The following is a 230686-nucleotide window of genomic DNA, read 5'->3' as shown; positions in this document are numbered from 1 at the left end:
TTCTGACTGAGAAAGCACATGCCTTAAAGGGCGAGTACGATTCTGTATCTGATGAGATGGGCAGTATTTACTATAAAGGTTTTTCAGAGGAAGAAATTACCCGGTTTGAGGAATGCCTCGATCGCATCAGAAAGAATCTTGAGGAGTGGCAGAAGTCATGAGTATTTGTATCAAAGATCAGATTCAGAACATGAATATCGTCATTGGCTGCACAGTGGGGTGTGCATATTGCTATGCCCGCAACAACGTGAAACGCTGGCATATGATTGATGACTTCGCTGCCCCTGAATTCTTTCCGGGTAAGCTCAAGATGATGGAAAAGAAACGTCCGCAGAACTTTCTTCTTACCGGCATGAGCGATCTCTCCGGATGGAAGCCGGAATGGAGAAATGTGGTATTTGCAAAGATCCGTGAAAATCCACAGCATCAGTTCCTGTTCCTTACCAAGCGACCTGATTTGCTGGATTTTGATACCGATCTGGAAAACGCATGGTTTGGCGTTACGGTGACGAGGAAAGCAGAACTGTGGCGTATCGACGCCCTTCGGAAAAACGTCAGAGCAAAACATTACCATGTTACCTTTGAGCCGTTATTCGACGATCCCGGCACAGTTGACCTTTCCGGAATCAATTGGATCGTTGTCGGCACCATGACCGGAGCTCAGAGCAGGAAGATTCATACGGAGCCGGAATGGGCATGGTCTCTGGCGGACCAGGCACATAAGCTCGGCATTCCGGTGTTTATGAAGGAAGACATTGTCCCTATCATAGGGGATGAAAATATGATTCAGGAAATGCCGGAAGAATTTAATAAAGTGTTAGAGGTACAGAAATCATGGAAGAAGTAATAAATGGAATCCTCATTCGTGAGGTGGAAACAAAGAACATCATGACTAAGTCTAGTCTGCCGGTAGGCGGTTACTCGGTCAATCCCTATGTGGGCTGTACACATGCCTGCAAGTATTGCTATGCTTCTTTTATGAAGCGCTTTACCGGGCACAAGGAGGAATGGGGCACTTTCCTTGATGTGAAGCATTGGCCGGAAATTAAAAATCCGAAGAAATATGCCGGACAGCGGGTGGTCATCGGTTCTGTGACAGATGGCTACAATCCACAGGAGGAGCAGTTCGGGAATACCAGAAAACTTCTGGAGCAGCTGATCGGCAGTGACGCAGATATTCTGATCTGCACAAAGTCGGATCTTGTGGTACGGGATATTGATCTGTTGAAGAAGCTTGGACGTGTAACCGTTTCATGGTCGATCAACACACTAGATGAAAATTTCAAGAACGATATGGACTCTGCTTCGAGCATTGAGCGCCGTATCTCTGCTATGAAGCAGGTATATGAATCAGGTATCCGTACAGTCTGTTTCGTATCCCCGGTATTCCCCGGTATCACGGATTTTGAAGCAATCTTTGAGCGGGTAAAGGATCAGTGCGATCTGTTCTGGCTCGAAAATCTCAATCTTCGAGGCGGTTTCAAAAAGACAATTATGGATTATATCACCGGACAATATCCTGATCTTGTACCACTTTACGACGAGATCTATAACAAGCATAACCGCAGCTACTTTGAAGCACTTGAAGTAAAAGCTGAGAAAATGGCTAAGAAGTATGATTGTGCCTTTGTGGATAATGAAATGCCTTATGGCAGAGTCCCGCAGGGGCATCCGGTGATCGTAGATTATTTTTATCATGAGGAAATCCGTGGGACAGAGAATACCGGAAAAAGAAATCGCTAACTTCAAGTTTGCAGAACTAATAGAGAAGTAACATATAAAACAATAAATATGGTCAAAAAATCATCGACATCCACCCAAAATTAAAAATTTCCACCCAAATGAGAGGTAATGATTTCCACCTGGTATTTTCAAGTATTATGTAATATAGGAAAAGGGTTGTCAAAATCTGTAAAATTGGTTTTCTTGTCTGAGAAATCAGAACTGAGAGATATAAATCGCTCAGATTAGATTTACAAAAAATCTAGTCTGGGCGTTTTTTAGTTCAGGGAAAAGGAGGTCAAAATGAATATAGGTAACAGTTTGTTGTACAAAGAAGATTTTGCATGGATGAAAAAACAAACCTTGTTGAGGTTAAATTGAGTTTTCCATTGTATTGTATTGCTAATGAATAAGAATAAGAACAGACAATGCTGAATGCTCTGGAAACAAGAATATCTGAGTATAGTATGTAAGTTCGTAACAGAATGAAAGGAGCGATTCAAATGAGCAATTTGGAAAATTATATGAAACGGCAAGCAATTTTTTGTGAACAAAATGATAGCATTAGTAAGAATCTGTATTCAGAGTATGGTGTAAAAAGAGGCTTACGAGATGAAAAAGGCCAAGGTGTGTTGACGGGGCTTACAAATATTTCTGATATAAAAGCTTTTGAATATCATGATGGAGTAAAGAGTCCATGTGATGGCGAGTTATCTTATCGTGGTTATAATATAAAAGATTTAGTAACAGGAAGTAAAGGAAAAAGGTTTGTCTTTGAAGAAGGAGCATATCTTCTTTTATTCGGAGAATTGCCAACTGATACACAGTTAATGGAATTTCAGGGAAGACTATCTGATTGTATGGAACTACCGACTAACTTTACCAGAGATGTCATTATGAAAGCACCTACATCAGATATTATGGGTTCTATGACTCGAAGTATTCTTACATTGGGCTCTTACGATAAGGAGAAAGAAAGTCTTGGAATTCCGAATGTGCTAAGGCAGAGTATGCAGTTGATCGCAGTATTTCCTATGTTAGCAGTATATGCATACCATGCTTATTGTCATTATGAAAAAAACGAAAGTATGTATATTCATAGACCTGAAAAAGATTTATCTATTGCTGAAAATTTCCTGCGCCTATTAAGACCAGATACAAAATTCACAGAACTGGAAGCAAGAGTACTGGATATAGCATTATTGTTACATATGGAACATGGTGGTGGTAACAATTCTACATTCACTACACGAGTAGTAACATCTTCAGGTTCAGATACTTATTCTGTTATTTCAGCAGCAATGTCATCCTTAAAAGGAAAAAAACATGGCGGTGCAAATCTGATGGTAATGAATATGATGGATGATATTAAAAGTCATGTGAAGGATTATGAAGACGAAGAGGAAATTGCATCATATCTGAGTAAGATTTTGAAGAAAGAGGCGTTTGATCAGAAAGGACTTATTTATGGAATGGGACATGCTGTATATTCTATTTCAGATCCGAGAGAAAGAGTGTTCAAAGGCTTTGTAGAACAACTCGCAAGGGATAAAGGACGTGAGAAAGATATGACCCTTTATAACAATATTGAGAAGATTGCACCTAAGTTGATTGCAAAGCAGCGTCAGATATTCAAAGGAGTAAGTCCTAATATAGATTTCTATAGTGGTTTTGTGTATGACATGTTGAATATTCCAAGAGAATTGTACACGCCATTATTTGCGATAGCAAGAATTGCTGGTTGGAGTGCACATCGCCTGGAAGAATTGATAACTACAGATAAGATCATTCGCCCGGCATATAAGAGTCTAGTCAGCAAAAAAGAATATATAGAAAGAGAGGAACGATAATATGAGAGCAGGAACCAGTGCAGAGGAGTTTTTTTTAAAGAGCATCAATGTTGAAAGCATATTTGAATTTGTTGAAAGAACAGATTATTTGTTCCTTTATAGTATAAAGGAATGTGTTGAAAAATCAGACTGTCATGAAGGAGTATATCTTTCAGAAGTGGCAGAATACATGAAATTATCTATTCCAGAAACATCTAAGATGGTAAAAAGTCTTGAAAATAAAGGATATATTATCTGGAAATTAGATGAAAAAAAAGAAAGAACGTACCTTGTTTTGACGAACAAGGCAATTGAATTAAGCAATTGTCAGAAAGAAAAAATGATAGAAGCTTATGAAAAAATCATATCGAATATACAAGAAGATGACCTGGCAGTTACACGGTGTACATTGAGAAAAATCCGACAGCTTATGGAAGAAATAAAATAGTGATTAATACAACGGAGTAAGAAAAGCTCCTTCATATATTAGAATAAAAATATGACTGTTTCTTTAAAAAGAAGCCTGTCATATTTTTTTTATGAAAAATAAATTTTGTTGAGGTTAAATTGAGATTGACTTTGTATTGTATAAGTATGAAATGAAAAGGAATCAGGTGATATACAATGAAAAAGCATGATCTGTCTGTAATCGGTTCCTTTAATATGGACATGAGAAGTGCATATCTGGATACGGAACTGATGCTTGTAATTCGCAGTAAAGATATTAATAAACAGTTGGAAGAGAGCATGGTGGAATATGAAAGAGTGTCCCGACAGGTATTGGAAGATGGAACCTATCGTGATCCGTATCATGTAGAGCCAATTGAATTGACAAAGAAGCGTCAGAGAAAAATATTTTTGGTACAGCATCTGCTTGGATGGGCAAGGTATCTGTTTTAATAAGGAGGAAGGAAAACGTGTTCCAAATATTGATTGTAGAAGATGATAAAGAATTAAGCCAGCTATTCCAAAAAGTGCTTGAGAAGAATGGATATCAAGTCAAAAGTGCATCGGATGGAGCACAGGCATTAGAAGTATTGGATAAGGAATATATTGATCTGATCATTTCTGATATTATGATGCCGGTTATGGATGGCTATGAACTGGTGTCAGAACTTCGTTCAGCAGGATATCAGATACCAGTGCTTATGATCACTGCGAAAGGTTCCTTTGATGATATGCGCCAGGGATTTCTTTCGGGAAGTGACGATTATATGGTAAAACCGGTAAATGTGAATGAAATGGTTTTAAGAGTCGGAGCACTGCTTCGCCGTGCACAGATACTGAATGAACACAAAATTGTGATCGGTTCAACAGAGTTTGATTATGATGCAATGACGGTTACAACTGATAAGGAGAGTCTTGTTTTGCCTAAAAAAGAATTCCTGCTTTTATATAAACTTGCAGCTTCGCCAGGCAGAACATTTACAAAACAACAGTTGATGGATGAAGTATGGGGATACGAGACGGAGGCAGACCCACATACGATAGAGGTACATATAGGAAGAATCAGAGAGCGTTTTAAAGATAACCCTGATTTTGAAATCGTAACAATGCGTGGAATTGGATACAAGGTGGTGAAAAAATAATGGAACAAAAGAAAGAAAAAGGATTACGAATCCGATCCTGTCTGACTGGTGCAATCTGGCTGGCACTTGTATTTTCAACAGTTATATCTGCTTTATTATTTGCTATTTTGAATCATTTTTTTAATCTGCCGGGCAGTATACCTGTGCTTGGCTGGCTTTTGATTTTCAATACATTGATTGCAGGGCTGATCACTTCCTTTATTAATGCAAAGTTACTGGAACCAATTACCAGACTCAGTAAAGCAATGAAGGAAGTTTCTCGGGGAGATTTTGAACAGCATTTGGAAACGAACAGCCGTATAGCAGAAGTTGGAGAATCTTATCAAAGTTTTAACGTTATGACAAAAGAACTTCGTGCAACAGAGGTGCTGCAGATGGATTTTGTATCTAATGTTTCTCATGAGTTTAAGACCCCGATTAATGCCATTGAAGGATATACAATGCTGCTTCAGGGAGAAGAACTGTCTCCGGATCAAGAGGAATATGTAGAAAAAATCTTATTTAACACCCAAAGACTTTCCGGATTGGTTGGTAATATTTTGCTGTTATCCAAGTTAGAGAATCAGAATATACCAATGAAAAAAACAGAATATCGTCTGGATGAACAGATCCGTCAGGCATTTCTTTCCCTGGAAACAAAATGGACAGAAAAAGAAATTGGTTTTCAGGTAGAATTGGAGGAAGTTAAATATACTGGGAATGAAGGACTTTTTATGCATATCTGGATAAATCTTTTGGATAATGCGATTAAGTTCAGCCCTTCAAAGGGGACAATTACGATGTTTCTGAAACAAGAACAGGATTCTGTTAAGTTCATTCTGGAAGATGAAGGACCAGGAATAGAGGATGATGTAAAATCCAGAATATTTGACAAGTTCTATCAGGTAGATGGATCTCATAAAGCAGAAGGAAATGGCCTAGGTCTTGCACTTGTAAAACGGATTGTAGATAGTGCCGGAGGAACAATCAAAGCAGAAAACCGTGAATATGGTGGATGCAGATTTGTTGTAGAGCTTCCAATACAGAAAGATGAGGCCATATAAGTTTAAGAAAAACAGATAGAGGAGGAATTACATGACATTTTATCAGGAATTGCAGTTAAATCAGGCAGGTTCTAAAAATCTGTTGAAAAAGAGTGAAACAGTGAAAGAAAAATCATATCATATACTGGTATATTTGGTAAAGATAGCTGTTACAATGGCATTTTGTTTTTTATTTGTTACTATTTTCAGTATCTTATTTGGAAATGAGAACAGCATTGTGGGTGTAGTAGTTTTATTATGCCTTATGGTATTTCGGAATGCGGATCTGGGGATCCACACCGGACAATCTACGATGCTTTTGGCTTTGTTCTTTGTAATTATGACTGTATGTCCGCATTTAGCAAATCAGTTTTCACCGGTATTGGGAATGCTGTTAAATATTGCGGCACTGGCTGTGTTGATTCTGTTCGGATGCCATAATCCATTCATGTTTAATCAATCTACATTGGTTCTTGGGTATCTGCTGCTATATGGTTATGATGTTACGGGAAAAAGCTATCAGATGCGATTAGTCGGAATGGCTTTAGGTGCAGCACTTACCTGCTTCGTATTTTATCGAAATCATAAAAACAGAACTTATAAAAGAAATCTGAAAGATCTGATACAAGAATTTGATATCACTTCTTCCAGAACAAAATGGCAGATATGTCAGATTTTATGCGTACCGATTGTCCTTTGCATTGCAGAACTTTGTAATATGCCACGTGCAATGTGGGCTGGTATTGCGGCCATGTCCGCGATTTTGCCATTTATGGAAGATATGCACTACAGAGTCCGTAAAAGGATTGTCGGAAATATTGCAGGTGTTATATGTTTTACAGTATTATATTTTCTGCTTCCTTCGTCAATCTATGCATATATAGGAATTATTGGTGGAATCGGTGTAGGATTTTCAGCACAATATGGCTGGCAGGCAGTATTTAACACATTTGGTGCTTTAGCCATTGCTACAGAGAGTTATGGACTAAAAGGAGCAGTTAGTCTTAGAGTGATTCAAAATGTTTTTGGTGTTGTGTTTGCTTTAGCATTTTGTGTTATATTTTATTGGTTTATGTCTAAAAAAAAGGAAAGTGATGTGACCGTACATGCAGAGTGAAGTGAATCAGGAAGAAAATTTGAATAGAATTATTACGGTTCCTAATCTTCTTTCTTTTTTTCGGCTTTGTCTGATTCCGGTAATTATATGGAGTTATTGTGTAAAGAAAAATCCTCTGTTAGCTGGTGAAATCTTATTGCTGTCTGGTCTTACGGATCTTGCTGATGGATATATCGCAAGAAGATTCCATAGGATTAGTAATTTAGGAAAAATACTTGATCCGGTGGCTGATAAGCTGACACAGGCAGCGATGTTAATCTGTCTGTTTACTCGTTTTCCGCATGTGCTTCTTTTAATCGTAATAATGGCAGGTAAGGAGCTGTATATGGTAGTCAGTGGATGTCTTGTGATACGAAAGACAGGAAAAGTACATGGTGCAGACTGGCATGGAAAGATAGTAACCTTTTTATTATATGGAACTGCAGCGGTGCATATTATATGGTTCCACATTACACCGATGGTATCAGATCTGTTGATTGGTTTGTGCGCTATAATGATGGTCATATCGGTCGCTCTGTATATTATCCAGAATACCAGGACTCTTAAGGGAGAGACTGTATAAGCAATTTTATATTGCAATGACTAGAAAAATATTTAGGAGAAGATAGATATAAACAGTAAGTCAAACACACAAACTATGGAGTCTTTAGTCGGTTTAATAAAATTTTAGATAGAAAATAAATCATTCAATGTCATTTAGATAAGGTTTTTTATGACAAAAAGACAGATTGCTTATCTGCCTTATAATGCAGTATAATGGTAGTCAGACAGTTTTGGATATAAGAGATGATCTTGGAGCAACAATGAATGAATGCAGGGAAGTGACCGAAAAGTACCGCACAGGACGGAGTGCATATTTACGGATCGGACAGTTGTTTATGAGATTGTTTGCAGGACTATTATAGCAGAAAGAAGAGGTGTTCGATATGTGTACAGCAGCAACTTACAAAACAAAAGATTTTTATATGGGCAGAACGCTTGATTATGAATTTTCCTATGGGGAACAGATCACGATAACACCAAGAAATTACGAATTTGATTTCCGGTTTGCCGGGAAGATAAAAAGCCATTATGCTTTGATCGGAATGGCATTTGTTGCAGGAGGTTATCCGCTTCTGTCCAAGGGCGAAGTCAGATGGCAGAATAAATAATACGAAAATGCACGGAGAAAGCATAACGCAGAACAACAGGAGGAAAGAACATGAAAGAAGTTAAAACACCGAAAAAACCACTGGCATATTATTATGGGATTGTGTTAATAGTGCTGATAGTATTTAATCTGGTTGTCACACCAATCCTTATGAAGCATCAGGTAAAGGAAACGGATTATGGAACTTTTATGAGCATGATCGAGAAGAAGAATATCGGTGAAGTAGAAGTTAAGGACAATCAGATCATCTTTACAGATAAAGATCAAAAAAATATTTATAAAACAGGTCTGATGAACGATCCGAACCTGACGGACAGGCTATATGAATGTGGAGCAGTATTCGCAAAAGATATCGATAAGCAGATGTCACCGATCATCAGCTTCCTGCTGACCGGGATTTTGCCATTGATCCTTTTTATCGCACTGGGAAATTATATGGCGAAGAAACTGATGGAGCATGCCGGAGGAAAAAATTCGATGGCTTTTGGAATGGGAAAAAGCAATGCGAAGATTTATGTGCAATCCAGTGAGGGAATCCGTTTTTCAGACGTTGCAGGAGAAGATGAGGCGAAAGAAAACCTTTCAGAGATCGTTGATTATCTTCACAATCCGAAGAAGTATACCGATGTAGGTGCGTCTATGCCAAAAGGTGTCCTTCTTGTAGGACCTCCGGGAACCGGCAAAACAATGCTTGCAAAAGCAGTGGCGGGTGAATCAAATGTACCATTTTTCTCAATGTCCGGTTCAGAATTCGTTGAGATGTTTGTCGGTATGGGAGCTTCCAAGGTTCGAGATCTTTTCAGACAGGCAAAGGAAAAGGCACCATGTATCGTGTTTATTGATGAAATTGATGCCATTGGTAAAAAGCGTGACGGACAAATGGGCGGAAATGATGAGAGGGAGCAGACCTTAAACCAGCTTCTTACAGAGATGGATGGATTTGAAGGAAATAATGGTGTCATCATTCTTGCTGCAACGAACCGTCCGGAGTCGTTAGATCCGGCACTTACACGTCCGGGACGTTTTGACAGGCGTGTGCCGGTTGAACTGCCGGATCTTGCAGGCCGTGAAGCAATTTTAAAGGTTCATGCAAAGAAGATAAAAGCATCTGATGATGTTGACCTGCATACGATTGCACGTATGGCATCCGGTGCATCCGGTGCGGAGCTTGCCAATATTATAAATGAAGCAGCATTACGTGCTGTCCGTAGTGGAAGGGCCGTTGTAAATGAATCTGATCTCGAAGAAAGTATAGAAGTGGTTATTGCAGGATATCAGAAGAAGAATGCGGTTCTTTCAGATCAGGAGAAGAAGGTTGTTGCATATCATGAGATAGGACACGCTCTGGTAGCTGCATTGCAGAGTCATTCAGCACCGGTCCAGAAGATTACGATCATCCCGCGTACCTCAGGTGCACTCGGCTACACTATGCAGGTTGAGCAGGGTGATAAATATCTGATGACGAAAAAAGAACTTGAGAATAAGATTGCTACATTTACAGGCGGACGTGCGGCAGAGGAGATCGTATTTGGTGAGATCACGACCGGAGCCTCCAATGATATCGAACAGGCAACAAAAATTGCAAGAGCGATGATCACCCGCTACGGCATGACAGATGAATTCGACATGGTGGCAATGGAAAACGTGACCAACCAGTATCTTGGCGGCGATACGTCCCTTTCCTGTTCCGCAGATACCCAGAAGGAAATTGATGAAAAAGTCGTGCAGCTCGTAAAAGCAGAGCATGAAAAAGCAAGAAAAATCCTTGCTGAAAACAGGGAAAAACTGGACGAACTGGCTATGTACCTGTATGAGAAGGAAACAATTACAGGTGACGAATTTATGGATATTTTAGACAGAAAATAATGTAGTTAATTAGATAATCAATGTCATTTAGATAAGAAAAATAGTTAGTAGTTCTGAAAAATGGAATTATTTTATATAAAGGAGCGGACAAATTCAAGTTTGCAAAACTCACAACAATTTAATATCAAAAAAATTATATTTCGATAGATGATGATTTCAGAAGACTCTTTGCAGATGTCAGAAAGCATAGAGCAGAAATTGATATTAAAATAACCCCAACCGCAAGGGATAATTCACCCAAAGACAAGCCAAGATTATTGCGTTAAGATAAAGAAAATGGATAGTTTACTTGACTTTGCAAGCTATCCATTTTATTACATCATATAAAAGTACTTCCACAGGGGACGACAACACAGCATGGTCATTTGTAGTGGTTATGTTTGCAGGAGTTATACTTACAGTATTTGGCAAAAAGAAAAAGAGAATGACGGAGATATTTCGCCCTGCTTATTCTTGTAGTAACCAATCGGCTATATCGTGAATTTCAATTCCTTCATAGCTATATTGTGGATGTTTGGTTCTGGCAATAATCATTTTCGGATAAGCATCTCGAATCTGAAGGAGAGGAGAGCATTCTCTCTCAAATGTTTCCTGACCGGAAATGTTGTCGCTGACTTGAATATAAAACTTCTCGCTGCCTCGCTGAGCAACAAAGTCGATTTCCTTTTGATAGAGCTTGCCGACATAGACATCGTATCCACGGCGAAGAAGCTCGATGCAAACGATGTTTTCATATACTCTGCCATAATCCATATTTCTGCTTCCAAGTATTGCATATCGAATACCGCTGTCACATAAATAGAACTTTTCAGAGCTTTCAAGGTATTTCTTACCTCGGATGTCGTATCTCTTAATATCATAAAATACAAAAGCATTGCACAAATACTTAATGTACTTGCCAACGGTTACATGATTGGTTGGAGTCTCATTTGCTGTCAGTAGCTGACTGACCTTATTCGGAGAAGTCAGGTTGCTGATATTATCCATAAGGAATTCGCTCAGACGTTGTAAAACCAAAGTGTCCGGGAGAGCATATTTCTGCACCAAATCCCTTGTAACAATAGTTTCGTAGACCTCTTTGATATAGTTTGTTCTGTCTTTTTCAGTTCTGTAAGCGTAAGAACCTGCTAAACCGCCTTTGATTGTGTAATCATCAAAGAGTTTATCTTTATCACTAACATCATCATAATATTGGCAATATTCCTGGAAACTGAAAGGAAACACATGAATTTCAATATAGCGTCCGGTAAACAGGGTTGCCAGATCTGCACTCAACAGGAAAGCATTGGAGCCTGTTACATAGATGTCGTAAATTCCCTTAGAGTACAGGCTATTAATTGCCAGCTCAAAATTAGGACACATTTGAACCTCATCTACAAACAGGTAGTTCGTTTTACCTTCCTGATAATGTTCTTCCACATATGCGTGTAAGGCATGGTATTCCATGATTTCTTCATATGCTAAATCCATGAAGTCAATGAAGATAATATTGATGTTTTCAAAGTTGCTTTTCAGATACTCAATATACGCTTGCATCAGCTTGGACTTACCAGAACGACGAATACCCGTGATGATCTTGATGTCAGGAGTGCCATTCAGTTCAATGATTCTATCGAGATATTTAGTTCTCGTGATTGTTTTCATATAGTCACCCACTTTCAAAAATTGGATTTTTTTCATTTCTCGAAACTGCTTCGTTGTACTTAGTATACTGTTTGCTAATAGTATATGCAAGATGTCACTTTCAAAAACACAAATTTTTTTATTTTTTGAAAGTGGAAACTATGTAAAGGAGTGTCTTTGTCTGATTGACACACACCTCGTAGATGAGCTTTTTTTCCGTTTTCATAATATGATATTATCTTCGGCTCAAATGAAAAAATATGGTGGAAGGTATTCATTCCGGATAGCAAAAACGGAAGCCTTTTAGCTTGAAAATGGAATAAGTCATTCACTAAGCCTTTATTTCTGATGAAAGCGCCTTTAGCAGGTCACGGAAAAAGGAAATATAAATTCAAAATAACTCAAAAACTTAACTTATAACATTGACTAAGTTAAAATAAAACAAATTGAGTTAAAAGGAGAATGAGAAATATGCTTACAAGCGTATTCGGGATTTCTATAAAATATGAAGCATGGAATCATCAGGATTCTTTGCCTGTTTATATTGCAGGGAGTTATGATTTTCATACAGCATATATTGGAAACAGACGCTGTATAATGCTTGCTCCAACAGAAGAACTTGCCACACTTCCGGCATTGAAAAAACAAATTGTAAAAATACAGCAGATTGATAATGTGCCAGTCGTATTTGAACTTACAACGGTATCAAATTATCGAAGAAAAAGTCTTATAGAAAATAATATACCGTTTATTACTGATAAGCAGGTCTTTCTTCCTTTCATTGGGACAATGCTTTCTGATGAAAAAGAACCCCAAAAGCTGACTGGTAAGTTTGTTTACTCCACGCAGCAGTTGTTTTTATTTTATCTGTACAGTAAGAAAAAACGATTGTATACTTCAGAAGCCGGAAAAGTGCTTCCGTTTACAGCAATGACCTTGACCAGAGCAGTGAAGCAGTTGGAAACGACAGATTTGTTTCTTGTAGCAAAAGACGGTGTTAATAAGTTTATTGAGTCAAAATATAAGCGAGATGAATTATTTGAAAAAGCAAAAGTATATTTGACGACTCCTGTTCGAAAAACAGGATATATAGATAAGACGCAAGTTACAGAAAATATGGTCTTTGCAGGGGAAACGGCACTTTCTGAAAAAACAATGCTAAATCCAAGCCGAGTTGTTACCTATGCAATTAGTGAGAAAGATTATGATAAAGCCTTGCTGACTGATGAATTGATAGACCCGGATAAACAGGTCAGACTTGAATTATGGGCATACAACCCAAAACAATTTTCAGAGGATAACAGTGCTGATGATATTTCACTTGTTTTATCTTTTACAGATACAAATGATGAAAGAATTGAAGAAGCAGTAGATGAATTGCAGGAAAGAAGGTTGCATGAGTAATGGTCAGTGGATTTAAAGTCCTTGGGTATAAGGGGAACAGATAAGAATAAAATGACAGAAATGCTATACCAGTGTTATGGGTTGAAGGATAATACATAGTAAAAATGTTCTTAAAGACAAGGACAGGAGGTTTGGACAGAGAAACATAGCTTATCAAAAGAACAGCCAGTGTTTCTTAAATAGAGAAACACTGGCTGTTTTTGGGCGATTTTTCGCTGTGTCCGTATTCCCTTAAGATTATTAATTATTTTCATTTAATCACTTCTTTCATTATAATTCATTAAAACCGGTAATCTGGTACATCATTAGAATTAATTTTGCCAACCACTTTTCCGAATACATCCAGACGGTCAGACTCTTTTATCTTAATAGGAGAGGGATTGCTCATTGCACAGGAAATCAGCAGGAGAATGAAGTCAAGGCAGGAGCTTTTTATATTGTAGATCAAAGTCGGGAACAAATGGTAATTCTGACCTATTGCGCCATTTACTAAACCTGAATTATTCATATGTCAAAGAGAAACGTTCGACAAATTTTTTGCGAAATCAGTAGATTGTCTCTTTAAAAAAGAACTCCCGAGTGCTAAGATAGACAAGGCATAAATTGTAACTGTGAAGGTACTGAACAGTTACAATAAATTACCTATGGAGGAAATATAAAGTGACAGAAGAAATTGAGACACAAGAGAACAATAAATTACCGGTTCTGCGGGGCGAGCTGGCGTTGCTGGTGGTGGTATTGATCAACAGCCTGGGAGTTGTGTTGATGCTGTATTCCGGTTCCGGGATCTCGGCGATTTCCAGTGTACCATATGCATTTTCGGAAGTATTCAATAAGATCTCCCTTGGAACCTGGACCTACATTTTCCAGGGACTTCTGGTGTTATCACTGATGATCATGCGTAAGAAATTCGTTGCACCTTATCTTTTCAGTTTTGTCGTTGGATTTGCATTCAGCGAGATGCTCGATGTGCATGAAATGTGGATAGGTGTCCTGCCGACAGCCATTGGCTACAGGGTACTTTATTTTATCATCAGCTACCTGCTCCTGTGCATCGGGATCGCACTTTCCAACCGCTGCGGTCTTCCGATCATCCCGACAGACCTGTTTCCGAGAGAACTGGCAGATATCACAAAGGTAAAATATTCCAGGATCAAAATCGGCTATGACGTTACCTGCCTTACCATAACAGCTCTGATGACTTGCATCATCCTCGGACATCTGGACGGACTTGGAATCGGTACGATCCTTGCCGCATTTACCATGGGAAAAGTGATCGGCATGATCGGTGACAAGATGGATCTGCATGTGAGATTTGAGTCGTTTATGACAAAAAGAGTCTGATGGATTTCGAGACAGACAACGCAATAAAAACCACAAAATAAGGATATAAAAACCGACAGGTATTCGCTACAATAGAAGTAGAAAATGCAGGTCGGTTTTTTTATATAAGAAAGGAACATAAGCAGCAGTTGTATAGATTGTTGTTATGATCATGGTTGGAGCGAATTCTGTTTTGACTACAAAAGTGATTCGCGAAAACACAAGAAAGAGATTTACAGAAGTGGCAGTCGCTGTGGAAGAAATCGGAAACAGCATGACGCTTACTCTGAAAGTGTTAGCGGAAGGCAAACACAAAAAATCTAGTCTGGGCGTTTTTTAGTCCAGTGAAAAGGAGGTCAAACATGAATATAGGTAGTGAGAAACATAGAGACCATGATGAAAAAGTTGTGGAGATAGAATTGGATAGCTACTTCAAAGTATAATATTGGACTTCACATACAGAAAGAGAACATACAGAGTGTTGTGTGTTCTTTTTTTCGTTGGATAAAAAGAGAAATGCTTGAATGGGATATCTTTATGTATCTTTAAACGCCCAAATTAGAAATATTACTCTTCTTCAACTTCGAATAATAACTATCCGCAGTATAAAGCGCCGCCACCGGATTATGCCCCAATACACGGTCTTTCGTCACTGCTGTCGTAGTCAGTGCCTCGGAATATTTGTAAAACAGACTGTCATGCCCCACACAAAGTCCGACCACAACATTCAGGTCCGTTTTCGCCTTGTTCAGAAGCTTTGCCTGCAGGATCGGATTACACATATTCACACCGACACCTTCGCAGCATTCCGGGATGCCGACCGATGTCTTCTTCTGTGTTCCGGCTTTACAGCTGACACCATACACCTCAAAGCCATGTCTGCGCAGTCGATACAGGACATGGCTTCTTTTTTCATTTTTTCATTCTCCTTTTGTATACATTGGTATCTACAGAGGCCTGCCACTGGCAGATTCTCTAGATTAAGCTTTATTTTGTAAAATATCCTCTATTTACTTCATAATAACAAATACTTATACTACAGACAATGGTTTTCCGTTTTAATTTTCTTATTTTTTGTAGTTCTTTTCTATGAGAAACGTTCCCCGATTCAGGGTTGATTTGTCATGAATTGTCGATTCTGATTTTTGAAAAATTATTGAAAATTATCTTTTTAAACTTGAAGATATATAACAGTCTCTCTGATAGACCATCATCTTTGGATTTGTGGAACTGCCTTATTTATTTTTGTAGGAGATATGACGATATAATATATATAATAATGATTTGGTTTTAAACGGAGTTTTAGTTTATTTACAAGGAAGGTTTTTGTATGTCGATGAATATTAGTGGATTAGGTAATGCCTATAGTGGTGTCAATACTAATAGCAAACAATATAAAGCTTTGAAAGAAAAAGGCTGGTTAGAAGGAGTAATTCAGAACGAAGCTATGATGTCTCCAGAAGGAAAAATGATATATGAAATATTTGGCGGAAGGGATACTATTGTTAATAATTTGATGAAACAATTTGATTCCGATGGGGATTTACTGAATGCAAATGGAGTGGCAGGAATGGATGTTACTGGCAAAGGTACATCGTGGCAGAAACTCACGAATGTATCTGAGGAATATCGTCAAAAAATGTTTGATAATGTAAAGAAAGAATTTATTCAAGAAAATGGTGTTTCAAATGGTGATACAACTAAGCGTTCAGATATTTTCAAAGATTATCAATTAAGTGTGAATAAAGATAAACGTTTAAGTGGTACATGGACTTTAGAACAATATGAAGGACAGTATAGATCCGCTATGTATGCAGCAGTGAAAGCAGCTAATCCAAATTGGAAACCGGGACAAAAATTTGATACAAGTATTCTTGATAATGTCACAAGAGAATCAGCGGAAGCAACACTTGTAAAAAATGGTAATAGACTAGTTCGTAATTCTATTGATGTATCAGTATAGAATACAACAACTTTTAGTTTTTGAAACTGAGAAATCGGAAGTTGGAGGGATGATAATCAATCCTATTCTACTGAAAATATTATTCTTTCTCATAAAAGAGGTGTATATAAATATGGAATTAAGACTATTGCGCTATTTTCTGACGGTGGCAAAAGAACAGAGCTTTACAAAAGCAGCAGAACAATTGCATATTACCCAGCCAACGCTATCCAGACAAATGGCGGCATTTGAAGAGGAGCTTGGAGTAACATTATTTATTCGAAGCGGGAAGAAAATTTCGCTTACTGAAGAGGGAATTTTATTAAAAAGGCGTGCCCTGGAGATCCTTAATCTTGAGGAAAAAACACTTGAGGAACTGAAAGGAAAAGAAGATGTTGTAGAGGGAAATATAACCATTGGATGCGGTGAATTTGCAGCGGTGGAGACATTGGCGAAGATATGTAAAACATATAAAGAAAAATACCCGCTGGTTCAGATTGTATTGCATACTGCAACAGCAGATGCAGTGTATGAGATGATGAACAAAGGACTTGTAGATATTGCATTATTCATGGAGCCGGTGGATACCGAAGGGCTGGATTATATCAGAATCACAGATTGCGATCACTGGTGTGTTGGAATGCGGCCGGATGATCCACTGGCAGAAAAAGAGTTTATAAGAAAAGAAGATCTTATTGGAAAACCATTGATCCTGCCGGAAAGAGTAAATGTTCAAAGTGAACTTGCCAATTGGTTTGGAAAAGACTTTTCGAAACTGCAGATTGCTTTTACAAGTAATCTCGGAACAAATGCAGGAGTCATGGCGGCAAATGGACTGGGCTATCCAATATCAATCGAAGGTGCTGCAAAGTATTGGCGAGAGGATATTCTTGTACAGCGAAGAATTTCTCCTGAAATCACGACCAGTACGGTGATTGCCTGGCGACGAAACATTCCATATTCTCTGGCGGTCAGTAAAATGATAGAAGAAATAAATGCTTTTCAGGCATAGAATGGAATTCAATATAAGCATTAGACATAATAAAAATATCAGGTATAAAATAGATGTATAAGAGAAATTCAAATCTTATACATCTATTTTTATACAAAAAATTCGCAAAGAAAGGGGATTTTTATTATGAGTAAAAAATTAGTGGCATTTTTCAGTGCAAGCGGAACAACAAAAAAAGTAGCAGAGATGATCGCAGAGGAAGTAAAAGCGGATTTGTTTGAGATTGAGCCGAAAGTTCCATATACAAAGCCTGATCTTGACTGGATGAATAAAAAATCCAGAAGCAGTGTGGAAATGAGTGATAAGAAATATAGACCGGAGATTATGAAAAAAGAGATGGATATGAGTTCTTATGACGAGATCCTTCTGGGATTCCCAATCTGGTGGTATGTTGCGCCGACAATCATCAATACATTTTTAGAAGCTTACGATTTCAGTGGTAAAAAGATTGTGCTTTTTGCAACATCCGGAGGAAGTGGATTTGGAAACACTGTGAAAGAATTGCAGTCATCTGCACCGGATGCGGTTATTACAGAAGGCAGACTGCTAAATTGTGGAACGAAACAGGAAATCAGTGAATGGGTAAACTCTTTATAAATAACAGCGTTATGGAGGTATACAGAATATGGAAAAAATAGTACAGACAGCAGGAAGAAATGCACTTGGTGAATTCGCACCGGAATTTGCACATTTTAACGATGATGTACTTTTCGGCGAAAACTGGAATAACCAGGATATCGATGTAAAAACAAGGAGTATTATCACAGTGGTTGCTCTGATGGCTTCCGGAATTACGGATTCTTCTTTAATATATCATTTACAGAATGCAAAAGAACATGGTGTGACACAAAAAGAGATTGCTGCTGTGATCACACATGTTGCATTCTATGCAGGATGGCCAAAAGCATGGGCTGTTTTCAATCTTGCAAAGGAAGTGTGGGAAGCAGGTGAAGGAGATTTGCCATACGAAGAGGAAGCGATGCGTGCGCATGCTAAAGAGATGGCATTTCCAATCGGTGCACCAAACGATGGCTTTGCACAGTATTTTTCCGGCAGAAGTTTTCTTGCACCGATCTCTACTTCTCAGATTGGAATTTTCAATGTGACATTTGAACCTGGATGCAGAAATAACTGGCACATCCATCATGCAAAAAGTGGAGGCGGGCAGATCCTGGTATGTGTTGCCGGAAGAGGATATTATCAGGAAGAAGGTAAAGAAGCTGTAGAAATGAAGCCAGGTGACTGCATCAATATTCCTACAGGTGTTAAACACTGGCATGGAGCCGCACCGGATGAATGGTTTTCACATCTGGCAATAGAAGTGCCGGGAGTGGATTGTTCCAATGAGTGGTGTGAGGCGGTATCGGAGAAAGAGTACGCTGGATTAAGATAAGGAGAGCACCATGGAATACGGTAAACTCGGAAATACAGATATAGAAGAGCTATATGTTCCACATGAGATAGTTGGTGCAATTGATAAAAATCCGGCGCAAGGTGTTATTTTGCTTGATGAAAATAAATAATAAAGAACGAGGTGTAGCCATATGAGGAAAAGGATGTACCGGATTATGCAGTAGCAGTTGGAAATCCGGCAAAAGTAATAAAAATGCTTGATAAAGAAAAATTTCAGGAGGACTAAAAAGATGGAAAATATGAAGTTGAATAACAATTTGGAATGTCCAATGCTTGGACTAGGCACTTTTATGTTATCACCAGAGGATGCCTACACAAGTACATTAGAGGCATTAAAAATGGGATATTCCCTAATTGATACAGCAAATGCTTATGTAAATGAGCGTGCAGTTGGAAGAGCAATCAAGGATAGTGGAATTGACAGAAAAAATATATTTCTATCAACAAAAATATGGGCTAGTGAATATGAAAATGAGAATGCTGTAGAAGAAACTCTAGAAAGACTTGGTGTTGATTATGTGGATTTACTTTATATACACCAGCCTGCAGGCAACTGGCTTGCCGGATACAGAATGCTTGAAAAAGCGTATAGAGAGGGCAAAGCAAAATCCATTGGTATCTCGAATTTTGAAGGAAAATATATGGAAGAGTTGGAAACAAAGTGGGAAATTGTACCTCAGTTTATTCAGGTGGAAGCACATCCATATTTCACACAGAAAGAACTTCGTGTAACTTTAGACAAATATGGAATTAAGCTTATGAGCTGGTATCCGTTGGGACATGGAGATACAGCATTAATGAATGAGTTGGTATTTGCAGGACTTGGCAAAAAATATGGAAAAACACCTGCACAGGTTATTCTCCGTTGGCATACTCAGATGGGATTTGTTGTAATTCCTGGAAGTAAAAATGCAGAACACATTAAGGACAATATGAATATCTTTGATTTTACATTAACAGATGAAGAAATGGAACAGATTGCAAAGCTGGACAAGAATGAAAGATATTATCACCGCATGGATGAACAGCTTGTACAGTTTGCAAACTGGAAACCAGAGTTTGAAAAATAATACGGAGCAACTGCTTCCATCTTTTTATCTAGAAGTAGCAGTAAGTAAATCCGAGTAAAATATGGTCAAAAAATCATCGATATCCGACCTACAGCACGTTATAATATAGTTAATCTAATAAGAAAACCAAGGATTTCCTTGACTTAGGTTGACTAACCATTGTATGTATTTACAGTGGTATCTCGAGCGCCTAAGCGCTAATTGGGGGTTCGATTCCCCCTGAGAACAGTTGTTTTAAGCAGTAAGAAAATTCATTACTGCTTTTTTCCTTTTTTATAATAGTATCATTATGGTATAATAGAGACATACAAATCGGAAGATGGAGGATACACGCATGAAAATTGTAATCATTAATGGAAGTGCCAGAAAAGGAAACACGCTGACAGCAATCAATGCATTTATAAAAGGAGCATCAGAAAAGAATGAAATTGAAATCATTGAACCTGACAAACTCAATATTGCACCATGCAAGGGATGTGGTGTCTGTCAATGCTCTAAGGGATGCGTCGATAAGGATGATACAAATCCTACAATTGATAAAATTGCTGCCGCAGATATGATTCTTTTTGCTACACCAGTTTATTGGTGGGGAATGTCAGCACAATTGAAACTTATCATTGATAAGTGCTACTGCCGTGGATTGCAGTTAAAAAATAAAAAAGTTGGCACGATTGTTGTAGGCGGTTCTCCCGTAGACAGTATCCAGTATGAGCTGATTGATAAGCAGTTTGACTGTATGGCAAAATATCTTTCATGGGATATGCTTTTCAAAAAATCATATTACGCAACAGCCAGAGATGAACTTGAAAAAAACAAGGATTCCGTGAACGAACTTGAGGGGATCGGAAAAGATTTATAAAGCACGTTCCAAATTCCAGCTCTACAAGCAGTCTTTACATTGACATCAGCAACATATGCATGGTATGGTACAAATAATAAGCTAGAGAGGCAACTATCACGAAGAGCAGTCCTTCATCTCTATTGATTCAAAGAACACAGGAAAGGGAAGAGTAATTTTAACTATGAAAAAGAGTCTGAGAATGACAGAGGGAAGTATCTCCCAAAAGATCATTTTTTTTGCAATTCCATTGTTTCTGGGAAATCTGTTCCAGCAATTGTATAATACTGCTGATTCCCTGATCGTAGGAAATTTTCTAGGAAGTAATGCACTGGCGGCAGTCAGTTCATCTGGAAATCTGATTTTTCTGATGGTAGGTTTTATTAACGGCATTGCCATGGGTGCAGGTGTTGTTATTGCACGATATTACGGAGCCAAAAAAAGAGACTGTCTGCAAAAGGCAATCCATACAACGGTTGCATTTGGACTTGTGGCCGGGGCTGCGCTGACAATTTTGGGAATGTTTCTGGCACCAAAGATCCTGGTATTGATGGGAACTCCTGCGGACGTGCTCCCGGAATCTATTGTGTATTTCCGTACATATTTTGCAGGGTCTATGGGTGTTGTCATGTACAATATCTTTGTTGGAGTTCTGCAGTCGGTCGGTGATGGACGCCATCCACTGATATATCTGATTATTTCTTCCGGTGTCAATGTCGTTCTGGATATTTTCTTTATCGCAGGTCTTGGCATGGGAGTCGGATCAGCAGCACTTGCAACCGCAATTTCACAGTTTGTCAGTGCACTGCTCTGTATGGTTCATCTGCTGCGTGTGGAAGAAGAATACCGTTTGGAATTGCGAGAGATTCGTTTTGACAGTTCTATGCTGAGGCAGATCGTCCAGAATGGTGTACCATCCGGTTTTCAGAATTCAGTGATCGCGATCGCGAACGTCTTTGTACAGTCAAATATAAATGCATTTGGAAAAATGGCGATGGCAGGATGTGGTTCCTACTCCAAGATAGAGGGATTCGCCTTTTTGCCGGTGACCTGTTTTACAATGGCTCTGACAACCTTTGTCAGTCAGAATCTGGGTGCAAAACAGTATGACCGGGCGAAAAAGGGAGCAAGATTTGGAGTTTTCTGCTCGATTACTATTGCAGAGTTTATCGGTATTATCATATATGTGGCAGCACCGGTACTGATCACAGCGTTTAACAGAGATCCTGATGTTGTACATTATGGAGTCATGCAGTCCAGAACAATTGCGTTATTTTATTGTCTGCTGGCGTTTTCTCATTGCATCGCAGCAATACTTCGTGGATCAGGTAACGCATCCGTTCCGATGATCGTTATGCTCTGTGACTGGTGCCTGTTTCGCGTAAGCTACATTACTGTGGCAGTTCGTATTCTCCCGGATATACGAGTGATTTTCTGGGCATACCCATTGACTTGGGGTATCAGCTCCGTGATTTTTCTGTATCTGTTCTTACGTGGAAAATGGGTTTACGGATTCGAGAAATCCTAATCGCTATACCGAATAATCGCACAAAATTTTCTTTACATTTTCGATTTTTACAGGCTTTGCAAGGTGAGCATTCATTCCCGCTGCCAGATATGATATTAAAGGTAGAAAATATGTGGGACTTAGAAATGCAAGATTGAATTTTAGACAGCAGGAACCTACTCATATCATGGAAAATATTGTTTACAATGAGCTGCTTATAAGAGGTTATAATGTGGATGTTGGTATTGTAGAGGTGTATGCGAAAAATGATGAAGGAAAAACAACTCGAAAGCAGTTTGAAGTTGATTTTGTGGTCAATCAGGGGAGTCAGAGATATTATATTCAGGTGGCTTATGATATGACCTCTGAGGAAAAGCAGAAGCAGGAATTTAATTTATTTAGAAATATCCCTGATTCATTTAAAAAGATCGTGGTAGTAAACGGAACAAAAAAGCCTTGGAGAAATGAGGAAGGCTTTGTAATCATGGGAATGAAGTATTTTCTGCTTAATGCGGATAGTTTGGAGTTTTAGAAATATTGCTAGGATATTGCCAACGAAAAGTAATTATAGATAGTTTACTTGACTTTGCAAGCTATGCATTTTATTCTATCAATATAGAAGTAACTTATGAGTTATTAACTTTAGAGTAGATAAATTAAAATCGGAAGTTACAGATTGGAGCATTATGAGAGCAGAAGAATTATGGAAAGCATATTGCGAGAAAGAGAATATAGATATTGATACTCCTTATAAGGCGTGGGGATTTGGAGATGCACCTGATCAGCTGGCAGACCTTGTATTAACGGGAATTAAGACTGCAACTGCATCTGCATATGATCTATATTTTATGGAAGGAGAAGAAGATCCATTACCACAGTCGGGTGATTATAGTATTATTTTAAACTCAAAGGATGAGGCAGTTTGTGTTATTCAAACCACTAAGACTACAGTGGTTCCATTTGATGAAGTATCAAAGGAACACGCTTACAAGGAAGGGGAAGGAGACCGAAGTCTTGCATACTGGAGAGATGTTCATGAAGATTTCTTTGCAGAAGAATTTGCAGAAACAGAGCTTGAATTCAATGGACAAACAAGTATTCTTTGTGAGGAATTTAAAGTAGTTTACAGGGCAATAGACGTAAATTAAATTCTTAATATGTGAATTTATGAAATTCAAGTTTGCCAACTTTCCCTTTGAGAGAGGAGAAATCCTTTTCTCAAAGGGCTTTTTTGATTTTCGGATATTCGTAAACTACAAGACAAAAGCTAAAACTTCATATACTCTAAGCACAAGTAGGCCTCGGTTTGACTATGAATAACAGTTTGGCAGAAGTACACCCGGAGCTTGTTTCGGAGTGGTCGGAGGAGAATTTACCGCTTACACCTTATGATATTACCTTCGGCTCAAATGAAAAAGTATGGTAGAATAAGTCATTCACTAAGCCTTTATTTCTGATGAAAGCGCCTTTAGCAGGTCACGGAAAAAGGAAATATAAATTCAAAATAACTCAAAAACTTGACTTATAACATTGACTAAGTTAAAATAAAACAAATTGAGTTAAAAGGAGAATGAGAAATATGCTTACAAGCGTATTCGGGATTTCTATAAAATATGAAGCATGGAATCATCAGGATTCTTTGCCTGTTTATATTGCAGGGAGTTATGATTTTCATACAGCATATATTGGAAACAGACGCTGTATAATGCTTGCTCCAACAGAAGAACTTGCCACACTTCCGGCATTGAAAAAACAAATTGTAAAAATACAGCAGATTGATAATGTGCCAGTCGTATTTGAACTTACAACGGTATCAAATTATCGAAGAAAAAGCCTTATAGAAAATAATATACCGTTTATTACTGATAAGCAGGTCTTTCTTCCTTTCATTGGGACAATGCTTTCTGATGAAAAAGAACCCCAAAAGCTGACTGGTAAGTTTGTTTACTCCACGCAGCAGTTGTTTTTATTTTATCTGTACAGTAAGAAAAAACGATTGTATACTTCAGAAGCCGGAAAAGTGCTTCCGTTTACAGCAATGACCTTGACCAGAGCAGTGAAGCAGTTGGAAACGACAGATTTGTTTCTTGTAGCAAAAGACGGTGTTAATAAGTTTATTGAGTCAAAATATAAGCGAGATGAATTATTTGAAAAAGCAAAAGTATATTTGACGACTCCTGTTCGAAAAACAGGATATATAGATAAGACGCAAGTTACAGAAAATATGGTCTTTGCAGGGGAAACGGCACTTTCTGAAAAAACAATGCTAAATCCAAGCCGAGTTGTTACCTATGCAATTAGTGAGAAAGATTATGATAAATCCTTGCTGACTGATGAATTGATAGACCCGGATAAACAGGTCAGACTTGAATTATGGGCATACAACCCAAAACAATTTTCAGAGGATAACAGTGCTGATGATATTTCACTTGTTTTATCTTTTAAAGATACAAATGATGAAAGAATTGAAGAAGCAGTAGATGAATTGCAGGAAAGAAGGTTGCATGAGTAATGGTCAGTGGATTTACAAAATTTAAGGAAAGATTTCAAGGTTTTGAAAATCAATATGTCATCATCGGTGGGACAGCGTGTGATTTGATTATGGAAAACGAAGAACTACCATTTCGTGCTACAAAAGACGGATATCAGAGATTCGGATGAAAAAGTAGTTGAAATTGAAATGGAGCGGTTAAGAACTTTTACGAATCATCCATTCAAGGTGATCGGTGACAGTCAGATGATTGAACTACAGGACAGTATTAAGAAATATGGAGTTCTTAATCCATTGATCGACAGGCCGAGGAAAGAAGGTTATTATGAAATCATTTCAGGTCACTTTTTATGGTCTCTTTTTGCAGTCGCAATGAATGAAATGTAGGCAAATGTAAAATAAGTGAAAAATACAGCACAATTTTTGCCTGTATTTTATGAGGTTGGTAGTTATTATCGAGGCATCACTTCGAACACAAATCAGATCATCAGCGCAGGGAATCAGATATCAGGTCTTATGAAAATTTAAGAGCTGTTGGCTTTGGGAGAAATCCTAAGGGTGACAGTTCTTTTTTATATTTTATTCTGCTTTGGATATACTAACCATAGCAATCAAAATAACATTGACAGATTTTAAAAACAGGAATAGAATGTTATTAACAAAAGTAACCATTATAGTTACAAAAATTTAGGGAAAGGAATGAGGTTTATGTTATATGAATTCTTGAAAAATAATTATAAGGAAGCAGAGCCTATATTCTTTTCTGATATAGTGATTGAGGGAATTACAAAATCTGCAGTAAACCAGCAGCTAAAAAAGCTGTGCGATGAGGGAAAACTACAAAAATATGAGAACGGCATTTATTATTTGCCTAAGAAATCACGATTAAAAACAAATGTAGGCGTAAATGCAGATATGGTTGCCAGGTACAAGTATGTTTCCAGAGGTGGAAAAGTAGATGGTTTCTATTCTGGTAATACATTTGCCAATCAGCTGGGAATTTCAACACAGGTTCCAAATAAAGTTGAGATTGTTAGCAATAACATGGCAGCAAAAATACGAGAAATTCCAATTGGAAAGAGAACATTCATTGTAAGAAGACCAGTGGTTCCGGTAAATGAAGAAAATGTTTATGTGCTGCAGCTACTTGACTTATTAAAAAATCTGGATATGTATCTGGATGAAAGCTATGATGTGGCTCATGACAAAGTATCTCAATTTGTGCAGATACATGGCATCACAAAAAATGATGTGGATAGTTATATAAGAGAGTTTCCGATTGCAATATTTAGATATTATTACGAATTGAGGCTGGACGATGTATTTGCATAAAGATGATAAAGAATTGTTGAGAGATATTATTGTAACGGTATCAGAAAGAACGGGCATAGATGAAAGTATCGTTGAAAAAGATTACTATGTGACAATGATATTAAAAGAACTGGTACAGAGAAATCCCAATGTGGTGTTTAAGGGTGGAACATCCCTTTCCAAGGCTTATCATGTAATAGACCGTTTTTCAGAGGACATTGATATCACATTTGAAGAGCATTTGGGAGAAGCCAGAAGGAAGAAAATAAAATATCAGTTACTACAACCAATCAGCGAAGACTTAGACTTAGAAATTGATAATTGGAAGTCTATCGAAAGCGATAAGGATTATAATCACTATGATTTCGTATATGACTCGGTTTGCTCAGAAGATAAAAAGGGTCTGCGGCCATATGTGAAGCTGGAGACCGCGTTAATGTCATATTCTTATCCAACAGAAGAAAAGGAAATTACGAGTATAATATTTGATTGTCTTGCAACAGAAGAATCTGAGATTTTGAGAGATTATGGATTAGAACCATTTAAAATGAAGACACAGACACTATCCAGAACAATTATAGATAAAATTTTTGCTGTATGTGATTATTATATGGTAGGAAGGGCAACGAGAAATTCCAGACACTTATATGATATCTTTAAACTGAAAAATTATATTACAATAGATGATGATTTCAAGAGGCTCTTTACAGATGTTAGAAAGCATAGAGCAGAAATGGATATTAAAATAACTCCATCCGCAAGGGAGGATGTTGATCTGCTGGCTGTAGCAGAAGAACTCGTACAAGAAGATTTTTATGCTGACGATTATGTTGATTCAACTATGAAACTGATTTCTGACAATATTTTTTATGAAACTGTAAAATTGAACTATATTGAACTGGTCAGAAGTATATTACGATAAGAGATAATTTACCCACAGACAAGCCAGGATTATCGCGTTAAGATAAAGAAAAACGAAAATCATTAAAAAAATGATTATTTCATCCACTAAAAATTAAAAATTTCCACCCAAATGAGAGGTAATGATTTCCACCCGGTATTTTCAAATATTGTGTAATATAGGAAAAGGGGTGTCAAAATCTGTAAAATTGGTTTTCTTGTCTGAGAAATCAGACCTGAGAGATATAAAACGCTCAGATTAGATTTACGAAAAATCTAGTCTGGGCGTTTTTTTAGTCCAGGGAAAAGGAGGTCAAAAATGAATACATGTACTGTAGTCTGGGAAATATCTTAAGTCTGAGAAAATCTATGGTATTGTATTTGTTGAATAGGGGTAAATGGTGGTATAATCCTATTATTGATAGATAGTAATAATAGGTGATTTTTATGGAACGAGTGGTGAAGTTTTAATGACTAAGGATGAATGGTACAGGCAGTTATTTGAGCGGCTGGATAATTCCAGGTTCCGAAGCAGTTTCCATCTGAAGCAGAAAGATATTGATTACATAAATGAAAAAGGGTTGGACACAATCAGACAACATGCAAAGGATTTTATTGCAAAGAGAGAAGCTCCGGCATATATAGCAAATGATGGCAAGCAGACACCAATGAAAGGTCATCCGGTATTTATCGCTCAGCATGCAACAGCTACATGCTGCAGGGAGTGCATCCGAAAGTGGCATAAAATGCAGCCGGGCAAGGAATTGAGTCAGGTGCAGCAGGATTATCTTGTAGATGTAATTATGACATGGATTCAAAAGGAAATCGAGGGGCAGGAACATAAAATATGAGTTTTGTCAATACATGCTGGATAATGACATTAATAATTGGATACATCATTATGCTTATAATCTTGCTGTTGGGAGTAGTATTACTGTAATAGTGTTCATATAGAGGTGTATTATGGGAAACGAATCAGGTGAATGGATTATGCATGGCATGAAGTGGGACAACCCGGATTGCATCCATTCTGTAGATGAAGCAATCAAGTATATAAATGAATTTGGCTTTTTGCCATTATTTAAGAATGAAATAGATGGGTTTTCACTTGAAGAAAGAACTGTTCCAGAGTACTGGTGGAGTGATAATCCGGAGATTGATCCGTGGATGTGGCGGGCTATTATAGCAAGGCGGCATGATATCGTCTATGGAAAGTTCTTTGATAAGAAGGCAGGATTTATATCAAAAAAGTGGCTTCCTGTATTTGCTAATTATCGCCGGGATGGATATGATTTTGATGCATTATATGATGATGGAAAAGCGCCTAATAAGCATAAAAAGATAATGGTCAATTTTATGGAAGATAATGCTGATTCAGAGATTTATTCAAATGAATTGAAAAAACAAGCTGGATTTGGTAAGGATGGAGAAAAGGGATTTGATGGTGCAATAACGAATCTTATGATGCAGACATATCTGTGCAACTGCGATTTTAAGAAGAGAGTGAATAAGAGAGGTATTGAATACGGATGGGATGTTGCAGTATATTCATCCATTGAGCATATCTATGGATACGATTATGTGACTTCCTGCTACAAGGATAATCCACAGGACTCATGGAAGCAGATTGTAGATTATATGCATGAGATGTATCCCGAGGCAACGGATAAGCAGATAAGGAAGCTGTTAAAGTAATACAGGCATGGATAAGGAGGTGCCGCAATGCCATTTAAGATTGTCCGCAACGATATTACACGAGTAAAGGCAGATGTGATTGTAAATACTGCTAATCCAAATCCGATATGTGTAAGTGGCACGGATTTAGCAATATATGAGGCAGCAGGAAAAGAAAAGCTTCTCGCAGAAAGAGCGAATATCGGCAAAATTGCAAGAGGTGATATTGCTGTCACTGGTGCATATAACCTAAAGGCAAAATATATTATTCATACAGTAGGTCCGGTATGGACGGATGGATTGCACCATGAATTTGAAATTCTGAAGCATTTTATGGAATCCCTGCTGTGTTGATTGCAGAGTGTAAAAGTCGGATTGATAAGGGACTGATGACGGATGTTCTTGATGAATTTGACCATGTACTTGGCAGCAGGAGCGTTTTTTGAAACAACAGAGGCGATTAAGATGAAGTTTGGAATGAGAACACCGAGTATAAAGAAATCAATAAAGGCAAGGACGACAGAAAAAGGCCAAGCGAGCTGTTAAGAAAGCTTTAATTTCAGGGTACGGAAAGAAAGGTGCAGGCAATCGTGAAAGCAGCAGTATATATTGTATATGTACGGTAATTGTTGGATGAAGTGTCTACATGAAACGGATGTGTTTTACAAAATTGGGAGTTGAAGGAGAGATTTATGCAATGAAAGAGAAAATATCTACCAACAAAATATTGGCTTCGACATCACTTGTGTTTGGTATACTCTCGTTATTTTCATTTGTGCTTTACTTTTACAGCGCAAATCATGCGCCGTATACCTATATTGATGTTATATTTTTGGGACCTTTATTCTCGTTTATTGGAATCGTGATTTCTATTATCACACGAAAGAGTCGAAAAATATATCCTGCGCTATGGATATCAGGGATTATTAGTTGCATGCTTGGTTTTATAGTATGTATGCTTGTTTTTAGTATGTTGATAGGAGGTTTGATTTGTGGACTATATATGGATTGGAATTAGAACATTCACATATGTAATAATTTTTACTCTTATAAAAATTATCGTTCCTAAATTGTTAGGAAATGTAAAATATAAAAAGGATGAGATGGGAAGAACCTATTTCTCTAAGAAAAAGATTTCTTATTTTCTTTTCGTGATTGCAGTGTTTTTTACAGTGTTATTATCTTTTTTGAGTACTATTCCATCAAATGTTAGTGGGGATGCAAAGATTTACTTAAATGTTGGTATAGTTATTTTTTGTTTATTATGGTATATTTTAAGCATAATGTTTGACGTCTGGTATATTCATTTGGAGCCAACTCAAATAATATATAGAAATTACTTGGGTGCAAAAAAAGTAATAAAAGCAAGTGATATTTATTATTTTGAAAGAAACTCAAATGGCTCGTTAATTATAGTATGTTCTGATAGGAAAGGAAGGGAATGGATATGAACGAAGAATATGGGCTAACTCCTTATGAAACAAGGGAAATCCTGTTTTATAAAACCGATAATGGTGAAGTTCGGGTTGAAATCCTTTTATATCAGGAAAACTTGTGGCTGACGCAGGCAAAGATGGCAGAATTATTTGAAGTGCAAAAGGCGGCTATTTCAAAACATTTGAAAAATATTTTTACATCCGGCGAATTGCAGGAAGAAGCAGTTGTTTCCAAAATGGAAACAACTGCGGCAGACGGCAAGCGGTACAATACAAGCTATTACAATCTGGATGCCATTATTGCTGTCGGATACCGTGTTAATTCTAAAAAGGCTACGATGTTCCGCATTTGGGCAAATCGAGTATTAAAAGAATTTATTATTAAAGGCTATGTGATGGACGATGCACGACTGCGAGAACCAGAAAACCTTTTTGGTAAGGACTATTTTGAGGAACAGTTGGAGCGTATTCGTGATATTCGCTCCAGCGAGCGCCGTTTTTATCAAAAAATCACGGACATTTACTCCCAGTGCAGTGCTGACTATGATGTGAACAGTCCTGTTACAAAAGAGTTTTTTGCCACAGTACAGAATAAGCTTCATTACGCTGTCACTCATCATACGGCGGCTGAGATTGTTTATGGACGAGCCGATAGCACAAAACCAAACATGGGCTTGACAACTTGGAAAAATGCTCCGCAAGGGCGTATTCGCAAGTCGGATGTTTCAATCGCCAAAAACTACTTGAACGAAGAAGAAATGATAAATCTGAATGAGATCGTGACAATGTATCTGGACTATGCCGAAAGACAGGCACGGCGGGGAAATATCATGTATATGCAGGATTGGGTTAATCGTTTGGATGCGTTCCTCCAGTTCAACGAAGAAGATATTTTACATGACAAAGGCAAAGTGACCGCTGCCATCGCAAAGGCGTTTGCAGAAAGTGAATTTGAAAAATTCCGTGTTTTGCAGGACAGAACATATCAGAGTGATTTCGACCGTCTTGTGGCAAATATCGAAGAAAACAGCAAACAAACAAAATAAATCAGGAAACGATGTTTTCATAAAATTCAGCTCCTTTTGTATTGATTTCCAGCGGTTATAAGGCTTTTTGAGTCCTTTCTTACAACTGCTTTTCAATTCACCACAAATGAGCCGCAGTCATATGTATTAGGTGGCAGAAACTACCCTTTGGATTTATCATCGGTGTTTGGAAAAAGTCCAGCATCCGGAAACGCGGAAACTGCTATCCGGCAAAAATTTACGGCTATGTACAAAATACTTCCTATTTAATAAATGGCCGCTACCCACTCAATACCGTTGTCCATTATTTTGATAACTATCATATAGAAAGAGAAGCGATTCTTCCAACCAGTTTCTGTCATGGGTCTTCGCAATATCCTTTGGGCATGACCATAGATATTTTTGAATATCAGGGAAAATATGAATATGATCCAAGCTCGGTACGTTATGAAATTCTTCCGGGCGAACAGGAATTGATGGATAATAAGCCAGTAGAACCTTCAAAGCTGCACATGATCTCAGTTGTCTGCCAGAATTGTGATGCAAGCTACAAAAAGGCGGACGGTTATGCAGAGAAATGTCCTTATTGTAGAAGTTATCAGAATACATAAAAGAGATGTGGCATAAATAGCAAGAACAACAAAAAGAGGACTATAGTTGATATGCTATAGTCCTTGATTTAACTTATTTGTTTAATTTCCCATCTGTCATGTATGGAACCGTGACATCGGCAAACTGCATCTGATTGTAAAAAGCTATAGAATACACTTCATAATGAAGATGTGATTTGTATATACAGGAGTATTGTTATAGTAATACATATGTATATCAAAATGTTAAAAGAATGAATATGGGTATTGAAATAATGGTAAATAATCTGCTAATTTTGATGTGACTATCGTGTATGAGGGAAACAGCGAAGGTAAGAGAAGATAAAGCCAGATAGTTTTGAGGACGTGGGAGAGATTCCGCGTCCTTTTTTGTAGTTGTGCGCCTAGCGGCGCACGTTTCTAACGGGTTAAAGTCCCGAATCCGCCAGGTAGTGGGAAGGATATAGCCGAAGGCAAGGGTGTCCATCGTGAGATGGAATCTGAAGGAAGCTGGATGTGAGGAATATACCAACTCACGGGCAAATCTCTGGTCTGACGAACAGAAATCTCATATGAGGTCATGCATGTGGGTAAGACAGCAACCCATGTTAAAGCCCAATAACTACACGGAATCATGCATGATAAATGAGGCAGATGGATGGAGAGGAAGAAACGTGTGGTACCTAGGGAGGTCTGTGCGGTATGCCTTGAAAGAGGTAACCATTGCATAAAGCAATGCTGAACGCATAGAAGTCAGCAGAGGTCATAGTAGCCGAGAGGTGAAGGACCGAATCAGTAGGAGTCTTGAGTATGACCGAGAAAGGAGGAATGACCGTCTATGGCAGAAAACATTGAAAACAATGGCTGTTCGCAAAGAGATAATGCGGAACATGAAGGGTATGTGAAAGCGTCTAGGTCATTCAATCGGATATGGAAAGAAAGAGACAGTGCACAGCCGAGACTTTTGGAAACGATACTGTATAAAGACAACTTTAACAGAGCGTATAAGAGAGTTAAGGCAAACAAGGGAGCGCCGGGAATTGATGGCATGACCATTGAAGAGGCTCTTCCATATCTAAAGGAACATCAACAAGAGATAACTGACCGCATTTATCGTGGAAAGTATACTCCGTCTCCAGTAAGACGAGTTGAAATTCCCAAACCAGATGGTGGTGTGCGAAAGCTTGGCATACCAACAGTGATAGACCGTACACTTCAACAGGCAATAACCCAACAGTTAGTGCCAATCTATGAACCGCTGTTTGCAGATGGTAGCTATGGCTATCGTCCGAACAGAAGTGCAAAAGATGCAATACTTAAGGTTAAGGAGTATGCAGAACAAGGCTATACATTCGCTGTAGTCCTTGACTTGTCAAAGTACTTCGATACTCTTAATCACGAAATTCTCATCAATCTTCTACGAAAGAATGTAAAAGATGAACGTGTAGTACAGTTGATAAAGCGCTATCTGAAAAGCGGTGTAATGGAAAACGGAGTGGTCATTGACACAGAGGAAGGCTCACCACAAGGTGGAAATCTATCACCATTGCTGGCAAACATCTACCTCAATGAGTTCGACCAGGAATACCTGAAAAGAGGTGTTCCATGCATAAGATATGCAGATGACATCGTGCTTCTTGCAAAGAGCAAGCGAGCATCAGAGAGACTCTTGGAAAGCAGTACAAAATATCTTGAGGAGAGGCTGAAACTTACAGTCAACCGAGAAAAGAGCCGTACAGTCAGCGTGTTTGCAATCCGAAATTTTAAATTCCTTGGCTTTGCATTGGGAAGGAACGGAAAAGGCATATATGTCCGAGTTCATCCGAAGTCATGGAAGAAGTTTAAGTCCAGACTGAAGGAGTTATCTTCCCGTAAGCGATGTCAGTCAATCAAGCCAAGCCTTGAGAAAATCAAAGTATATGCAAGAGGATGGCTTAACTACTACGGAATTGCAAGCATGAAGAACAACATAGATGATATCAACGGATGGCTCTATCACAGAATACGCATGTGCATATGGAAACAGTGGAAGAAACCTAGAACGAAATATAAAAATCTAGTCAAGCTGGGAATCCCAGAACACTATGCGGCAACAATAGCAAACAGTCGCAGAAAGTATTGGTATATCAGCAATAACAAAGCTGTGATTTGGGCGCTGAATAAAGAAAGACTGATAAACAGTGGCTTTTACGATTTAGCCACAGCCTATCAGTCTGTGCACGTCAACTATTGAAAGCGCCGTATACCGAACGGTACGTACGGTGCTGTGAGAGGACGGCGGTTAGTCACCGCCTCCTACTCGATTTATTGCAATAAAGAACAAAGATTCGATGCGCGAGGGCAGACTTTGGGACTCGTAAAATGCTAAGCTATAGCCATCATAAGAAACAAGCATTTAATTTACGAAAACAGGAGGACAGGACAAAATGGAAAAATTTATTTATTGGATAAAAAGGACACTGCATCATTCAAAACAATGCAACAGCTTATGTATGCTGTGCAAATATTATGATGAATGTAAAATCGACGGACCGGTATAATATCAGGAGGTAATACCTATGGCAATGTACGACTGGAATCACAACGGAAAAAATGACATGCAGGACGATTATTTAGAGTATATGATTTACAAGGACTGCACTAATGATAATAATTCAAATACTAATCACAGTTCATATAGCAGCGGCTCATCTTTTGGCATGAATGTGTTCGTAGTAATTGCTGTAATAGCCATATTTGCATTTATTGGTAATGCTATGGAAGAGAGTACACCAAAATGCATAAAGCCGGGATGTAATAATGAACAGACACAAAACAGCAGTTATTGCTACTTGCATAAGCCATATTCAGGCGGATATACATCATCAGGAAGCAGCTCATCAGGAAACAGTTCATCAAGCAGTAGCTCATCTTATTCGGATAAATCATATAATAGCAGCTCAGGCTCTGCAGGTTCATCATCAAATGCATATGACGATGACAATAGCGGAAGCTATTCAGGCGGATCAACAGGTAGTTCATCATATCACAGCAGCTCGAGTTCTTATGATTCATATGATGAAGGATATGATGATATCTATATGAATGGTGACTATGATTATGACAGGTACGACAGTGATGATGACTATGCGGCCGGTGTAGATGATGCAATGGATGAGGATTATGAAGAGTGGTAAAAAAGACAGGAGGACACGACAATGAAAGAAATGTATTTTACAATAGCAGGATGCAACCATTATTACGGAAGCGACTTCATGGAAAAAGGCATGAAGGTCAAGCTTGTCAAGGAGCCGGACAATGAGTATGACAACGAAGCAATACAGGTAAAGATTAAAGGACTTGGCAAGGTAGGCTACGTAGCCAACAGTCCATACACCGTGAAGGGTGAGTCAATGAGTGCAGGCAGACTGTATGACAAAATCGGTGGTAAGGCAAAAGGAAAGATTGTGTTTGTGACAGACGGCGGAGTCATTTGCAAAGTAATCAGAGATGGTAAGGATAAGACGGTGATGATAGAGGAAGACAAAGTAAATGATGAAGATCAGTTAGGTTTTAAAATATAGTTTTTTTCAATGCTTAATGGTATAATAAACTCATGATGAACAAAAACAAAACCTTGGAATATTACAACAAAAATGCAGATAATTTTGCAAAAACAACAATAAATGTGGATTTTTATGAGACACAAAATCGCTTTAGCACGCTGTTGCCGGAGCACGGATATATATTGGATTTTGGCTGTGGTTCAGGAAGAGATACAAAATATTTTTTGGACCAGGGCTTTTATGTAGATGCTACAGATGGTTCAGAGGAAATGTGTCATATCGCAAGCAATTACACAGGAATACAAGTCAGAAGGCTGCTATTTGAAGAACTTGACGAGAACAAAAAATATGATGGCATATGGGCCTGCTCGTCAATACTTCATCTTCCTAAGAATGAACTTAAAGCCGTGTTTATGAAAATGCTTAAAGCATTAAAGGAAGACGGCATAATCTACACATCCTTTAAGTATGGTGACTTTGAAGGAGAAAGAAATGGCCGCTATTTCACAGATTTCACGGAAAAGACATTTGAAGAGTTTGTTGGTGAAATAGATAATCTGCAACTAAAGGAAGAGTGGATTACAGGCGATGTAAGACCGGGGCGGGGAGAAGAAAAATGGCTGAACGTAATACTGCAGAAGAATTAGATGATGTATATGAAATAAAATATTCGACAGATGCAATGACCGGAGGCGCGGATAAGAGAATGTATCTGTACTTTCAGCTAGCAGACAGTATAAAAAAGGCTGACAGTGTGGATATTATTGTTTCGTTCCTGATGGAATCAGGCGTGAAAATGCTGCTCGGTGAGCTTGATAATGCACTAAAACGTGGTGCAAAAATCAGGATTCTGACAGGAAACTATCTTGGCATTACGCAGCCATCAGCACTGTATCTCATAAAGCATAAGCTTGGTGACCAGATCGATTTGCGCTTTTATAATGAGAAAAACCGTTCATTTCATCCAAAATCATATATGTTTCATTACAAGGATTACAGTGAGCTATACATTGGTTCCTCTAATATTTCAAGAAGTGCACTGACATCCGGTATCGAGTGGAATTACAGATTCAGCAATAAAACAGATCCGATTAATTATGAGAAGTTTTACAATACTTTTGTAGACTTATTCGAAAATCATTCCATAGTAATAGACGATGAAGAACTGAAAAAATATTCAAAGAACTGGCACCGTCCGGCAGTATCAAAGGACTTGGACAGATACGATTTGAAGGACGATAAAGAGACATCAAATCAGATACCACTATTTGAGCCGAGAGGCGCGCAGATAGAGGCTTTGTGTGCGCTTGAAAATACGAGAGCGGAGGGCGCAAGGAGAGCATTGGTTCAGGCTGCAACCGGTGTCGGAAAAACATATCTTGCGGCGTTTGATTCAAAAAATTATGAGAGAGTTTTGTTTGTTGCACACCGCGAGGAAATATTAAAGCAGGCTGCAGAATCATTTAAAAATGTACGTGATTCAGATGATTACGGATTCTTTAACGGAGATAGTAAATGCACTGAAAAGTCGGTGATTTTTGCGTCAGTAGCGACTCTTGGCAGAGTGGAATATCTGAATGAAAATTACTTTGCACCGGATTATTTTACATATGTTGTGATTGATGAATTCCACCATGCTGTTAATGAACAGTATCAGAGAATTGTTGATTATTTTAAGCCAAAATTTCTACTGGGACTCACCGCGACTCCGGAGAGAATGGACGGAAAAAATATCTATGAAATCTGCGATTACAATGTGCCATATGAGATTTCGCTAAAGGAAGCAATCAACAAAGGAATGCTTGTGCCGTTTCATTATTATGGAATCTTTGATGAAACAGATTATTCAAAGCTGCATATAGTAAGAGGCAGATATGATGAAAAGGAATTAAATGAAACCTATATAGGCAACGTTCGCAGATATGAGCTGATTTACAAATATTATTGTAAATACGGCTCAAGGCAGGCGCTTGGTTTCTGCTGTTCAAGGGAGCATGCAAGGGAGATGGCAAAAGAATTTTCAAAAAGGGGAATACCATCTGTAGCAGTGTTCAGCGATGCAAGCGGCGAATACACAGAGGATAGAAATGTAGCTATTAGGCAGCTTAAGCAGGGCAAAATCAGAGTGATTTTTTCAGTGGATATGTTTAATGAAGGTGTGGATATCACATCAGTTGATATGGTAATGTTCCTCAGGCCTACGGAATCTCCGATAGTTTTTCTCCAGCAGCTTGGAAGAGGACTCCGTAAATGCAGAGGAAAAGAGTTTCTGACTGTGCTTGATTTTATCGGCAATTATGAGAAGGCGGGCAGAGTGCGTTTTCTTCTGTCAGACAGGAGTAATCAGCATGCAGGTGTGTATAATCCGTCAGATACATCAGCTTTTCCGGATGATTGTCTGGTAGATTTTGATATGAAGCTGATTGATCTTTTTGCGGAAATGGACAGAAAACATTTAAAGCTTAAAGACCAGATAATTAATGAATATTTCAGGGTTAAGGAGCTTCTCGGAAGGCGCCCGGACAGAATGGATTTGTTCACATATATGGATGATGGAATTTATGAAATAGCCATTGCTCATTCAAAGGATAATCCATTTAAGAAATATCTCGAATTTCTTAAAGAACTGGATGAGCTTAATCAGGATGAAGAGTTTTTTTACAAAGGAATAGGAAGAGAATTTATCAGTCTGCTTGAAAATACAAGCATGTCAAAGGTGTATAAAATGCCGGTGCTTATGGCTTTTTATAATCATGGAAATATCCTGATGGAGGTGTCGGAAGAGCAGCTGCTTTCAAGCTGGAAGGAGTTCTTTTCAACCGGAACCAACTGGAAAGATCTCGATAAAAATATGACTATTCAAAAATACAATTCCATATCGGATAAGGAACATTTAAAGAAGATTCTATCTATGCCGGTGCATTTCCTTTTGGAGTCGGGAAAGGGATTTTTTGTGAAAAAAGATGGTGTGGCAATCGGGCTTAGAGAAGAGCTGAGACCGCTAATTGATAATCCGGTAATGGTTTGTCAGATGAAGGATGTGATTGATTATAGGGCTATGGACTATTATCAGAGGAGATATAGGCAGTCACAGGAAGATGGAGAAGTATAATGTAAACTTATGAAGCAGTTAGGGGGATGAAATCATATGGCTCAAAGAACAGTGGCATTATGTGATGGAAAATTTATAGGAATTGAATCAATTTATACCGTCATAGATGGTAAACAAATTAATATTCCGGACAAACTTGAACAGCTTCGAGCAAAAAGCCGTAATAATGAGTTGTTCTGTCCTTGTGGCTGTGGAGCAAATCTTGTACTGGTGGCAGGTGAACGAAATTTAAGAGAACAGCATTTTAGAATAAAAGAGGGTTTTGATGGTATATGTCAGATGCCCGTTGAAGGAATTAATTCAATTGATTCAAAGATTGCTCTAAAATGTTGGCTGGAGGATAAACTGCATACAGATGATATTGAAAGCAGGGTTCCTATAAGAACTGTATCTGAGTCTGAAAGAAAATATGAATTTACATTTATGTCAGCGAAAAAGAAGGTAGCTTTATCTTTTTGCAATGAATACCGTAATTTATCTGATGATAAATTTACTATTCTTGAACAGCATAGCAATGGTAATTCAATTATTTATGTTGCGTCAGGGGATAAATCCGAAACAAATGGACAGTACCCGGAAGGGTTAATGAAAATTCAGAAGAGACAGGGCTATTGCCTGCTTTTAAATGTAGATGGAGCTGATTATTCAAAGGCTGAGTTGACAGTTGTATATTATGAAAAAAATGCTGATGGAGTATGGGAAAAAGTCAATATAGCAAGAGATAAATTAAGTAAATTTGACATATCAGATTCATCACAGATAATGTATCATAATCATTCGCTGTCTGATATGTTAAAGGAAAAACAACTGGAGTTTAATAAGCATAAGCAGGCAATTATTTATCAGCGTGAGTTGGATAAGATACATGCTGAAGAAGCCTGGAGAGCTGACGAGGAACGAAGAAAACAGGCTAGAATAAAAGCTGAAAAAGATAGAAAGGCAGAACTTGAGCGTAGAGAAAAAGAAAGAATAGAGCAGGAAAAAATTGCTGCTGAGAAAAAAGAACAAGCCCGAATGGAACAAGAAAGAGTTGAGGTTGAAAAAAGACAGAAGAGACAGGAATTCCTAAAAGTCATAAATAGTGGTGATTGTCCGGAAGATAGGGTTTTAACTGATGAAGGAGGACGCAGATGGGTACTGTGCGAGTTCTGTGGAAAATTTGCTCCGGCAAGTGCATTTGCTTCATATGGTGGTTTCGGAAAATTAAATAAAGGGAAGTGCTATGAATGCTCAAGAAATCCGAATATAAATACAGAAGTAAATGTCTCAGAGGAAAAAGCAAGACAAAAGCAAAGATATGATCCTAATATATGTCCTGAATGTGGTGGACGTTTGCGATTAATACAAGGTCCTTTTGGTAAATTTATGGGATGCGAGAATTATCCTACGTGTAAATTTAATAGAAGAGTAAGAAAAAAATAGGAACGTTAGAGTTCGAACTGTGCTTATTGTTTTGTATAGAGGGAAAATTAAATGGCTGATTCGAATGTACAAATTGAAGAAGTATATAAAAGAGTACCATTTTTCCCAACTAATTGGAACACTCTATAACAGAGAGATAACTTTAAATTTGTGATATAATAATTGACATTACAGAGAGAAAAAGAGGAAATAATGAAATTAATTACTTTGACATGTCCAAAATGTGGAGCTCAAATGGAAGTTAATCCTGAGCTCGAAGCAATAATATGTAATTACTGTGGAAATAAAATGTTGATAGATAGAGAAGTTGTTGAACAAAAAATTACTGGTGGCTTTGAATTTGGATATCAACAGGAACAAGGAAGATTAAAAGCTCAGCAGGAGGAACAACAAAAAAGAATCCGTGAAGAAGAAAAAGAAGCAAGAAAGAATGAAATTCTATATCAGAGGAAAAAAAGAGAGGAGATTATTCTCTCATATGGTAAAGATATTCGCAATATAAGTATTGGTCTAATGATTATTGCTATATTAATATCTGTTATTTTATTTGGGAAACTTGATGGCACGATAGATAAAGCAATGGGAGTAGTTTCAGGACTTGTTCATGTAGTAATTTCATTGGCAGTTATTGTTCTTATAAACAAAATAAGTCTGGAACGGTTGCTGTTTATAACTGTATTTGGAATTGTTGATCTGATATTTAGTATATTTGCAGTAATGAGTTTTGGATGGTGTTTTGTATATACTGTTGTAGATATTGTAATTATATTTCACGCAATCAAAGCATATAGAGTTTTAAGACGCAGAATGGATATGGAGTAGATAAATATTTTATTGTTTACATTATTCATGAAAAAATGACCATATAAATAATAAGGCATAGAATATAGTTGATGAGACAGCTGCTAAGTATATTGAGTTTGAGCGGTGTAATGAAGATAATGATATCGAAGGTGTAGTTAAAAAGCTGGAGTTAGAGAAGTATGAGGTCAGATATGCTACAGCACTGACAGAACTTGACGGAGGACAGAAGCTTGTAAGATTTTATGATCCGTCCGGCAATCTAATAGAGATTCGTACACCATGGGATAAATTGGGAATAGAGAGTGATTAGGATATGATAAGGACAGTAAAAGGCGATATTACAAAAATTAGAGATGTGCAGGCAATTGTAAATGCAGCAAACAACTCGCTTCTTGGTGGAGGCGGTGTAGATGGTGCTATTCACAGAGCCGCAGGACCGGAACTTCTGGCAGAGTGCAGGACACTTCACGGATGTGAAACAGGAGAAGCAAAGATAACAAAAGCCTATAATTTACCATGTGATTATGTTATTCATACTGTAGGACCGATATGGAATGGAGGAAGGAATAGAGAAGAGGAGCTTCTTGCTAACTGCTATTTTAATTCCATGAAGCTGGCAATGGATAATGGAATAAGGTCTATTGCATTTCCTTCCATATCAACGGGAGCTTATGGTTTTCCGGTTGAGTTGGCAGCAAATATTGCAGTACATACAGTAAACAGGTTCTTGCAGGATAATCTGAACAGCTTCGATTTGGTGGAATGGGTGCTGTTTGATACTCATACTGAATCGGTGTACGAAGCTGCGGAAAAATCATACATGGAAGATGAAAGTGATGATTTTGATTTTTGATTAAAGTTTTGATTGAGTATTTTGGAACAAAGATTCGAATTGCGAGGGCAGACTTTGGGACTCGTAAAGTCATATACTAAAGACAATCAAAGAGCTGATATCATTTGCAACTAATAAGGGAGTGTGTGATTATGAGAAATAACAGAAATTCTATCGTAGAAAACGTAATTTTGTTTCTGGTAGCTATTGGAGTATTTGCTATAATAGGTGGATTAGCAGGATGGATACGGTGGAGATGAAAGCTTTCCACATGATGGAAAACAGGGAAGATGTGGCTGTGGCGAGGGCTACAGTTGGGATGATAATGATGGCAAATTCAAAAGAAGGTGGTCAGAGTGGGACTATTTAAGAAAAAGACAGTTACAAAGGCATATGATAAAGAAAATAAGAAACCGGTAATCAAAGCGAGCATATGTAATGGTGAGCAGGTTGCCGGCTTTAAGAACATTCATACAGGTAAGATAGAAGAAGTTATGCTGATTAAGAACCAGGCAGACCTTGATGCATTCAAGAAAATGTATGGAATAGATGGAGAGATAGAGAAGGAATATTAAACGAGGTATTTGAAGTTATGTTATCTTTTACTTCTGCAAGCATATAAGGATTATATTTACCTTTACACTTAAATATGATAAAATTTAAGCATAAAAGTAAATAACTATGATAAGGAGGCCAACTATGTCAACATCAGATATTTTGGAATCGCTAATTGAAAAAGACAATGGATATTTGATTACATCGAAGGCCGTTGAATCAGGTGTATCTAAGCCATCTGTCTCAAAATACGTCAGAGAGCATGACATGGAAAAAGTAGCACATGGCATTTATATTTTAGATGATGTGTGGCCAGATGAGTTGTTTGTACTCCAGCAACGAAATAAGAATATTATTTATTCGGGCGAGACCGCCCTTTATTTGCATGGTCTTATCGACAGAGAATACAGTCATATTTGTTTCACTGTTCCTACTGGGTATAATGCTACACATATCAAAAAGAAAAACAAAGAAGTTCGTTATGCAAACCCAGAGATTCTTGATATGGGGACCTGTGAAATCCCGTCAAGCAGCGGTAATTTGGTTAAAGTATATGACAAGGAAAGATGTATTTGCGATTTGATTAAAGATCGAAAGAAATATGAAATTCAGTTATATCAGACAGCAATCAAGGAATATATGTCCTCGAAGGAAAAGAATCTATCAAGATTGATTGAGTATGCGGTTAAACTTGGAGTAAGGGATGAAGTGATGATGTATGTGGAGATAATGGTATGATTCATACAGCGAAACAACTTAAAGACAAAGTAAAAAACATGTCTGGCGGGAATAGTGAAGTTTTGTCGTATAATCTTGAAACTCTTCTTGCGGAAAAGATGCAGACGATTTTGGCAAGAGGACTTGCGAATACCAGAATGAAGAATTTTAATATTTAAGAGTTTGTTTTATAGGCAATGTTAGCAGATATGAGCTGATTTACAAATATTACTGCAAATATTGCTCAAGGCAGCATGCAAGGGAGATGGAAAAATCAGAGTGATTTTTTTCGTAGGAAGATTAATATCGCTTATTTTTATATTTTATTTGCAAAGTCATATTCTCTCAGCAAAGTTTATGGATTTGAGAGAGATAAAACGTATAAAAGGTGGATCGCTATTGACGAAAATATAGTAAAAGTGTATACTGATTTTATAACATGCTTTGTATTTTTGGGTAAAATATACAAAAGTGATCAGTTCCAAGGAAGGGAGAATAAAAATATGAAGAATATGAAGGTAAGAACCAAGCTAAATCTGATACTGGTTCTGGTTATTTTACTTGTGGCTCTTGGGAGTGTTGTTTCCTTCAAGGATTTGGAAGATGTGAAAGATAAAGCATTGGAGACAATGGATGCATCATCCCGTCAGAGTTATGATGATTCAATTAAAGAGCAGGTGGGCGTGGTTATTTCCCTGTTGTCGGAGATTAATGACGCATATAAAGCGGGAACTTATACGCTGGATGAAGCCAAGAAAATTGCAGCGGATGAGGTTCGGCAGATGCGTTACGGAGAGACAGGTTACTTTTGGATTGATCAGTCAGATGGAACAAATGTAGTTCTGCTTGGCAGCGATACCGAGGGAACGAACCGTATGGAGACAGAGGATGCAAACGGATACAAGATGGTGAAAGAAATCATACGTGTAGCAGTGGAAGATGGTGGAGGATACACAGATTATGTATTTCCTAAAGAAGGAGAGACTAAACCTTCACCGAAGCGTTCCTACAGTGAGTATTTTGAACCATTTGACTGGGTGGTCGGTACAGGAAATTATACCGATTATATTGATACTGCCATTGAAAAGCAGGACAAGGTATTTTCCAGCTATGCAATGAAAAAGGCAATCACACTGATTGGGGCATGTGTTGCAATGCTTGTGGTTGTTGCAGTGCTTGTTTTCATGATCGCACAGGATATTACAAAGTCACTAAAGAAAGTTGTAGCAGAGATTGAAGTGATTGCAGGTGGTAATTTTGCGCATAGAATGCAGGACAATATGATGAAACGGAAAGATGATTTCGGACAGCTGGCAGGAACACTTGAGACAATGAGGGAATCAATATGCGGATTGCTTTCCCAGGTAAAGATAGAGGCAGCAAATATTGATACAGTTGTGGAAGCGATGGATAGCAGTATATCAAATCTGAATGGGGAAATTGAGGATGTGTCTGCGACAACCGAGCAGCTTGCTGCAAGTACTGAAGAAACTGCCGCATCGACAGAACAGATCAACAGTATGACTCAGCAGATTGATGGTGCAGCGAAAGAGATTGCGATACGTGCACAGGATGGGGCTACGGAAGCAGAAGAAATTCATAAGAGGGCAGCACAGACGAAGGAAGCAACGGTGGAGAATCGACAGAAAGTTCAGACGATGCTCGGAGAAATCAGGGGAAGGCTGGAGCAGGCACTTGAAGAGGCAAAGGTTGTGGAACAGATCGGCGTGCTTGCTGATTCTATCCTTGCGATTACCGGACAGACTAATCTGCTTGCACTGAATGCATCCATTGAGGCAGCACGTGCTGGCGAGGCCGGAAAGGGATTTGCAGTTGTTGCAGAGGAAATCCGGGTATTGGCAGAGCAGTCTAAAGATGCCGTGGCAAATATTCAGGCCGTGACGGAAAATGTGGATAATGCAGTAGCAAATCTTGCAAATGACTCTAATCATCTGTTGGATTTTGTAGATACAGATATTGTGAAGAGTTTTGGCGATTTTGAGAAAATGGCAGATGATTATAATATGGATGCATCTAAAATTAATGATCTGGTATCGGATTTTAGTGCAACCTCAGAAGAATTGGTAGCATCAATTTCCAATATTACAGAGGCGATTGAAGGAATTACCTCCGCATCAAATGACAGTGCTGCAGGTACAACAAATATTGCGCAAAAAACCGTTTCTATTGCAGGCGAATCGGCAGAAGTCATGAAAGGTGTTAAGACAGCAGAGGCTTCGGCAGGAGAACTCCGCAAGAATGTAAGCAACTTTGTAATTGAAGAATAAGAAATATATTTACAAGAGGAATTCGTATCAGGTTCACTTGCCTGCAAGCATGCATCGATGATACCTTTTGCCCCTTTAATCATATTATTACACGAAAAAGATATAGGTTCGCCTGTATCTTTTTTTGTGTAATGTATATTAAGATGCTATTAAACAGTATTAGGATAGTAAAAATTTCCTATTTTAGGAAAGCTTATTGGAAAGAAAAGCAGGTTTGTCATTTTCAAATTTTTCATGGCAATCTAAAAAAATATCTGCCAAAGAAAGCTGTTTATATGGTATCATAAGTATCAGGATACAGATAGATGAAAGGCTAAATATGAAAAATGAAATTTTATTAATTAATGTACTTATTGAGACATATATGGTGGAAATATACCTGGACAGAAGGGAGTAAATAATGGTAAAGAAGATAATGCGTGATCCACTGTTTCTTGCACAGAAATCAGAGGATGCTACAGAAGATGATAAACAGGTGGTTACGGATTTACTTGACACATTGAAAGCAAATCTTGACCATTGTGTTGGAATGGCAGCTAACATGATTGGTGTGAAAAAGAATATCATAGTGGTTGCGGCCGGACCATTCCAGTTTGCCATGATTAATCCGGTGATTACCGGAAAATCAGGAGCTTTTCAGACGGAGGAAGGCTGTCTTTCGCTGGAGGGTGTGAGACCATGCACAAGATATAAAGAGATTGAAGTGGATTATCTAGACCAGAATTTCAAAAAGAAACATGGCAAATACACAGGCTGGACAGCACAGATAATTCAGCATGATGAATGCGATATAATAGGGACAAGTTAGAAGAAAACCTTGAAAACAAGGGGTTCACGCTGATTTAGTCCCTATTTTTTATACCATTTAATCGGTAGATAAGGCAGCGCTGTTATTTAAAATCCGAAATTTATGAGAATACATAGTTGCTTCAGAATATAAATTCTGAATGTAATTTGTGTACCCAAGAGAGGTGAAAATTGAATAGTAATAATTTTAGGTAGGACTAAATTAGCTTTGCACTGAAAAGTGTATCCGGCTGTTTGTCCTGCCTTTTTTATTGGAAAGGAGCAGGAAATGGCAGAAAGGAAGCTGATTTGGTCCGAATGTAAGTCATCTCACAAAAAGAGAGGTGGCTGGATATGAAAGTATTTATAGTAGTAGCAGTAATTATTGTAACAATCTGTTTGGCATGCCTTATGAAAGCTAAAGCAGAGGGTGATCGCATATATGATGAACTTGCTTATAAACATTTCAGCAGCAAAGAAGAGAGAAAAGGCGAACAGACCGAAAGGTATGGGTAGATGTATGAAAAGAATATGCAGATTATGGAGGAAGAAGAAAATGAATAACAAGTTAGAAGTAATCGGTATTGATCATGGCTGGTCAATGATGAAAACAATCTCTCAGGTATTTGTCACAGGTGTTAAGAGCATAGTCGATAAGGCAAAAGAAAAGGGAAGATCTGCATTATACAGGTTGTCTGAGTTCTTAGGAATTAAGAAAAGACTTCTTGATATCAGAGAGAATGTAAGAGGTGCAATCAAGACAACGGATAAGGATATAGCAAAGACAGAACTTCTTGCAAAAGGATTTCGTGAAGCCGGTCAGACAGTAACCAATGCATTTCGTACTTTTGCTGACAAGCCAGAGGTGGATTATTCACAGAAAGAGCAGAAACATCCCATTACAAAGGCGGTGCTTGCCCCTATGAAAGCAGTGAAAAAGATGCTTGTATTAATGGAGATTCATTTGGACGCATCCATAGATAAGCTGGATAATCTGGCGATGGATGTGCAGCTTGATAAGGAAAAGCATATGGAGAATGCGAAAGCGCAGAAACAGACAGAGCCGGAGAGGGCAGAAGCTGAGCGAGTAGAAGCAGAGGTTGTATATGCACCAATGGTCGCTGAGCCACAGGAGTATCAGTATAATGCAGATGCATTTGAGGCTAGAGGTGTGGATGAGGTGAAGCAGGAAGCGGCACATAAGGAAGCACCGAAGGTAAGAGACGATAAAGCCAGATAAATGCGAGGACATGGGAGAGATCCTGCGTCCTTTTTTAATGCGGATATGTTGCAATACTAAACATTAATTCGATATACAAGGGATGATTATTGGACAGTATAAAGTACTATAAGGATCATAAATGATCATAAATGATAGAATCTGCTCTGGCATTTTCAATGAGATCAAGGTTTGGATACTCTTTGACAATGGATACAAGATTCTGCTTTGTATATCAGCTGTCACAAAGTATGATAACATTTTTTTGTGATGAAAATTCAGGCATGACATGACGTACCATGGATGCAGCAAGCTCAAGCTTTGATTCTTTTTTCTGCCACATGCGGTATCCTAACGGCACCGCAAGATATGATATTTTATCACGATTCCACACGGGCACACATAACATCAGACTTACAAAACAGTGTCCATTAAGATAATTACAGCCATTATGCGTTGCATGATCAAACAGCTTTGATACATTTTCAAATTTTGTACCAAATTTGGAGATTATTGTATCATCAATGCAAAGAAACACCGGCTGTGATTTAAGCTGTTCCGGAATAAGGTGCAGTGCCATTTTGGCAGTTACATTCATAAATCTTGAATAATCAGCTTTGGCATAAGAGCAGGCATGATAAAAAGTATTCAGGGATTTTTCTGTTATCACGGCAAGAAAATGCTGGTACAGGAATCTGATTGAATGAGCTGACTCCAATGCGAGTATTTAAAGTACTAGTAAAAATAATGTTTCTGCCGTAGGAACAGAAAAAGTTGTAAGTGGTGTATATAAAGTGAGTTAATTATTATTAAAAGTATATTTGACAGTTGAAATATATATAAAAACTTTATACTAAACTTAATTTGTGTTTGTAAATCATTAAATATACTGTATTATTATAAGTATAATAAGAAAAATTTGAAATAGAAAGATAATAACCACTTTAAACTAATTTGTTGGATTGACTATATTCTATGAATAAACATTAAAAAAACGCAAGGAAATAAGGAAATGAGGTGTTTCCGATGGTTTATGACAAAGATAATATAATTATCTTATTGTAAGTGTGCTACATCAGAAAAAATTGACTTTTGTGGTGAAGGAGGAATCATTATGTTTAAAAAGCATAAATTTATAAGTTTCTTAATAATATTTGCAAGAATGGGAACAAGTACTAATTACATTGAGTTAAAAAGAGGATTATCGTTGTATATTAAGCAATACTATAAACCAACTACAGTAACTGCAAATACATATAGTTGGGGAGATAGAATTAGAACAATTATTGGTAAAAATTATCCATGCATATTAGGATTGACATCTCATCCACGATATGGAGAACATTGGGTTGTTGTAACGGGTTATAATTTTACATCTCATAATTCTGGAACCTATACAGTAAATGATGGATGGGGAAATGTTGGAATAAATATTAATTCGAGTTGTACAGATGGGGGTGTTGATATTGGGTAATAAATCTGTTGTAAAACGCAAGTCGTATATTACAATGTTAGTGTTTATATCCACGATAATTATACTTTTTTTAATAGTGAATATGAATGAAAATAGTAGCAAAATAAAGGTAAAAGGTGGAGAAGGATATGGTATGTTTGATAAAGCAACAAGAATAGAGATTATATTTAATGATAATGAATATATTGTATCCAATCCAGATGAAATTGAACAAATAATTCGTTTGTGCCGTCAAAACTGGGAGCCATCAAATACTCATATTACAAAGGAAGATTGTGATATGTGTGTTAAGTTTATTGGTACAGATACAGAGGTTTGGGTTGATACTGAAACATTATCATCATATATAGGGGAAAGTTTTGTACAAATGCCAGAAGATTTATTTAAAAAAATTAAAGAAGTAGTCTCGTTAAGTAATACATCTCGGCCTGGAAAATTTGTGTATAAATTAATGTTTCTCAAATTTTCCAGGCTGATATTTTAGATGAGGTATGTGTATGAAAAAAAAATTTTTTACAATTTGTGCAATAGTGTTTCTAGGATTTACTGGATGTACGCATAGAGAGAGTGCGAATATAGATCTAACAACTTCATCTGTTGGAGTTATTGAAACAAGTGGTAATAGTAAAAAAAGTAGAATTTACTTTTATAATCAAAATTTAGAAAAAACAGCTACGCTTCCATTGGAATACGCTTCATTAGGAAGTATTTTTTATAATCCAGTAATTTATGAAGATGAACTATATTTGATTCCTCAAGGAAAAACTAATGTTAAGGATGAAAAAAAGGTTCTGAAAATTGAGTTGAAAAGTGGGAATCAAAAAATCTATGAAATCAATCAGTTGGCAATGAATAGTATTTGTGTTAATGATAAAAATATTTATACTTGCAATACGTTAAACGGTGATTCGTACATTAATAAATGTAGTAAAGAAAATAATCAAGTCGTAAGTGAGAAAATTGAAGGTGTTTATGTAAGCAAGCTATTGTGTAGTAAAGATATGTTATTTGCATTTGCTACTACAAAATACGGAAAAGAGATGAATTCTTACATTTACATTTATGATGCTGAAGAACTGAGTTTTGATGAGAAAATTGATATTACAAATTATGGAGGTACTCATTATAAAGCAATTCTTTTCGACAACAACATATTGTTTTCAAACTCAGTAGATTCTGGTGATCATCCATGTAATACCGTTTGCATATATTCGATAAATGACAAGACGATAGAAACAATTTCATTTGATCAATATTATCCACTAGATTTGGCCGTATGGGATAACATACTTATCGTTTCTCACTTTGACTTGGTAAAAAGAGAAGGTGGAAGTATATCTATATATAACTTAGAAACCAAAGAGTTAAATAATATAGAACTTGGACATGATGTAGAGCAAATGACGATTAATGAGAATGTTATCTATATTTTATCAGATAAAATAATTTATCAATATGAATTAAAAGATATGAATTTGTATCTAAAATGTAAGACTCAAATAAAAAAATCAAATGAAGAAAATTATCTTTCGGGGATTTTTTATATTAAACCTGAATCCATGAAGTTCACTCTTTAATAAGTCAAACCTGCCAAAGGTAAGTTGGTTTCATGATTGGAGTATACTTATATGACATTTTCGGTGCTAGTGCTGGGAACAAAAGCAGTCACCCAAGTAAAAAAGGTGCACGAAATAAGCCTGTTATAAAATCGCTTTGTTACCGAATTGCTCCCTCCGACTCAATCTTCTACATGGAAGACATCTTCCACCAGCATATTAAAGTACATTGATATTCGCAGCATAAATTCGGCAGATGGAGTACTGTCCCCACGTTCTATCCTGCCGACAGTTTTGGTGCTGTATCCGATAGCAGCGGCAAGGTCATCCTGGTAAATGCCACGCTGCTCTCGGATTTCTCTGATATTATTGGTAACCGCCATAAAAATCCCTTCTTTCAGTTCTATAGATATTTTCTTATTGTCATTATGCAAAATAATGTGTCCGATAAAAAGGACTTGCAATTTTATCGGCAATGTCCTGTAATAGCAGAAGCATCAGATTTTCCAAGAACTTTTCCAAATATGTCTAAGCGGTCATTTTCTCCAACCTTGATAGGTGTATACTTTTCATTGAGTGAGATAAGGAAAATTCCGTCTTTATCGTTTTGTAATTTCTTAATATAGGCTTCTCCGTTAAGAGCGAATATGCCGATTTCTCCATTAGCAACAGATTCCTGTTGTAATACCCATGCAATCTGACCATCATGGAATTCAGGTTCCATACTGTCACCACTAATGCGGACACCGAAAGTAGTGTCTTCCGGCAGGATAGATTCATCTATGTGTACAGTCTCTTTCGGTCCGTCTACAAGGAAGTTACCAGTTCCGGCTGATACAGCATTTTCAAAAATATCAATGCTTCGGAATGGAATTATCTTAGCAGTCTGTTTTTCATACATTCCGGATGCGTGAAGCAGATTGATATAATCCATAGCTTTTTCCCTGCCTTCATCAGTAAGTGATGAAAAAGGATCGGCAGGATTTACTCCAAAATATGCTTCATACATGTTAGTAATACCAAGGATTCTACATACTTTGTAAAATATGGTAACGCTTGGTTCAGCAAGATTTCTCTCCCAGTTGGATATGGCTTTATAGGAAATAGTGATGCCTTCCTTTGCCAGTTCATCAGCGAGATCCTGCTGGAGCAAGCCTTTCTTTTTTCTATACGTTGAAATGATTTCTCCGATTGAGTACATACATACGCCTCTTTTCTTTCATTTTGTTGATTTCAAATGTCTCTTTTCACTCCATAGTATATAGCAATAGTGCCAATTATTCAAGTTAAAAATCCAATATAATGAGAAAAAAGACACATGTGTCCGTTGACAGTCGATTATTCTTGGGGTTATACTATGCCCTGTAAGAAACATTACTCATATACTTGTACTAAAGGTTATGGTAATGACAGATTAAATGCAGGAGGTGATGAAGATGGGAGACAGGGTAATACTTCATTCAGATATCAACTGTTGTTATGCCTCGATTGAGCATCTGCATCATCCGGAGCTTGCAGGAAAGCCACTGGCGGTAGGCGGTGACCCGGAGGCAAGACATGGGATTGTCTTAACAGCTGACTATATTGCCAAGAAGTACGGTGTGAAAACAGGAATGGCACTCTGGCAGGCAAAGGAGGTCTGTCCGGACATAACATTTGTATCACCAAGAATGGACTTATATCTTCGATTTTCAAGGATGGCTCATGAGATATATGCAGAATATACGGATAGACAGGAGCCATATGGGATTGATGAGTGCTGGCTTGATGTGACAGGGAGCAGTTCCCTTAAAGGAGATGGATTGCTCATTGCACAGGAAATCAGCAGGAGAATGAAGTCAGAGCTTGGAATTACAGTCAGTGTTGGTGTTTCTTTCAATAAGATATTTGCAAAGCTTGGTTCAGACTATAAGAATGGATGCTATTTGATTCTCATACAGAATCGGTGTATGAAGCAGAAGTTTCTTGATTTGCCAGAACCATATAAAGAATATGACTTAAAGAAAGCAATTTTGAAAAATATGAAAAAATTTCTTCTTGAATTTGGAAGAGATTTTATTTTCATTGATGAAGAATATCATGTCCAAGTGGGAAATAATGATTACTATGTAGATCTTCTTTTTTATCACAGAGAGTTACAGTGTTTAGTTGCTATCGATCTAAAAATTGATGATTTCAAACCTGAATATATGGGAAAAATGGACTTTTATTTAGAGGCATTGGATAGAGATATTAAGAAGCCTCATGAAAATCCGAGTGTAGGAATGATTCTTTGTAAAAATGCTGATACGGATGTCGTTGAATATTCTTTGAGTAGAAGTTTATCGCAGACAATGATTGCTGAATATAAAACTAAGTTGATTGATAAGAGTATTCTGCAGAGAAAACTAGCTGAGTTATATGATATTGCAGAGGAAGAGGTGAAAAACTCTCAACAGGATTGAGAGTTTTGAAAATGTGAGAAATAGGGGTGTGATGTGATTGGAGAGATTGTTCAATCTTCAGACAATAGATGAATTTTTATTAGATATTACAGAAACTGCTGAATATAAAAGAATTGAATATCTTATTTTTTCAATACGGATGAATTATTTACATTATATGGCAATTTCTCGCATTGTAAAATTTGAGATTCCTAAGTATTTAGAAAATTTAATAGGTATAGTTATTGATAAATTTAATGAATCAGGGATTAGCACAGTCGATATAGGTACAGTATTTATGTAAATAATTTAAGGAGGAAGCAATTATGTTAGGTAAGGATGGTTATGATGATGTCTATATGGATGGAGACTATGATGATGACAGATACGACAGCGATGATGATTATGCTGCCGGTGTAGATGATGCTATTGATGACGATGATGAGGACTGGTAAAATAGTTGGAGGTGTACTGATATGCCATAGGATGGATACGGTGGAGATGAAAGCTTTCTACATGATGGAAAACAGAGAAGATGCGGCTGTGGCGAGGGCTACAGTTGGGATGATAATGATGGCAAAGTCAAAAGAAGGTGGTCAGAGTGGGACTATTTAAGAAAAAGACAGTTACAAAGGCATATGATAAAGAAAATAAGAAACCGGTAATCAAAGCGAGCATATGTAATGGTGAGCAGGTTGCAGGCTTTAAGAACATTCATACAGGTAAGATAGAAGAAGTTATGCTGATTAAGAACCAGGCAGACCTTAATGCATTCAAGAAAATGTATGGAATAGATGGAGAGATAGAGAAGGAATATTAAACGGAGGTATATTTATATGCCATACGATGGATACGGTGGAGATGAAGGATTTCCACATGATGGAAAACAGGGAAGATGCAGTTATTATTTGGACAAAAAATTAAGAAGAAAGGTATAACAGGAAGTAAATAATGGTAAAGAAGATAATGCGTGATCCACTGTTTCTTGCACAGAAATCAGAGGATGCTACAGAAGATGATAAACAGGTGGTTACGGATTTACTTGACACATTGAAAGCAAATCTTGACCATTGTGTTGGAATGGCAGCCAACATGATTGGTGTGAAAAAGAATATCATAGTGGTTGCGGCCGGACCATTCCAGTTTGCCATGATTAATCCGGTGATTACCGGAAAATCAGGAGCTTTTCAGACGGAGGAAGGCTGTCTTTCACTGGATGGTGTGAGACCATGCACAAGATATAAAGAGATCGAAGTGGATTATCTCGACCAGAATTTCAAAAAGAAACATGGTAAATACACAGGCTGGACAGCACAGATAATTCAGCATGAGGTGGACCATTGTAATGGGGTGGTCATATGAAGCTAAAGAACATATTAATAGTAGTGGACAATATCGAAGAGTCAATCCACTTCTATAACGAACTGTTTGGCCTTAATGTGATTTCGAGACAGGAAGGTAATGTAATAATGTCGGAGGGCCTGGTATTGCAGGATGCCGGAATATGGAAGGAAAGCATGCAGATACAGACTATTCCATATAACAATATGACGGAACTGTATTTTGAAGATAATGATATCGAAGGTGTAGTTAAAAAGCTGGAGTCAGGGAGGTATGAGGTCAGATATGCTACAGCACTGACAGAACTCGACGGAGGACAGAAGCTTGTAAGATTTTATGATCAGTCCGGAAACCTTATTGAGGTGCGCACACCATGGGATAAATTTGTGAATAGAGAGTGATTAGGTGTTCAGGTATCTGGATAAATAATCTCGTTTATTTGAAGAGGCTGGAAAAAATGCAAATATTAGTAGACGAAGCTCACATAAGAATCATATCAAAGGACCGAAAAAGCGCACAGAGGAAGATGATGAGAGGTTTGCACAGTCGTTTGAGAAAATGATACTGATGGCAAAATCAAAGGAAGAACTAAGGAACACAGAACGGTAATAATAATTGTATTTTGCCCCTCAATCCGCTATACTATAACTAAGTATAGCGGATTGATACGTTTTGTGGAGGTTCATATGGTGAGTACTTTAAAACTGCCGGTAGGAATTGATAGTTTTGAAAAAATCAGAAGGAACAACTTTTATTATATTGACAAGACAAAGCTCATAGAGCAATTGGTTGAAACCGGTGGAGAGGTCACCCTTTTTACACGCCCGAGGCGTTTTGGAAAGACTCTCAATATGAGCATGCTAAAAAGTTTTTTTGAGGTTGGCACGGATGAGTCATTGTTTGATGGCTTATATATTTCAGGCAACAAAGAGCTTTGTGACAAATATATGGGAAAGTACCCGGTTATTTTTCTGTCACTCAAGAGTGCTGAAGGACGTTCATTTGATGATGCAAGATATATGATTACTGAGCTCATTGGGAGGGAAGCAGAAAAATTTAAGTTTCTGGAGCATAGTGAGGCTCTTTCAGAAAACGATAAGGACAGGTATAGGGCTATCATTTCGCTGTGTGATGGTAAATATACGATGGATGAGCAGCTTCTTGTATCAAGTCTGCAGAGTCTGTCGCAGTTATTGTTTATACACTATGGTCAGAAGGCTGTTATCCTCATAGACGAGTACGACGTCCCTCTGGATAAGGCATTCCAGAATGGTTACTATAAAGAGATGGTTTCACTTATCAGAGGACTCTTTGGAAAGGCACTCAAGACTAATGAGTTTCTGCAGTTTGCCGTACTCACAGGCTGTCTTCGTGTATCCAAGGAGAGTATTTTTACAGGTCTCAACAATTTTGAAATCAATTCCATTGTAGATATCGCCCATGATGAACAGTTTGGTTTTACTGATGATGAGGTCAGGAAGCTGCTTACGGATTATGATAGGGCTGAGCGTTACCCTGATGTAAAGGAGTGGTACGATGGCTATCATTTCGGTAATACCGACATTTATTGTCCGTGGGATGTAATCAATTTTGCCAAGAAGCTGGTTTTTGACACATCAGCCAGGCCGAGTGCATTCTGGATTAACAGCAGTGGCAATGACATGGTGAAGCGCTTTGTAGACAAGGCAGACCAGACCACGAGAGATGAGATAGAAAAGCTCGTGGCAGGTGGATTTGTGGAGAAACAGCTTCGACTGGATCTGACTTATGATGAGATTGACAATACTATAGACAATCTGTGGAGCGTACTTTTTACAACAGGATACCTGACTACAGCTGGTGAGGTCAGGCTGCCTGACAGTGAGAGCTATGCCTACAAGCTGGTGATTCCAAATAAAGAGGTGCGTGAAGTGTTTGTTCTCCAGATTCAGGAGTGGTTCAAGGCTGTTGTTGCAAAAGATGATGATACCATGAAGCTTTTATCCAGAGCTATCCTCGATAAAGATGAGAAGCAGATTGCAAGACAGCTTAACATCGTGATGAGCCGCATGATAAGTATACTTGATACCAAGGCTTCTGATGATATGAAAGAGAACTTCTATCATGGTCTGCTCCTCGGCCTGCTTCGCGGAAGCAATCCGGGCTGGCTTATTAAGTCAAATCGTGAGTCGGGAGACGGTTTCAGTGATATTTTAATCAAGCCGGAGGATCCGGATGCAGGCATCGTTATTGAAGTGAAATATGCAAAAGAGATGAAAAACCTTGATGCAGCGTGTGAGGCGGCTATGACGCAGATTAGGGAGAAGAGATATGATGAGGCTCTGCGCGATGAGGGCAGGTGCGATATTTTAGCATATGGCATTGCTTTTTGCAGGAAGAGATGCAGGGTTGTAGGAGAAAAAATAAATGATTAAAAACATAGTATTTGACATAGGAAACGTGCTTGTCAGGTTTCAGCCGGACGAGGCAATGCGTGAGATTGGCATTGAAGAAAATAAAATAGCAGCTTTAGCCCATGCAACATATGAAAACCCTGTCTGGGTTGAGCTGGACCGTGGTGTAATTCCTGAGAACGAGATAATTGATGAGATGGTTAAGGTGGCCCCACAGTATGAGGCGGATATCAGGAGATTTTTCAAAGAGGGAAAGGCTTTTGTCGTAAAGGCATTCGACTATGCAGCAGACTGGATTAAGGAGTTAAAGAGCAGAGGCTATAAAGTGTATTTGTTATCGAATTATCCAAAGGACTACTTCGAGCTTCATACGCACAGTGAACTTAGTTTTGTGTCACTTGTTGACGGCAAAGTCATTTCAGCTATGGTTGGGATGATAAAGCCTGATGCCGGTATTTATCAGTGCCTGTTTGATAAATACAATCTGAATCCGAAAGAATGTGTGTTCATAGATGACAGACCGGAGAATATCGAAGGTGGCAGAAAGCTTGGTATGGAGGGAATTGTGTTTACAGACTATGAGACCGGAAAGAAAAAGCTGGAGCAGATGCTGATGGCAAAATCAAAGGAAGACTAATAAAGGATTGGAGCATTAAAGATGAAGACAGCAATAGTATATGCATCAGTGCATCATGGAAACACAAAAAAGATAATTGACGAGATAGCAAAGACAAAAGATGTCGAGCTGATAGATGCGACACAGACGGTAGAGAAAGACCTGTCGGAATATGATTTAATCGGTTTTGCATCAGGAGTATATGGTGGAAAGTTTCATCAGTCGGTGCTTAAGTTTGCATCAGTCAATCTCACAGACAATAAAAATGTATTTCTTATCTGCACATATGGCGGCAGACCTGTCTTTAAGTCAATTGAGCAGGTGATAGCATACAAACATGACAACATTGTTGGAAGGTTTTCATGCAAGGGATTTGATACGTTTGGTCCGTTCAAGCTGATTGGAGGGGTATCAAAGGGGCATCCGGATGAGAAAGACCTTGCTGCGGCAGTGGAGTTTTACAACGGACTAACAGAACAGCCAGTGTTTCTGAAATAGGAAAACTTTGAAATAGGAGGATTGAATGTGTGAAGAATGAAATCAATGAATCTGTATATGATATCAATATGGATAAGTTATGTCAGAATTCAATTGAATTAATTAAATATGCACGAAACATTACTGCAAAGCAGGTAAATAATGTCCAGATAATGACCTATTATTCTCTTGGCAGGTGGATTGTAGAAGTACAGCAGCAGGGAAAACACAGGGCTGAATACGGTAAAAAAATCATAATAAATCTTTCTAAAAAATTAACAGAAGAATTTGGAAAAGGCTTTTCAGAATCTACGCTGGAAAAGGCAAGAAAGTTTTATTTAACATATAAGGATCGAATTTCGGAAACACTGTTTACGGAATTTGCAATCAAGAAATCGGAAACGGTGTTTACGATTTTTGAAGAGGAGCATCCGTTTGTGGTAACATGGTCTCATTATCTACAATTGATGAGAATAGAAAATGAGGATGAACGCTCATTTTATGAGATAGAAGCTGCCAGAGAGAAGTGGGGAGTCAGAGATTTGTCACGTCAGTATAATTCTTCTCTTTATGAGAGACTTGCGTTAAGCATGGATAAGGACAAAGTGCAACGCTTATCACAGGAAGGAAATGTGATTACAACCTCAAAGGATGTGCTGAAGGATCCATATGTTTTGGAATTTGTAGGTCTTGAAGATAAATATAATTATTCAGAAACTGATTTAGAAAACAGGCTGTTAGATAATTTGCAGCAGTTTCTTTTGGAATTGGGAAAAGGATTTACTTTTGTGGCAAGACAGAAAAGATTTTCATTCGAAGAAGATCATTTCAGAGTGGATCTTGTTTTTTATAACAGACTGTTGAAATGCTTTGTATTATTTGATTTAAAAATTGGCAAATTAAAGCACCAGGATCTGGGGCAAATGCAGATGTATGTCAATTACTATGATAGATACGAAAAAACAGAGGAAGAAAATCCTACCATTGGTGTATTGTTGTGCAATGAAAAAAATGATGCGATGGTTGAACTGACATTGCCGGAGGATTCTAATATTTATGCATCACAGTATAAACTGTATCTGCCGGATAAGAAACTATTACAGGATAAATTGAAAGAATGGTTACAGGAAGAAGGTGGTGCTGAAGATGAAATTTAATTTTAAAATACAACAGTACCAGGCAGATGAAAGATATGTCACAGATTGAGTTGAAATTCGATTCAGAACAGAATGCATTTGGTTTAACAGAGGATTTCGATGATTTGTATATCCCCAAAAAAGCCAGCCGGTTGCAAACGGCTGGCTTTTAGCTATATTAGATTTCAATACGCATAAAACTATAGCTCAAGATTCATATAAATCTCATCACGTTCATCCTGCTCAATACCCAGATAATGCTGTGTGACTTTATAGGACGAGTGATTGTAGACGTCCATCAGCAGAGCAGGTGGTGTGCCATTCTTCCAGGCGTGATATCCAAATGTCTTTCTCAGAGAGTGACAGCTGATATGTTCATCCTGAACTGTCTCCTCGGCAGCAGTCCTTACAATTCGGTATGCCTGAACTCTGTTTATTGGCTGCCTCCTGCAGGTGGCTTTTGTAAAAATAAACTCATGTTCAGTCGGATGCCGTTCATTGAAATATGCCCGGAGAGCATCGGTGGCATTGTAGTTTAGAGTGATATAGTTATTCTTGCCGGTCTTTTGCTCGTTGATAAGAAAATGAGTGCGAAATTCATGATGTTTGAAATTGTAAACGTTGTCCCACTTTAATCTAAGCAGGTCACTAATTCTTAGTGCTGTGTTTAATCCCATCACAATTAAACAGTAATTGCGGCTGTTTGGAAGGAGGTCCTTATAGTACATCCTGAAAGCCGTGAGTTCGTCCTTGTTTCGGATTGGCTGTGTAGTTCCCATTGAATACTCCTTTATAGTAGAAAATGTTATCCGGCACGTACAATATGACAGACTTTCACCCTCAGAATATCCAAAATCCACAACACAATAATGGTAAGTTCAAAATAGAAAAAATGCAACATTTTGTAGTAAAATGTTGCATTTTTTGCTTGTGCGCCTAGCGGCGCACGTTTCTAACGGGTTAAAGTCCCGAATCCGCCCGGTAGTGGGAAGGATATAGCCGAAAGCAAGGGTGTCCATCGTGAGATGGAATCTGAAGGAAGCTGGATGTGAGGAATATACTAACTCACGGGCAAATCTCTGGTCTGACGAACAGAAATCTCATATGAGGTCATGCATGTGGGTAAGGCAGCAAGCCATGTTGAAGCCCGATAACTACACGGAATCATGCATGATAAATGAGGCAGATGGATGGAGAGGAAGAAACGTGTGGTACCTAGGGAGGTCTGTGCGGTATGCCTTGAAAGAGGTAACCATTGCATAAAGCAATGCTGAACGCACAGAAGTCAGCAGAGGTCATAGTAGCCGAGAGGTGAAGGACCGAATCAGTAGGAGTCTTGAGTATGACCGAGAAAGGAGGAATGACCATCTATGGCAGAAAACATTGAAAACAATGGCTGTTCGCAAAGAGATAATGCGGAACATGAAGGGTATGTGAAAGCGTCTAGGTCATTCAATCGGATATGGAAAGAAAGAGACAGTGCACAGCCGAGACTTTTGGAAACGATACTGTATAAAGACAACTTTAACAGAGCGTATAAGAGAGTTAAGGCAAACAAGGGAGCGCCGGGAATTGATGGCATGACCATTGAAGAGGCTCTTCCATATCTAAAGGAACATCAACAAGAGATAACTGACCGCATTTATCGTGGAAAGTATACTCCGTCTCCAGTAAGACGAGTTGAAATTCCCAAACCAGATGGTGGTGTGCGAAAGCTTGGCATACCAACAGTGATAGACCGTACACTTCAACAGGCAATAACCCAACAGTTAGTGCCGATCTATGAACCGCTGTTTGCAGATGGTAGCTATGGCTATCGTCCGAACAGAAGTGCAAAAGATGCAATACTTAAGGTTAAGGAGTATGCAGAACAAGGCTATACATTCGCTGTAGTCCTTGACTTGTCAAAGTACTTCGATACTCTTAATCACGAAATTCTCATCAATCTTCTCCGGAAGAATGTAAAAGATGAACGTGTAGTACAGTTGATAAAGCGCTATCTGAAAAGCGGTGTAATGGAAAACGGAGTGGTCATTGACACAGAGGAAGGCTCACCACAAGGTGGAAATCTATCACCATTGCTGGCAAACATCTACCTCAATGAGTTCGACCAGGAATACCTGAAAAGAGGTGTTCCATGCATAAGATATGCAGATGACATCGTGCTTCTTGCAAAGAGCAAGCGGGCATCAGAGAGACTCTTGGAAAGCAGTACAAAATATCTTGAGGAGAGGCTGAAACTTACAGTCAACCGGGAAAAGAGCCGTACTGTCAGCGTGTTTGCAATCCGAAATTTTAAATTCCTTGGCTTTGCATTGGGAAGGAACGGAGAGGGCATTTATGTCCGAGTTCATCCGAAGTCATGGAAGAAGTTCAAGTCCAGACTGAAGGAGTTATCTTCCCGTAAGCGATGTCAGTCAATCAAGCCAAACCTTGAGAAAATCAAGGTGTATGCGAGGGGATGGCTTAACTACTACGGAATTGCAAGCATGAAGAACAACATAGATGAAATCAACGGATGGCTCTATCACAGAATACGTATGTGTATATGGAAACAGTGGAAGAAACCAAGGACGAAGGTACGTAACCTTATCAAGATGGGAGTACCCAAAGACTTGGCAATGCAAGCGGGTAATACCCGACGGGGACATTGGTTCGCAACGCATACAGTTGCAGTAAACATGGCAATGACAAAAGAAAGACTGATAAACAGTGGCTTTTATGATTTAGCCACAGCCTATCAGTCTGTGCACGTCAACTATTGAAACCGCCGTGTACCGAACGGTACGCACGGTGGTGTGAGAGGACGGCGGTTAGTCACCGCCTCCTACTCGATTACACCTACTATATCGGACGCCATTTTCAGAACTTAACCCCTAAAAAATAATTTTTTCAATAATTTTCTTTTCATTTTTCTATGTTTTTTTTGTTAGTCTTACCGGATTTAATCATATCTGTGCCAAAGATAAAGTAATTCTTGATGAAATATGACTAAATTGGCGTAAACATTTGATGTTTTTTAATCCACTTCCTTTTTGACCCATTATCAATCCACGAAAAATGCAACATTTTACTACAAAATGTTACATTTTTCGGAAAAGCATGGACAAAGCTATTCCCTAGTGCATGGAGGTAGAAAATGCTCAAATTATCATTAAAGGAAGGGCAATATGTAAACATCGGAGACGATATCCGAATCGTGTTCGCAGGGGGAACCGGAAAGCACTGTCGATTACTGATAGATGCCCCAAAAGAACTGAATATCGCAAGATCCAACAACGAACCGGACCCGGCGAAGCGAAAAGATACATATTATCCCGAACCTGAATTTTCCAGTGAAGCAAAGAAACAAATCAAGCAAATCATCTGGAATGAGAAAGAACGTCAGAAAAAGACGCAAAGCAACTAATCATGTTAATAGGCGGCCGTGGCATCTGCCACACCCGGGAAGCCGCTTGTTATAGAAAACCGCAACTGCTTAAATAAAAATAAACACAAAGCAGCTGCAAAATCCTCGGGAAAAGGATTTCCAGAGGTCAAACATAATAACCCATGAATATGGGACAAGGAGGATTATATTATGGTAGTACAACACAATATGCAGGCAGCAAATGCCAACAGAATGCTCAACGTAACAACAGGTCAGCAGGCTAAATCTACAGAGAAGCTCTCTTCTGGCTACAGAATCAACCGTGCAGCAGATGATGCAGCAGGACTTACAATTTCTGAGAAGATGAGAAAGCAGATCAAGGGACTTGACAGAGCTTCAACAAATGCTCAGGATGGTGTTTCAGCAGTACAGACAGCCGAGGGTGCTCTCACAGAGGTTCACTCAATGCTTCAGCGTATGAACGAGCTTGCTGTTCAGTCAGCAAATGGTACAAACTCTGCAACAGACAGAAAGGCAATTCAGGATGAGGTTAATCAGCTCTCAACAGAGATTGACCGTGTATCAGAGACAACAAAGTTCAACGAGACATACCTTCTTAAAGGAGACAGTAAGACTGCAGCCAAAGCTAACTTTATGAAATCTGGTTATACCTTACCCGCTAATCTAGCAAGCGAAGGTTCAAATACCAAAGATATTGATTCAGTAGATAAGCTTAAGGCCGCATTAGCTGCTGGTACCAAAATATATACGGAAGCATCTGCAAATGCTGGTGATAAACAGGACGCATCTAAAATAGCTGTTAATGGAAAAGATTATGCTTATGTAACTAAATTATATGATGCAAATGGTAAGCAGGTTTCAGCAGACAATATAATGAACAGCAAAAATGCAGATGGTACTACAGCAACCAATTATTATACAACTGATGGTGGTGCAGCTGCAGCTGCAGCTAAAAATAATATAACTATAACTGCTGCAAATGCGAAAGATGCCACTAAGGGATTTATTCAGCAGTTTGACGTTAATGGAAACTTATCTTTCAATCTTCATGTTGGTGCAGATTCATCATCTGATAACAAAATTAAGGTGGAAATTGCATCAATGGATTCAAAGGGTATAGGTATTAAAAATATCAAAGTGGATACAGAGGATGATGCAACAGCTGCAATTGATCGTATTTCAGAAGCAATCTCAAAAGTATCTTCACAGCGTTCATCACTCGGTGCAGTTCAGAACAGACTTGAGCATACTATCAACAACCTTGATAATGTAAGCGAGAACACCACATCAGCTGAGTCTCGTATCCGTGATACAGACATGGCTAAAGAGATGGTTAACTACAGCAAGAATAACATTCTTGCACAGGCTGGACAGTCTATGCTTGCACAGGCTAATCAGTCTAACCAGGGTGTACTTTCACTCTTACAGTAATCATCTACAATTTAATGTTGTACAAAGCAAAAAGAGCTCGAAAGAGCAATGTCATTAAGTTAAGAATTTTGACATAATTATAAAACACATCATATTTGCAATTGTTTGATAAATATGATGTGTTTTTTCTTTTGTCTATTTTGCAGCACAACAAAAAGACAGATTGTTTATCTGTCAAAAAAAACTTATAATTATCTATGATTAAGCCACTCTATATAGAAAGCTTACAGATGCCTGGGGTTTGACTTTGCGAGGGTCTTTTCGACCAGGTCTTACTGGTAATACATGCTTTTCTAAGATTATTAATTATTTTCATTTAATCACTATCCAAATAAATTCAAAATCCGTTTAGAATCAGTACTATATAATCGTCGCAAATTCCAGAAAATTAATAACACAGTATATAATATAAAATGCTTTTCAAATAATAGCAGATTAAAATATAAGATGTTTCCGATTGAAGTAAAGTCTGGAAAGCAATAAAAGCTAAGAATGATGGTAAGACAGAAGCAAGGACAAAATGATTTTTGAAAGCCAGGAGATGTTAAAATGGTAAATAATAATTCCGGTGTGCCAAAAGTAAATTATAAACAATTTATAAATTATTAGCACTCTCTATTGACGAGTGCTAATTTTAGGTATATAACATAGTCAAGAACAAAGGAAAGGAACAAAAAGCAAAGGCTTTGAGTTCTTGAAACATCCCGGTTCCAAAGAAACAGGTTGACACAGATTTTATAGATTAAGAAGGAGAGATGACTTATGTTGATGCCTAGTATTTTTGGAGAAAACTTATTTAACGATGATTGGATGGATTTTTCATTTCCTGATGTTGACAAGGTGCTTTATGGTAAACATGCAAAGAACGTTATGAAGACTGATGTCAAGGAAACTGACAATAGTTACGAAGTAGATATAGATCTTCCGGGATTCAAGAAAGACGAAATAGAAGCTAAGCTGGAGAATGGTTACTTAACTATCAGCGCAGCCAAAGGACTTGACAAGGAAGAGAAGGATGAAAAGGATGGCAAGTACATCCGCAAGGAGCGCTATTCCGGTGCTATGAGCAGGTCTTTCTATGTAGGTGATGAGCTGAAACAGGAAGATATAAAGGCAAAGTATGAGGATGGTATTCTTAAACTTTCAGTTCCGAAGAAGGAGCAAAAGAAAGTTGAGACCACAAAGCATATTGCTATTGAAGGATAAACTTAATTTAAATCATCTTATGAGAAGCCGCACAGGCCTATGGCCTGGGCGGCTCTTTTTCTTGTTGTAAACAAAATACATATTTATTACAGAAATTATCTGATTAATGGTAATTTTGACCTATTGCGCCATTTACTAAAGTAATCTAAAATTATATAAAATAATTGCTTTTATTTAACGATTAAGCTAAGCCCCGGACTGTTTGATACAGTTTGCGATAAGGCTTCGTCAGCGTGGAATGATATTGAAAAATAATGGAGATTATTATGTTATGAAGGACAAAAGTGAATGAAGAGGGAGGCTTATACAATATGGCAGAACCTATGGAACAGCCGAATTACGTGTTGCAGTTTAAAGAAGGCACTTATGTGTCAAAGCATGAATCAATATTAAAAAATATAGTAACAATTTTACTTATCGCTTATGCTTTGATTTATATATTTTTATATTTTGTTTTTGGCAAAAGTGTAACGAAAGAAATACCATTTTCAGTCTGGATCTGTGTTGTGGCTGGAGTTATTTACCGGATTTCAGTTGGAGGTGTTGTGATGAAACCATATCCAAGTGAATTATGGTTTTATGATGATTATATGGTGCATTGCAGGGTAATTACTTATTACAGCAAAAATAATGTTAGAAAAGAGTATTATAAATTTTATTATAAGGATGTAAGACAGTTACTTTTTAGAACACCATTATACAAGGTTGAGATACATGGAGTGACGGAGGCTACATTTTATAAATATAATAAGGATGGTACATTAAATTCTGTACCGCAGCAGAATATTACATGTGATGCACATTCTTCATTTTATACAATGTTTAATCCGGAAATTGATTTTGCAAAGGTATTTGAGACACATACACCATTAAAGATAGAATATCAGGATGCGTAAGAAATAATATAAGGATAAGTAGGAAAACTTTTCTAGAGGAGGTATTATGATGGTGGAAACAAAAGAAATTTCGGAATTGACGCGGTCGAATCGCATTGCGATGCTGTCACATATCAGTACGGTAACGGTTATGGTATTTTTTATGATATGGGAAAGCGTAAGAGGACAACTGTCTCCGGTATATATGACAATCGCTACGGTCGTTGGTGTTATACCTTTGATTGGCGAGGTGATTTGTTGGAAATCTAATACGGAACATGCGATGATCAAACATCTGGTTTCCTATGGATTTGCATTGTTTTACACAATATGTCTTTTTACCTCACCGACAAATCTGATTTATGTATTTGTAATTCCGATGATTTTTGTTGTCACCATTTACAGTGACACACGTTATCTTCTTCTGATTAATACAGGTACCATATTAGAGAGTATCATTGTTGTTGTGATCGGTGCGACAAAAGGCGGTTTTGGGTATCATGGAATCGAAGCAGCAGTTGTACAGATTGTTGTTATGATTATGGTTGGAGCGAATTCTGTTTTGACTACAAAAGTGATTCGCGAAAACACAAGAAAGAGATTTACAGAAGTGGCGCAGGCAAAAGCAGAGGCTGAAAATCTTCTGGAAAGAAATGAGGAACTTGATCAGCAGATTTCCGGCAATATTGCAGATATCAATGTACGTTTCGAAAAGCTGACAGCGGCATCTAAGACAACGACTGAGGCAATGCAGGAAGTATCTGCAGGTGCTACTGATACCGCAGAACATGTGCAGAATCAGTTGGAACAGACACATGCAATTCAGGACAAGGTGGATGAAGTTGCAACCGCTGTGGAAGAAATCGGAAACAGCATGACGCTTACTCTGAAAGCGTTAGCGGAAGGCAAACAGGATATCGAGCACCTGGCATCGGAAGTTGAAGCTTCTGTTGATAATGGAACCGAGGTTACAGAAAAACTGGAAAATCTGAACCAGTATATGGATGAAATGAATTCCATTGTAGAACTGATTGGAGGAATTACGAACCAAACAAGTCTTCTTGCATTAAATGCGAGCATTGAAGCAGCCCGTGCCGGAGAGGCAGGAAGAGGATTTTCTGTCGTTGCAACAGAAATTTCCGGTATGGCAACGAGAACCAAAGAAGCAACCGTACATATTACAGAGTTGATCAGCAACGTGTCCAATGCAATCATGGAGGTGGTCGGTGTTGTCTCCAATATGATAGATGGAATTAACGAAGAGAAGACTGGTGCATCGAATGCAGAAGAAAGCTTTGAAAGTATCGAGGACAATACGCGGGCAATTCAGAAAAATGCAGATACTCTTTCAAGAAGCATTTCCGAGTTGCAGAATGCAAATAAGGAAATTATAGATTCCATTCAGACAATCTCAGCAATTTCCCAGCAGGTATCGGCGCACGCAGGCGAGACGATGCAGGCAGAGGAAGAAAATTTGAATGTAATGCAGGATGTAAGTGCAATTATGCAGAAGCTGGCAACACTGGCTACCCATTAATAAGGGAAAATAAACAATAAAAGAAAGCTCTAATACTGTGACGAACTGCATAAATGAACTGAAAAATGTCATTTCATCACATAAAAGTGGTGAAATGGCATTTTTTTTAGAAAAACAAAAACAAATAATCACACAAAATCTTGTAAAAGGTGAAGATGCTGTAACGGTCATGATAAGACGGTCTGGGTTATGATTCAGGGAATTGTGCTTAATGTGATTTTCTATTTGTGGATGAATCGAAAAAATGTAAGTGTAGACGAAGAATAATATTTTCTGGCTAAATACATTGATAAAATCGTACAAAATAAGTATAATAATAGTACGAAGAAAGGAAGTGGTGATATGTCAATTACAGCAACTGAATTGAAAAATAATCTTGGAAAATATTTATTATTATCTGCAAAAGAAGATATTTTTATCACAAAGAATGGGAAAATAGTGGCAAAACTGACAAATCCACATCAGGACAGAGTAGAAGTAGCAAAATCCCTGTTTGGAATCTTACCAAAGGATGCAGACCTGAATGAAGCAAAAGAAGAAAGGCTTGGTGCAAAATAGATGAGGATTCTTGCAGATACAAATGTGATAATAGATGCCCTGACTTCAAGAGAGCCATGGAATAAAAGTGCAGAAGAAATATTTCTTATGGCAGCAAATCATACAATCGAAATGTACATTACTGCAAGTTCAGCAACAGACATCTATTATCTTATAAGGAAACATTTGCATAACACAGAAACAGCAAAGATGATAATGGGAAAGCTTTATTCATTGACTGGAATATTAGAGGTTACTGCGGATGACTGCATGGATGCACTTGCATCTGCAATCAGTGACTATGAGGATGCAGTTGTTGAAAAGGTGGCATCCAGAAAAGATATGGATTATATTGTCACAAGAAATATAAAAGATTATCAGGCAGGTGGAACAAAGATAATTCTGCCAGATGATTTTGTGAAACTTGTTGAAGAGGAATAATTTTTACCACTTTTTGGAAAAAACTGCAAAAAAATATAGTATCTATTGGCTTATCAGTATATTTTAAAAAGTGAGCAACACTTGTTCAGTAAGCATGAATAGTAGAATCTTTTAGTGTCTATTGAAAAATACCACGAATAATATACAATATTTGGGACAAAAAGAGGCGGTCAAAGTAGCAAATGGATATAAGTAATGTTGTTGTAATGTCTGAGTAATGTCATATAATGTTTCGAATCCTCATTTTACTTTAATTAGATGGAAATGCCTGTGTATTTCCGTATATAATGTGTTAGTAATGTTATTGTAATGTTTAGTAATGTTTGATATAGTTATGTTAAGAACATTGTTAATGGAGGAGATTCATGAAAATCAGAGAGCTATATCCAGATGTTATTACAGAAGATACAAGTTATGAATATAAAGCGGTGTTAAATCCGGATAGTCCGATTAAATGGGCAAAAACTCTTATTGGATATGCAAATGATAAGGGCGGAACCGTATTTGTAGGGGTATCAAACGACGGTGAAGCCTTTGGAATTGACCTTGAAGAAGTTGATAAAACAAAACTGCTAATTTCAAGGATTAATGACAGACATATTTTCCCACATATTAAGATTTCATATATGATGCGGAGCGTGGATTCTAATGCAGAACATTTTGTACTAGCCGTTAAAGTTGCTCCAGCAGACTCTGTAATAAGATATAGAGAGGGAGATTACAATGAAACAGTTTTTATAAAGGGAGATGGAAATGCGACTCCTGCAACACCGGAAGAAATTATCTCACTTTCAAAGAGAAAATATGGTGTAGATAATGAGACAAGCGAAGTGGCATATACTGATAATCAGTGGTCAGAATACCTTAATCTTTGTAAGGAATACAGACAAGATAAATCCGCTCCAACAATAAAAGAATTGCAGAACGAAGAAATAGTTTCAAAAGATGGGTATGCAAAATCAGGATTTATAATGTTTTCAGACAACTATAGTGAAGATGATACAATGATATGCTGCCGTTTGTGGAAAGGTAAAAACAAGACAGGTATCGTTTTAGATAGCAACAGATTCAGGGGGTCTATTGCAAATGTTTTTACAAATGCATTAAACTTTATTGAACGAAATACAAAAACAGGCTGGGTAAAAACAGAAAATGGCGGACGGAATGAAATCAGATCATATCCTAAGGAAGCTGTAAGAGAGGCGTTGGTAAATGCTATTGCCCATAGGGATTATTCTATTTCGGGAACACAGATTGATGTTGACATATACTCAGACAGAATAGAAATAGTTTCACCGGGGTCATGGTTACTGCCTAAAGATTACAATGCATATCCAGCTGGTTCAATACCCTCTATCAGAAGAAATGCTATCATAGCAGCTTGCCTGGATGTGGCAAATCTGATGGAGAGAGGTGGAACCGGTTTTCAAACCATGATTGAATCCTACAAAGCCTGTCCTGATGAAATTCAACCGGTAGTATCTATATATCCGGGATTCTTGAATTTGAAATTATTCGACAGATTATATAGGGATGAAGTTATAGAACTTGATTTGGAAGGACTTACTGATGGAGAAAAAGTTCTGGCTATTCTTAAGATGGAAGGACCAAAGCCAATTAAGGAACTGCAGATGTCTCTTAACTACCGAAGCAGAAGCCAATTCCTAAATGAGGTTATAAATCCTCTTATGAAATCAGGGGAGATATATAGGGATGGTAAGCCAAAATCACCAACAGCACTTATTAAAATCAAAAGATAAAATATCATTTACAGTGCGTGATTACAAAGCTGATATAAGAAAAGATGCGGCAGAGAAACTGAAAGAGCTTGAGAAAGCTATGACAAAAGGGAGGGCATAAAATGTCTGTTATATATAATGAAACAAGAAGAATCTTTAAGCTGGATACAGAAAATACATCATACTTGATCGGTATTTCACCGGAAGGATATGTTGGGCATGTATATTATGGAGAATATTTAGAGGATGCAGATGCGTACTATTTGTTAAGAACAGAAGAACCTCCGTTTACACCATCTGTAAATGAACGTGAAAAATCTTCATTTTTAGATTTCTTTCCGACAGAATATCCGTCCGGAGGAGTGGGAGATTATAGAGAAAGCTGCATTAATGTCAGAAATGAAGCAGGATGTATGGGAAGTGAGTTCTTCTACGATTCTTATGAAATTAAGACGGGGAAACCATCATTGGATGGGCTTCCGGCATCTTTTGGAGGAGCAGAGGACGTCACTACACTTGAGATTACCTGTGTTGATCCGGTCTTAAATCTGAAATTAATACTTTCCTATTCAGCATTTGAAAAGGAAGATGTAATAACAAGAAGCGTGAAAATAGTAAATACAGGAAAACAGCAGGTAAGACTTGAGAAAGTTTACAGTGCATGTCTGGATATGGATAATGAGAATTTTGAACTGCTCACACTTCATGGCTCCTGGGGCAGAGAGCGTCATATCCAGCGTCGGGTAATTTGTTATGGAAAGCAGCTTGTATCATCTGCAAAAGGAAAACCCGGACATCAGGAACATCCATTTATAGCACTTGTGACGCCGGGAACAAACCAGCAGCAGGGAAGAGTGTATGGAATGCATTTCGTATACTCTGGTAACTTCATCGGACAGGCAGAACTGACACAGTTTGATACTGTCCGTATGGTAATGGGAATCCATCAGGAAGAATTCTGCTGGAATTTACGAGGTGGTGAATCATTTCAGGCTCCGGAGGTTGTGCTGACATTTTCGGAAGAAGGACTTGGGAAGATGACAAGATCTCTTCATGATTTCTATCGTCAGCATATGATCAGAAGTAAATACAAAGATCAGAAGCGTCCGATTTTGATCAATAACTGGGAAGCAACGTACTTTGATTTTAATACAGAGAAACTTCTGGATATTGCAAGAGAAGCGAAAAAAGACGGCATTGAGATGCTTGTTATGGATGATGGCTGGTTTGGTAAGAGAAATTCGGATAACTGTTCACTTGGAGACTGGTTTGTAAATGAAGATAAGATTAATGGCGGACTTAAGCATCTTGTAGAAGAAGTGAAGAAAATAGGACTGAAATTTGGCATCTGGTTTGAGCCGGAGATGATTTCACCGGATTCTGAACTTTATAAAGTACATCCGGAGTGGGCAATTCATATTGAGGGACGTAAAGCAACACAGATCCGTCAGCAATATGTACTTGATCTTTCTAATCCGGAGGTTATAGATTATGCATATGAATCTGTGGCAAAGATTTTAAGAAGTGTGTCGATTGACTATGTGAAATGGGATATGAACCGGGAGTTAAGTGATCTTGGCAGCAGTTATCTTGACAAAGATTCGCAGCAGGAATTATTCCATCGTTATGTGCTTGGTCTATATAAAATGCAGGAACGTTTGATTACGGAATTCCCTGATTTGTTACTGGAAAACTGCTCCGGAGGCGGTGCAAGATTTGACCCGGGAATGTTATATTATAGTCCACAGATCTGGTGCTCAGATGATACGGATGCAGTAGAGCGTCTGGAGATTCAAGAGGGAACTGCACTTATCTATCCGCTGTCTACAATGGGAGCGCATGTTAGTGTGTGTCCGAATCATTCCGTAGGACGAATAACACCATTCGAAACAAGAGGACATGTTGCACTTGCAGGAACATTCGGTTATGAACTGGATATTACAAAGCTTCCGGAAGAGGAGCGTAAAATGATCAAAGAACAGACAGAAATGTATCATAAGTACAATGACCTTGTAAGAGAGGGGGATTATTACAGAATCGCTTCCTTCTCTGAAAATGGTCATTATGATTGCTACATGGAAGTCGCGAAGGATAAATCTGAAGCACTTGTAACTTATGTCCAGGTACGCGGTATGACGAATAATAAGAGTAGAAAGTTAAAGCTGCAGGGATTAGATCCAAAAGCAATCTATCAATTAGAAGGAACAGAAGAGAGCTATTCAGGAGAAATTCTGATGAAAGGCGGATATCTGTTTAAAGACTTCTGGGGAGATGCGGTCAGCAGACTGTACCATTTTATGAAAAAATAATAAGTAGTAAAAGAAAGCTGTGAGATAGTAAGAAGTTTTTATTTTTTCACAGCTTTTTTGTAGAAAGGAGACTATGAAGAAAAGTCTGTAAATTAGATTCTTCTATGATAAAGATGGGCGAAAGGCTTGAAAAATCAGCTTTTCGCCCTTTGTTTATATATAACAGTTACTAAAACGCATATCAAGAGCAGGCGGTTCTGCAGCCTGTTTTGCGATGGAATATTGCCTATTCTGGAAGTCCACTTTTTGTCTTCGTCATTTTCTATCTTACCTCCTGAACTTTTTTGCCTTTCAGCATATATATTCTAGATTCAAAATCGGTACAAGGAGTCACATTCCCTGGCACTTCACCAGCTGTCGCATCGGATGTGATCAATCCATAATTCATTAATTCATCTCCGTAATTTTCTGTATGGTTCCATACATTTTCATAAATCATATCAGGGTTCAATCCCTGTAATCTGACACGGCTATACGGCTGATTTACTCCATTTAAAACACGATAGTAGCCTACGATTGCAAGCGTGCGGTCTTCATTTGTCACCATCCATACCGTCTCATTTCCTTCGAATGGACTTTTCAGACGATAAAATGTTCCAAACTGTAACACTTCCCGGTATTCTTTCATAAATGTGATCTGTTCTTTTACTTCTTTGATCTCTTCTTCTGTCAATTTGTTGAGATCCAGTTCGTATCCAAAAGTTCCAAAGTATGCTACATTCGCTCTTGTATGTAATGGGGTATTGCGAAATACCTGGTGATTAGGGACAACAGACACATGGCTTCCCATACTGCTGAGCGGATAACACATAGAAGTTCCATACTGAATCTTCAGACGCTCAATTGCATCCGAATCATCACTTGTCCATCCCTGTGGTGCATAATACAGCATTCCCGGGTCAAATCTTCCGCCACCGCTGGCGCAGGATTCAAATAATACTTCTGGAAACTCATTTGTCAAACGTTCATACAGAGCATATACACCTAAAATATATGGAAAGTTTTTGTTTCCTTGTGAAAAATAATCTGTCTCATATACTACCTCTTTTACAATTGAATCTGTGCACTTGTTCCTTATGTTTGTTGATACAAGTATAGCGCACAAAAAAAGCATCTGTTATACCTTTTTGTTAGGATTTATATCTCAAATGTTAGGCATCAGATGCTTTTTTAACATTTTATCTATTCTTTTATCTAAGAAAAAAATACAATATTAACATGAATATCATGAATATAATATTGGAGGCTGTGAATATACCCAAATACTTCCCTCTCAGATTCCTGTTTTCTTTTGCAATATATTTGAAACTTATAAGGCTTGCCATGGATGCAATCAGAGTGCCGAGACCTCCAATATTGGTTCCGACAATTAAAGCCCGGTAATTATCTGTAAAGCCGGATAAAAGAAGCGCAGCGGGAACATTGCTCATAATCTGACTGGCAAGAACAGCAGTAAGTGTTTCCCTTCCTGCCATGATTGTTTCAAGAAAACTGCTGAATTGCGGAATCCTTCCAAGGTTGCCGATAAAAATAAATAATGCGATAAAGGTGGCAAGCAGGGAGTAATCCACCCTGCTTATATTTTCCCTGTTTCTTAGCAGCATATATATAAGAACCAATACAAGAGGAATCTGGTATGGAATGATACGTGCAACAGTGAGCAGGCAGATTGTAAATAAGATCAGGTAAGCGGCCAGGTATTCCATGTTAAGTTCTTTTCTGTCAGAGAATCCCAAAAGAGTTTTATCTTTTTCGGAACCGCATACGTGAGGTGCTTTGGCAGCGGCTACCTGTATCCATATCAGAAGAAGGATAAGTGCTGTGGCGGAATAGGGAAGCATCAGGGTTATTAATTCTGCCGCGGACATCCCTGCTCTGGCATATAGATAAAGGTTCTGCGGATTTCCGATTGGTGTGAGCATGCTTCCGAGATTAGCAGCGATTGTCTGCATGGCTACTATTTTAAGAAGCCAGTAATTACCCAGTTCCTTTGGCAGTTTATGCACAATGATCAGTGCAAAAGGAACAAAAGTAATCAATGCCACATCATTGGTGATCACCATTGACAGGAAGAAACATAAGAGTACCAACAGCCTGATCACACCCACAGTTCCTGATGTTCCCATCAGCAATTTTTGGGCAAGTATATCAAAAACACCAACAGCCTTCAAACCAGCTACAATTGCCATCAAACAGAAGAGGAGCCCGAGAGTCCTGAAATCGATATAAGTAAAATAAGCCTTATCCGGTCTGACCCAGAACATAGAAAGAAGCGCCAGGATCACTGCAATTGACAAAACAGTTTCTTTCCTGAAAAAAACATATAATTTTTGTAACATAATATTTCCTTTCCGGTCTGATACGACCCCATATAAGTATATCACAGAAACATCCAGAATAAGAAGAGTCAATATTTTGGTCGTCTCGTTTTTCTTTTATGCAGCTGGAAGGAATTTCGATTCCTTCATAGCTATATTGGGGATGTTTGGTTCTGTCAATAATCATTTTCGGATAAGAATCTCGAATCTGAAGCAGAGCATGGGAGTACTTGTTGCTCTTTTATCAAATTTTGTGTATATTATAGTACTGGTAGTGGGATACGTAGCGTGCAGGTGTTTGAGGCACTTTAGCGATCTGCGATGATGAACCCAGGGCTGTACTCTGTACGGTGCAGGAAACTGCGGTTGTAAGACAGTGTAGATTATAGATAGCAGAATAAATTATAGATAGAAAGGAGTTTCAGGATTAAATATGGCAGAAATAAAGAACTCGGAATCAGATATGAGCACTCAGCAGAAAGCTGAGCTGGACAAAGAGAAAAGAAAAGAAGAGAAGAAAGAGGCAAAAAGAGCAAAAAGGCAGCACTACAGGGAACTGAATGAGCCACCAAAACTCACCGTGCTTGAGGAAGTGGGAAATGCAGTCACCCATGGAATAGGAGCAGGACTTGCCATAGCCGGCTTTGTCCTTCTTCTCCTGAAGTCAGACACAGGGCTCAAAGTGATGGCATCGTGTTTTTATGGAATATCACTGATATTGATGTTTCTTATGAGCTGCCTGTATCACTCATACAAATCCGGGCTAGCAGTCAAGCGTATCTGGAGAAGATTTGACTATTCCTCGATATATCTGCTGATAGGCGGAACATTTGCTCCGATGTACCTTGTGTACTGGGAAAATGTGCTTGGAATAGTGTTGTTCTGTGTGCAGTGGGCGCTCATCATAGCGGGGATCACCATCATATGTGTGTTCGGACCAGGCAGGTTCCGACCGATACACTATACGCTGTACTTCGTCATCGGATGGAGCGCCATCATGTTCATTCCAGACTGGTTCAGAAATGACAAGCCGCTTTTGGGGTGGATCGTGGGCGGTGGTATTGTCTATACGCTCGGCATGATTCCATTTGTGAAGGACACCAAGGGGATGCACTTTATCTGGCATATCTTTGTGATGCTGGGGGCTGCGCTGCATTGGTTTGGAATGTACCTTTATGTGTATTAATAAAAGATAGATAAAAATGGGCCTATTTTCACAGTCCATTTTTCTGTTGCTAGTAGTTGATTACAGACATAAACAATGGTATCCTTTAGTCAGTTATAAACATGATGAGTAAATATTATAAATGCGAGGAGAAAATGTTATGGATAGAGTAGAGAAAATGCTTGGAAGAATGAAAGCAAGTAAATTATACAGATGTGTGGATTGGGATCCGGAGGGTAAGGCGAAGGATCTGGTAGATAAGTTCAACAGTGCTTCGAGGTCTGAGACTATGACAAGAACCGGAGAATATCTTGGAAAATTATTTGCACACATGGGAAAGGAGTGTTATATAGAGCCACCTTTTTATTGTGACTATGGAACCAATATACACGTGGGAGATTATTTCTATGCAAATACAGGGCTGATAGTTCTGGATCAGTGTGATGTCATCATTGGAGATCATGCATTTCTGGGACCAAGGGTCAATATATACTGTGCATGTCATCCGATAGATGCGATGATCAGAAATACCGGTGTGGAGCTTGGCAAGCCGGTTACAATAGGCGATAATGTATGGATCGGTGGCAATACGGTCATCAATCCGGGGGTGACCATAGGTTCAAATGTTGTCATAGGCTCAGGGTCGGTTGTCACAAAGGATATTCCGGATAGTGTGATAGCGGCAGGAAATCCATGTAAAGTCATAAGAATGATAACAAATAAAGATAAGGAATATTGGCTTAAGCAGCTAGAGGAATTTGAGGCAGACACAGGTGAGCAGGTAAAGCTGGAGCAGGACTGATTCAACATTGCTGCTGTGAGTTGAGATTCCAAAGCGTTTTTCTATACCACACATCCTAATGAAGATCCAATAAAAGTTATAAAAAGGATGAAACAGACTGATAACTTTAAGTTCGACGAGGCAAATGTTATGAATGAATTAGTATATAGAAATCTATCCGAAGATGAAAAACGACAAATATGTGCATGGAAATATGGCGGAGAATACGATTTGTATAATCTTCCTTCTTATGAAGAAATGCAAGTTCGACAGATAGGATTCATGAATCCCCAAAGGGAAAAAAATTATTATGGTTTTTGGGATGAAAGCATATTGGTAGGATTTGTCAATATATTGGAGGAAAAAGAAGAGATATTTATCGGAATAGGCGTAAATCCTGATTTGTGTAATAAACATTATGGTCAACGAATGCTCTCGATTACTTATGAGATTTCAAAAAAGTTATATCCTAACAAGCCGTTGTATCTGGAAGTTCGTACATGGAATATCAGAGCGATAAAATGCTATCAAAAAGCAGGATTTAGGATCGATGGACAAGCTTATGAGTTGACAACAGGAATTGGTACTGGAACATTCTATCGAATGATAAGAGAATAGGAAACAGCACATGAAATATGATAAGGTAGTGGAAGCAATTTTCATAGAACGTCCAAATCGTTTTATTGCGCGGGTAAAGATTGACGGAGCGGAAGAGGTAGAATTGGTTCATGTAAAGAATACGGGCCGTTGTCGTGAATTACTGCTGCCAGGGGCGGAAGTGATTTTGGAAGATTGCATAGAAAAGAATCCAAATCGAAAGACACGTTATGATATGATTGTATTAAACCAGAGTATGCCTTTGGAAACAGCCGGATGGATTTCTATATGGAAAAAGGAAAGCAAAAATATCTAATGGAAGTCAAAGGCTGCACCCTTGAGATAGACGGAGTTGGATATTTTCCGGATGCCCCGACGGAAAGAGGAGTTAAGCATTTACGGGAACTTGCAGCTGCGTGCGGACAAGGATATAAATGCTTGATTGCATTTGTGATTCAAATGGAGGAAATCAGTGAAGTCAGGCCGAATACGGCAATGCATCCCGAATTTGGCATTGCACTGGAAGAGGCAAAGGACGCAGGTGTTGAGGTGCTTTCCCTGAAATGTCATGTTGGGATGGATAGGTTGGAAATCATAGGATAAAATGAGCCTTGAGGGCAAGGCTCTAAGGGAGAGAGAAATCTATGATACGAGAAATTGAGAATAGAAGAAGTATAAGAAAATATAAGCCAGATGAGAGCGAAAGAAAAAGATAAACTGGTTGACAGGAATTGTTGCGGTTGGCTTTGCCGACGAAGCTCCGGACAAAAGACCGAGGAAACCATTCGAAGAAATCGTTGAGTACAGATAGGTAAATCGTTAAGGAAAGAATCGAAGGTGGTGCAAACGAAAAAGCAGTATTGAGACTTTTCATTAACTGCCCTTTCGTTTGCATCAATTTCGATTTTTTCTGGTTGAACAAAGCGCGTCAACTTTATATGGACTTTTAATTCTGACACTCTATTTATAATAGCATAGCGTGTACACATAGAAACACATAGAATTTATAATTCAGTCCTGTATTATGACACCAGAAATAAGCCTCCCTAAGGAAGCTAAAAAAATATACAGTTATGATACGTTAACAGAGCATATGTGGTTTTGGTTTTATAAAATGTTGTTCTGTAGGCAGAGGAATAATCTTACCACCACAGGAAGAGCACTTGCATATATCTTTATTATAAAGAAGACGGATAATGGCAGGTGCATCCATATCTTTCAGCTTGGAAATATATTTTTTGCAGCCAAGGATGTTTCTGCATAGGGTAATCTTTTTCTTCTTATTTCTGGATGAAAGAAGACCATAGTGCCTGATACGTACAAAACGTTTTGGAGGAACATGCATTAAAAATCGACGGATAAATTCCTCGCCGGATATGGTAATCTCTTTCCAAAGCCCTTGGTTTTTGTAATCTTTAGCAGAAAATGTAACTGTAGATTCTGTCATGTCTTTGATACGGTAGTTGCTGATAGCAATCCGGTGGGTGTATTTTCCAAGGTATCTGATGACAGATTCGGCACCGTCAAATGGTTTCTTGCAATAAGGAATCCATTCCTTTGCATAGCAGGTATTTAACAATTCCTTAAAAGTATAGTAGTTTTTGTAAGGTGCAGCCGATCCATGAAATTCAAGCCTGTCATTTTCCCAGAGCTGCTTAAGTTCAGCCATGTATTTTCCACGAAACGTTTTTGAGATTACCTTAATCGGAAGGAAAAAATCTTTCCCATTGTCTTTCCAATGATTTTTCACATCCAGCCCTCCACCAAGAACAATCGCATGGATATGAGGATGAAAATTCATGGTACTTCCCCATGTATGGAGGATACAGATATAGCCGATATCAGTCCCAAGATATTTATTATCAGCAGCAAGTTCACTGAGAGTATCTGAAGCCGCATGATAAAGAGCAGTATATAAGAATTTCTGGTTGCTGTAGATAATGGGATTGAGTTCTTCCGGAACTGTAAAAACCACATGGAAATAAGGAGCATCTAAGATATCCTCACGCCGTGCATCTACCCACTTTTCCTTTGGAAACTCCTGACACATAGGACAGCATCTGTCACGGCAGGAGTTATAGTGGACTGACATGCAGCCGCAGTCCTCGCATACGCTTACATTCACACCAAAGGCACCGGTTTTGCAATTCATGATGTGATAAGCGGCCTTTCGCTGAGCGGGAGAAATACTATGTGTGGATTCAAAAGATGGATAAAAACGATGAAAAACATCCTGAATCGTACAATCCTTACTCATGATTCACCACCTTCCGGGTTGTCGAACGGGCTGCGGATCCCAAGAAGTGTCTTGTTGCTCACATGAAGGTAAACATCTGTAGAGCGAGGATCAACATGTCCCAGAAGTGACTGGATATATTTTATATCTGTGCCACTTTCGAATAAGTGGCTGGCAAAACTATGACGGCACGCATGAGAGGAAACATGACGGGTAATGCCGGCGAGTTTAGCACTTTTCTTAAAGAACTGGTTAACACCGGTTATATCAAGATATCCACCGGTCCAGGAACTTGGAAAAAGGATATCTTTAGGGCGACCACATTTGTACCAATACTCAGTGAGAAGGTCTAAATTTTTTTGAGACAGAATCGTATACCTGTCAATTCTGCCTTTGGTTTCACGAACATGAATTGTCATGTTGGTACGGGAAATGTCATCATAATGGAGATGAACGACCTCCGATACACGTAATCCAGAAGAATACATAGTTGCAATAATCGCTTTATGTTTCAGATTCGGAGTGGCATCAATGATTGCATTTATTTCATCGCGGGACAGAACAGCAGGAAGATTGCGCTCTCTTTTCATAGCTGGAACAGTGTCATCATCCCAGACAGTCTTCAGCACCTTTTTATATAAGAACTTTATTGCAGACCGATAGTGATTGTGAGTTTCAGGAGACCTTCCTTCCAGACGTTTGGCTGTAAGAAAACTTTCCGCATCTTCAAGCGTAAGATCAGAAACGTTTTTTCCAATCCAACGAAGGAAGTAACTGACATCAGAGCAATACAGTTGAATAGTTCTTTCACGCAGGTTACGTTTTTCCGCTTCATTGCGGATAGATTCAAAAATATCTTTATACATAATAAAACCTCCAGAATAAGTAGTGTTAATAATTACATCTACCTATTCGGAGGTGCATTAGCGTCATAATTCCGATTGCGGAAGAGACTGGAAAATGTTATTCTTATCATAGGCAGTGGAGCTTTCTTAGTTCAGTTGTTTCGTGTGGTAACTTAACAATAACGGATTATGAAAAGTAATTCCACTGCTTTTTAATAAAAATAAAACTGCGCCACAGCCTTGGCAGGCCATCGCGCAGCGATTTTGTTCAATCGAGATTTAAGCAAGAGATGATTTGCAATAATGGAGGTTACTTATGAGTCTATTTGATGTATTGAGTAAGGGTTTCTGTTCAAAAAAAAGGGAATCAAATGAAATATTATCACAAGAAGAGTATAAAGATAAGTTTTTACATGGTGATGAATATATTAAAAGAGAACTTTATGACGAATACATATCTCGAAGGTTGTCAGAAGAATTCGGGTTGAAATATAATGAAAAGATAAAAAAATGGCACTCTGAATGGAGTGCTAATCGGCGTTTTGTGGTCGAATTATGTTATCCAAGAGGAAATCACATATACTTGCGCTGGGGATATAATTATGATTTTATCCCTGATATCAATAGTAAAAATAAGTTGACATGGCATCGGACAGAAAGTTCTGTAAAAATACACATTGCTGATGCTTGGTATAATCACATAGAGGATGAAAGAGAACAAGACTGTGGATATACAAAGGAAGAATTTTATAATCCAAGGAAATGTACAAGTTTTCAATATCAAATACCTACCTACACGTCCGATATAGAATTTGCATTGGAATATATAAAAAATGTGATAGATAAAAATATTCCACTGATAAGAGAGTGGATAAATAATGTACAAACAGTTGATGATGCCATTACTGTTCTTAATCAGAGGATAGTAACTTTACCACATATATATGTTCCGTATATGTGTCATATCAGAGCGTTTTTATATGCAAAGAATAACGATATAGATAATGCAATCGAATCTATTAAACAAGGTTATGAAAATAGCGAGATACCACAAGTTATAATTGATAAATTGGTTCAGATTGCTAATGGGTAAGAAAGAGACAAATTCCAGTTTTGATTTGACTTAATTCATAACATTTATTAACTGTTATATCTTATCCTCGTGAAGTCCGCAACCCCTTGAAAATGCTAAATTTGTAGCGAGTGAGTTTGCCCTTACGCTTTCCCTTGTGTTATATCCTTTTCCCTCATGTTACGAATGCTCACAAGGGCAAAATTAAGGGAAAGAAAATCCAGTAACAAATTATAACATGAAATGAAAATGGCAGGAAGAACGGATTGAAATGCTTTCAAAACTTTTAGAAAATTAAGGAAAGGACAGATAAGATATGAGATTGATTTATGCAAGATATAATCCGCAATGTAATAGCATAGATGTAACCACGTTTGAAAATGTAGTGCTTAGAATTGATTGCAATAAGGCAGAGGAAGGATTGAGAACTACTCCCGGCTCCCAGTGTTCGTTGAATGCTTTGGCTATTGATAATCCATTAGAATATGCAAGATTATACTTGGATGGAGAAATGCAAGTATGGGTTGATGCAGAGGATCGTTTAGATACGTGGTGATTTTGCTAATATAATATCATGATAGAGGTCTAGTACTAAAAATTCCAGAAAAATATATAGAACGTACGGTTATTCCATAATAAGAGGCAGGAATCTTAAGTTTCTAGATGTTTGAATTTTGCCTTAAGGTAAATAGAGAGGACACATTGATTTTTCAGTGTATCCCCTCTATTTAAAATTATTTTTAAATAGTTCTTGCACAAAAACAAATAGCATGCTAAAATCTATTTAAAGAAAGTTTTAAATAGGTAAAAGATATGGGAGAAACTAACATTTTTAAAGTATTGGCAGATAGCCAGCGAAGAGACATTCTTATTATGTTGAGAAATGAACGATTAAATGCCGGAGAGATTGCTGAAAAATTACAGATTACACCGGCTGCTCTTTCTTATCATTTAAAATTACTTAAAAACGCAGACTTGATATCTGAATATAAAGAGAAAAACTTTGTTTATTATGAAATCAACACTACGGTTTTCGATGAATTAATTATATGGGTTAACCAGTTTGGAGGAAAAAAAGTATGAAAAAAATAATGTGGATAGTAGCAATGATACCAGTTGTAGTTACAAGTGTTGTACTACAGTTTATGCCTGATATTATACCTATGCATCATGACTTGGAGGGAAACACTGACAGATGGGGAAGTAAAACAGAAAGCTTTATTTTTCCGGTAATTATTTTGTTTATTACACTGTTTTGGCACTTGCTAATCTATGTGTTTGAGAAAAAATCAAAAAATGCAAATACAGAAAAGGAACAGATGGAAGCAAAATCTTCTGCAAAGGTATTATGTGTTGTAGGAATTTCGCAAGCAATCATGTTCGGGATTATGCATTATTTTATTCTTTATTCTTCTTGGATACAGGCAAATGCAGGTGGTGAACATGCGGTTATTGACATTGCAAAAGTTTCATGTATTTTGTGTGGTATTATATTTATTGTATTAGGAAATTTTATGACAAAGGCAAAACGAAATGCAGTAGTGGGAGTTCGAACCGTTTGGAGTATGCACAATGATAATACATGGAGAAAGAGTAACCGCTTTGGTGCAATATGTATTATTATTACGGGGTTATTGACTATCATTACAACCGTATTTACAAGTGGGATGACTGGCACAATCTTTATGTTGATTTATTTATTATTAGCAACAATTGTAACTGTGGTATACTCAAAAAAGATATATGATAAGGAAATAAAAAAATAATTTGTATCTTTATGCGAGAGGGTGAAATTCCAGTCTTTTACGGAGAGATAACAAACGAAGGGAGGCAATTGCCTCCCTTCGTTTGTTATCTACTCCTTCCATGGTTTGGTGGAGAATATGGTCTTGTTAACTCTCGCTCCTTTATGTCCTGTTTCTTAGATATAAGCCTATCGTGTAGAGACTGTGGCTTTTCTCCATACCGTTGTTTCCAATTCTTAAGGCTGTCCTGATAATCCCCATAAGCTGTCTCTGACTTATGAAATGCTTTGTAGAAGGCTTCCGCATTCTGATACCCGTATTCCTTTACGATATGGGATAATCGGGCTTTCATTCGGGAAATACGTTCCTCCAATCCGGCTATCTCTGTTGAAAGTTCGGAACGCCTTTTTGCTTTGAAGATACCTTTGCTGTCGGACAGTTCAATTTCAAGGTCACTTCGCTGTTTCTCGAGTGCAAAAATTGCTTTATTCTGTTCTTGCAGCTTTTGATAAATTTCGCATAAGTGCTTGTAAGAAACTGCTTCCGGTGATGGCTGTGGTCTTGGCGGTATGGCAGGCTTTGGTGTATCTGTCTGCTTTCTGCTTTCTTCTGGTACAGCTTTCTGCTCTTTGAAATCTGTGTTCTCCGGTCTTGCTTCAAGCTCTTTGGAAATTACTTTATCTGCAAGCTCCAGAGTTTTGAGAAATACTTTGGAGATTAACAGTTCTAATACTGCAATGGCAGTACCGATAATGGAAGATAACAGATTCGGTCTGTTTCCGTAAAGCCATACGGATTCCACAATCTTGTCCGTTATCCGTTCCTTTTTTATCTGCATGATTTCTGACTTGGAAACACCCGTTACAATCGCTCTGTCAACAGTCTGATTCCACAAGGTGCGTTTACTGTTGTCTGCCTCAATCTCGGTGGCTTTCGGATTGTTCTTACCAATCTTTTTGGTGGCAAGATACATACCGCCACGCTCAAAAACTTCTAACCGCTGGCTTTTATCCCACACATACTGATTGATAAGATTGGTATAATCCTGCTTGACGGTATCAAGGAAATTTTCAGCCTTGAAGTGTTTATCCTTAATGGAGAAAATCTGTCTTTCGTATACCTCACCTTTGTGAATCACCTTACACCTTTTACGGATATTTCCTTCTTCATCAAGTATCTCTTTCTTGGTGCGTACATGATTTCCCTTTTCGTCATAGAACATATTGCGGGTGGCAACCTTTTCTATGGGCTGTTCCAAGAGTGTACGCTCCGAAAAAATGAGATGGATGTGATAGTTGGTTTTCCGCTTATTGTGATGCAGGGCTGCGATACAGTCCGTTCCGTAAGTCTGTCTGAAATGGTCTGTAAATATCTGCAACAGTCTGTCTGGAGGATACTCCGTAAAAGATTCCGGCAGGGCTATGATCAATTCCCTTGCCTCAATACATTTCCCCTCCGTACCGTTTTTTTAAAATTCTGCCTGATTATATTTTGCAAGGTCAGTCCAAAAATTACGGTCTGTGGTTTCATATACCGCATACAGATTTTCCTGCTTCTTTGGGCTTGAAATATAATAAATTCTTCCCCGGACATTGTGGAGCTTCGTCATCTGAATAAATGAATTTCTTGGCATGTGCTTCCTCCTTTCCGTATCTGCCAAGTACAAAGCTGCAAGAAATGAGGATGGGAAACTTTCTAATGTGAAAGTGAGTAGGCTACATAGGTAGCCTGTCTACGAACATATCCGCCTGTCGGCGAAAAGCTCCCAGCAGGGCGAAATACACAGAGTACAAATCGTAAGATTTGTGCGAGGGGTGTATTTCGCTCTCAAACGCCGAGGGCTTGTATAAAAAAGTTTCTTCCCCACTTCTTAAATTTCCGGTTGTATCTTAGAGGAAGCACATGGTATAATCTATTTGCGTGTAGGTATATCATGGCTTCGGTCAGATACATACCTTAGGGATGGTCTTAGGACTGTCCCTATTTAATTTGTCACATTTCTTGTGACAGCTCTGACATTTCCTTTGTCCCTTAAGTCCCTGCCTTCATTGGCGGTCATGAACTTTTCAAGCATATCCGTTTTGATAAGGACTTTCCGTCCTACCTTCAATACCGGAAGCTTTTTCCATTCTACCAGTTTCCGCAGGGTATTTCTGCCGATACCCGTATAGTCGGCAGCTTCCTCAATGGACAGTGCAATCTTCACTTCTGTCATTAAAACACCTCCTCTTGAATTGCATAATGCAATTTTGTAACTATGCCTACTATATAACTTTTATATCTTCTTGTCAAGCGTTACGAAATTTTAAAAGTAATTATTAACTTGCATATTGCAATGCTACTTTTACTGTGTTATACTTTAGCCATACCGAAAAAGGAGGCGTATCAGAATGAAAGATAAAGAATTACGCAAGTTAATCGGTAGCAGGGCAAAACAACGCAGACTGGAATTAGGTGTCAACCAGCCTTATATAGCAGAAAAGATGGGAGTTACCGCTTCCACCATACAGCGGTATGAGGCAGGAACGATTGACAACACCAAGAAGCTTGTTCTGGATGGTCTGTCGGAAGCACTTCATGTATCAGTGGAGTGGCTGAAGGGCGAGACGGAAGAAATGACAAGTGATGTTACGGATAAAAGGGAATTACAGATTCGTGATACCATGACTTCCATTCTCTCCAAACTGCCTTATGATATGAAGGCAGACGAAGCGGATTTTTCCAAAGATTTACTGCTGCTGATGTTGAAGGAATACGAATTATTCGTTGATTCCTTTCAATATGCCTGTAAGAATTTTAAAGGGAATACGGAAGATGCCACAATTGCAAAAGTAATGGGGTTTGAATCCAATCAGGAATATAATGAGATTATGTTCCTTAGGGAAATCACCCATACGGTAAACGCACTGAACGACATGGGCGACATTGTAAGGCTCTATTCCAAGAATCCCGAAACGGCAGCCGTAAGGCTTGCAAATCTTCTTTCAGAGAAAGACTCCGAACCGGTATAGATTAGACAACCGGAGTTATGATATACTTACACGCAGAAAGCATTTCATCAGTTCCGATTGTCGATATCGAAAGGAGTAACGATTATGGCAAAAGGTTCTGTAAGAAAGAAAGGCAAGAAATGGTACTACCGCTTCTATGTGGAAGATGCAAGCGGTAATCTGGTGCAGAAGGAATTTGCAGGTACGGAAAACAAAAGCGAGACGGAAAAGCTGTTGAGGCAGGCAATGGAGGATTATGAAGCCAAGCGGTTTGTTGCAAAGGCTGAAAACATCACACTCGGAGAGTTGCTTGACCTGTGGGCTGAGGAAGAATTAAAGACAGGCACATTGAGTAATGGAACGGTTGGCAATTATCTTCAGACAATTGGGAGAATCAAACAACACCCTATCAGCAAAAGGAAACTGAAAACGGTGACTTCGGTACACCTGCAGGAGTTTATGGATTTGCTCTCATTTGGAGGCACTGTGGGAGATTTTATATCAAAAGGATATTCCATTGATTATGTAAGGTCATTTTCAGCAGTATTGCAACAGTCATTCCGGTTTGCGGTATTTCCGAAACAGTTTATTACCTTCAATCCAATGCAGTATGTGGTGATGAGGCATAAAAAGGAAGAAACAGATTTGTTTGCGGATGAAACAGCCACAGACAGAGACAAGGTTAAACCGCTTTCCTTTGAAATGTACCGGAAACTGATTGAACAGCTTGGAAAACGAAGTGGGGATGCGATTCTTCCGGTTCAGATAGCATACTTTACAGGTCTCAGACTTGGAGAGGTAGCAGGTCTGACATGGCAGGATATCAACCTTGAAGAACAGTATCTCACTGTACGCAGGAGCATCCGCTACAATGGTGCTACCCATAAGCACGAAATCGGTCCGACAAAGTGGAAAAAGATCAGGGTTGTTGACTTTGGCGATACCCTCGCAGATATTTTGAGGAATGCAAAAAAGGAACAGCACAAAAACCGTTTTCAGTATGGGGAACTCTACCAGCGGAATTTTTACAGAGAAGTAATGGAAAAGAATCGGGTGCATTACGAGTATTATCATTTGGGAATGACAGAGAATGTGCCGGAAGATTACACCGAAATCTTCTTTGTATGCTTAAGGGAGGATGGTTGTCTGGAACTTCCGGCAACCATAGAAACAGCCTGCCGGACAGCAGGAAGAAAAGTACCGGAGCTTGAAGGTTTCCATTTCCACACACTGAGGCATACCTACACGACAAACCTCTTATCCAACGGGGCTCAGCCTAAGGATGTGCAGGAACTGTTAGGACACTCAGACGTGAGTACCACCATGAATGTCTATGCCCATGCTACAAGGGAAGCAAAGCGGACTTCCGCAAGACTTCTTGATAAAGTGGCAGGCAACGATTAAACAACTGAATAATGAATTTTCCCTTGTAATTATCCCATAAGGGCAAAAACAAGGGAAAAGGATACATATATAGAATTTTCAATGGCGGGAAGCCTTGAAAATAGGGGAAAGTTAAGAGAGTTAATAGATAAATTCTTTAGGTTACAATCGATGATGGGGTAAACGAAAAAGCAGTTTTGACATTGCAGAGAACTGCCCCTTCGTTTACACCATTTTCGATTTGACCTAATTGAACAAAGTGAGCGTCCGGGTAGCCGCAACCTATGGACTTTCAATTCTTTGTTCCTGTCCATGATTATATATGATTCTCGGTATGAAAGCTACAACATTTTATAAAAAACAGGCAAATGGGCATGACGATAAAACCTCAGAAACTGAGGCTTTTGAAAGTATTAGATGTTGCTCTTTAGCAGCGCAGTGGCATTCTCATCTGTGGCTTTCCGAGATGCCCACCACATGCCTTACACACACAAACTTTGATGCCATAAAGATGTTCCAATATTTCAGGCATTTCCATGTCACGAAGCTTTGAAAGATACTTCTTACATCCAAGTAAATTTCTGCAAAGGGTGAGCTTCTGGCTTTTAGTACGGGAACATAGCAGTCCGTAGTGCCTGATGCGGACAAAATGCCGTGGTGGTACATGCATGAGAAACCGCCGGACAAACTCTACACCCGAAATAGTCAGTTCCTTCCACTGTCCCTCATTACGGTAATCCTTTACCAAGAATGTAACGGTATCATCATCCATACGGACGATGCGGTGATTGCTGACGGCAATGCGATGAGTATACTTACCAAGGTATTTAATTACTGTTTGAGCACCATTGAATGTCTTTTTACAATGAGGAATCCAGTCCATACCATAACAGGAATCTAAAAGCTCCTTGAACGTATAATGGTTGCGGAATTTTTCTGCAGTACCCTGAAATACCAGCTTATCCTCTTCCCACAGCCTCTTTAGTTCCTCCAGATATTTTCCGCGGAACATTTTGGAGATGACCCGGATGGGAAGAAAGAAATTTTCACCATTGTCCTTCCACTGGTTGTTGGAAGCCAGTCCTCCCCCCAGCAGGATGGTATGAATGTGGGGATGAAAGTTCATTTCAGAACCCCATGTATGTAAAATGCAGATGTATCCCACCTTTGCGCCGAGATGTTTTGGGTCGGCAGTCAGTTCGCTGATTGTGGAAGAAGCTGCATGGTATAAGGCATCATAAAGAAGTCTCTGGTTGCTGTAAATGACAGGGTTTAAAATATCAGGAACCGTAAAAACCAGATGGAAATAAGGAGCATCAAGGACATCCTCTCTGCGTGCATCCATCCACATTTCTTTCGGAACAGCCTGACACATTGGGCAGCAACGGTTACGGCAGGAATTGTAATGAATCTGTACGAAGCCACAATCCTCACATACACATACATTTGCACCATAGGCACCGGTCTTGCAGTTCATGATGTTATGTGCAACCTTTGCCTGTACAGGGGAAGGTGAATATTGATCAAGGTATGCCGGATAAAAACGATGAAAAATATCCTGTACTGTGGGCTTATCCATTGGCTGTACCATCCTTTCTGTCAAAAGGACTGCGGATGCCCATAATGGATTTGTTGCTGACATGAAGATAAACTTCTGTGGATTTCGGATCGCGGTGTCCAAGCAATGCCTGAATATTCCGCTGTTCCACTCCCTGCTCCATAAGGTGGGTGGCAAAACTGTGACGGAGGCAGTGAGGAGTAACACCGGATAACCCGGCAGCCGATGCAGAACGTCGGATAACCTGTTCCAGTGTACTTACGGTAAGATACTGCCCTGTAAACTGATTCGGAAACAGAATGCCCTTTGGTCTGCCTTTCCGGAACCAGTATTCCGTAAGAAGTGCAAGGTTTCTTTCAGACAGAATGGTATAACGGTCCATCCGGTTCTTGGTATCCCGGACATGAATCTGCATGTTTGTGCGGGAAATATCATCATAATGAAGATGAATCACTTCCGAGACACGCATTCCGGAAGAATACATTGTGGCGAACATGGCTTTATATTTCAGGTCATCCGTAGCATCAAGAAGCCGGTCAATTTCATCAGTAGAAAGTACGGTTGGGAGTTTGTGCTCTATTATCATGCGTGGAACAGTGATATCATCCCACAGAACGTGAAGTACATTCCGATAGAAAAAACGGATGGCTGAATTATAAAGGTTGAGGGTGGTCGCTTTCAGACCATTGTCCTTCTTGGCAAGAAGAAAGTCCCTGACATCCTGACAGGTAAGCTCTTCCGGGTGCTTTTCCATGTAATTAAGGAAATAAGAAACATAGTTTTTGTAGCAGTTAATGGAACGCTCTTTAAGGTTACGGATTTTTCCAGCTTCCTCAAGCTGTAGTAAATATTTTTCGTACATAATAATTCCTCCATGTAAAGTCAGTAATTTCGGGTATCACTGCTTACATGGAGGTGCATTGGAATAATAAAACCGCTTGCTAAAAGAACGGTTAGGTGTTAATCTTTTCATAGGCAGTGGTAATGTCGATCCTGTTTGATTGTTGGTTGTGGTGACTTAACAATACTACTATTAGGACTTGGTTTCCACTGCTTTTTATTTAGGAAAAGAAAAACTGCGTCACAGCCTTGGCAGGCCATCGCGCAGCGATTTTGTTCAATTCCAGTTTGCAGAACTGACTCAAAAGAGCTCGAATGAACTCTTTTTCCTTTTTTATAATAGTATCATTATGGTATAATAGAGACATTAGAATCGGAATTTGTCTAACTGACACATTAGAAAGGATTGTATATGAGCGAATTGATTAAGGCTGATAATGAATATAAAGAGTGGATTGCCGGAATATCCACTGATTTTAGAAAAAGCCAAATCAGGGCTTCTATGAAGATAAATGATGAGATGCTGAGATTTTATTGGAAACTTGGTAAGGGCATTTCATCTATGAGCGAACAGTTCGGGTATGGAACGGGATTCTATAAAACGGTGAGTGACGATTTGAAATCCATTTTGCCAGATGTGAAATCATTTTCTCCAACTAATTTGAAATATATGAGATATTTTTATGAGATGTATCCTGACGCAGTGATTTGTCCTCAGGTTGAGGACGAATTGATTACAGATGCAAATCGTCCCCAAGTTGGGGATAATTTACAAATCATTTTTAGAATTCCATGGGGACATAACAAAATAATACTTGATAAATGCAAAGGGAATTCTGCAAAGGCATTGTTTTATATCAGAAAGACTATTGAAAACAATTGGTCAAGAGATGTTTTACTAAACTTCTTAGGAACGGATTTATATGAACGTCAAGGCAAAGCAATAACTAACTTTACTAACACACTTCCGATAGAACAGAGCGATTTAGCACAAGCAATTACGAAGGATCCATATAATTTTGATTTTTTGACTTTGCGTGAAAGGTATGATGAAAAGGAACTAAAGGATGCACTTATAGAGAAAGTTAATAATTTTCTTATGGAGTTAGGTACTGGCTTTGCTTATATGGGCAGGGAAGTGAGAATTGAGGTAGGAGATACTGAAAAATTTATAGACATGTTATTTTACAATACTCAAAGGCATTGTTATGTTGTTGTAGAAATAAAGACAGGAAAATTTGATTCTTCTTATGCAGGTCAATTGGGAACTTATGTTGTGGCTGTTAATCATCAGATGAAAACAGAAGCTGATAATCCTACTTTGGGACTTCTGATTTGTAAAGATATGGATAAAGTAGAAGCCCAATATGCATTAGAATCTACTAGCCAGCCACTTGGTATTTCTAGTTATGAGTTATCAAAACTTATACCAGAAGAGTTCAGAGGTAGTATGCCTACTATTGAAGAAATTGAGGCCGAATTAAATGAATAATCAATTCATACAAAGAGTAATATTCGATTGGAATAGAATTGATAACGATAGTTATTTAAAGGGAATCGAGGCTTTTAAGGGAATTGAAAAACTTGATTTCAATAAACCAATCACATTTTTTGTTGGAGAAAATGGCAGTGGTAAATCAACTTTGTTGGAAGCACTTGCCGTAGCACATGGTTTTAATCCTGAGGGAGGAACAAAGAATTATGTTTTTTCTACGCATGATACACATTCAGAGTTGTGTGATGCGATAAGAATTGCCAAAGGCTATCGGAAGGAAAAGTGGGGATATTTTCTTAGGGCAGAAAGCTTTTATAATGTTGCAACACAGGAAGAAGAATATGCAGATATTACACATCCTTCCGCTAAATATCATGAAAAATCACATGGAGAGAGTTTTCTCGCATTAGCGCAGAATAATATGAATCCAAATGGCTTGTATCTTTTTGACGAGCCGGAAGCTGCATTATCACCACAGAGACAGCTTACATTGTTAATGCAAATATACAGATGTGCAAAAGAGGGAGCACAGTTTATTATAGTTACGCATTCGCCGATTTTGTTAGGAATACCAGATGCAGATATCTATTGTTTTGATAATGGATGCATACATCTGTGCGAATATGAGGATACAGAGAGTTACCAGGTAACAGAAATGTTTATAAATAATAGGCAGATGCTGTTGGATAGATTACTAACAGATTAGATAATAAAGAAATCAACAACTTCAAGTTTAACGAGGAGGTGCTTTACATGAAAAAAAGTTTATCAAGGAATTCGAATGTGGAGCCGGATTGTTAAAATGTCCCCGGTCGTATTTGATTCGATCACAAATTATATTAGAAAGCAGTTGGTAAAGGAGTAGGTTATGACATTAGAAACTGAGAGATTAATACTTCGTCCCTGGAAAGAGGATGATGCAGAGAGTTTATATAAATATGCAAAAAATCCAGAGGTTGGGCCTATAGCAGGATGGCCAGTACATACAAGTGTAGAGAATAGCAGAGAAATCATCAAAAGTGTTTTGGCAGCAGATGAAACATATGCAGTGTGTTTAAGAGAAGATAATGTTGCAATTGGAAGTATCGGATTGACTCCGCCAGCTCAGTCGCACACAAAAGCAGCTGATGATGAAATAGAAATTGGATATTGGATAGGTGTTCCATACTGGGGGCAGGGCTTGATTCCCGAAGCGGTTCGAGCTTTACAGAAGCATGCTTTTTTAGATTTGGGTTGTAGTGCTATATGGTGTGGATATTATGACGGAAATGAAAAATCAAAACGCTGTCAGGAAAAATGTGGATTCAAATATCATCATACGGAAGAAAATAAACCCTGTGCACTTATGGGAGATGTTAGAACGGAGCATTTTACTTATCTTACAAAAGAACAGTGGTCTGATAGTCAGGATAAAGTAAATTTTATGGAGGTATAGAACTGTGAAAAAACACCATATTGAATATGTTGAAGTTGTGGGTGTAGATGGTGGATCTTGCTCTTATTTGTATCCCTCTGTATAACGAAATGTTCAGAGGCTGCTTTACAGTGGTGGAAAGAAAAATATCAAAAAATTGATGATTAATGGTGAGATTGTGATAGAATGGAAAAAAGAGAAAAGCACACCTATTGTTTTGACCGTGGGTGAGCATGGATGCGGAAGCCATAGCTGTCATTAAGAAAAATATATAAATACGCCAGTGAAATAATACAGATTGGCGCAGTTCTCTTAGATGAAGGATTCAACAGAAAACGAGGTATTAAAGATGATAAAAATTATATCAGACAGTACATGTGATCTGTCACAGGAAGTTTTAGAAAGATACGATATAGATATTATTCCGCTTCATATTGTAAAATGAGATGAAGAACTGGAGGATGGACCGCAGATAGACATTCATGCATTGTATGAGTGGGCTGATAAAAATAAGACTACACCAAAGACTTCAGCTCCATCTATAGAAACAGCAATGAATGTAATGCGACCATATATTGATGAAGGCAGGGAGATCATATGCTTTTCCATATCAAGTGAGATGTCGACATCAATCAATGTGATCAGAATGGCGGCAGAAGAACTTGATGCGGAAGATAAAGTTACGGTGATAGATTCAAGAAATCTGTCCACAGGAATAGGCCTGCTTGTTGTTGAGGCGGCAGTTATGGCAGCAGATGGGAAATCCCGTGAGGAGATAAAAGCCGGAATTGATGAACTGATCCCGAAGGTAAGAGCAAGCTTTGTTGTAGATACACTTGTGTACCTTTACAGAGGTGGCAGATGCAATGCGGTTTCTGCGCTTATCGGAGGAGCATTGGCGCTTCATCCCATGATCGTTGTAAAGGATGGTAAAATGGATGCAAGCAGGAAATATAGAGGTAAGAGATTACATAGCCTCTCTTGGCATTTTTAAGGAAATTATAGAGACAAGAGCAGGTGGTGTGATTTCATCACATTGTGGGCCTGGCACACTCGGAGTGTTATTTATTGCAAAATAATGGAGTTTCATATGGTAAGTACTTTGAAGCTGCTCGGAAAATATAAACATTTTATAAATTATTAGCACTCGCTATTGACGAGTGCTAATAATAGGTGTATAACATAGTCAAGAACAAAGGAAAGGAACAAAAAGCAAAGGCTTTGAGTTCTTGAAACATCCCGGTTCCAAAGAAACAGGTTGACACAGATTTTATAGATTAAGAAGGAGAGATGACTTATGTTGATGCCTAGTATTTTTGGAGAAAACTTATTTAACGATGATTGGATGGATTTTTCATTTCCTGATGTTGACAAGGTGCTTTATGGTAAACACGCAAAGAACGTTATGAAGACTGATGTCAAGGAAACAGACAATAGCTACGAAGTAGATATAGATCTTCCGGGATTCAAGAAGGATGAGATTGAGGCTAAGCTGGAGAATGGTTACTTAACTATCAGCGCAGCCAAAGGACTTGACAAGGAAGAGAAGGATGAAAAGGATGGCAAGTACATCCGCAAGGAGCGCTATTCCGGTGCTATGAGCAGGTCTTTCTATGTAGGCGATGAGCTGAAACAGGAAGATATCAAGGCAAAGTATCAGGACGGTATTCTTAAACTTTCAGTTCCGAAGAAGGAGCAAAAGAAAGTTGAGACCACAAAGCATATTGCTATTGAAGGATAAACTTAATTTAAATCATGTTATGAGAAGTCGCACAGGCCTATGGCCTGGGCGGCTTTTTAAATTAAAATTATTACAATACGGTCACAGGAATGATTTGAATATATGGAAGCTTTGGGATGCAGCATCTATGCAAGTCGCAAGAACAACGGTTCAACGGATTTACGAGATTGCCAGGAAGAAAATAGCAGATAGCTGTCATTAAGAAGAATAGAAAAAATAAAATGGTTATTCAGATAAAAGATGATCGGTTCCTTCTACAGCTTTTATTAATTTCTTTAAGACTACCTTTTCCTTGAGAGAAAGCGGAAGTTCATCAATCGGTTTTTTATCAACTGATTTTTCTAATAATAATTCCTTAAACGCAAATTCAAATCATTGTCTTCATTAGGGCATGCGGAATTTAGAAATTCATTTTACAATGAAAATCGAAAAGCGCTCGAAAGAGCTCTTCTTGTGTATAGAAAAATGGGAATAATAGAACGGTAATAATATTTGTATTTTGCCCCTCAATCCGCTATACTATAACTAAGTATAGCGGATTGATACGTTTTGTGGAGGTTCATATGGTGAGTACTTTAAAACTGCCGGTAGGAATTGATAGTTTTGAAAAAATCAGAAGGAACAACTTTTATTATATTGACAAGACAAAACTCATAGAGCAATTGGTTGAAACCGGTGGAGAGGTCACTCTTTTTACGAGGCCGCGCCGTTTCGGAAAAACTCTTAACATGAGTATGCTTAAAGCTTTTTTTGAAACCGGTGCGGATGAGTCATTGTTTGATGGCTTATATATTGCGCAAAATAAGGCACTTTGCGAAGAACATATGGGTAAATATCCGGTTATATTCCTGTCATTAAAGAGTGTGGAGGGATTGAAATACGAGGATGCCATATATCGTATTACTGAGCTTATAGGAATGGAGGCAGAAAGATTCGGCTTTTTGGAAGATAGTGAATATCTGTCAGAAAATGAAAAAAAGCGTTACAAGGCGATTATTGCATTGAAGGATGGAACGAATGCAATGGATGAAAAAGTGCTTGTATCGAGTCTGCAGATTTTATCTCAATTATTATATAAGCATTTCGGACAAAAGACTGTAATATTAATTGATGAATATGATGTTCCTCTGGATAAGGCATTCCAGAATGGTTACTATAAAGAGATGGTTTCACTCATCAGAGGGCTTTTTGGAATGGCACTAAAGACAAACGAGAGCCTGCAGTTTGCAGTTTTGACAGGATGTTTACGGATCACGAAGGAAAGCATCTTTACAGGGCTCAATAACTTTAAAGTGATGTCTATTCTGGATGCAAGATTTGATGAACAGTTTGGATTTACAGATAATGAGGTGAAGAAAATACTGGATGATTACGATTTGGCATCACATTTCGAAGAGACAAAGGAATGGTATGATGGGTATCATTTTGGTAAGGCTGATATTTATTGTCCATGGGATGTCATAAACTATGTTGATCAGTTAAAATATGACAAGACTGCAGAACCGCAGGATTTCTGGTCAAATTCAAGCGGAAATGCGATTGTCCGCAGATTTATCGACATGGCTGATGTTTCTACAAAAACGGAAATAGAGAGGCTGATAGCAGGGGAGAGTATTGAAAAGGATGTAGCTCCTGAGCTGACCTACGATGAGATATATAAGAGCATAGAAAATCTGTGGAGCGTGCTTTTTACGACAGGTTATCTGACGCACAACGGCCGCACTGAAAGCGGAAAATATTGTCTTGTAATTCCTAACAGAGAGATTAGAAATCTTTTTGTCAAAAAAATAAAAGAATGGTTTTCGGATGTTTCTAAAAGTGATGGAAAAACACTCGAAGAGCTTTGCAGTGCGTTTGTGAATGAAGATGCACAAAAGATTGAACAGATATATGGTGAGTATCTGTGGAACACAATAAGCATACGTGATACAGCAGTTGCAAAAGAGAAGAAAGAAAATTTCTACCATGGAATTTTGCTGGGACTCCTGGGTTACAAGTCAAACTGGCTTATCAAATCGAATGCTGAGTCGGGAATCGGCTATAGTGACATACTTGTGGAAGTACCGACAAACAGAACAGGAATTGTAATAGAACTCAAGTACGCTGAAGACGGTGATTTGGATGCTGCCTGTGATAAGGCATTAAAGCAGATTGAGGAAAAAGATTATGTGGCAAAGCTAAAGCAGGATGGTATGGATAACTTTATCAAGTATGGGATTGCATGCTTTAAGAAAGTGTGCAAGGTTGTGTGTTAAATAACAACTGTTGTTCCATCACGATGACTTAATTCTTATTTTGCAATGCCCTTTCATAAACATGCTCGCATTACTATTGAGAATCAGCATAAAAATCCAATACCGGCTTTTTTATCAGATTGATTACTGCCTGTATGATTCGCTTCCAGAAGACACTTCTTATTTTCATGCTCAGTTGAGAAGGCAGGCAATAACTGAAATTGGAAAAGATTATGTTATTCTTGATAATGTAAAAGGAAGTGGCCGTTATGTAGGTACTTATCTGGGACTTTTGCTTCGATGTACCTTTATGTGTATTAATAAGCATGTAGAGAGATATAGTTTCTCTCTTCTGCATAGTTCCGTAATGATTGCTGCTTGACAGTCTCCTTCAAGTTCGTTATAATGATAAACGCAAAATTTTAGTGGACTTTTCCGGATTCGGTCATCTTTTTGCCACACAGCTATCTTGTGATAGTTGTGTGGCTTTTTTGTTGCTTGTAACTCGGAAGTATTAGCAGAATGGAGGACTATAATGTTCGGACAATTTGTGGAGAAGAGGGAAAGCATGCAGACAAATAACAAAATGGCGGTTGCGCCGCGCTGGCAACCGGCATCGGGCAGACCTTGACGCTTGCGATTTATCTGGTCGTTTATTTTGTGCGGCCAATTCGCGTGCATATCCGCAGGCAGTACATTTTGCTCAGCAAAAAGATGGTAATAAAGCTGTACTCCATCGGCATTCCCGCAACCTTGAATATTGCGCTCCCATCTCTTTTGATTTCGGCGCTCAATGCAATTTTGGCGGCATATTCCGAAGTGTATATTCTGGTTTTGGGAATATATTACAAATTGCAGACATTCATCTATCTTCCGGCTAATGGCATTGTTCAGGGGATGCGCCCCTTGATCGGCTATAACTACGGTGCGGGGGAGAATAAAAGAGTCAGCCAGATTTATAAAATCGTCTTGTGCATGAGCGGTATCATTATGGTGCTTGGAACAGTGATATGTCTGCTAATCCCCGGCCAGCTTATGGGGCTGTTTACCCACACAGAAGCGACAATCCAGACCGGGAAAACAGCCCTGCGTATCATCGGCGCCGGTTTTATTGTCTCGGCGGTTTCCGTTACATCTTCCGGCGCACTGGAGGGACTTGGAAAAGGCATTCCTTCGTTACTGATTTCACTTTGCCGGTATGTTGTGGTTATCATCCCAACTGCGTTTTTACTCAGCAGCATTTTCGGAGCGGTTGGCGTCTGGAATGCGTTTTGGATCACGGAAGCGATTACAGCAATCATTTCTATTTGTGTTTACTACAAGGCAATATCACAAAGCCAGCGGAGCCAGTCAACAGTAAAATGAACGTTGCTTTCTCCCTTGGTGAAAATATCTTTTTTTGATACTGTAATAAAAAGAATATGTAACTATTGAATATGGGCATGAAAATAATATATTTATTCCGCAATTGAAATAATAAAATAAGATAGTATAATGGAACAGAAAGGAAGGACAAAATGATTTTGAAAGCCTGGAGGTGTTAAAATGGTAAAAATTATATCTGACAGTACATGTGATCTGTCACAGGAAGTTTTAGAAAGATACGATATAGATATTATTCCGCTTCATATTGTAAAAGGAGATGAAGAACTGGAGGACGGACCGCAGATAGACATTCACGCATTGTATGAGTGGGCTGATAAAAATAAGACTACACCAAAGACTTCAGCTCCATCTATAGAAACAGCAATGAATGTAATGCGACCATATATTGATGAAGGCAGGGAGATCATATGCTTTTCCATATCAAGTGAGATGTCGACATCAATCAACGTGATCAGAATGGCGGCAGAAGAACTTGATGCAGAGGATAAGGTTACGATAATAGATTCAAGAAATCTGTCCACAGGAATAGGCCTGCTTGTTGTTGAGGCGGCAGTTATGGCAGCAGAGGGGAAATCCCGTGAGGAGATAAAAACCGGAATTGATGAATTGATCCCGAAGGTAAGAGCGAGCTTTGTTGTAGATACACTTGTGTACCTTTACAGAGGTGGTAGATGCAATGCGGTTTCTGCGCTTATCGGAGGAGCATTGGCGCTTCATCCCATGATCGTTGTAAAGGATGGTAAAATGGATGCAAGCAGGAAATATAGAGGTAAGATCGGTAAAGTCATAAAGAATTATGCAAAAGATCTGGAAGAGGACCTGAAAAACGCAATACCGGATCGGGTATTTATTACACATTCGGAATGTGATGCTAAGACAGTTGAAGAGGTAAGGGATTACATAGCCTCTCTTGGCATTTTTAAGGAAATAATAGAGACAAGAGCAGGTGGTGTGATTTCATCACATTGTGGACCTGGCACACTCGGAGTGTTATTTATTGCAAAATAATGGAGTTCCATATGGTAAGTGCGTTGAAGCTGCTCGGAAAATATAAACATTTTATAAATTATTAGCACTCGCTATTGACGAGTGCTAATAATAGGCGTATAACATAGTCAAGAACAAAGGAAAGGAACAAAAAGCAAAGGCTTTGAGTTCTTGAAACATCCCGGTTCCAAAGAAACAGGTTGACACAGATTTTATAGATTAAGAAGGAGAGATGACTTATGTTGATGCCTAGTATTTTGGAGAAAACTTATTTAACGATGATTGGATGGATTTTTCATTTCCTGATGTTGACAAGGTGCTTTATGGTAAACACGCAAAGAACGTTATGAAGACTGATGTCAAGGAAACAGACAATAGCTACGAAGTAGATATAGATCTTCCGGGATTCAAGAAGGATGAGATTGAGGCTAAGCTGGAGAATGGTTACTTAACTATCAGCGCAGCCAAAGGACTTGACAAGGAAGAGAAGGATGAAAAGGATGGCAAGTACATCCGCAAGGAGCGCTATTCCGGTGCTATGAGCAGGTCTTTCTATGTAGGCAATGAGCTGAAACAGGAAGATATCAAGGCAAAGTATCAGGACGGTATTCTTAAACTTTCAGTTCCGAAGAAGGAGCAAAAGAAAGTTGAGACCACAAAGCATATTGCTATTGAAGGATAAAATTAATTTAAATCATCTTATGAGAAGTCGCACAGGCCTATGGCCTGGGCGGCTTTTTAAATTAAAATACAAAGGAGCAGTATGATGTTTGCATTAGAGGGAAAGCATAAGAAATGGAAAAATGTCGATAAAGAATGCTATATTGTAATTTGTCTTTCAATCGGATATACTATAGCTTAATTATAGCGGAATGAGGGAAAAATAATGTCAAAAGATGAATACTTAATTACAGATGCCCCCTTAAAGGCATTGACAGTTTTTGCAATGCCTATGATTTTGGGCAGCTTTTTTCAACAAGTATATAATATGGCTGATTCAATCATTGTTGGTCAGTTTGTAGGCTCCTCTGCACTTGCGGCAGTTGGAGCCTGTGCTGCGCTTACGAATGTGTTCATTTGTATAGCACTGGGAGCCGGTGTAGGAGCGGGTGTACTTGTGAGCCGCTATTTCGGCGCCAGGGATTACGGCAAAATGAAAACAATAGTATCAACATCACTGATTAGTTTTCTGGTTTTAAGCGTACTTCTGGGTGTTTTTGGCTTTTTCTTTTCACATTCAATGATGAGCTTGCTACAGACACCTGCAGATATACTGGATGAGGCAGTGCTGTATCTTAGGGTTTATTTTGTGGGATTTCCCTTTTTGTTTATGTACAACATACTTTCAACGATGTTTACATCGATTGGCGAGTCAAGGATTCCGTTGGGGCTTTTGATATTTTCCTCTGTGTTAAATATATTTATGGACCTTTGGATGGTGGCAGGCCTTGACCTGGGTGTGTTCGGTGCTGCCCTTGCAACTCTAATTGCTCAGGGAATCTCTGCAGTGTTTTCACTTTTGATTTTCTTTAGCAGGATGCGCCGGTATAAAAGTCGCTTTGAATGGTTTGACAGGCATGAGCTTCATTCAATGCTTCGGATTGCTGTGCCTTCGGTTCTCCAGCAGTCTACGGTGTCAATTGGCATGATGATAGTACAGGCAGTTGTGAATCCGTTCGGTACACAGGCGCTTGCAGGATATTCGGCAACGATGAGGGTAGAGAATGTATTTTCACTGATATTTGTATCCATTGGAAATGCAGTTTCTCCGTTTGTTTCCCAAAATCTCGGAGCAAAGAAGACAGAACGTATCAAAAAAGGCTATCACGCTGCGCTGGTGTTAGACCTGTGCTTTGCAGTGCTTGCCTTTATAGTCATTGAAACACTGCATACTCAGATTTCCTCATTATTCCTGGGCAAAGACGGAACGGCCCTGGCATATCAGGTATCCGGAGATTATATGAGATGGCTTGGCTTCTTTTTCATTTTTATGGGTATCAAGATGGCCACCGATGGTGTGCTTCGTGGACTTGGCATCATGCGTCCGTTTCTCGCTGCCAATATGGTAAACCTGGCAATCCGCCTGTCGGTTGCCTTAATCTGTGCGCCGCGTTTCGGTATTGCATTTGTCTGGCTTGCTGTACCGGCCGGCTGGCTTGCCAATTTCCTGATTTCCTATGTGGCTCTCAGAAAATCCTGGCCGGCGGAATAGAAGTTACTATAATTCAAGCTTCAGATAAATCTCATCCCTCTCATCCTGCACTGTTTTGCCGGCAGCAGTCTTTACAATACGATATGCCTGCGTCCTGCTTATAGGCTGGTATCTGCAGGTGTTCTTGGTAAAAATAAAAAAATGCAATATTTTGTTTATAAAAGGGTAAGAAAGTAAACACAGCATTTTCACAATTGTCCTGTATACTGACATCATAAACAAAAGAAATACTCATATTAATCTTTTTCATATTTTTAGCCGGTACACTCCACATGTACCGGCTTCCTCTTTATAGTTGGAAGGTTAAAAGTGTTTATATAAGAGATCAAAAATCAGTTGTAGAAAATTAAAATAATAGATATAATATAGAAAAGAAGACGAACATGGATTGCTAATAGAAAGGACGTGATATTATGGTAACAACAGAATCTGTAACCATTAAAGTGCCGGTAGGAATGTCAAAATATTTGGTAACGATTAATCCGGAAGCAGAGCTTACGCGAAATGCACTGTTGCTGTATCCATATATATTGGATCAGACAATATCTCATGGTCGTGCGGCTGAAATTTTGGGAATCCGAAAATCAGAGTTGATTGATTTGTATGATAAGTTGGGATATTCATATTTTGATATGATAATGGATGATCTGGATAATGAAATGAATACTTTCAGAGAACTCAAGAAGAAGGGGGAGGCAGTATGATTGTTGTATCCGATACAACACCACTGATATCACTTCTTAAAATTAATCGTATAGATTTAATGGAAAAGCTGTTTGGAGCGGTTATGATTCCAACGGCGGTATTTGATGAGCTGACAGCCGATAAACGTTTTCAGCTTGAAGCGAATCAGATTACACAGACGAAATTTATTGTAGTTAAGCCTGTAACAAATCCGGAATCAGCCAGTGTATTAAAACGAGCAACCGGTCTTGATCAGGGGGAGAGTGAGGCAATAGTTTTAACAGATGAATTGAAAGCAGATTTGTTATTAATGGATGAGGCAAAAGGCAGAAATGTATCAACTCAGATGGGACTTAAAATTATGGGGACGATAGGTATTCTCATGGCGGCATATGAGGAACACGAACTGACATCGGATGAGGTCAGAGAATGCGTTGATGGTTTGCAACGTGCAGGACGGCATATTGGACAACGGCACTATCAGATGCTGCTAAGTAGACTGAAAGACTAAAAAGTGTTCATATAAAAATAAAACGTAATTTCTTGCATAACTCCATAGTATATGTTACGATTTTACTGTTGTTAAGACGAATCTAAAGGATGATGCTTGCACGCATCATCCTTTTTAAATACAGGAGAAGTAAATGGATATCAAAAGACAGGAAAGAGCGCCGATTTATGAGGCTCTTGAGGAGTTTAAGAAGAAGAGAGTGGTGCCGTTTGATGTGCCGGGACACAAGAGAGGCAGGGGAAATCCTGAGCTGGTGCATCTGCTCGGAGAAAAGTGTGTAGGGCTTGATGTCAATTCAATGAAGCCGCTTGACAATTTGTGCCATCCGGTTTCGGTAATCAGAGAGGCGGAGGAGCTTGCGGCGGATGCATTTGGAGCGGCAAATGCTTTTCTTATGGTAGGAGGCACCACCTCTGCGGTGCAGGCCATGATTTTGTCCACCTGCAAGGCAGGAGACAAGATTATACTTCCGAGAAATGTTCATAAAAGTGCTCTTAATGCACTCGTGCTCTGCGGAGCGATACCTGTTTATGTCAATCCGCAGACGAATGCGAAGCTTGGTATTTCGCTTGGAATGGAGATTGACCAGGTGGCGAGGGCTATCGAGGAGAATCCGGATGCAAAGGCTGTGCTTGTAAACAATCCGACATATTATGGAATCTGTTCTGACCTTAAGTCGATAGTTGCGCTGGCTCATTCGAAGGGAATCAAGGTGCTCACGGATGAGGCACATGGTACACATCTTTATTTTGGAAAGGGGCTTCCGATATCAGGAATGGCAGCCGGGGCAGACATGTCTGCGGTATCGATGCACAAATCGGGAGGAAGCCTGACACAGAGCTCGATTCTGCTCACCGGAAGGGATGTGAATGCTGATTATGTGAGGCAGATTATCAACCTCACACAGACCACGAGCGCATCGTATCTGCTATTGTCAAGCCTTGATATATCAAGAAGAAATCTGGCACTCAGAGGCGAGGAATCCTTTGCCAAGGTGGCACAGATGTCGGAGTATGCAAGGCAGGAGATTAATTCCATAGGCGGCTATTATGCGTATGGGCGTGACCTTGTAAATGGCACGAGCATATATGATTATGATGTGACAAAGCTGTCCATCTATACGCTCGATATAGGGCTTGCCGGAATAGAGGTATATGATCTGCTGCGTGATGAGTATGATATCCAGATAGAGTTTGGAGATATCTGTAATATACTTGCGTATATATCAATTGGCGACAGAATACAGGATATAGAGAGGCTTGTAGGTGCGCTGGAGGATATCAAGCGCCTTTACAGCAAGGACAAGACCGGACTTTTGTCGGGAGAGTACATAAATCCAAAGGTGGCGGTATCGCCGCAGGAGGCGTTTTATTCGCAGAAGAAATCAGTGCGCATTATGGACGCGGTAGGTGCTGTAAGTGGTGAGTTTGTCATGTGTTATCCACCGGGAATCCCGATTCTTGCACCGGGAGAGCTTATCACAAAAGAGATTGCGCAATACATTGTCTACGCAAAGGAAAAGGGCTGTTCAATGCAGGGAACAGAGGATCCTGCGGTAGAATATCTTAAGGTATTGGAGCAGTAAACAGGAGGAAAAGCTATGCAAATGTGGTTTTCACAATATCATACTGTCAATGTCAAGCTGGATGTAAGGATACAGGAGCAGCTTTTTTCAGGGCAGAGTGATTATCAGAAAATAGATGTGTTTAAATCATATGAGTTTGGCAAAATGGTCGCGCTGGATGGCGAGATTGTTTTTTCGGACACAGATGAGTTTATATATGATGAGATGGTCACACATGTGCCGATGGCGGTCCACCCGAACGCAAAAAGGATACTTATAATAGGTGGCGGCGACGGCGGCGTGGCAAAGGAGCTCATCAAATATCCGTCTGTCGAGCATATTGATGTGGTTGAGACAGACAAGATGTTTGTCGATGTATGCAGGCGGTTTTTCCCCGAGGTAGCATGTGGACTTGAGGATGAAAGAATTTCCATGTTTTATGATGATGGTCTGCGATTCTTACGCAGAAAGCATGATGAATATGATCTGATAATCAACGATTCCACAGACCCGCTCGGACATACGGAGGGACTTTTCACAAAAGAGTTTTATGGAAGCTGTTATAAGGCACTAAAGGATGATGGAATCATGGTTTACCAGCACGGCAGTCCTTTTTATGATGAGGATGAGCTTGAGTGCCGGAAAATGCACAGAAAGGTGTATAAATCATTTCCTATAAGCAGGGTATATCAGGCACATATTCCAACCTGTCCGTCAGGCTACTGGCTGTTTGGGTTTGCATCGAAGAAATATCATCCGCTTTATGATCTGGATGCAAAAAGATGGGATGAACTGGGGCTTAAAACCTGGTATTATACAACACATTTACACAGGGGAGCCTTCATGCTTCCGAAATATGTGGAGGATTTACTCGAGGAAGAGGAAACAAAGTAAAACAAATTAGAAAAACTATATCATAACCAAAGCGAATCAGGAGGGACAAAAATGAGCAGATTACTTATTATCGGATGTGGTGGAGTTGCGCAGGTGGCAATCAGAAAATGCTGCCAGAACAGCGAGGTATTTACCGAGATTATGATTGCAAGCAGAACCAAGTCAAAATGTGATGACTTAAAGGCAAAGCTTGAGGGAAAGACAAGCACAAAAATTGAGACTGCAAAGGTTGATGCCGACAATGTGGAGGAATTAAAAGAGCTGATTAATGCATACAAGCCGGATGCGGTTTTAAATGTTGCGCTTCCGTATCAGGATCTTACAATCATGGATGCATGTCTTGTGTGTGGTGTTGACTACATCGATACTGCCAACTATGAGTGTGAGGATACTGAGGATCCAAAGTGGAGAGCAATCTACGAAAAGCGCTGCAAGGAGCTTGGATTTACGGCATATTTTGATTATTCATGGCAGTGGGCATATCAGGAGAAATTTAAGGAGGCAGGGCTTACAGCTATTCTTGGAAGCGGATTTGACCCGGGTGTGACCTCTGTTTATTCTGCATATGCGCTGAAGCATTATTTTGATGAAATACATACTATAGACATTCTCGACTGCAATGGCGGGGACCATGGATATCCGTTTGCGACAAACTTTAATCCGGAGATAAATCTGCGTGAGGTTTCTGCGAACGGCTCATACTGGACAGACGGCCACTGGGTAGAGACAAAGCCTATGGAGTGGAGGGCGCAGTACAATTTTGACCAGGTCGGAGAAAAGGATATGTATCTGCTTCACCACGAGGAGATTGAGTCGCTCGCCAAAAATATTCCGGGAATAAAGAGAATCAGATTCTTCATGACCTTTGGACAGAGCTATCTCACACATATGAAGTGTCTTGAGGATGTAGGCATGCTAAGGACAGACCCGATTATGGTGGACGGAAAGGAAATAGTGCCAATACAGGTGCTTAAGGAGCTGCTTCCTGACCCTGCATCCCTGGGACCTCGTACAGTCGGAAAGACAAATATCGGATGTATTTTTACAGGTGTCAAGGATGGCAAAGAAAAATCAATCTACATCTATAATGTATGTGACCATCAGGAGTGCTACAAGGAGGTTGAGTCGCAGGCGATTTCTTATACCACAGGTGTGCCGGCAATGATTGGTGCCATGATGGTGGTAAAGGGACTCTGGAAGAAGCCGGGAGTGTTCAATCTCGAGGAGATGGATCCGGATCCATACATGGAGGCTCTTAATAAGTTCGGACTGCCTTGGCAGGTAGTGGAGAATCCGGTTCCTGTGGATTGCTACAAGACTGAGGATGAGTCAGTACATATGGATTAGTCCGGAGGCCGGTATGAAGATAAATGAATTAAGAACTCCCTGTTATGTGATAGACGAGGGAAAATTAACTGAAAATCTTTTGATATTAAACGGTGTCATGCAAAGGACAGGTGCAAGGATTCTTCTGGCACAGAAGGCATTCAGCGCATTTTATGAATATCCTCTTATCGGCAGATATCTAAGCGGGACAACTGCAAGCGGGCTTTTTGAGGCCCGCCTTGCACATGAAGAAATGGGAAAGGAAAACCATGTATTCTGTCCCGCTTTTTTGCCGCAGGAGATGGATGAGCTGGTAGAAATATGTGACCATATTGTATTTAATTCCGTATCGCAGTATCTGCTTCACAGGGATAAAATAGAAAAGGCTGATAAAAAAATAAGTGTCGGGCTCAGAATAAACCCTGAGTGCTCCACACAGGAGGGGCATGAGATATATGACCCATGTGCGCCGGGCTCAAGGCTTGGGATAACGAGAGAGGCACTCGATAAGGCTATTAAAAACGGGCTTGATTTATCACGTATAGAGGGCTTTCATTTTCACACGCTCTGTGAACAGGATTCGGATGCGCTTGAAACGACTCTTGCAGCGGTAGAGGAGAAATTCGGAGATTTACTGTATGGACTTAAGTGGCTCAATATGGGAGGCGGACACCACATCACAAGGGCAGATTATGACATTGAGAGGCTTGAAAAATGCATTATGCATATGCGTGACAAATACGACCTGGAAATCTATCTGGAGCCGGGAGAGGCGGTTGCGCTTGATGCAGGATATCTGGAGACAACGGTGCTTGATATAGTTGAAAACAATGGCATAAAGATACTCATTCTGGATACCTCCGCAGCCTGCCATATGCCGGATGTGCTTGAGATGCCGTACCGTCCGCCGCTTATGGACAGTGGCGAGCCGGGTGAGAAGAAGTATACCTACAGATTGTCCTCATGTACCTGTCTGGCAGGTGATGTGATAGGGGATTATTCATTTGACAGAGAGATAAAAACCGGCGACAGGCTGTGCTTTTGCGATATGGCAATCTACTCGATGGTCAAAAATAATACCTTTAACGGCATGCCGCTTCCGGACATTGCAGTAATGGATGAAAATAACGATTGTAAGGTTATCAGGAGATTCGAATATGAAGATTTTAAATGCAGGCTGTCCTAGAGCAGACGGCTTTTATATGCCGGCAGAGTATGCTCCCCACAAGGGTACCATCATTATCTGGCCAAAGCGCCCGGGCTCATGGATTTACGGTGCCAGGCGGGCAAGAGAGGCTTTTGCGGAGGTGATATGTGCAATAGCAGAGTCTGAGCAGGCATATGTGCTCGCTGAGGCAGATGTGATAGACAATGCAAGGTCTGTTGTGGAAGCTGTAAGAAAGCAGAAAAATTATCAGGAAAATTTCCCGGTGAAATATATACAAATGGAGTCAGATGATGCCTGGGCCAGAGATGTGGGGCCGACCTTCGTGAAAAATGAGGATGGCGCTGTCAGGGGAATCGACTGGTGCTTTAATGCCTGGGGCGGCAAGGTGGACGGACTGTATGCAGACTGGACAAAGGATGACAGAGTAGCGGCTTTATTTTGCAACAAAGCCGGATACGACATGTATGATGCGCATCCGTTTGTCTTAGAGGGTGGAGCCATCCACACAGACGGAGAGAAAACTGTGATAGTGACGGAAAGCTGTCTGCTAAGCAAGGGCAGAAATCCGGAATTATCGAAGTCTGAAATAGAACAGAAATTAAAGGATTATCTCGGTGCCGAAAAAATTATCTGGATTCCTTATGGAATATACAATGATGAAACCAACGAGCATGTCGACAACGTATGTGCATTTACAAGCCCGGGGCATGTGGTGCTTGCGTGGACTGATGACATGGATGACCCACAGTATCAGATGTCCTCAGCGGACCTTGAAATATTGGAAAATGAAACTGATGCAAGGGGTAGAAAAATTGAGGTTCACAAGGTTTACATTCCAAAGAATCCGGTGTGTATCACAGAATATGAGCTTTCGGGCTTCACCTTTGAGGAGGGTGAGGATGAGCGCGAGGCAGGAGAACGCTTAGCGGCAAGCTATGTGAATTTTTACATCACAAACGGCGGTGTGCTCATTCCACAGTTTGGTGATGTGATGGATGAGCCTGCGCTTAAGGCAATCGGAAGCCTTTTTGAGGGAAGAAAAGTGTATCCGATATATGCGCGCGACATAATTGTCGGCGGGGGAAATATACACTGTATCACACAGCAGATACCGCAGTAATTTAATTCAGGATGAGAAAGGTGAATAGTATGAGAGAGGTTACAATTGCTGCAATCCAGATGAGCTGCAGCCGTGACGTAAAAGAAAATATTGAAAAAGCAGCAAAGCTTATAAGGGCTGCGGCAGAGGCAGGAGCACAGATAATACTTCCTTCGGAGCTATTTGAGAGACAGTATTTCTGTCAGGAGAGGCGCTACGATTATTATGACTATGCAAAGCCGCTTTCTGAAAATGATGCGGTGCAGAGCATGAAGGCACTTGCAAAGGAGCTTGGCGTAGTGATTCCTGTGAGCTTTTATGAGGCGGGAGAGGGCAGACAGCTTTTCAACTCAGTGGCGGTGATAGATGCCGATGGAGAGGTGCTTGGAATATACCGAAAGACACATATCCCGGACGATCATTATTATCAGGAGAAGTTTTACTTCACACCGGGAAATACAGGCTTTAAAGCTTTTAAGACAAGATATGCAACAATTGGAGTCGGCATATGCTGGGATCAGTGGTTCCCGGAAACGGCAAGAGGCATGGCTTTAAAGGGCGCGGAGATACTTTTTTACCCTACAGCCATAGGCAGCGAGCCGATACTGGAATGTGACAGCATGCCACACTGGAGAAGGTGTATGACCGGACATGCAGCCTGCAATCTGATGCCGGTAGTGGCGGCAAACAGGATAGGCACAGAGGAGGTTGTACCGTGTGCAGAAAACGGAAACCAGAGCTCTGCACTGACATTTTATGGTTCTTCGTTTATCACAGACGCAACCGGAGAGGTTGTTGAGCAGATGGACAGAGTATCGGAGGGCTTCATACTCCACAGTTTTGATTTGGATGAGCTGGAGAGTGAGAGAAAGAGCTGGGGGCTGTTCAGGGACAGGCGTCCGGAGATGTATGGGGAGAATTAGCTTAGATTACCCTAATGATTGCAAATTAATTTAAAGTTAATTTAAAACACAGGATACAGCAAAGGCGCTATATCCTGTGTTTTTTATAGTTCCATATTAGTGTATTAGAACATCGGAAAAAATACATATTATTGTTTCAACAGCACTTTGATGTCTTCCTCCGGTGTGGTAATAGGTGCAATCCCATAGTTTTCTACCAGAAAGTTCAGAATGTTAGGAGAAAGGAACGCCGGTAGAGAAGGACCGAGACGGATATTTTTTATACCAAGATGTAACAGTGTTAAGAGGATGCAGACTGCTTTCTGTTCATACCAGGAGAGTACAAAGGAAAGCGGAAGCTCGTTTACTGAACATCCAAATGCATCCGCAAGTGCTATTGCAACCTGTATCGCGCCATAAGCGTCATTACACTGTCCCATATCCATCAGTCGCGGAAGACCACCAATTTCTCCGAGATTTAGATCGTTGAAACGAAATTTTCCACATGCCAGAGTCAGGACGATACTGTCAGAAGGCGTCTGTTTTACAAATTCTGTATAGTAATTTCTGCCCGGTTTGGCACCATCACAGCCGGCAACCAGGAAGAAATGACGGATAGCTCCTGATTTTACGGCCTCTATTACCGTATCCGCATGGGACAGGATTGCTGAATGACCAAAACCGGTTGTTACCTGTGTGCCGCCATTTATGCCTGTGAAGGTCTGATCCTCCTTGTAACCACCGAGCTCAAGTGCTTTTTCAATAACAGGAGTGAAATCCTTCTGTTCATCGATATGAACAGTACCCGGGAAGGCAACCACTTCTGTTGTGAACACTCTGTCGATGTAGCTGCTTTTTGGAGGCATCAGACAATTTGTGGTGTAGAGAATAGGAGCAGGAATATGATCAAATTCTTTTTGCTGATTCTGCCATGCTGTTCCGAAATTTCCTTTCAAGTGAGGGAATTTCTTTAAGAGTGGATATGCATGGGCAGGGAGCATTTCACCATGAGTGTAGATATTGATTCCCTTTCCATTTGTCTGTTCAAGCAAAAGCTGCAGGTCCTTTAAATCGTGTCCGGTTACTACGATAAAAGGTCCCTTTTCCACCGTAAGCGTAACATCTGTTGGCTCCGGTGTTCCATAGGTTTGTGTATTTGCCTTGTCTAGAAGTGCCATGCACTTTAGATTGATTTCACCTACCTTGAGAACTGTTTGAAGCAGCTCATCCATACTTTCTGCGTAACCAATCCTGAACAAGGCTTCACAGAAAAACTGATTTACCTCGGGATCTTCAAAATTCAGGACATATGCATGATAGGCATATGCAGCCATTCCGCGAATACCAAAGAGAATAAGTGACTTCAGGGAACGGATATCTTCATCAGCATTCCATAGCTGTTGCATATCATATTCGTCAGTTCGTCCACAAGGAGACTGACATTTATTACAGTCGCCAACCAGAGAGTCTTTTTCTGCTCTGACCTTTTGTATCATATCTTCAATTGCTGCATTATCAAAGCTTACATTTGTAATTGTGGTAAATAAGCCCTCGATAATGGTCTGCCAGGTCTTTTTTGAAACAGCTGATGTGTCATCGACAGCTCTCGCCAGACCAATCAGTGCGCCTGTCAATTCATCCTGTAGCTGTGCAGTATCTGCCTTTTTTCCGCAGACACCTGTATTTCCGGTACAGCCGGTGCATCCGGCCGTTTGTTCACATTGAAAACAAAACATATTTTTTTCCTCCATCAGTAGTTTTTTATGTTTCTGATAGAATAATAGCGTTATAAAAACAACTTGTATGTTTGATTTCCAACATAACGAATGCTTTTGAAAAAAATTTATCTATTATAATTAGAATAGTTTTTTCTTAATCCCTTAACAATAATAAACATAGTCACAAATTCAGCTGCCGGAAAAGCAAGCCACACACCTGTCATGCCGAAAGCGGCTGAAAGTGCGAATGCGAAAATGCTTATAGCGATAAAACCACGCATGATAGATGCCGCGAACGCATATTTTACGGACTCAACGGCACTTAGGATAGCAGAACCTACTATATTGATTCCGGCAAAAATAAAGCCTGTAAAGTAAAGGCGCAGTCCGCTCTCGGCATACGAAGCAAGCCTGGCATCGTGCTCGCTGTTGAAAACAGATGTCACAAAAGGTGCAAAGGTGCATATGAACAAAATGAGCAGTGCAGCAATTAAGAGAGATGAAACGACAGCCATCCTGAGTATCGAACCTACATTTTTTCTAAGTCCTTTGCCGTAATAGTCGCTGATAAGAGGCTGTGAACCCTGTGCTATTCCGTTGAACAAAGCTACAGCGACCAGTGACGTATTGGCAACCACACCGTATGCTGCCACGCCGATATTTCCTGCAAGCCTCAGGATAATCATATTGAAGACAATAGTTATGACACCTGATGATATTTCAGCAACAAAGGAAGAAACACCAACCTGGCAGGAGTAAAAGAGTCTCTTGACAGATGGAACCGTCGGCTTAAGCTTTACGGAGCATTTGTCTGAGCAGAAATGAATACAGCATATCATGATGCCTATAATCGGTGAAATAGCGGTAGCTAAAGCGGCTCCCTCCATACCAAGTCCAAGCGGGAACATGAGTATGTAATCAAAAACAATATTAAAAAGGCTGCTGAAAAGTGTGGCACACATGGCAATGGATGGTGCGCCATCATTTCTTACGAAAGCGTTGCACACATAGTTGCACATGAAAAACGGTGTAAAAAGCATGAAAATACGTGTATAGTTTTTACCGGTATTTATAATTGCCGAATCTCCGCCGAGCAGCCCTACGAGCCTGTCCGGGATGAAAATACCAATCAATATGAATATAACGCTTATTATAATACACCACAGCAGGGCATGAAAAAAGTAGCTCTCGCTGGATGTGTCGCCCTTATTTTTCTCTACGACATATCTGATAGCGGAGCCGACTCCGATCATTGCGCCTATGGCAAAAATCAAATTGTATACAGGCAGCACCAGATTGAGCGCGGTGATACCGTTTGAGCCGACCGCCTTTGATATAAAGAAGGTGTCGGCAAGTATATATAATGACATACCCACCATGCCGAGTATGTTTTGTGAGACATATTTTACAAATAATTTTTTCATAATAGCTATATTGTAAATGCATCTGTCATTTAAATCAATGATATTTTTGATTAGCCCGGATGTAAAAAGTTTCAAAATGAGACCTTTTGACTATTGAAATATTTTTCAAGTACATTATAATGAACATGTTGAAATAAAATTGGGATTACTAAAGGAGGATAATTATGGAAAACAATAAGCTTTCAACAGGTTTAACCGTATGGTTATGGATTATTTTCGTGGTGAATGTTCTTGCAGCAATTGGCGGTATTGTCGTTGCACTGGGTGCTTCAGTCGTAGGAGCTGCTTTAGGATTAGGTTCGATATATGTCGTACTGAGTTTCATTGGCGTTATACTACAGATTGTCATAACTGTTTCTATCGGTATTTTGCTTTTCGCACACAAAAAGATTGGTTTGGTGCTTATTTTTGCATTTGCAGCCCTGGGATTCATTGTAAGTATGGTTACATATGCCGTTACAGCACAGCTTGGTGTTGGTAATATTGTCAAAGCAATTATTTCAGCCATTCTTATGCCGGTTATTACATATTTATTTGCAAAGAACGACATTGCAAATGGCACAATAGCTTAGAGCAATAAAAAATAAGATGAAAATTGAATAATGTTTTATTAATCCGCTATACGATAGGTGAGTATAGCGGATTTTTAAGTTTGCGCGCCATGGGCGCGCTCTAACGGGTGCAAATCCCGAACACTCCTAGATAGTGGGAAGTGTATAGCCGAACAGCAAGGGTGTCTACCGTGAGGTAGAATCTGAAGGAAGCTGTAAGCAAATCTCTGGTACGACGAACAGAAATCACATATAAGGCTAGGCTACGAGAGATAAGTTGGCTTAAAGCAAGAAGAACAAAAAAGCAAGTAAATGTAGAAAATCAGGCAATAAAGCTTCTGTCAAAAGAAGAATTGATCAGGAAAATAGAGGTGATTAAAAAAGAACTGAGATCCTATACCTGGCGAGACTTGGAAACAAATGGTAAGTTTGCTAAGAATGATAAACTCTCCTTCATTACGGATGACATGCTTATAGCAGGATGCGATATAGGCAGTGAAACTCATTATATTAGGGCAATCGATGTCAGATGAAGAGAATTAAGTAATGGGGCATTCGAGTTTAGCAATACTTCAGAAGGCTTTGCGAATGCCAAGGCATGGATGCTGGCACTTGCGGCAAAAATGGTGCTGCAGTTGACAATTTAACATTTTATCCAGAAAAATATATTGACAAAAATGTGCAAATTCAATAAAATTATTAACCATAAAGGCACACTTATGGAAACATAGGGTCGCAAAGCCAGAGTCTAAAACAGTTACATGTAGTAATGACAGTTCGGCTGCAACAACCGGTGAATACCGGTTGCTGCAGCCTTTTTGTATGTATGAAAAGTTTATTGAAGTATGAGGTGAAAAGATATGAATGAAAAATTTGATTTTCTGCCACTTGGGAGCATTGTAGTAGTAAGCGGTGGCATAAAAAAATTTGTGATTGTTGCAAGAGCACTGCAGGTAAATATAAATGGCTGTAAACAGTTCTTTGATTATGCTGCCTGCCCATATCCTGAGGGAATGAATGGTGACAGGCTTATGTATTTTCAGCATACAGATATCAGCAGGGTTGTGTTTGAAGGGTATGTAGATGATGATGAGATAATGATGTGTGACAACATCTTTAATGCCATGGAGAAAACAGAAATAGAGCGCGCAGATGTAAGAAAACTCAAAAGAAGCATGGTGAACTGATATGGCAAAAAAGAATGACAGAAAAGAATACAATAAACTGAAGAAAAAGAAAGCTGACAATAAAAAACAGCAGGAACAGTGCCAGTCAGAGATAGATGTGCTTGATGAGAAAATAGAGAGGCTGAAGGCGGCATACAGGAAGCTGGATGATGCCAAGGAGGCTATTGATGATATCAAGCATAACCAGAGGAATATGATAAATTCAGACCTTTATCAGTGCATGTGGACAGGCAGCAATGCACAGGAATGTTATGATTCATGTGAGAGCGGAAATTTATATACAGCTTATGACGGATATGTGTCAAATATAGATGCAGCGGAGGATGCCATCAACTGGGAAATAAATACACTAAAAGAAAAAGTGAATGAAAAATATGGTGTGCTTTCAGGACTTGTTAACGCATGGGATGATCTGTGCACGAAAATACAGAATTTTTTCAATTAATAAAAGTGAGAGGAGAAATACAAAGATGGAAATCAGCCTTGATAATATGCAGGTATCTTTTATGACTGCCGGTATAAAAACAGCTTCTGATTCCGTAAGTCTCACAGCGGCAGAGACAGAAATCAAAAGCAGATCTGAAGCAATGGACAAATTTCAGGAAGAATACAGGCAGCTGAAAGCCTTTGTGAAAGATTACAGAGATACTTTAAATAATGATCTGGCAAAAATAGACCTGATAATAAATGCAATAAATGAAAATGACAGAAAACAGGGAGATTATATTAAAAATGGTATTGGACTATCAGATACAGCTGTGATACCATAAAACTAGGAGATGAAAATGGAAGGGTTTCAGATAAATTATACGGATCTCAGCGATCTGTTCTGGGAATATAAGCGAAAAATTGAAAATCTAATTGAAAATATTGATAACTGCATAGAAAGAATCAGTATGTTTACGGAAAATGCAGTATTTACAGGAAAAACCGGAGACGCAGTAAAGAGTTATCTTGGTGAAGCACATATAACAATCCTGTCAGGCATTAAAGTAACTGCACAGACACTGCTTGACAATATGGCAGCATACAAGGATGGATACCGTGCCATTGATAGCTCGACGAACTTCAAACTGGATGAAGAAGCAATACAGGAATTCAGGAAAAAACTGGCATCAAACTATGAGGATACTGATGAGTATACGGGCAAAATAAGAAGTGCACTTTCAGAAGTATCGGACATATCTGATGTGGGCATGCCGGACAGTAACGGAGTATTTGATATCCATGAGCAGATGGACAGCGACCTTATAAAGCTTGTCTCAAATGTAAACAGCTACGAGAGAGAAAATGTGGTACGGCTTGAAAATTCAGTAGAGCTGCTTCTGGAAAATCTGCAGTCATGTCTTTCAAAAATAGGCCTTAGCCAGGGTGCGATTGAGAGCTATGAAACAGGCAGTTTTATCACAGGTAAAGATGCAGGTACCCTGAACACGGGCATTAAAATATTTGGAGACCTGCATGAGAAGAATAAAGAAGCATACGATGAAATCTATGAGACAGAACAGAAGATAAAGGATGAAGCCGAAAAGAGAAAGACACAGGGAATCTGGAGGACGGTTGGAGGAGCAGTACTAATTGCGACGGGTGTAGCATGCATAGTGCTGACAGGAGGTGCTGCAATACCAATAGTAGCTGACGTTGCAGTAGCAGTAGGAAGCGGAACAGCAGTATTCGGAGCTGCAGATGCCATAGAGGGCACTCAGGATATTTATTATGGAAGCACAGGTGACATTGACAGCACGGCAGTAAACGGCATAAAGGATGACCTGTTTCAGGGAAACGAGGACGCATATTATCTGACAGAAAATGCCTTTGCATTTGCGGCATCCGCAATGATTCCAATCGGACAGGCATCCACAGCGGGAAATCTGACATTCAAAAGCACAGCAACAATAGTCGCCAAAGAAGGCATCTCAATGGGAGCCGGAGCCGGTGCGCAGAAGATAACCACAGATGTGACAGGAAATGATACAGCAGGAATGGTTGCCGGTATGGTTGCGAGTGGAGTGACAGCAAAGGGGCTGAATGGAATTGAAGCAGAGGCGAACAAGCTGGCGAAAGCCCCAAAAGGGATTGATGGAGTAACCGAGGAAGCTGGAAAAGGGCTCGAGGGAGCAGCCAAGGGAGCCGAGAGTGCAGCGGAAGATGTTGGGAAGGTTGTTGAGAGTGGTAGTTCATCAGGTAAAGTATGGGATTATTCTAAACAATTTGATGGTGAATTAGCTAACTTTAATGCTGGATATGAGATAAAAAACGTTATTAAAGAAGATTTGTATTTAGTTCAATTTCATTCTAATGCTGAAGTTGGTAGTGGAAGAAGTTTGAAATACTGGACTACTTTTGATGCAGCAAATAGAATTAGTACAGTAGATGACTACATGAATCAAATGGCGTTATTGAGTAACTGGGGAGCAAGAGATAATGTGTCTATTGCTAAAATACCAGCAGGAACAAAAATTAAATATGCAATTGGAACTGCAAAGGAACAAGTTGGAGCAATAGAATCAAGACCTGGTGGGGGACTACAGATATTATTTGAGAAATTTGATGATGGCTGGGTTTTAGATACAAGACCGTTACCATAGAAAGAAGGAAATATGAATAAATATGATATATTAGAAGGAAAGTTGACTGCTATAAATGCATATATTGATACTATGTGCTTAGAAAGTAATGCTACAATGGAATATTTGAAACAGTATAAGGAATATGTAAATGAATTAATTATTGCTATTCAAAATAGAACAATAAGAAATTCAAATGGTGCTGTGATGGGACTTATTAGGGGTGTTTCAGATTATGATGAGCTTTGTGCCGATGATACTTTTTGGCAGTTAGTAACAGATGCAGACAATTATTATTGTAATGAGTGTCAATCATTTTAATTATGTCTGCACATAAGGACAACCACCACAAAAATTTTGGGCCTTTAAATTTATCGGAATGGCTCTTACCGAAGCTGATAAAATCCATGGAGATTAGTTTAAAGAACTTAGGGCGAAATTTGCATCTGGGTGCACTTAAGGACATCCGAAATAAAAACGGAATATTACTTCTTCAAAGACTTAGAACATATTGTTTTCATAGCATTTAGTGTTGTGAAGACAATGTGTTTTCTTGTGACAATTTCAAATTCTTATTCAGAATGCGGATAATTCTTTACGAGCATATTAATCCATGGGAAGAATATCAGATGATTTATTGCTAAATCCGAAAACAAATACAAATGGTGCAAATAATCTGACTGAATGGAGAAATTTCGATGGAACAAGACATTCAGAGAAATTGAATCAGATTACTTTGGCAGATATGGAATTGATTCCCAATACAGCCTATGTTTATTTTGAATTTTCGGGGACGTCAAATGTAGGGGGAAATGAACTCAAGGTTATTAGAAATGTTCATGTTCCATTAAAATAGTAGAATGGCAGGTTAGTGCAGTTCCTCTATAATGAAAACAGGGAAGTCGTAGCAGAGAAGGACTACAGCGGCAACATCATCCGCTATATCCGTGGACTGGGACTGATCAGCTCCGACAGCGAGAATGCCAAGACGTATTACCATTATGTATGCGATGAGCAGGGCAGCGTGAGCCGTATCATCAGAGGCGAGGATAAGGAGAACGGAGCAGCCGCACAGGACAAAGTCTCGGACAGAGTACTCAATCATTATGAGTATGATGCGTTTGGTAATACCATAAGCTGTGAGGAAAGAGTAGCGAACCGTTTCCGATACCAGAGTGGTAGTAAGGCTGATACAAAACCATATACTAACAGTAGACCTTCATTTAGAAAAGGTGTTGTTGAAGAAGTATGGGAGAATGCTAAAGGTCCTGATGGATTGGTTAGAGATCCAAATACAGGTGAGGTTATTAATTGGACACCAGGAGAATCTAGAAAAGGGGTATGGGGTATGGGATATGGGACACATTCCAGAAGCAAAATATTCAGAAATGCATGAAGCATATATGAATGGTGAATTGACAACAAAAGAATTTGTGGATTGGTATAATGACCCTGCCAACTATAGACTAGAATTGCCAAGTAATAATCGTAGTCATAAGTATGAATAAAGGAGAAAGCAATGGATATAAGTTTAGTAGCAAAAATGAAAAAGTATGATGAGTTTATTTCCTGCTATAATGAAGGTGACGAGAAAAAAGTATATAAAGGTAAATCATTATTATTTTATTCATTATCCAATAATGATACAGAAAGTCGTTATTTAATAACAGATTTTTTACTCAATAAAGGTGCTGAAGTTAATGTGATAAATGAGTGTGGCGAAAATCTGTTGCATATTCTACTGTCAAGAACAAAGCACAATATAAAACAGACAGCAGAGTTGTGCAAAAAATTAATTGATAAGGGAGTAAACATTAATCAATTAGATGAGAAGGAAAGAGTACCCTTACAGTATTTGATTAACTTAAAATATACAGATGAGGAACTTGAACCATTATATCAAATTTGGTTTGCACAGAACAGTATTTTGGTTAATCACAAGAATGCATGGGGAAAAACACCATTGGAAATTGCGGAGCAAATGCCGTATAGAGCAAGTTTGTTGGAGAGGATGAAAAAGTATGAGTGAAGTAGTAACTTTTATACCCGATGCTGGTGGAAGTATTGTTATAAACGGTAAGTGCTTTTTTATCAAAATCAGTCTTATAAGCGGTATTTCAGATACAAAAATTGGTCTAAAAAGCGGAAATCTATTTACAGATTTTCTTCAGTATACTGGTAATTTTAAGAGATGCATTTCAGTATAATGAAATCGTTGTACTCAGACAAAAGTGTCGGACAAAGTTTTCAGATTATGGTGGAGAGCCATACAGTATCGGCATTTCTGCTAATGGAGAATTATAGCTGCTCCACAGAACTGATGTTTTTATAGGTGATAGAAAACCTTATAGTATCTGATTTTATGTAAGAAGCATCCGACCTTGCATTTATTATTTCAGTACGAGGTTTTATATTAAATTTCTTCATATTGTGGTGGTATGAGAAGGATATCGTTTTACTCATTTTTATAGCACAGAACTACCAGAATGTATCTTGAAAACATAGGAAGACAAGTGTTTTTCAAGATTTGTTTGCAATTAAGTTTCACTTCAAGATGAATTATGACGTTCACAGACAGGCTACTAACAATTTTATTGCTATATTACATCTGTATGAATAAAGAAAATATATTGACAAAAATGTGCAAATTCAATAAAATTATTAACCATAAGGGCACACTTATGGAAACGTAAGGTCGCAAAGCCAGAGTCTAAAACAGTTACATGTAGTAATGACAGTTCGGCTGCAACAACTGGTTAATACCAGTTGCTGCAGCCTTTTTGTATGTATGAAAAGTTTATTGAAGTATGAGGTGACAAACTATAAACAGTCAAGAGAATTTTGAAATTTTTTTGAATTGTAAAAAGGGGTAACTTTAATAAGCCATCTGAATACATCGTATTTCAGATGGGAGAAATTAGTATTAATCCACTAGAGATTAACGAAGTTCCTGAGCATTAAAGTCGATATCTTGGCTCTCCAATGCGTAGATGACTCTAATAAGCTTTTTAGCTACATGAGTAATGGCTACTCGATGCGGTTTGCCTTCTCCGCGTTTCTTGGCATAGTAAGTTGCAAATGTCATGTCAAAGCGGATTAATGGTAGACAACAATTGATAAGTGTGTAGCGGAGCTGGGATGATCCACGTTTAACCATCTTGCCTCCGTGAGATTCAGTACCAGATTCGTTGATTCCCGGTTCTATTCCAGCAAATGCAAGCATTTGTCCTGGATTAGTGAAGTTAGATATATCGCCGTATTCAGAATAGATTACAGCTGCTGATAATGGTCCGATCCCAGGAACTGACATATAGTGAGGATGTACTTCTTCAATTAGTTGGTTGATTTCTTTTTTAATGGTATCAATCTCTTTTACAAGGGATTTGTATAAAGATAAAAGACTGTTCAGCTCTACATCAAAAATAGAGTTATTTACACCAACAGTATTGACAGCAAGTTCTTTTAGTCGTAGGAATTGCTGTGGTGAAAACTTCCCTCGGGATACGGAACGTAGCTTTTCATAAGAGGCTGAGTTCATACGAGCCATCTTTTCAGCAGAACCATAGTTCTCAAGCAGATAGAGAGCGGTTTTGGATAAGCGTTCATTAAAGAATGGTTTAAACTCAGGGAATGTATGATCTAACACATTTGTTATTTTAACAAGATAGAAAGAACGCTGTCGGATAAGTTTATCGCGTAAACGAGTTAATGACTTTAAAGAGTAAGCATGGTAAAATCCTTTTGAATGGGGTTTGTATTCAACAGTCATTAACCAACGAGCTATTGATTCACAGTCAACAGAGTCGGTTTTTGTACGCCTAAGTGTTTTGGATTTCTTGTATTCACTGATGAGAACAGGATTTACTTCCATGAAGGTTAGGAGAGAATTTTCAAGGAAGAGTTCAAGATTGAGAGCATAATGGGCAGTTGATTCAAACCCTATTCTTATGTCCGCAGGATTTGCAAGAGAATGAATGATTGTAAGCAGTTCATTAAAGCCGGCTTTATTGTTTTTGATTATGACTTTAGAAACTACTTTTTGATTAGCTGCAGAAATGATGCAGCAATCATGTTTGTACTTGGAAATATCAATTCCAATAAAGTACATTGACATAGGTTTATACCTCCTGATAAATATTTTGAGCACTGCTGTCTTCCACAGAGAATTCGGCTGTGTAATCACGTAAATAAAAACGTCGATGCGTTAACAAACTGATTAACAGTAATAGACGAAAAGCTGTGGTCTGAGTCACCTCATACCAGTCAAAGCTGTAAAAGTTATAGATACAGATCCACAGTGCCTTTTCAAAATATATCAGAGATGGAAATAAATACCCAGTGTTAACTGGGAGAAAGGAAAAATCCAATTACCATCTAAGATAATTGGATTATACGTGAAAAGATATGAATGGTGACAGGCTTATGTATTTTCAGCATACAGATATCAGCAGGGTTGTGTTTGAAGGGTATGTAGATGATGATGAGATAATGATGTGTGACAACATCTTTAATGCCATGGAGAAAACAGAAATAGAGCGCGCAGATGTAAGAAAACTCAAAAGAAGCATGGTGAACTAATCTGGCAAAAATAGACTTGATAATAAATGCAATAAATGAAAATGACAGAAAACAGGAAGATTATATTAAAAATGGTATTGGACTATCAGATACAGCTGTGATACCCTAAAACTAGGAGATGAAGATGGAAGGGTTTCAGATAAATTATACGGTTGTTCTGGGAATATAAGCGAAAAATTGAAAATCTAATTGAAAATATTGATAACTGCATAGAAAGAATCAATATGTTTACGGAAAATGCAGTATTTACAGGAAAAACCGGAGACGCAGTAAAGAGTTATCTTGGTGAAGCACATATAACAATCCTGTCAGGCATTAAAGTAACTGCACAGACACTGCTTGACAATATGGCAGCATACAAGGATGGATACCGTGCCATTGATAGCTCGACGAACTTCAAACTGGATGAAGAAGCAATACAGGAATTCAGGAAAAAACTGGCATCAAACTATGAGGATACTGATGAGTATACGGGCGAAATAAGAAGTGCACTTTCAGAAGTATCGGACATATCTGATGTGGGCATGCCGGACAGTAACGGAGTATTTGATATCCATGAGCAGATGGACAGCGACCTTATAAAGCTTGTCTCAAATGTAAACAGCTACGAGAGGGAAAATGTGGTACGGCTTGAAAATTCAGTAGAGCTGCTTCTGGAAAATCTGCAGTCATGTCTTTCAAAAATAGGCCTTAGCCAGTGTGCGATTGAGAGCTATGAAACAGGCAGTTTTATCACAGGTAAAGATGCAGGTACCTTGAACATGGGCATTAAAATATTTGGAGACCTGCATGAGAAGAATAAAGAAGCATACGATGAAATCTATGAGACAGAACAGAAGATAAAGGATGAAGCCGAAAAGAGAAAGACACAGGGAATCTGGAGGATGGTTGGAGGAGCAGTACTAATTGCGACGGGTGTAGCATGCATAGTGCTGACAGGAGGTGCTGCAATACCAATAGTAGCTGACGTTGCAGTAGCAGTAGGAAGCGGAACAGCAGTATTCGGAGCTGCAGATGCCATAGAGGGCACTCAGGATATTTATTATGGAAGCACAGGTGACATTGACAGCACGGCAGTAAACGGCATAAAGGATGACCTGTTTCAGGGAAACGAGGATGCATATTATCTGACAGAAAATGCCTTTGCATTTGCGGCATCCGCAATGATTCCAATCGGACAGGCATCCACAGCGGGAAATCTGACATTCAAAAGCACAGCAACAATAGTCGCCAAAGAAGGCATCTCAATGGGAGCCGGAGCCGGTGCGCAGAAGATAACCACAGATGTGACAGGAAATGATACAGCAGGAATGGTTGCCGGTATGGTTGCGAGTGGAGTGACAGCAAAGGGGCTGAATGGAATTGATACTAAGTTTAATGTTTCGGGTAATAAATGGTATGCAGAGTCCGCGTATAATGAATATAAAAAATTAAGCGATGATAGTAAAGTATTGACTTTCAATAGTTTAAATAGTGAAGAAATATATAATATTGTAAAAAATAGTCCAGAATCATGGGCAGTTGAAGGATATGATTTAATTACATCACATAATGCGAAGTATTTCATTAAGTTAACAACTAATTCCATTGGAGAAAAAACGTTTAATCTTGATTGGCCATATTATGGAGGGTATGAACCAGATACAATTGCAAGTATTGGTGAATTGAGCGGTAAAATACCTGTAAGCCGTGATGGCGGTGATGGAGGTTTTACTATGGGATATGGAAAAAATGCAGATGGGACATATGCTAATAATTCTGAAAGATCAATTCCAAAAAGTTCTGCCAAGGTTAATACAGGAACATTTGATGTTGATTTATATAAGGATACTGTAGATATAGTTACTGTAGAGGATAGCATGACCTGCAAGATACAAAAGTTAATAGAGTTAGGAATTGACGAAGATGTTGCAGAAGACTTGCTCAAGGATTATTTGAATTGGAAAGAAAGACCGGAAATTATAGGAGAAAACAATATTTCAGATGGTGTTGAAATTGCGGGAAATAATGTAATATCTAAATATGGATATTATGGAAAGGCTGCCGCATGGGATGTTGGAGATGTTCATATGAAAGGTGGAGCAGGGCAGATGAATACAATTTATAGTTGGGGAACTTTAAAAGAAGCTGGAATAATTTTTGATATGGATACTGTTGTGATTAAGTAAGTGTAGAAATAAGAAAGTGGTGAATAATATGTTAAATGAAAAAGCAGAAAAAATAAAAAATGTGTTATTTGAAAAAACAGAGCAGAATCTGGAAAAGTATAGAGATTTTCATTTTGGTGAGTTTATCGAAAAGCCAAATCAGTGTGGATATTTTGAAAGAAATGGAAATTGGTATACATACGTAATAGATGAAAGAAATTTTTGTACATTTACAGGACCATTTAATGGGAGCGCAATAATATATGCGTGTTCCAAGGTATTACATATTTCAAAACTGTTCAAAGAATATAAATTTACAGAACAGGAACTAGAAATTTATATAAATAACAGTTTTCATTCTTTTGGTGAAATAGATAAAAAGTCAGAGAGACATTTCGATTGTAAGTAAAGACACAGGGAATCTGGAGGACAGTTGGAGGAGCAGTACTAATTGCGACGGGGCAGCATGCATAGTGCTGACAGGAGGTGCCGCAACACCAGTAGTAGCTGACGTTGCAGTAGCAGTAGGGAGCGGAACAGCAGTATTCGGAGCTGCAGATGCCATAGAGGGCACTCAGGATATTTATTATGGAAGCACAGGTGACATTGACAGCACGGCAGTAAACGGCATAAAGGATGACCTGTTTCAGGGAAACGAGGACGCATATTATCTGACAGAAAATACCTTTGCATTTGCGGTATCCGCAATGATTCCAATCGGGCAGGCATCTACAGCGGGAAATCTGACATTCAAAAGCACAGCAACAATAGTCGCCAAAGAAGGCATCTCAATGGGAGCCGGAGCCGGTGCGCAGAAGATAACCACAGATGTGACAGGAAATGATACAGCAGGAATGGTTGCCGGTATGGTTGCGAGTGGAATGACAGCAAAAGGGCTGAATGGAATTGAAGCAGAGGCGAACAAGCTGGCGAAAGCCCCAAAAGGGATTGATGGAGTAACCGAGGGAGCTGGAAATTTAGCGGAAGATGTGGGGAAAGCCGGAAAAGGGCTCGAGGGAGCAGCCAAGGGAGCCGAGAGTGCAGCGGAAGATGCTGGGAAGGTTGTTGAGACCAGCTATGGGAAGTCAAGCGAAAAATTAAACTGGGACGCAATTGTTAGTAAGAAAGGTGAAACCAGGGTTGAGCATATTAAGCGACATACGGTTCAAAATAATAGTCGAGAAACACATAGTGTATTTAACGGGAATCCGATAGATATGGTAAATGATGCATGGGAACAACGTCATTTGGTTGAACCGATATCGGATGGAATGGGAGGAACAATTTATAACATTCCGTACAAAAATGCAGGCTATGAAAGTGGATATATTAATACTGGTGCTCAAATGGATTATATAACAATAGTAACGCTGGATGAAAGTACTGATTTAATAACCGCATTTCCGTCTTTTGGAGATTATCATAAGTGATAGGAGGAACCTAAAATGTATAATATTGGTTACTGTAAGATATGCAAGCAAGGCTTACTTGAAATTGTAAAAGATAAATTAACTAAAAAAATATTTATATGTTGTGATGAATGCGAAGCAGAGTGGAATAATCCAGAGGATGCATTAAAAGGTATCAATGGAACAAGAAATAAACATGGAGAAATAGAATATCCAAATATAGAAGATATACTAAGAGAAAAATGGAGTGTTTCAATAAATGAGCATCACAACTAAGCCTCCCCACAGGCAGGCATAAATCCTAGTCTTACTACCAGACATTAACAAAAACTTTTAGGCTCATAAGGCTTACCATCCCGTAATACGGCATAGATTACGGTGGTAAGCTTTCTTGCCACTGCACCGGTGGCAGTTAAGTGGTGCTTTCCCTGCTCCCGTTTCTTTTTATAATAGGCATTTAAAGGACTGTTGTGAAAAGAACAGGTGGTTGCAGCAAGGAAGATTGCATGTCTCAGGTAAGGTGAACCCCGTTTGGACATGTGATTATGAGTGTTGCTAAATTCACCGGATTGTCGTACAGTTGGATCAATACCTGCAAAGGCAACTAAGGCAGATGAACTCTTAAATCTGTTTATATCACCGATTTCAGCAAGAATGGTTGCAGCAGCAATCATGCCTATCCCGGGAATGGTATGAAGATAACAATCAAACTTCTCATAGTACTCAAGAATCTGGCAGTCAAGAGCTTCAATCTGCTTATCAAGAAAATTCATCCGATCAATGAGCTGTTTTAACTGGAAAGAGAAAGCATCCTGTGCTATCTTAATACCAAAGGTATCAGCTGCAGCTTCACGGATAGAAATCGCTTTTTTCATGGTAAGCTTATTGTGGCTCTTATCTTTTATAATTTCAAAGAGCTCATCTATTGGTGCATTCTCAATGTTCTCAGGGGTGAGGTATTTTTCAAGAATGCCCATGGATGTGCTCAGCCAAAGAGAAGAAAACTGTTTTTCATACTCTGGGAAGATCTGCTCCATAATCGTGCTGATGCGGAGTTTTATTTCGGTTCTGGAAGAAATCACAGAATCACGGTAACGGCATAACTGCCGCATAGCAAGAATGTTTTCGTCTGCCATAGAAGTGGTGGTAAACTGACCGAATCGTATCACTTCTGCAATCAGAAAAGAATCGATGGAATCGTTTTTTGTCTGCCGGATATACATCTTTCTGAGGGAATCAGACTGGATGGGATTGATTACATAAATGGTATATCCTCTGGCTTTGAGGAATGAATAAATCGGATACCAGTAATGCCCAGTGGCTTCCATGCCGAAGATACAAGAGGAATTGCCGATATTATTGAAGATAAAACTCATAAGGGAATCAGCACCTTTGTGTGTAGTTGCAAAACGAAGCGAATGTCCGATTTGTTTCCCTTCAGGTGAAACAATGGATGCTTCATGATGATTTTTGCCAATATCAATGCCTACGATGTACATAATTGAAATCCTTTCTAATGTGAATTGTAAGTAGATAGAATCCTCACTTCAATGCGGGTTACAATCTGGTTAGATATACGAAGTACAGCACAAATGCTGTCAACATCCAGCTAATACGCAAAATCCTGCAAAGCAGAGGGAGCAGTCTCAATGAACGAAGTCACAAGTGCTTCAAGAGTGGTGACGCACACCTCTATCTATTACAGGATAATTGTGGTATAGGAATGAAATAAAAGCAATAGATAGAAAAAGACTGCTTTGATTCCTATGTGTTTAGCATACCAGAGTGGTAGTAAGACAATTGATGATATAATTGACGGCTTGCCAGAAACTACTAACGGAAAAGGCGTTGCTAGGAACTTTGAATCAACAGGTGATTTTGAACAGACAATTAGGGATTTTGATGCCCTCAATCCTATCGACGTTAAAGAAATTCAAACAAAATATGGATCAGGAAAAGTCGGTAAGTTGAGTGATGGAACAACAGTTGTTGCTCGTCCAGGTAGTACAACAGGAGGAGCGACTCTTGAAATAAGGGTGTCCAATAGGAAAGTGTACAAAATTCGATATTAGGAGAGATAAAAGATATGGAAAAATGGAAAGAAGTATTTGGTGGTATAATTCCAAAAGCAGTTTACCAAGTGCAACTAATAAATGGTGAGAAACAAGGGCTAACTATAAAACTGTCAAGTAGTCAAACATGCGTAATGATTAATTTCGGTATGGTTCAAGCAGTACGTATGCTAGATGAAGGAATTGTGCAAAGTAACCTTTATTCTGAAAATGAAATACGGAAATATAAGGATAATGATTTTCGGAATATAATTTATGAAGTACAAGATGGTGAATTTTCAGAACAAATAAATCAAATTTCTGATGGTTATGGAGAGGCTTTAAATTTAAAACATTATGTAGTGATTACTCAGAATTACAATATTGATATTGTAACCGAATGGGAACCAACAATAGAAATTTCAAAGATGTAATAATTCTGGACATTTCTCTTAAATGTTAGATATGGGAGAATTGAATGACCACGCCACTGGGAGATATAGAAATATGCATAGATGGAAAAACAATTAAATATACAGCACAGAACATGGGCGTGATGGATAGGCTTTGTCTCGATGTAGATGGAAGATTTTGTATAAAAGTCGAATTTGTACCGGATGGCGAAAGACATACGATATCATGCATAATAAAAAGTCATATTCCATCTGACAAGGATGGAGTAGAATCTGGAGAACAGCTTGCGTTGAAGTCTTTTTATAAAGGGCACAGCAAGCTGTTCGATTCAGTCTTTATGAGTGGCTGATCGGAAGGAATAAAAGCACAGCGGTCAATATAGGATCCAATTACATATTTTTTAGTTTTTCCTGCAATTCTTCTATTTGTGATTCTATAGTTGCCAAAGAAGGCATCTCAATGGGAGCCGGAGCCGGTGCGCAGAAGATAACCACAGATGTGACAGGAAATGATACAGCAGGAATGGTTGCCGGTATGGTTGCGAGTGGAATGACAGCAAAAGGGCTGAATGGAATTGAAGCAGAGGCGAACAAGCTGGCGAAAGCCCCAAAAGGGATTGATGGAGTAACCGAGGGAGCTGGAAATTTAGCGGAAGATGTGATATCAGAAAGTGGGGTGAACATAAGAGGAGCTGGGGATGAGACCAGAGTGGTAGTAAAACTATTAATGGTTTAAATATAATAGATGGGAAAGTTGATGGGAAAATACCACTAGCAGAGTATAAAAAATATCGAGTTGATAGTGTGCATAATATAGATTCGGATACGATGACCTTAGGAAAGTATGAACCAACTATAAGGGCAGATGGTACTAAAGATTTTTCAATTCCAGGTCCAGGTGCATATACTGTTAAGGCAGGAGATACAACATATTTTAGTCTGGGAACGGAGTGGGATAAAATTACGGATACATATGGTTTAGACGTAGCAGGTCAAAATATGTTTGACTATTTTAACAAACCTGCATTAGATGATGCCATAAACGCAGGTAAAGAGATACGATTTTCACATAATCCAGAGGCATATGGTGAATGCGCATTGAAATGGGAATGGGATTATTTGCAAGAAAAACATGGGTATTTTGCATTAGAAAAAAAAGGAGATTTTTGGTATGCAACAAAATAATTTTAATGATATTAGAATCGATACGGGTAAAAAAATAAAAAAAATATTTGGTAATAAAATTAGAGGTATAGAATATTATGATGTGGTGGAAGAAGCAGGGCATTGGTCGTTTAAAATAGGTTTTTTTGCTTATGATTATTTTTACGTTGTTTTCACTTATGAACTTGATATTATAGGGTTTTCTATAGAAGTTGGAAATGGAAGATTAATAAGCGTAATGAATACACACAATTGCTATTCAAATACAGATATGGAAGCTTATATACGACGAATTGTTGAGGAACTTGAATTAAGAATTCCAGATAAATATCTGCAAACACGCGGTTGGTTATAATTTTAAATTCTTATTCAGAATGCGGATAATTCTTCACGAGCATATTAATCCATGGGAAGAATGTCAGATGATTTATTGCTAAATTCGAAAACAAATACAAATTGTGCAAATAATCTGACTGAATGGAGAAGCTTCGATGGAACAAGACAGTTCAGAGAGGTTGAATCAGATTACTTTGGCAGATATGGAATTTATTCCCAATACAGCCTATGTTTATTTTGAATTTTTTGGGACGTCAAATGTAGGGGAAAATGAACTCAAGGTTATTAGAAATGTTCATGTCCCATTAAAATAGTAAAATGGCAGGTTAGCAGTTCCTCTATAATGAAAACAGGGAAGTCGTAGCAGAGAAGGACTACAGTGGCAACGTCATTCGCTACATTCATGGACTGTGACTGATCAGCTCCGACAGTGAGAATGCCAGGACTTATTACCATTATAAATATAATGTGTTTGGTAATACCATAAGCTGTGAGGAAAGAGTAGAGAACCGTTTCCGATACCAGAGTGGTAAAACAAGTAAAAACGGATATGAATATTTAGATGACCAATTAGGTAGTTTAAAAGATAAAGTTAAGATAAATCAATATCAATCGGCAGAAAGTGTCAATGATTTGTGGGAAGCAAGAGGTTATAAATCACCTTATAAAGAAAAAACGGTTGTACAAAATATAACACTGACGGAAGATACAAAATTTGTTCGAGTGTACGATGGTGTAAATTCTAATTTAGAGGGTGGATGGGTTATGAGAGCTGAGGATATCAAAGGACTTACACCCAAAGAAATTCAAGCTGAATTTGCATTAGAGTATGAACCTATATTTATTGGTGAAGTAGAATTAAAGGCAGGAGATACAATACGTTTAGGTGAAGTTGGACCTAATTTTGGATATGATGGTGGCGGAATACAAATAGATTTGCAACAGCAATGGATTGGTGATTTTACTGAACTTGGAAAAATTGAAGACTGGAGGTAAAAGAATGAATGGAATAATTGTGGAAGGTAATACTTTAACTATTGGTCATACAAAAATTATTGTTAAATATCCAATTAAGAAAATTGAAAAAATAAATGGAAAATATATTGTTTTACTAAAGATTCCACGTGTGGAATTAGGAGTTGACGAATTAAATAATATTTTGTGTTATGATGAACAAGGTATAATGTGTTGGCAAATAAGTAATAAATTACCATCTAATATTGTTAGTAAAGAGCAAATTCCATATATTGCAATTCAAGTTATAGATGGGAAATTATATGCAACTGATTTTTGGGGAAGAAAGTTTAATGTTGATACAGAAAATGGGGAATTAATTGATGTTAAAATCGTACATTAGAAATATCTTCTATAATACTTGAGAAAAAGCGTAGAGGCAGATATGATACATAGGCATGCGGCCATATAGGATGAGTTATAGGATTTATTAGGGTTATACTTTCGGACTCCCAACAACCTATAGCCTCTGCATGTCTATTAATTATCCATCATAGCTGTTGCGAAGCAATTAAGAATCCATGATGTTAATTAATAGACACTAGCGAAATTTTGCCGAGCTGGGTATACGAACAAATATTGCAAAATGAATATGCTGATGTAACGCACTCCTAGCAACAGAATATTGCGAAAGCTTTGAAGCAAAAGCAAAAACCAATCCTCAGGGCACAAACAGCTCTGAGGGATTTTTTTCGCAAAAAATGAAAAAAGTAGAGAAATTTTTCCGGTGTGACTGCTGTGTGACCACCATAGTGTATAATGTAATGTAGAAAGAAATAACAAAGAAAACGATATTAAATCGGGAATAAAATGTGAGGTGAAGAGTGATTAATGAGAAAACTGAATTTTTACCACTGGGAAGTATCGTGGTTGTAAAGGGATATTAATTCCTGTTGACAATATTAAATTAAATAAATAGGAAAATTAATGTGTATGAATAATATTACAAAAAATAGATTGATTCAGGTTGGAAAGAACAACGAAAAATTAATACTGATTTGATCCGAAAGAAATATGATGAAATTGGATTAGAATATCCAGAAGTTGTAGATAAATTCTTAAAAGAATATGGCATGTTAAATATAAATCCTAGAGATAAGTGCTATTTTGATGTTTCGTTTAATGCAATCAAAGCAATTGGATGTAATCTTGATGGTTCATATTTTAAAGAGTGTTTAGCTGAATATGATATAAATGAAACAGTATATCCAATTGGAGAAGCTTGTAGAAAGAATTTATTAGTACTAATGACATTAACAGAATCGTTTTATTGTTTTACAGATGGGCTATTATTATTTTTGGGTGGTTCAGTTGATGAAATGCTTGATTGTATAGTAGGAGAATGTAGAAAGCCAATAGAAATTGAATAGGTGATAATTGATGAAGACAAGATTCAAAAAGATATGTCAAAGCGGATGTGTATGCAGTTTGAAGTATCTAGAATTGATATTTGGTAATATCAAATGCAATTTGATAATGAAATTATTGAGGCTGCAGAACATGAAGGAAAAGTATAGAGATTTCCATTTTGGAGAATTTATCGAAAAGCCAAATCAGTGTGGATATTTTGAACAAAATGGAAATTGGTATACATACGTAATAGATGAAAGAAATTTTTGTATATTTACAGGACCATTTAATGGGAGCGCAATAATATATGCGTTTTCTATAGAAGCTGGAAATGGAAGATTATGGGAAAGCGAAAAATATAAGTTTTGATAAAAATACAGGAGAAATACAAGGGATGATGATTACAAAATAAAATTGATGAATAAGTAATGCCTGCTGATTAAGAAGATATCTGTAATTTCTAAATTTTATGTTTGCATCGCTTATACCATAATCAGAACAAATGCACAGTGGTATATTATTTTTTTAATATTTAGAGTGACAAAACAATATATTTATAATAAAATGATATTGTTAAATTATTAATAAAAAGCATACTAAAGAGAGGAGAAAGTTATGCAGGACATTAGTATCATTGGAATTATTGTTACAGTTGTTGTTCTTGTTATCCTGTTGTTTATGGCAATCGGATACGTGAAGGCACCGCCTGATATGGCGTATATCATTTCAGGTGTGAAGAAAAAGTCAAAGGTAGTTATCGGAAAGGCGAGCATACGTATTCCGTTTTTTGAGCGTCTTGATAAGCTGAATCTCAGACTGATACCTATCGATGTAAAGACGAGCAATGCAGTACCGACAGCAGATTATATCAATATCAACGTCGATGCTACGGTAAACGTAAAGATCAGTAATAATCCTGAAAAGCTACGCCTTGCGGCTGAGAATTTCCTTAACAAAAACACAGAGTATATTGCTGGTGTTGCCAGAGAGGTTCTCGAGGGTAATGTACGTGAGATTGTTGGAAAAATGAAGCTTGAAGAGATGGTCTCAGACCGTCAGAAGTTTGCCAATCTGGTAAAAGAGAATGCAGAGCCTGATCTTGCGGCAATGGGACTTGATATCATCAGCTTTAATGTGCAGAATTTTGTGGATGGCAACGAGGTAATAGAGAATCTTGGTATCGACAATATCGTAAAGATTAAAAAGGCCGCCGCCATCGCAAGGGCAGAGAGTGAGAGAGACATCAAGGTAGCTCAGGCTTCGGCTGACAAAGAGTCAAATGATGCAGCGGTTGCAGCACAGACAGAGATTGCCAAGAAACAGAATGAGCTCGCTATCAAGAAATCAGAACTTCAGATGGAGGCTGATACAAAGAAGGCTATGGCGGATGCGGCTTACGATATTCAGAAGGAGGAGCAGCGTAAGACCATTGAGGTTGCCACAGCAAACGCTGATATTGCAAAGCAGGAGCGAGAGATTGAGTTAAAGCAGAAAGAGGTTGCAGTAACAGAGCAGTCTCTTGAGGCAGAGGTCAAGAAAAAGGCTGAAGCCAATAAATACGCGGCACAGCAGCAAGCAGAGGCACAGCTCTACCAGCGTCAGAAGGAAGCTGAGGCAAGACAGTTCGAGGCACAGCGTCAGGCGGAGGCACAGAAAGCAGAGGCAGAAGCCATGAGATATGCCAAGGAGCAGGAAGCTGCCGGTATCCGTGCAGTCGGAGAGGCAGAAGCATCAGCTATCCAGGCAAAGGGTATTGCAGAGGCTGAGGCTATGGAGAAAAAGGCAGAGGCATATGCCAAGTACAATAAGGCAGCCGTTGCAGAGATGATGATTAAGGTGCTGCCTGATATCGCAGCCAAGGTTGCAGAGCCACTTGGACAAATCGACAAGATTACTATTATCGGTGGCGGTGATGGCGAAAATGGTGTAGGCAAGGTTGCCGGAAATGTACCGGTTGTAATGGCAAAGGTATTTGAGAGTATGAAAGAGGCAACAGGTATTGATTTATCTGAGATTATCAACGCTGATTCATATGACGCAAAGGTAAATCGCAACGTAAATGTAACCGGACTTGATGGAGTAAATCTCGTTGTAAATGCGGATACGGACAAAAACGGTGAAAAGACTGAAAATTAAATAGTGTTATATTAATCCGCTATACGATAGGTGAGTATAGCGGATTTTTAATATTTTCTGAAAAAAGACAAATATTTGAAAATTACAGGATTATATGATATATTTTGTTGCATAAAAGCAGATTGCCTGTACATGGTGACATATATAAATAATGAAGAGGAAAAGCTATGAACGATAAAAGAAAGATAATAGAAATATTTATAATTGTTGCGATAGTAGCTGCACTGGCTGCAGTTGCCACATTTTTTGTGATTAAGTCAGCAAAAAACGAGGCTAAGGGCTCGTCACAGATGACGGAAACAGCCACAGAGGATAGTTCAGACAAGGAAGACCCGCAGCATACGGGAGACAATGCCGGCTCAATGAGTGTGACATCTGATGATGGGGCTTCTGCGGATGAGACACAGATACTGTCTGCAAGCTCTGTTGCGGAAAACAGTAACCTGACCTTCGGAATTGATGTATCTAAATATCAGGGCACTATAAAGTGGGACAAGGTTGCCGCAGGCGGAATTGATTTTGCAATGATACGTGTGGGCTACAGAACCCAGAAAACAGGCGAGATGTGTGTTGATACAAATGCAAGATACAACATGCAGGAGGCGCAGAAAAATGGCATAAAGGTCGGGGTATATTTCTTTTCATCAGCAGTAAATGAAACAGAAGCCATTGAGGAGGCAGACTGGGTAGCAGACTACATCTCAAAATATCAGATTACATATCCGGTGGCATTTGACTGCGAGGGCTTCACAGACTCAGCCAGCAGACAGTATGGCATGTCATCAGAGGCACGCACCAAAGTAGCTGAGGCATTTTTGCAGGAAATATATAATAAAGGATATACACCTATGTTTTACGCTGCAATGAATGAGTTGTCGGCAAACAGCCAGTGGGATACTAAAACACTTGAGAGCAGGTACAAAATCTGGGTGTCACAATATCCGGACACAGCTTACCCGGAAACACCACAGTCATCTTATGAGGGCACACATGCCATGTGGCAGTATACCAATAAGGGAAAGGTGTCAGGGATTGATAAGCCGGTAGATTTGAATGTGGCATACTTTGGTTTTGATGAAACAGAGTCTGCAAAAAATGGGGATGCGGCTGACGATGCAACAGCTGATCCGGAAGCAAATATGAAGTTTTCGGATGTAAATGAGACCGTAACTGCCAAGGAGAGCGTCAATCTGAGGGATATTCCAAGTCAGGGCAATGACAGCACAATTAAGGTAACGCTGAATAACGGTGATACAGCAACAAGAACAGGCGTCAGTGACAGTGGATGGTCACGTGTCGAATATAATGGACAGACATATTATGCCATTTCAAACTACCTCACAACAGATATGAACTATGTAGTTCCCGGGCAGGACGGAAGTGGCAGCGGAGACGGACTGAAGACAAAGTTCAAGGAGTGTAATGATACTGTCACTGCAAAAATAGAGGTTAATCTGCGTGCACTTCCAAGTGTCACAAATCCGGATGCTACAGTTGTTGCAACGATAAAAAATGGGGAAACCGTCACCAGAACCGGAATCAATGAGGAGTTTGGCTGGTCACGCGTGGAATATAATGGACAGACACTTTATTGTGTGACAAGCTATCTGAGTGTGCAGTAATATAAGTAAATAAAAGCGATAGAACCACTTGCAACGCAGGTCATATTTGCAGCAGATGTGGCTTATGAGTCTGTTGACAGCGGCAGTGCATTATTGACAGATGAGTCACAGAAGGTGACAGTACAGCTTCAGAATGGAACAGCAGTTATTCCGCAGGGTGCAGATATTGAGACTGCTAAAGCGGCAATAGCAAAAGCGCTTGTTGTAAACGCAGACGAAGTTGATGTAAAAAACCTTGATTGGGAGTACGAGTGCGAGGGCAAGGATAAGACTAAATTACAGAAAAATACAGCATTCGGAAGCTTAGAGGGCTTTACGAGCACAACAACGAAAAAAATACTTTGGAATACTGTAACAACAGAATATAATCATCCAGCATTTTTAGAAAACGGTGAAGGAGATTTCAAATTCAGACTTAAGGGAAGCGATGAGGTTGTTACACTCCACAGAGCTTACAAGTATGAATCATCATTTGTTTTAAAGGATGCTCCGTATGAAGTGAGCATGGCTTTTAACGCGGATCAGTCATATGATTTTGATGCTACAGCAAGAGCAATTTATGATGCTGTGATAGCAAAGACAAATCCGGCAGGGCTTACATATGATGATGTGGCAATGGAGTACAATGCCGGAACAGATATAATACCAAACTGGCAGCCACTTAATTCTACAAACTGGACTGCAGCATTTAAAAAATTTGGTCCGGGAGAGTGGACTATCCGCATAAAGTGGGATGGAAATAAGAACTATAAAGGTACACAGACACAGGTAAATGTGACTACAGCCGATAACCGTATAGCAGCGGCCGTTGTATGCAGGGAGGGAGTATCTTTTTCATACAATATGGACACTGCCGTTATGAAACAGTCAATATTTGATCAGGTAATTGATTGGGACAACAGTACATTGCCTGCAAAGGATACGTTAAGTGTTGATGATTTTACAATGGAATACTATGGTGTTGATGATGTAGCCGGAGTTGAGGGAGTCACCAGGCAGTGGGCTCCGATAGAAGGCGGAAAGGTTAATTTACTTACTTATCTGCAGATGGGTGCAGGAGAGCAGCAAATCCGTATAACATATAAAGGCAATGCCGAGTATCGTCCATCAGCATCAGCAGAGACTAGTGTGACCGTTAATAAGGCAAAGGTAAATGTTAAAGTAAAGTCAACAAACATTTATGCCGGAGATGCACTACCACAGGATTTTGTTACAACAAATCCTTCAGACAGGTTTGATGTATATACAATCTATGCCGGTCTTACAAGCAATGTAAATGCAGGCATTTATCTTCAGATGCCTGAGAAGTATACAAACAGCACAGTACTTAAGCTTATAGATCCGGTTGTTTCAAAGCTATATGGAAAGTCCTTTACACAGATGATGCAGGACGGTATGACAGTCGGAGAGCTTAGAAAACTTTTCAGCACACAGGAGCTGCTTGACACGTTGAAGAAGCTTCATATAGATATGGGTACAGTTGGACAGATTCTTGAGATAATAAATAAGCTTCCTTCTGTTGCAGACACAGTGAGAGTGTCATTTGGTACTCCAAACCGTGCCGGTCTTTATACGGTGACAGCGGTTACCGATAACAAGAATTATGAGACAGGTGTTGGAGTTGGTGCTTTACTTGTCAAGATGCATTCAAAAGGAACTAAGCTTAGTTGGAATCAGAGCTTTACAAATGGGAAGCTTAAAGCCTCAGATGTAGCATCCTTTGATTTTGGAGCAACGCTATCATATGATGGTGATGTCTCAATCAGCCAGAGCAATGTGCATTATCTATACAGTGGCTTTACAAGCAAGTGGAAGCCATATTCAAGCACAAAGGCTCCTACAGAGCCGGGCAGATATGTAGTCACAGTAGTTACAATTGGTGGCAATTATCAGGCAGCTCCTATTACTAGAAGCTTTCAGATCGTAAAATAACTAAAATCCGCTATACTTTAAAACAAAGTATAGCGGATTTTTTTGATAAATTTATGGAATCTATTTTTCAAGAATACCTGGAAAGGAGCATTAAAACTTATCTTCGTGGCGACAGCGGATTCTCTTCCCAAAACTTTATGAAACCTGTGAGAGTAATGGCTGTTTCCTATTGACATTTCAGTTTATCGGGAGTAAACTATAATTAGTTTATTAGCGATAAACTGAAAGGAGAAATCTTTATGGCTGAGATGAAGATGGGCGTAGTGGAATCCCACTTTGCCGATATTATTTGGGCGAATGAGCCTTTGCACTCCAGAGAATTGGTAAAGCTCTGTGAAAAAGAACTGAACTGGAATCGCTCCACCACCTATACGATATTACGCAAGCTTTGTGAGCGTGGTATCTTCCAGAATAATGGTGGCATCGTTTCCTCTGTTCTGTCTAAAAATGATTTCTATGCCGTTCAGAGCGAGCAGTTCGTTGACGAAACCTTTGAAGGTTCCCTTCCTGCTTTCATTGCGGCTTTTACACAAAGGAAGGGTATTTCTCAACAGGAAGCTGCGGAGATTCGACGCATGATTGATGCAGCCGCCGGAAAGGAGTAATCTATGAGTTCATTCTTTTTGAAAATTGTAAATATGAGTATCGCCGCATCTTGGCTGATCCTTGCGGTCGTACTTTTGCGTGTGGTTTTGAAAAAGGCACCTAAGTGGATCAATGTCCTACTGTGGGGTATCGTAGCTTTTCGATTGATTTGCCCATTCAGTTTTGAAAGCGCATTGAGCTTGATTCCAAGTGCCGAGACCATCAGTCCTGAAATCATGATGGACTGGACACCAGAAATCTCCACAGGCGTAAGCTCTATCGACAAGGTAGTGAATCCAATTATTACGGACACCTTTGCTCCAGAGCCAATTGCAAGCGCAAATCCACTTCAGCTTTTGATTCCTGTGCTGGCAATCGGATGGGCAATAGGCATCATAGCCATGCTCGTTTATGCTGCCGTCAGCTATTTCCGCTTGCAAAAGAAAGTCGGTGCATCCCTTTCTGTGCGGGACAACATTTGGATTTGTGACGATATACAAACACCTTTTATTCTTGGTTTCTTCAAACCGAGCATCTACATTCCCTCCGGGACAGATGAAGCACAGTTGCCCTATATTATTGCCCATGAGAATGCTCATCTGAAACGCTGTGACCATTGGTGGAAACCGTTGGGGTATTTAGTGTTGGCAATCCATTGGTTCAATCCTCTTGTATGGATTGCGTATATTTTACTTTGCCGAGATATTGAACTTGCCTGCGATGAAAAAGTTATTCGTGGACTGAATCAAAACGAGTCTATTTCTTATTCAGAAGCTCTGCTTTCTTGTAGCGTGAATAGAAGAACAGTTATGGTTTGTCCACTTGCCTTTGGAGAGGTTGGCGTCAAAGAAAGGGTGAAAAATGTGCTGAATTACAAGAAACCTGCATTTTGGATTGTTGCTATTGCTGTGGTTTCAAGTATTGTTCTTGGGGTATGTTTCCTGACAAATCCGAGTTCATTCCCAGTGAAACTTGATTCTGTTCAAATTTCCAAAGCAAGCACCATGGACTTTAGAACAAATATCGGACCGACCACATTCCAATTATCCGCAGCGGAAATTGACGAGTTGAGCAGTCGTATTAAAAACTTAAAGATTGGTCACAAAGACCAATCTTTGCAAGGTCATACACCTTTCTATTCCCTTCATGTGGATACCAAGGAAAACGACAGAATCACATTCAGCGGTTTTGATTCCAACGGAAATCAAGCAGCAATTCTGTATGAGAATGTGTATTACCGAATAACTGACTCTGACTTTATCAGCTATTTACAACGCATCTGTGCCGGGGAAACCAGAACAGAATCGATTAACGAAACCAATGTTGATACAGCAATCCATAATGCAATCATGGAACATAACAGCGATAGATACTACAAAGGTGTTTTTGCCTGCGAAAGCCATACTGTATTGGCTACAGAAGCCGGTGGGGCTGCAAACTCTGAGGAGAATGAGACATTGACCGTATATGTTCTCACTCTTTATGAGGAATATAATTTGTCCGAAGAAGGGATTGAAAGTGTCGGTGGAGGTTGTGGTCCTGTTGCCCTAACTTTCAATGTGACAGAGAATGGATATGAACTATCTGAATATTGGGAGCCGGGAGATGGCAGCCAATACTCTGATGATATTCGTAAAAAGTTCCCGGAGGATATATTAGATGAAGTCTGGAATCCTCAGGATTATGTGGATGCAATGACAGCAGAAAATGAACAAAAGGCACTCGAATTTTCGGCACAAAAGTGAGATTTCAAAGATTGATAATGAACGCAGTGTTTTAGGGAATAAAGTCAAAAAAATAAAATGTTATTAATCTAAAATCATGCATAAAGTAGAAATAGTGTAAAAATGTCATGGATATAATGATAGAATTGTTTGAAAAAGTGCGTTAAAATACAAAATAACGAAATACGTAAGTAAAGGGGCATTTTATGGAATATTCAGCAATTTTTCATGACATGGATAAAAGATTCTGCTATGCGATAGATAAGGATTTGTTTGTGATACGCGTGCAGGTAAAAAAGGATGATATGAAGGAGGTAATCCTTCACTATGAGGACAAGTATATACCTATGGAGCGCAAGGATACGCGAATGACACTTCCTATGAAGAAGGTAGCCACCTCGCAGTTTCACGATTATTATGAAGCACAGCTTCAGATGCATCTGATATGTCTGAGATACTTTTTTGAATTTACAGACATGCAGGGTGAAAAGGTATATTACGGCAATTATGAGTTCGACAAGGAGTGCATCACAAACAGGGACAGAATGTTTGACTGCCCGCAGAACCTCAGGGAGGAAGAGATGTTTGAGGTGCCACAGTGGGCAGCAAACAAGGTAGTGTATCAGATTTTCCCGTCGCGCTTTGCCGCAACACAGCCGGTAGACAAAAAGCTGTGGTATAAGGCTCCGATTACGCCTATGGATGATCTGCATGGCAATCTCAGAGGAATCATAGAGCATCTGGATTATATTAAAGATTTGGGAATCGATGTGGTGTATCTGACACCAATCTTTAAATCAAATTCGTGCCATAAGTATGATACCATTGATTATTATCAGGTTGATCCATCATTTGGAACAACAGAGGATTTAAAGGAGCTCGTACAAAAATCTCACGAGCGTGGCATGAAGGTAGTGCTGGATGCGGTATACAATCACACAGGAAGAGAATTTTTTGCATTTCAGGATATACTTGAAAAGGGCGAAAAGTCAAAATATCTTGACTGGTATTTTATCGACGAGCTGCCGCCTAGGGGTGAATGGGGAGAAATTCCGAACTTCAAATGCTTCGGCTATTACGGTGGAATGCCAAAGCTTAATCTGAAAAATCCTGAGGTTGAAAAATACATCACGGATGTTGCCTGCTACTGGATTAAGGAATGTGATATTGACGGATGGAGACTGGATGTAGGAGACGAAATCAGTCATTTCTTCTGGAAGAATTTCAGAAAGGCAATCAAGGCAGTAAAGAAGGATATGCTGATAATTGGTGAGATATGGCACTACGCAGGAGACTTCCTCGAGGGAGATGAGTGGGATACTGTCATGAATTATCCATTCTACCTGAATCTGATAGACCTGCTTGCAGACGAAAAGATTAATGTCAGCCAGTTTGTACAAAATCTTGGATATCTGAAGGGACGCTTAAACAAAAAGTGCTATCCGCTGATGTGGAACCTGATTGACAGCCACGATACAGCAAGATTTTTACATCTGTGCCATGATAATAAGAAAAAGCAGCATCTCGCAGCAGCCTTTCAGCTGCTACTGCCGGGAATGCCTATGGTTTACTATGGCGATGAGTATGCCATGCCGGGAGCAAACGATCCGGACTGCAGACGAGGCATGTACTGGGATGAAGAATATCAGGACAAGGAGATGTATAATTGGTATAAGAAGCTCATGCAGGTTAGAAAAACACATGCATGCATTGTAGAGGGCGAAATGATTGAGACAATCACAAATGACGATGATGATACGATTGTTATGATCAGAAAAAACGGCGAAGAGACAATCGCAATGCTTTTCAATTGCGGCAGCAGTGTAAAGGAATTTAATGAGTATGCCGAGAAATATAATCTGCTGACAGATAGCGCATTTGACGGAAAAGTAGAGGGGCTTGACGCTGCCGTAATTGTGCTTTAAAAATTATATGGACAGGAAATTGCAGGCAGCTGCTTTTTCCTGTTTTTTTGCATAAAATCAATTCTGTTGAGGTAAAATTGAGATTGACATTGTATTGTATGAGTATAAAATACAAGGAATCAGGTGATGTACAATGAAAAGGCATAAAATATGTAAAATTATTTTTGCTATACTGGCAGTTTTTTTATGTGTGGCTTTTTATGAGTTAATCGGAATCTGCATCACATATAAAAAACAGCCGGCGGTGTCTGATGCTACTATAAAGGAAACACAAAATATTATGAGTGTGGCGGGGAGAGAGAATACGGAAAGAGCAGTAATCATTGAAAAAAATTCGCAGGCTCTTTTAGAAAGAGTTAGATTAATCCAAAATGCAAAGGATGAAATAATCCTTTCTACATTTGCATTTAAATCAGACGAAAGCGGAAAATTGATTTTAGGAGCACTGCATGATGCGGCAGACAGAGGCGTACATGTCCGCATATTGGTAGATGGAATGGAGAGCTGGATTGATATGGAGGGTAATCCATATTTTTATGGATTATCTTCGCATGAGAATGTTGAGATTAAGCTGTACAATAAAGCAAATCCGCTTAAGCCATGGAAGACAATGGGAAGAATGCATGATAAATATCTGATTGCAGATGGTAAAATATATATTCTTGGCGGAAGAAACACATATAATTATTTTTTGGGTGATTTTCCGGGGCATAAAAATTTTGACCGGGATGTGTTAGTTGTCTGCGATGAGCCACAGAAAGATAATTCGGTCAATCAGCTTTGGAATTATTTTGAAACAATATGGGAACAGGAGGACTGTCGGTATTTTCATAACAGTAAAAAATTAGCTGACAGACAATCTGTAAAGAAAGCAGTTTTAGAGCTGCAGGAAGGGTATCAGCAATATTTTGAAGTTAATAAGGAAAAAATTTGTGATACAGATTATGCGGATGAAACCTTTGAAACAGAAAAGATTACATTGTTATCAAACCCAATCCACACCCAAGCTAAGGAACCGGTGGTATGGTATCAGCTGGGAGAATTAATGAAAAATGCAAAGGAACGCGTAAAAATTCATACACCATATATTATTTGCAATGATATGATGTATAATACATGGGAGGAAATTGCACAGAAGGTTCCGGACTTTTCTATTATGACAAATTCTGTTGCAAATAACGGAAATCCATTTGGAGCTGCTGATTATGCCAAAAACAGAAACAGAATTTTAGAAACAGGAATTGATATCTGGGAATATGAAGGCGGTTATTCGTATCATGGAAAAAGTATTCTGATTGACGATGATCTGTCAGTAATAGGTTCATTCAATATGGACATGAGAAGTACTTATCTGGATACAGAGCTGATGCTTGTAATACGCAGTAAAGAGATTAATAAACAGCTGGAGGATGGCATGATGGAGTATGAGAGCGTGTCCAGACAGGTATTAGACGACGGAACATATTATGATCCGTATCATGTAAAGCCGATTGAATTAACAGAAAAACGTAAAAGAAAGGTGTTTCTGGTACAGCATCTGCTTGGATGGGCAAGGGATTTGTTTTGATTAAAGGAGAACATAAAGCGTGTTTAAGATATTAATTGTAGAAGATGATAAGGAATTAAGTCTGTTATTCCAAAAGGTGCTTGAAAAGAGCGGATATCAGGTCAAAAGTGCGTCGGATGGAGCACAGGCACTGGAGGTATTGGACAGAGAATATATTGATTTAATCATTTCCGATATAATGATGCCGGTTATGGATGGATATGAACTTGTGTCGGAGCTTCGTTCGGCGGGATATCAGATACCGGTGCTTATGATTACTGCAAAAAGCAGCTTCGATGATATGCGTCAGGGCTTTCTTTCGGGAAGTGACGACTATATGGTAAAACCTGTAAATGTCAATGAAATGGTTTTAAGGGTAGGGGCACTGCTTCGTCGTGCACAGATACTGAACGAACACAAAATTGTGATTGGCTCAACCGAGCTTGATTATGATGCAATGACAGTTGTGACCGGTGATGAAGCGCTTGTCCTGCCAAAAAAAGAATTTCTGCTTTTATACAAGCTGGCAGCTTCACCGGGCAGGACATTTACGAAGCAGCAGCTAATGGATGAGGTATGGGGATATGAGACGGAGGCAGACCCACATACGATAGAGGTACATATAGGAAGAATCAGGGAGCGTTTTAAGGAAAATCCGGATTTCGAAATTGTAACAATGCGTGGTCTGGGATACAAGGTGGTGAAAAAATAATGGAGTATAAAAAGAAAAAAGAATTGCGTATCCGCTCATGTCTGACCGGTGCAATCTGGCTGGCACTTGCATTTTCTATGCTGATATCAGCCTTATTGTTTGCATTTTTGAATCATTTTTTGGATTTACCCGGGAAAATACCGGGCCTTGGCTGGCTTTTGATTTTTAATACATTGATAGCAGGACTTATTACATCATTTATCAATGCAAGGCTGCTGGAGCCGATTACCAGGCTCGGTAAAGCAATGAAAGCAGTTTCCCAGGGAGATTTTGAACAGCATTTGGAAACAAACAGCCGCATAGCCGAGATTGGAGAATCCTATCAGAGCTTTAATGTCATGACAAAAGAGCTTCGTGCAACAGAGATGCTGCAAATGGATTTTGTATCCAATGTTTCCCATGAGTTCAAGACTCCAATCAATGCAATTGAAGGCTATACGATGCTGCTCCAGGGAGATGAGCTGTCACAGGAGCAGGAGGGGTATGTAGAAAAAATCCTGTTTAATACTCAAAGGCTTTCCGGTCTTGTTGGAAATATTTTATTGTTATCAAGGCTGGAAAATCAGAATATTCCAATGAAAAAAACCAAATATCGTCTGGATGAACAAATCCGTCAGGCATTTCTTTCATTGGAAGACAAATGGACTGAAAAAGGAATTGGCTTTCAGGTGGAGATGGAGGAGGTCAGATATGTTGGAAATGAAGGGCTTTTTATGCATATCTGGATGAATCTTTTGGATAATGCAATCAAGTTTAGTCCTGAAAATGGGACAATCACCATGTTTCTGAGGCGTGAAAATGATTCTGTGCAGTTTATTCTGGAAGACGAGGGACCGGGAATAGCGGATGATGCAAAAGCCAGAATATTTGATAAGTTTTATCAGGTGGATGGTTCCCATAAAGCCGAGGGAAACGGCCTTGGCCTGGCACTTGTGAAAAGAATTGTAGACATCGCCGGTGGAACAATCAAAGCTGAAAACCGGGAATACGGTGGATGCAGATTTGTAGTACAACTGCCAATAAAGAATTATAATGAGTAGCTATTTAGAACATGATAGTTACAATAATAAAATAATAAGATAAAAGATAGGAGAATTTATATGACATTTTATCAGGAACTGCAGTTAAATCAGGCCGGCTCCAAAAGCCTGCTGAAAAACAGTAAAACAATGAAAGAAAAACTATACCATGCGTTTGTATATATGGTGAAGATAGCTGTCACAATGGTTTTTTGCTTTGCCTTTGTCACTGCCTCAAGCATCATATTGGGAAAGGATAACAGTATTGTAGGAGTAGTGGTTTTATTATGCGTTATGGTATTTCGCAACGCTGATCTGGGAATCCATACCCGACATTCTACATGGCTTTTGGCATTGTTCTTTGTAATTATGACAGTATGTCCGCATCTGGCAAATCAGCTTTCACCGCTTCCTGCACTGCTTATAAACATTGCAGCTCTTGCAGTGATGATTTTGTTCGGATGCCATAATCCATTTATGTTTAATCAATCCACACTGGTTCTTGGCTATTTATTGTTATATGGATATGATGTGTCAGGAAAAAGCTATATGCTTCGAATAGCAGGGATGGCCGCAGGGGCTGTCCTTACATGCCTGGTATTTTACAGAAATCATAAAAACAGAGACTATAAAAGAAATATGAAAGCTGTAATTGAGGAGTTTGACCTTTCTTCATCACGTACAAAATGGCAGCTGTGCCAGATACTATGCGTACCGTTAGTTCTATGTATTGCACAGCTTTGCAATATGCCGCGTGCAATGTGGGCAGGTATTGCAGCCATGTCTGCCATCCTGCCGTTTATGGAGGATATGCAGTACAGGGTCAAAAAAAGGATTGTCGGTAATATTGCCGGGGTTATATGCTTTACGGTATTATACTTCCTGCTTCCGCCATCAATCTATGCGTACATAGGAATCATAGGTGGAATCGGCGTGGGATTATCGGCACAATATGGCTGGCAGGCTGTTTTTAATACATTTGGTGCTCTGGCTATAGCTGCAGAGAGCTATGGGTTAAAGGGAGCAGTCAGCCTCAGGGTGATTCAGAATGTGTTTGGAGTCGTTTTTGCGTTGGTATTTTGTGCTGTATTTTATAGAATTATGTCAGTGAAAGTATCGGTGAAAGAGGAAACTGTATAATATAAGTGGAAACGTGTAATCAGTCATGAGGAATTGTATTCTTCAGATGAAACAGCCACAAAATCCAAAGTGAAGGAAAAGGTAAAACAAATATGAGTCAGATAATATTGGCGTCGGCATCACCGCGCCGAAAGGAATTATTAGAGCAGATTGGGGCAGAGTTTGTTGTCTGTCCTGCAAAGGGAGAAGAGATAATCACAGAGGAGGAGCCATCTGCGGTTGTCATGGAGTTATCCCGTCAAAAGGCAGAGGAGGTAGCGTCAGGTGTGCTTACCTACAATGAACAGCATGCAGAGCTTGTGACACCGCAGGATATTCTTGTAATCGGAGCGGATACGGTAGTGGCTTATGAGAATCAGATTCTTGGAAAGCCGAAGGACGAAGAAGATGCCAGGCGTATGCTTTCGATGCTTTCGGGAAAAACGCACAGTGTCTATACAGGGGTAACGTTTGTTTTTATTGACAAAGCCGGAAGAACCGGAGAACACTGCTTTTATGAGAAGACGGATGTCAGTATGTATAAATTGACAGAAGAGGAAATTGACCGCTATATTTCAAGCGGGGATCCGATGGATAAAGCAGGAAGCTACGGGATACAGGGACGCTTTGCCATCCACATTAAGGGAATACATGGTGATTACAATAATGTGGTAGGGCTTCCGGTAGCGCGCCTGTATCAGGAGCTTAGAAAGCTTGGAGTTGATGTTTAGCGAAGTCTTTTTTTAATAGCCGGTCCGATAAGCATGGCAATTATCATTTTTATCAGGTCGCCCGGGATAAATGGGAACACACATATTGAGAGCGCACCGCTGACTGTGCTTTTTGCCTCAAAGCAGAACCATGCTGTACCGAGCACATAGCATATGATAGTTCCGACAATCATACCAATGAGCTGGAGCCAAGGCTGGTGGAAATGATCGATTACAAGTCCTGCAATAATTGCCATGGCAATAAAACCGATGATGTATCCGCCTGTAGGGCCGGCAAGCTTAGCTGGGCCACCGGTGAAGCCTGAAAATACAGGGATTCCGACAAGTCCGATAAGCAGGTAAATGAGGTAGCTTATAGTTCCACGTTTCCATCCGAGCAGATATAATGAAATATATATGGCCAGGTTTGTCAGTGAAATCGGTACCGGCCCAATCGGGATAGATAATGGTGCAAGAATACATGTGACAGCTGTCATGAGCGCTGTTACCGTTATGGCATAGGTCGTTCCATGCTTGTAGTCTATAGTTTCTGTCTGGTTCATGATAAAATCTCCTTTTTGTAAATTTCATAGTAATTTTTGTACGGTTAACACATTAACATGAAAAGATGTCGATTGTCAACCATAACTGCAATAAAGGTTTACAATTATCGGGGAGTAATGAAAAAATATACTAACATCGGTATATACGTACGCTATTCGGAAAACATGGATACTTGGAAAATGTCTGAAAATGTCTGAAAATCATTAAAAACAATCGACATTACAGCCAATAAACGCTATAATAGATACATTAAGATAAATGTACTGGGACTTGTATTATCCACAGCCGTCACGCGGTACGGCTGTCGCGGATAGCGTCAGGCCCCGGGAAGGGGAATTATATGCAGGATAAAAAGCAAAAAAAGGCAAAAATACAGGTTATATTTCTAATTCTTATTTCCACGCTTGTTATTTTAGCGGATTTTTATGCGATAATTAATTATCCAAAGGAATACATGCTCATTGCAGCAATCACAGTTATCTTTATGATTTGTCTGTGGGGAGTGATAAGCGGATTTTTCTCACTGAGTGCTCTAAAGGAGGACAGGAGGGAGGAACAGTATGACAGTATTTTTAAGTCGGAAAAGGCATCTTACCTCATGCTTAGAAAGTATTTTGATGAGATAGAGGGAAAGATTGAGATACTGCAGAAGGAGTCAAAGATTCCGACTGAGGATATAATCAATGCACAGAAGGGAATCGCAAAGGTTGTTATCAACAGGAATAAGGAAAATGCTGATGCGATTATGAACTCTAATGAACAGCTTATGGAGACTTTTGAACATCTTGAGAATAAGCTCAAGGAGAGCAATGATTTCATTATTGAGAGCCAGAAAAATGTGATTTATGATAACCTCAAGGACATTATGGAAAAGCAGCAGGTTCTGTCTGACAGCATAAAGGATATGGAAATCCGTCTGAGTCAGGCAATCACAGCAAATCCTATTCAGTTTACAGCAAATGTTGAGATGCCTAAGCAAACGACCGACGCACCACAATCAGCACCGGCCATGGAGGCGATACCTGAACCGGAATCTGTACAAGCGAATGAGTCAGAACAGATACCTGAGCCTATTCAGATAAATGAGCCGGAGCCTGTAGTTGAGGCACCACATGTACCTGAACCTGAATCGGTAGTAGAGCCAAGTCCTGTTGCAGAAGAAGCTGTTGCAGATACGACAAACAGCGATCCGAACCGCCAGCTGAGTGCAGATGAAATAGCAGCACTTTTTGCAAGTGCAAACGCAGGTGCGACAGAACCTGAATCAGATCCGGCAGAGGAAGTGATTACGGAACCGGTCACAGAGGCACCACATGTACCTGAGCCGGAGCCAGTAGTAGAGCCAAGCCCTGCGGCAGAAGCTGTTACAGAGCCAAGCCCTGCGGCAGAAGCTGTTGCAGATACGACAAACAGTGACCCGAACCGCCAGCTGAGTGCAGATGAAATAGCAGCACTTTTTGCAAGTGCAAACGCAGGTGCGACAGAACCTGAATCAGAGCCGGCAGAGAAAGTGATTACGGAACCGGTCACAGAGGCACCTCAGGCACCTGAGCCGGAGCCTGTAAGTGAACCGGAACCTGCAAAGTCTCCGGTTGTAGATTTGAATAACACAAATCGTAATCTGACACCGGATGAGATAGCAGCTTTATTTAGCAGTATGTAGTATTTTGGTAACTATTCAGTAAAGAAATATGCGGTATTGCATATTTCGTAAAAAATGAAGAAATAATATTTTGTAATTATCTCACAAATATGTTAAAGTGTGCATGTTATAAAAATATGCACACTTTATTTTTTTGAAAGGAAATATAAAAAATATATGGAAACAATCAGATTTGACGAATTAGAACTAAACCCTAAGATTTTGCGAGGCATCAAGGATATGGGCTTTGAGGAGGCAACTCCAATACAGGCTCAGGGAATCCCGGCAGTGCTTTCGGGCAGGGATGTAATCGGACAGGCGCAGACCGGAACAGGAAAGACAGCAGCCTTTGGTATTCCGGTGCTTGAGAGCGTTGATGCATCAAGTCACAAGACACAGGTTATCATCCTCTCTCCTACAAGGGAGCTTGCCATCCAGGTGGCAGATGAAATCAGGAAGCTTGCAAAATATATGCATGGTGTGAAGGTACTTCCGGTATACGGAGGACAGGATATCAGCCGCCAGATTAAGGCACTTAAGGGCGGTGTGCAGATTATTATCGGAACCCCGGGGCGTCTTATGGATCATCTCAGGAGAAAGACAATCAGGCCTGACCATGTAAAGACAATAGTGCTCGACGAGGCAGACGAGATGCTCAACATGGGCTTTAGGGAGGACATCGAGACAGTGCTCGAATACCTGCCACAGGAGCATCAGACAGTACTCTTCTCGGCAACAATGCCAAAGCCTATTTTGGAAATTACAAGAAAATATCAGCATGATGCCATCAACATCAAGATTGTGAAAAAAGAGCTGACAGTCGCAAATATCGACCAGTATTACTATGATGTGAAGCGCAAGGACAAGATAGATGTACTCACAAGACTGTTGGATTACTATAATCCAAAGCTCTCACTTGTATTCTGCAACACCAAGAAGATGGTCGATGAGCTGGCATATGAGCTTTGCGGGCGCGGCTACAGTGCAGAGGGACTTCATGGCGATATGAAGCAGGTGCAGAGAGATCGTGTCATGAAGAACTTCAGAAACGGAAAGACAGATATTCTTATTGCCACTGATGTCGCAGCGCGCGGAATTGATGTGGATGATGTGGAGGCTGTTTTTAATTATGATCTGCCTCAGGATGACGAGTATTATGTACATAGAATCGGCCGTACAGGAAGAGCAGGCCGCTGTGGAAAGGCATTCTCCTTTGTAAAGGGCAAGGAGGTATATAAGCTCAAGGACATACAGCGCTACTGCAAGACAAAAATCTATGCACAGCCAATTCCATCATCTGATGATGTTGCCAAAATCAGGGCAGAAAAGATTATGGACCAGATTTCCACCATTATAGATGAGGAAAATCTCACAAGTGTCATTGATATTATAGAGAATCAGATAAATGAGTCAGATTACACAGCAATGGATATAGCGGCGGCATTTTTATACCAGGCTATGGGTGCTTCAGAGATATCCACAGCTGAATCAAAGGACGACTATGATTTCCACAATACAGGAGCAGAGGATGGCATGGTACGTCTGTTTATCAACGTAGGAAAGAAGGACAAGATAAAGCCGGGTGACATTTTAGGTGCCATTGCAGGCGAGTCAGGCATGCCTGGCAGGCTTGTCGGTGCAATCGACATGTACGATAAGTATACATTTGTTGAGGTACCGGCTGAGTATGGCAAGGAAGTGCTTAATGCCATGAAGAATGCGAAGATAAAGGGCCGCTCTGTGAACATGGAGCCTGCAAATTCACGATAGCAAAGTCAGGCTTTTCTGATAACGCATCAGCTTTTCTTGTTCTCAGTGGTTCTGAATAGTTACGATGGTTGTATAAAAAATACCGGGACACAAAAAGTGTTGCCCGGTATTTTTGATTACTTGTCGTCATCGATTCCCCAATGCTCTTTCATGTAATCCTTTCCCATTCCTCCGCCGATATCATTTTGATTTCTGCGAAGATAATTTACAAATATTCCACCAACAACTGCAAAAATGATAAGTGCTGCAAGTACTACCATATGGTCTCCCTTCTGAAACATCTGTCAGTTTCAAAAAAAGCTGTAATTATTTGTTCGAAAATAAACGAAAAACAATTGGTTGCCATCATTATAGCAGAATTGTCAGATAAGTCAATACACAAATCAGCTATTGTTTACACTAAAGCGTAACTAACCTGCGTTGCTGATTATACTGTTAGTTGTGAACAGTAACGTGGCCGTGGCTAGTCACACTGTTAGTTGTGAACAGTAACCGACCGGCAGCGAAATTACGCGTCAGCCAGCATCAGCACATGCTTCACAATTGATTTGATTATATTAACCGCAGTCTCCATACCCTCCACTGATATGTGCTCAAATGGGCCGTGGAAGCCGTAGCCGCCGGTACCGAGGTTTGGACAAGGAAGTCCCATGAAGGATAAACGTGCGCCGTCTGTACCGCCGCGAACCGGGCGTGATAGCGGCTCTAGACCGTTTTCCTCTATAGCAGCCTTAGCCAGGTCGATAATGTACATGTTGTCCATTATGATTGAAAGCATATTCTCGTAGGAGTGGGTGATAGTCAAAGAAACAGTGCCCTCACCATATTTTTTGTTCATCTCTATCTCAAGAGAGCGGAGAGTATCAAGTCTTTTAGCAAAAAGAGCCTTGTCGTGGTCGCGCACAATATATGACAGATGGGCTGATGCTACATCACCGCTCATATCACACAGATGGTAAAAGCCCTCTCTGCCCTCAGTTGTGGCAGGAGTCTCGTTTGCAGGCAGCGCTGCGGCAATCTCGCAGCCAACCAAAGCAGCATTGACCATAATGTCCTTTGCTTCGCCCGGATGCACGTTGACGCCCTTTATGGTAAATTCAGCGCTTGCGGCATTAAAGTTTTCATAGGCCACCTCGCCCTCGTAATCACCGTCCACGGTGTAGGCAAAATCTGCCTCGAAATAGTCCAGATCAAACAAATCCGCACCCTTTCCGACCTCTTCATCAGGGGTAAATCCAACCCAGATATCGCCGTGAGGAGTGCCCTCTGCGATAATCTGCTCTAAGGCGGTCATAATCTCAGCCACACCGGCCTTGTCATCGGCACCAAGCAGGGTAGTGCCATCTGTGGTAATGAGAGTGCGTCCGGTGAGGGCTTTAAGCTCAGGAAAATCGCTTACTCTCAGGTATTCGCCACTGCCTCTAAGCAACACATCGCTTCCGTCATAGTGACGCAGCAGCTGTGGCTTGACATTTTCCCCGGAAAAATCAGGAGCAGTATCCATATGTGCAATAAATCCGACCGCTTTTTTGTGTTCCATGCCGGCAGTGGCAGGCAGTAGACCATACACGTAACAATGGTCAGTGAGCACAACCTTGGATAAGCCAAGCTCCTTAAGCTCTGACTCAAGCTCTCTTGCGAGTGCAAATTCCCTGTCACTGCTTGGTATTTTATCACTTGCTTCATCAGATGTGGTGTGATAGCCCACATATTTTAATAATCTTTCTTCTACTTTCATTATCAGTAAATCCTTTCTGAGAGACTTTGGATTGGAAATCTGGAATAAAAAGTCTCTGTATATAGAAAATAATATAGCTTAAAACGGTGTAAAATCAACTGTTTTACAAAAAATCTAAAAAAAAATTTAAAAAAATTAAAAAAAGTGTTGCATTTCTATAAACTATACTATATAATAAATTTCGCGTTAAGGAAAACGCAAACAAATTAATAAACGCGCTTCTAGCTCATTTGGTAGAGCACCTGACTCTTAATCAGGGTGTGCAGGGTTCGAGCCCCTGGAGGCGCACTCAAAGGTACCGGTTTTATGGACGTATGAGCCATAGGGTTGGTGCTTTTTTATTATATCATGAAGCCTTGCTTCATGATCAACATTCGTCGTTCGCCGAATGCATAAATGCATTCTTCTCACTTGCACTCATTATATCATATGCTTACGCATATGATAGGCCTGCGGCTGATACTTATGCGCATTCGCGCGTGATATAATTCGCTACGCTCATTATATCATGATTAAAGAATTAAAAGGTATCATGTCATTATTTAGATAGGCTGGCAGCTCAGGCACACAAAAAGTGAAATTAATATTGAAATTTTGAAATAATGAGTTTATACTGTTGAATAGGAAAAAAGTAACATTTGGAAAGATGCTTTGGTCGGAGTAAAATATGATGAATGGGGTAGACAAATATTCAACAGACAATATAGCGGATAACGAAATGATAATTGCAGTAGATGACGTGGTAAAGAAGGACTATGACAGTGCGGTTGTACGTATAAAGAAAGCGCTTGCGCGCTTGAAGAGCACCGGTCACGTGGAAAAATATGCAGAGTATCTCAATATCCTGGGATTGGTATATGAGCTTGAGAACGATGAGTCAAAAGCCTTTGAATGTTATCTGGAGAGCCTTGCCACGGCAGAAATTATCCGCTCGAGAGATCTTAAGGCTATGGTTTACAGTAATATCAGTTCAAGCTATAGCAAGATGGGAAGAGATAAGGAAGCGCAGAGATATTTCAACGATGCCAGAGACGAATATGACAGTTCCTCAGAAAAATCTGAAGAATGTCATAAAAGCTGGGTCATGTTTGACTATATAAATCATGCGATTAACGACAGATATGTTGCATTATCTTGAAGCAATCAGCTTGCAGATAGGGTTTCCGACAGCAGAGAATTTCTCCTCGTACTCGGTCATGATGTTGCCCTCATTCATTGCAGCATCATGATGCAGGTCGCGTGTACTGGCGTCGAGGTGCCATTTATCAGAGCTTTCAATCTCTTCCAGAGAGAAGGTGAAGAGGTCCTGGTTGTCAGTCTTGAACTCTATGCGTCCGTCAGGTGCGAGAAACAAATCATATCTGGCAAGAAATTCGCTTGAGGTGAGGCGTCTTCTTGCGTGCCTGTCCTTCGGCCATGGATCGGAAAAGTTCAGGTAAATGCGGTCAACCTCATTACGGTCAAAAATATCCGGAAGAGTTGCGGCATCAATGCACAAAAAGTGCACATTTGGCAGCTCGTCCTCCTGCATTTTTTGTACAGCACGAAGAAGCACACTGGTATATCGTTCGATACCTATATAGTTAATCTCGGGATGAAGCCGTGCCAGATCCATCAGAAATCTGCCCTTTCCCATACCAACCTCTATATGAATCGGATTATTGTTTCCTAAAAAATCATGCCATTTTCCTTTTAATTCAACAGGCTCCTTTATGCAATAAGGGCTGTTGTCGATGACTTCACCGGCGCCAGGGATATTTCTAAGTCTCATGTAAATCTCCTTATAAAAACGTAAAATTTCATATAGATAATACCCTACAATTGTGTGGGTGTCAAAATAAAATGGAAAAATACGATGCACATGCCCTTGATAACATGTTTTTCATACATTATAATTAGAAATAGTACATTTTTGGTTATAGTACTGAACAGCTACCCAATTTTAGAATTAATAGGAACAGATATGAAGCATAAAATTATAAATTTAAAAAAATCAGGAATACTAATAATGGCAGTGTTTGCTATGGTCACTACGCTTTGTGCGAGACCGCTTATGGCATTTGCGGATGGTGATGACACGTACTGGCCGGAGGGACCGCAGATAAATTCACCGTGCGCCGTGGTGATGGAGGTCAATACAGGTACGGTGCTATATGAGAAAAATTCACACGAAAAGCATTATCCTGCAAGTATCACAAAGATCCTCACCACATATCTGACTATACTCAACTGCAAGATGGATGAGAAGGTTACATTCTCAAAAGAGGCGGTGAAGGAGAGCAGTGATGGTTCGTCGAGCATCAAGAGGGATGTGGGCGAGGAGATGACCATGGAGCAGACACTATATGGAGTTATGCTTGAGTCGGCAAACGAGTGCGCATATGCTGCAGCAGAGCATACAGGCAAAAAGCTTGGGGGAGATTACAGCACATTTATTGATCTGATGAACAAGGAAGCCAAAGAATTAGGCTGTACAGATACACATTTCAACAATGCAAATGGTCTGCCCGATGAAAATCACTGGACAAGCGCATACGATATGGGGCTTATCTCGTGTGCAGCATACAGAAATGACGAGTTTCGAAAGATTACAGGCACAAAGACCTATATCATACCACCTACAAACAAGCATACTGAGGATACCCCGCTGTACAATCATCATGCGATGCTGCATCCATTTAAGTCGTATTCACAGTTTGTAAATCATGATTGTACCGGCGGCAAGACCGGCTACACTTCAGTGGCTAACAGCACGCTTGTCACTTATGCGGAGAAGGATGGCCTGACGCTGTGCGTGGTTATTATGAATGCACAGTCGCCTGACCAGTATGCAGACACAAACACGCTGCTCAATTACTATTTCAGTAACTTCAAGGCACTAAGCATAGCTGAAAATGAAAACAGCGCAGCTGCTGACAATACGCCGGATCTGGGCGTGATGAATGAGCACGGCATGTATGCAAAGGTATCGGAAAACTATGTTGTTTTGCCAAACAATGCGGATTTTTCTAGCATTAAAAGGGAAGCTGCTGACATGAAGTCCGACAACAAGGATGCTCTTGCTACGGTCAGATACAAGTATGGTGATCATGTGGTAGGCTGTGTGGATCTGCTGAAATCAGGAGCAAAGGTCGATCTGTCGTACTTTGATGAGAACAGCAGACAGAACGTGGAAAGTGATATAATAAGGATAAAGCCGGTATATTTTCTCTGGGTGCTCGTACTTATCGCAGTGATTATTCTGAGCATTTTCATGATTAGAAGAATATCAGACAATATATATGTGTTGAAACACAAATGGAGCATTAAGAAGGAGCAGCGCGAGCGCTTCAGGGAGCACAAGCTTGAGAGAAAACAGCGCAGAAGGAGAGACAATCTGAAGTTCAGCGGTCGACATAAATATTAATACATTTTTTATTATGACATTATAAATGGAGGCAGAAATGAGTGATGAAAGATGCGCCCTCGTGCTTGAGGGTGGAGCCATGAGAGGTATGTATACAGCCGGAGTACTCGACTGTTTTATGGACCATGATATTAGCTTTGATGCTGTTATCGGTGTTTCGGCGGGAGCACTTTTTGGAGTGAATCTGCTGTCAAAGCAGCGCGGCAGGGTTATACGATACAATAAGAGGTTTAACAGTGACAAAAATTATATGGGTATCAGACCGCTTCTTCGGGAGAAAAACATAGTGAGCACGAAATATGCCTATGATACAGTACCAAGAGAGCTTGACCCGTTTGATGATGAGGAATATAAGAAGTCGGATATCCCATTTTATGCGGTTGTGACGAATATCAGGACAGGTAAGCCTGAATATGTGCAGATAAAGAGTGTCTTTGACCAGATGGATGTGCTCAGGGCATCGGGCTCCATGCCTGTAGTGTCGAAGCCTGTGAAGCTGGGGAATGAGTGGTATCTGGATGGCGCGGTGACGGACAGTATTCCATATGAGCATATGCTTGATATGGGATATGACAGAGTGGTTGTCGTGCTGACAAAGCCGGCAGACTATATAAAAAAACCTATGCCAAGGTTATTTACATCGGTATACAAAAAGCGTTTTCCGAGGTTTTATGAGGCATTTTCAAACAGGCATATCATGTACAATTATCAGCTTGAGCATCTTAAGGAGCTTGAAAAGCAGGGCATTGCCGAGGTGTTAAGGCCGTCGGAGCACATTAAAATAAGCAAGGTAGAAAAGGATCCTAATAAGCTTGAGAGCCTGTATCAGCTTGGATTACGTGATGCCAAGAGGCTTTTAGCCGATAAGCAAGGGATGGAGAAGCAGTAATGAATATACAACAGGTACAGACTATCATAGCTGATGCCATGGAAAAGTACAACGGAATAGTGAAAAAAGAAGAGCTTACAAGGCTTGGTATAGACTACAGGCGAATCGATACGCTTGTCAGGGAGGGGAAGCTTGTCCGCATCAGAAACGGCTATTACACCGACCGCGTGGATGATTTTTCTGAGGATGCACTTGTCGCGGCACTCTTTCCGGATGCAATGCTTTGCATGGAAAGTGCACTTTACGCCTATGGCTATATAAAGGAGAAGCCATACGGATGGACGCTTGCCGTGGACAAAAACACATCAAAATCGCGTTTTAAGATGGACTATCCCAGAATCATTCCGTTTTATACGGAGCCCACAGCACTTATGCTTGGAGCCACAACCATTGAGCTTGGAGGCAATACCTTTGGAATCTATGATAAAGAACGTGTGATATGCGACTGCCTGAAGTATGAGTCGAGACTGGACCGCAATGATTTCAAGGCAGCTGTACAGTCATACATAGCGGATACGGACAAGGATATTTCCGTGCTCATGGATTACGCAAGGGCGAGGCGCGTGGTAAAGAAGGTGCAAAGCTTCATAGGAGTATGGTTGTAGTGAGGGTAGATTTAAGACATATAAGCGATGAGAAAAAATTATCGTACAGCGATGTGTTATGGCAGTACGTGAAGCAGGATTTTCTCTGGCGCATAAATAATGCCGGTCTGGGAAATGTGCTGTGGCTTCAAAAGCCGTATTTTGCAACAGGAGAAAAGCTGGCGTTTTATTATGTATATGGCAGCCCCGGTGGCAGGGCAGAGGATAATGGTACACCGTTTGATGTACTGCGCAATATCATTATAGGCAATGCAGGGCTTAACAGTCACAGTGATGTGGTATGGACTAATGCAGAATTATCTAAGCAGGCGGCAAAGGTATCAGCTAATGAACCGGACGCCAGTGATATGCAGCCGCTGATACACACGTGGAATCTAAGCGCTATGTGTGATGGCGGGGAAGTACCGTTTGCAGTGAGGCTTGAGCGCCTTAATGAAGCGGATGCGGGAGTTCCCATGACTAAAAATATTGTTTTTATGAACAGCTTTTATGGAGACGCAGATGTTTGTATTTTTTCGCCTGAATCCAGGCTCGGAGAACAGCTGTTTGAGATAATGGATAAGCTTGAGCTGGTTAGCGATATGAAACCATATGGTGATGCATATGAGATACTTAAGAGATATTCGGTCAGCGGAAGGCAGATAATTGATATTTTTAAGGTTAGAGCGAAAAATAAGCCGAAGACAGTGAGCATGCACCGGCTTGAGCAGGTGTATGGCTATCGCAGCTATGCTTATATGAGAAGGCGCTGGGAGCGGTATTGTAAGAGGCTGACACGACAGCAGATGGCATATGCGAATGCAGGCTGGGAGGAGACACTTGATTTGATACTTGATTTCCTCACACCGGTCTGGAGCGCGTTCTGCAACGATGAAATATTTTATGATGACTGGATGCCGGAGCTTGGAAGATTTCTGGGCTAAAAAGGATATATAGGTACTTAAATGGAAAAAGAACTGATAAATAATTCACAATCAAATATTTATCCGTTTCACATGCCGGGGCATAAGCGCCGTGGCAGTGATATAGGTGCAGGGCTGGACCCGTATGCTATTGATATCACAGAGATAGACAATTTTGACAATCTGCACCACGCTGAGGGCATTATAAAGGAGGCGCAGGCTGAGGCAGCGGCGCTTTACGGTGCAAAGCATGCATATTTTCTCATAAACGGAAGCACCTGCGGTATATTGGCGGCAATATCTGCGGCCACAAAAAGGGGAGACAAGGTGCTTGTAGCAAGGAACTGTCACAAGGCGGTGTATCATGCGCTTTACTTAAGGCAGCTTCACCCGGTGTTTACATACCCTGAAATTACACGGACAGGGCTGCAGGGGCAGATAACCGAGGCACAGATAAGGGCGGCATTTGATGAAAATCCCGACATAAAAGCGGTTGTGATAACCTCGCCTACATACGATGGTGTGGTTTCCGATGTGGCGGCAATCGCATCTGTGGCACATGAATATGGAGCTTTACTCATAGTCGACGAGGCACATGGCGCGCATTTTGGCTTTGGAGGCGGCTTCCCTCAGAATGCCATAGCGCTCGGGGCCGATGCGGTCATAGTGAGCCTGCACAAGACGCTTCCGGCATTTACACAGACGGCGCTTTTACTGCTTGGTGGGATGCGTGAAGCTGCAGTGGAGAAGTTTCTCGGCATTTATGAGACAAGCTCACCGTCATATGTGCTTATGACAGGCATAGAGCGCTGCATACACTATGTGCGCGATAATAAAGAGACAGCATTTGCACAGCTTAGGAGCAGGCTTGACAGATTTTATCAGAAGGTCAGCGGACTTTCGCATCTGAGTGTGGTCAGAAAAAGTGATTTTTCTGCTGACGAGGCATATGATTTTGACGAGTCAAAGATTATTATATTTACGAAAGAGGCTATGAATGGACATACGCTGCTTGAGCTTCTGCTCAAAAAATATGAGCTGCAGCTTGAGATGGCAGCGGGCAATTATGTACTGGCGCTGGCATCTGTCATGGATACGGATGAGGGCTTTGACAGGCTTGCGGATGCTTTGATTGAAATAGACAGCCGGCTCGAAAAATATAAGTCTGATTTTGAAGAGTTTTATGATATATTAAAACAGGAGGGTGTGGTACATCAATTTTACTTTCCTGTCAAAATGGATACAACCATATACCAAAAGCTGCCTGCCGTAATGGAAATGTATGATGCATATGATGCAGACCATCAGGAGGTCTATGCCTTTAAGGCAAGCGGGAAGGTGAGCGGTGCCTTTATAAATATATATCCGCCGGGGATACCGCTTGTGGTGCCGGGAGAGATAATGAACGACAAGCTCATAGATGATGTAATAAAGGCTGTAAATTCAGGTCTTGAAGTGGATGGCCTGTACTTTGATCCGGATGCCGATATGTGGAAGTTTGTTGCGGTGCTGTAAGCAACAGTTTGACATAGCAAACAATCATATTTATACTAATTACAATATTAAGAGGTTTACAGATGGGTAAGATTTTCTGCGTGATGGGAAAAAGCGCATCAGGCAAGGACACTATATACAACAAAATACTGCAGGATGATTCCCTCATGCTTAGCAGGATTATCCCGTATACCACTCGCCCGATAAGGGACGGAGAGACACAGGATAAGGATTATCATTTCTGCAATGAAGAGGATGTAAAAAGGCTCAGTGCACAGGGGCGCATCATAGAGCTTCGAGAGTACAATACAGTGTACGGCGTGTGGAAATATTTCACGGTAAATGATGATGATATAGACCTTCGCTGCAAAAGCTATCTGACAGTCGGAACACTGGAGTCTTACACAAAGATACGCGATTATTTTGGCAGTGACAAGGTACTGCCAATCTATGTGGAGGTGGAGGATGGCGACCGTCTGATACGCGCCATTCACCGGGAAAAGGGGCAGCAGGTGCCTAAATATGAGGAGATGTGCCGCCGTTTTCTGGCAGACGCATCAGATTTCTCTGAGGAGAAGCTGCATGAGGCGGGGATTACACGTCGCTTCATAAATGATGATATGGACACTGTGCTTGCCGAGATTTCAGCATACATACGACAGAGTTCCTAATTGCAGAGCAAGATGATGGTTGCGGCTTGCACATAAGTGTAACCGGAAACGAATAAGGAGGCAGCCTCATGGCAGTCAGAGTAAATGAAGTAAATCAGGTGACACAGGTTCCTGATGCACAAAAAACACAGGCCGGTGACGGCTCGTTCAAATTCACACTGGCCAGCGCCATAACAGACGCTGATCTCCAGGCAAAGGTAGATGCGCTGATGCAGGATATCACAGCACAGGGCAACAGAATAGCCGAGCATATGGACATTAGGGACATGAAGAGATATCGCGGCCTCATAAAGGATTTTTTAAATGAGGTGGTCTACAGATCCCATAAATTTTCCAGAGAAAATTTCCTCGACAGGAGAGGAAGGCACAGAGTTTATGGTATAATAAGACTGATAGACAGCAATCTGGATGAGCTGGCATCAGAGCTGGTGGAGGATGAGAAGGATCATCTGTCCATACTGGCAAGAATCGGAGAGATACGTGGACTGTTGCTTGATATATTCACGTAGGATATAAAAGCTATAACAGACACAGGCAGACTAAAACGGAGGCAGCAGCTATGGCAGGATTTAAGGATATAGTAGGAAATGAGCAGATAATAGAGCATCTGCAAAATGCCATATCAATGGGAAAGGTCTCACATGCATATATAATAAACGGACCACAGCTGTCCGGCAAAATGATGATAGCCGAGGCATTTGCCAGGGCACTGCAGTGTGAGAAGGAGGGCACAGACGGTTGTGGAGAGTGCAAATCGTGCCATCAGGCAGATGACCACAATCATCCTGATATCATATATGTCAGTCATGAAAAGCCCAACAACATATCGGTTGACGACATCAGGACACAGCTCAACAACGATATAGTGATAAAGCCGTACAGCAGTAAATATAAGATTTACATAGTGGATGAGGCTGAAAAAATGAATCAGCAGGCGCAGAACGCGCTTTTAAAGACCATTGAGGAGCCACCGGCATATGCGGTCATCATGCTTCTCACCACCAATGCAGACAGCTTTCTGCAGACCATCAGGTCGCGCTGCATCACACTCAATATGAAGTCGGTAAAGGACGAGGTGATAAAGGCATACCTGATGAACGAAAAGCATATTCCGGATTATCAGGCAGATATCAGTGCCGCATTTGCACAGGGCATCGTCGGAAAGGCTGTTAAGCTCGCCTCATCAGACGAGTTCAACGAGCTAAAGGAGTCAGCACTGTCGCTTATAAAGCGCCTCGATGACATAGATCTCTACGAGCTGGGTGCAGCGGTAAAGCAGATAGCTGAGTATAAGCTTAAGGTGCAGGATTATTTTGACCTGATTATGGTGTGGTACAGAGATGTGCTGTATATGAAGGCGACAAACGATGTTAACGGACTCATATTCAAGGATGAGGTCTATGATATAAAGAAACAGGCAGCAAAGCATTCCTATCATGGAATCGAGGCAATACTTGAGGCACTTGAGAAGGCGAAGATAAGAATTAACGCAAACGTCAATTTTGACCTGGTAATTGAGCTGCTGCTTATGACCATAAAGGAGAACTAATCACATGACAAAAATAGTTGGTATCAGATTCAGGACAGCAGGCAAAATATATTACTTTGACCCGGCTGATTTCGACCTCGACATGGCAATGCATGTTATCGTGGAGACAGCAAGAGGCATAGAGATGGGAACTGTCCTCATTCCGCCGAAGGAGGTGGATGATGATAAGGTGGTTTCACCGCTTAAGCCTGTCATCAGAGTGGCAACCGACGAGGATGAGAAAACGGTTGAGAGAAATAAGGAAAAGGAAAAAGAGGCATTTGCCATCTGCAAGGAGAAAATCATCAAGCACGGACTTGAGATGAAGCTGGTGGATGCAGAGTATACCTTTGACGGAAACAAGCTGCTGTTTTACTTTACAGCGGACGGCAGAATTGACTTCAGGGAGCTCGTAAAGGATCTGGCAGCGGTATTCCGCACGAGAATCGAGCTTCGCCAGATCGGTGTCAGGGATGAGACCAAGATGATGGGCGGCATCGGAATCTGCGGCAGACCGCTCTGCTGTCATTCTTATATGGCAGATTTTGTGCCTGTTTCCATAAAGATGGCAAAGGAGCAGAATCTCTCGCTCAATCCGACCAAGATATCAGGTGTGTGCGGAAGGCTTATGTGCTGTCTCAAGTATGAGCAGGATACATATGAGTATCTGAACAGCAGAATGCCGTCGGTAGGAGAAAAGGTAAAGACACCTGAGGGAATCATCGGAGAGGTCAAGTCAGTCAGCGTGCTCAGGCAGCTCGTGCGTGTTGTCATTGACAACGGCGAGGAGAAGGAGCTTCGTGAGTACACTGTAGATGATCTGCGCTTAAAGCCGCGCCAGAAAAAGGATGTAAAGCTCACCGAGGAGGAGCTTCGCGAGCTCAAGGATCTCGAGGATAGCGGCGACGAGACGATGGAGGACAAGTCACAGGAGAAACCGCAGAGAAACCGTGGACACCGTGACAACAAAAATGAATATCGCGAGCGCCGTGATAAGCGTGACAACAGAGAAAGACGTCCGTACAGGGCGGACATAGAGGCAGCGGAAGCTTCTGCAAATGAGACAAATGAAGTAAATGCTGCAAATGCCGGCAGAGAAAATAAGGACGGTTACAAAAAGCCGTACAAGGGCGGCAAAAACAGACCAAACAAGCAGAAATACAACCGCAACAAGGATTACAAGAACAAAAACTATAATAAAGAGTATAATAAAGATTACAACAGGGACAAAGACAATGGAAGCACTGATACACAGTAATGAGCGACTGGACGATTTGTGCCGCAAGGGCTATAGGCTCATACAGGATCCAAAGCTGTTCTGCTTCGGCATAGACGCCGTGCTTTTATCTGACTATGCAAAGGTAAAGCGCGGCGAGAAAGCTGTGGATTTGTGCACCGGAAACGGTGTGATTCCGATACTTCTTGAGGCAAAGAATAACGGAGAGCATTACAGCGGACTCGAGCTTCAGCCTCAGTGCGCAGACCTGGCGAGAAGAAGTGTGAAATATAACCATCTTGAGGACAAAGTGACCATAGAAGAGGGCGATGTGTGCAAGGCATCGGAGATTTTCGGTCGAGAGTCCGTGGAGGTGGTGACGGTAAATCCGCCGTATATGATAGGTCAGCACGGTATCAAAAATGCAGACGATGCCATGACGATAGCACGCCACGAGGTCAGGTGTACACTTGACGATATAGTCAGGGAGAGCGCAAAAATGCTCAAATTCAATGGGCGTTTTTACATGGTTCACAGACCATTCAGGCTGGCAGAGATCTTTAGCACGATGATGAAATATCATATCGAGCCAAAGCGCATGCGCCTTGTGCATCCCTACGCGGACAGGGAGCCAAACATGGTGCTTATAGAGGGGTTAAAGGGCGGCAAAAGCCGTATAACCATCGAAAAACCTTTAGTTGTATACAAGGAGCCTAATGTATACACGGATGAGATATATGAGATATACGGCGATAAGCCCCGGAATAACGGAAAATAACAGGAGAATCATATGACAGGAACACTGTATTTGTGCGCAACTCCGATAGGAAATCTGGAGGACATCACATTCCGTGTGCTGCGCACACTTAAGGAGGTAGACCTCATCGCAGCAGAGGATACGAGAAACTCCATAAAGCTGCTCAATCATTTTGAGATAAAGACACCCATGACGAGCTATCATGAGTTTAACAAGATAGATAAAGCTTACCAGCTTGTGGCAAAGCTTAAGGAGGGCAAAAATATAGCCCTCATCACTGATGCCGGAACACCCGGCATTTCTGACCCGGGTGAGGATATTGTGCGCATCTGCTACGAGGAGGGCGTGCCTGTTACCTCGCTTCCCGGGGCGGCAGCGTGTATTACAGCGCTCACCATGTCGGGCAGGCCGACAAGGAGGTTTGCGTTTGAGGCATTTTTGCCGAGGGATAAAAAGGAACGCGCGCGCGTCATTGAGGAGCTTAAAAAAGAGACCCGGACAATCATAATCTACGAGGCGCCTCATCATCTTATAAAGACGGTCACGGAGCTTTACAATGCGCTCGGAGACAGAGAACTCACCGTGTGCAGGGAGCTTACGAAAAAGCACGAGGAAAAGGTGCAGACTACATTTTCGGAGCTTTTGGAGCGTTCAAGGACACAGGAGCCAAGAGGCGAATATGTGCTTGTAATTTGTGGCAGAAACGTGGCTGAAATTGCAAAGGAGCAGCAGGAAAGCTGGGAAGCCATGCCTCTTGAAGAGCATATGGCACACTATGAGTCACAGGGCATCGACAGGAAGGAAGCCATGAAGCTCGTGGCAAAGGACAGAGGTGTCAGCAAGAGGGACATATACAGACAGCTTCTGTGAGCTGACAATAATACATTCTGCAGCAAATAGTTAGGATTGGATATGAACGATATAAAACATGACATAAAAAAACGACATAAGAACCTGACAGAGTTCAGATACATCGCAGTTGGCTTTTTTCTGACAATATTATCAGGGGCAATAATGCTGAGCCTTCCGTTTTCTTCAAGAGACGGACAATGGACTAATTTCCTGGACTCACTTTTTACGGCAACAAGCGCAACCTGTGTGACAGGTCTTGTTGTGTTTGATACTTTCAGACACTGGAGTATTATAGGGCAGCTCGTGATTCTGGTGCTGATTCAGATAGGAGGCATGGGCTTCATCTCAATCGGTGTGGCATTTTCCATGCTTCTGCACAAAAAAATCGGACTCAGACAGAGGGATCTGATGCAGGAGAGCGTCAATGCACTCGAGATTGGTGGAATAGTAAGGCTTTTCAGCGTGATAATAAGGGGAACCTTCCTTATCGAAGGTATAGGAGCGGTGCTTTTAGCAATCCGCTTCATACCGGATTTTGGCATATTAAGAGGCATATATTTCTCGGTGTTCCACTCGATATCTGCATTTTGCAATGCAGGCTTTGATTTGATGGGCATAAACGAGGAGTACTCATCGTTTACAAAATATGTCGCAGATCCGTTAGTCAATATCACAATTATGCTGCTTATCATCATAGGTGGTATCGGTTTTACCATATGGAATGAGGTCAGAACCAAAAAGCTTAAGTTTAGCAGATACTCGCTCCACGCCAAGATAGTAATATCAACCACACTGATACTTGTCTTCGGTGGCGGACTGTTTATGTATATTTTTGAAAAAAGTAATACCATAGCAGGCATGGATACACCGGGTGCCATATTTGCATCGTTATTCGGCTCAGTTACGGCGAGAACGGCAGGCTTCAATACAGTAGATACAGCAGCACTGACACAGGAGAGCAAGCTTTTGACTATAGTGCTCATGTTCATAGGAGGAAGCCCGGGCTCGACAGCCGGCGGAATCAAAACCACAACCATGGCGGTCATGATAATCTATATTGTTTCTTATATGAGAGGAAGCAACGGCTGCAATGTGTTTGGCAGGAAAATAAGCAGTGAGGTAATCAAAAAGGCCGGAATGGTGCTTATCATCAATCTGGTGCTTGGACTTACCGCGGTGATAGCTATACTTGCCACATCCAATATGAAGATGGACGATGTACTGTTTGAGGTATACTCTGCAATCAGTACGGTCGGCATGACAACAGGCATCACAAGAGATTTAAATACAGTAGGACGCATAATTATCATAATTATGATGTATTGTGGAAGAATCGGAAGCATGACCTTTGTGCTTTCGTTTGTGCATAGACCGGATAAAGCCAATATAGAGCTTCCGGAGGAAAAAGTTATCATTGGATAAGGATAAGGAGAAACGCAATGAAATCAATTTTAATTATTGGAATGGGTAAATTCGGACACCATCTGTGTGCGGATTTGATTAAAAACGGAAACGACATTATGGTGATGGACAAGGACGAGGCCAAGGTCAGGGATTTAATCTATGACGTGACCAAGGTGCAGATAGGTGACTGTACCGACCCACAGGTAGTAAAAGCACTCGGAATCAACAATTTCGATTTGATTTTTGTATGCATCGGCACCAATTTCCAGAGCTCGCTTGAGATAACAAGTCTCGTGAAGGAGATGGGCGGAAAATACGTCATCAGCAAGGCAAACAGGGATGTGCATGCCAAGTTCCTGCTTCGAAACGGTGCGGATGAGGTTATCTACCCTGACCGCGACATGGCAGAGAGAGTGGCAAAGAAATACAGCGCTAACCATGTGCTTGATTATGTGGCGTTAAACGATGATTACTCAATCTACGAGATAAATCCACCTGAAAGCTGGGTAGGAAAGAGCATCAAGGAAAATAATGTGCGCCAGAAATACAATGTAAATATCGTTACAGTAAAGGAAGCCGGAAAGAATCGCGTGCTTCCGCTGCCGGACTACGTGTTCAAGGCAGACGATGCAGTGATGGTGCTTGGACTGAATGCAGATGTGGACAAGCTGGTGCGCAAGCTATAAAAGTGTGGCTCAAAAAATAATAGGCAGCAATTTAAAGAAGAAAGGATGGACACATATGGGTAACAATGACAGCAGTGTAGAAACATTTTTGCAGTGGATAAAGGCTTCGGACAATATTGTATTTTTCGGCGGAGCAGGTGTATCAACCGAGAGTGGCATACCTGATTTCAGAAGCGTGGACGGACTTTACAATCAGAAGTATGACTACCCGCCAGAGACCATCCTGAGCCATACATTTTACAGGAAGCATCCGCAGGAGTTTTACCGATTCTACCGTGACAAGATGCTCTGCCTTGATGCAGAGCCGAACATCACGCATTACAAGCTGGCAGAGCTTGAAAAAGCAGGAAAGCTTAAGGGCGTTGTGACGCAGAACATAGATGGACTGCACCAGAAGGCAGGCAGCAAAAATGTGATGGAACTGCACGGCAGTGTGCTGAGAAACTACTGTGAGAGGTGCTTGCAGTTTGTAAGCGCAGAGGAAATCCTCAACTCGACAGACGTGCCAAAATGCCCAAAGTGCGGCGGTCCGGTAAAGCCGGATGTCGTATTGTACGAGGAGGGCTTAAATCAGAAAACGCTTGAGGATGCAATCTACTACATCAGTCACGCCGATGTGCTCATAGTAGGCGGTACATCACTTGCGGTATATCCGGCGGCAGGCCTCATAGACTATTACAATGGAAATAAGCTCGTGCTTATCAACAAGTCCACCACACCGATGGACGCAAGAGCAGACCTTCTGATACAGCAGGGACTGGGCTCTGTATTTGAGCAGATAGAGGTGTAAACAGAGGATAATACACAGCATATTAAATGGCAGGCATAGGTAGAAGAGGAATATAGAATGGATAAATACGCAGTAGGAGATATCGTAAAACTGAAAAAACCGCATCCGTGCGGCTGTAGCGAGTGGGAAATCATGCGTGTCGGAGCAGACTTCCGTCTGAAATGCATGGGCTGCGGACACCAGGTTATGGTGCCAAGGAAGCTTGTCGAGAAAAATGACCGCGGCTTAACCAAGAAGCAGGCTTGAGTAATAGAAACAAAGCAGAACAACAAAGCAAAGAAGAATAACAAAACAACAAAACAGAGGAATAAAAACAGAGGTGCAGTTTACTGCACCTCGTCTTTTTATTTATATTCAGCCACAGAGTAAGGGACGTGCGCCGCGGACAGGGGGAGGGCACAGGCGTACTTTCGCAAGAGCGCATAGCGAAGCTGCTTAGAGGCTGTAGAATTGTGCTACGAAGTACAGAAATGCCCCGGCATGGAAGCCGGGGCAAGGAGCTATCGAGCCATGGATGGCGAGTAGCGACGGTTTCGTCAGGCATAGAAAACCAAAATCACAATTCGTACAGCCACTTAGCAGCGAAGCGTAGCTCACGCGGAAGTATGCCTGTGCCCTCCCCCTGCCCGCGGCGCACGTCCCGACCTGATAAAAATTAAAGAAAAATTGCAAAAACCCCTTGAAAAGTACCACGATTCATGTTATTATCTAAACTCGTGATATAAAATTCCTTGCTCATAATCAGATTTATGAGCCAGAGACCAAAAGGAGGTAACATTCGCATGAACAAATATGAATTAGCACTCGTCGTTAGTGCAAAGATCGAGGATGATGCGAGAACAGCAGTAGTCGAGAAGGCAAAAGAGTACATCACACGTGCCGGCGGTACTGTTACAGAAGTTGAGGAGGCTGGTAAGAAGAGATTAGCTTACGAGATTCAGCACATGACTGAGGCCTTTTATTACTTCATCCAGTTCGATGCTGAGGGAACAGTCCCAGCAGAAATCGAGCAGGACGTTCGTATCATGGACAATGTTCTTCGTTTCTTATGCGTTAGAAAAGACGAGGCATAGTATAAGAAAATAGGAGATTGTATTATGAACAAAGTAATACTTATGGGTAGATTAACCAGAGACGCAGAAATCCGCTATGCCCAGGGGGACAACTCACTTGCAATAGCAAGATTTTCACTTGCGGTAGACAGACGATACAGCAAGAATGCAGAGGAGCAGTCAACGGATTTCATCAACTGCGTAGCTTTTGGAAAGATAGCAGAATTTTTTGAGAGATTTGGCCGTAAAGGAACAAAATTTGTTGTTGAGGGCCGAATCCAGACCGGCAGCTATACAAACAAGGACGGACAGAAGGTATACACCACTGACGTCGTGGTTGAAAATGCAGAGTTTGCAGAGTCTAAATCAGCCGCATCAGGAAATGCAGGCGGATTTGCACCGGCAGACAGACCTGCACCTAGCCAGGCTGCTGGGGATGGCTTCATGAACATTCCGGACGGAATCGACGAGGAGCTTCCATTCAATTAGTAGTGTCCACGAGGACAAATATTCAAGGAGGTAACAAAAATGGCTTACAATAAATCAGCTGATGGTTCATCAATGAAGAGAAGACCAATGCGTAGAAGAAAAAAAGTCTGCGTATTCTGTGGAAAAGACAATGTCATTGATTACAAAGATACAAACAAATTAAAGAGATACATTTCTGAGAGAGGAAAAATCCTTCCACGCCGTATCACAGGAAACTGTGCAAAGCACCAGAGAGCTCTTACAGTAGCAATCAAGAGAGCACGTCATCTTGCTCTTATGCCATACGTTTGCGAATAAGATAAATGTATGATAAATCCCGACTACCGGATGGTGGTCGGGATTTTTTAGGTTAAAAATGTTTTATGTTTAAAAAATTAATATTTGTTGCATAATCAAATTACATAGTATAAAATGAATATAAAACAAATACTAATAAAAAGGGAGGGTTCAAATGGATACATACATTGTTTTCTGGTTGGCAGCCACCGTAGTTTTTGTTTTAGTTGAGCTTATGACAGTCGGGCTCACATCCATATGGTTTGCGGCAGGCTCATTTGTAGCGTTTATAATCGCACTGCTTGGCGGCAATGTCGTGGTTCAGGGAATTGCATTTATACTCGTTTCAGTCGTGCTTTTAGCTCTCACAAAGCCATGGGCCGGGAAGTACATCAATTCCAGGACAGTGAAGACAAACGTGGACAGTCTGGTCGGAGAAAGAGCTGTGCTCACCGAGGATGCTGACAGCATGAAGCAGACGGGAAAAGCCGTTGTAAACGGTCAGGAGTGGACAGTCAGACCGCAGGACGAGACCCAGGTCATAAGAAAAGGCGAGCTTATCGAGGTAGTAAAGATAAGCGGAGTAAAACTAATTGTAAAAAGGGTAAAGGAGGCTTAATCGGATATGGAAGGATTAATAGCACTTGCAGTGTTACTCGTAATCGTACTTATAGTACTGGTAAACTGCATCAAAATCGTGCCACAGGCACATGCAATGGTAATTGAGCGTTTGGGAGGATATCTCACCACATGGAGCGTAGGACTTCACCTCAAGGTGCCATTTATCGACAGAATAGCAAAGAAAGTCATCTTAAAGGAGCAGGTGGTAGATTTCCCGCCACAGCCTGTAATCACAAAGGATAATGTAACAATGCAGATAGACACTGTAGTATATTTCCAGATTACAGATCCAAAGCTTTACGCATACGGAGTAGAGAATCCAATCATGGCAATTGAGAACCTCACAGCCACAACACTTCGTAACATCATCGGAGACTTAGAGCTTGATGAGACACTTACCAGCCGTGAGACAATCAACACCAAGATGCGCGCAACACTCGATGTGGCAACAGATCCATGGGGCATCAAGGTAAACCGTGTCGAGCTCAAGAACATCATACCTCCAAAGGCCATCCAGGATGCCATGGAGAAGCAGATGAAGGCAGAGCGTGAGAGAAGAGAGGCCATTCTTCGTGCAGAGGGTGAGAAAAAATCAACAATCCTTGTTGCAGAGGGAAATAAAGAGTCAGTCATCCTCGATGCCGAGGCTGAAAAGCAGGCAGCCATCCTTCGCGCAGAGGCAAAGAAGGAGGCAACAATCCAGGAGGCAGCAGGTCAGGCAGAGGCTATCCTCAAGATACAGCAGGCCAATGCAGACGGACTTCGCATGTTAAAGGAGGCAAATCCGGATAACGCAGTGCTCCAGATAAAGAGCTTAGAGGCATTTGCCAAGGCAGCAGACGGCAAGGCTACAAAGATTATCATCCCATCAGAGATTCAGGGGATTGCAGGTCTTACAAAGTCAATTGCAGAAATAGCTGCGGATAAGACTGAGAAGTAATTATAGTTAATTAAAATGAATACCGGAAGATGAGAGCACACAAAAAGCATCGCATGTATCATATTAATATCAGATATATGCGGTGCTTTTTAGATTGCATAGAATTGTGCTTAGATTACACAGGATTGTCCTGAACTCCTGTAATTCCAAACTGATAAATATAGTACTAGGAATAATCCCCACAAAGTGGTATACTCTCTAGTAGGTATATCAATCGATACGGGTTGCACAAAGGTGTGATCGGTAACTTATAAATTTGTAGTACATTCTCGAAACCGCAACCGTTGCACTGGCAGCATCAGCGCAACGCACCGGGGATAAGGAGAGTAAAATGAAGAAAAAAATAAAATTCAAGGGCAGGCTGAAAAGCTACATGTGCTGGCCGCTATATCTGACGTTTGTGTGGATATGTGCTGACGGAATAGCACTGCGCTATGACAGAAGGCTTGGCTATGGCATGGTAGGCTTTACAGTGTTTTACTTTGCGCTCGTGCTGTTTTTGTATGTCAGAAGCAAGTCGGTCGTTGCAAATGAGCTGATAAGCTTTGCAACACAGTATTCATCGGTGCAGAAGAGGCTGCTTAATGAGTTTGAGGTGCCGTATGCCCTGCTTGAATACTCCGGCAAGATACTATGGGTAAATGACAAATTCGCAGAGCTAATGGGTGTGGATAAAAAATATCACAAATCCATCACGACACTTTTTCCGACAGTGACCAGAGAGCTTCTCACCAAGAGTGATGCGCCGACAGACTTCAAGATAGTAAATGAGGAGGAGGACAGCATAGTCCGTCTGTCCGTCAAGCGAATATATTTCAACTCTATCGCAGAGGAAAATGAGATAATCGACACAAATGAAGCAGACCAGTTTTTGACGGCGCTGTACGTATTTGATGAGTCGGAGCTTTATCACTGCAAGAAGGAAATCACAGAGCAGAAGCAGGTCTCAGCGCTTGTATATATTGACAACTATGATGAGGCGCTCGACAGCATAGAGGACGTAAAGAGGTCGCTGCTCGTTGCACTTATCGACAGGCGTGTAAACCAGTATTTTGCCAAGTATGACGGACTTGTCAGAAAGATAGAAAACGACAAATACTTCGTGGTGTTCAAGTACAAGTACCTTGACAGCATGAAGGAGGACAAGTTCAAGGTGCTCGACGAGGTCAAGGCTATAAAGGTCGGCAACGAGATGGCGGTCACACTCAGTATCGGAATCGGTATAAAGAGCGATAAGTATAATGAAAACTACGTATATGCGCGAAATGCCATAGACTTAGCCCTCGGACGAGGCGGTGATCAGGTAGTTATAAAGGATCACGACGATATCCTGTATTTTGGCGGCAAGTCAAAGCAGGTGGAGAGCAAGACAAGGGTAAAGGCGAGAGTCAAGGCACAGGCGCTTCAGGAAATCATTGAGACCTGTGAGAACGTGCTTATCATGGGCCACAGCATCACAGATGTAGACTCGCTTGGAGCAGGCATAGGTATATACTGTGCAGCCAAGAATCTCGACAAAAAGGCACAGATAGTCATAAATGATCCGACAAGCTCAGTAAGACCTCTTATGGAGACATTTTCAGAGGCAAAGGGCTACCCGGCGGATATGTTTATAAACAGCGAAGAAGCTCTTGAGATGGTGAGCAAGGATACGCTTGTCATGGTGGTGGACACCAACAGGCCAAGCTACACAGAGTGTCCTGAGCTCCTCAGAAAGACAGGAAAGATAGTCGTATTTGACCACCACAGACAAAGCAGCGAGATAATAGAGAATCCTATACTCTCATATATCGAGCCGTATGCATCAAGTGCGTGTGAGATGGTTGCAGAGGTATTGCAGTACTTCAACGACGGAGTCAAGATCAATGCGACAGAGGCCGACTGCATCTACGCAGGCATCCTCATCGATACCAACAACTTTATGACAAAGACAGGCGTGCGTACATTTGAGGCGGCAGCCTTTTTGAAGCGCTCAGGCGCAGAGGTAACACGCGTCAGAAAGATGCTTAGAAATGACATGGCATGCTACAAGGCAAGAGCCGAGGCAGTACGCCATGCAGAGGTATACAGGGGCTCGTTTGCCATATCGGTATGCCCTAGCGAGAATGTGGAGAGCCCGACAATCGTTGGTGCACAGGCAGCAAATGAGCTGCTCAATATCATAGGAATCAAGGCATCATTTGTGCTCACGGAGTACAATGACAAGATTTATATCAGCTCTCGTTCAATCGACGAGATAAATGTCCAGATAATCATGGAGAAGCTGGGCGGTGGCGGACACTTAAATGTGGCAGGCGCGCAGCTGACAGGCGTCACTATCGTGCAGGCGAAGCGCATGATACAGGATACACTGGACGAAATGCTAAAAGAAGGAGACATAGAAGAATGAAAGTAATCTTATTACAGGACGTAAAACCATTAGGCAAAAAAGGCGAGATAGTAAACGTAAGTGACGGCTACGCCAGAAACAATATCATACCTAAAAAGCTCGGAGTAGAGGCTACTCCAAAGAACCTAAATGACTTAAAGCTTCAGAATCAGCACGCTGACAAGGTGGCACAGGAAAACTACGAGAGTGCACTTGCACTCGCAAAGGTAGTAGAGAACACAAAGGTAGTAGTAAAGCTGCGCTCAGGAGAGGGCGGCAGGACCTTCGGCTCCATATCCACCAAGGAGATCTCGGCTGCAGCAAAGGAGCAGCATGGCTTAGAGCTCGATAAGAAAAAGATGCAGCTTAACGAGTCAATCAAGGCACTCGGAAACTATGAGGTGCCTGTCAAGCTTCATCCAAAGGTAACAGCAAACCTCACAGTATCAGTAGTTGAAGGATAGGAGGAATCCCCTTGGAAGAAGCATTAATCAAACGAATAATGCCAAACAGCCTTGAGGCAGAGCAGTCCGTGGTCGGCTCCATGATTATGAGCAAGGATGCCATAGTGACCGCCAGCGAGATGCTCCTTAAGGAGGATTTTTATCATCAGCAGTACGGCATCATATTTGAGACCATGGTTGAGCTCTTTACAGAGGGTCAGCCTGTAGATCTCGTCACACTCCAGAACCGTTTAAAGGAAAAGGATGTGCCGCAGGAAATACAAAGCCTTGACTTTGTGAGAACTCTCGTCACCAGTGTGCCGACCTCTGCCAACATCAAGTATTATGCCAATATCGTAAAGGAAAATGCCATAAAGCGAAAGCTCATCCATGTGACTGAGGACATAGAGAACGAGTGCTACGCCGGCAAAGAATCTCTCGAGAGCGTGCTCGACAAGACAGAGCACGATGTATTTGAACTGCTTTCCACAAGGCAGACAGGTGACTACGTGCCAATCCGTACTGTAGTCATGAATGCCCTCGAGAAAATCGAAAAAGCAGCACAGCAGGAGGGCACAGTAACAGGAATCCCGACAGGCTTCATAGACCTTGACTACAGGACAGCGGGACTTCAGCCGTCAGATCTCGTGCTTGTGGCAGCCCGTCCGTCAATGGGAAAGACAGCCTTCGTGCTCAACATAGCACAGCATGTGGCATTTCATGCACATCTGTGTACAGCCATATTCTCACTCGAGATGTCGAAGGAGCAGCTCGTAAACCGTCTGTTCTCACTCGAATCAAAGGTAGATGCGCAGGCACTGCGTACAGGAAATCTGTCTGATGCCGACTGGGAAAAGCTGGTCGAGGGAGCCGGAATCATCGGAGACTCCGAGCTCATCATAGACGACACTCCGGGTATCAGCATATCAGAGCTTCGAAGCAAGTGCCGTAAATACAAGCTCGAACACGACTTAAAGCTCATCATCATCGATTACCTGCAGCTCATGACAGGCTCAGGACGAGGCTCAGAATCGCGTCAGCAGGAAATCTCAGACATATCACGTTCGCTTAAGGCACTTGCCAGAGAGCTTTCAGTTCCTGTAGTGGCACTCTCCCAGCTATCACGAGCTGTAGAGCAGCGTCCGGACCACAGGCCTATGCTTTCTGATCTTCGAGAGTCAGGAGCTATCGAGCAGGATGCCGATGTCGTCATGTTCATCTATCGTGACGATTACTACAACAAGGACACCGAGCTCAAGGGTATCTCAGAGATCATCATCGCTAAACAGCGTAACGGTCCAATCGGCACCGTAAACCTTGCATGGCTGCCTGAGTACACGAAGTTTGCAAATCTGGAGCATTAAGACTAAAACACAAAAAGAATAAAGAGACAAGCCATCCCGGCTCACGTCATAGGATAAAGTTAAGTATCCCGATGTGGGCCGGGATTTTTCAAAATCTCTTTATACTTAAAAAGAGAAGAAAGCTATAAACTTTCCCGCAATTCATCCGATATATTCCTTAGAATAGGGTAAGAACAACAGTCAATTGCAACATATTTTCACACGGAGGTGTTATAGATGGCAATAGAGGCAATCAAGGGTGCAGGAATGGTCTATCAGGGAAGTACATCAACTGCACAGATAAAGGAACAGGCACAGGGAAGGACAGAGGTGTCCAGTGCGGACAATCAGGTCGTGTCTGACAGCATCGCAAGGAATATTCAGGCGATGAATACGAAGGAAGCAAGCGGTGATTCAGCCGGTGATGCCGGAGCGCAGGGACAGGCACAGGCTGCTGCACAAAAGCAGAATGAGAAGAATATGCAGCTTAAAAAGGCTGTGGATGATATCAACAAGAGCGCGTTGGCTGACCAGTCGGAGGCAGTGTTCGGCATCCATGAGAAGACTAACCGCGTGACAATAAAGATAATAGACAAAAAGACAAAAGAAGTCATCAAAGAGTTCCCGCCGGAGAAGACACTTGATATGATAGCGAAGGTCTGGGAGATGGCAGGACTCATGGTAGATGAGAAGAGATAGGAGGACATCATGGCAATCAGATTATCGGGAATGAATTCGGGCCTCGATACGGATTCAATTGTCAAAGCACTTGTATCAGGCTATACAACCAAGAAAGAAAAATATGAAAAAGCACAGACAAAGCTTGGCTGGAAGCAGGAATCCTGGAAGTCACTGAATACCAAGGTGTACAGTATGTACAGTAATATATCAAACCTGCGATTTTCAAGTGCCTACAACCTTAAAAAGACATCGGTTTCAGACATGACAAAGGCCACAGTTACAGCATCATCAACAGCTCCAAATGGCACGCAGTCGCTTAAAATAAAGGAGACCGCAAAGGCAGGCTCGCTCACAGGAGCACAGATAAATGCCTCAAGCTCAACGACCACACTGGCTCAGCTTGGCTATACAGGTGGAGATGCGCAGATAAATGTAAATACAGGCGGCACCACAAAGACTATCACGCTGAGCGCGACATCCACAATGTCAGACGTGGAGAAGCAGCTCAAGGAGACAGGACTTAATGCCAGCTATGACAGCAACTACAAGCGTTTTTACATAAGCTCAAAGGACACAGGTGTAGAGAATGACTTCACACTCACAGGAGCAAATGCCGCAGGAGCGAGCGCACTCTATAAGCTCGGAATCGCAGTGGGAGCATCGGCAGACGGAACCAGACCAAACCCATATGGAGAGTACGCAGGCCTGTCCGGTAAAAACAACGGAAACACACAGCAGAATATAGAAGACGCCAGAAACGCATATGTCACAGCAGCAGACAATGTTGCAAAGTACAATGCACAGAGCAGCAACCTACTCAATGCCATAACATATGGCAATGCTTATGCGGATGTTCAGGACTTTTATGCAGCACACAGCAGTGCAGACAAGACAAAGCTTGAAACACTTGCAAAGCTTGGCTCAGGAAGAGACTCAGCCGTCATAATGAAAAACAGTGATGACAGCTACACCACATACAGTCTGACAACTGCAAAAGACGCAAAGGGCAATGCGGTATACAAATCAGCAGACGGCAAGTACATCTCAGCAGAAGAGACATATACTGCCGACGGCAAAACATACAAGAAGGATTCCGATGGCAATTATATCAACGTAGCTGATGAAACAGATAAATACAGCGGAGATACAGCAAAGCTGACCAAAAACGTGGCATATCATGAGGTTACAGAAAAAATATCATACACATCCACAACCGGCGAGGGCGATGACGCCAAGGAAGTGTCATACACAAAGGTCGGAGACACTGATGAAAAGCTTCAGGATGCAGACGGAAAAGTATATACCAAGCGTGCAGACGGCAAATATTATGCAGACGGTGAACCGGATGATTCAAAAAACGGCATAACAATCAAATCAAAGGCAGATTACACATCCAAGAGAGAGCCGCTTATAAATGCGGAGGCTGCAAACACAGCCTATACAGCTCTCACAAATGGTATATCAGAGGCTGATCTGAACACATACACAGCAAACCTGTCAACAGTCACAGCCTTTGAATCATCAGAGGATACAGTGCTGAAAAAGGATGATGATTACACCATAAGCAAGCTCACAGAGGCTGTCCATAGTGCGTATGCGGACAACGGCGGAAAAGCCGGAGTGCAGGCACTTATATCAGGAACCGGCGCATATGCATCAGGCAGTGATGCAGTAGATAACAGCTACGCGGGCAGAGTGTCAGCGCTCACAACAGCAGCACAGACAGCACAGGAGACCGTAGACAAAAACAGCATCGTAAAGGATCTTGCAGCAATAAAGGACACAAATTCAGAGGAGTACAAAGCAGCCCTTTCAAAGCTGGTAGATGAAGTGGATGCAGCGTATGACCTGTCATCAAGCGCACAGTACAATACCGATGCCAGCAAGATAGACGGAAAAGACGCCGAAATTGAGTTAAATGGCGTGAAATACACCGGAGCCAGCAACAGCTTCAACATCAATGGACTGAACATTACAGCACTCTCAAAGACATCCGGCAATGATGAAATCAGCATCACCACAGCCACGGATACACAGGGCATTTATGACAAGATAAAGGACTTCCTGACAGAGTACAATAACGTCATAAACGAGATGACCAAGCTCTACAACGCAGCATCAGCAGGCAGCTATGAGCCGCTGACAGATGATGAAAAGGAAAACATGTCCGACAAAGAGATTGAGAAGTGGGAGCAGAAAATCAAGGATTCCCTGCTCAAAAACGATACAACTCTCAGCGGCGTAATGACAGCCATGCAGTCAGCCATGTCATCAGCAGTGGAGATAAACGGCAAGAAATACTCATTCTCAAGCTTCGGAATCCATACGCTTGGCTACCTCAATGCTGCAGACAATGAGCAGAACGCATACCATATCGACGGAGATGAGGATGACACCAACACCTCAGGCAACACAGATAAGCTCATGGCGGCAATCAATAATGACCTTGACAATGTCATGACATTTATGCAGCAAATCTCCAACAACCTCTACAAGGCAATTGGAGATAAGATGTCATCAACATCACTGAGCTCAGCGTTTACCATATACAACGACAAGCAGATGAGCACAGAGTACAGTAATTACACAAAGCTTATCAAGGAGTGGGAGACAAAGATATCAGACAAGGAAGACTATTACTATAAAAAGTTCTCCGCAATGGAGAGCTCGCTCGCCAAGCTCAACAGTACACAGAGCTCACTAAGCAGCTATTTCTCATAAAGAATAACCATACATGAGTCAGAATGTGTGAAATATATTGAAAATGTACATTTCAACAAGCAGTAAATGTACGAAATCAGGGAGGTAACAAATGTTACAAAGCAAAGGATACGCAGTATATGCAAACAGCAAGGTTCAGACAGCATCGCCAGCGGAGCTGACACTCATGCTCTACGAGGCAGCCATCAAGTTCTGCAACATAGCAGAGATGGCTATAGAGAAAAATGACATACAGAAAGCACACGATAATATCAAAAAGGTAGAGGCAATCATCGAAGAATTTCAGGCCACCCTGAATCACAAATATCCGGTAGCAAAGGATTTCGACAAGGTATATACATACCTCATGCAGAGACTGGTTGAGGCAAATATCAAGAAAGATACAAAGATACTCGATGAAGTGCTTGAGCACCTGCGTACCATGAGAGATGCATGGAAAGAGGTCATGCGTGTCACTTGCAACGGAAGCAAGGTAGGCGTGTCGTAAAACAAAAAATAATAACGATAAAAGACAAAAAGGCTATTGCAAAGTTATGGAGCTTGGCAATAGCCTTTTTGAAAGGAGAACACCATGGAACAGACATACATCGCAATAATGATACAAAGCCTGGAGAAAAAAGAGCAGGTACTTGACAAAATAATAGAGCTTGACACGGTACAGAAAAACCAGCTTGAAGACCCAAACCTCACACCGGACGATTTTGATGATGTTGTAGAGCAGAAATCAAAGCTAATAGAGCAGTTAGACAACCTGGACAGTGGCTTTGAAAAGCTCTTTGAGCGCGTAAAAGAAGAGCTTGAAGGCAACAAAGAGACATACAAAGAAGAAATCCGCATCATGCAGGATCATATCCGTAAAATCACAGACAAGAGCGTGAAAATCCAAAGCCAGGAAGCCAGAAACAAAGCCCTTATGACAAACAAATTCAACGGAATAAAAAAACAGGCCAGACAAGTGCGAAAGGGCGCAAATGTGGCCAGCAAATATTATCAGTCAATGACAAAGACAGGATATGTAGATCCACAGTTCATGGATAATAAAAAGTGAAAATGGGTGGATGGAATTGACAAATGCTGTAAAATCAATGCGTCAAAAGAAAATTTAAAAAAATTTAAAAGAGGTATAAAGTATCGAAAGACTCGTCCGATATATATAACAAGTAAGCAAAGTATTACTTGGTAGCAAGCCAAACGAAGCGTACGGTCGGGCGGCAAACTACAATGATAAAACAGATTGAAGCATGGACGCTTCACTTAATTCAAGGAGGAAACAAATATGGTAGTACAGCACAATATGGCTGCGTCAAACGCAAACAGACAGTTAGGAATCAGCACAAACACACTTAGCAAATCAACAGAGAAGTTATCTTCTGGTTATAGAATCAACCGTGCAGCAGATGATGCAGCAGGTCTCTCAATTTCAGAGAAGATGAGAAGCCAGATCAGAGGTCTTAACAAAGCTTCTTCAAATGCTCAGGATGGTATTTCAGCTATCCAGACAGCTGAGGGTGCTTTAAATGAAGCTCACTCAATTCTTCAGAGAATGAACGAGCTTGCAACACAGTCTGCAAATGATACAAATACAACAGCTGATAGAACTGCAGTCCAGAGTGAAGTTAATGCATTAACAAATGAACTTTCACGTATTGCTTCTACATCACAGTTCAATACTCAGAATCTTCTTGATGGAACATTTACTGGCAAGAACCTTCAGGTTGGGGCATTAGAGAATCAGAAGATTACAATCAGTATCGGAACTATGAATGCAAAAGCACTTGGTGTTGGTTCGTTAGATGTTAAATCATTTACTAAAGCTGGATCTGCTATGACATTAATCCAGAAAGCAATCTCAAAAGTTTCTGGACAGAGATCAGATCTCGGAGCACTGCAGAATCGTCTTGAGCATACAGTAAATAATCTTGATAACATTTCTGAGAATACTCAGACTGCTGAGTCTCGTATCCGTGATACAGATATGGCTTCAGAGATGGTACAGTACTCTGCTACTTCTATCATCCAGCAGGCTGGTCAGTCAATGCTTGCTCAGGCTAATAGCCAGACACAGGGTGTACTTTCACTCATCCAGTAATTGATGGAATAATGTATACCAATATTTATAAAGCCACTCACTTTGAGTGGCTTTATTATTTATACGAGGATACTAATATGTTGAATAGAATACAGAAAACTATAAATATAATTGATGATTATATAGATACGATGTATAAAGACTATGGTGATGGGATAAAAAAGCTTCCTGAAATAGTTAAAGAAATACAGGAAATGATGGTAGAGTTCCTGAATAAAATTGGATATTACAATCAACATGGAGAAAATATACAGACAGATGTAATTTTGTTACAGTTAGAAAATCTATTAGATGCAATTGATTTGAAAGATCCAATACAAATTGTTGATACGCTTGAATATGAAATAAAAGAAAGCTTTGTGGTATATAAAGAACTGGTGTATAAATATGGAGAATAATCTAGAATTAAAATATAATAAATTGATATACAACTATCCATACTTAAAAGAAATAGTTTCAGATTGTGATGAAAGCGATGTCTGTACAGCAAAATCGCTGGATGAAAAAATAATATATGGGATAGTGAAAAATGGTCATACATACTATCTTGATAGCAAGTATAGCGTGGATAATGAGTGTGAGCATATACTTAGGTCAAGTAAGGCAGAAAAAAATCCATTTGCAGTTTTTATAATTTTTGGGTTGGGAAATGGAATGTTGGTTCGCAAGATTAGAGAAAGATTTCCTGATAATTACATTTATGTTCATGAACCATCTGAAAAAATTTTCCATAAATTCATGGAAACCGTAGAAGACATAGATTTTATTATAGATGAGCATGTGGTTATAACTGTAGGTGAAAAAACAAGAGGAGCCAGAATAGAAGTATTGCATGAGATGGTAGATATTAATAATTTTTACATTACAGATGTAATTTGTATGCCACAATATAGAAATCTTATGATTGACGATTATCTTCTTTTCTTGAATGATTTTTACGCAAGAATTGAACAGATTATCATGCAGAAAAATACGGATATTGCATTTAATGGAGAGCATATCGAGAATTTCTGGCACAATATATTAGATTTAATTGATCAATATGGTGTAAAAGATTTAATAAAAAATATAGAAAACGAAAATAAAGAGGGATATCCGGCATTTATAGTATCTGCTGGACCATCACTTGATAAAAATATAGATATGTTAAAGGAGGTCAAAGGAAGAGGAATGATAATGGCAGTTGATACAGCAATAAAGCCATTATTAAAAAAAGGTATAGTACCTGATATTGTTGCTTCTGTTGATCCACATAAACCTCTGGAATTGTTTCAATATAGAGGAACAGAAAACCTTCCTATGCTGGTTGACATAAATTATAATTCGAAGATTGATTTGCTACATAATGGTAAGAGATTTTATACATGGAGTGGTGAACCATTTGTGAAAGAGTTTTTGGAGAAAATGGGTATTGACCTTGGAGTGATTGAAAGCGGGGGATCTGTAGCTTGTAATTTGTTTTCACTTGCTATAATGTCAAAATTTGAAACTATTGTTTTGATAGGGCAGGATTTGGCTTATCCTAATAAAAAAGGGCATTCTTCAGCTTCTTATGATAGCGAGAGTAATATTGATATAGAAAGTGGTAAGTACTTTAAAGTAGAAGATATATATGGAAATCATGTTTACACAGAAGGAAACATGAATGCATATAGGAAATGGTTTGAAGCAACTATATCAAGAAATCCTAGTATAAGATTTATTGATGCCACAGAAGGTGGTGCGAAAATAAAGGGGACAGAAATAATGACACTTAGCAGTGCGATTAATGAGTGCTGTAATAAGTTATCAGAAAAGAAATGGATTAAAATTGTAAATGACTGTCCAAAGCTAATGAATAAAGAACAAAGAAAACAGGCAATTGAAATACTTGGAAAGATGCCACAGAACTTAGAATATTTGAAGGAAATGTTGGATGATGGAATGGAAACGATAGAAAGGATAAGAAATAATAAGGGAGAGCTAGAAAATGACGAGATTAAAAAAAATATTCAGGAGATAATGGAAATTAACTCTGTGCTACAGGATAGTCTTGAAGCAAAAATATTGGGAATGTATAATGCTGAAACTGGATATACAGTAGCAATGTCTGCATATAGAGTTAAAGAAGATATCAAAAGTGATGTGGATGATATAGTAAAAATGTGTGAAATGTCATATAAAGGATACTTACAGGCAATTGAAAATATGCAGGTTGATTATAATAACTACATTGATTTAACAAAGTTAAACTAAAATATTAACTTTTATAGTATAATGTCGATATATAATAATATAAGAGATTCATGAAGAATCGTTAAGGTGCATGGAGGCATAAATTTATATCGGATGAATTATTATGCCACTCGGACTATGTACGTTCGGGTGGCTTTTTATTTATGAAGGTATTCCAAGCATTGATAGAAAATATCAGGAGGAAATATTTCATGTTAAATGGAAAGTCGATTTTGGTAACAGGGGGAACAGGTTCATTTGGACATCAGTTTGTTAGTTATGTGTTGGAGCATTATGAGCCTAAGAAAATAATAATATATTCAAGAGACGAATATAAGCAGTTCGTAATGCAGAATGAATATAAGAAACATCCACAGGCTGATAAGCTGCGTTTCTTTATAGGAGATGTAAGGGATAAAGAAAGACTTTACAGAGCTTTCGATGGTGTGGATTATGTGGTACATGCAGCAGCATTAAAGCAGGTTCCATCATGCGAGTACAATCCGATGGAAGCTGTTAAGACAAATATCAATGGTGCTATGAATATAGTGGATGCAGCATTAGATTGTGGGGTAAAGCGTGTTGTTGCTCTTTCGACTGACAAGGCGGTTAATCCAATTAATCTTTATGGAGGTACAAAACTTGTTTCTGATAAGCTGTTTATTGCAGCAAATGCATATGCAGGGGAAAAGGACGTCAATTTTTCAATCGTCAGATATGGTAATGTAGCAGGAAGCAGAGGCTCAGTTATTCCATTTTTCAGAAATATAGTTGCTAATGGTGGTACTTCTCTTCCAATAACAGACTATAGGATGACAAGATTCTGGATAAGCCTTGAGCAGGGAGTAGAACTTGTGATTAAGGCATTGTCAGAGGCAAAAGGAGGAGAGACTTTTATCTCAAAGATTCCTTCATTTAAGATAACAGATTTGGCACAAGCTATATTACCGGGATGCGAGATGCCGGAGGTTGGTATACGTGAAGGAGAGAAACTTCATGAAATAATGGTTACAAGAGAAGACTCAATGCTCACATATGAATATGATAAGCACTTCATCGTATATCCACATTTTGATTGGTGGGATACTAATAAGATACAGGTTGGAGGGAAAAAAGTAGAGCAGGGATTTGAATATAGTTCGGGGACAAATACCCAGTGGCTCAGTGTTGATGAGATTAAAACACTGTTAAAAACGGGCAAAATGTAATAGGTATACCGAAGCTTTGGTTAGATGCTAAGAAATTTTATTTTAACCAATTTTTTATGGACTGAAATGATAAGGCGGGAATTCCATAATCAGATAAATATGTCTCCATGTCAGCAATAACGGAGGGAGTAGTATGAGTAATATGAGTAATATTGCAATTATAACAGCTAGAGGTGGTTCAAAACGAATCCCTAAAAAAAATATAAAAGAATTTTGTGGTAGACCAATTATTGCATATAGTATTGAGGCTGCTTTGAAGAGCAAATGTTTTGATGAAGTGATGGTGTCAACAGACAGTGAAGAGATAGCAGAGATAGCCAAAAAATATGGAGCAAAAGTACCGTTTTTGCGTAGTGCTGAAACATCAAATGATTTTGCAACTACAAGAGATGTGTTGTTAGAAGTGTTATCCGAATATAATAAGATGGGTAAGTGTTTCGATAATATGGTGTGCCTATATCCAACAGCTCCATTTATTACGGCTGAAAAATTGAGAAGGGTATTGGTATCAATGAAGAAGAAACATGCATCCTTAGTTATACCAGTCGTGAGATTTTCGTATCCTCCGCAAAGGGCTTATGTTCTAAAGGATGGTTTTATGAAATTTAAATGGGAAGAATATAGAAATTCTAGATCCCAGGATTTAGAACCCTTTTTTCATGATGCTGGTCAGTTTTATTGTTATAACATAAAGGATTATTTGGCTTGTAATGGAGTGATTACTGATAAAATTGTGCCGATTGAATTACCTGAATTAGAGGTTCAGGATATTGATAATGAGCAAGACTGGATTATAGCGGAAATGAAGTATAAGCTCATGAAAGGGGAAACAAAATGTCAAAATATATAGAGGTAAATGGGAGAAGGATAGGTGAGGGGTATCCCGCCTATATTATTGCTGAGATGTCTGCAAATCATTTACAGGATTATGAAAGAGCTAAGAAAATTATTTCGGCGGCTAAGAAAGCAGGAGCTGATGCAATAAAACTCCAATCATATCGTCCTGATACAATTACTATAGATTGTCAGGGGGAAGAATTCATGGCAACCAAGGGAAGTCTTTGGGAAGGACAAAATCTTTATCAGCTATATGAAAAAGCATATATGCCATGGGAGTGGCATGAGGGACTCTTTAAATATGCAAGGAAAATAGGAATTGAAATTTTTTCATCCCCATTTGATTTTACAGCTGTTGATTTACTCGAAAGTCTAGATGTGCCGGTTTATAAGATTGCATCATACGAAATTTTGGATATCCCTCTTATCAAACGCTGTGCTAGCCTTGGAAAACCTATAATACTTTCTACTGGCATTGCAACATTAGCAGATATAGAGAGGGCGGTTGAAGCATGTAAATCTGTTGGAAATAATGACATTGCGATTTTGAAATGTGTATCGCAATATCCAGCTCCATATAAGGATTTGAACCTTAGGACAATACCACATATGGCAGAGACATTCGACTGCATTACGGGACTTTCTGATCATTCAATGGGGTCTGCAGTTGATGTCTGTGCTGTTTCAATAGGGGCTCATATAATTGAAAAACATATGACCCTACGACGTTCGGATGGTGGACCTGATGGTGCTTTTTCAATGGAACCTGAAGAATTTGCTGCTATGGTTGAAGATATCCATAATGTAGAAAATGCTTTAGGTGTGGTAACTTATAATTTAACTGAAGTTCAAAAAAATGGCAAGAAACATGCTAGATCTCTTTATGTAGTTAGTGATATTAAAGCAGGAGAGACTTTTACAAAAGATAATGTGAAATCCATTCGCCCAGGGTGTGGTCTTAGTACTTGGTATTATGATGAAATAATAGGGAAAAAAGCTATGGTTGATATCAAGAAAGGAACTGCAATGGCATGGAAATATGTAAAAAAATAATGAAGGAATAGGATATGTTTTTTATAAGAGTTGACAGTAATCAAACCATATCTGGTGGACATATTATGCGATGTCTAGCCATAGCCAAAGCATTGATTATAAATGGCAAAGATGTAACTTTCCTTATTGCCGATGATAATCCTGTAGAAGTATTAAAACAAAATAGAGTATCATATGTTATTTTGAATTCAGACTGGCAAGATCTTATGTCTGATTTGGAGCAGACAATAAAAGTTCTTTCACAGGAAAATGACCCTTATCTTCTTATAGATACGTATTGTATTACTAAGGAATATGTTGAAGGTTTAAAAGCCTATGCGAAAGTCGGCTATCTTGGGAGTAAATCCGAATATTTAGGCAATTTGGATTTTTTGATAAATTATAGTTCTTACATTGACTACAATTATTACAAAAATAACTATTTTAATGGAACAAAACTTTTACTCGGCATATCTTATGCACCGTTGAGGGATGAATTTCAAAATCAAGAACCTCATTATAGAGAGCAAGTAAGAAATATACTTATAACTACTGGAAATACAGATAATGATGGAATGGTTGGATTATTACTAGATAGATTAAGATATCTTTTGAAAGAAAAAAATATAATTGCGAATGTTATTATAGGCAGGATGTTTAATAACAAAGAACTTCTTCATGTAAAGTATGATGATAATTCTAATGTTAAACTATATGAAAATGTATCGTCGATGTCAACAATCATGAGAAATTGTGACCTAGCCATATCGGCTAATGGTACGACAATTTATGAATTATCCGCAATGGCTATACCTACAATATCTTTTGCTATGGTAGAAGAACAGGTTAAAAGCGCAGAAGGTCTTGATGCACTTAGGGTTATTGATTATTGTGGTACTTCATATACAGATGTAAATAAATGCGTCAAAGCTATTATAGATAAGGCTTTATATTATATTGAAAATTATGATAATCGGATAAGACTTGCGCAAAATGCACACAACTTAATTGATGGCAACGGATGCCAAAAGATTATTGATGAATTATTTTAGAAAACTTATTCTTATAAAGGAGAAGAAGCTAATGAATATTTTAATTATAGGGGCATCAAGTTTCATTGGTGCTTATCAAGTTGAACAATTGATTAATACACCTGATTTTGTGGGGGGAGTAGTCGGAACGGGGAGAAATCCTCGATTTAGGGATTATTATGAAAGTATCGGTGTGCCTTATTATAATATTGATGTATGTGATTATGATTCTTTTAAGGTTTTAGATCAGTATGATTTTGATGCTGCCGTTTTATTCGCTACAATGATGCCTTCAAACATTCCTAAAGATGATGATTCGGATGATACAGCAGAATACTATAAAGTTAATGTACTGGGGACATTAAATGCACTAGAATATTGTAGGACTCGAGGCATAAATAAATTGATTTCATTCGGTACGCGTTTCGACTGCAGACTCTATGATTCTAATACGGTAATTACAGAGGAAACACCGCTAAATTATTCGTTAACCGATGATCATGCTGCATTTGTGATGTCAAATAACGCAAAATGGGATGTCATGAGATACTACAATGAAAAATATGAGATGAACAATATATACTTTAGAATACCAACAATTTTTGGGGTTGGACCACATGGGAGTTTTTATAAGGATGGAATTTATAGAAAATCTGGCATACAAATTTTTATAGATAAAGCGGCAGCAGGTGAACCAATAGAGGTATATGGAAGCACGGATACTACAAAAGATTTACTTTATGTAAAAGATTTAAATATCGGTGTTTTAAACGCATTAAAGATTCCAACATCTAAAGGCTTTTATAATATAGGATATGAACAGAATTTCCGTTTGATAGATATAGTAAAAGCAATTATTGAGGTCTTTTCAAACGACAATAACATTTCAACTGTTATACAGCGTCCAGATATTCCTAATAATGGAAGTTTTCCTTTAATGGATATAACTAAACTCAAGAAGGATATTGGGTTCGAACCGCATTATTCAAACATTGTAGATATGATGGAAGATTATAAATGTGAACTTGAAAGGGGGCTTTACACTAGACTTTTTAATGTTTATTAATAATCTTTAATACTTCATATAAGATGTTAGAGGGGAAATTCCTATTTCTGGAGGTTTTCTTGCGGCGAATAATCTGAGTTGAAAAATAAAGATAAAGCTGCGAAATATATAAGGAGATATAGCGTATGAAGTCAATATTTATTCTTGGAGCTAGTAGGCTACAAGTTCCGGCAATAAAAAAAGCGAAAGAAAAGGGAATGTATGTCTACGCTTTGGACTATGATTCAAATGCGGTTGGCATTTCCCTTGCAGATAAATTTTTAGAAATAAGTACAATAGATAAAGAGGCAGTATACAAAGCTGCTCTAGAATATGAGCCAGATTACATTATTACATCAACAAGCGATATGCCTGTTAGAACAGTAGTTTGGGTTAATGAAAAGCTTGGAAAAGCGACAGATATTTCGTATGATGGCGCTATTTGCGCAACAAACAAAGTTGCAATGCGCAAACTGATGAAAGAGAAAGGCGTTCCCATTCCTTCTTTTTATGAGATTCGTAGCTATGAAGAATTTTTGAATGTCATACCGAAAATGGAGGATATGTTTATATTGAAGCCAGCGGACAATGCAGCAAGTAGGGGAGTGATTTTAGTTAATAAAAATGATAAACCTGATTATGAGGAATTATATCTATATTGTGAGCATTATTCACGTAGTGGTTCGATACTTGTTGAGGAATTTATGACTGGTCCAGAGGTCAGCGTCGAGTCATATTCGATAGATGGAGTTCCTCATATCATAACAATTACGGATAAAATGGTTACGGATGTACCTTATTTTGTTGAATTAGGGCACACAGAACCATGCAAATTGCCACAAGTTGCACAAGAGGATATTAAGAAAGTAGCGACCGCTGCTATTAATGCTATAGGCATGTTAAATGGTCCCACTCACACGGAAATCAAAGTTACGCCTAACGGAGCGAAGCTTGTGGAAATTGCTGCACGACTTGGCGGTGATTTTATAACATCTAAGCTTGTGCCATTATCTACTGGGGTGGATATGATTGAATGTTATTTTGCTTCTTTATTAGGAGAAAGAGTACCTCTAGAGAAAAAGTTCCAAAAAAGTTCAGCTATTCGTTTTATTCAAGGGAAAGACGGAATATTAAAGCAAATAAATGGAATAGAAAAAGTAAAGGACATAGATGGTGTTGTAGAGATAGAAATTTATAAAAATATTGGTGAAAGGGTTTGTAAGGCTCATAGTAGTAATGACAGATTGGGACATATAATTATAGTTGGAGACACAGCAGATGAAGTTGAAAAAGTTGCAAATAAAGCAATTAGTGAAATTGAGATTATTGTAGAATAGTTACTGGATTCGTCTAGCACGATATAAATTTAATTTTATCCTTAATCTGTGAAGTTAAGTTGTTTTTTAAGGAATAGAGTTTCATTAAATCTTTCCAGTTTCAAACGTGCAGAACTCGTCCTTACCTGTTATACACGAAATGAGTCATTGATATAAGTAAGCTCTTTATCAAGGTCTCTACCAAGGTTTGTATATTTCTTTTCAATGCGTTTTCCGTTGCGTTTTGATTTGACAAGTTTGGCATATTCTACACTATTTCTTACATCATATGCTATATACATTTAAATGCCTTTTGTGGCTAGAAATAGCTTCTACCATATCTAACATTTAATTTTAAAAAGTAATAAAATCAGGCTATAAATATAGCAAAATCAAAGGCTTAAGGCAAGTTTGTAGTCAGAAAATAATGGCGCGGTTCGGAAAGTATGTCGGGAATTATAGATTAATAATTCAAACCTCGCACTTGAATAAGTGCCTACGCACTTTGAAAATTCAATAATAACTGGCAAAAAAATAGCATGAAACCATCAGGTTTTGGTATAATTGAGTTGTTCAGAAACAATCATACTTCCAAAGGCTCATGCTATGAATAAAAGTATAACACAAGCGACTCAAAATGATAAGCAGATTTCAAATTCTATCAAAAAAATTTCACGAGATTCCATGTTTCCTCAGCTTTGAAAGCCTCATATGCCTACAAAAAGAAAGGCGTTCCTATAATGGAAATCTTCCAGTATCTGTTCCTTCTGATCTTTTCTAACAGAAGCATGTATATGAATCTGATCACAGAACGGAACACTCTTGCTTTTGCAAAGGATATGGTGTATCGTTTTATGAAGATGATTCAGATCAACTGGATCCGTTTCACAACAATACTTTCAGATAACATTGAACTTTCAGACGAAAAAATCAACAAATTGGAGAGTGCATTTATGAATACACTTCCAGTTATGTTGAAAATACGACTGCAAGCTACATAAAGTATGAACATTGACAACTGAATAACTGCCAGATATTGAATTTTCAAGGTGCATAGCTAAAATTTATGTGCGAAGTTTGAGTTAATAATCCGAATTAGTTGCATCATATTGGAGAAATAAATATTATAAGAATCTTTTCAATAAGCCAGGGATAGGCTATAATATCTTTAGCTTATTTTTTATAGGGAGTGTAGATATATGATACCATACGGAAAACAAACAATAGATCAAGATGACATTCAGGCAGTTGTAGATGTCCTCCAATCAGATTCCCTTACAACAGGACCAAAGATTGCAGAATTTGAGCAGACTGTGGCTGATTATGTTGGAGCTAAATATGCAGTTGCCATTTCAAACGGCACATCTGCTCTTCATGCAGCTTGCTTTGCGGCAGGGATTGGACCGGGAGATGAGGTTATTACCACACCGCTTACGTTTGCAGCATCTGCAAACTGTGTACTGTATTGTGGCGGTACACCTGTATTTGCTGATGTTGATCCGAAGACTTACAATATAGACCCAGAGGATATTCAAAGAAAGATTACTGACAGGACAAAGGCAATCATAGCTGTTCATTTAGCTGGTCAGCCTTGTGATATGGATGCTATACACAGCATTGCGCGTGAGCATGGACTTATTGTAATCGAGGACGGAGCGCATGCACTTGGCTCTGTTTACAAGGGCAAGAAGGTAGGTAGTATGTCTGATATGACTACATTCAGCTTCCATCCGGTGAAGCCGATTACCACAGGCGAGGGTGGTATGATAGTCACTGACAATGAGGACTTTTATAAAAAGATGATTCTTTTCCGCAGTCATGGCATTACAAGAGATGATTCTATGATGACAAGGAATGATGGACCGTGGTTTTATCAGCAGTTTGATTTGGGCTACAATTACAGGATAACTGATATCCAGTGTGCCTTAGGCTGTAGTCAGATGAAGAAGCTGGACAGATTTTTAGCACGCCGAAAGGAAATTGTTGCACATTATAATGAGGCCTTTGCGGATTGTGACAATATTATCACACCTTATCAGCTTTCGGATACGGAAAGTGGTTGGCATCTGTACATAGTTCAGGTGAAAAATTGTGATAGAAGACAGGTTTTTGAGAAAATGCGTGAAAAGGGAATCGGAGTGAATGTACATTATATTCCTGTTTATATGCATCCGTATTATCAGGAGCATGGATATGAGAATGTGCATTGTGCTAATGCGGAGGAGATTTATTCTCATATTATTAGTCTGCCTTTGTATCCGGGATTGACATCTGAGCAGCAGGATTATGTTATTGATACCTTGAAGAGTTTGTGCGAGGAATAGAATGATGGATATAAAGTTATTCTATAATAATCAGCAGAGTATTAAGCTTTCTTATGAGATAGTCGAGAGCTTTAGAAAACAGAATTTCTACATTGCAACAAGCAAGCTGATAAAACTGCTTGGGAATTTAGATACTGTTGCCGGATATATATTTTCACAGGAAGATTTTAAGGAGCTGGCAGATGAGCTGCAGCTTATTTTGCCGGCATTACTTGACGCACAGGACAATTGTGATTATTTTTTACAGGCGGATATTATAGAAGGTGATTTGCTGCCTTTATTGCAGAAGATTCAGATTGCTTTTCAGGAACGTGACTTGGTTCAGGTTCCTGATTTTTTTGAGAGAAATATGATAGCTTTAAAACAATATGATTTTTCTTTATATAGGGTGTTGGATAAAGAAAACGAGGATGAGGGAAAGAACTCCTTGTTGTCTGATAAGCTTACATTAAGTCTGGCAATTAATGGACAGCCTACCGCTCAGGCTTTTGCAAATGGACAGTCGTTTTATCTCCACAGCTCTGTTAATCCTGAGAGGGAAGCAAGGCTTTTGGCAGATAGTTTAAAGCAGGCAGAGGAGTATATGGTTTTTGGAATGGAGCTTGGATACCATGTGCTGGAGCTTTTGAACAGACATCAGTCGGCAAGGGTGCATGTATTTGAGAGCAATATCTATTTGCTTCATATGGCATTTACATATATTGACTGGACAACGTATATTGCAAACGGCAGGATGCGAGTGGTTTATAACGATGACCTGAAGCAGCTTGTCAGCGAGCTTAGCGGGCGGTTTGCAGAAATGAAAAATGCAGAGTTATTAGTACATTATCCTGCCATCAAAATGATAGAAGACGCACAAACCAGACAGTTGCTTGAAGATTTCTTTGTTACAACGAGCAGCATGAGAGAACAAGGTGGTTTGCTTGATTCTAACTTTGAGGTGATTTCCAAATTGAATTTACCGGAGTGTGGTGAATTGAAAGATATATTCAAAGATAAAGCAGTGGTGATAGTGGGAGCAGGTCCATCGGTTGATTCACAGTTGACTTCAATAAAAAAATGTAGAGATAAAATAACCGTATTTGCTACAGGTCATATCACAAGAAAGCTTGTCAATGAAGGAATTATTCCGGATGCAGTTATCATAACAGATCCACAGCCGCTTATGTATAAACAAATTGATGGAGTGAACCTGAAGAATATTCCTATGATTCTCCTTTCAACGGCTTCATCATCAGTAATTGATTATTATAATGGTCCAATCTATGTGGCATATCAAAGTGGATATGTTCACGCAGAGATAAAAGCAGAAGAGATTGGTGCAACACTTTTTGAGACAGGTGGTTCCGTGACCACAACGGCATTGGACATTGCTCTGCGTTTTGGAGCAAGAAAAATTATTTTTGTGGGTGTTGATTTAGCCTATACTGGCGGTTATTCTCATGCTTCGGGCGAGGGACGCAGGATAGAGAATACAGATGGATTGCGTCATATTAGAAGCAATACAGGTGGGATGGTGTATACTAGCAAAAATTTGGACATTTACAGGAAATGGATAGAGCGAAGGCTTGAAGGAGTTAGGGATACAGAAGTTTATAATACAGGAGATGGAGCTGAGATTAAGGGAACTGTTTTGGTGAAGGACTTTATGAGCTTGAGATTGTGATGAAAAAGGCCGGATGTATCCGGGAGAATATTGCTCAATATGTCTGAAAAGGAGATAATAAGAAACATATTGTGTGCAGCTCATCCATAAAATAACACGCATAAAACTGGCAAGCTATCAGCGAACACTAATTATTCTTGCGTAAGCGCTCAATATTCCAACGCTAGATTTTAATTAACGCTTGCATCATCTTTGCTAGATGCAAGCGTTTTACTACATTTTAATTTTTGCAAACATTTTGAACTTCTTCGCTCCACGGAGTCAAAGTCTCAAGCTGTTCATCTGAAATGTCTTCACTTGGACGATGCTCCAAAAGATATGTCAGGTATTTATAAATGTTAAGCTCATTGGCCTTTGCCATCTCGACCATTGTGTAGACCAGTGCACTGGCAGTGGCACCTTTTGGAGTTGCGCTAAACAGCCAGTTTTTCCTTCCAACTGTAAATGGACGTATGGCATTTTCACTTAGATTATTGGAAAAACTGCAGTGTCCATCCTCAAGATATGTCATCAACGTATATTTCCGGTTTTGGGCATACTTCACCGCTGTCTCGAAACGGCTTCCCTTACGTGGCTTCTGCTCGTCAAGCCAGCTCCAGAACGCGTCGAGTATCGGTTTTTCTTTTTCAAGACGATAGGCTTTTCTCTGCTCAAATGTGTGATTCTTGTTCTGTGATCTGCGCTCATACTCAAAAAGCTTTGAACAGAACTGGACTCCCTGTACTGCCGGATTGCTGTAATCATACTGCTTTCCTTTTGGAACCGCATCAATGAAGTATCTTCTTGTATGCGCCCAGCAGGAGCAGCGCCTGATACCAGGGAGATTATTATAGCCCTGATAACCATCCGTTTCCAGGTATCCGTCCGAAAAACCATCAAGGAAATCAACTGCATTGTATCTTGCCCTTGTTTCAGTGTAATGGTAAAGGACGATAGGTGGCAGTCCATCTTCACCAGAGCGGAACAGCCACATGAAAGAATCAGTTTCGGGATTTCTTTCAGGCTCCTTCAGTACCTGTATTCGTGTCTCATCTGCCATCAGATATTTCCTGAGAAGCAGCTGCCTGTGAAGATAATCATATATCGGTTTGAAATAATTATCCGCACAATATATGATCCAGTTGGCAAGTGTTGCCCTGGTAAAATCCACTCCAAGCTGATGCCAGTCCTGTTACTGACGGTACAGTGGCATTGCATTTGCGAACTTCTGATACATTACCCAGGCAACAGCTGATCCCGAAGCATAGCTGTTTGGAATAAGCGCCTCCGGGACAGCAGCCTTTACAAACTTTATATTTTCTTCCATTGCATCTGCTGTAGAGCATGCCGGACATTTGTATGTCTCACGGTAAATGTTTACAACTTCACCTTTTGCAGGGGTAAAACGGAATTCATGCCGTACAAACTCTTTGCCTATAGGTTCAAGGGCAGCACCACACTCATCACAGACTCTCTCATCTTCAGGAAGTGAAATAATCTCATCACGAGATGGAACTCCTTTAAAAAGTTCCTCAAGAGTACGTTTTTTCTTGCGTGTATGCTCAGGAACCTTAATAACAGGTGCCTTAAGATCAATATCAGCTTCCTGCTCAGTTTCATCAAACAGATTTAACTGGCCTTCCACATCTTTCATCTTTTCACTTGATGTGCCGAACAGTTTCTTTGTAAGATAATCAACCTGTGCCAGAAGATTCTGTATCTGCTCACGGTCAGCTTCATGATCCTTCTTTAATGACTGAATCAGTTCCGTCTGGGCTGCAATGGTTGTATTCAGTTGGCTGATAAGATCCTTCTGCTCAAGAAGTTTTGAGTCTTTTGCACTTACTACCATGTGATTTTCTGCTCCTTTTTCAATACTCTTATTATACCACAAAGAGCATTAAAGGAGAAGCAGAAATGCCAGTATTTTCAAGGCTTCACGGCGTTTTAAATGCTTTGGGCTGTTCGATTTCAAGACCTGACATAAGCCAATCGAATTGCTGCCATGTAAGCTGACGCACTTCCTGACTTGAACGTGGCCAGCGGAACCTGCCTTTTACTTCCATTCGTTTATACAGGAGTACAAAGCCATCGTTTTCCCATAGAAGTGCCTTTACCCTGTCACAGCGTTTTCCACAGAACAGGTAAAGAGCACTGCGTCTTGGATCCATGTGAAGCTGGTCTTCAACGATTGCACACAGTCCGTCGATCGACTTTCTCATATCGGTATACCCAGTCACAATATAAAGCTCGCCGGCAGCTGTTATATCGCCTAGCATGAAAGCTCCGCAAGTATCTGGATTGTTTTAGCAAGAAGCAGTGGAGCCGTTTCGTTTGAAATGCGCAGATTCATGTTTCCAATCATTAACTCCATTGCGGCTGTATCAGTATTTTTATTCATGTCAGTGGGAACCGAAATGGAATTCATCTCAATTTTTACAACTTCCTGATGAGACTGTTCATAAGTTGACAGCTGATTTTTCTCAGGAATATCTCCGCAGCCATTCTTGCGGAGACGCTTAACCCAGTAGTAAAAGGTGCCTGGATTAATGTCATTGTTTAAACACCACTGATGATCAGACAGTCCACTTTTGCGGCATTCCATGATCAGGCGGTATTGTTCTTCGACTGGTACTCTTGGTGCTCTCATAGTTTGTCACCTCATAATAATCAGAGTAAAATGCCAGCATCTAGCAAACATAAGTATAGTAAAATACTAGCATTTCCTGATACTTATTATGAGTTGATAATTAACTTGTTGCAATCCGTCGAATTATTTTGCGCTTACTAAGAAAGGGATGAACGCTATGAGAAGAACATATCTTACTCTGTCAGAGGAAGACAAAGATTACCTTAAAACATTATCAAAAAAAAGAACAATTCAGGCACAAATTGTAGATCGTGCCAAAATTTTATTATATAAATCTGATGGCATGACTTTCAACGCTATCGCTGAAAAACTTGCCATTAGTTCAGCAACCGTACGGCTTTGTGTTTCTAAATATTACGAGGGCGGTATTGAAAAAGCTCTTTTTGATACTCAGCGCCCCGGACGCCCATCTGAAATTACAGATGATGCAAAAGCATGGATCATCAATCTTGCTTGTCAGAGACCAGTAGAACTTGGCTATGCACAGGAACTTTGGACTTTAAATGCTCTTCATAAGCATATTCAGAAACACGCAGAAGAAGCAGGATATCCAAGACTTACAACCATTACTAAACCTTATATTCAGAAATTCCTCAAGGAACAGGATATCAAACCATTCAAAATCAGGTATTATTGTGAGAAGCGAGATCAAGATTTTGAATCAAAAATGCACGAAGTTCTCTTGGTTTACAAACAGATTGAAATGCAGTTTGATGAAAATGGTACACTCATTGTTCCAGATGATTATAAACTGACAATCACGGTATCATATGATGAAAAACCAGGCATACAGGCAATTTCCAATACAGCACCGGATTTACGCCCGACAACAGAAAATGGCGAGGTATATCGTGATGCGGAATACAAACGTCTGGGAACACTTTCTTTATTAGCTGGTATCGATCTTCTTACAGGAGAAGCCATCCCATTGGTAAGTGAAACACACAAGAGTTCTGACTTTATTGAATTTTTAAAAATACGGGACAAAAAATATCCATTGCAGGATACCATCAGAATCATTCTTGATAACCACTCAGCACATACATCCAAAGAAACACAGCGATTTTTGGATACGATGCCAAAAGGTCGGTTTAAATTTGTATTCACACCAAAGCATGGTTCTTGGTTAAACATGATTGAAAGTTTCTTTAGCAAGATGACGAAACAAATGCTGCGTGGAATTCGTGTCAAAACCAAACAGGAATTGGAAGAACGAATTTACCAGTATTTTGAAGAAGTTAACCGCGAGCCAGTAGTTTACCATTGGAAATATAAAATGGATGAAATAGAAAAGAAAAAGTGCTGTACAGAGCTTTGGATGCCTTTTAGTGCTCATTAAAAAGTGTCTGGAAGCTGTGCACAGCACATGAAAAACATGGCTGAGAACGGGAAATAAAGTTCTCTGTTTTGCACAAAAATATCAGAATCAGGTAGAAGTGTCAGGTGTTATATCATGGATGACAGGTTCAATGGCAAATCCCTGCATCAGCCAGTGGAACTGCTCTGCGGATAAAGACCTGAGATCGTTGGAGGAACGTGGCCATGTGAAATGACCAGATTCCACGCGCTTGTAAAGGAGCAGAAAACCATCACCTTCCCAGAGTAATCCCTTGATCTTGGTGGAAGACCTGCCACAGAAAAGAAACCGGGTATTAGGCACAAACAGATTCATATGAAATCTGCGTTCGATGATGGCAGCCAGCGAATCAATCCCGAAGCGCAAGTCTGTGTAACCGCAGACGATGTAGACACCGGCAAAGTAACTATGATTAGCATCTTTAAGCATGGCACACCGCCTTGATAAGTTTACCGAGGAACTCTTCGGAAACCGCTGTATCTATTTCGATAGAAACACCATTTATCAACATTTTTACATTAGAGTTATTTGAGCGATTTGCACGAATGGAAGGAAATGCAGGTGCTGTTGTTTCTAACGAAGAGCCGGAGTCTGAGCAAACAGGAAGTGAGAGTGGAACAATATCTGGCAGGGCCTGGTCAACAACTTCTTCTTTGAGAAGATGCTTCCAGTAGTTATAGGTGTGGAATGAAAGATGATTCTGTTCACATCATTGTCGGACAGTAAGCCCGCTGGCTTTCTGATCTGCAAATAGGATGGCCCATTCCTGAAGATGGACCTGATGAAGTTTTTGTCTTGCATTCATGAGATGATCCTCCTGAATAAAGTAACACGAATCGAGCGAATTGCACGAAGTCGAGTTGGAAATATTGTTAGAGCGATTATCTCAGAAATGTGGTAAGATGAACAGGTACTGATTATTGAGGATTTACCCAATGGATAACAACGCCGCAGAACAGTCCATTCGTCCTTTCTGTGTTGGAAAGAAAAACTGGGTCATGATTGATACCGTTGCAGGAGCCGAAGCAAGTGCGATGATTTACAGCATTGCTGAAACTGCTAAGGCGAATAACCTCAAGCCTTATAATTATTTCAAATATCTTCTGGAAGAAATCCCTAGGCACATGGATGAACATGGTGTGGATTTCTGTGAAGATCTGCTTCCCTGGTCAGATACGCTGCCGGTGGAATGCAGAAAGCAACTTTAATGATATGCCGCTCTTCGGAGCGGTTGCTTATGTGGTTGTACCCACTATGGAGCGTTTACTATGTAAACGCATAAAAGGCAATAGAATAGAACAACTTATAGGTTGTAAAATATTGATGAATATAGTATTATATACATGTAATTGTTAAATAAAATATAGAGAGGTAGTTGTATGGGATTATTAGCACAGGAAAGAGCGGTAGATAGTAAAAGTTATCTTTTTGATGGTTCTGGTGGCATGAGAGATCAATTGGAACAGGCAATATTGAATGAATTGGAAAAAAAGAAGTATCCGTTAAAAACGAAGCTTGCTAATGTTAAATCAGGGGGCGTGATTTTTGGAACAAAAGAGCAATGTGTTGTTATTGATTGTGGCGGTAATACTAGAATTGTTATAGCTAATACTACGGTAGGAACTTATTTATATGTGCAGATATATTTGTTAATTCCATTTTCAAGTATTAACGGAGCATCATTGGCTAATGAACCAATTAATGATATTTTTAAGAGACAACAGCGAGATGCTGTTTTTGCAGCTGCAGTTGATTCGGTAGAATGTGCATTTTCCGAATTGGGTTTAAAAGCTATAAACAGAGGTTATAGACAGCAATAATACAAGGAATATTAAAAGGATGAGAATTATTTACTCGTCCTTTTTATATAGGGAGAAATATATATGGCAATAATTAATTTAACATGTGAACATTGTGGAGGAAATATTGTATTAGATGATTCTCATGAAATAGGAACATGTGAAAATTGCTTTTCGCAGTTTATTGTAAAAGAGGATAAAGTTACTCAGGAGATTGTACAAAATATAACAAAATATGTTTATGGATATGAAGGAAAAGATGTTGAGGAATTACTACTAGATGGTTATAAACTTTTGGATTTAGGCAATAATATTGATGCAAATAAAAAATTTAGAAAGGCAATAGACATTGACCCTGATTGTTGGAGTGCATGGCTAGGGTATGCAGAAACAGGGGGAAGAAAAGGAACGATAACCTCGGTGGTTAATGCTTATGCAAATACATATAATGTTGCAGAAACAGAACAACAGCAATTGGAAACGTATGTGAGTATGTTACAGTATATACCAGAGCAAAAATTACGCGCAGTTTTTGTACGTGCATATAATATGGCATCAAAAAGAGATAGATATGAAATTTTTAAGTTGGTATTGGGGGTTATAGGATGTGATGATTCAGAGATTACACGTTTGGCAGTTGACCTTAGTCCCAATGATTGGCGTGCATATTATGTTATGGGAAAATTTAGAATAATTAGAGTTAAGTGGTGCGAATTAGAGGGAAATTTTTTTACAGGAAAGCATTTGCCACAATATGCATTAGAAGTTTTAGAAATATTTAGAAAAGCTTACAAACTTGCAAAAAATGAGAACGCTGAAGCTGAAATGCTAAGCTACTTTGATGAGATGGAAAAACAAGGTTCATATGCAGTGTTTATAGGAGAATTAAAAAAGAATTTAGGATAAAGGTGAGACAGTGCAGATAGTTGATATTATTAAGTATGATGGAAATGACAATAATAAGCAATGGTTGATATACAAATATCCATCAGATGAATTTGTGTTAGGATCACAACTTATAGTTAACCAAGGTCAGGAAGCTTTATTTTTTAGAGGCGGTCAAGCATTGGATTTATTTGGGGCGGGGACGCATACGTTATCTACTGCAAATTTACCATTGCTCAATAATTTTGTGAAAATATTATTTGGGGGAAAGACTCCGTTTACGGCAGAGGTTTATTTTATAAATAAAACTGTGAATCTTAATATGAAATGGGGAACTTCTACACAAATTCCAATAGAAGATTCAAAATATGGTTTAATTTTGAATATAATGGCGCGTGGTCAATATGGAATAATAATAAAAGATTCAAAATTATTTGTTTCAAGGATTATCGGAGCAATACCATTGGGAACACAAAAAGATTTTTTGTTAATTTCAAGATATTTTAATACTATGATTAATACAAAGGTTAAGTCAGTTATTTCAAATTTCATGATTTCTAACAGAATATCATTTTTAGAAATTTCTCAATACTTATATGAGTTGTCAGAGGTATTTAAGACACAGATAGAGATGGAGTTTGAGAGATTTGGGATAGAATTATTAAACTTTTATTGTGAAGCAATTGGACCTCACCCAAATGAATATCAGAAGCTCAAACAGTTTAAAGAGGAAAAACTGTTTCAAAACAATACAAGTGATTTTATATTAAAAAAATGTCCAATATGTGGAAAAGAAAACAGTAATAATTTGAATTTTTGTGGTTACTGTGGCAATAGGTTATAGGAAATAAATGAAAAAAGAGAATAGTAAAAAGACAATTATATTTAGCATATTGCTAACTATTGATTTTGTAATTGGAATTATTGGATATTACAAGATGAATTTTAATAGCAGCCTATTATTTGTGGAGTGGATTAGAAAAATTTTTAGTATTCCATATGGAAAAGAATTTTCTGTTGGAATATTTGATAGAGGAGAGCGATTATTTTGGTATGTTTGGATTTTTACAATGGCGATTTTGGTTACAATTATTGAGCATGAGCTACAGAATAATAAATCAAAGATAAATAAAAAAGCCATATTGAAAAATGAAGCTCCATATTTGAAGATTTTTTATATTTATGAAAAATCTAAAACAAAAAAATCCAATAATAGTAGTAGCAAAAAATGGAGAGAATTATTATATAGAATAAAAATGATTGAGGAACAACTTTCTGTTGAAAAAGATTTTGGATATGGTGATGATAAATTAACAGATTGTGAAAATGAGATAAGTTACTTGTTAGATAATCTGGAAGTGGTTATAGATAAATCTAATAACGTTCTTGCAGATGATGATATTGAAAAGATTGATAGTCTAATAGAAAAAATTAAAATAAAATTAGAATTGAGAAAGAAAATGATGATACACTAGGAAAATAAAGTTTTCTTTAAAATGGATTTATGATACTATGTCATATATATTAAAAGTAAGTGAGTATTATATTTAATATGGTAAAGCGAGGAAAAAATGCAGGAAAATTTTTTTGACGCAGCGATTAGGAATTGGCAGGATGCCTATATTTTAGAAAAAGCAGATGAATATGATAATGCAGTGTGTTTACATGGATTTGCAGCAGAGTGTTCACTTAAAGCAATTCTTCAAGAGGGGATTTCCAGAGATGTTGTGATTAAATATGGACATAATATAGATCTGTTGTTAAATGATATTTTGAGTTTCAGTGAAAATGATATAAAAATTGCATCAATTTTGGATCCTTCTTTGGGATTACGTTTATCAGGTATTCGGTTAGAGGATATTCTTTTTTCGGATCACCCTAAAAGGCGATATTATGAGGATGGGCATTATAATGGAGATGATGTTGTTAAATGCAGAGAAAATGCTATGGCATATGTAAGAGAAATGCTAAGATTATATGTTGATGGATACATAAAAAACACGTAGGAGAGATTGGAAGATGGTAGACTTTAATAATACGTTGGAAAGTGCGGTGAAATCCGTATTAAAATGGGAAGAAAAGCAAATCATAACAGAGACAACAATTATAAGAGATGTACAGGGTAAAGTGTCTTTATTTCTTAAAAGTGAGCAGAAAGCAACGGAAAGTGATATTAGTAATCTTGAGGAAATATTACAAAACGATCTGAACGGTTTTTTCACAGGAAAGATATTTTGGGAAAAATGTGACAAAAAAGATAAACTACGAATAGAAATCATAAAATCAATTATTGAGGAAAGCAGGGAAGAATGGAAAACGGAAGATGGCGTTGACTTTTATATATGTGAAAGACCCATCGCAAAAAAAGCATGGGTAAATGCAACACAAGATGTAGAACCGGTATGGCAATATCAGGAGGCTGAATGTTCAAATAAAGCTAAAGTGGTTACTTTTTATTCATTTAAAGGAGGAATGGGAAGGACAACCGCTTTAGCTGGAATAGCATTGAATTTGATAGAACAAAATAAGAATGTTATGATGATAGATATGGATATAGAAGCTCCAGGTCTATCGACTTTATTTTTCGATGATATTGTAGTTGAAAAAGGACTATTGGACTATCTGATAGAGAGACCATTAAATGAGCAATGTGATATCCATGATTATGTATTGGAGGTTACGGATCCAGCTTTACTCAAAGAGAACGATGGTAATTTATATTTAATGCCAGCCGGTAAAGTAGACGAAACATACTTACAGAAATTAGCGAGGATAGATTATCAGGATAACAGGGAAAATAACTTAAAAAGCTCAATAAAAAATTTGTTGGAAAAATTGGATAATACATATCATCCAGATTATATTTTGATTGATGCACGTGCTGGTTTTCATGACATGGGTGGAATTGCAGTAGCACAGATTCCACATGGGGCTGTTCTGATTGGTAATGGAAGCAAACAATCATGGGATGGAATGACACAGGTAATAAGAACAATTGCAAAGGGAAATACAGAAGAGTTTTCAATTATGATTGTGGATTCTATGTGTGAAAGAGCAACAGCGGAAAGGGCAATTGAGCAGAGAAAAAAATTCCTTAATATGGCATATACGGTATGTATGGAAAATTATTATAATGAAGATCAGGTAATGCCGGGAATAGATGCCGAAGGTGTAGAACATCAACCTGAATATATTCCATATGATTCTGAATTGATGCAGGGATTTGAATTGTTTTCAGATGGATATAATGATAGTGAAATAAGGGTACAGGCATATAGAGATTTGTTGACAGGAAGTGCATATAAAGACATAACTAAGAGAATACAGAGTTGGTTTGGTGAATGAGTATGGATTTGCAAGAAAAAATAGAAATTTTACAACAGATAGGAAATTGTGTATCAGAAAACGGTGCCGCAGAAAATGAAGAAAATGTATTGCAGAATTTTCTTCCATTACGAGATTATAATAAATTGGCTGAAGACAGAGTATTTCTTATTACAGGTGGGCGTGGAACAGGAAAGACAGAATTGTTTCGAATACTCACTTCCTGCAATGGCTTAAATTTTATAATTAATGAGTGTGATAAGAAAAGATTTCAAAATATTCAAAATGCCGAATTTATTATAGGATATATTGCAAGTGGAGATGGGGCAAAGCAGTTTCCGAGTCAAAGTATATGTTCTCGATGGATTGAAAATAAATCTTCGATGGATATAAATGTATTTTGGACGGGACTGGTATGTGGGGTTGTTGTGAGAAAATATCATGATGTTCCGGAAATAATGAAACTGATGAATGAATATCTGGAATCTGAGTTAAAGGATATACTTCTTAAATCGAATAGTCAGCTATCCAAGTGGTGGGAGCTGGTGTTAGAGAAGGAAGAGACATGTATGACTTTTTTAGATGAGGTAGATGCTTATTTTCAGAAATGTGGCAAACATATTTATATTACTTATGATGAATTAGATAGAATATGTAGTAACTATAAAGATTTATTTGGATTTATAAAAGGCTTGTTGAATTTTTGGTATGAATATAATAATCGTTTTACAAACATAAAAGCGAAAATCTTTTTAAGAAGTGATCTTTATAATTCAAAGGCACTTCAATTTGTTGATGCATCAAAACTTAGAGCGTACCATTTAGAACTGAAGTGGGATACGATATCTTTATATAGATTGCTGGTAAAACGTATTGCAAATTCTGGTTCAGAGGTTGCGTTAAGGTATTTGAGTGAAATACCGCAGCTTTTAAAGGAAAAAAGTGATGAACTTGGATGTTTACCATGTGATTCCGAGCAGGCATTACATGATTTTACTGACAAACTCATTGGCAAATACATGGGAAAAACACCTAAGAAAGGTAAAAGCTATTCGTGGGTTCCGAATCATATTCAGGATGCGAATGGAGAATTGACACCTAGACCGTTTTTGAAGTGTTTTTCGTTTGCTTCAAATGAAATGATTAAACATAGTGACGAATTAAATGATTTGAAAGAGGATCATTTATTGGTTCCAACATATCTGCAAGGTGCATTAGTAACGGTATCGGAAGACCGGGTCAAAGAACTTACAAGTGAGGAGTACCAATGGCTGACAGAATTGATTGATAGATTAAAAGGTAAGACAATGCTAATGGAAAAAGACGAGTTTTTAGAATATCTTACCCCCGATTTATGGTCAGAAGAAAAAAAAGATGAACTTCCAGGAAGAACAAAACAGGAGATATATAGTGTTTTATTGGCGTTGGGAATTATTATGGAAACATCGGATTCTAGGGTCAACGTTCCAGAAATATATCTGTACGGATTTGGTTTGAAGCGTAAAGGTGGTATACGAAGACCAAAGTAAACGTATTCAAAGTGTTATATGAATAGTTTAAGAATTAATTATTTCAAACATTTCCTCCACCCTATGATTGTAAGTATGATAAGCAGCAATTTTTTCAACTGCATTATGGGCGATTTCGATGCGCTCATTTTCGTGGGAGAGAAAATATGCTGCTTTTTCTACTGCATCATCGGTAGACTCATAGTATACAAAGTCTTCACCAGGTACGAAATATTCGCAAGGTTCCTGCTGTAAATTTGACAAAAGAAATCCTCCACAGCCAAGTATATCCCATGCACGCAGAGGGATTCCTGTCTGAATGGTTTTTAAAGTTATATTGAGATTTATGCGGCTACGCTGGAAGACTGTCGGCATATCATTGTAGTAGTCTATTTTTCCGCCATATAGTACATTTGGCAGGACTGCCTGACAGTTTTCATGAGTATAGACAGTGACATGGAAGCTGTCTGATAGTTTTTTAAGAATATTCTGTCTTGATATTGCTGTGGCGCGTCTGCCTAGAAAATATTGAGAGTAAATGTATGCAGGTGTTTCTGCTCCATCAGAATTGGGGGTGATAGGATAGACTTTCTCCATAGCTGCAATCAGTGATGGATTAAGAAAATCCTCCAAAAAGAAATGCCCATCAATATTTGCCTGAGCATTTACCATTGCATCGAGATATCCTTTGCTGTATTTGAATATTCTTGTGCGATGAAATCGCACTTCCGGAAATTTGGAAATCAGATGTCCGGAAGTGGAAATCATCTATGCAAGTTTAATTTCGCATTGATTTATCCAAGCCATAAACCTCACGCATGGATCTGTCATGCTCAGCATCAATGCTTGTGATGTTAATCTGATAGCTGTCATAAGCAATACGGTCAATGATTGCATCGGCTAGAGGACTTGCTTCTCCTCCAAGCTGATCATACCATTCCTCAAACACATACTGTGAACAGAAGATAGTTGATGATTTCTTACGTCTGCGATGAAGAAGTTCAAAGATATCTTTCTGCTCTATATCTGTTGGTTTGAGAAGCATCCATTCATCCAGAATGAGAAGTACCGGATTGGAATATTTTGCTATAACTTTACGGTAGTTTCCTTCAGTTCGTGCAATATCCAGATCCATGAGTAAGTCTGGCATACGGACATACCTGGTGTTGTAATACTGCTTGCAGGCTTCCATGCCGAATGCACATGCCATGTATGTTTTACCACAGCCTGTTGCACCGGTAATAAAAAGATTCCGGTGTTCAGATATATATTCGCAGGTGGCAAGTCTGTTTATCAGATCCTTGTTCAGCTTGCGCCCGGAAGTATAGTTGATATCCATGATACTTGCTTCCGGCTGATCGAATCCGGCGTTGCGGATAAGACGCTTCTGGCGGTTATTCTTGCGGTTGCTGTATTCGATATCTACTAGCATTCCAAAGCGGTCTTCAAAAGGAACTTCCTTGAATTTCGGATCGTCAAGCTGGTTACGGAATGCATCTGCCATTGTGGTAAGGCGCATTTCAATAAGTTTATCTATTGTACTCTGATTTGTCATATGTGATTACCTCCGATAGTAGTCGGCACCTCTTGTGATGCCGTGTGCTTTATGTGTGGTCTTGGATCCAGATGATTCTGGCTCCGTTTTTACAGAACCAGTTACAAGGATGTTTTTGATACTCTTGTAACTGGGCGAAGCTGTATAGGATAATGCTTTTTTACAAGCGGCTTCAAGCGAAGCTTCTGAGTATTTATCAGTAAGCTTTAAAAGTCCCATGCAGCTCCGATAAGTTTGTTGTTCCACACGTTTGGAGGTCAGTATTGCATTGACCACAGTGTACGTATTTATGCCAATCCGCTCAGCCCATTTGCGGAAGCGGTCGCCATTCCACTCCAGATACTTCTGGTGATCTTCCGGCATATGTTCCGTAATGGTGCTGTACTGCCCGGGGCGTCCTTTCAGACGGCGGTGGGAAGCAATGCGGTTATGATTGTAAAAAATTTCAATGGTGGTATCTGTTACCGTTACATCAACTTTCTTTTTGATGTATTCATATGGAACTGAGTATAGCATTCCATCCACAGATATGTGATAATTGAACTGGACAGTGGCTGTCTTCCAGTCACTCAGTTCAAAGCGGGTAGCAGGTAATGGCGAAAGTAACGGCTTTTCATCTTCAAGGAATAAGTCCAACCGGCTGCCCTCTTTCTTTTGAAAGAGTATTCGATTGAATCGTTCCAGTTTTTCTCTGATTGCATGGTTTAATTCGGCAAGAGAAAAGAACTGTTCATTTCGGAGTGCTGCTGTTATCCAGGTAGAAATATTTCCTACTGTTCCTTCAGCATTCGGCTTATCCTTTGGTGTCCTGACACGGGCAGGGATGATAGCTGTGCCATAGTGCTCAGCCATTTCCTGATAAGTTTCATTGATCTGCTTGTCTTTCCAACCACCATTGTGAACAACCGCTGTCTTGCAGTTATCCGGAACAAGGATTCTGGCAACACCGCCAAAGAACTCGTACATATGGACATGAGCAGTGATCCATGATTTCTGCTTCATATCCAGAAAGGCTTCTACATACGCATACTGGCTGTAAGTCATTACACCTACGAATATGTAAGCCTTTAAGATTTCACTGGTATCCGGGTCGATGATTGTTGCAGGATCCCCTGCCCAGTCAACTTCAATCTGCTCACCGGGTTTGCGATTGATGTGCATGGTAGCACGTCGTTTCTGCTCATCCTGCTGGATATGATGGCAGAATTGAGAATACATGAGCGGTTCATCGCCGTTGGCACGGCAGTCCTCCATGTATTCAGTCCACAGGAGCTTTTTACTGACTCCGTTACGGAGCAGCTCCTTGTGGATGTAGTCGTAGTCTGGCATACGCTTGTTTTGCGATACTGAACTTTCTTTAGAAAACATTAGTCTTTGAAGTTCAGTATCCGTCATAGATTCATCAAGTGGCCAAGAAATATTTAATTCTCTGGCACGTTTTTGAACTTTGACTACAGTTTTCTGAGCAACACCACAGCTTGCCATGATGTTACGCTGAGAGAAGCCCAATCCGGTAAGCCGGATGATTTCTCGGTATTTGGTCATAATAGTGACCTCCTTGTAATGAATTTACACCATAGGGTGCATATCTTCATTATAAGGATTTGGGAACAAAATGATTTCCTTTTTAACGGAATCGCGATTTCCGATAAAGTGGAACTGCGATTTCCATACACCGGACAGGTGATGGATTTCACCTCGGATTATTCAGTATTCATCAATACCGTCGATTCGGTCATAAAGTCTCTGTTTTGGTTCTGTATATAATGAGCCGACAAAAGAAATATCATTTATCGGAGACGGGTCGGTTGTATAAGAACAGAGTCTTTGAGGATTAGCACACAGTGGAAGATAAAAAACAGTTTCAATTCCAGCATTGTGAAAATATTCATATGAATTACGATCAAAAAGAAAAATTCTATTGCACTTATTTATAACGGTACATGAGAAAAGAGTCACCAAAGGATTATCGTATACCCATGAAATATATAGTAAATTAAGTTTATTACACATTTTAGAAACAATGGGAAAATAGTTAAATGTAAATACAGCATCATAAGAGACTTGTTCTATGTATGAATTAAAGATTTTTTCGAATTCTGTATTATATCTGTCTGTCATTTCTTTACAGGTTATTAGTGTGACATAGTGACCAGCTGTTTCCAGGGCTTCTATCATATCTGGCACGCAATAACTTTTCCATTCTAAAAACAATATTTTCATAATAAATCTCCTGTTAATGCTTGAATTTATATAAATTATATCCGAAAATATAATTATAAACAAGAAAAAGGTAATGGATATGAATGCGAATTTATTTGAATCAAATAGAGAAAATCTCTTGCTGATACCTCAGATAGTGTCTTGTTTCAGAAAACAAAGATATCATGAGGGAACGTCAAAATTAAGTGCTTTTCTTCGAAACTTAGATGATATTACAGAATTTTTGCTATCAAAAAATGATAGTTGTTCAAGTGAACTGCAGGAGATTTTACTTGCTATATTAAATGCACAGGACAATATGGATTACATTCTGCAGGCGGATATTCTGGATGGAGATTTGCTGCCGCTTTTGCAAAAGGTACAAATTGAATTGTGTAATGACGGAAATGCAGTAATTCCTGATAATTTACAGCACAATTTATCGGTGCTCAGACAGATGGATTATGATTTATATTGCATATTACAGGACGATAGCAAAACAGATAATAGCAGTGGTAAATTGATTCCATCTATTGCAATAAATGGACAAATAACATTACAACAAAAAGTAAATAATAGAGTTTTTTATATGCATAGCAGTGTGGATCCGCAGAATGAAGCAAGGATGCTGATGGAGGATGTTCAGACAGCGGATTATTATATAGTGTATGGAATGGGGCTCGGATATCATGTAAGAGAATTATTGGATAAGAAGCCTTATAGTAAAGTTATAGTATTGGAAAATGATAAAGAAACGATTTTATTTTCCATGCGGTATTTGGATTGGGGCGAATATTTAAAACAGAAACGTTTAGAGATTATTTATAATGATGATATTAAAAAACTAATTGATGAATTGAATCATTTTACAAATTATGAATTAGTGATACATTATCCTTCGATACAGGCTATAGAAAATCCTAAAATAAAAATGACCTTAGAGGATTTCTTTGTTACTATTAATAGTATGAAAGAACAAGAAATGTACCTGGATAATAATTTTATCCAAAATAGCAAAAGAAAGTTGCCGGATTGTACAAGTCTGAAACCATTATTTGAAAACAAAAGCGTGGTTATTGTAGGTGCAGGACCATCTGCCAGCAGTCAATTGAATGCATTGAAGGAGTATAGAACGGAAATTACTATTTTTGCAACAGGACATGCAGTAAGGACTCTTCTAAATGAAGACATAAGACCGGATGTGATAATTATAACAGATCCAAAACCTGATATGTATAAACAGGTTAAAGGGTTGGATTTAGATGATATTCCTTTAATAATTTTATCAACAGGGGAGAATTCTGTTGTAGAGAATTATTCTGGACAAACATATATAGCATATCAAAAAGGGTATGATAAAGCGGAACAAGCAGCAGATGAGGCTGGTATACCTGTTTTTGAGACAGGAGGCTCTGTTACTACAACAGCTCTTGATATTGCTCTGAAATTTAGTGCAAAGCAGATAATTTTTGTTGGTGTTGATTTGGCATACACAGGAGGTATTTCGCACGTAAAAGGTGAGGGGCGCCAGATAAAAGATTTTAATGGCTTGCGTAAAGTTGCCAGTTGCAATGGTGGCGAAGTTTTTACAAGCAAGAACCTTGATATTTACAGAAAATGGATACAGAGACGAATTGTAAATGAAAAAGAAACCACAATTTATAATACAGGAGAATGTGCTTTTATAGAAGGCACGATATGGACAACCTGGGATAAAATGAATTTATATTTTTAAATGCTTAAAAGGATGCTCACTATGATATGACAGATCTACAGACTCTCGAGCATCAGCTCCACCTTTTTTTCATAAGTATGGTATTCCGGTGCGAATTGGTTTTGCGGTCATATTCAGATTGATTTTGGATTCATGAAATATAATTGGCATTTCAGTCAGTGTTTTGGCAAAGCCGCGGTTATGTATATGCGGAAGAGATGATGTATCACTTCCGGTGTAGAGGTCTACATCATATTTTTCGGACAGCAAAGAAAGCATGCGCTGTCTCTCCACGGCTGCTATTTTATTGCCAATGTAGTACTGCGCGATTGTGGCGCGGTCTGTGATATATGAGCTTTGTGGCTGTGTGTAGAAATCTGGCATACATTGTTTGAATTCTTCTATTATGTTTTCTGTCAGTGCTTCCTGCACAAAGTAGTATCCATAGACTTTAAGCTGGGCTTCAATAAGTCCGTCCATGTAGCCGTTAAAAAAATCGCTGGTATTGCGCAGGCTGTCGTATGGATTTTTCTCTGTATAGAGGGAGCCTATAAAGGCTATATCACTTTTATATTGACAAAGCTTCTTAATAGAATCCGAGTTTGAGACATCAGGCATCACGTAGCCTGATTTTTTTGCCTGTTTTATGACCTGCTGTTTGGCTGTTACATTGGTCGCAAGAGGCAGATAATATATGCAGTCCTGGTTTAGAGGGGCAAATTCCTGATAGAGTGTGTTGTCAAACAGGAACACGCGGTTCCACGGATTGGTGATTGATTTGGTGTAAAGCTCCATCACCGGGGAGTCCACTATCCAGCACACGTAAGGAAGGTGATATATGTTGCATACCTCTGATATTGCAGGATAGAAGTTTATGGAAAATACTATGTTGCTGTTTGTTTTTTCAAGTGCGTTTGACACCAGATGAACACATTCGGACGGTGTGACGGCTTTATTTGTCATTTCTTCACGGATTTCGCATACGCTGTGTCCGAGTTCTTTGAATGCCTGTATTACATCCGGCTCGCAGATGCTGTTGTATCGGTAGAATAGAATTTTCATGTGGGCGGCCTTTCTTTGTTTGTAAGCGCTTAATATTCCAACGCTAAATCTTACCTGAATCCGTGAAGTTGTGTCAAGTGAATAAAATAGAATATAATCCGCATGACATCGAGCTTTTATGGGAAAATGATAACAATCCGGAAAGTAATTATCCAAAAATGTGTTTGAGAGAATCAAGAGTTCTTCAAAAAATAAGGACATTAAGAAATTATCGGATGATATGGTACTAATACCTCACCTCAATATCCCCAAGCCCCGAGTCGATAACCAGGTGCTTTTTGGCATGCTCATTTACCTCATACTCATCATTATAGTCATTACCGTTGATTGTGATATCGCCTGTACCTGAGTCCAGGTCCATCATGTAGCCGTCAAGTGACTGTGAGGATGTCACAGTGATGTTACCTGTACCGCCGTCGATATCCATTTCGTCAAAGGCACAGTTTTCAAAGCTAAGGTTGCCGGTTCCGCCATCCACATCACATGTGGCGAAGCTGCAGTCTGTGACATATAAATCGCCTATGCCGGTGTCAAATTCAGCATCAGCTGCGGTCAGGGAATTAAGGTTTACCTCGCCTACGCCTGTATCAAAGGAGAGCTTGTTCAATGCTGCGCCCTTAGGAATGGTAACAGTGATTTCGCTCGTGGTGCTTCTTCTGTAGTTGGCTCCTTTGCTTTGGGATATTGTGAGGGTATCGCCTGTGCTCCTAATCTTTGGAACCAGTCGCTTGTTGCATTTGTATGAGACCGTATAGCTGTCACCGGTTTTAACGTTGATGTTCGATATGGTTGTATCAAATACCAGGTTTGAAAATTCATCGACTGAAAGCTCCTCTGTGCATACGTTTCCGAGAGACTTGTCTGAGCGCGGAATCAGATTGTCAAACAGGCCTAGGGCAAAGCCACCGATATGGTAGAGACTCCCGGCGATGATGCAGACCACTGTAATTATTGTAATTATTATTAGATATATATTCTTTTTCATGACTTGTCTCCATTTCTGAATTATCTTGTTGCATAATTTGTTTTGTGATTATTCAAAATATGCTACACACATTTTTGACTATCCTGGTTTCCGTTAATTTCCATGTTTATCGCCGAGCAGATTTTCCACCAGCGAATTGATGATTGCGGCTATTGGCCAGATAATCCATGTGATACCCCAGTCAAAGGTAATAAAGCTCCAGCATAGATAGATGCATGTGACAGTTGACCAGTAGACTGACATGATTGCAGCCACAACAGGGTTTTCATAGTGCACCTTGCCATCGTGTGAATTGGCAAAATTGCCGCCCATAGTCTGTGCTCCGTTCAGGGAAAGAAGCTTGTCAAAGCTTGATTTCTTCATGTTTGTGAATACTATCATGAATACACCGATTGCTATAAACACGAGCACGAGTCCGCCTGAAAGTGAGTCTGCGAAGGTGCTTTTGGTGTTCAGTGAGCTGATTATGATTGCCGGCACTGCGCAGAGTATGCAGAGCATGATACCCACTGTTAAAAGCATCGCATGTGTGGAGCGGTAGCTTTCCTTTCGCTCGATGACCCAGTTTGCCGTCTCAAAATCTATGCAGTAAGGCTCTTGCTTCAGGTAGCTCCACTTGGATGAGATAGAGCCTGAAAAAATGAAGAAGCCGACTGCCACTGCGACACACAGGAACAGGAAGGTAATGCCGATTGCATCAGATGCGTCAGGTGAAGCGAGTGAACGCGGAATGCATTCGCTGAATATCGGTCCAAGGCTTGCGAGGATGCAAAGCAGCACTCCAAACGCTGTGAGATATGCTTGTTTTGCCGAATCCCTGAGGAATGCGACAGCAGTCTCGCGGGAGAGTGTTTTGGAAGCAGGCATTGCCTGACTGGGATTCACGAAGCTCTTGATACCGAGTGAGTCAGCAAGCTCGTCAAGATTTCCAAACTCTGATATGACTATGCCTATGGCTTCGTTGTCAGATTTGCCCTCGGATATTAATTCGTTGTATTTATCCTCCATCATCTGATAGAGTTCATATTTGGCTTTTTGCACCTCGGGGGTATTCGGGAGGTGCGAAAACATATTTTCCAGATAATTCTTTATAGTTTCCATAAAATGTCTCCTTTAAAATCGTATGAATTTGCTTACTACATCAAGCGTCAGTTTCCATTCCTCGCATTTCATCCTGTAATATTCTCTGCCGGCATCGGTAATCTGATAGTAGGTCCGCCTTTTGCCGCTTGCATTGTCGCTCGAAGAGAATGATGTGATATAGCCGTTTTTCTCAAGGCGGGTAAATGCAGAGTAGAGAGTTGTTTCTTTTATGACGTATTTTTCCTCGGATATTAGCCTTATCTGCTTTGAAATCTCGTAGCCGTAGGATGGTCTGTCGAGGAGCAGGTAGAGTATGATGGTATCGTTGTATCCGCGGATGACATCGCTGCTTATATTTAGCATTATTCACCTCCTGTATCAAGTGTTTAATTTCATGTTAAAATTATTCAATACTACGAGTAACATACTACGAGTGTCATACTATGTCTGTCGTAGTAAACATATCACATGTTGTTTTTCGTGTCAACCATGATTTTAAAATAATTAGTTGTGTAAGTCTGTATAAAATTTGTTTTGTAAAAAATGTTCCGGGTGTTTTGATTATTTTAAAAAGTTAGCCATTCCGTACAAAAATTAGCGGTAAAATACATTGACACAGCCCATGTCATTTGATATATTTTTTTAGAAGCAAAGGCGATTAATTAAATACACACTACCTCTGAGGGAGTAGTTCGCGTATCATTACATATACGTGGTTTGTCAACAGACCGGTCAATAGACCTGGCAAACATTAAAGAATGAGACTCAAGTATGCAGCACACAATAAAGCTATATAAGCCATATAATTATAGCTTTATAAGGTTTCGTGTCTGCATGCGAGGGTCTCATTTTTTCATATGCTTATCCGGGAGAAATTAATCGCCGCACACTAGGCAAAAGGGAGAAAAATATGGTATTATTTATTGAAATCCTGCTCATAGGAGTAGGTTTGTCAATGGACGCCTTCGCAGTATCCATCTGCAAGGGACTTGGAATGACAAAGGTAAACAGAAAGCAGGCGCTGACAATCGGTCTGTATTTCGGAGGATTTCAGGCGCTCATGCCGTTTATCGGCTATATGCTGGGCATCCGCTTTGAGAAGTACATCACAAGCATTGACCACTGGATAGCATTCATTCTGCTGGGATTCATCGGTGGAAAGATGGTTTATGAGGCAGTAAAGGAAAAGGATGATGACTCTGTCGTGGAAAAAGACCTGGCGCTCAATCAGGGAGAGATGCTTCTGCTTGCAATTGCGACAAGCATCGATGCGCTTGCAGTCGGAATCATGTTTGCATTTACCTATGACAGCTTAAACATCTACTGGGCTATTGCAATCATCGGACTTACAACCTTCGTGCTCTCAATCATCGGAGTCATAGTCGGAAACTTTTTCGGCAATAAATATAAAAAGAAATCAGAGATAGCCGGAGGAATCATTCTCATACTCATAGGTGTGAAGATATTGCTTGAGCACCTGGGGTTTATAAGCTTTTAATGAGCGTGTTATGATATGACAGAAACTGTGGCTGGGATTACATTTCAGATCCTATAAGAAATGAAATAATATAGAATACAAAAATAAAAAAATGGAGGATTCAACATGGAAAATTTCATCAATAATGCACCGTTTATAGTGGTGCTGCTCTGCCTCATAGTGGGCTTTGTGTTTTTGGTAAAGGGCGCAGACATGTTCGTGGAGGGCAGCTCAAGCGTGGCAAAGCGCTTCAAGGTGCCGTCACTTATCATTGGACTGACAATTGTTGCGATGGGAACTTCGCTTCCTGAAACAGCGGTCAGTGTGGCAGCATCCATAGCACACAACAATACGCTTGCAGTCAGCAACGTGACAGGCTCAAACATATTTAACCTTATGGTAGTAATCGGCGTGTGCGCTTTGATGACACCGATAGTGGTGGATGGAGCATCATTAAAAAGGGATTTCCCATTTTCGATGATATGTGCCATTTTACTTCTTGTCATGGGAACAATCGGCATGACACTCGGCAGAGTGGACGGGATAATACTGCTCGGCTGCTTTGCAGGATATATTTTCTACCTTATCAGACACACATTAAAACAGAACAGGCAGTCATCAGATGAGGAGGTCGATGAGATACCGCTTATCTCAATGCCAAAAGCAGTGATTTTCATCCTGATCGGAGCTGTCGGTATCGCAGTAGGCGGAGATGTCGTAGTAGACAGTGCAAGCCGCATAGCGATTGACCTTGGAATGAGCCAGACACTCGTCGGACTGACCATCGTATCTATCGGAACATCGCTTCCGGAGCTTGTGACATCAATAGTCGCAGCCAGAAAAAACGAGGTCGATATGGCACTCGGAAATGCAGTCGGCTCATGTATTTTCAACATACTCATGGTGCTCGGAATTGCATCAGCCATCAGCCCGATAGCATTCATACAGGAAAATATCATAGATATTATCGTGCTTGTGGTATTTTCACTCATCGTGTGGATTATGGCATGGACAAAGCGTGAGATAAAAAGAGGCGAGGGTATCATCATGCTGCTAATGTATGCAGCATATACAGCGTATATTATTATACGATAGGGTAAAATACCTTTTGAACCTTTAATGCATAATATTACTTAGAAAATGTGCAGATACTTATTGAGTATCTGCATATTTTTTAGTCAAATATATGCATAAAGGAGGAAAATATGCAACAAAATATGTCAATGCAAAATATATCAATAGTAAATAGAAAATTTCCCACAAATTTTACACAGCCACCTCAATATATTTTCAATTATTTGTTACGCTTATAAGTGCAGAAATAAAGATTACAAAACATGTACGAATATTTTTATGAAAAGCAGACTATAATTTATGATTAAGTAACAAAACAGGAGGCAATAATTTGACATACGATGAGATAAAAAAGAATAAGGAGGTCTGTGAATGTTTAAAGAAAGGGAATGAAAACCTTGGAGTATTGGGCTTTACAGACCATTCGGTAGCTCATTGCACAATGGTAGCCAAAAGAGCAGCATATATATTAAAGAAATTCGGCTACAGCGAATCTGATATTGAAATGGTAAAAATCGCGGGATTTATGCATGATATCGGAAATGTGGTAAACAGAAGCCGTCATGCGGAATATGGTGCAATACTGGCAAACGAGATACTCAAAGAAACAGATATGAGTCTGAAGGATAGGATAACGGTTGTGTCTGCGATAGGACATCATGATGAGTCAACCGGAGGGGCAACGGATCCTATTTCAGCAGCACTCATCATAGCAGATAAAACCGATGTGCGCAGAAACCGTGTAAGGAACAAGGCAAAAGAAAATTTTGATATACACGACAGGGTAAATTATGCAGTAACAGATGCAGCTCTTAAAATAAATATGGATAAAAAAGTCATAGCGCTTAATCTGCAGATTGATACGAAAATCTGCTCTATGTATGAGTATTTTGAAATTTTCCTGGGTCGAATGATGATGTGTCGTGGCGCAGCGGAGGTGCTAGGTGCAACTTTTAAGCTTACGGCAAATGGTTCAAAGGTGTTGTAGAAAATCGGATTTCAGATGGATAGGTTATCCTTTTTGTTGATGAATTAATTCAAGGATTCAGAATAGGTATTATAACAGTGGCAGAGTATACATCATTTTCATGATGGATCACGCAGAAACCACCGCATGCCTCGGCTGAGTCCTTTACATTTTTCAGACCATATCCGTGAATAAAATCTATTTTTTCAAAATCATCAGGTGCCTTGTCAGGATCTGCAATCACATATGTGTTTGCAACGTGTATGGTAAAGGTGCCGTCTACAGTTCTTACCGCAACCTTGATATTTGCTCCGATTTGTCCACGGCAGGCATTAAGCGCATTATCAAGCAGATTTCCGAGAATGATAGTCAGGTGATAATCATTGACAGGAATAGTGGCTTTGTCAAATTTCAGATTGGTGTGCAGAGTGATACCTTGGGCTTTTGTCTGAAGCAGCAGGTTGCTTACAAAGGCATCTATAACGAGATTTCCTGTATTAATAGTACAATAGCGTGATTCGAGGTCGTGCATAATCTCTTTAGAATAAGGGATTATATCGTCATATTTTTTCTCAGTAACACAATTTTCAATATAAAACAGATGCTTTTTGGTGTCGTGCATAAAGCTACGTATATTTTTGTAGGCAGCACCCAGTTGCTCGTATTTGTTGCGCTGAAATTCAATCTGTTCTTTTTGGATGGTAAGCTGAAAGCGGAGCTCTTCGTTTTCGAGGACGTTGTAAAACAATATATAGTTCATAATATTTATAAACAATACAAAGGCTGCTAAAATGAAAAAGGCAGACGGAATATTTATATTTAGATATAAAATTGGTTTTGATAGTAACAGGCACATAGAAAGTACCGGAATAACCAATAAAATTATTGTATAACTTAAAGAATGAACAAAAGCCTCCTTTTTCCAGATAAAATGAATCAGTATTGAAAAAATAAGGAAAAACATATTCGCCATAAGCGATATATTGGAGAATACTAAAAAATCCATAGTATCTTTTTCGACTCGATATGAGTAAATGCTTGTAATAATGTAATACGAAAAAGCTTCAAAGATAGAGCATAATATAGTAGTACTGATGGATATAAGTATTTTAGTTCGCAAATTGGCTGAATAAAGAAAACTTAGGCAGAAACAAAGTAAAGATGATAAGGTTAAACGTAAATAAACTGCCAGTGTCGATGTATTGCCAATTAAAATAGATGTAATGGCTGCATAAATAGTAAAGCTGCATACAAATATGAGAAGTATTATATAATATGGCAGTTGGGATTTCTTCTTTCCAAGAATTGTCTGAAAAAATATAAAGGCTGCTGCACCGGACATCATGCTGTCCAATAAATTCAACAATACTATTTTCATAAACTTGTCTCCTTAAATTTATAATATATTAATAATGTGCTGAGAGTAGATATTTTGTAATTCCTTGGATCTTCTCCGGCTGATTGGAAGTTCAAAGCCGTTATTCAGTAAAAGCCGCGTGGAAGTAATTGATCTGATCTGGTGTAAATTTACCAGAAATCCTCTTGAAGGTGAAACAAATCCGTGAGAAGAAAGTCGTTTTTCTGCTTCGGATAAAGTGCCTTTGGATATCAATGCTCTGTCAGTAAGTTGATATCTGAGATGTAACTTATTTTCTTTCATTGATGAAATATAAAGAAGATCGCTTAAAGGTACAAAATTTTTTTCACCATCAGTATCAATTATAACGATACTTTTTGAGTTTCGATATAATTTTTTGATAATATTGTTAAAAAGCTTGTATATAGCTGTATAGTCGACCGGTTTTGTTATGAATTGAAATGGCTGGACTTCAAAGCTTTCGTGCATATATTCCGGATAGGATGTTGTAAATATAATGAGCAGATCATCATCCATATCCCGGAGTTGTCTGGCAAGTTCCATACCATTTATGTCTGGCATTTCTATATCCAGAAGTACTATCTGATAGAGATGATTCTTGTAGTCTGAAAGTATATCACTCGCTGAAAAATAAGATGATACGACAATGTTGTTATCAGTTTCTATTGTGTATTGTAAAATATTCTTTTTCATTATTGCGATATCGTTTGTATCATCGTCGCATATTGCTATATTAAGATTCATGATGCCTCCTTATATTTGAAATATATCCGGTATAAAGACCTGTTGCGCATATTATGAGACTTAAATCAATAAAAATTAAACCTTTATTCCAGTGTAACAAAAGTGACAGAATTGTAAATATGGAATTGAAGAAAAAAATAATATAGGTTTTTTTCCGGGCTGTCTTTTTAGCTGACTTACTAAATACTTTGTTAGGTGTGTCAACAGGTGAAACCACTAATATTAAAATCCAGCAAATAATATATATGGGTATCAAGATATATGCAGAAATCATAGGTATAGTGGCAATAGTTAAAAGATATATAGAAAATACAGTATATGATAGTATATAGCATGAAATACGTGTTTTGCAATGATACCCACCGGTTACAGCACGTAAAGATCCTGTAATGATAATATATATTGTAACGGCTATCGGATGGTGAAATAAAAAACCTAAAGTTAATAGTGATAAATTGTATAATATGAAATTAAACATGTAGTCAAAAATATAAGCATATGCATCACTAAAATGAGATTCAATAATTCCATTTAAAACATATTTTTCGGATAAGCATTTTCCAATAGATTTCATAGCTGGTCTCCTTACATAAAATTATGAATAAATCTATTATATATTTTTTTATAAAGAAATTGTAATTTATGGATAAGTGGATGAAAACGAGGAGTGAGTGGTTGATAAGACCGCTCACTCCTCATTTTTGACTATTAAGAAGAAATACAGTTATATGAGAGAAAATGAGGTAATATGAAAGTGCCAATTGACAAGCATAATACGAAGGAGGAGGCATTAAAATTTGAAAGAACATAAGAAAAGTCAGACCAAAGAAAAGAATTTGTTATGCCGGTTAGCAGAAATCGTTGCACCGCAGGCATTAGAATTTTGCTGGGGGCTTTATTATCAGCCTAAGGAGCCTGACAAGATGAGAGAATTTGTAGCAGCAAGTAAAAGAAATGATATTTAGATTGGAGGTTAGTTTATTATGAAAAAAACAATAATGGCTTTATTCATGTCTGGAATAATAATGACAACGGGAATTCCTGTACTTGCGAATAATTGTCGTGATACCTACTTGCCTAGTAAAGTTGTTTCATTTAGCTATAGTACGTCTGCATATACAGAGCTAAGAGATAAGACTGATGCATCGTCACACTATATATATAATCAATCGGGATTTGATTTATGGGTGCAGTCTTTAACATCTGGAGATATCAACAAAACAGTTAATGGACGTGCAATTATTCCTAGTGGAACGCAAAGAAGAATAAGGAATACAATAAAAGAATCTGGATATTTACAGTGTAAACTTGGAATCACATCGGCAAAGTCTGGGGTTAGCGGAAGAGTAAGTGGAAAATGGAGTCCTGATTGTGCAGGGACATATCAGGCTGCTAATTAGAAAATAAAAATTATGAAGTACGTTTTATCATAAATATATTATAGTATGATAAAACGTACTTTGTGATATAAGGGCCAAAAGATATACTTAAAAATGCAAGCATGCAAGCATCAAGGATACTTTTGGATTTTTCAATCATTTTATTGAATTATAAGTGGTAGGAGAAAATTTATGGATAAGAGAAAAATATTCACTGCAATCATGGCAATTTCAATGCTTATAACCACATTTTCAGGCTGCTCGTCAAATCAAAAACAAAGCTACGTCAACCTGGGTAAAGGTGATGAAAGCGATAGACCTGAGGTTGAGGATATAGTGATAGATAATGAAAGTGATATTTATAATATTGGAGATGAAATTCAGGTGAAAAACGTGGATTACGGCACAAATAGAGAATACGTTGCCAAAAGTTATATTGTAAATAGTGTAAAAATATATGATACTGCGGCTGAAATTGATGGTGTGCAGGATAAACTTATAGAAACCGATTATTATATGGGAGCTGATCCCGAAAAGCCTGCGATACTGAAAAAGGATGAGGTGGCCTGCGGAAAGCTTCTGCTTTGCGATATATCTGTAAAAAATATCGAGGATGAAATATGCACTGTTGGGGATATTTCCCTGGTATATGAAATTAATGGTGCCTGTCAGCTTTTAGGGTATCCGATTTATTTTTCAAATGCAAAGGACAATGAGCATGGGATATATGATTATACACTGGTGCAGGGGCAGTCGCTTGATGCTCAGATAGGATTTTGTGTAGATCCGGCATTGCTGCAGATTGATAATATGGACTTAAGCAAGCTTTATCTGTCGGTAAACTTTAATGGTGATGAAGAGAACAGGCAGTTTATAGATCTCAGATTGGAGTAGCATATGAAAAATGTATTACAAATTGAGCTTAACAAGGCGATTAAGACCAGATATTTTGCCATATCCATAATCATAGGAACTATTATTGGCATAGTAGGACTGGTTTATAATGTAAATCTTGTATACAACAGTCAGATATATGATGGTATCAATCCTTGTTATGAGGGATTTACGCTATTTAATCATTGGATTGGTGGTGAAGGCTTTTCGCTGGGGTCATCACTATACTTTTTTGTGTTTCCGCTGCTTATCGCATTGCCGTATGGCTGGTCATTTTGCGGAGAAAAAAATAGCGGATATATGCGTCAGATGCTGGTAAGAGCAGGAGAGAAAAGCTATCTGACAGCCAAATTTCTGGCAACATTTATTGCCGGTGGTCTTGCAATGGTAGTGCCGTTAATCATCAATTTTATGCTGACTGCGATGTTTATTCCGGCAATAACACCTGTTCCTACATATGACACTATGTATGGTGTTTTTGGCAATTCTCTATTTTCAAGCTTGTATTATACACAGCCATTTGCTTATGTAGCGGTATATATGCTGGTTGATTTTATGTTTTGTGGAGCTTTGGCATGTATTACGATGCTGTCGGCACTATTTATTAAATATAAATGGGTTAATTGTATTTTTCCGTTTGTTGTCTGCATGGTATTAAATGTACTTAATAATATGTTGTTTTCAAATACTCCTGGGGCAGAAAATTATCAATTTTCACCATTTTATTTTACCAAATGTGTACAGACCGGATATCCGGCAAAACTTTGGATCATAGTTTTAATGTCTATGTTAATGGCTGCTATAACAATTGCGGTTAATATGGTTTTGATGCATAAAAAGGATGTAATGTGAGGATGCATATATGAAAATGTGGAAATTGTTATGTTATGACATAAAATATGGCTGCATAAAAAACCTGAAATTATTATTGTTTCCGGTTATATTTGAAATGGCTGTACTGTTTATGCTGTGGCAGAAAATGAATTCGTATGCGCAGTATGGTATAAGTACACAAAAGCATATGGGAGATGTTCTGCTATATAATTTCGGTGGTATGGAAAAATATAAAATGTCTATGGAAAATGTGTTTCAATTTCCAGTGACATGGATGCTGCTTTTTGTAATGATACTTTTTGTGACTCTGAGTTATCCCATGAATAATTTATGCGGTTTCGGAAATAAGCTTCTGATAAAGGGAAAAAGCCGTGTGAAATGGTGGCTGTCAAAATGTATATGGAATCTGCTCTGCAATATTATTTTCTTTGGGATAATTTTTACATTAATTCTGTCTTTTTGCAGTATAAGCGGCATACAGTCCGGAATGCAGGTAAATACAGATATGCAGACTGTTCTTTTTAATCTGGGGGCAGATACGTCACTTAAGCCAGATGCAATAATGCCGGTTGGAGATATAGTAATGGTGTTTATGTTATCTGTAGCAATATGTCAGATACAAATGGCACTGGGACTCTGGCTTAAGCCGATATACAGTTTTATGGTAATGTGCATGGTTTTGCTGCTGTCAGCATATTTTCAAAGCCTGTTTGTTATTGGAAATTATGCAATGCTGATAAGGCATTTGTGGATAAATGAGGATGGTATAGATTGCAAAGTGGCAATCCCTGCTATGTGTTTGATAATATTTATAACAGTTATAGTGGGTGTGATAAGGTTCAAAAAGTATAACATTATTCAGGAGGAAAACTAGAATGGCACATATAGAGGTAGAAAAGCTTTGTAAAACAATCAATAAAAGTATAGTGCTTGAGGATATAAATCTGGATATGTCATCAGGAAAAGTATATGGATTTCAGGGAATAAACGGCTCGGGAAAGACAATGCTTATGAGAGCACTTATCGGATTGATCCGTCCAACGAGTGGCAAGGTGTGTATTGATGGCAAAGAACTTGGAAAAGATATAGATTTTCCGGAGAGTATTGGATTTTTACTGGAAAATCCTGCATTTTTGGATATGTATTCCGGAGAGGATAATTTAAAGCTTCTTGCAAAAGTGGATGGTAATGTGGATAAAAAGAGCGTGGAGAATGAAATACGTGGATTAATTGATGATGTAGGACTGGGGCAGGCGGGAAGGAAAAAATATAAAAAGTATTCACTTGGAATGAAACAGAGACTGGGGATTGCGGCAGCAGTTCTTGGAAATCCCGATATCGTAGTATTAGACGAGCCGACAAATGCCCTGGATGATGATGGAAAGGAAATGGTTAAATCAGTTGTTAGAAAACAGAAAGAGCGGGGAGCACTTGTGATCATTTCATGCCATGATATGCAGACATTGGAGGAATTATCTGATGAAATTGTAAAACTTAAGGAGGGCAGGATATGCGGGTGAGAAAAAGAGTGCTTATTATTTGCGGGTTAATTTTGCTTATTCTGTATACAGCTCGTGTAATTGTGGTTAATAAAAATGCTGATAGAGTGCCGGTATACATATATGATGTGGGAGAAACTGTAGATTTTAGAAATGATTATGTGGATACTGTTGAAGAGTGTATCGACGGATATGCTGTACAGGTTCTGGGCTATGAGGTAGTAGATACAAGAGAACTTTATGAGCGTTATAATATGGGGCAGGCAGATGAAGCAACAGTAAAAAATACTCCATTTTATTGTCTGTTAAAGGTTCGTATCTATAATAAAGACTGCGACCTTGGAGAGGAAGGCGGGCTGATGCTGGATCGCTATAGTCTTATGGGCGATAATTATATGGCACTTGTGAGTGAGAATGTTTTTTGCACAATGTACCCTGATATGCCGGGAACATCGTTTTCACTTAGAAAGGGAACAAGCATGGAATTTGAGCTGCCTTATCCTATTACAAGGACTGAGGGCTGTACAAAAGAGGATATGCAGAAAAAAGCACCAATGCTGGAAATCTCTGAGTTTCCAAATAGAAAGCTATTGAAAGCAGGGTGAGCCTGCTCTATTATTTTGCAGTTACAAGTACAGAATGCATTTTAAAAGATTGGTAAAAGAAAAGTTGATTTACAACAGTTGACAATTTAAAAGCCACATGCTACTCTAGAAATGTATGAGATAAAAGCGACGAAAAAGAGAGTACTTTTATGGCAGATTTACAGAGAAATCCCACACAGGCTGAGAGGGGATGACCTAAAGTAGGAGGAACATGGCTTTGGAGCAGCAGTATCGAACCATTGGCTAGATACTGACAGGAACCGCCTGTTATAGCGGAAAGAGGCGCAGCAGAGCCGGCAAAAGATGCTAGATGATTTTGATAGCTGTGTGAAGAGAAGTGGTACCACGATATAATCGTCTTCTTGGGAGTTTTCTCCTGAGGAGGCGTTTTGTTTTATTATTACGGCTTCGCACGTAATATATTGAATTGCCGGAGAGCATATAGTTGTTCTGAGGAAATAAATATAGTATTTTTTCTGAGGAATATACTGTATGTGATACGGCATTATAGAAGACTATATGTGCGAAGCATTAAAAACAGGAGGAAACTAAATTGGCAAACAAAGGTAAATATTACATGACAACAGCCATTGCGTACACATCAGGCAAGCCTCATATTGGAAACACATATGAGATCATCCTTGCAGACGCAATCGCCAGATACAAGAGAGCAGAGGGATACGACGTATATTTCCAGACAGGAACAGATGAGCACGGACAGAAAATCCAGGAAAAGGCTGAGGCAGCCGGAATTTCACCGAAGGAGTATGTAGATCAGATTTCAGGTGAGGTAAAGAGAATCTGGGATCTGGTAAATTCATCATATGACAATTTTGTCCGCACAACAGATGAGGACCATGAGAAATGTGTAAAGAAAATCTTCAAGAAGCTTTACGATCAGGGCGACATCTACAAGGGCTCATACGAGGGACTTTACTGTACACCATGTGAGTCATTCTGGACAGAGTCACAGCTCGTGGACGGAAAATGCCCGGACTGCGGACGTGAGGTACAGCCTGCAAAGGAGGAGGCATACTTCTTCAAGATGAGCAAATATGCAGACAGACTCATCGACTATATCAACACACACCCTGATTTCATCCAGCCGGTTTCAAGGAAAAACGAGATGATGAACAACTTCCTGCTTCCGGGACTTCAGGATCTTTGCGTATCAAGAACATCATTCAGCTGGGGAATTCCGGTAGATTTCGATCCAAAGCATGTAGTGTATGTATGGCTTGATGCCCTCACAAACTATATTACAAAAATCGGTTACGATCCTGACGGATCATCAGAGCTTTTCAAGAAAAACTGGCCTGCAGATCTGCACCTTATCGGAAAAGATATCGTGCGTTTCCACACTATTTACTGGCCTATTTTCCTTATGGCACTTGACCTTCCGCTTCCAAAGCAGGTATTCGGACATCCATGGCTGCTTCAGGGCGGTGACAAGATGAGTAAGTCAAAAGGAAACGTTATCTACGCAGACGATATGGTCAGGCTTTTCGGCGTGGATGCCACACGTTACTTTGTGCTTCATGAGATGCCATTCGAGAACGACGGAATCATCACATGGGATCTTGTAATCGAGAGATTCAACTCAGACCTTGCAAACATACTTGGAAACCTTGTAAACAGAACAGTTTCCATGAGCAATAAGTATTTTGACGGCATCGTAAAGAGCACAGGCGCAACAGGCGATGCAGATCAGACTGCCATTGACGCAGATCTTAAGGCTGTTGTTACCGGCACAAGAGATAAAGTGGCAAAGAAAATGGAAGGACTTCGTGTGGCAGATGCCATCACAGAGGTATTCGCACTTTTCCGCCGCTGCAACAAATACATCGACGAGACAACACCTTGGGTGCTTGCAAAGGACGAGGCACAGCAGGATCGTCTTGCTGAGGTGCTTTACAACCTCACAGAGTCTATCACAATCGGAGCAAGCCTGCTTCATTCATTCCTGCCTGAGACAGCAGAAAAGATTGTGGCACAGCTTAACACAACACTCCGTGAGTTCGATGACCTTGACAAATTTGGTCTTTATGAGAGCGGCACAAAGGTTACAGACAAACCTGAGATCCTCTTCGGCAGATTAAAGGCAGAGGATGTGATGCCTGAGGTAGAGAAAATCCAGGCGGTACAGAAAGCAGAGTTTGAGGCTGAGCAGGCTAAGCTTGCTGCAGTTGAGGGTAAGGCAGCATGTGGCTGTGGTGCAGGTGAAAATGCCGCAGATGGTGCAGACCTTGAGCCGATGGATGTGGAAGCAAAGGAAGAAATCACATTTGATGATTTCGAAAAGCTTCAGTTCCAGGTTGGTGAAATCATAAAATGTGAGGCAGTTGCGAAGTCAAAGAAGCTTCTCTGCTCACAGGTAAAGATTGGAAACCAGACAAAGCAGATAGTATCAGGTATCAGAAAGTACTATTCTCCTGAGGAGATGGTAGGCAAGAAGGTAATGGTTCTCGTAAACTTAAAACCGGCTAAGCTCGCAGGTGTTTTATCAGAGGGAATGCTTCTGTGCGCAGAGGATGCAGAGGGCAATCTCGCACTCCTGACACCGGAGAAGCCAATGCCGGCAGGAGCACCTATTGAGTGATCCGGACGTAAGCGACAAGAAAGGAGTCTCATATGGAATATTTTGATATAGTGGACGAGCAGGGAAATCCAACAGGACAGACCGTAGAGCGCAAGCAGGCGCACAGAAACAATATACTTCATAGGACTGCGCATGTCTGGATAGTCAGACGCCGTGGAAATTCCATACAGATACTTTTGCAGAAAAGGTGCATGGAAAAAGACTCCTTTCCGGGCTGCTACGACATATCAAGTGCGGGACACATACCGGCCGGTGTGGACTATATACCGTCTGCGCTCAGAGAGCTTAGGGAGGAGCTGGGCCTGACAATAGAGCCCAAACAGCTTATCGATTGTGGACTGCACAGACACCATGCAGACGAGGTGTTTCACGGAGAAAGATTCCTGGACAACCAGATAAGCAAGGTATTTCTTTTGTGGCTCGATGTGGACGAAGCGGATATCACAGTGCAGAAGGAGGAAATCGACTCTGTAAAGTGGTTTGACTACGCAGAGTGTAAGCAGGACGTGATAGACGGCACGATTCCAAACTGCATAGATGTGGCTGAGCTTGAGATGCTTGAGCCACACTTTATAGAATGAAATTTTTGTGAAATAATCATAAAAATATATTTTACGTTAAATCAAATTGGGAGGATACTATGAAATCAACAAAAGACTCTCTCTTAGAGGATATCAAGGCAGAATTTGCCGAGGTCAATGCCATGATGGAGGCGCTCGAAGCAAAGGAGCCGGAGGATGAGGCGAGTGAAGCCTATGACAAGTGGATTGGGGAGTGTGAGCAGCTCGCCATCGAGTCAGAATCGCTTATGACACTTATAGATTACAAGATGACACAGGGACTGTAGAGGGATATCCTGTATATATTATACAAAAATAAACACCCGGATATAGATAAATTGCTATATCCGGGTGTTTTTTATAAAGAAAAACTTCAAAAAAATGAAATTAAATATATAAAAAATTGTACAAACCGTGTTATACTTTATACGTTACACTAAATTCAGGTAGGAGAAAAAGATGTTATCAGTAATAGAAAAAGTCAATGACGTGGTCAACAATTTTATCTGGGGCGTGCCTGCGATGATATGTATCATAGGTGTCGGGCTGCTTTTGAGCTTCAGAACGGGATTTATTCAGATTAGAAAGTTTCCGTATGCGATGAAGGTTACGCTTGGCAGGATGCTCAAAAAACGTGAGGCATCCGACGGAGCGCTCACACCGTTTCAGGCAGTGTGTACGGCACTTGCGGCGACGGTCGGTACAGGAAATGTGGCAGGAGTTGCGGGAGCCATCGCAATAGGCGGACCGGGAGCGGTGTTCTGGATGTGGATTTCAGCACTTCTGGGCATGTGCACAAAGTTCTCGGAGGTCACACTTGCTGTACATTTTCACGAGAGAAATGCAAACGGCGACCTGGTAGGCGGCCCTATGTACTATATTAAAAACGGTCTTAAAAAGCACTGGCACTGGCTGGCATATCTGTTCTCAGCGTTTGGCGTGCTCACCGTGTTCGGTACAGGAAACGCTACACAGGTAAACACCATAATCACAGCGATTGATTCAGCTTTATATAATTACGATATAATTTCAAAAGAATCGGCATCTACGCTCAATCTCATATTAGGAATAGTGCTAGCCGCTCTTATTGCGCTTATTCTGCTTGGAGGAATCAAGCGTATAGGCCAGGTTACTGAAAAGCTTGTGCCATTTATGGCAGTGATGTATATTCTGCTGGCACTTGGAGTAGTAATCATCAACTTTAAAGCTATACCGGGTGTATTCGGAGCCATAATAGAGGGCGCGTTCAATCCGTCAGCAGTGACAGGCGGAGCAGTAGGAAGCTTTTTTATGAGCATGAAAAAGGGAGTTTCCAGAGGAATTTTTTCAAACGAAGCAGGTCTTGGAACAGGCTCTATCGCACATGCCTGTGCAGACACCAAAAAGCCTGTAAAGCAGGGCTTCTTTGGCATATTTGAGGTGTTTGTGGACACTATCGTGATATGTACACTCACAGCGCTTGTCATACTTTGCAGCGGAGTTTCTGTGGGCTATGGAGAAGCAGCAGGCGCAGAGCTTACCATCAGCGGATTTACATCCACCTACGGCGGCTGGGTATCAATCTTTACAGCGGTTGCCATGTGCTGTTTTGCATTTTCAACCATCATAGGCTGGGGACTTTACGGAACCAGATGCATAGAGTTCCTATTCGGAACTAAGGCAAATAAGCTGTTCATGGTAGTATATTCGCTTGTTGCGATAGTCGGTGCGACAATGAACCTCGGACTGATGTGGAGCATAGCGGAGACCTTCAATGGCCTTATGGTCATACCAAACCTTATCGCGGTATTTTTGCTTTCGGGTGTAGTTGTAAAGCTGGTGAAGGAATATTTAGCAGGAGAGGGAGCTGCATCTACCTTGAAGAATAGCCGGGAAGAGGCAAAAAGAACATTTTTATAGAATTTGAAGGTATAAGTCATTATGGAAAATAAAATTGATTCATCGTTTGAAAGAAGCCTGCTATTCAGAGTAGTTGCAATTATAGTGTGTATAATTATTGCAGGTATTTCATTTTTTGGACTTGCAAAAAGCTACTCATCGCCTGAGTCAAAAATAAACAAAGAAACTATAAAGTATCTCGATGAAAAGAAAACAACTGCATTGGAGCTGAGCGCAAGTGCTACAGCAGTTTCAACACTTATTACATTAGCACCGGGAGACGACGGAACTCCTGTTGCAAATAAATTAATGGATCTGGCAGGATATTTTCTGATTGTTGTTTCAGCAATATATCTTGAAAAATATCTGTTGACTATTTTGGGCGCACTGACTTTCAAATGGCTTATTCCGGTATCAATGCTCGCGTTGGCAGTATATTTTGGAAGCAAAAAGGAGCTCTTTTGGAAAATAGGTGTAAAAATATTCATTTTTGGTCTGGCAATATATGCGGTTATTCCGGTAAGCGTGCATGTCTCAAAAATGATTTACAGTACATATCAGGAGTCAATTGATGCGACAATCGATGAGGCAAATGATTTAGCGGATGAATCAGAAGCATCAAAGGATGATGATAAGGATAGCAAGAAGAGTAAGGACTCTGAAAGCAGCTTTATAGATAAGGCGAAGGATGCGGTAAACAGTGTGAAAAATACATTGTCAGTTACGGCAGATAGTGTAAAGAACATGGTCAACAAGTTCATTGATGGACTGGCAGTGCTTATAGTTACAACGTGTCTTATTCCTGTACTTGTGATAGTATTTTTTATCTGGCTGGTGAAGCTTGTATTGGGAAGTGCGATATCATCGCCGGGAGCTGTAGCGATGAGGAGAGGAAAGGATAAATAGGAACAGGAACTATGAATATTCCCAAAGATAAGAAACTCTGAGAAATTTAATGACAAACTGTCCTCCCTGTGCTACAATCAACTCAAAGCATTATATTTCTGTAAATACGACACCACAGCAAATTTTTATCGGTGCGTATCACTTTGAAGAGGGCAGACCACTTCGCATTTTTCGACAAAGACATGGAAATTTTCAATGCTTTATGTTACCAGTTAATAGCAGGAAAATTGAAATGTCAGATGTGAAAACATTGCGAGAAAAGCGGGTTGTGGGGATTTTGCCGGCTTTTATATAAGGGATTATTGTACACATTATATACGTGGAAAGCATAAGTATACAGTATTTTTATTCGACTTCAGATTTTCCTGCTCACGCAAGAAGAGGAGGTTAATTTGGGTACAAAGGACTCGAAGGCAAAGGAGTATTTGTCGGACAATACGAGGTTTAGTGAAATCTGTAATTATGTATTGTTTGACGGAGAGAAGGTTATCAAACCGGAGGATTTAAAGGAATGTGACACCACAGAGGTGTTATCAGTTTTCGGTATTGATAAGAAGCAGATTGTTAAGCAGAAATGGAGAGATTTGCTAAAAAGTGTTTCCGTGAAGCATACAGGGCAAATGTATGTTATCTTAATTGGAGCAGAAGCGCAGACAGACATTCATTATGCGATGCCTGTTAAAACTATGATTTATGATGCATTGAATTACGGAGAGCAGGTCAACGAGGCAAAGAAACGCCACCGGAAAAATAAGGATTACAGGTCTTCGGACGAGTTTTTGTCAGGCTTTACACTTGATGATAAGCTGACACCGGTGATTACAATCACACTGTATCTTGGAACTACACAGTGGGATGGGCCAAGAAGCCTTGCAGAGATGATGCCACAGATGGATGAAAGAATACTCCCATTCATCAATGATTACAGGATTAATTTACTGAATCCACTGGAGATTACAGACTTTTCCAAGTTCGAGACAGGGCTCAGGCCATTGTTTGAGTTATTGAAAAATGCGTCAGATGAGGAAAAGCTGAATGATTTAATTACAAACGACGAAACCTTCACAAGGGTTGACG

At 39.6% G+C, this 230686-nt stretch carries 238 protein-coding genes, 1 tRNA gene, 14 pseudogenes, 2 riboswitches and 1 other annotated feature (2 of these 256 only partly in view); of the genes and pseudogenes, 214 read left to right on the top strand and 39 right to left on the bottom strand.

Annotated elements, in window-relative coordinates; genetic code table 11:
* The 12 genes and pseudogenes from EUBREC_RS15565 to ftsH all read left to right on the top strand — a co-directional run.
* Positions 1 to 161, top strand: partial view of a radical SAM mobile pair system MarR family transcriptional regulator gene (locus tag EUBREC_RS15565; RefSeq protein ID WP_012744226.1) — the final stretch only. 277 nt of this gene lie to the left of the window's left edge; only the last 161 of its 438 coding nucleotides appear in the window; its start codon lies beyond the left edge, outside the window; the stop codon is at positions 159 to 161.
* Positions 158 to 847, top strand: coding sequence for a radical SAM mobile pair protein A (locus EUBREC_RS15560; RefSeq protein ID WP_012744225.1), 690 nt, complete (start codon positions 158 to 160; stop codon positions 845 to 847). Before EUBREC_RS15565 ends, EUBREC_RS15560 begins: the two co-directional genes overlap by 4 nt.
* Positions 835 to 1743 carry a radical SAM mobile pair protein B gene (locus EUBREC_RS15555; RefSeq protein ID WP_012744224.1) on the top strand — a complete coding sequence of 303 codons (909 nt, stop codon included), beginning with the start codon at positions 835 to 837 and terminating at the stop codon, positions 1741 to 1743. Before EUBREC_RS15560 ends, EUBREC_RS15555 begins: the two co-directional genes overlap by 13 nt.
* A gap of 464 nt (positions 1744 to 2207) precedes the next feature.
* The gene (locus EUBREC_RS15550; protein WP_012744223.1) at positions 2208 to 3572 is read left to right on the top strand and encodes a citrate/2-methylcitrate synthase; all 1365 of its coding nucleotides are present in this window, start codon (positions 2208 to 2210) and stop codon (positions 3570 to 3572) included.
* Between the two features lies 1 nt (position 3573).
* Positions 3574 to 3999, top strand: a complete 426-nt coding sequence (locus EUBREC_RS15545; RefSeq protein WP_012744222.1) for a MarR family winged helix-turn-helix transcriptional regulator — start codon at positions 3574 to 3576, stop codon at positions 3997 to 3999.
* Positions 4000 to 4187: 188 nt separating this feature from the next.
* Positions 4188 to 4451, top strand: a pseudogene (locus tag EUBREC_RS15540) (phospholipase D family protein); the annotation flags it as partial.
* The gene (locus EUBREC_RS15535; protein WP_003693048.1) at positions 4430 to 5140 is read left to right on the top strand and encodes a response regulator transcription factor; all 711 of its coding nucleotides are present in this window, start codon (positions 4430 to 4432) and stop codon (positions 5138 to 5140) included. The pseudogene EUBREC_RS15540 and the gene EUBREC_RS15535, both read left to right, overlap by 22 nt.
* On the top strand, positions 5140 to 6183 hold the full coding sequence (locus EUBREC_RS15530) for a HAMP domain-containing sensor histidine kinase (protein ID WP_012740924.1): 1044 nt from the start codon (positions 5140 to 5142) through the stop codon (positions 6181 to 6183). The genes EUBREC_RS15535 and EUBREC_RS15530 overlap by 1 nt, the downstream gene beginning before the upstream one ends.
* 31 nt (positions 6184 to 6214) lie before the next feature.
* Positions 6215 to 7279, top strand: a complete 1065-nt coding sequence (locus EUBREC_RS15525) for an FUSC family protein (protein ID WP_012744219.1) — start codon at positions 6215 to 6217, stop codon at positions 7277 to 7279.
* Positions 7269 to 7841, top strand: a complete 573-nt coding sequence (locus tag EUBREC_RS15520) for a CDP-alcohol phosphatidyltransferase family protein (protein WP_005335451.1) — start codon at positions 7269 to 7271, stop codon at positions 7839 to 7841. The genes EUBREC_RS15525 and EUBREC_RS15520 overlap by 11 nt, the downstream gene beginning before the upstream one ends.
* 364 nt (positions 7842 to 8205) lie before the next feature.
* A pseudogene (locus tag EUBREC_RS15515) lies at positions 8206 to 8394 on the top strand (linear amide C-N hydrolase); the annotation flags it as partial.
* An 86-nt stretch (positions 8395 to 8480) separates the two neighbouring features.
* Positions 8481 to 10295, top strand: coding sequence for an ATP-dependent zinc metalloprotease FtsH (gene ftsH / locus EUBREC_RS15510; RefSeq protein WP_012744216.1), 1815 nt, complete (start codon positions 8481 to 8483; stop codon positions 10293 to 10295).
* Between the two features lie 447 nt (positions 10296 to 10742).
* Here ftsH and EUBREC_RS15505 read toward each other — a convergent pair whose 3' ends face one another.
* The gene (locus tag EUBREC_RS15505; protein WP_012744214.1) at positions 10743 to 11975 is read right to left on the bottom strand and encodes an ATP-binding protein; all 1233 of its coding nucleotides are present in this window, start codon (positions 11973 to 11975) and stop codon (positions 10743 to 10745) included.
* A gap of 405 nt (positions 11976 to 12380) precedes the next feature.
* On the opposite strand from EUBREC_RS15505, the gene EUBREC_RS15500 reads away from it, so the two are divergent.
* On the top strand, positions 12381 to 13322 hold the full coding sequence (locus EUBREC_RS15500) for a hypothetical protein (RefSeq protein WP_012744211.1): 942 nt from the start codon (positions 12381 to 12383) through the stop codon (positions 13320 to 13322).
* 660 nt (positions 13323 to 13982) lie between these two features.
* A complete protein-coding gene (locus EUBREC_RS15495; RefSeq protein WP_012744208.1) occupies positions 13983 to 14666 on the top strand; it encodes a DUF6198 family protein in 684 nt (227 codons plus the stop codon).
* A 524-nt stretch (positions 14667 to 15190) separates the two neighbouring features.
* On the opposite strand, the pseudogene EUBREC_RS15490 reads toward EUBREC_RS15495, so the two are convergent.
* Positions 15191 to 15532: pseudogene (locus EUBREC_RS15490) on the bottom strand (DUF1847 domain-containing protein); the annotation flags it as partial.
* Positions 15533 to 15981: 449 nt separating this feature from the next.
* On the opposite strand from EUBREC_RS15490, the gene EUBREC_RS15485 reads away from it, so the two are divergent.
* The 39 genes and pseudogenes from EUBREC_RS15485 to EUBREC_RS15310 all read left to right on the top strand — a co-directional run bounded on the left by EUBREC_RS15485 (position 15982) and on the right by EUBREC_RS15310 (position 47155).
* A complete protein-coding gene (locus tag EUBREC_RS15485) occupies positions 15982 to 16608 on the top strand; it encodes a DUF3879 family protein (RefSeq protein WP_012744203.1) in 627 nt (208 codons plus the stop codon).
* Positions 16609 to 16720: 112 nt separating this feature from the next.
* Positions 16721 to 17599 (top strand): LysR family transcriptional regulator, encoded by an 879-nt coding sequence (locus EUBREC_RS15480; RefSeq protein ID WP_041254735.1) that lies wholly within the window; start codon positions 16721 to 16723, stop codon positions 17597 to 17599.
* A gap of 126 nt (positions 17600 to 17725) precedes the next feature.
* Positions 17726 to 18196 carry a flavodoxin gene (locus tag EUBREC_RS15475; RefSeq protein WP_012744201.1) on the top strand — a complete coding sequence of 157 codons (471 nt, stop codon included), beginning with the start codon at positions 17726 to 17728 and terminating at the stop codon, positions 18194 to 18196.
* Between the two features lie 28 nt (positions 18197 to 18224).
* Entirely contained in the window at positions 18225 to 18992 is a 768-nt protein-coding gene (locus tag EUBREC_RS15470; RefSeq protein ID WP_012744200.1) for a carboxymuconolactone decarboxylase family protein, read from the top strand.
* A 250-nt stretch (positions 18993 to 19242) separates the two neighbouring features.
* On the top strand, positions 19243 to 20082 hold the full coding sequence (locus EUBREC_RS15465; RefSeq protein ID WP_012744198.1) for an aldo/keto reductase: 840 nt from the start codon (positions 19243 to 19245) through the stop codon (positions 20080 to 20082).
* Positions 20083 to 20416: 334 nt separating this feature from the next.
* A complete protein-coding gene (locus EUBREC_RS15460) occupies positions 20417 to 20941 on the top strand; it encodes a flavodoxin family protein (protein ID WP_041254315.1) in 525 nt (174 codons plus the stop codon).
* A 163-nt stretch (positions 20942 to 21104) separates the two neighbouring features.
* Positions 21105 to 22448 (top strand): MATE family efflux transporter, encoded by a 1344-nt coding sequence (locus tag EUBREC_RS15455; RefSeq protein ID WP_012744196.1) that lies wholly within the window; start codon positions 21105 to 21107, stop codon positions 22446 to 22448.
* Between the two features lie 79 nt (positions 22449 to 22527).
* Positions 22528 to 22959, top strand: a pseudogene (locus EUBREC_RS15450) (ATP-binding protein); the annotation flags it as partial.
* Between the two features lie 154 nt (positions 22960 to 23113).
* Positions 23114 to 23575 carry an ASCH domain-containing protein gene (locus EUBREC_RS15445; protein WP_012744194.1) on the top strand — a complete coding sequence of 154 codons (462 nt, stop codon included), beginning with the start codon at positions 23114 to 23116 and terminating at the stop codon, positions 23573 to 23575.
* Positions 23576 to 23739: 164 nt separating this feature from the next.
* Complete coding sequence (locus EUBREC_RS17600; protein ID WP_330367726.1) at positions 23740 to 23853, top strand: zinc-ribbon domain-containing protein; 114 nt, start codon at positions 23740 to 23742, stop codon at positions 23851 to 23853.
* 153 nt (positions 23854 to 24006) lie between these two features.
* The gene (locus tag EUBREC_RS15440) at positions 24007 to 24939 is read left to right on the top strand and encodes a hypothetical protein (RefSeq protein ID WP_041254313.1); all 933 of its coding nucleotides are present in this window, start codon (positions 24007 to 24009) and stop codon (positions 24937 to 24939) included.
* 114 nt (positions 24940 to 25053) lie between these two features.
* Positions 25054 to 25305 (top strand): ParB N-terminal domain-containing protein, encoded by a 252-nt coding sequence (locus EUBREC_RS15435; protein ID WP_306718535.1) that lies wholly within the window; start codon positions 25054 to 25056, stop codon positions 25303 to 25305.
* Positions 25306 to 25626: 321 nt separating this feature from the next.
* Positions 25627 to 26250, top strand: a complete 624-nt coding sequence (locus EUBREC_RS15430) for a DUF6088 family protein (RefSeq protein WP_041254311.1) — start codon at positions 25627 to 25629, stop codon at positions 26248 to 26250.
* Positions 26237 to 27151, top strand: coding sequence for a nucleotidyl transferase AbiEii/AbiGii toxin family protein (locus tag EUBREC_RS15425; RefSeq protein ID WP_012744187.1), 915 nt, complete (start codon positions 26237 to 26239; stop codon positions 27149 to 27151). Before EUBREC_RS15430 ends, EUBREC_RS15425 begins: the two co-directional genes overlap by 14 nt.
* Before the next feature lie 448 nt (positions 27152 to 27599).
* A complete protein-coding gene (locus tag EUBREC_RS15420; RefSeq protein WP_012744185.1) occupies positions 27600 to 27980 on the top strand; it encodes a DUF4186 domain-containing protein in 381 nt (126 codons plus the stop codon).
* A 112-nt stretch (positions 27981 to 28092) separates the two neighbouring features.
* Complete coding sequence (locus EUBREC_RS15415) at positions 28093 to 28824, top strand: AlkZ-related protein (protein WP_012744184.1); 732 nt, start codon at positions 28093 to 28095, stop codon at positions 28822 to 28824.
* Between the two features lie 27 nt (positions 28825 to 28851).
* Positions 28852 to 29157, top strand: a complete 306-nt coding sequence (locus EUBREC_RS15410; protein WP_012744183.1) for a macro domain-containing protein — start codon at positions 28852 to 28854, stop codon at positions 29155 to 29157.
* A 51-nt stretch (positions 29158 to 29208) separates the two neighbouring features.
* Positions 29209 to 29349 (top strand): hypothetical protein, encoded by a 141-nt coding sequence (locus tag EUBREC_RS17845; protein WP_167527334.1) that lies wholly within the window; start codon positions 29209 to 29211, stop codon positions 29347 to 29349.
* A gap of 446 nt (positions 29350 to 29795) precedes the next feature.
* Positions 29796 to 30254 (top strand): DUF6560 family protein, encoded by a 459-nt coding sequence (locus tag EUBREC_RS15400; protein ID WP_012744180.1) that lies wholly within the window; start codon positions 29796 to 29798, stop codon positions 30252 to 30254.
* Positions 30245 to 31285: a virulence RhuM family protein gene (locus EUBREC_RS15395; RefSeq protein ID WP_012744179.1), complete on the top strand. Its 1041-nt coding sequence runs from the start codon at positions 30245 to 30247 to the stop codon at positions 31283 to 31285. Before EUBREC_RS15400 ends, EUBREC_RS15395 begins: the two co-directional genes overlap by 10 nt.
* Before the next feature lie 365 nt (positions 31286 to 31650).
* Positions 31651 to 31875 carry a hypothetical protein gene (locus tag EUBREC_RS16740; protein WP_012744178.1) on the top strand — a complete coding sequence of 75 codons (225 nt, stop codon included), beginning with the start codon at positions 31651 to 31653 and terminating at the stop codon, positions 31873 to 31875.
* An 817-nt stretch (positions 31876 to 32692) separates the two neighbouring features.
* Positions 32693 to 34087, top strand: a complete 1395-nt coding sequence (gene ltrA, locus EUBREC_RS15380) for a group II intron reverse transcriptase/maturase (RefSeq protein ID WP_012743605.1) — start codon at positions 32693 to 32695, stop codon at positions 34085 to 34087.
* A gap of 325 nt (positions 34088 to 34412) precedes the next feature.
* Entirely contained in the window at positions 34413 to 35030 is a 618-nt protein-coding gene (locus EUBREC_RS18100; RefSeq protein ID WP_306718534.1) for a hypothetical protein, read from the top strand.
* 21 nt (positions 35031 to 35051) lie between these two features.
* Positions 35052 to 35417, top strand: coding sequence for an HIRAN domain-containing protein (locus EUBREC_RS15370; RefSeq protein ID WP_012744176.1), 366 nt, complete (start codon positions 35052 to 35054; stop codon positions 35415 to 35417).
* Between the two features lie 32 nt (positions 35418 to 35449).
* On the top strand, positions 35450 to 36046 hold the full coding sequence (locus EUBREC_RS15365; RefSeq protein WP_012744175.1) for a class I SAM-dependent methyltransferase: 597 nt from the start codon (positions 35450 to 35452) through the stop codon (positions 36044 to 36046).
* A complete protein-coding gene (locus tag EUBREC_RS15360; RefSeq protein WP_012744174.1) occupies positions 36016 to 38511 on the top strand; it encodes a DEAD/DEAH box helicase family protein in 2496 nt (831 codons plus the stop codon). Before EUBREC_RS15365 ends, EUBREC_RS15360 begins: the two co-directional genes overlap by 31 nt.
* Before the next feature lie 36 nt (positions 38512 to 38547).
* The gene (locus EUBREC_RS15355) at positions 38548 to 39933 is read left to right on the top strand and encodes a topoisomerase DNA-binding C4 zinc finger domain-containing protein (RefSeq protein ID WP_012744173.1); all 1386 of its coding nucleotides are present in this window, start codon (positions 38548 to 38550) and stop codon (positions 39931 to 39933) included.
* A gap of 192 nt (positions 39934 to 40125) precedes the next feature.
* Positions 40126 to 40755 carry a hypothetical protein gene (locus EUBREC_RS15350; RefSeq protein ID WP_012744172.1) on the top strand — a complete coding sequence of 210 codons (630 nt, stop codon included), beginning with the start codon at positions 40126 to 40128 and terminating at the stop codon, positions 40753 to 40755.
* A gap of 112 nt (positions 40756 to 40867) precedes the next feature.
* Positions 40868 to 41047, top strand: a pseudogene (locus tag EUBREC_RS18335) (VOC family protein); the annotation flags it as partial.
* Between the two features lie 3 nt (positions 41048 to 41050).
* Complete coding sequence (locus tag EUBREC_RS15345; protein WP_012744171.1) at positions 41051 to 41590, top strand: O-acetyl-ADP-ribose deacetylase; 540 nt, start codon at positions 41051 to 41053, stop codon at positions 41588 to 41590.
* Between the two features lie 220 nt (positions 41591 to 41810).
* On the top strand, positions 41811 to 41939 hold the full coding sequence (locus EUBREC_RS18095) for a hypothetical protein (RefSeq protein WP_012744170.1): 129 nt from the start codon (positions 41811 to 41813) through the stop codon (positions 41937 to 41939).
* Positions 41926 to 42144, top strand: a complete 219-nt coding sequence (locus tag EUBREC_RS15340) for a hypothetical protein (RefSeq protein WP_012744169.1) — start codon at positions 41926 to 41928, stop codon at positions 42142 to 42144. The genes EUBREC_RS18095 and EUBREC_RS15340 overlap by 14 nt, the downstream gene beginning before the upstream one ends.
* A gap of 124 nt (positions 42145 to 42268) precedes the next feature.
* Positions 42269 to 42862, top strand: coding sequence for a type IV toxin-antitoxin system AbiEi family antitoxin domain-containing protein (locus tag EUBREC_RS15335; RefSeq protein ID WP_012744168.1), 594 nt, complete (start codon positions 42269 to 42271; stop codon positions 42860 to 42862).
* The gene (locus tag EUBREC_RS17595) at positions 42859 to 43020 is read left to right on the top strand and encodes a nucleotidyl transferase AbiEii/AbiGii toxin family protein (RefSeq protein ID WP_012744167.1); all 162 of its coding nucleotides are present in this window, start codon (positions 42859 to 42861) and stop codon (positions 43018 to 43020) included. Before EUBREC_RS15335 ends, EUBREC_RS17595 begins: the two co-directional genes overlap by 4 nt.
* Positions 43021 to 43344: 324 nt before the next feature.
* Positions 43345 to 45129 carry a methyl-accepting chemotaxis protein gene (locus EUBREC_RS15330; protein ID WP_306718533.1) on the top strand — a complete coding sequence of 595 codons (1785 nt, stop codon included), beginning with the start codon at positions 43345 to 43347 and terminating at the stop codon, positions 45127 to 45129.
* A 196-nt stretch (positions 45130 to 45325) separates the two neighbouring features.
* Positions 45326 to 45526 carry a hypothetical protein gene (locus EUBREC_RS17840; RefSeq protein WP_012744164.1) on the top strand — a complete coding sequence of 67 codons (201 nt, stop codon included), beginning with the start codon at positions 45326 to 45328 and terminating at the stop codon, positions 45524 to 45526.
* A 3-nt stretch (positions 45527 to 45529) separates the two neighbouring features.
* Positions 45530 to 45937: a peptide deformylase gene (locus EUBREC_RS15320; RefSeq protein WP_012744163.1), complete on the top strand. Its 408-nt coding sequence runs from the start codon at positions 45530 to 45532 to the stop codon at positions 45935 to 45937.
* Between the two features lie 332 nt (positions 45938 to 46269).
* On the top strand, positions 46270 to 46431 hold the full coding sequence (locus EUBREC_RS17365; RefSeq protein ID WP_012744162.1) for a hypothetical protein: 162 nt from the start codon (positions 46270 to 46272) through the stop codon (positions 46429 to 46431).
* An 85-nt stretch (positions 46432 to 46516) separates the two neighbouring features.
* Positions 46517 to 47155, top strand: a complete 639-nt coding sequence (locus EUBREC_RS15310) for a DUF6674 family protein (RefSeq protein WP_465220261.1) — start codon at positions 46517 to 46519, stop codon at positions 47153 to 47155.
* Between the two features lie 214 nt (positions 47156 to 47369).
* On the opposite strand, the gene EUBREC_RS15305 is transcribed toward EUBREC_RS15310, so the two are convergent.
* Positions 47370 to 47804, bottom strand: coding sequence for a hypothetical protein (locus EUBREC_RS15305; protein WP_330367723.1), 435 nt, complete (start codon positions 47802 to 47804; stop codon positions 47370 to 47372).
* 444 nt (positions 47805 to 48248) lie between these two features.
* Between EUBREC_RS15305 and EUBREC_RS15300 the strand changes: the two genes are divergently transcribed.
* From EUBREC_RS15300 to EUBREC_RS15290, 3 genes are all read left to right on the top strand, one after another.
* Positions 48249 to 48608: a hypothetical protein gene (locus EUBREC_RS15300; RefSeq protein WP_012744158.1), complete on the top strand. Its 360-nt coding sequence runs from the start codon at positions 48249 to 48251 to the stop codon at positions 48606 to 48608.
* An 82-nt stretch (positions 48609 to 48690) separates the two neighbouring features.
* Complete coding sequence (locus tag EUBREC_RS15295; RefSeq protein WP_138305502.1) at positions 48691 to 49092, top strand: hypothetical protein; 402 nt, start codon at positions 48691 to 48693, stop codon at positions 49090 to 49092.
* Between the two features lie 13 nt (positions 49093 to 49105).
* Complete coding sequence (locus EUBREC_RS15290) at positions 49106 to 50185, top strand: hypothetical protein (RefSeq protein WP_012744156.1); 1080 nt, start codon at positions 49106 to 49108, stop codon at positions 50183 to 50185.
* Positions 50186 to 50346: 161 nt separating this feature from the next.
* On the opposite strand, the gene EUBREC_RS15285 is transcribed toward EUBREC_RS15290, so the two are convergent.
* A complete protein-coding gene (locus EUBREC_RS15285) occupies positions 50347 to 50547 on the bottom strand; it encodes a helix-turn-helix transcriptional regulator (RefSeq protein ID WP_015516995.1) in 201 nt (66 codons plus the stop codon).
* 83 nt (positions 50548 to 50630) lie between these two features.
* The gene (locus tag EUBREC_RS15280) at positions 50631 to 51365 is read right to left on the bottom strand and encodes a helix-turn-helix domain-containing protein (protein ID WP_012744154.1); all 735 of its coding nucleotides are present in this window, start codon (positions 51363 to 51365) and stop codon (positions 50631 to 50633) included.
* 235 nt (positions 51366 to 51600) lie between these two features.
* On the opposite strand from EUBREC_RS15280, the gene EUBREC_RS18090 reads away from it, so the two are divergent.
* The 11 genes and pseudogenes from EUBREC_RS18090 (at position 51601) to EUBREC_RS15230 (ending at position 58571) form a co-directional block, all read left to right on the top strand.
* Entirely contained in the window at positions 51601 to 52608 is a 1008-nt protein-coding gene (locus EUBREC_RS18090; RefSeq protein ID WP_330367722.1) for a PDDEXK nuclease domain-containing protein, read from the top strand.
* Positions 52609 to 52645: 37 nt separating this feature from the next.
* Positions 52646 to 52891, top strand: a complete 246-nt coding sequence (locus tag EUBREC_RS18085; RefSeq protein WP_012744152.1) for a hypothetical protein — start codon at positions 52646 to 52648, stop codon at positions 52889 to 52891.
* A gap of 22 nt (positions 52892 to 52913) precedes the next feature.
* Positions 52914 to 53042, top strand: coding sequence for a hypothetical protein (locus tag EUBREC_RS18080; protein WP_012744151.1), 129 nt, complete (start codon positions 52914 to 52916; stop codon positions 53040 to 53042).
* A 146-nt stretch (positions 53043 to 53188) separates the two neighbouring features.
* On the top strand, positions 53189 to 53407 hold the full coding sequence (locus EUBREC_RS15260) for a hypothetical protein (RefSeq protein WP_012744149.1): 219 nt from the start codon (positions 53189 to 53191) through the stop codon (positions 53405 to 53407).
* Between the two features lie 131 nt (positions 53408 to 53538).
* On the top strand, positions 53539 to 53949 hold the full coding sequence (locus EUBREC_RS15255) for a peptide deformylase (RefSeq protein WP_012744148.1): 411 nt from the start codon (positions 53539 to 53541) through the stop codon (positions 53947 to 53949).
* Positions 53946 to 54329, top strand: coding sequence for a VOC family protein (locus EUBREC_RS15250; RefSeq protein ID WP_012744147.1), 384 nt, complete (start codon positions 53946 to 53948; stop codon positions 54327 to 54329). Before EUBREC_RS15255 ends, EUBREC_RS15250 begins: the two co-directional genes overlap by 4 nt.
* A gap of 67 nt (positions 54330 to 54396) precedes the next feature.
* Positions 54397 to 54537 (top strand): annotated as a pseudogene (locus EUBREC_RS18480) (YaiI/YqxD family protein); the annotation flags it as partial.
* Between the two features lie 77 nt (positions 54538 to 54614).
* Complete coding sequence (locus tag EUBREC_RS15245; RefSeq protein WP_012744146.1) at positions 54615 to 56342, top strand: AAA family ATPase; 1728 nt, start codon at positions 54615 to 54617, stop codon at positions 56340 to 56342.
* Positions 56335 to 56958, top strand: a complete 624-nt coding sequence (locus EUBREC_RS15240) for an HAD family hydrolase (RefSeq protein ID WP_012744145.1) — start codon at positions 56335 to 56337, stop codon at positions 56956 to 56958. Before EUBREC_RS15245 ends, EUBREC_RS15240 begins: the two co-directional genes overlap by 8 nt.
* A 21-nt stretch (positions 56959 to 56979) precedes the next feature.
* Positions 56980 to 57435, top strand: a complete 456-nt coding sequence (locus EUBREC_RS15235) for a flavodoxin family protein (protein WP_012744144.1) — start codon at positions 56980 to 56982, stop codon at positions 57433 to 57435.
* A gap of 29 nt (positions 57436 to 57464) precedes the next feature.
* Complete coding sequence (locus EUBREC_RS15230; RefSeq protein WP_012744143.1) at positions 57465 to 58571, top strand: PDDEXK nuclease domain-containing protein; 1107 nt, start codon at positions 57465 to 57467, stop codon at positions 58569 to 58571.
* A gap of 179 nt (positions 58572 to 58750) precedes the next feature.
* On the opposite strand, the gene EUBREC_RS15225 is transcribed toward EUBREC_RS15230, so the two are convergent.
* Positions 58751 to 59329: a tyrosine-type recombinase/integrase gene (locus EUBREC_RS15225; RefSeq protein WP_012744141.1), complete on the bottom strand. Its 579-nt coding sequence runs from the start codon at positions 59327 to 59329 to the stop codon at positions 58751 to 58753.
* A gap of 591 nt (positions 59330 to 59920) precedes the next feature.
* Here EUBREC_RS15225 and ltrA (EUBREC_RS15215) point away from each other — a divergent pair.
* The 10 genes from ltrA (EUBREC_RS15215) to EUBREC_RS15170 all read left to right on the top strand — a co-directional run bounded on the left by ltrA (EUBREC_RS15215) (position 59921) and on the right by EUBREC_RS15170 (position 72016).
* A complete protein-coding gene (gene ltrA / locus EUBREC_RS15215; RefSeq protein WP_012742448.1) occupies positions 59921 to 61315 on the top strand; it encodes a group II intron reverse transcriptase/maturase in 1395 nt (464 codons plus the stop codon).
* Between the two features lie 374 nt (positions 61316 to 61689).
* Positions 61690 to 61959, top strand: coding sequence for a carbon storage regulator (locus tag EUBREC_RS15210; protein ID WP_012744140.1), 270 nt, complete (start codon positions 61690 to 61692; stop codon positions 61957 to 61959).
* 171 nt (positions 61960 to 62130) lie between these two features.
* Positions 62131 to 63372, top strand: coding sequence for a flagellin N-terminal helical domain-containing protein (locus EUBREC_RS15205; protein ID WP_012744138.1), 1242 nt, complete (start codon positions 62131 to 62133; stop codon positions 63370 to 63372).
* 762 nt (positions 63373 to 64134) lie between these two features.
* Positions 64135 to 64578, top strand: coding sequence for an Hsp20/alpha crystallin family protein (locus tag EUBREC_RS15200; RefSeq protein WP_012744136.1), 444 nt, complete (start codon positions 64135 to 64137; stop codon positions 64576 to 64578).
* Between the two features lie 311 nt (positions 64579 to 64889).
* Entirely contained in the window at positions 64890 to 65474 is a 585-nt protein-coding gene (locus tag EUBREC_RS15195; protein WP_041254303.1) for a hypothetical protein, read from the top strand.
* A 46-nt stretch (positions 65475 to 65520) separates the two neighbouring features.
* Positions 65521 to 66990 (top strand): methyl-accepting chemotaxis protein, encoded by a 1470-nt coding sequence (locus EUBREC_RS15190; RefSeq protein ID WP_012744134.1) that lies wholly within the window; start codon positions 65521 to 65523, stop codon positions 66988 to 66990.
* A gap of 342 nt (positions 66991 to 67332) precedes the next feature.
* Entirely contained in the window at positions 67333 to 67548 is a 216-nt protein-coding gene (locus EUBREC_RS15185; RefSeq protein WP_012744132.1) for a type II toxin-antitoxin system Phd/YefM family antitoxin, read from the top strand.
* Positions 67549 to 67968 carry a PIN domain-containing protein gene (locus EUBREC_RS15180; protein WP_012744131.1) on the top strand — a complete coding sequence of 140 codons (420 nt, stop codon included), beginning with the start codon at positions 67549 to 67551 and terminating at the stop codon, positions 67966 to 67968.
* A 365-nt stretch (positions 67969 to 68333) separates the two neighbouring features.
* Positions 68334 to 69728 (top strand): ATP-binding protein, encoded by a 1395-nt coding sequence (locus EUBREC_RS15175; protein WP_012744130.1) that lies wholly within the window; start codon positions 68334 to 68336, stop codon positions 69726 to 69728.
* A gap of 101 nt (positions 69729 to 69829) precedes the next feature.
* Positions 69830 to 72016, top strand: coding sequence for an alpha-galactosidase (locus EUBREC_RS15170; RefSeq protein WP_012744129.1), 2187 nt, complete (start codon positions 69830 to 69832; stop codon positions 72014 to 72016).
* A 262-nt stretch (positions 72017 to 72278) separates the two neighbouring features.
* Here the strand turns inward: EUBREC_RS15170 and EUBREC_RS15165 are convergent.
* From EUBREC_RS15165 to EUBREC_RS18405, 3 genes and pseudogenes are all read right to left on the bottom strand, one after another.
* Positions 72279 to 73031: pseudogene (locus EUBREC_RS15165) on the bottom strand (alpha-galactosidase); the annotation flags it as partial.
* Between the two features lie 175 nt (positions 73032 to 73206).
* A complete protein-coding gene (locus EUBREC_RS15160) occupies positions 73207 to 74355 on the bottom strand; it encodes an SLC13 family permease (RefSeq protein ID WP_012744127.1) in 1149 nt (382 codons plus the stop codon).
* Positions 74356 to 74467: 112 nt separating this feature from the next.
* A pseudogene (locus tag EUBREC_RS18405) lies at positions 74468 to 74551 on the bottom strand (ATP-binding protein); the annotation flags it as partial.
* A 216-nt stretch (positions 74552 to 74767) separates the two neighbouring features.
* Here EUBREC_RS18405 and trhA point away from each other — a divergent pair.
* From trhA to EUBREC_RS18225, 5 genes are all read left to right on the top strand, one after another.
* Complete coding sequence (gene trhA, locus EUBREC_RS15155; protein ID WP_012744126.1) at positions 74768 to 75520, top strand: PAQR family membrane homeostasis protein TrhA; 753 nt, start codon at positions 74768 to 74770, stop codon at positions 75518 to 75520.
* Between the two features lie 139 nt (positions 75521 to 75659).
* Entirely contained in the window at positions 75660 to 76301 is a 642-nt protein-coding gene (locus EUBREC_RS15150) for a sugar O-acetyltransferase (protein WP_041254299.1), read from the top strand.
* Between the two features lie 129 nt (positions 76302 to 76430).
* Positions 76431 to 76898 (top strand): GNAT family N-acetyltransferase, encoded by a 468-nt coding sequence (locus EUBREC_RS15145; protein WP_306718531.1) that lies wholly within the window; start codon positions 76431 to 76433, stop codon positions 76896 to 76898.
* Between the two features lie 10 nt (positions 76899 to 76908).
* The gene (locus EUBREC_RS18230; protein ID WP_012744123.1) at positions 76909 to 77193 is read left to right on the top strand and encodes a PDDEXK family nuclease; all 285 of its coding nucleotides are present in this window, start codon (positions 76909 to 76911) and stop codon (positions 77191 to 77193) included.
* Complete coding sequence (locus tag EUBREC_RS18225) at positions 77166 to 77480, top strand: DNA/RNA nuclease SfsA (protein ID WP_012744122.1); 315 nt, start codon at positions 77166 to 77168, stop codon at positions 77478 to 77480. Before EUBREC_RS18230 ends, EUBREC_RS18225 begins: the two co-directional genes overlap by 28 nt.
* Before the next feature lie 478 nt (positions 77481 to 77958).
* Here EUBREC_RS18225 and EUBREC_RS15130 read toward each other — a convergent pair whose 3' ends face one another.
* Together EUBREC_RS15130 and EUBREC_RS15125 are read right to left on the bottom strand one after the other, a co-directional pair.
* A complete protein-coding gene (locus tag EUBREC_RS15130) occupies positions 77959 to 79134 on the bottom strand; it encodes an IS91 family transposase (RefSeq protein WP_041254295.1) in 1176 nt (391 codons plus the stop codon).
* Complete coding sequence (locus EUBREC_RS15125; RefSeq protein ID WP_012742056.1) at positions 79131 to 79979, bottom strand: tyrosine-type recombinase/integrase; 849 nt, start codon at positions 79977 to 79979, stop codon at positions 79131 to 79133. The genes EUBREC_RS15130 and EUBREC_RS15125 overlap by 4 nt, the downstream gene beginning before the upstream one ends.
* A gap of 295 nt (positions 79980 to 80274) precedes the next feature.
* Between EUBREC_RS15125 and EUBREC_RS15120 the strand changes: the two genes are divergently transcribed.
* From EUBREC_RS15120 to EUBREC_RS15105, 4 genes are all read left to right on the top strand, one after another.
* A complete protein-coding gene (locus tag EUBREC_RS15120; RefSeq protein WP_008400128.1) occupies positions 80275 to 81051 on the top strand; it encodes a hypothetical protein in 777 nt (258 codons plus the stop codon).
* A gap of 295 nt (positions 81052 to 81346) precedes the next feature.
* Positions 81347 to 81586 (top strand): DUF6061 family protein, encoded by a 240-nt coding sequence (locus tag EUBREC_RS15115; protein ID WP_005604353.1) that lies wholly within the window; start codon positions 81347 to 81349, stop codon positions 81584 to 81586.
* 257 nt (positions 81587 to 81843) lie between these two features.
* Complete coding sequence (locus EUBREC_RS15110; RefSeq protein WP_005604351.1) at positions 81844 to 82113, top strand: autorepressor SdpR family transcription factor; 270 nt, start codon at positions 81844 to 81846, stop codon at positions 82111 to 82113.
* Entirely contained in the window at positions 82110 to 82796 is a 687-nt protein-coding gene (locus EUBREC_RS15105) for an SdpI family protein (RefSeq protein ID WP_005604349.1), read from the top strand. The genes EUBREC_RS15110 and EUBREC_RS15105 overlap by 4 nt, the downstream gene beginning before the upstream one ends.
* Positions 82797 to 82881: 85 nt before the next feature.
* Here EUBREC_RS15105 and EUBREC_RS15100 read toward each other — a convergent pair whose 3' ends face one another.
* The 3 genes from EUBREC_RS15100 to EUBREC_RS15095 form a co-directional block, all read right to left on the bottom strand.
* Positions 82882 to 84204, bottom strand: coding sequence for a MobA/MobL family protein (locus EUBREC_RS15100; protein ID WP_012744120.1), 1323 nt, complete (start codon positions 84202 to 84204; stop codon positions 82882 to 82884).
* Between the two features lie 39 nt (positions 84205 to 84243).
* On the bottom strand, positions 84244 to 84408 hold the full coding sequence (locus EUBREC_RS18475; protein WP_012744118.1) for a hypothetical protein: 165 nt from the start codon (positions 84406 to 84408) through the stop codon (positions 84244 to 84246).
* 351 nt (positions 84409 to 84759) lie between these two features.
* Complete coding sequence (locus tag EUBREC_RS15095) at positions 84760 to 84990, bottom strand: helix-turn-helix domain-containing protein (RefSeq protein ID WP_005604346.1); 231 nt, start codon at positions 84988 to 84990, stop codon at positions 84760 to 84762.
* Between the two features lie 175 nt (positions 84991 to 85165).
* Between EUBREC_RS15095 and EUBREC_RS15090 the strand changes: the two genes are divergently transcribed.
* Both EUBREC_RS15090 and EUBREC_RS15085 read left to right on the top strand, forming a co-directional pair.
* Complete coding sequence (locus tag EUBREC_RS15090) at positions 85166 to 85786, top strand: helix-turn-helix domain-containing protein (protein WP_005604344.1); 621 nt, start codon at positions 85166 to 85168, stop codon at positions 85784 to 85786.
* Between the two features lie 84 nt (positions 85787 to 85870).
* Positions 85871 to 87169 (top strand): tyrosine-type recombinase/integrase, encoded by a 1299-nt coding sequence (locus EUBREC_RS15085; RefSeq protein WP_012744117.1) that lies wholly within the window; start codon positions 85871 to 85873, stop codon positions 87167 to 87169.
* 406 nt (positions 87170 to 87575) lie between these two features.
* Here the strand turns inward: EUBREC_RS15085 and EUBREC_RS15080 are convergent, their stop codons facing one another.
* Positions 87576 to 88727: an IS91 family transposase gene (locus EUBREC_RS15080; RefSeq protein ID WP_012740994.1), complete on the bottom strand. Its 1152-nt coding sequence runs from the start codon at positions 88725 to 88727 to the stop codon at positions 87576 to 87578.
* Entirely contained in the window at positions 88720 to 89568 is an 849-nt protein-coding gene (locus EUBREC_RS15075) for a tyrosine-type recombinase/integrase (RefSeq protein WP_012740995.1), read from the bottom strand. Before EUBREC_RS15075 ends, EUBREC_RS15080 begins: the two co-directional genes overlap by 8 nt.
* Positions 89569 to 89958: 390 nt before the next feature.
* Here EUBREC_RS15075 and EUBREC_RS15070 point away from each other — a divergent pair, with 390 nt between their 5' ends.
* From EUBREC_RS15070 to aguB, 19 genes and pseudogenes are all read left to right on the top strand, one after another.
* Positions 89959 to 91038: a PDDEXK nuclease domain-containing protein gene (locus tag EUBREC_RS15070; RefSeq protein WP_012744115.1), complete on the top strand. Its 1080-nt coding sequence runs from the start codon at positions 89959 to 89961 to the stop codon at positions 91036 to 91038.
* Positions 91031 to 91747 carry an AAA family ATPase gene (locus tag EUBREC_RS15065; RefSeq protein WP_012744114.1) on the top strand — a complete coding sequence of 239 codons (717 nt, stop codon included), beginning with the start codon at positions 91031 to 91033 and terminating at the stop codon, positions 91745 to 91747. The genes EUBREC_RS15070 and EUBREC_RS15065 overlap by 8 nt, the downstream gene beginning before the upstream one ends.
* A 162-nt stretch (positions 91748 to 91909) precedes the next feature.
* Positions 91910 to 92476: a GNAT family N-acetyltransferase gene (locus tag EUBREC_RS15060; protein WP_012744113.1), complete on the top strand. Its 567-nt coding sequence runs from the start codon at positions 91910 to 91912 to the stop codon at positions 92474 to 92476.
* 328 nt (positions 92477 to 92804) lie between these two features.
* Positions 92805 to 93534, top strand: a pseudogene (locus EUBREC_RS15055) (DegV family protein).
* Positions 93535 to 93752: 218 nt separating this feature from the next.
* Positions 93753 to 94196: an Hsp20/alpha crystallin family protein gene (locus tag EUBREC_RS15050; RefSeq protein ID WP_012744109.1), complete on the top strand. Its 444-nt coding sequence runs from the start codon at positions 93753 to 93755 to the stop codon at positions 94194 to 94196.
* Positions 94197 to 94759: 563 nt separating this feature from the next.
* Positions 94760 to 96451: an AAA family ATPase gene (locus EUBREC_RS15040; protein WP_012744107.1), complete on the top strand. Its 1692-nt coding sequence runs from the start codon at positions 94760 to 94762 to the stop codon at positions 96449 to 96451.
* 27 nt (positions 96452 to 96478) lie between these two features.
* Positions 96479 to 96722, top strand: a pseudogene (locus EUBREC_RS18330) (DUF2961 domain-containing protein); the annotation flags it as partial.
* Positions 96723 to 97057: 335 nt separating this feature from the next.
* Positions 97058 to 97795, top strand: a complete 738-nt coding sequence (locus EUBREC_RS15030; RefSeq protein ID WP_022292739.1) for an MATE family efflux transporter — start codon at positions 97058 to 97060, stop codon at positions 97793 to 97795.
* Between the two features lie 180 nt (positions 97796 to 97975).
* Positions 97976 to 98824, top strand: a complete 849-nt coding sequence (locus EUBREC_RS15025; RefSeq protein ID WP_012744103.1) for a DegV family protein — start codon at positions 97976 to 97978, stop codon at positions 98822 to 98824.
* 218 nt (positions 98825 to 99042) lie between these two features.
* Positions 99043 to 99485: pseudogene (locus EUBREC_RS15020) on the top strand (Hsp20/alpha crystallin family protein).
* 204 nt (positions 99486 to 99689) lie between these two features.
* On the top strand, positions 99690 to 101015 hold the full coding sequence (locus tag EUBREC_RS15015; RefSeq protein WP_012744101.1) for an MATE family efflux transporter: 1326 nt from the start codon (positions 99690 to 99692) through the stop codon (positions 101013 to 101015).
* A gap of 413 nt (positions 101016 to 101428) precedes the next feature.
* Positions 101429 to 101719, top strand: a complete 291-nt coding sequence (locus tag EUBREC_RS15005; protein WP_012744098.1) for a hypothetical protein — start codon at positions 101429 to 101431, stop codon at positions 101717 to 101719.
* Positions 101716 to 102210: a PIN domain-containing protein gene (locus tag EUBREC_RS15000; RefSeq protein WP_012744097.1), complete on the top strand. Its 495-nt coding sequence runs from the start codon at positions 101716 to 101718 to the stop codon at positions 102208 to 102210. The genes EUBREC_RS15005 and EUBREC_RS15000 overlap by 4 nt, the downstream gene beginning before the upstream one ends.
* A 133-nt stretch (positions 102211 to 102343) precedes the next feature.
* Entirely contained in the window at positions 102344 to 103795 is a 1452-nt protein-coding gene (locus tag EUBREC_RS14995; RefSeq protein WP_012744096.1) for an aminotransferase class I/II-fold pyridoxal phosphate-dependent enzyme, read from the top strand.
* A 15-nt stretch (positions 103796 to 103810) separates the two neighbouring features.
* Entirely contained in the window at positions 103811 to 104668 is an 858-nt protein-coding gene (gene speE / locus EUBREC_RS14990) for a polyamine aminopropyltransferase (RefSeq protein ID WP_012744095.1), read from the top strand.
* 51 nt (positions 104669 to 104719) lie between these two features.
* Positions 104720 to 106015 (top strand): saccharopine dehydrogenase family protein, encoded by a 1296-nt coding sequence (locus EUBREC_RS14985; RefSeq protein WP_012744094.1) that lies wholly within the window; start codon positions 104720 to 104722, stop codon positions 106013 to 106015.
* A gap of 13 nt (positions 106016 to 106028) precedes the next feature.
* Positions 106029 to 107180, top strand: coding sequence for a carboxynorspermidine decarboxylase (gene nspC / locus EUBREC_RS14980; protein ID WP_022293547.1), 1152 nt, complete (start codon positions 106029 to 106031; stop codon positions 107178 to 107180).
* On the top strand, positions 107152 to 108282 hold the full coding sequence (aguA, locus tag EUBREC_RS14975; protein WP_012744092.1) for an agmatine deiminase: 1131 nt from the start codon (positions 107152 to 107154) through the stop codon (positions 108280 to 108282). Before nspC ends, aguA begins: the two co-directional genes overlap by 29 nt.
* A gap of 29 nt (positions 108283 to 108311) precedes the next feature.
* On the top strand, positions 108312 to 109184 hold the full coding sequence (aguB, locus tag EUBREC_RS14970) for an N-carbamoylputrescine amidase (protein ID WP_022293546.1): 873 nt from the start codon (positions 108312 to 108314) through the stop codon (positions 109182 to 109184).
* 128 nt (positions 109185 to 109312) lie between these two features.
* Here aguB and hcp read toward each other — a convergent pair whose 3' ends face one another.
* On the bottom strand, positions 109313 to 110899 hold the full coding sequence (gene hcp, locus EUBREC_RS14965; protein ID WP_022293545.1) for a hydroxylamine reductase: 1587 nt from the start codon (positions 110897 to 110899) through the stop codon (positions 109313 to 109315).
* A gap of 107 nt (positions 110900 to 111006) precedes the next feature.
* Positions 111007 to 112305 carry an MATE family efflux transporter gene (locus tag EUBREC_RS14960; RefSeq protein ID WP_012744089.1) on the bottom strand — a complete coding sequence of 433 codons (1299 nt, stop codon included), beginning with the start codon at positions 112303 to 112305 and terminating at the stop codon, positions 111007 to 111009.
* Between the two features lie 164 nt (positions 112306 to 112469).
* On the opposite strand from EUBREC_RS14960, the gene EUBREC_RS14955 reads away from it, so the two are divergent.
* From EUBREC_RS14955 to EUBREC_RS14900, 11 genes are all read left to right on the top strand, one after another.
* On the top strand, positions 112470 to 112877 hold the full coding sequence (locus EUBREC_RS14955; RefSeq protein ID WP_012744088.1) for a hypothetical protein: 408 nt from the start codon (positions 112470 to 112472) through the stop codon (positions 112875 to 112877).
* 679 nt (positions 112878 to 113556) lie between these two features.
* Positions 113557 to 113645, top strand: a riboswitch (cyclic di-GMP riboswitch).
* A 71-nt stretch (positions 113646 to 113716) separates the two neighbouring features.
* Complete coding sequence (locus tag EUBREC_RS14945) at positions 113717 to 114043, top strand: DUF4176 domain-containing protein (protein WP_012741732.1); 327 nt, start codon at positions 113717 to 113719, stop codon at positions 114041 to 114043.
* Between the two features lies 1 nt (position 114044).
* Positions 114045 to 114488, top strand: coding sequence for a DUF5082 domain-containing protein (locus EUBREC_RS14940; RefSeq protein WP_012744085.1), 444 nt, complete (start codon positions 114045 to 114047; stop codon positions 114486 to 114488).
* Between the two features lie 25 nt (positions 114489 to 114513).
* A complete protein-coding gene (locus tag EUBREC_RS14935; RefSeq protein ID WP_012741734.1) occupies positions 114514 to 114813 on the top strand; it encodes a hypothetical protein in 300 nt (99 codons plus the stop codon).
* 15 nt (positions 114814 to 114828) lie between these two features.
* The gene (locus EUBREC_RS17150; RefSeq protein WP_306718530.1) at positions 114829 to 116631 is read left to right on the top strand and encodes a T7SS effector LXG polymorphic toxin; all 1803 of its coding nucleotides are present in this window, start codon (positions 114829 to 114831) and stop codon (positions 116629 to 116631) included.
* Positions 116632 to 116643: 12 nt separating this feature from the next.
* A complete protein-coding gene (locus tag EUBREC_RS14925) occupies positions 116644 to 116931 on the top strand; it encodes a hypothetical protein (RefSeq protein WP_012744083.1) in 288 nt (95 codons plus the stop codon).
* Between the two features lie 292 nt (positions 116932 to 117223).
* A complete protein-coding gene (locus tag EUBREC_RS14920) occupies positions 117224 to 117466 on the top strand; it encodes a hypothetical protein (RefSeq protein ID WP_012744082.1) in 243 nt (80 codons plus the stop codon).
* Positions 117467 to 117481: 15 nt separating this feature from the next.
* The gene (locus tag EUBREC_RS16735) at positions 117482 to 118006 is read left to right on the top strand and encodes a hypothetical protein (protein ID WP_012744081.1); all 525 of its coding nucleotides are present in this window, start codon (positions 117482 to 117484) and stop codon (positions 118004 to 118006) included.
* Complete coding sequence (locus tag EUBREC_RS18400) at positions 117966 to 118118, top strand: GH-E family nuclease (protein WP_369123760.1); 153 nt, start codon at positions 117966 to 117968, stop codon at positions 118116 to 118118. Before EUBREC_RS16735 ends, EUBREC_RS18400 begins: the two co-directional genes overlap by 41 nt.
* 11 nt (positions 118119 to 118129) lie before the next feature.
* Complete coding sequence (locus tag EUBREC_RS14905; protein WP_012744079.1) at positions 118130 to 118639, top strand: ankyrin repeat domain-containing protein; 510 nt, start codon at positions 118130 to 118132, stop codon at positions 118637 to 118639.
* Positions 118632 to 118817 (top strand): hypothetical protein, encoded by a 186-nt coding sequence (locus EUBREC_RS14900; RefSeq protein WP_012744078.1) that lies wholly within the window; start codon positions 118632 to 118634, stop codon positions 118815 to 118817. Before EUBREC_RS14905 ends, EUBREC_RS14900 begins: the two co-directional genes overlap by 8 nt.
* A gap of 455 nt (positions 118818 to 119272) precedes the next feature.
* Positions 119273 to 119361: riboswitch (cyclic di-GMP riboswitch) on the top strand.
* Positions 119362 to 119548: 187 nt separating this feature from the next.
* Here EUBREC_RS14900 and EUBREC_RS14895 read toward each other — a convergent pair.
* Positions 119549 to 120724 (bottom strand): IS110 family RNA-guided transposase, encoded by a 1176-nt coding sequence (locus EUBREC_RS14895; protein WP_041254287.1) that lies wholly within the window; start codon positions 120722 to 120724, stop codon positions 119549 to 119551.
* Positions 120725 to 121032: 308 nt separating this feature from the next.
* Here EUBREC_RS14895 and EUBREC_RS17565 point away from each other — a divergent pair, with 308 nt between their 5' ends.
* The 5 genes from EUBREC_RS17565 (at position 121033) to EUBREC_RS14870 (ending at position 125020) form a co-directional block, all read left to right on the top strand.
* On the top strand, positions 121033 to 121188 hold the full coding sequence (locus tag EUBREC_RS17565) for a DUF4176 domain-containing protein (protein WP_147330696.1): 156 nt from the start codon (positions 121033 to 121035) through the stop codon (positions 121186 to 121188).
* A 224-nt stretch (positions 121189 to 121412) separates the two neighbouring features.
* Positions 121413 to 123356 carry a T7SS effector LXG polymorphic toxin gene (locus EUBREC_RS18070; RefSeq protein WP_306718529.1) on the top strand — a complete coding sequence of 648 codons (1944 nt, stop codon included), beginning with the start codon at positions 121413 to 121415 and terminating at the stop codon, positions 123354 to 123356.
* A gap of 28 nt (positions 123357 to 123384) precedes the next feature.
* Positions 123385 to 123744, top strand: a complete 360-nt coding sequence (locus EUBREC_RS14880) for a hypothetical protein (protein WP_012744070.1) — start codon at positions 123385 to 123387, stop codon at positions 123742 to 123744.
* Positions 123745 to 123808: 64 nt separating this feature from the next.
* On the top strand, positions 123809 to 124765 hold the full coding sequence (locus EUBREC_RS18065) for a hypothetical protein (protein ID WP_012744069.1): 957 nt from the start codon (positions 123809 to 123811) through the stop codon (positions 124763 to 124765).
* 15 nt (positions 124766 to 124780) lie between these two features.
* A complete protein-coding gene (locus EUBREC_RS14870) occupies positions 124781 to 125020 on the top strand; it encodes a hypothetical protein (protein WP_012744068.1) in 240 nt (79 codons plus the stop codon).
* A gap of 44 nt (positions 125021 to 125064) precedes the next feature.
* Here EUBREC_RS14870 and EUBREC_RS14865 read toward each other — a convergent pair whose 3' ends face one another.
* Positions 125065 to 126243 carry an IS110 family RNA-guided transposase gene (locus EUBREC_RS14865; RefSeq protein ID WP_012744067.1) on the bottom strand — a complete coding sequence of 393 codons (1179 nt, stop codon included), beginning with the start codon at positions 126241 to 126243 and terminating at the stop codon, positions 125065 to 125067.
* A gap of 267 nt (positions 126244 to 126510) precedes the next feature.
* On the opposite strand from EUBREC_RS14865, the gene EUBREC_RS14860 reads away from it, so the two are divergent.
* From EUBREC_RS14860 to EUBREC_RS14755, 22 genes are all read left to right on the top strand, one after another.
* The gene (locus EUBREC_RS14860) at positions 126511 to 126816 is read left to right on the top strand and encodes a hypothetical protein (protein ID WP_012744066.1); all 306 of its coding nucleotides are present in this window, start codon (positions 126511 to 126513) and stop codon (positions 126814 to 126816) included.
* A gap of 14 nt (positions 126817 to 126830) precedes the next feature.
* Positions 126831 to 127229 carry a hypothetical protein gene (locus tag EUBREC_RS14855; protein WP_012744065.1) on the top strand — a complete coding sequence of 133 codons (399 nt, stop codon included), beginning with the start codon at positions 126831 to 126833 and terminating at the stop codon, positions 127227 to 127229.
* Between the two features lie 44 nt (positions 127230 to 127273).
* Positions 127274 to 127558: a hypothetical protein gene (locus tag EUBREC_RS14850; RefSeq protein ID WP_012744064.1), complete on the top strand. Its 285-nt coding sequence runs from the start codon at positions 127274 to 127276 to the stop codon at positions 127556 to 127558.
* Positions 127559 to 127668: 110 nt separating this feature from the next.
* Entirely contained in the window at positions 127669 to 127944 is a 276-nt protein-coding gene (locus tag EUBREC_RS14845) for a hypothetical protein (RefSeq protein ID WP_012744063.1), read from the top strand.
* A 92-nt stretch (positions 127945 to 128036) separates the two neighbouring features.
* Positions 128037 to 128393: a hypothetical protein gene (locus EUBREC_RS16730; protein WP_012744062.1), complete on the top strand. Its 357-nt coding sequence runs from the start codon at positions 128037 to 128039 to the stop codon at positions 128391 to 128393.
* Positions 128380 to 128727 carry a hypothetical protein gene (locus EUBREC_RS14835; protein ID WP_012744061.1) on the top strand — a complete coding sequence of 116 codons (348 nt, stop codon included), beginning with the start codon at positions 128380 to 128382 and terminating at the stop codon, positions 128725 to 128727. The genes EUBREC_RS16730 and EUBREC_RS14835 overlap by 14 nt, the downstream gene beginning before the upstream one ends.
* Before the next feature lie 136 nt (positions 128728 to 128863).
* On the top strand, positions 128864 to 129022 hold the full coding sequence (locus EUBREC_RS14830) for a hypothetical protein (protein WP_012744059.1): 159 nt from the start codon (positions 128864 to 128866) through the stop codon (positions 129020 to 129022).
* A 154-nt stretch (positions 129023 to 129176) separates the two neighbouring features.
* On the top strand, positions 129177 to 129704 hold the full coding sequence (locus EUBREC_RS14825; protein WP_012744058.1) for a hypothetical protein: 528 nt from the start codon (positions 129177 to 129179) through the stop codon (positions 129702 to 129704).
* A gap of 4 nt (positions 129705 to 129708) precedes the next feature.
* Positions 129709 to 130065 (top strand): DUF7957 family protein, encoded by a 357-nt coding sequence (locus EUBREC_RS14820; RefSeq protein WP_012744057.1) that lies wholly within the window; start codon positions 129709 to 129711, stop codon positions 130063 to 130065.
* 655 nt (positions 130066 to 130720) lie between these two features.
* On the top strand, positions 130721 to 131092 hold the full coding sequence (locus EUBREC_RS14815; protein WP_012744056.1) for an SUKH-3 domain-containing protein: 372 nt from the start codon (positions 130721 to 130723) through the stop codon (positions 131090 to 131092).
* Positions 131093 to 131102: 10 nt separating this feature from the next.
* A complete protein-coding gene (locus EUBREC_RS14810; RefSeq protein ID WP_012744055.1) occupies positions 131103 to 131441 on the top strand; it encodes a hypothetical protein in 339 nt (112 codons plus the stop codon).
* 246 nt (positions 131442 to 131687) lie between these two features.
* Positions 131688 to 133208, top strand: coding sequence for a flotillin family protein (locus tag EUBREC_RS14805; RefSeq protein ID WP_012744054.1), 1521 nt, complete (start codon positions 131688 to 131690; stop codon positions 133206 to 133208).
* Positions 133209 to 133375: 167 nt separating this feature from the next.
* Entirely contained in the window at positions 133376 to 134830 is a 1455-nt protein-coding gene (locus EUBREC_RS14800) for a GH25 family lysozyme (protein WP_012744052.1), read from the top strand.
* Positions 134831 to 134887: 57 nt separating this feature from the next.
* On the top strand, positions 134888 to 136762 hold the full coding sequence (locus EUBREC_RS14795; RefSeq protein ID WP_012744051.1) for a hypothetical protein: 1875 nt from the start codon (positions 134888 to 134890) through the stop codon (positions 136760 to 136762).
* A 239-nt stretch (positions 136763 to 137001) separates the two neighbouring features.
* The gene (locus EUBREC_RS14790; RefSeq protein WP_012744050.1) at positions 137002 to 137367 is read left to right on the top strand and encodes a BlaI/MecI/CopY family transcriptional regulator; all 366 of its coding nucleotides are present in this window, start codon (positions 137002 to 137004) and stop codon (positions 137365 to 137367) included.
* A gap of 3 nt (positions 137368 to 137370) precedes the next feature.
* Positions 137371 to 139092, top strand: coding sequence for a M56 family metallopeptidase (locus EUBREC_RS14785; RefSeq protein WP_012744049.1), 1722 nt, complete (start codon positions 137371 to 137373; stop codon positions 139090 to 139092).
* A 185-nt stretch (positions 139093 to 139277) separates the two neighbouring features.
* Positions 139278 to 140996, top strand: a complete 1719-nt coding sequence (locus tag EUBREC_RS14780; protein ID WP_012744048.1) for a glycoside hydrolase family 13 protein — start codon at positions 139278 to 139280, stop codon at positions 140994 to 140996.
* 133 nt (positions 140997 to 141129) lie between these two features.
* Positions 141130 to 142563, top strand: a complete 1434-nt coding sequence (locus tag EUBREC_RS14775) for a phospholipase D family protein (RefSeq protein ID WP_012744047.1) — start codon at positions 141130 to 141132, stop codon at positions 142561 to 142563.
* Positions 142564 to 142582: 19 nt separating this feature from the next.
* Positions 142583 to 143254 (top strand): response regulator transcription factor, encoded by a 672-nt coding sequence (locus tag EUBREC_RS14770; protein WP_012744046.1) that lies wholly within the window; start codon positions 142583 to 142585, stop codon positions 143252 to 143254.
* Complete coding sequence (locus EUBREC_RS14765; protein ID WP_012744045.1) at positions 143254 to 144294, top strand: HAMP domain-containing sensor histidine kinase; 1041 nt, start codon at positions 143254 to 143256, stop codon at positions 144292 to 144294. Before EUBREC_RS14770 ends, EUBREC_RS14765 begins: the two co-directional genes overlap by 1 nt.
* Before the next feature lie 60 nt (positions 144295 to 144354).
* Positions 144355 to 145413, top strand: coding sequence for an FUSC family protein (locus EUBREC_RS14760; protein ID WP_012744044.1), 1059 nt, complete (start codon positions 144355 to 144357; stop codon positions 145411 to 145413).
* 92 nt (positions 145414 to 145505) lie between these two features.
* Positions 145506 to 146123, top strand: a complete 618-nt coding sequence (locus EUBREC_RS14755; RefSeq protein WP_012744043.1) for a Maf family protein — start codon at positions 145506 to 145508, stop codon at positions 146121 to 146123.
* Here the strand turns inward: EUBREC_RS14755 and EUBREC_RS14750 are convergent.
* Positions 146120 to 146665, bottom strand: coding sequence for a biotin transporter BioY (locus EUBREC_RS14750; protein WP_012744042.1), 546 nt, complete (start codon positions 146663 to 146665; stop codon positions 146120 to 146122). The two genes, EUBREC_RS14755 and EUBREC_RS14750, sit on opposite strands and share 4 nt — an antisense overlap.
* A 341-nt stretch (positions 146666 to 147006) precedes the next feature.
* On the opposite strand from EUBREC_RS14750, the gene EUBREC_RS14745 reads away from it, so the two are divergent.
* Positions 147007 to 148329: a hypothetical protein gene (locus tag EUBREC_RS14745; protein ID WP_012744041.1), complete on the top strand. Its 1323-nt coding sequence runs from the start codon at positions 147007 to 147009 to the stop codon at positions 148327 to 148329.
* 156 nt (positions 148330 to 148485) lie between these two features.
* The gene (locus EUBREC_RS14740) at positions 148486 to 150078 is read left to right on the top strand and encodes a DEAD/DEAH box helicase (protein ID WP_012744040.1); all 1593 of its coding nucleotides are present in this window, start codon (positions 148486 to 148488) and stop codon (positions 150076 to 150078) included.
* Positions 150079 to 150194: 116 nt separating this feature from the next.
* On the opposite strand, the gene EUBREC_RS17835 is transcribed toward EUBREC_RS14740, so the two are convergent.
* Complete coding sequence (locus EUBREC_RS17835) at positions 150195 to 150338, bottom strand: hypothetical protein (protein WP_155514874.1); 144 nt, start codon at positions 150336 to 150338, stop codon at positions 150195 to 150197.
* Positions 150339 to 150586: 248 nt separating this feature from the next.
* On the bottom strand, positions 150587 to 151816 hold the full coding sequence (gene pepT, locus EUBREC_RS14735; RefSeq protein ID WP_012744038.1) for a peptidase T: 1230 nt from the start codon (positions 151814 to 151816) through the stop codon (positions 150587 to 150589).
* A 215-nt stretch (positions 151817 to 152031) separates the two neighbouring features.
* On the opposite strand from pepT, the gene EUBREC_RS14730 reads away from it, so the two are divergent.
* Together EUBREC_RS14730 and EUBREC_RS14725 are read left to right on the top strand one after the other, a co-directional pair.
* Positions 152032 to 152104 (top strand) — tRNA-Lys (locus EUBREC_RS14730).
* A gap of 379 nt (positions 152105 to 152483) precedes the next feature.
* The gene (locus EUBREC_RS14725) at positions 152484 to 152954 is read left to right on the top strand and encodes a tetratricopeptide repeat protein (RefSeq protein WP_012744037.1); all 471 of its coding nucleotides are present in this window, start codon (positions 152484 to 152486) and stop codon (positions 152952 to 152954) included.
* On the opposite strand, the gene trmB is transcribed toward EUBREC_RS14725, so the two are convergent.
* Positions 152946 to 153587: a tRNA (guanosine(46)-N7)-methyltransferase TrmB gene (gene trmB / locus EUBREC_RS14720; protein ID WP_012744036.1), complete on the bottom strand. Its 642-nt coding sequence runs from the start codon at positions 153585 to 153587 to the stop codon at positions 152946 to 152948. The two genes, EUBREC_RS14725 and trmB, sit on opposite strands and share 9 nt — an antisense overlap.
* 192 nt (positions 153588 to 153779) lie before the next feature.
* Between trmB and EUBREC_RS14715 the strand changes: the two genes are divergently transcribed.
* The 39 genes and pseudogenes from EUBREC_RS14715 to EUBREC_RS14525 all read left to right on the top strand — a co-directional run bounded on the left by EUBREC_RS14715 (position 153780) and on the right by EUBREC_RS14525 (position 192712).
* A complete protein-coding gene (locus EUBREC_RS14715) occupies positions 153780 to 155222 on the top strand; it encodes a D-alanyl-D-alanine carboxypeptidase family protein (RefSeq protein WP_306718528.1) in 1443 nt (480 codons plus the stop codon).
* Positions 155223 to 155259: 37 nt separating this feature from the next.
* Positions 155260 to 156111, top strand: coding sequence for a patatin-like phospholipase family protein (locus tag EUBREC_RS14710; protein WP_041254283.1), 852 nt, complete (start codon positions 155260 to 155262; stop codon positions 156109 to 156111).
* Complete coding sequence (locus EUBREC_RS14705; protein ID WP_012744033.1) at positions 156111 to 156716, top strand: type IV toxin-antitoxin system AbiEi family antitoxin domain-containing protein; 606 nt, start codon at positions 156111 to 156113, stop codon at positions 156714 to 156716. Before EUBREC_RS14710 ends, EUBREC_RS14705 begins: the two co-directional genes overlap by 1 nt.
* Positions 156707 to 157639: a hypothetical protein gene (locus EUBREC_RS14700; RefSeq protein ID WP_012744032.1), complete on the top strand. Its 933-nt coding sequence runs from the start codon at positions 156707 to 156709 to the stop codon at positions 157637 to 157639. The genes EUBREC_RS14705 and EUBREC_RS14700 overlap by 10 nt, the downstream gene beginning before the upstream one ends.
* A 21-nt stretch (positions 157640 to 157660) precedes the next feature.
* Positions 157661 to 159133 carry an aminotransferase class I/II-fold pyridoxal phosphate-dependent enzyme gene (locus EUBREC_RS14695; protein ID WP_012744031.1) on the top strand — a complete coding sequence of 491 codons (1473 nt, stop codon included), beginning with the start codon at positions 157661 to 157663 and terminating at the stop codon, positions 159131 to 159133.
* A 62-nt stretch (positions 159134 to 159195) separates the two neighbouring features.
* On the top strand, positions 159196 to 159783 hold the full coding sequence (locus EUBREC_RS14690; RefSeq protein WP_012744030.1) for a nucleoside/nucleotide kinase family protein: 588 nt from the start codon (positions 159196 to 159198) through the stop codon (positions 159781 to 159783).
* Between the two features lie 68 nt (positions 159784 to 159851).
* A complete protein-coding gene (locus EUBREC_RS14685) occupies positions 159852 to 160292 on the top strand; it encodes a YaaR family protein (protein ID WP_012744029.1) in 441 nt (146 codons plus the stop codon).
* Between the two features lie 50 nt (positions 160293 to 160342).
* On the top strand, positions 160343 to 161332 hold the full coding sequence (gene holB, locus EUBREC_RS14680; RefSeq protein WP_012744028.1) for a DNA polymerase III subunit delta': 990 nt from the start codon (positions 160343 to 160345) through the stop codon (positions 161330 to 161332).
* A gap of 4 nt (positions 161333 to 161336) precedes the next feature.
* Positions 161337 to 162569 (top strand): PSP1 domain-containing protein, encoded by a 1233-nt coding sequence (locus tag EUBREC_RS14675; protein WP_012744027.1) that lies wholly within the window; start codon positions 161337 to 161339, stop codon positions 162567 to 162569.
* Positions 162547 to 163305: a tRNA1(Val) (adenine(37)-N6)-methyltransferase gene (locus tag EUBREC_RS14670; protein WP_012744026.1), complete on the top strand. Its 759-nt coding sequence runs from the start codon at positions 162547 to 162549 to the stop codon at positions 163303 to 163305. The genes EUBREC_RS14675 and EUBREC_RS14670 overlap by 23 nt, the downstream gene beginning before the upstream one ends.
* A 12-nt stretch (positions 163306 to 163317) precedes the next feature.
* Entirely contained in the window at positions 163318 to 164154 is an 837-nt protein-coding gene (gene rsmI, locus EUBREC_RS14665) for a 16S rRNA (cytidine(1402)-2'-O)-methyltransferase (RefSeq protein ID WP_012744025.1), read from the top strand.
* 42 nt (positions 164155 to 164196) lie between these two features.
* Positions 164197 to 165558 carry a TrkH family potassium uptake protein gene (locus tag EUBREC_RS14660; RefSeq protein ID WP_012744024.1) on the top strand — a complete coding sequence of 454 codons (1362 nt, stop codon included), beginning with the start codon at positions 164197 to 164199 and terminating at the stop codon, positions 165556 to 165558.
* A 17-nt stretch (positions 165559 to 165575) separates the two neighbouring features.
* A complete protein-coding gene (locus EUBREC_RS14655) occupies positions 165576 to 166226 on the top strand; it encodes a potassium channel family protein (RefSeq protein ID WP_012744023.1) in 651 nt (216 codons plus the stop codon).
* A 55-nt stretch (positions 166227 to 166281) separates the two neighbouring features.
* Complete coding sequence (locus EUBREC_RS14650) at positions 166282 to 167016, top strand: NAD-dependent protein deacylase (RefSeq protein ID WP_041254702.1); 735 nt, start codon at positions 166282 to 166284, stop codon at positions 167014 to 167016.
* A gap of 57 nt (positions 167017 to 167073) precedes the next feature.
* On the top strand, positions 167074 to 167262 hold the full coding sequence (locus EUBREC_RS14645; RefSeq protein WP_012744021.1) for a DUF951 domain-containing protein: 189 nt from the start codon (positions 167074 to 167076) through the stop codon (positions 167260 to 167262).
* A 536-nt stretch (positions 167263 to 167798) separates the two neighbouring features.
* Positions 167799 to 168089 (top strand): 30S ribosomal protein S6, encoded by a 291-nt coding sequence (gene rpsF / locus EUBREC_RS14640; protein WP_015515858.1) that lies wholly within the window; start codon positions 167799 to 167801, stop codon positions 168087 to 168089.
* Between the two features lie 24 nt (positions 168090 to 168113).
* The gene (locus EUBREC_RS14635) at positions 168114 to 168557 is read left to right on the top strand and encodes a single-stranded DNA-binding protein (RefSeq protein ID WP_012744018.1); all 444 of its coding nucleotides are present in this window, start codon (positions 168114 to 168116) and stop codon (positions 168555 to 168557) included.
* Between the two features lie 39 nt (positions 168558 to 168596).
* Positions 168597 to 168854, top strand: coding sequence for a 30S ribosomal protein S18 (rpsR, locus tag EUBREC_RS14630; RefSeq protein ID WP_012744017.1), 258 nt, complete (start codon positions 168597 to 168599; stop codon positions 168852 to 168854).
* A gap of 154 nt (positions 168855 to 169008) precedes the next feature.
* Positions 169009 to 169452: an NfeD family protein gene (locus EUBREC_RS14625; protein ID WP_012744016.1), complete on the top strand. Its 444-nt coding sequence runs from the start codon at positions 169009 to 169011 to the stop codon at positions 169450 to 169452.
* A gap of 6 nt (positions 169453 to 169458) precedes the next feature.
* Positions 169459 to 170394, top strand: coding sequence for an SPFH domain-containing protein (locus tag EUBREC_RS14620; RefSeq protein WP_012744015.1), 936 nt, complete (start codon positions 169459 to 169461; stop codon positions 170392 to 170394).
* Positions 170395 to 170725: 331 nt separating this feature from the next.
* Complete coding sequence (locus EUBREC_RS14615) at positions 170726 to 172783, top strand: DHH family phosphoesterase (protein ID WP_012744014.1); 2058 nt, start codon at positions 170726 to 170728, stop codon at positions 172781 to 172783.
* On the top strand, positions 172780 to 173226 hold the full coding sequence (gene rplI / locus EUBREC_RS14610; RefSeq protein ID WP_012744013.1) for a 50S ribosomal protein L9: 447 nt from the start codon (positions 172780 to 172782) through the stop codon (positions 173224 to 173226). Before EUBREC_RS14615 ends, rplI begins: the two co-directional genes overlap by 4 nt.
* An 11-nt stretch (positions 173227 to 173237) precedes the next feature.
* Positions 173238 to 174569 carry a replicative DNA helicase gene (dnaB, locus tag EUBREC_RS14605; protein ID WP_041254280.1) on the top strand — a complete coding sequence of 444 codons (1332 nt, stop codon included), beginning with the start codon at positions 173238 to 173240 and terminating at the stop codon, positions 174567 to 174569.
* 216 nt (positions 174570 to 174785) lie between these two features.
* Positions 174786 to 175247 (top strand): flagellar protein FlaG, encoded by a 462-nt coding sequence (locus EUBREC_RS14600; protein ID WP_012744011.1) that lies wholly within the window; start codon positions 174786 to 174788, stop codon positions 175245 to 175247.
* A 9-nt stretch (positions 175248 to 175256) separates the two neighbouring features.
* Positions 175257 to 177950, top strand: coding sequence for a flagellar filament capping protein FliD (gene fliD, locus EUBREC_RS14595; RefSeq protein WP_012744010.1), 2694 nt, complete (start codon positions 175257 to 175259; stop codon positions 177948 to 177950).
* 91 nt (positions 177951 to 178041) lie between these two features.
* A complete protein-coding gene (gene fliS / locus EUBREC_RS14590; protein WP_012744009.1) occupies positions 178042 to 178437 on the top strand; it encodes a flagellar export chaperone FliS in 396 nt (131 codons plus the stop codon).
* An 84-nt stretch (positions 178438 to 178521) separates the two neighbouring features.
* Positions 178522 to 178998, top strand: a complete 477-nt coding sequence (locus EUBREC_RS14585) for a hypothetical protein (protein WP_012744008.1) — start codon at positions 178522 to 178524, stop codon at positions 178996 to 178998.
* A gap of 228 nt (positions 178999 to 179226) precedes the next feature.
* On the top strand, positions 179227 to 180039 hold the full coding sequence (locus tag EUBREC_RS14580; protein ID WP_012744006.1) for a flagellin N-terminal helical domain-containing protein: 813 nt from the start codon (positions 179227 to 179229) through the stop codon (positions 180037 to 180039).
* Between the two features lie 77 nt (positions 180040 to 180116).
* Positions 180117 to 180437, top strand: coding sequence for a hypothetical protein (locus EUBREC_RS14575; RefSeq protein WP_041254278.1), 321 nt, complete (start codon positions 180117 to 180119; stop codon positions 180435 to 180437).
* A complete protein-coding gene (locus EUBREC_RS14570; protein WP_012744004.1) occupies positions 180427 to 182274 on the top strand; it encodes a motility associated factor glycosyltransferase family protein in 1848 nt (615 codons plus the stop codon). Before EUBREC_RS14575 ends, EUBREC_RS14570 begins: the two co-directional genes overlap by 11 nt.
* Before the next feature lie 191 nt (positions 182275 to 182465).
* Complete coding sequence (gene pseB, locus EUBREC_RS14565; RefSeq protein WP_041254277.1) at positions 182466 to 183461, top strand: UDP-N-acetylglucosamine 4,6-dehydratase (inverting); 996 nt, start codon at positions 182466 to 182468, stop codon at positions 183459 to 183461.
* A 133-nt stretch (positions 183462 to 183594) separates the two neighbouring features.
* Positions 183595 to 184311, top strand: a complete 717-nt coding sequence (gene pseF / locus EUBREC_RS14560) for a pseudaminic acid cytidylyltransferase (protein ID WP_012744002.1) — start codon at positions 183595 to 183597, stop codon at positions 184309 to 184311.
* The gene (gene pseI, locus EUBREC_RS14555) at positions 184296 to 185351 is read left to right on the top strand and encodes a pseudaminic acid synthase (RefSeq protein ID WP_012744001.1); all 1056 of its coding nucleotides are present in this window, start codon (positions 184296 to 184298) and stop codon (positions 185349 to 185351) included. The genes pseF and pseI overlap by 16 nt, the downstream gene beginning before the upstream one ends.
* A 14-nt stretch (positions 185352 to 185365) precedes the next feature.
* The gene (gene pseG, locus EUBREC_RS14550) at positions 185366 to 186382 is read left to right on the top strand and encodes a UDP-2,4-diacetamido-2,4,6-trideoxy-beta-L-altropyranose hydrolase (protein ID WP_012744000.1); all 1017 of its coding nucleotides are present in this window, start codon (positions 185366 to 185368) and stop codon (positions 186380 to 186382) included.
* Between the two features lie 31 nt (positions 186383 to 186413).
* The gene (locus EUBREC_RS14545; protein WP_109257416.1) at positions 186414 to 187427 is read left to right on the top strand and encodes an NAD-dependent epimerase/dehydratase family protein; all 1014 of its coding nucleotides are present in this window, start codon (positions 186414 to 186416) and stop codon (positions 187425 to 187427) included.
* Between the two features lie 125 nt (positions 187428 to 187552).
* Entirely contained in the window at positions 187553 to 188743 is a 1191-nt protein-coding gene (locus tag EUBREC_RS14540; RefSeq protein WP_012743998.1) for an ATP-grasp domain-containing protein, read from the top strand.
* A gap of 585 nt (positions 188744 to 189328) precedes the next feature.
* A pseudogene (locus EUBREC_RS18470) lies at positions 189329 to 189633 on the top strand (IS4 family transposase); the annotation flags it as partial.
* Between the two features lie 288 nt (positions 189634 to 189921).
* Positions 189922 to 191046, top strand: a complete 1125-nt coding sequence (gene pseC, locus EUBREC_RS14530; protein WP_012743994.1) for a UDP-4-amino-4,6-dideoxy-N-acetyl-beta-L-altrosamine transaminase — start codon at positions 189922 to 189924, stop codon at positions 191044 to 191046.
* Position 191047: 1 nt separating this feature from the next.
* Entirely contained in the window at positions 191048 to 192712 is a 1665-nt protein-coding gene (locus tag EUBREC_RS14525; RefSeq protein ID WP_012743993.1) for a motility associated factor glycosyltransferase family protein, read from the top strand.
* A gap of 220 nt (positions 192713 to 192932) precedes the next feature.
* Here the strand turns inward: EUBREC_RS14525 and tnpC are convergent.
* From tnpC to tnpA, 3 genes and pseudogenes are all read right to left on the bottom strand, one after another.
* A pseudogene (gene tnpC / locus EUBREC_RS14520) lies at positions 192933 to 194543 on the bottom strand (IS66 family transposase).
* An 85-nt stretch (positions 194544 to 194628) separates the two neighbouring features.
* Entirely contained in the window at positions 194629 to 194970 is a 342-nt protein-coding gene (gene tnpB / locus EUBREC_RS14515; RefSeq protein WP_012743990.1) for an IS66 family insertion sequence element accessory protein TnpB, read from the bottom strand.
* The gene (tnpA, locus tag EUBREC_RS14510; protein ID WP_012743989.1) at positions 194964 to 195341 is read right to left on the bottom strand and encodes an IS66 family insertion sequence element accessory protein TnpA; all 378 of its coding nucleotides are present in this window, start codon (positions 195339 to 195341) and stop codon (positions 194964 to 194966) included. The genes tnpB (EUBREC_RS14515) and tnpA overlap by 7 nt, the downstream gene beginning before the upstream one ends.
* Positions 195342 to 195498: 157 nt before the next feature.
* Here tnpA and EUBREC_RS14505 point away from each other — a divergent pair, with 157 nt between their 5' ends.
* Positions 195499 to 196680 (top strand): IS630 family transposase, encoded by a 1182-nt coding sequence (locus tag EUBREC_RS14505; RefSeq protein WP_041254275.1) that lies wholly within the window; start codon positions 195499 to 195501, stop codon positions 196678 to 196680.
* 87 nt (positions 196681 to 196767) lie between these two features.
* Here the strand turns inward: EUBREC_RS14505 and tnpB (EUBREC_RS14500) are convergent, their stop codons facing one another.
* Positions 196768 to 197127 carry an IS66 family insertion sequence element accessory protein TnpB gene (tnpB, locus tag EUBREC_RS14500; RefSeq protein WP_012743987.1) on the bottom strand — a complete coding sequence of 120 codons (360 nt, stop codon included), beginning with the start codon at positions 197125 to 197127 and terminating at the stop codon, positions 196768 to 196770.
* A gap of 503 nt (positions 197128 to 197630) precedes the next feature.
* Here tnpB (EUBREC_RS14500) and EUBREC_RS14495 point away from each other — a divergent pair.
* From EUBREC_RS14495 to EUBREC_RS14460, 8 genes and pseudogenes are all read left to right on the top strand, one after another.
* Positions 197631 to 197906, top strand: a pseudogene (locus EUBREC_RS14495) (transposase domain-containing protein); the annotation flags it as partial.
* Positions 197907 to 198077: 171 nt separating this feature from the next.
* A complete protein-coding gene (locus tag EUBREC_RS14490; protein WP_012743984.1) occupies positions 198078 to 198518 on the top strand; it encodes a hypothetical protein in 441 nt (146 codons plus the stop codon).
* A 63-nt stretch (positions 198519 to 198581) separates the two neighbouring features.
* Positions 198582 to 199403: a hypothetical protein gene (locus EUBREC_RS14485; protein WP_012743983.1), complete on the top strand. Its 822-nt coding sequence runs from the start codon at positions 198582 to 198584 to the stop codon at positions 199401 to 199403.
* Positions 199404 to 199413: 10 nt separating this feature from the next.
* On the top strand, positions 199414 to 200226 hold the full coding sequence (locus tag EUBREC_RS14480) for an SPFH domain-containing protein (protein ID WP_012743982.1): 813 nt from the start codon (positions 199414 to 199416) through the stop codon (positions 200224 to 200226).
* Between the two features lie 7 nt (positions 200227 to 200233).
* Positions 200234 to 200857, top strand: a complete 624-nt coding sequence (locus tag EUBREC_RS14475) for a hypothetical protein (protein ID WP_012743981.1) — start codon at positions 200234 to 200236, stop codon at positions 200855 to 200857.
* 96 nt (positions 200858 to 200953) lie between these two features.
* The gene (locus EUBREC_RS14470) at positions 200954 to 201388 is read left to right on the top strand and encodes a HEPN domain-containing protein (protein WP_012743980.1); all 435 of its coding nucleotides are present in this window, start codon (positions 200954 to 200956) and stop codon (positions 201386 to 201388) included.
* Positions 201389 to 201401: 13 nt separating this feature from the next.
* Positions 201402 to 202727 (top strand): tyrosine-protein kinase family protein, encoded by a 1326-nt coding sequence (locus EUBREC_RS14465; RefSeq protein ID WP_012743979.1) that lies wholly within the window; start codon positions 201402 to 201404, stop codon positions 202725 to 202727.
* A 2-nt stretch (positions 202728 to 202729) separates the two neighbouring features.
* Entirely contained in the window at positions 202730 to 204235 is a 1506-nt protein-coding gene (locus tag EUBREC_RS14460) for a P-loop ATPase, Sll1717 family (RefSeq protein ID WP_148207818.1), read from the top strand.
* Between the two features lie 27 nt (positions 204236 to 204262).
* Here the strand turns inward: EUBREC_RS14460 and EUBREC_RS14455 are convergent, their stop codons facing one another.
* From EUBREC_RS14455 to EUBREC_RS14440, 4 genes are all read right to left on the bottom strand, one after another.
* Positions 204263 to 204886, bottom strand: a complete 624-nt coding sequence (locus EUBREC_RS14455) for a glycosyltransferase family protein (RefSeq protein ID WP_049757243.1) — start codon at positions 204884 to 204886, stop codon at positions 204263 to 204265.
* 106 nt (positions 204887 to 204992) lie between these two features.
* Complete coding sequence (gene istB / locus EUBREC_RS14450; RefSeq protein ID WP_012743976.1) at positions 204993 to 205769, bottom strand: IS21-like element helper ATPase IstB; 777 nt, start codon at positions 205767 to 205769, stop codon at positions 204993 to 204995.
* 6 nt (positions 205770 to 205775) lie between these two features.
* Positions 205776 to 207314, bottom strand: coding sequence for an IS21 family transposase (gene istA, locus EUBREC_RS14445; protein WP_012743975.1), 1539 nt, complete (start codon positions 207312 to 207314; stop codon positions 205776 to 205778).
* A gap of 162 nt (positions 207315 to 207476) precedes the next feature.
* Positions 207477 to 207992 carry a DUF3880 domain-containing protein gene (locus EUBREC_RS14440; RefSeq protein ID WP_012743974.1) on the bottom strand — a complete coding sequence of 172 codons (516 nt, stop codon included), beginning with the start codon at positions 207990 to 207992 and terminating at the stop codon, positions 207477 to 207479.
* 79 nt (positions 207993 to 208071) lie between these two features.
* Between EUBREC_RS14440 and EUBREC_RS14435 the strand changes: the two genes are divergently transcribed.
* Positions 208072 to 209706, top strand: coding sequence for a motility associated factor glycosyltransferase family protein (locus EUBREC_RS14435; protein ID WP_148207817.1), 1635 nt, complete (start codon positions 208072 to 208074; stop codon positions 209704 to 209706).
* A 69-nt stretch (positions 209707 to 209775) separates the two neighbouring features.
* On the opposite strand, the gene EUBREC_RS14430 is transcribed toward EUBREC_RS14435, so the two are convergent.
* The 4 genes from EUBREC_RS14430 to EUBREC_RS14415 form a co-directional block, all read right to left on the bottom strand.
* A complete protein-coding gene (locus EUBREC_RS14430; protein ID WP_158272418.1) occupies positions 209776 to 210747 on the bottom strand; it encodes a DUF3880 domain-containing protein in 972 nt (323 codons plus the stop codon).
* 226 nt (positions 210748 to 210973) lie between these two features.
* Positions 210974 to 211732, bottom strand: a complete 759-nt coding sequence (locus tag EUBREC_RS14425) for a DUF4097 family beta strand repeat-containing protein (RefSeq protein ID WP_012743971.1) — start codon at positions 211730 to 211732, stop codon at positions 210974 to 210976.
* A gap of 93 nt (positions 211733 to 211825) precedes the next feature.
* Positions 211826 to 212833: a permease prefix domain 1-containing protein gene (locus EUBREC_RS14420; protein WP_012743970.1), complete on the bottom strand. Its 1008-nt coding sequence runs from the start codon at positions 212831 to 212833 to the stop codon at positions 211826 to 211828.
* A gap of 12 nt (positions 212834 to 212845) precedes the next feature.
* Entirely contained in the window at positions 212846 to 213178 is a 333-nt protein-coding gene (locus EUBREC_RS14415) for a PadR family transcriptional regulator (RefSeq protein ID WP_012743969.1), read from the bottom strand.
* Between the two features lie 547 nt (positions 213179 to 213725).
* On the opposite strand from EUBREC_RS14415, the gene EUBREC_RS14410 reads away from it, so the two are divergent.
* The 3 genes from EUBREC_RS14410 (at position 213726) to EUBREC_RS14400 (ending at position 216354) form a co-directional block, all read left to right on the top strand.
* Positions 213726 to 214313 (top strand): manganese efflux pump MntP, encoded by a 588-nt coding sequence (locus EUBREC_RS14410; RefSeq protein ID WP_022293515.1) that lies wholly within the window; start codon positions 213726 to 213728, stop codon positions 214311 to 214313.
* Between the two features lie 105 nt (positions 214314 to 214418).
* Complete coding sequence (locus tag EUBREC_RS14405) at positions 214419 to 215387, top strand: calcium/sodium antiporter (RefSeq protein ID WP_012743967.1); 969 nt, start codon at positions 214419 to 214421, stop codon at positions 215385 to 215387.
* Between the two features lie 310 nt (positions 215388 to 215697).
* Positions 215698 to 216354, top strand: a complete 657-nt coding sequence (locus tag EUBREC_RS14400) for an HD domain-containing protein (protein WP_012743966.1) — start codon at positions 215698 to 215700, stop codon at positions 216352 to 216354.
* Positions 216355 to 216403: 49 nt separating this feature from the next.
* Here the strand turns inward: EUBREC_RS14400 and EUBREC_RS17830 are convergent, their stop codons facing one another.
* The 3 genes from EUBREC_RS17830 to EUBREC_RS14385 form a co-directional block, all read right to left on the bottom strand.
* Positions 216404 to 217108 carry a sensor histidine kinase gene (locus EUBREC_RS17830; RefSeq protein WP_167527333.1) on the bottom strand — a complete coding sequence of 235 codons (705 nt, stop codon included), beginning with the start codon at positions 217106 to 217108 and terminating at the stop codon, positions 216404 to 216406.
* A 621-nt stretch (positions 217109 to 217729) separates the two neighbouring features.
* On the bottom strand, positions 217730 to 218455 hold the full coding sequence (locus EUBREC_RS14390) for a LytR/AlgR family response regulator transcription factor (protein ID WP_012743964.1): 726 nt from the start codon (positions 218453 to 218455) through the stop codon (positions 217730 to 217732).
* Positions 218445 to 219029 (bottom strand): accessory gene regulator B family protein, encoded by a 585-nt coding sequence (locus tag EUBREC_RS14385; protein WP_012743963.1) that lies wholly within the window; start codon positions 219027 to 219029, stop codon positions 218445 to 218447. Before EUBREC_RS14385 ends, EUBREC_RS14390 begins: the two co-directional genes overlap by 11 nt.
* Before the next feature lie 223 nt (positions 219030 to 219252).
* On the opposite strand from EUBREC_RS14385, the gene EUBREC_RS17130 reads away from it, so the two are divergent.
* The 13 genes from EUBREC_RS17130 to EUBREC_RS17825 all read left to right on the top strand — a co-directional run.
* A complete protein-coding gene (locus tag EUBREC_RS17130; RefSeq protein ID WP_012743962.1) occupies positions 219253 to 219420 on the top strand; it encodes a cyclic lactone autoinducer peptide in 168 nt (55 codons plus the stop codon).
* An 18-nt stretch (positions 219421 to 219438) separates the two neighbouring features.
* A complete protein-coding gene (locus EUBREC_RS14380; RefSeq protein ID WP_012743961.1) occupies positions 219439 to 219855 on the top strand; it encodes a DUF2712 domain-containing protein in 417 nt (138 codons plus the stop codon).
* 171 nt (positions 219856 to 220026) lie between these two features.
* Positions 220027 to 220728 (top strand): DUF5027 family lipoprotein, encoded by a 702-nt coding sequence (locus EUBREC_RS14375; protein ID WP_012743959.1) that lies wholly within the window; start codon positions 220027 to 220029, stop codon positions 220726 to 220728.
* Positions 220729 to 220731: 3 nt separating this feature from the next.
* Positions 220732 to 221580 (top strand): hypothetical protein, encoded by an 849-nt coding sequence (locus EUBREC_RS14370; RefSeq protein WP_012743958.1) that lies wholly within the window; start codon positions 220732 to 220734, stop codon positions 221578 to 221580.
* 10 nt (positions 221581 to 221590) lie between these two features.
* Positions 221591 to 222436, top strand: coding sequence for a hypothetical protein (locus EUBREC_RS14365; RefSeq protein WP_012743957.1), 846 nt, complete (start codon positions 221591 to 221593; stop codon positions 222434 to 222436).
* A 1-nt stretch (position 222437) separates the two neighbouring features.
* The gene (locus EUBREC_RS14360; RefSeq protein ID WP_012743956.1) at positions 222438 to 223082 is read left to right on the top strand and encodes an ABC transporter ATP-binding protein; all 645 of its coding nucleotides are present in this window, start codon (positions 222438 to 222440) and stop codon (positions 223080 to 223082) included.
* Positions 223073 to 223666: a DUF5028 domain-containing protein gene (locus EUBREC_RS14355; protein WP_012743955.1), complete on the top strand. Its 594-nt coding sequence runs from the start codon at positions 223073 to 223075 to the stop codon at positions 223664 to 223666. Before EUBREC_RS14360 ends, EUBREC_RS14355 begins: the two co-directional genes overlap by 10 nt.
* Before the next feature lie 120 nt (positions 223667 to 223786).
* Positions 223787 to 224031, top strand: a binding site (T-box leader).
* Positions 224032 to 224243: 212 nt separating this feature from the next.
* Positions 224244 to 226265: a methionine--tRNA ligase gene (gene metG, locus EUBREC_RS14350; protein ID WP_012743953.1), complete on the top strand. Its 2022-nt coding sequence runs from the start codon at positions 224244 to 224246 to the stop codon at positions 226263 to 226265.
* Positions 226266 to 226297: 32 nt separating this feature from the next.
* Entirely contained in the window at positions 226298 to 226846 is a 549-nt protein-coding gene (locus tag EUBREC_RS14345; protein ID WP_012743952.1) for an NUDIX hydrolase, read from the top strand.
* Between the two features lie 59 nt (positions 226847 to 226905).
* Entirely contained in the window at positions 226906 to 227112 is a 207-nt protein-coding gene (locus EUBREC_RS14340) for a hypothetical protein (protein WP_012743951.1), read from the top strand.
* Between the two features lie 172 nt (positions 227113 to 227284).
* The gene (locus EUBREC_RS14335; RefSeq protein WP_012743950.1) at positions 227285 to 228724 is read left to right on the top strand and encodes an alanine/glycine:cation symporter family protein; all 1440 of its coding nucleotides are present in this window, start codon (positions 227285 to 227287) and stop codon (positions 228722 to 228724) included.
* Positions 228725 to 228745: 21 nt separating this feature from the next.
* On the top strand, positions 228746 to 229609 hold the full coding sequence (locus EUBREC_RS14330; protein ID WP_012743949.1) for a hypothetical protein: 864 nt from the start codon (positions 228746 to 228748) through the stop codon (positions 229607 to 229609).
* Between the two features lie 392 nt (positions 229610 to 230001).
* Positions 230002 to 230686: the 5' portion of a hypothetical protein gene (locus EUBREC_RS17825; protein ID WP_012743947.1), read on the top strand. The gene runs 284 nt beyond the window's last position; only the first 685 of its 969 coding nucleotides appear in the window; it begins with the start codon at positions 230002 to 230004; its stop codon lies off the right edge, out of view.

Source organism: Agathobacter rectalis ATCC 33656, assembly GCF_000020605.1.
GTDB classification, from domain to species: Bacteria; Bacillota; Clostridia; order Lachnospirales; family Lachnospiraceae; genus Roseburia; species Roseburia rectalis.
Note: the sequence above shows the minus strand (reverse complement) of the source record. Positions and strands in the feature narration are given on the sequence as shown.

Bases quoted from the DNA above. Each gene is read 5' to 3' on its own strand.
- EUBREC_RS15560 (WP_012744225.1), top strand. From the start codon at position 158: ATGAGTATTTGTATCAAAGATCAGATTCAGAACATGAATATCGTCATT.
- EUBREC_RS15555 (WP_012744224.1), top strand. From the start codon at position 835: ATGGAAGAAGTAATAAATGGAATCCTCATTCGTGAGGTGGAAACAAAG.
- EUBREC_RS15550 (WP_012744223.1), top strand. From the start codon at position 2,208: ATGAAAGGAGCGATTCAAATGAGCAATTTGGAAAATTATATGAAACGG.
- EUBREC_RS15545 (WP_012744222.1), top strand. From the start codon at position 3,574: ATGAGAGCAGGAACCAGTGCAGAGGAGTTTTTTTTAAAGAGCATCAAT.
- EUBREC_RS15535 (WP_003693048.1), top strand. From the start codon at position 4,430: ATGGGCAAGGTATCTGTTTTAATAAGGAGGAAGGAAAACGTGTTCCAA.
- EUBREC_RS15530 (WP_012740924.1), top strand. From the start codon at position 5,140: ATGGAACAAAAGAAAGAAAAAGGATTACGAATCCGATCCTGTCTGACT.
- EUBREC_RS15525 (WP_012744219.1), top strand. From the start codon at position 6,215: ATGACATTTTATCAGGAATTGCAGTTAAATCAGGCAGGTTCTAAAAAT.
- EUBREC_RS15520 (WP_005335451.1), top strand. From the start codon at position 7,269: ATGCAGAGTGAAGTGAATCAGGAAGAAAATTTGAATAGAATTATTACG.
- ftsH (WP_012744216.1), top strand. From the start codon at position 8,481: ATGAAAGAAGTTAAAACACCGAAAAAACCACTGGCATATTATTATGGG.
- EUBREC_RS15505 (WP_012744214.1), bottom strand. From the start codon at position 11,975: ATGAAAAAAATCCAATTTTTGAAAGTGGGTGACTATATGAAAACAATC.
- EUBREC_RS15500 (WP_012744211.1), top strand. From the start codon at position 12,381: ATGAGAAATATGCTTACAAGCGTATTCGGGATTTCTATAAAATATGAA.
- EUBREC_RS15485 (WP_012744203.1), top strand. From the start codon at position 15,982: ATGAATATTAGTGGATTAGGTAATGCCTATAGTGGTGTCAATACTAAT.
- EUBREC_RS15480 (WP_041254735.1), top strand. From the start codon at position 16,721: ATGGAATTAAGACTATTGCGCTATTTTCTGACGGTGGCAAAAGAACAG.
- EUBREC_RS15475 (WP_012744201.1), top strand. From the start codon at position 17,726: ATGAGTAAAAAATTAGTGGCATTTTTCAGTGCAAGCGGAACAACAAAA.
- EUBREC_RS15470 (WP_012744200.1), top strand. From the start codon at position 18,225: ATGGAAAAAATAGTACAGACAGCAGGAAGAAATGCACTTGGTGAATTC.
- EUBREC_RS15465 (WP_012744198.1), top strand. From the start codon at position 19,243: ATGGAAAATATGAAGTTGAATAACAATTTGGAATGTCCAATGCTTGGA.
- EUBREC_RS15460 (WP_041254315.1), top strand. From the start codon at position 20,417: ATGAAAATTGTAATCATTAATGGAAGTGCCAGAAAAGGAAACACGCTG.
- EUBREC_RS15455 (WP_012744196.1), top strand. From the start codon at position 21,105: ATGAAAAAGAGTCTGAGAATGACAGAGGGAAGTATCTCCCAAAAGATC.
- EUBREC_RS15445 (WP_012744194.1), top strand. From the start codon at position 23,114: ATGAGAGCAGAAGAATTATGGAAAGCATATTGCGAGAAAGAGAATATA.
- EUBREC_RS17600 (WP_330367726.1), top strand. From the start codon at position 23,740: ATGAATAACAGTTTGGCAGAAGTACACCCGGAGCTTGTTTCGGAGTGG.
- EUBREC_RS15440 (WP_041254313.1), top strand. From the start codon at position 24,007: ATGCTTACAAGCGTATTCGGGATTTCTATAAAATATGAAGCATGGAAT.
- EUBREC_RS15430 (WP_041254311.1), top strand. From the start codon at position 25,627: ATGTTATATGAATTCTTGAAAAATAATTATAAGGAAGCAGAGCCTATA.
- EUBREC_RS15425 (WP_012744187.1), top strand. From the start codon at position 26,237: ATGTATTTGCATAAAGATGATAAAGAATTGTTGAGAGATATTATTGTA.
- EUBREC_RS15420 (WP_012744185.1), top strand. From the start codon at position 27,600: ATGACTAAGGATGAATGGTACAGGCAGTTATTTGAGCGGCTGGATAAT.
- EUBREC_RS15415 (WP_012744184.1), top strand. From the start codon at position 28,093: ATGGGAAACGAATCAGGTGAATGGATTATGCATGGCATGAAGTGGGAC.
- EUBREC_RS15410 (WP_012744183.1), top strand. From the start codon at position 28,852: ATGCCATTTAAGATTGTCCGCAACGATATTACACGAGTAAAGGCAGAT.
- EUBREC_RS17845 (WP_167527334.1), top strand. From the start codon at position 29,209: ATGAATTTGACCATGTACTTGGCAGCAGGAGCGTTTTTTGAAACAACA.
- EUBREC_RS15395 (WP_012744179.1), top strand. From the start codon at position 30,245: ATGGATATGAACGAAGAATATGGGCTAACTCCTTATGAAACAAGGGAA.
- EUBREC_RS16740 (WP_012744178.1), top strand. From the start codon at position 31,651: ATGACCATAGATATTTTTGAATATCAGGGAAAATATGAATATGATCCA.
- ltrA (WP_012743605.1), top strand. From the start codon at position 32,693: ATGGCAGAAAACATTGAAAACAATGGCTGTTCGCAAAGAGATAATGCG.
- EUBREC_RS18100 (WP_306718534.1), top strand. From the start codon at position 34,413: ATGGCAATGTACGACTGGAATCACAACGGAAAAAATGACATGCAGGAC.
- EUBREC_RS15370 (WP_012744176.1), top strand. From the start codon at position 35,052: ATGAAAGAAATGTATTTTACAATAGCAGGATGCAACCATTATTACGGA.
- EUBREC_RS15365 (WP_012744175.1), top strand. From the start codon at position 35,450: ATGATGAACAAAAACAAAACCTTGGAATATTACAACAAAAATGCAGAT.
- EUBREC_RS15360 (WP_012744174.1), top strand. From the start codon at position 36,016: ATGGCTGAACGTAATACTGCAGAAGAATTAGATGATGTATATGAAATA.
- EUBREC_RS15355 (WP_012744173.1), top strand. From the start codon at position 38,548: ATGGCTCAAAGAACAGTGGCATTATGTGATGGAAAATTTATAGGAATT.
- EUBREC_RS15350 (WP_012744172.1), top strand. From the start codon at position 40,126: ATGAAATTAATTACTTTGACATGTCCAAAATGTGGAGCTCAAATGGAA.
- EUBREC_RS15345 (WP_012744171.1), top strand. From the start codon at position 41,051: ATGATAAGGACAGTAAAAGGCGATATTACAAAAATTAGAGATGTGCAG.
- EUBREC_RS18095 (WP_012744170.1), top strand. From the start codon at position 41,811: ATGGATACGGTGGAGATGAAAGCTTTCCACATGATGGAAAACAGGGAA.
- EUBREC_RS15335 (WP_012744168.1), top strand. From the start codon at position 42,269: ATGTCAACATCAGATATTTTGGAATCGCTAATTGAAAAAGACAATGGA.
- EUBREC_RS17595 (WP_012744167.1), top strand. From the start codon at position 42,859: ATGATTCATACAGCGAAACAACTTAAAGACAAAGTAAAAAACATGTCT.
- EUBREC_RS15330 (WP_306718533.1), top strand. From the start codon at position 43,345: ATGAAGAATATGAAGGTAAGAACCAAGCTAAATCTGATACTGGTTCTG.
- EUBREC_RS15320 (WP_012744163.1), top strand. From the start codon at position 45,530: ATGGTAAAGAAGATAATGCGTGATCCACTGTTTCTTGCACAGAAATCA.
- EUBREC_RS17365 (WP_012744162.1), top strand. From the start codon at position 46,270: ATGAAAGTATTTATAGTAGTAGCAGTAATTATTGTAACAATCTGTTTG.
- EUBREC_RS15310 (WP_465220261.1), top strand. From the start codon at position 46,517: ATGATGAAAACAATCTCTCAGGTATTTGTCACAGGTGTTAAGAGCATA.
- EUBREC_RS15300 (WP_012744158.1), top strand. From the start codon at position 48,249: ATGTTTAAAAAGCATAAATTTATAAGTTTCTTAATAATATTTGCAAGA.
- EUBREC_RS15295 (WP_138305502.1), top strand. From the start codon at position 48,691: ATGAATGAAAATAGTAGCAAAATAAAGGTAAAAGGTGGAGAAGGATAT.
- EUBREC_RS15290 (WP_012744156.1), top strand. From the start codon at position 49,106: ATGAAAAAAAAATTTTTTACAATTTGTGCAATAGTGTTTCTAGGATTT.
- EUBREC_RS15285 (WP_015516995.1), bottom strand. From the start codon at position 50,547: ATGGCGGTTACCAATAATATCAGAGAAATCCGAGAGCAGCGTGGCATT.
- EUBREC_RS15280 (WP_012744154.1), bottom strand. From the start codon at position 51,365: ATGTACTCAATCGGAGAAATCATTTCAACGTATAGAAAAAAGAAAGGC.
- EUBREC_RS18090 (WP_330367722.1), top strand. From the start codon at position 51,601: ATGGGAGACAGGGTAATACTTCATTCAGATATCAACTGTTGTTATGCC.
- EUBREC_RS18080 (WP_012744151.1), top strand. From the start codon at position 52,914: ATGTTAGGTAAGGATGGTTATGATGATGTCTATATGGATGGAGACTAT.
- EUBREC_RS15255 (WP_012744148.1), top strand. From the start codon at position 53,539: ATGGTAAAGAAGATAATGCGTGATCCACTGTTTCTTGCACAGAAATCA.
- EUBREC_RS15250 (WP_012744147.1), top strand. From the start codon at position 53,946: ATGAAGCTAAAGAACATATTAATAGTAGTGGACAATATCGAAGAGTCA.
- EUBREC_RS15245 (WP_012744146.1), top strand. From the start codon at position 54,615: ATGGTGAGTACTTTAAAACTGCCGGTAGGAATTGATAGTTTTGAAAAA.
- EUBREC_RS15240 (WP_012744145.1), top strand. From the start codon at position 56,335: ATGATTAAAAACATAGTATTTGACATAGGAAACGTGCTTGTCAGGTTT.
- EUBREC_RS15235 (WP_012744144.1), top strand. From the start codon at position 56,980: ATGAAGACAGCAATAGTATATGCATCAGTGCATCATGGAAACACAAAA.
- EUBREC_RS15225 (WP_012744141.1), bottom strand. From the start codon at position 59,329: ATGGGAACTACACAGCCAATCCGAAACAAGGACGAACTCACGGCTTTC.
- ltrA (WP_012742448.1), top strand. From the start codon at position 59,921: ATGGCAGAAAACATTGAAAACAATGGCTGTTCGCAAAGAGATAATGCG.
- EUBREC_RS15210 (WP_012744140.1), top strand. From the start codon at position 61,690: ATGCTCAAATTATCATTAAAGGAAGGGCAATATGTAAACATCGGAGAC.
- EUBREC_RS15205 (WP_012744138.1), top strand. From the start codon at position 62,131: ATGGTAGTACAACACAATATGCAGGCAGCAAATGCCAACAGAATGCTC.
- EUBREC_RS15200 (WP_012744136.1), top strand. From the start codon at position 64,135: ATGTTGATGCCTAGTATTTTTGGAGAAAACTTATTTAACGATGATTGG.
- EUBREC_RS15195 (WP_041254303.1), top strand. From the start codon at position 64,890: ATGGCAGAACCTATGGAACAGCCGAATTACGTGTTGCAGTTTAAAGAA.
- EUBREC_RS15190 (WP_012744134.1), top strand. From the start codon at position 65,521: ATGATGGTGGAAACAAAAGAAATTTCGGAATTGACGCGGTCGAATCGC.
- EUBREC_RS15185 (WP_012744132.1), top strand. From the start codon at position 67,333: ATGTCAATTACAGCAACTGAATTGAAAAATAATCTTGGAAAATATTTA.
- EUBREC_RS15180 (WP_012744131.1), top strand. From the start codon at position 67,549: ATGAGGATTCTTGCAGATACAAATGTGATAATAGATGCCCTGACTTCA.
- EUBREC_RS15175 (WP_012744130.1), top strand. From the start codon at position 68,334: ATGAAAATCAGAGAGCTATATCCAGATGTTATTACAGAAGATACAAGT.
- EUBREC_RS15170 (WP_012744129.1), top strand. From the start codon at position 69,830: ATGTCTGTTATATATAATGAAACAAGAAGAATCTTTAAGCTGGATACA.
- EUBREC_RS15160 (WP_012744127.1), bottom strand. From the start codon at position 74,355: ATGTTACAAAAATTATATGTTTTTTTCAGGAAAGAAACTGTTTTGTCA.
- trhA (WP_012744126.1), top strand. From the start codon at position 74,768: ATGGCAGAAATAAAGAACTCGGAATCAGATATGAGCACTCAGCAGAAA.
- EUBREC_RS15150 (WP_041254299.1), top strand. From the start codon at position 75,660: ATGGATAGAGTAGAGAAAATGCTTGGAAGAATGAAAGCAAGTAAATTA.
- EUBREC_RS15145 (WP_306718531.1), top strand. From the start codon at position 76,431: ATGAATGAATTAGTATATAGAAATCTATCCGAAGATGAAAAACGACAA.
- EUBREC_RS18230 (WP_012744123.1), top strand. From the start codon at position 76,909: ATGAAATATGATAAGGTAGTGGAAGCAATTTTCATAGAACGTCCAAAT.
- EUBREC_RS18225 (WP_012744122.1), top strand. From the start codon at position 77,166: ATGGAAAAAGGAAAGCAAAAATATCTAATGGAAGTCAAAGGCTGCACC.
- EUBREC_RS15130 (WP_041254295.1), bottom strand. From the start codon at position 79,134: ATGAGTAAGGATTGTACGATTCAGGATGTTTTTCATCGTTTTTATCCA.
- EUBREC_RS15125 (WP_012742056.1), bottom strand. From the start codon at position 79,979: ATGTATAAAGATATTTTTGAATCTATCCGCAATGAAGCGGAAAAACGT.
- EUBREC_RS15120 (WP_008400128.1), top strand. From the start codon at position 80,275: ATGAGTCTATTTGATGTATTGAGTAAGGGTTTCTGTTCAAAAAAAAGG.
- EUBREC_RS15115 (WP_005604353.1), top strand. From the start codon at position 81,347: ATGAGATTGATTTATGCAAGATATAATCCGCAATGTAATAGCATAGAT.
- EUBREC_RS15110 (WP_005604351.1), top strand. From the start codon at position 81,844: ATGGGAGAAACTAACATTTTTAAAGTATTGGCAGATAGCCAGCGAAGA.
- EUBREC_RS15105 (WP_005604349.1), top strand. From the start codon at position 82,110: ATGAAAAAAATAATGTGGATAGTAGCAATGATACCAGTTGTAGTTACA.
- EUBREC_RS18475 (WP_012744118.1), bottom strand. From the start codon at position 84,408: ATGCCAAGAAATTCATTTATTCAGATGACGAAGCTCCACAATGTCCGG.
- EUBREC_RS15095 (WP_005604346.1), bottom strand. From the start codon at position 84,990: ATGACAGAAGTGAAGATTGCACTGTCCATTGAGGAAGCTGCCGACTAT.
- EUBREC_RS15090 (WP_005604344.1), top strand. From the start codon at position 85,166: ATGAAAGATAAAGAATTACGCAAGTTAATCGGTAGCAGGGCAAAACAA.
- EUBREC_RS15085 (WP_012744117.1), top strand. From the start codon at position 85,871: ATGGCAAAAGGTTCTGTAAGAAAGAAAGGCAAGAAATGGTACTACCGC.
- EUBREC_RS15080 (WP_012740994.1), bottom strand. From the start codon at position 88,727: ATGGATAAGCCCACAGTACAGGATATTTTTCATCGTTTTTATCCGGCA.
- EUBREC_RS15075 (WP_012740995.1), bottom strand. From the start codon at position 89,568: ATGTACGAAAAATATTTACTACAGCTTGAGGAAGCTGGAAAAATCCGT.
- EUBREC_RS15070 (WP_012744115.1), top strand. From the start codon at position 89,959: ATGAGCGAATTGATTAAGGCTGATAATGAATATAAAGAGTGGATTGCC.
- EUBREC_RS15065 (WP_012744114.1), top strand. From the start codon at position 91,031: ATGAATAATCAATTCATACAAAGAGTAATATTCGATTGGAATAGAATT.
- EUBREC_RS15060 (WP_012744113.1), top strand. From the start codon at position 91,910: ATGACATTAGAAACTGAGAGATTAATACTTCGTCCCTGGAAAGAGGAT.
- EUBREC_RS15050 (WP_012744109.1), top strand. From the start codon at position 93,753: ATGTTGATGCCTAGTATTTTTGGAGAAAACTTATTTAACGATGATTGG.
- EUBREC_RS15040 (WP_012744107.1), top strand. From the start codon at position 94,760: ATGGTGAGTACTTTAAAACTGCCGGTAGGAATTGATAGTTTTGAAAAA.
- EUBREC_RS15025 (WP_012744103.1), top strand. From the start codon at position 97,976: ATGGTAAAAATTATATCTGACAGTACATGTGATCTGTCACAGGAAGTT.
- EUBREC_RS15015 (WP_012744101.1), top strand. From the start codon at position 99,690: ATGTCAAAAGATGAATACTTAATTACAGATGCCCCCTTAAAGGCATTG.
- EUBREC_RS15005 (WP_012744098.1), top strand. From the start codon at position 101,429: ATGGTAACAACAGAATCTGTAACCATTAAAGTGCCGGTAGGAATGTCA.
- EUBREC_RS15000 (WP_012744097.1), top strand. From the start codon at position 101,716: ATGATTGTTGTATCCGATACAACACCACTGATATCACTTCTTAAAATT.
- EUBREC_RS14995 (WP_012744096.1), top strand. From the start codon at position 102,344: ATGGATATCAAAAGACAGGAAAGAGCGCCGATTTATGAGGCTCTTGAG.
- speE (WP_012744095.1), top strand. From the start codon at position 103,811: ATGCAAATGTGGTTTTCACAATATCATACTGTCAATGTCAAGCTGGAT.
- EUBREC_RS14985 (WP_012744094.1), top strand. From the start codon at position 104,720: ATGAGCAGATTACTTATTATCGGATGTGGTGGAGTTGCGCAGGTGGCA.
- nspC (WP_022293547.1), top strand. From the start codon at position 106,029: ATGAAGATAAATGAATTAAGAACTCCCTGTTATGTGATAGACGAGGGA.
- aguA (WP_012744092.1), top strand. From the start codon at position 107,152: ATGAAGATTTTAAATGCAGGCTGTCCTAGAGCAGACGGCTTTTATATG.
- aguB (WP_022293546.1), top strand. From the start codon at position 108,312: ATGAGAGAGGTTACAATTGCTGCAATCCAGATGAGCTGCAGCCGTGAC.
- hcp (WP_022293545.1), bottom strand. From the start codon at position 110,899: ATGTTTTGTTTTCAATGTGAACAAACGGCCGGATGCACCGGCTGTACC.
- EUBREC_RS14960 (WP_012744089.1), bottom strand. From the start codon at position 112,305: ATGAAAAAATTATTTGTAAAATATGTCTCACAAAACATACTCGGCATG.
- EUBREC_RS14955 (WP_012744088.1), top strand. From the start codon at position 112,470: ATGGAAAACAATAAGCTTTCAACAGGTTTAACCGTATGGTTATGGATT.
- EUBREC_RS14945 (WP_012741732.1), top strand. From the start codon at position 113,717: ATGAATGAAAAATTTGATTTTCTGCCACTTGGGAGCATTGTAGTAGTA.
- EUBREC_RS14940 (WP_012744085.1), top strand. From the start codon at position 114,045: ATGGCAAAAAAGAATGACAGAAAAGAATACAATAAACTGAAGAAAAAG.
- EUBREC_RS14935 (WP_012741734.1), top strand. From the start codon at position 114,514: ATGGAAATCAGCCTTGATAATATGCAGGTATCTTTTATGACTGCCGGT.
- EUBREC_RS17150 (WP_306718530.1), top strand. From the start codon at position 114,829: ATGGAAGGGTTTCAGATAAATTATACGGATCTCAGCGATCTGTTCTGG.
- EUBREC_RS14925 (WP_012744083.1), top strand. From the start codon at position 116,644: ATGAATAAATATGATATATTAGAAGGAAAGTTGACTGCTATAAATGCA.
- EUBREC_RS14920 (WP_012744082.1), top strand. From the start codon at position 117,224: ATGGGAAGAATATCAGATGATTTATTGCTAAATCCGAAAACAAATACA.
- EUBREC_RS18400 (WP_369123760.1), top strand. From the start codon at position 117,966: ATGGGACACATTCCAGAAGCAAAATATTCAGAAATGCATGAAGCATAT.
- EUBREC_RS14905 (WP_012744079.1), top strand. From the start codon at position 118,130: ATGGATATAAGTTTAGTAGCAAAAATGAAAAAGTATGATGAGTTTATT.
- EUBREC_RS14900 (WP_012744078.1), top strand. From the start codon at position 118,632: ATGAGTGAAGTAGTAACTTTTATACCCGATGCTGGTGGAAGTATTGTT.
- EUBREC_RS14895 (WP_041254287.1), bottom strand. From the start codon at position 120,724: ATGTCAATGTACTTTATTGGAATTGATATTTCCAAGTACAAACATGAT.
- EUBREC_RS17565 (WP_147330696.1), top strand. From the start codon at position 121,033: ATGTATTTTCAGCATACAGATATCAGCAGGGTTGTGTTTGAAGGGTAT.
- EUBREC_RS18070 (WP_306718529.1), top strand. From the start codon at position 121,413: ATGTTTACGGAAAATGCAGTATTTACAGGAAAAACCGGAGACGCAGTA.
- EUBREC_RS14880 (WP_012744070.1), top strand. From the start codon at position 123,385: ATGTTAAATGAAAAAGCAGAAAAAATAAAAAATGTGTTATTTGAAAAA.
- EUBREC_RS14870 (WP_012744068.1), top strand. From the start codon at position 124,781: ATGTATAATATTGGTTACTGTAAGATATGCAAGCAAGGCTTACTTGAA.
- EUBREC_RS14865 (WP_012744067.1), bottom strand. From the start codon at position 126,243: ATGTACATCGTAGGCATTGATATTGGCAAAAATCATCATGAAGCATCC.
- EUBREC_RS14860 (WP_012744066.1), top strand. From the start codon at position 126,511: ATGTGTTTAGCATACCAGAGTGGTAGTAAGACAATTGATGATATAATT.
- EUBREC_RS14855 (WP_012744065.1), top strand. From the start codon at position 126,831: ATGGAAAAATGGAAAGAAGTATTTGGTGGTATAATTCCAAAAGCAGTT.
- EUBREC_RS14850 (WP_012744064.1), top strand. From the start codon at position 127,274: ATGACCACGCCACTGGGAGATATAGAAATATGCATAGATGGAAAAACA.
- EUBREC_RS14845 (WP_012744063.1), top strand. From the start codon at position 127,669: ATGGGAGCCGGAGCCGGTGCGCAGAAGATAACCACAGATGTGACAGGA.
- EUBREC_RS16730 (WP_012744062.1), top strand. From the start codon at position 128,037: ATGACCTTAGGAAAGTATGAACCAACTATAAGGGCAGATGGTACTAAA.
- EUBREC_RS14835 (WP_012744061.1), top strand. From the start codon at position 128,380: ATGCAACAAAATAATTTTAATGATATTAGAATCGATACGGGTAAAAAA.
- EUBREC_RS14830 (WP_012744059.1), top strand. From the start codon at position 128,864: ATGGAACAAGACAGTTCAGAGAGGTTGAATCAGATTACTTTGGCAGAT.
- EUBREC_RS14820 (WP_012744057.1), top strand. From the start codon at position 129,709: ATGAATGGAATAATTGTGGAAGGTAATACTTTAACTATTGGTCATACA.
- EUBREC_RS14810 (WP_012744055.1), top strand. From the start codon at position 131,103: ATGAAGACAAGATTCAAAAAGATATGTCAAAGCGGATGTGTATGCAGT.
- EUBREC_RS14805 (WP_012744054.1), top strand. From the start codon at position 131,688: ATGCAGGACATTAGTATCATTGGAATTATTGTTACAGTTGTTGTTCTT.
- EUBREC_RS14800 (WP_012744052.1), top strand. From the start codon at position 133,376: ATGAACGATAAAAGAAAGATAATAGAAATATTTATAATTGTTGCGATA.
- EUBREC_RS14790 (WP_012744050.1), top strand. From the start codon at position 137,002: ATGGCTGAGATGAAGATGGGCGTAGTGGAATCCCACTTTGCCGATATT.
- EUBREC_RS14785 (WP_012744049.1), top strand. From the start codon at position 137,371: ATGAGTTCATTCTTTTTGAAAATTGTAAATATGAGTATCGCCGCATCT.
- EUBREC_RS14780 (WP_012744048.1), top strand. From the start codon at position 139,278: ATGGAATATTCAGCAATTTTTCATGACATGGATAAAAGATTCTGCTAT.
- EUBREC_RS14775 (WP_012744047.1), top strand. From the start codon at position 141,130: ATGAAAAGGCATAAAATATGTAAAATTATTTTTGCTATACTGGCAGTT.
- EUBREC_RS14765 (WP_012744045.1), top strand. From the start codon at position 143,254: ATGGAGTATAAAAAGAAAAAAGAATTGCGTATCCGCTCATGTCTGACC.
- EUBREC_RS14760 (WP_012744044.1), top strand. From the start codon at position 144,355: ATGACATTTTATCAGGAACTGCAGTTAAATCAGGCCGGCTCCAAAAGC.
- EUBREC_RS14755 (WP_012744043.1), top strand. From the start codon at position 145,506: ATGAGTCAGATAATATTGGCGTCGGCATCACCGCGCCGAAAGGAATTA.
- EUBREC_RS14750 (WP_012744042.1), bottom strand. From the start codon at position 146,665: ATGAACCAGACAGAAACTATAGACTACAAGCATGGAACGACCTATGCC.
- EUBREC_RS14745 (WP_012744041.1), top strand. From the start codon at position 147,007: ATGCAGGATAAAAAGCAAAAAAAGGCAAAAATACAGGTTATATTTCTA.
- EUBREC_RS14740 (WP_012744040.1), top strand. From the start codon at position 148,486: ATGGAAACAATCAGATTTGACGAATTAGAACTAAACCCTAAGATTTTG.
- EUBREC_RS17835 (WP_155514874.1), bottom strand. From the start codon at position 150,338: ATGGTAGTACTTGCAGCACTTATCATTTTTGCAGTTGTTGGTGGAATA.
- pepT (WP_012744038.1), bottom strand. From the start codon at position 151,816: ATGAAAGTAGAAGAAAGATTATTAAAATATGTGGGCTATCACACCACA.
- EUBREC_RS14725 (WP_012744037.1), top strand. From the start codon at position 152,484: ATGATGAATGGGGTAGACAAATATTCAACAGACAATATAGCGGATAAC.
- trmB (WP_012744036.1), bottom strand. From the start codon at position 153,587: ATGAGACTTAGAAATATCCCTGGCGCCGGTGAAGTCATCGACAACAGC.
- EUBREC_RS14715 (WP_306718528.1), top strand. From the start codon at position 153,780: ATGAAGCATAAAATTATAAATTTAAAAAAATCAGGAATACTAATAATG.
- EUBREC_RS14710 (WP_041254283.1), top strand. From the start codon at position 155,260: ATGAGTGATGAAAGATGCGCCCTCGTGCTTGAGGGTGGAGCCATGAGA.
- EUBREC_RS14705 (WP_012744033.1), top strand. From the start codon at position 156,111: ATGAATATACAACAGGTACAGACTATCATAGCTGATGCCATGGAAAAG.
- EUBREC_RS14700 (WP_012744032.1), top strand. From the start codon at position 156,707: ATGGTTGTAGTGAGGGTAGATTTAAGACATATAAGCGATGAGAAAAAA.
- EUBREC_RS14695 (WP_012744031.1), top strand. From the start codon at position 157,661: ATGGAAAAAGAACTGATAAATAATTCACAATCAAATATTTATCCGTTT.
- EUBREC_RS14690 (WP_012744030.1), top strand. From the start codon at position 159,196: ATGGGTAAGATTTTCTGCGTGATGGGAAAAAGCGCATCAGGCAAGGAC.
- EUBREC_RS14685 (WP_012744029.1), top strand. From the start codon at position 159,852: ATGGCAGTCAGAGTAAATGAAGTAAATCAGGTGACACAGGTTCCTGAT.
- holB (WP_012744028.1), top strand. From the start codon at position 160,343: ATGGCAGGATTTAAGGATATAGTAGGAAATGAGCAGATAATAGAGCAT.
- EUBREC_RS14675 (WP_012744027.1), top strand. From the start codon at position 161,337: ATGACAAAAATAGTTGGTATCAGATTCAGGACAGCAGGCAAAATATAT.
- EUBREC_RS14670 (WP_012744026.1), top strand. From the start codon at position 162,547: ATGGAAGCACTGATACACAGTAATGAGCGACTGGACGATTTGTGCCGC.
- rsmI (WP_012744025.1), top strand. From the start codon at position 163,318: ATGACAGGAACACTGTATTTGTGCGCAACTCCGATAGGAAATCTGGAG.
- EUBREC_RS14660 (WP_012744024.1), top strand. From the start codon at position 164,197: ATGAACGATATAAAACATGACATAAAAAAACGACATAAGAACCTGACA.
- EUBREC_RS14655 (WP_012744023.1), top strand. From the start codon at position 165,576: ATGAAATCAATTTTAATTATTGGAATGGGTAAATTCGGACACCATCTG.
- EUBREC_RS14650 (WP_041254702.1), top strand. From the start codon at position 166,282: ATGGGTAACAATGACAGCAGTGTAGAAACATTTTTGCAGTGGATAAAG.
- EUBREC_RS14645 (WP_012744021.1), top strand. From the start codon at position 167,074: ATGGATAAATACGCAGTAGGAGATATCGTAAAACTGAAAAAACCGCAT.
- rpsF (WP_015515858.1), top strand. From the start codon at position 167,799: ATGAACAAATATGAATTAGCACTCGTCGTTAGTGCAAAGATCGAGGAT.
- EUBREC_RS14635 (WP_012744018.1), top strand. From the start codon at position 168,114: ATGAACAAAGTAATACTTATGGGTAGATTAACCAGAGACGCAGAAATC.
- rpsR (WP_012744017.1), top strand. From the start codon at position 168,597: ATGGCTTACAATAAATCAGCTGATGGTTCATCAATGAAGAGAAGACCA.
- EUBREC_RS14625 (WP_012744016.1), top strand. From the start codon at position 169,009: ATGGATACATACATTGTTTTCTGGTTGGCAGCCACCGTAGTTTTTGTT.
- EUBREC_RS14620 (WP_012744015.1), top strand. From the start codon at position 169,459: ATGGAAGGATTAATAGCACTTGCAGTGTTACTCGTAATCGTACTTATA.
- EUBREC_RS14615 (WP_012744014.1), top strand. From the start codon at position 170,726: ATGAAGAAAAAAATAAAATTCAAGGGCAGGCTGAAAAGCTACATGTGC.
- rplI (WP_012744013.1), top strand. From the start codon at position 172,780: ATGAAAGTAATCTTATTACAGGACGTAAAACCATTAGGCAAAAAAGGC.
- EUBREC_RS14600 (WP_012744011.1), top strand. From the start codon at position 174,786: ATGGCAATAGAGGCAATCAAGGGTGCAGGAATGGTCTATCAGGGAAGT.
- fliD (WP_012744010.1), top strand. From the start codon at position 175,257: ATGGCAATCAGATTATCGGGAATGAATTCGGGCCTCGATACGGATTCA.
- fliS (WP_012744009.1), top strand. From the start codon at position 178,042: ATGTTACAAAGCAAAGGATACGCAGTATATGCAAACAGCAAGGTTCAG.
- EUBREC_RS14585 (WP_012744008.1), top strand. From the start codon at position 178,522: ATGGAACAGACATACATCGCAATAATGATACAAAGCCTGGAGAAAAAA.
- EUBREC_RS14580 (WP_012744006.1), top strand. From the start codon at position 179,227: ATGGTAGTACAGCACAATATGGCTGCGTCAAACGCAAACAGACAGTTA.
- EUBREC_RS14575 (WP_041254278.1), top strand. From the start codon at position 180,117: ATGTTGAATAGAATACAGAAAACTATAAATATAATTGATGATTATATA.
- EUBREC_RS14570 (WP_012744004.1), top strand. From the start codon at position 180,427: ATGGAGAATAATCTAGAATTAAAATATAATAAATTGATATACAACTAT.
- pseB (WP_041254277.1), top strand. From the start codon at position 182,466: ATGTTAAATGGAAAGTCGATTTTGGTAACAGGGGGAACAGGTTCATTT.
- pseF (WP_012744002.1), top strand. From the start codon at position 183,595: ATGAGTAATATGAGTAATATTGCAATTATAACAGCTAGAGGTGGTTCA.
- pseI (WP_012744001.1), top strand. From the start codon at position 184,296: ATGTCAAAATATATAGAGGTAAATGGGAGAAGGATAGGTGAGGGGTAT.
- pseG (WP_012744000.1), top strand. From the start codon at position 185,366: ATGTTTTTTATAAGAGTTGACAGTAATCAAACCATATCTGGTGGACAT.
- EUBREC_RS14545 (WP_109257416.1), top strand. From the start codon at position 186,414: ATGAATATTTTAATTATAGGGGCATCAAGTTTCATTGGTGCTTATCAA.
- EUBREC_RS14540 (WP_012743998.1), top strand. From the start codon at position 187,553: ATGAAGTCAATATTTATTCTTGGAGCTAGTAGGCTACAAGTTCCGGCA.
- pseC (WP_012743994.1), top strand. From the start codon at position 189,922: ATGATACCATACGGAAAACAAACAATAGATCAAGATGACATTCAGGCA.
- EUBREC_RS14525 (WP_012743993.1), top strand. From the start codon at position 191,048: ATGATGGATATAAAGTTATTCTATAATAATCAGCAGAGTATTAAGCTT.
- tnpB (WP_012743990.1), bottom strand. From the start codon at position 194,970: ATGCTAGGCGATATAACAGCTGCCGGCGAGCTTTATATTGTGACTGGG.
- tnpA (WP_012743989.1), bottom strand. From the start codon at position 195,341: ATGAGAGCACCAAGAGTACCAGTCGAAGAACAATACCGCCTGATCATG.
- EUBREC_RS14505 (WP_041254275.1), top strand. From the start codon at position 195,499: ATGAGAAGAACATATCTTACTCTGTCAGAGGAAGACAAAGATTACCTT.
- tnpB (WP_012743987.1), bottom strand. From the start codon at position 197,127: ATGCTTAAAGATGCTAATCATAGTTACTTTGCCGGTGTCTACATCGTC.
- EUBREC_RS14490 (WP_012743984.1), top strand. From the start codon at position 198,078: ATGGGATTATTAGCACAGGAAAGAGCGGTAGATAGTAAAAGTTATCTT.
- EUBREC_RS14485 (WP_012743983.1), top strand. From the start codon at position 198,582: ATGGCAATAATTAATTTAACATGTGAACATTGTGGAGGAAATATTGTA.
- EUBREC_RS14475 (WP_012743981.1), top strand. From the start codon at position 200,234: ATGAAAAAAGAGAATAGTAAAAAGACAATTATATTTAGCATATTGCTA.
- EUBREC_RS14470 (WP_012743980.1), top strand. From the start codon at position 200,954: ATGCAGGAAAATTTTTTTGACGCAGCGATTAGGAATTGGCAGGATGCC.
- EUBREC_RS14465 (WP_012743979.1), top strand. From the start codon at position 201,402: ATGGTAGACTTTAATAATACGTTGGAAAGTGCGGTGAAATCCGTATTA.
- EUBREC_RS14460 (WP_148207818.1), top strand. From the start codon at position 202,730: ATGGATTTGCAAGAAAAAATAGAAATTTTACAACAGATAGGAAATTGT.
- EUBREC_RS14455 (WP_049757243.1), bottom strand. From the start codon at position 204,886: ATGGTAAATGCTCAGGCAAATATTGATGGGCATTTCTTTTTGGAGGAT.
- istB (WP_012743976.1), bottom strand. From the start codon at position 205,769: ATGACAAATCAGAGTACAATAGATAAACTTATTGAAATGCGCCTTACC.
- istA (WP_012743975.1), bottom strand. From the start codon at position 207,314: ATGACCAAATACCGAGAAATCATCCGGCTTACCGGATTGGGCTTCTCT.
- EUBREC_RS14440 (WP_012743974.1), bottom strand. From the start codon at position 207,992: ATGAAAATATTGTTTTTAGAATGGAAAAGTTATTGCGTGCCAGATATG.
- EUBREC_RS14435 (WP_148207817.1), top strand. From the start codon at position 208,072: ATGAATGCGAATTTATTTGAATCAAATAGAGAAAATCTCTTGCTGATA.
- EUBREC_RS14430 (WP_158272418.1), bottom strand. From the start codon at position 210,747: ATGAAAATTCTATTCTACCGATACAACAGCATCTGCGAGCCGGATGTA.
- EUBREC_RS14425 (WP_012743971.1), bottom strand. From the start codon at position 211,732: ATGAAAAAGAATATATATCTAATAATAATTACAATAATTACAGTGGTC.
- EUBREC_RS14420 (WP_012743970.1), bottom strand. From the start codon at position 212,833: ATGGAAACTATAAAGAATTATCTGGAAAATATGTTTTCGCACCTCCCG.
- EUBREC_RS14415 (WP_012743969.1), bottom strand. From the start codon at position 213,178: ATGCTAAATATAAGCAGCGATGTCATCCGCGGATACAACGATACCATC.
- EUBREC_RS14410 (WP_022293515.1), top strand. From the start codon at position 213,726: ATGGTATTATTTATTGAAATCCTGCTCATAGGAGTAGGTTTGTCAATG.
- EUBREC_RS14405 (WP_012743967.1), top strand. From the start codon at position 214,419: ATGGAAAATTTCATCAATAATGCACCGTTTATAGTGGTGCTGCTCTGC.
- EUBREC_RS14390 (WP_012743964.1), bottom strand. From the start codon at position 218,455: ATGAATCTTAATATAGCAATATGCGACGATGATACAAACGATATCGCA.
- EUBREC_RS14385 (WP_012743963.1), bottom strand. From the start codon at position 219,029: ATGAAATCTATTGGAAAATGCTTATCCGAAAAATATGTTTTAAATGGA.
- EUBREC_RS14380 (WP_012743961.1), top strand. From the start codon at position 219,439: ATGAAAAAAACAATAATGGCTTTATTCATGTCTGGAATAATAATGACA.
- EUBREC_RS14375 (WP_012743959.1), top strand. From the start codon at position 220,027: ATGGATAAGAGAAAAATATTCACTGCAATCATGGCAATTTCAATGCTT.
- EUBREC_RS14370 (WP_012743958.1), top strand. From the start codon at position 220,732: ATGAAAAATGTATTACAAATTGAGCTTAACAAGGCGATTAAGACCAGA.
- EUBREC_RS14365 (WP_012743957.1), top strand. From the start codon at position 221,591: ATGAAAATGTGGAAATTGTTATGTTATGACATAAAATATGGCTGCATA.
- EUBREC_RS14360 (WP_012743956.1), top strand. From the start codon at position 222,438: ATGGCACATATAGAGGTAGAAAAGCTTTGTAAAACAATCAATAAAAGT.
- EUBREC_RS14355 (WP_012743955.1), top strand. From the start codon at position 223,073: ATGCGGGTGAGAAAAAGAGTGCTTATTATTTGCGGGTTAATTTTGCTT.
- metG (WP_012743953.1), top strand. From the start codon at position 224,244: ATGACAACAGCCATTGCGTACACATCAGGCAAGCCTCATATTGGAAAC.
- EUBREC_RS14345 (WP_012743952.1), top strand. From the start codon at position 226,298: ATGGAATATTTTGATATAGTGGACGAGCAGGGAAATCCAACAGGACAG.
- EUBREC_RS14340 (WP_012743951.1), top strand. From the start codon at position 226,906: ATGAAATCAACAAAAGACTCTCTCTTAGAGGATATCAAGGCAGAATTT.
- EUBREC_RS14335 (WP_012743950.1), top strand. From the start codon at position 227,285: ATGTTATCAGTAATAGAAAAAGTCAATGACGTGGTCAACAATTTTATC.
- EUBREC_RS14330 (WP_012743949.1), top strand. From the start codon at position 228,746: ATGGAAAATAAAATTGATTCATCGTTTGAAAGAAGCCTGCTATTCAGA.